A 226,839-nucleotide genomic window follows, 5' to 3' on the forward strand; every position below is an offset into this window, starting at 1 on the left:
GTGGTCACCGGAGTCCGCGATTTCGCCGAGGCGCTCGCCGACGGATCCATCGATGCGTCGGGCAGCAGAGCAGCCGAAGTGGGTCGCTGGCTGCCACTGTTGTCCATCAGGTGATCGGCTCGGAATCGGACACTCGTTCACCGACCGGGAATCTCCCGTACACACGATGCGTTGACTCCGGCCGTGTGCCCGTAGACTCGGGCACGGCCCCCCGCCCCGTACCCCCAAGGGAGCAATGCCCGTGACCAACGCCGATTTGTCGGTCGACAGTCCGAATCTTCTGGCAGGCAAACCGCTCGACGAACCGGAGAACGAACCGCGCGAGGAGTGCGGAGTGTTCGGAGTGTGGGCACCGGGCGAGGATGTGGCCAAGCTCTCCTATTACGGCCTCTACGCGCTGCAACACCGTGGTCAGGAGGCCGCCGGCATCGCAGTGTCCGACGGCTCCCAGGTGCTGGTGTTCAAGGATCTCGGTCTCGTCAGCCAGGTGTTCGACGAGCAGACACTCGGCGCGATGCCCGGGCACGTCGCCATCGGACACTGCCGCTACTCCACCAGTGGATCGGTCACGTGGGAGAACGCGCAGCCGATCTTCCGCACCACCACCGCCGGCACCGGGATTGCGCTCGGCCACAACGGAAATCTGGTGAACTTCGCCGAGCTCGCCACCAAGGCGCGCGATGCAGGGTTGATCAGCGACCGGCTGCAGGGCAACGGCACCTCGGATTCCGACGTCGTGACCGCGCTGCTGGCGCACAAGGCCGCCGACTGCACCATCGAGCAGGCGGCAATGGAATTGCTGCCACTGCTCAAGGGTGCCTTCTGCCTGACATTCATGGACGAGCACACCCTCTACGCCGCGCGCGACCCGCACGGCGTGCGCCCGCTGTGCCTCGGCCGCCTCGATCGCGGCTGGGTGGTGGCCAGCGAGACGGCGGCACTCGACATCGTCGGTGCCGCGTTCGTCCGCGACATCGAGCCCGGTGAACTGCTCGCGATCGATGCCGACGGTGTCAGGTCCTCGCGATTCGCGGCCCCCGAGCCCAAGGGCTGTGTGTTCGAGTACGTCTACCTCGCCCGGCCCGACAGCGTCATCGGTGGCCGGTCGGTGCACTCGACGCGAGTCGAGATCGGACGACGACTCGCGAAGGAGCATCCGGCCGAGGGTGACCTGGTGATTCCCGTGCCCGAGAGCGGAACTCCCGCCGCGGTCGGTTTCGCGCAGGGCTCCGGCATCCCCTACGGCCAGGGCCTGATGAAGAACGCCTACGTGGGCCGCACGTTCATTCAGCCGTCGCAGACCATCCGCCAACTCGGCATCCGGCTCAAACTCAACCCTCTCAAAGAGGTCATACGGGGCAAAAGGCTGGTGGTGGTGGACGATTCGATCGTTCGCGGCAACACTCAGCGCGCCCTGATCAGGATGCTGCGCGAGGCCGGTGCGCTGGAAATTCACGTGCGTATCGCGTCGCCGCCGGTACGTTGGCCCTGCTTCTACGGCATCGACTTCGCTTCTCCCGCAGAGCTGATCGCCAACGGTGTCGACTCCGAGGACGGCATTCTCGAGGGCGTTCGACAGGCGATCGGCGCCGATTCGCTGGGGTACATCTCCATCGACGGCATGATCGCTGCCTCCGAGCAGCCTGAATCGCGCTTGTGTGCAGCATGTTTCACCGGCAAGTACCCGATCGATCTGCCTGCCGACAATGCGCTCGGCAAGCACGTTCTCGAGGGCCTGCTTGCCTCGGCCGCCGGGCAGCCGGTGGACAACGATGCGAATGTGAGCGCTCTGAGTCGTCCGTGAGCTGGGCGTTCCTGCGAGGGAACAGCGGGGTTTTCTCAATGCCACATATTGGAAACAGTCCGTCGGTACTGTCCTTTCAGTTACATAGGACACACCGATTTGGATAGAGGCATCAGATGACCCTGTCGCCCGACGACGGACGCATGCAGCGCTACAGCGCGGCATCGAAGACCGCCGTGCGCAAGCACAGCAAGAAGACCGCTGCAGTGGCAGCACTGTCGGTACTCGCATTGACTGCGGCGGCCTGCGGCTCGGGCCGCACCGACGACGCCGGCGGATCCGGCGACAGCGGCGGCGGCGAGACGATCACCGTCGGAACCACCGACCAGGTGACGTCACTCGACCCCGCCGGCTCGTACGACAACGGCTCGTTCATGGTGATGAACCAGACGTATCCCTTCCTGATGAACTTCGCCCCCGGTAGCTCCGAGCTCGAGCCCGACGCCGCCGAGAGTTGCGACTTCGCCGAGCCGACCGTCTACACGTGCACGCTCAAGGACGACCTGACGTTCGCGAACGGCAACCCACTGACGAGTGAGAGCGTGAAGTATTCGTTCGATCGAATCGTCGCGATCAACGATCCCAACGGGCCTGCGTCGCTGTTGACCAACCTCGACAGCATCGCCACGCCGGACGAGAAGACCGTCGAGTTCACCCTGAAGGCTGCGAACGACCAGACGTTCCCGCAGATTCTGGCGACCCCGGCAGGCCCGATCGTCGATCAGACCGTCTTCCCGGCAGACTCCGTACTCGACGACGATGCCATCGTGGCGGGTACGCCGTTCGCCGGTCCGTACTCGATCTCGAGCTACGCCAAGAACTCCCTCGTCAGCTTTGCCGCGAACGGCGACTACAACGGCATTCTCGGAACGCCGAAGACGTCGTCGATCAACGTGAAGTACTACACCAGCTCCGACAACCTCAAGCTCGACGTGCAGAACAAGGCCATCGACGTGGCATGGCGCTCGCTGACTCCGACCGACGTCGAATCGCTCGGAGCCGTCGACGGTCTGACGGTGCACGAGGGTCCCGGTGGCGAATCTCGCTACATGGTGTTCAACATGAACACGATGCCCGGCGACACTCCTGAGCAGAAGTTGGCCGTGCGCAAGGCAATTGCGGCCTCCGTCGATCGCCAGGCGCTTTCCGACAGCGTCTACAAGGGCACGTACACCCCGCTGTACTCGGTGGTCCCGACCGGTCTCGAGGGCTCCAACACGGCCTTCTCCGACGTCTACGGCGAGGCACCCGACCGGGACGAGGCTGCCGGATTCCTCTCCGCCGCAGGCGTTGCCACCCCGATCCAGCTCAACCTGCAGTACAACCCGGACCACTACGGTTCGTCCTCGAGCGAGGAGTACGCCGCGATCAAGAGTCAGCTCGACGCGACGGGCCTGTTCAACGTGAACCTGCAGTCGACCGAGTGGAGCACGTACACCAAGGAACGCGTCGCCGACGCGTACCCGGTGTACCAGCTGGGTTGGTTCCCGGACTACCCCGACGCAGACAACTACCTGACGCCGTTCTTCGCACCGGACAACTTCCTGCAGTCGCACTTCGAGAGCCCGGAGATCACCTCGCTGCTCGATCTCGAGCGCACGACGGCCGACGAAAATGCGCGGATGCAGATCATCGGTCAGATTCAGACCGAGCTGGCGACGAACTACCTGCCGACGCTTCCGTTGTTGGAGGGCAAGCAGATCGCCGTCGCCACCGACGAGATCAGCGGTGTCGACGAGACTCTCGACGCCTCGTTCAAGTTCCGTTTCGTCACTCTCGCCAAGAGCTGACCGGTGCCCACTACCGCGGACGCGCCGGTAGGGGAGAAGCAAGCGAAGCAGGCGAGCGCGCCGTCACGATACGGCGCGCTCGCCCGCTATCTCGGGATCAGATTTCTGCTGATCATTCCGACTGCCTGGATTCTCGTCACCGTCGTCTTCTTTCTCATGCGGGTCATCGGTGATCCGATCACCGCCGCCCTCGGCGGCCGCCTACCCGCCGAACAGATCGCCCAACGCAAGGCCGAGGCCGGCTACGACCGGCCGATCCTGACGCAGTACTGGGAGTACCTGACCGGTTTGCTGCGCGGCGACTTCGGCCGCTCGGCCACCGACAATCGCGCGATCAGTGACGTCCTACTCGTCAACGGTGCTGCCACACTGGAATTGGCCTTCTGGGCTCTGCTGGTGGCCTTCGCGGTCGGTATTCCGCTCGGGTTCTTCGCCGCCACCCATCGAGACCGATTCGGCGACGCCTCGCTGCGAATCTTCGCGATCCTGGCGTACGCGGCCCCGGTGTTCTTCGTCGGCATGCTGCTCAAGCTGCTGTTCGCCGTCAAGCTCGGCTGGCTGCCGGTGGCGGGACGAGCCAGCACCAATGTGGAACTGGCACTGCAGAACGTCTCACCCAAGACCAACATTCTGATAGTCGATTCGTTCCTGTACGGCGACACGGGCTACACCATCGACGTGCTCGAGCACGCGGTGCTGCCCGCTCTCGCCCTGGGTCTGTTGACGGCCGGAGTGTTTCTGAGGTTGGTGCGCGTCAACCTGATTCAAACGCTGCAGGCACCCTTCGTCGATGCCGCCCGCGCTCGCGGATTGAGCGAGGGCACGGTGACGCGACGCCATGCGTTCCGCAACGCCATGATTCCGATCGTCACCGTCATCGGCCTGCAGATCGCCGTGCTGCTCGGCGGCGCGGTATTGACCGAGACCACGTTCGAGTGGCAGGGCCTCGGCTACGAACTCGCCCGCTACCTGCAGGCCCGCGATTTTGTTGCCGTGCAGGGCATTGTGACGTTCCTGGCCGTGGTGGTCGCCGTCGTCAGCTTCTTCACCGACGCGATCGTCGCACTCATCGACCCGAGAGTGAGGTTCTGATGAGCACGGAAGTCGTGCTGTCCGACGTCCCGCCCACCCGCCCGCACCGTCGAGGAGTTCCCGGCGTCGCGTTCGTGAAGTCGACATCGGGCTTGCAACGCGTCACCTTGATCGTCGGGTTGGTCCTGATGGTGGGGTTCGTGATCGCCGCAGTGTTCGCTCCGCTTCTCGCGCCGTACGGGTTCTCGCAGACCAGTGACGCCGGGCAGGACTTCGCCCGCCAGGCAGCACCGTCCGCGCAGCATTGGTTCGGTACCTCGGTCCGCGGTGAGGACGTGTTCTCTCGGGTGATCTACGGTGCGAGAACAGCTTTGATGGTGATTGCGTCGTCGTTGATTCTCTCGCTGATCATCGGCGTTCCGCTCGGTCTGGCCTCGGGGTACATCGGCCGGTGGTTCGACCGAGTGCTCGTGCTGTTCATGGACGCGATGTACGCATTCCCGTCGCTGCTGCTCGCGGTGGTCATCTCGATCGTCGTCGCGGGTGGTCAGTCGTCCAGTTTCGGCGGTATCGCATCCGCAGCCATAGCCATCACGGCGATCTTCGTGCCGCAGTACTTCCGCGTGGTACGCAACGCCACCGTGGCGGTCAAGACCGAACCGTACGTGGACGCCGCCCGGGTCACCGGGGCCGGCACTCCGCGAATACTGTTCCGCCACATCCTTGCCAACGTGGTGCAGACGCTGCCGGTCATCATCACCCTGAACGGGGCCGAGGCCATTCTGACCCTGGCCGGACTCGGATTCCTCGGGTTCGGCATCGAGCCCACCTCCGCCTCGGAGTGGGGCTACGACATCAACAAGGCGCTGCCCGACATCTCCAACGGCATCTGGTGGACGTCGGTGTTCCCCGGCCTGGGCATCGTGCTCGTTGTGCTCGGCCTGACCATGGTGGGCGAAAGCGCAAGCGAGACACTCAATCCGCTGCTGCGCACCCGCAAGAAGTTCAAGAAGGCGGTGAAGGTATGACATCGAGCGTTGTGACTCCACGCGAGTCCGCACTGTCGGTGAAGTCGTTGTCCGTCACGTTTCTGACCGATGCCGGCGAAGTCGATGCCGTCACCGAGGTCTCGTTCGAGGTGTATCCCGGTGAAGTCCTGGCCGTGGTGGGCGAGTCCGGCTCGGGCAAGTCCGTCAGCGTCAGATCCGCCATCGGACTGCTACCCGACACCGCGCGCGTGGAGGGCCACGTGGTGCTCGGGGGCCAGGACGTCACGACGCTGAGCAACAAGGCGTGGGCGCAGTTGCGCGGCAACAAGATTTCGATGGTGTTCCAGGAACCGGGCAGCGCTCTGGATCCGCTGTTCACCATCGGGTATCAGATCGTCGAGGCACTGCGGGCGCATACGCGCGACGACGGAAAGCGAATGTCGGCCAAGGACGCCAAGACGCGGGCCGTCGAACTGTTGACGATGGTCGGCCTGCCCAGCCCCGAACAACGCTTCTCGTACTATCCGCACGAGCTCTCGGGTGGGCAGAAGCAACGCGTCATGATCGCGATCGCCATCTCGTGCGAGGCGAAAGTCATCATCGCCGACGAGCCGACCACCGCGCTCGACGTCACGGTGCAGGCCGAGATCCTCGAACTACTGCGCGATCTCAAGGATCGGCTGGGTTGTGCCATCGTGCTCATCACCCACAGCATGGGCGTCGTCTCCGATCTGGCGGACCGCGTCGTCGTCATGCAGAACGGTCGCGTCGTCGAGGAAGCGCCGGTGGCGCAGCTCTTCGATGCGCCCGCAGACGACTACACCAAGAAGCTGCTGGCCGCGGTGCCGACGCTGGCCGCGGTGGAGTCGGACAAGACCGTCGACACGTCGGGCGAACCGGTACTCGACGTCTCTCGGTTGGTGGTGCAGTTCTCCGGTGGTGTCGGCTCGCCTGCCTTCCGGGCGGTCGACGACGTCTCGCTCACCATCCACCGCGGCGAAACCCTCGGCCTGGTGGGTGAATCCGGCTCGGGTAAGTCCACGATCGGCAGATGTGTTGCGGCACTGCAGAAGCCGACCAGCGGAAGCGTGACGGTGATGGGGCAGAACATCGCAGGGGTGAGCGAACGCAAGCTCAAGCCCCTGCGGAAGCGCTTCGGGTTCGTCTTCCAGGACCCGTCGGCGTCACTGAACCCCCGACTGACCGTCGGACAGTGCATCGCCGAGTCGATGATCGTGCACAAGTACGGCTCCAAGGATGCGATCGCGGCCAGGACGACCGAGTTGCTCGACGCCGTGCAACTGCCGTCCGGCACCGACAAGCGTTACCCGCACGAGCTCTCCGGTGGGCAGCGGCAACGCGTCAGCCTGGCGCGGGCACTGGTACTGGGACCGGATCTGGTGGTCGCGGACGAGCCGACCAGTGCACTGGACGTCTCGGTGCAGGCGGCCGTGCTCGACCTGTTCGAGGCACTGCAGCGGGAGTTCGGATTCGCGTGCCTGTTCATCAGCCACGACCTCGCGGTGGTCGATCGCGTCGCGCACCGCGTGGTGGTGCTGCGGGGCGGGGGAATCGTCGAACAGGGAACACCGTGGAAAATTCTGCGATCACCGGAGGCGGACTACACCAAGAAGCTGTTGGCAGCGATTCCCGGTAAGCGGCTGCACACGTGAGTTCTTCTCCTGACCGGGCACTCCGGTACCGTTAGGGCGCTATCTGTGCCGTCACGGGCGCTGACATGATCGAGTACACAGGCTGGAGCCGAATGACCGAGGAATCCCAACCCACGAGCGCAACTCACTCGGGCGGTGCCTCCTACGCGGCGGCCGGGGTCGACATCGCCGCAGGAGATCGAGCAGTGCAGCTGTTCGCGCCGCTCGCCAAGAAGGCCAGCAGGCCCGAGGTCATGGGCGGTCTCGGTGGTTTCGCCGGCCTCTTCGCGCTCAAGGGCGACTACCGCGAGCCCGTCCTGGCCGCCTCGACCGACGGCGTCGGCACCAAGGTGGCCGTGGCGCAGGCGCTCGGCAAGCACGACACCCTCGGCCTCGACCTGGTCGCAATGGTCGTCGACGACCTCGTCGTCTGCGGTGCCGAGCCACTGTTCCTGCAGGACTACATCGCCGTGGGCCGCGTGGTTCCCGAGCAGGTCGCGGAATTGGTCAAGGGCATCGCAGAAGGCTGCGTCATCGCCGGCTGCGCGCTGCTCGGCGGCGAGACGGCCGAGCACCCGGGACTGATGGCCGACGGCGATTACGACCTCTCGGCCACCGGCATCGGCGTCGTCGAGGCGGATTCGATCCTCGGACCCGAGCGGGTGCGACCCGGTGACGTCGTCATCGGCATGGGATCGTCGGGCCTGCACTCCAACGGCTACTCCCTCGCTCGCAAGGTGCTGCTGGAGATCAACCACATGGATCTCGGCGGACACGTCGAGGAGTTCGGTCGCACGCTCGGTGAGGAACTGCTCGAACCCACCAAGATCTACGCCAAGGATTGCCTCGCACTCGCTGCGGAAACCGACGTCCGCACGTTCTGCCACGTGACCGGCGGCGGATTGGCGAACAACCTCTCACGGGTCATGCCCGAGGGCCTGGTCGCCGAACTCGACCGCACCACGTGGAGCCCGGCTCCGATCTTCTCGCTGATCGCGCAGCGTGGACGCGTCGAGCGGGCCGAGATGGAGCAGACGTTCAACATGGGTGTCGGCATGGTGGCCATCGTGGCACCCGAGGACGTCGACCGCGCCCTCGCAGTGCTGACCGCCCGTCACATCGACTGCTGGACGCTGGGCACGGTGAAGAAGGCGACCGGTAAGGACGTCGCCGACGAGCGTGCGCTGTTGCTGGGTAACCACCCGCGGTTCTGATCGCGGCGTTATCGCACGAACAAATGAGGGGGAGCCGCACTGCGGCTCCCCCTCAGTCGTTCAGTGCACAAAACTAGCGTCGCCAGTCCTCGTACTCGTCTTCCTCGACTCGGGAATGCACATCCGAGTCAGAGTGGATGCCACGATGGGAGTTGGACGAACCACCGGAGAGTTCCTTCTGCAGACTCTCCAAGTCCGTTGTCGGCGAGCTGTACTTGAGCTCACGAGCGACTTTTGTCTGCTTTGCCTTAGCCCTGCCTCGGCCCATGGCGGTGCCCCCTCGCGGACTTGCGGGGCGGCCTGGGGAAATTTGGCGGCCCCGTTAGAGTTGGTATTTCTTCCTGGCACACACTCTAGCGCGCGAATCGCCGCGATGCGCATACGGCACCTCGTGTCGGTGGCATGCGACCGGGCGCGACACGCCCGGGGCAGGGGTCGGCGCTGCCTGTACCTGCACATATCCGTGCACAGGCAAACTATCTGCGTTTCGCGACACGAAAACTACGTGCTGCGCGTCATGGCCTTCTCGCGGATTTCAGTGCTCCCGCCGCGTCGCGGTACACCTTCGGCGCCAATCCCGGCTCGTCGAGCAGCGTCGCCATCGCCGCCGCATCCTTCCCCTCGAAGAGCATGCGCACCGTCACCCCGTGTTCCGGAACGGACTGCACTGCAACCGCGTCACCGCCGGCGAACACCCCCGGTTCGACGACTCGGAGATACGCCCCCACATCGCCTCGATCCGTGAAACGACGGATCCACCTCGGCTCGTCCATCCATCGAGCGAACGTCCCACAGGGCTTGCGGGCGATCGTCACCTCCAAGGTCACCGTTCCGACGCGCCACCGCGACCCGATCACCGCGTCGGTCACCGGTACACCCTCGGTGCGGAGATTCTCGCCGAAGCGACCCGGTGGAACCGGCACCCCGAGCTCGGAGGCCCAGTACCGGGCCTCCGCCTCGTCGTAGGCGTAGACGGCCTGATCGAGCCCGCCGTGGAACTTCGTGTCCCGGCAGTGATCGCCGCCGATGCCGAGCTCGTGGACGTCCACCGGTCCGTCGACAGGTCTCTTGTCGATGCCGCTGTCGACCACCGCGCGGCGTCCGAACGGCACGTCGGCATGCACCACGCAGACCGCCAGAACGGTTCCGGTCACCGGCCGCGCAGGCGGTCGACGGCAGCGCGACCGGCCTGGACGTCGTCGTAGGACGGGATGGAATCAGGATCGATCGATGCCGCGCACGGACCCGCCTCGAGGGCGGTGTCGACCGGAATCGTCCGCTTGAGCAGAGCCAACGCGATCGGGCCGAGCTCGAAGTGGTCGATGACGGTACCCAGACGCCCCACCGTGCGGCCGCCTGCGGTGACCGCATCGCCGGTGCTGGGCCTGCCGTCCGCCGAACCGTCGAGATGAAGCAACACCAGGTGACGCGGCGGGCGACCGAGATTGTGAACGCGCGAGACCGTCTCCTGGCCGCGATAGCAGCCCTTCTCCAGATGCACCGCGCCGAACTCGGCGGCGCTACCGATCCACCGAACCTCGTGCGGGATGGTCTTCTCGTCGGTGTCCACGCCCACGCGTGGACGCAGTGATTCCACGCGCAAGGCGTCGAACGCCCAGGTTCCGGCGTGAGCGGCTCCGGCGTCGCGAAGTCGGAGGAACCAGTCGACCAGGTTCGCGCGGGGGATCACCACGTCGTACGAGTTCTCGCCCGGCCACGGCATCCGCCGAACGAAACCGCCTCCGTCGACCGCCGACGCACCGTAGGTCTCGCTCGGGGCGGGCAGGCCGGCTTTGTCGAGAATCGACGCCGCGTCGGATCCGAGGACCGTGAGAACGGCGAGTTCGTCGGCCTCACGGGGTTCGGCCTTGGCCCAGAACACCATCTTCTTCAGGAACGAGAGCAGGTCGGGGCCGGCCACGCGTTCGGTGTCGATGTACGTGACGCCGCCCGAGTCGGTCTGCACGAAGTGATGCTCGATGCGGCCGTTGACGTCCAGGCTCAGATTCTCGGCCGAGCTGCCGTCGGCCAGGTTCGAGACGAGTTGGCTCGAGATCGTGTTCAGCCAGCTCAACCGTTCGTCGCCGCTGATGGCGAGGACGAAGCGATGGGATCGATCGATGACGGCGGCCCCGCTCACGGCGTGGCGTTGCTCGCCGAACGGATTGCCGTAGTGCCAGGCCACTCCGGCGTCGACGCTGTCGTCGGGGGAAGGAACCGCACCGGGGAGGGTGAGAAGAGGACTCGGGGTGATCGTCACGGAATCGGACACCACTCCATAGTAGGAGCAGCCCGGCCTGTCCTCGACGGCCGACGGGGCACGAACCGGTCTGCGGAGGGTCGCGGACGTTTTACATACGTGCAACCCGTCCGATATCTGTCTGCGTTTCGGCCCGCCTACGTTGAGCGCGTGAAATATCTGAAGCACCCGGCAGCGCAGATCGGCCTGGCCGCGGTCGGCGGAATCGTGTTCGGTCTGATCGTCGGCGATTGGGCGTCGAACCTGAAGTTCGTCGGCGACCTGTTCATCCGCTTGATCCAGATGTCGATCGTTCCACTGGTGATGGCGTCGGTGATCGTTGCGACCGGGTCGATGTCCGGAACCGGCACGGGAAAGATCGCGGCTCGCACGTTCAAGTGGATGATCGGGTTCTCCTTCGTGGCCGCGGTCCTGGCCTGGGTGCTCAGCAGCCTCATCCAGCCGGGTGCAGGCATGGTGTTCACCCAGGAACTCGATCCCGGTCTCGAAGAAGCGGCAGGCGAGGCGCTGGGCTGGCAGGACACGTTGCTCAACTTCGTCTCGACGAACGTCTTCAGCGCCATGTCGACGGCCACGATGGTGCCCATCATCGTCTTCTCGTTGCTCTTCGGAATCGCGCTGCGCAGTCACATCTCCAAGACCGGTGACACCGGGGTTCTCACGCTCATGGATCAGTTCCAGCAGATCGTGCTGACCATGATTCGCCTGGTGATGGTGATTGCACCGATCGGCGTCTTCTGTCTGCTCGCCGCGCTCGCAGGTGATGTCGGATTCTCCGTCGTCTCCACCGCACTGAGCTACCTGGGCACGACACTGCTCGGCGTGCTGATCCTGTTCGTGCTGTTCGTCGTGGTGGTCACCGTACGAACCCGATTGGACCCGAGGTTGCTGCCCGCCAAGCTCACCGAGCAGACGGTCATCGCCGTCACCACCACCAGTTCCGCCGTCACGTTCCCGACGGTGCTGAAGAACACCGTGGAGAAGGTCGGCGTCAGTCAGAAGGTCGCCAACTTCACGCTGTCGATCGGGCTGACCATGGGGTCGTACGGCGCGGTTCTCAACTACATGATCGTCGTGATGTTCCTCGCGCAGGCAGGCAACATCGAGCTGAGCCTCGGCCAGATCGCTCTCGGAATGGGACTGGCGATTCTGCTGAACATGGGCACCATCACGGTGCCGGGCGGATTTCCCGTGGTCGCGATGTTCCTCGCGACGTCGTTGGATCTGCCGTTCGAGGCCGTCGGCCTGCTGATCGCCGTGGACTGGTTCGCCGGAATCTTCCGCACTTTCCTCAACGTCAACGGAGACACCTTCGTCGCGATGCTGGTGGCCAACGCCGACGACGAGATCGACCGTGAGGTCTACGACGGCACCAAGGTCGTGGTCGCCGAGGAGATCGACCTCGACGAGTACCGCGATGTCATGGCCCAAGCGGATCGGGCGGACTGACCCCGCTGCTCTACAGTGACGGCCATGTCGGAGTCGGTAGTGGTGACGTTGGACGGCCGGGTGCACGACGCGAATCGGCCGTTGCTGTTCGCCGACGATCTGGCGGCCGTGCGTGGTGACGGCGTGTTCGAGACGCTGCTCGTGCGGGACGGGGTGGCGTGCGCGGTGGAGTTGCATCTGGCGCGACTGGTGGGGTCGGCCGAGGCATTGGATCTACCCGTTCCCGACTTGGATGCGTGGCGAGCAGTCGTGCAGCAGGCCACCGAACGGTGGGTGGAGGCGTCGACGGAGGAGGGCGTGCTCCGGCTCGTGCTCAGCCGCGGACGCGAGGGCGGGGGAGGCCCGACTGCCTACGTGACGGTGGGGCCGCTTCCCGGACGAGTGCGGAGCGCGCGTACGGACGGAGTGTCGGTGATCACGCTCGATCGCGGCTACTCGGTGGATTTCTCGGCGGGTGCACCGTGGCAGCTCGCGGGGGCCAAGACGTTGTCCTACGCGACGAACATGGCCGCATTGCGGCACGCCGCGACGCTCGGGGCCGACGATGTGATCTACCTCAGCAGTGAGGGGCGGGTGCTCGAGGGTCCGCGCTCGACGGTGGTGCTCGCCCGCGGTAAGACTCTCGTCACACCCTCTGTGGAACAGGGCATCCTCGCCGGAACCACGGTCGCCGGGTTGTTCGGGGTGGCCGAGGCTGCCGGGTGGGCGTGTTCGCACGGCCACCTGTATCCCGCGGATCTCATTGCCGCAGATGGCGTTTGGCTGGTGTCCTCGGTGACTCTCGCGGCTCGGGTCGCGTCGATGAACGGTGTCGTCCTCGGGCGTTCCGGCCCGCGCGACGAGGTTCGGGAGATGGTCGATCTGGCCGTCCGGACCCCCGAGAAGGCGTAAGGGTCCAACGACCCTGTCGTAAGACTCTTCCCTACTACTACTCGTAGTAGTACTGTCGAATTCGTCGCGGGCCAACGCCCTGACCTGCGGTGTTGCCCGTCACAGCTCGGGTACGAGAGTTCGGAGTACTGATGGACGCCTTGGATGTCTCGAGGTGGCAGTTCGGTATCACCACCGTCTACCACTTCATACTGGTTCCCCTCACGATCGGGCTGGCTCCGATGGTGGCCGCCATGCAGACCATGTGGGTGATCACCGGCAAGGACTCCTGGTATCGGCTGACCAAGTTCTTCGGCAAGCTGTTCCTCATCAACTTCGCCCTCGGCGTCGCCACCGGAATCGTGCAGGAGTTCCAGTTCGGCATGAACTGGAGCGAGTACTCCCGTTTCGTCGGTGACGTCTTCGGCGCACCACTCGCCCTCGAGGGACTGGTGGCCTTCTTCCTCGAATCCACTTTCCTCGGGCTGTGGATCTTCGGCTGGAGCCGCCTTCCGAAACTCGTGCACCTGGCGACCATTTGGCTCGTCGCCATCGGCGTCAACGCCTCGGCCTACTTCATCATCGCGGCCAATTCCTGGATGCAGCATCCCGTCGGCGCGATCTACAACGAGGAGACCGGCCGCGCGGAGCTGACCGACATCTGGGCCCTGCTCACCAACAACACCGCGCTGGCGGCATTTCCGCACGCCGTGGCAGGAGCGTTCCTCACCGCGGCCACCTTCGTCGCCGGAATCTCCGGCTGGTGGATGGTCCGTGAGGCCCGCAAGAACAAGGGTGGCGTCGGACCGCAGGATCCGCTTCAGGAATCCAACTCGCGGAGCATGTTTCGTCCGGCCGCCCGCATGTCCTTCGTCATCATGATCGTCGCAGGTGGCGCGCTGGCCATCACCGGCGACATCCAGGGCAAGCTGATGTTCGAGCAGCAGCCGATGAAGATGGCCTCGGCGGAATCGCTGTGCGACACCGAGACCGGAGCCAGCTTCTCGCTGCTGACCGTCGGAACCCACAACAACTGTGAATCCGTGGTGCACCTCATCGCGATACCCGGGCTCACCTCGTTCCTGGCGGAGAACGACTTCGGGGCCACCGTGCAGGGCGTCAACCAGTTGCAGGAGCAGTACGAGCAGCAATTCGGACCGGGCAACTACAAGCCGAACCTGTTCGTCACCTACTGGGCCTTCCGAATGATGATCGGACTGGCCGCCGGATCGGCCTTGCTCGCCATCGCGGGACTGTGGGTCACCCGAGGGGGTCGAGTGCCCGACCAGAAATGGTTCTCATGGCTGAGCCTCGCGGCGATCCCGACGCCGTTCCTGGCCAACAGCGCCGGCTGGATCTTCACCGAAATGGGCCGGCAGCCATGGGTTGTCGCACCCAACCTGTCGGGTGTCGATCAGATCCGGCTCACCGTCGACCAAGGTGTCTCGGACCATCCCGTCGGCTTGGTCGTCGCCTCGCTGGTCACCTTCACCCTGCTCTACGCGGCACTGGGCGGCGTGTGGTTCTACCTGCTTCGCCGGTACGTCATCGAAGGACCTCTCGACCACGACGCGCATCCGCACGTCGACCCGCCGGACTCGGAAGACGAAGAGCCCAAACAGCTCTCGTTCGCGTACTAGGGGATAGCAATGTCACTGCCCGAATTCTGGTTCTTCGTCATCGCGTTCTTCTTCGTCGGCTACTTCGTGCTCGAAGGCTTCGACTTCGGCGTCGGCATGCTCATGCCCATTCTGGGACGGCACCCCGACGCCGCGACCGGGGAGAAGCGTCGCCGTACCGTGCTCAACACAATCGGACCCGTCTGGGACGGCAACGAGGTGTGGCTCATCACTGCGGGCGGAGCGCTGTTCGCCGCCTTCCCCGAGTGGTACGCCACACTGTTCTCCGGCTTCTATCTCCCGCTGCTGCTCATCCTGGTGGCCCTGATCCTGCGGATCTGCGCCATCGAGTGGCGCGGCAAGATCGACGACCCGGTGTGGCGTCGACGCTGCGATATCGGCATCGGCATCGGCTCCTGGGTTCCGGCGGTGCTGTGGGGTGTCGCCTTCGCGAACATCGTGCGCGGGGTCGCGATCGACGAGAACAAGAAGGTCACCGCCGGCTTCTTCGACCTGCTCAATCCCTACGCCCTACTCGGCGGAGCCACCATGGCACTGGTGTTCGCCCTGCACGGTGCAGTGTTCATCGCACTCAAGACCTCCGGCGACGTGCACGAGGATTCGGTGAAAATCGCAGCACGCCTGTCGGTTCCGGCCGTTCTCGTCGGCGGGACATTCGCTCTGTGGACCCAACTCGCGCACGGGAAGACCTGGACGTGGATACTCGTCGGCGTGGCCGCGGTCGCCCTGCTTCTCGTCGTCGCACTGACCGCGAAAGTACGGGAAGGCTGGGCCTTCGTCTTCACCAGCATCGCCATCGTGGCCGTCGTCGTGCTGCTGTTCGCATCCCTGTTCCCCAACGTCATGCCGTCGAGTACCGATGCCGCCTTCGATCTCACGATCGCGAACGCGTCGTCCAGTCCGTACACGCTGAAGGTGATGACCTGGGCCGCGGCATTCGCAGCACCGGTTGTCCTCGGGTACCAGGCGTGGACGTACTGGGTCTTCCGCCAACGCATTTCGAGTGATCGGATCCCGGACTCGATCGGATTGACGGTGAAGTCGTGACCACTCCCGCTCGCTCGCGGGGGCCGATCGATCCCAGACTCTGGAAGTACTCTCGGCCCGCGCGTGGCTACATGATGGTCACGGTCGCGCTGTCCACCGTCGTCACGCTCTGCATCGTCGTGAGTGCGTTGACCCTCGGCCGCGTACTGGCCGGTGTCATCACCGACCCGACAGCCAGATCGCTGTCGGTCTGGACGACGGAACTGGCGGTGCTGGCGGGCGCAACAGCTGTTCGAGTGCTCGCGACCGGAGCCCAGTCCCGGTACGCGCACCGGTCGGCGTCGCGGGTGGTGGCCGAACTCGAAGTCGACGTGCTCACCGCAGCAACGCGATTCGATCCTCGCGAGCTCGACGCCGAACGGGAAGAACTGGCCGTCGTGGTGACCCGAGCCATCGGGGGACTGCGGGCGTATCTGACCGGATACCTGCCGGCATTGGTGCTGGCCGCCGTCGTCACACCACTGGTGCTGGTCGTCATCGTCACCCAGGACGTGACTTCGGCGGTGGTCATCGCGGTGACCTTGCCGCTCATCCCCATCTTCATGATCCTGATCGGCTTGTTGACCAAGGGCCGGGCCGCGGCGACGCTCGCCACGATGACCCGGTTGTCTGCGCAGATGCTCGATCTCCTGGCCGGTCTACCGACCTTGCGCGCACTGCGCCGTGAACATGGACCGGCCGCCCGCATCCGAGCACTCGGCGACGCCCATAGACGAACGACGATGCGCGCGTTGAAGGTTGCCTTCCTGTCGTCGATGGTGCTCGAGTTGCTCGCGACCCTGTGTGTCGCGCTGGTGGCCGTCGGTATCGGATTGCGCTTGGTGTTCGGTGAGATGACCCTCGAGGCAGGAATCATCGCGTTGATCCTCGCGCCCGAGGTGTACTTCCCGCTGCGGGCGGTCGGTACCCAGTTCCACGCAGCGGAGGACGGCGCCGAGGCCGCCGACCGCGCATTCCGAGTACTGGATCGGCGAACGATGCAGCCGACCGGTGGGCGCACCGTCGACGCTACGGCCGCGGACATCGAACTCGTCGGGCTCACCGTCGAGAGTCGGGACGGCTACGCTCCGGCAGGGCTGAGTGCGCTGTGTCGGGCGGGCACCATCACGGTACTCACCGGCCCGAACGGCTCGGGTAAATCGACTGCACTGCATGCCGTTCTGGGGCTGACGACTCCGACGAGCGGCGCGGTTCTCGTCGGCGGCGTGCCCGTGGTCGATCTCGACCTCGACCGGTGGTGGGCGCAGGTCGCGTGGCTTCCGCAGCGGCCGGTGCTGCTTCCCGGCACGCTCTACGAGAATGTCGTCCTGCACGGGGTGCCCGACGCCGATGCGTTGGACGCAGCCTGCCGCGCTTCGGGTTTCGATGCCGTACTGCGAGATCACCCGAACGGCTGGAACACTCGCGTCGGACAGGGCGGAGTGGGACTCTCCCTCGGTGAGCTGCAACGCCTGGCCCTGACGCGAACCTTCGTGGCCGACGCTCCGGTGATGGTGTTGGACGAGCCGACGGCACACTTGGACACGGAGAGTGAACGGACTGTGCTGCAGGCTGTTCGAGACGCAGCGGACCGAGGCGTCACCGTGGTTATGGTCGGCCACCGGCGGTCGGTGCTGCAGGCAGCAGATCGCGTCGTCGAGGCGCGAAGCAGCACGCCGACGGTACGGGAGTTCGATCATGTCTGACCTACGACGAGCTCTGGCCCTGTTCGAGCTGTCACCGCGGCGGGTGGCGCTGGCGTCGGCGGCCGGGGTGGCAACGCTCGGCAGCGCACTGGCTCTCGCTGCGCTGTCTGCATGGTTGATCACCCGAGCGTGGCAGATGCCTCCGGTGATGGACCTGACCGTGGCAGTGGTAGCGGTTCGAGCACTGGGTATTTCGCGCGGGGTGTTCCGCTACCTCGAACGGTTGACCACCCACGACGCGGCACTGCGCGGTACGACGGCAGCGCGCACGAGGATCTACGAGAAATTGGCGAACGGAGACGGCACACTCGCTCTGCGGCGCGGTGACGTCCTGGCTCGCACCGGGGCGGACGTCGACGTGCTCGGCGACGTGGTCGTACGGGCGATCGTCCCCATCTGCGTCAGCGTCGTGATGATGCTCGCGGCCGTGGGACTGCTCGCAGGTATCGCGCCGGCTGCCGCGTCGATCCTGGCGGTGGCGTTGCTGGTCGCGGGCGTGGGCGCACCGATCCTGGCCGCGCGGTCCGCACGGATCGCCGAAGAGGCCGGGGCCGACGCCGACGCCCGTTTCGCCGAGACCGCCGTCCGAGCACTCGACCATGCCGCAGAACTGCGAGTGGCCGGACGGCTCGACGCGACGCTCGCCGAAGCCGCAGGGGCAGCACAGGATTCGGTGATCGCCCGCGACCGTGCGGCGCGGCCGTCGGCGCTGGCCGATGCGGCCGGGCCGTTGTCCATCGGGGCGTCGGTGATCGGGTCCTTGCTCGTCGGCATCGGGCTGTACGGACCGACCGGAGGCACTCCAGGCGGCATGACCCCGATGGCCTTGGCGATCATCGTGTTGGTCCCGCTGGCGGCCTTCGAGGCGACCGCGGCACTGCCGGGCGCGGCGATCGCCCTGATGCGTGGACGAATCGCGGCAACTCGAATCATGGCGATGCTCGATGCGGCTCCGCCGCATGTGAGTGGAACTTCGACCCCTGCTACGAATTTCCGCGCACATGCGCGCAGCGCTCTCATCGGGCCCAGCGGATCGGGGAAGACCACGATGCTGCGCGCTCTGGCCGAGGAATACGGTTCGGAGGCAGCACTGTTCGCCGAGGACGCGCATCTGTTCGACACCTCGATTCTGGAGAACCTGAGGGTGGTGCGCGGCGACGTCGACGAAGAACAGGCAACGGACGCACTGCGGCGCGTCGGCCTCGGCCCGTGGCTCGACGCTCTGCCGCTGGGAGTGCACACCACGCTGGTCGGCGGCGCGCAGGCGGTCTCCGGGGGCGAGCGACGCAGACTGCTGTTGGCGCGCGCTCTGCTCAGTACGGCGCCGATCGTGCTGCTGGACGAGCCGACGGAACATCTCGATGGAGCCTCCGGCGAACGCATACTGCGGGAGTTGCTCACCACCGACGGTGGCCTGTTCGGTGCCGACCGAACCGTGGTGGTCGTCACCCATCAATTGCCGGAGAACACCGACGCGGACCAGGTGATCGATCTCGGCGCAGACCCGGAGAAAAAACCCTTTGCCGACTCGGAATCTCCGGCGTACGTTGGGAGTACACGAGAGAGGAGGTGGTCTGAAGTTGATGAACTCTAGGACGCGTGAGGTGGCTGTCAGCTAGCCGCAATCGCTGACGGATTCACTCGGAAGACCGCGCGAGCGGCAGGCGAATCCCAGGCAGCTACCCGGCCCCCGAGCCCCCGACCTGTCCGGTCGGGACCTGAAAGCAGGTATGGCTCGGGGGCCGTTCGCGTGCAGTGGGTAGGTGAGAGTCAGCCGATGTAGCGCGACAGGCGAGCGGACAACCGCGGCGCCAGTGGGCCGTCGGCGACGACGCGTTCCTCGACGTACGCGAGGTCTCCGCCCTCGACGATGCCGTAGAGCCGTCGGGCCCCGCCCACCAATGCGCCCGATGTGCTGCGGATGACGACGTCGGTGGCGAGCTCCCAGGACGACTGGGTGAGTGCGTGGCCGTAATACAGCTCGACGACGCCGGTGCTGTGAGTCAGCAGCAGTTCGACGACCTCTTCGTTCTCGGAGCCCTTTTCGCCGTGGCCCCCACTCATGCGCCAGAATCCGGTCTCGCGGAGGTCCGGATGTGCGAAGTTGCCGTCGGAATCGAGACGCCACGACCGCGATTCCCAGCTCAGGTAGCTACCGCCGTCGTGGGTGACGATGATCTGCTGACCGAAGGGGTAGTCGGTGCCGGACTCCGGGTCGTGCCCCTCACCCTCGCCGCGCCACACACCGACGAGCGGCAGCAGGGCGAGCATGGAGGGATGCAGATCGGGGCCGAGGCGGACATTGGCGGTGTCGTCGGGATGCGGGATGTCCGGCAGGACCGGAACATTGCGCGTCGACGCCTCGGCGAACTTCTGTTCGGCTGCCGCTATCGCTTCGTCACCGCTGGTGATGGGGGTGTCGAGGCCCTCGTCACCATTGCTTGGTTGCCCCGCGACCGGTTCTGTCACGACTCGTCGTTGACCAGTCGGTAGACGACATAGAGCGAGAACGCGATGATGGCTACTGCCGCAAGCGCCAGCAATACCTCGAAGAAGATGACCACGAGTGCGAGTTTAACCCGCGGCGATCATCGTGGAGAACAGCGGCCCGAATCCGGCATGTGTCCTTGGTGACATATAACCGGATTCGAGGATACGAGTGGGCTGGATCACCCGTAGTGGTGGAGAATTCCCGGCGAGCAGGTACCTTCTTCGAGGGGCGTCGGGTGGTACAGGATCAATTCCCGATGTTGTTCACTTGTGTTTCGCCACGAAGGCTGGGGAGGTCTCCGCACCAATGCTGCGTCGTAAACGGGCTCTGACATCCGTGTTTCTCAGGTCGGCGGCGGTGACCGTGGCGTTGGCGCTTGCCGCTCCCGCCGTTGCGCTCGCCGCTCCGGACTCGGGATCGGCAGACTCCGGATCGTCCGACTTCGGGTCCTCGCAGGGCCCGAACATCGACCCGAACAACTACGCGCAGGACTGCCCGGACGTGTTGATGCTGGCCGTGTCCGGGGCCACCGACTCGGACGCGGATCGCAATCCCCTCAACGAGGAGTCGCAGACCGTCGCGTCCAACTGGGTCGGGAACGTCACGGTTCCCACCGGTGAGGTCAACGCAGGCAGCCCCGGCACGGTCGGGTGGCTCTACGTCCCCTACGCATCGACGTACGGCGTCGGTTTCCTGGACGACGTGTTGACCTACCAGCAGACGATCGACGACGGTATTGCCTCGACCAATCGTCTGCTGGACGAGTACAAGACGAAGTGCGGTGACAGGACGAAGTTCGTTCTCGTCGGCTACAGCGTCGGCGGAGAGGTACTCGATCGGTTGGCCGTCGAGATCGGCCGACGCGACCCCGGTGCCTTGGTCACCGGCGACGACATCGCAGGCGTGATGATGATCGGCTCGCCCTACCGTCCGGCCGGCGTGCCGAACTTCGAGGACGAGCCCGGGCAATCACGTGGCGGGTTCATGGACCAGTCGCCCCGGGACTACGGAACGCTGACCGACAAGGTCACGTGGTCGTGCCGGCCCTACGATCTGGCGTGCGACGCACCGGCCGACATCGAGTTCCTGCAGCTGGCGCTGGAGATCATCTCGCAGATGCGGATGACGCTGCTCGACCCGGTGCAGACCGTGTCCGACTTCGCGCGTGCAGTGACGACCATCGCCACCCGCGCGATCGTCGACATCGCAACGAACAAGACCTGGCTCGAATCCGACGAGACCCTTCTGCAGGTTCTGGTGAAGGTGGCGGATGTGGACTACACGGTCGCCGATCAGCAGGCGGCGGACGCACTCACCCCGGACCAGCTCCTGGCGGATCTCAACTGGGCACTGGGGCCGGGAGCCGAGACCGTGGAAGCGAAGCTGCGTGCCGAGGGCGAAGGGCTGGTGGACAACAACAAGGGCATCGTCGACGTCGTGCTCGGGCCGTACCTGCTCATCGGATTCCTGCAGCATCTGTCGTACTGGTACAACGATCCGAACGACGGCTACGAGTGGGAGAGCGAGAAGGTCGTGGCCTGGGTCACCGATCTCGCCCGCACCGAACGGGAGAAGGAGAACGCGCCCGAGGTCGTCACCCCGGAAGCCCCCGAGGCCGCACCCGAAGCCCGACTGCTCCCGGTACCCGGAACCCAGACGAGGGTCAGCGATCTCGGTGCATTCCTCGAGTCCCAGGGCATCCCGGTACCGGAAGGGATGTTCCCGCCCCAGTACTCGACGGTGCCCGATCCGGCAGCCTCGGCGTCCGTTCCCAACTAGAACCTCCGCTGGACCGAAAGAACCCCGCACCTGCGAGCAGGTGCGGGGTTCTTTTCTCGTTCGATGCGAGCGGGCCGAATCAGACTCCGACGGTGACGTTCGCGGAGTGCACGCCTGCGCTCTCGGGGGCGATGACGGTGTCTCCGTTGCCCGATGCCGACAGTGCACGCAGCGTCCACTGTCCGGGTGCGGCGAAGAATCGGAAATCTCCGGTGCCCGACGCGACGACCTCTGCGGTGAACTCACCGCTGCCGTCGAGCAGACGCACGAATGCGCCTGCTACGGGCTCGCCGTCGCCTGCGAGGACGCGGCCGGTGATGACCGTTTCCTTCTCGACGTCGACGCCTGCGGGGATGGTCTGGCCCTGTACGGGTGCTCCACACATATCAGTGAACCTCCAACTCGATGGGTGCTCCGACGAGGGAGCCGTACTCGACCCAGCTGCCGTCGTAGTTCTTGACGTCTTCCTTGCCCAGGAGCTCCTTGAGCACGAACCAGGTGTGGCTCGAACGCTCACCGATGCGGCAGTAGGCGATGGTGGCCTTGCTGTCGTCGTAGCCCTTGGTCTTGTACAGCTCTTCGAGCGCTTCGTCGGACTTGAAGGTGCCGTCTTCGTTGGCGGTGGTGCTCCACGGGATGTTGATCGCGGACGGCACGTGGCCACGCTGCTGCGCCTGTTCCTGCGGCAGGTGCGCCGGGGCGAGGATCTTGCCCGAGAACTCGTCGGGCGAACGCACGTCGATCAGGTTCTTGTTTCCGATGGCGTCGATGACCTCGTCGCGGAACGCGCGGATCGACAGGTCGGGGGCCTCGGCGCGGTACTGGGTGGTCTCGCGGCTGACGACGTCCTTCGACAGCGCGCGGCCGTCGAGTTCCCACTTCTTGCGTCCGCCGTCGATGAGCTTGACGTCCTGGTGGCCGTACAGCTTGAAGTACCAGTACGCGTAGGCGGCGAACCAGTTGTTGTTTCCGCCGTACAGGACGATGGTGTCGTCGTTGCTGATGCCCTTGGCCGACAACAGGTCCGAGAACTGTTCCTGGTTGAGGAAGTCGCGGCGAACCGGGTCCTGCAGGTCCTTGCGCCAGTCGAGCTTGACCGCACCGTCGATGTGTCCGCCGTCGTAGGCGCTTGCGTCTTCGTCGACCTCGACGAAGACGGTCTTCGGTGCGTTCAGGTTCTGCTCGGCCCAGTCGGCCGAGACCAGGACGTCGGAGCGAGCCATGGTGTTCCTTTCGGTCTTTCTCTGTGGATCGGTGAGGGTCAAGCAGTGGTGCGCAGCCGCGCAGCGAGGGGGTAGATCATGCAACCGAGGCAGACCGCGAATGCGGCGTTGAGGAAGGCCGCGAACAGTGCGAAGCCTGCCGCCACGGTGCCGACGACGGGAGCGCCGAGCGCGAAGCCGAGAACTCCCACGGCGGCGAACACGAAGCCCACCAATTGAGCGAACTTCAACGGTGCCACCGGTTCGCGTTCACTGGTGGGGGAGAGGCGCGGTGCGACGAATGTCGCAAAGATCGTGCCGTACGGACTGTGCTTGGGTCCGCGGACGGCTCCGATTCCGAACACGATCGCCTGTAGCCCGAGCAGGATTGCCGCCGCGGGGACCGAGAACGTGGTCAGGAGCAGAACGACGACCAGAACGGCGGTGGTGATCCACGCTGCGAAGCGAGGACCGCGAACATCGACCTGATCGATCGTGGTGGGGGTGGTGGTTCTGGTGTCGGGTGTCGACATCGAGTGGTACTCCTGTGCGAGGCCGGGCACGCCGCATCGGCAGTGCTCGGACATGGATTTCGATCATCGGGCCGGACAACACGCACGGGCGTGGCGGCAGAAGGAAATCAGCAGCAGCGACAGCAACAACCGCCCAGTCGGCACAGATCAACTGTGCGTCGACTGGTGAGCATCAGCTCGCGGCGGGAGAACACGAAGAGCATCCTACCTTCTACCAGCAGCGCGTCCTACCGCCGGTCCCGGCAGGTCCGGTCACAGCGCGTCGAGCGCCGACCGCAGGTCCGCCGCAGACGGCACGCCCGCAATTCTGGAGCGCCGACGCAACTCGATGTCGAGGACGAACGTCGTGGGTAGCGACAGCACTCCCAGTTCGCGGGCGAGAATCGGATGGGCGTCGATGTCGAGTTCGACTTCGCGTGCTTCGGTGCGGTCGGCGAGAACCTGATGCACCACACGACGCACGGCAGCGCACGGACCACACCAGTCCGCCGAGAAGTGCAAAATCGTCGGAGTTCCCGAGGTGACGCCCGCATCGACGAGCAGCGGGAGAAGGTCGTCGGAATCGGTGGACGCGATGGTGCGTACGGCACCGGAACGACGACGCAGAATCAAGCCGGTAGCAACGGCAAGGATCGCCACGACGACAAGAACTGTGATCCCTGTCACGGCTTTTCGATTTCGTTGAGGTCGATCGTCACGTTGTCGCCCGACCCTTCGACGACGATCTGCGAGCCCTCTGCGTAGACGTCGGTCGGCTGGAGTCCGAAGGGCAGACTCTGTCGTTCGATGGTCTTGGTGAACATTCCGAGGACCGCGGGCTCGGCGAAATCGGGGATCGAAAAATCCGCCTGACCCTCCGGGCCGAAGTACAAGTCCGACGCCACGATGGCGACGCTGTCACCCTCGAGTACGAGGTCGGCCTTGACGCTCACCGTCGTCTCGAGCGGACCGATCGGAACCGTTCCGGTCAGCACGACGCCACCGGTGGTGGTCATGCCCGACCCGCCGGAACCGCCGGTGCCGTCGGACTTGTCGGCCGGTGGCGCGGAAACCTGCAGGTCGACGATGCCGAGGAACCGGCCGAGGTCCGTCGCCTCGATGCGGACGCGGCCGTCGAGCTCGTCCACCGGGATCGCCCGCACGTTGTTGTCGATCAAGTCGGACAGCTCGATGTGTACGCCGCGAAGATTGGCTTCGATGGTCGTCGAGCCGACGTACTCGGTGGGCACGTCCTGCGCTCGGATCTCGATGTTCTGGTAGCGGCCGTCCGCCGCCTGGGTGAGGAACGGAAAGCCGTGCACGATCACCTGAGGATCGGAGGTGAGCTCACCGCCGGCGCGGATCGCGCGAGAGACTCGGTACTCCGAGTAGGCCGCAGCGCCGAAATCCACCACGAGCGCGAGGGCCAGCAGGCTGGCGAGTCCGATGAGAAGTGTGCGCACCGGACCATTGTGACCGACGAATCGCGCACTGCCCCCTTCGGCCGGTTGTACGGACAAGCTAGTCTGTGTCCTTGACGATCACTCGAGTCCAGTCTGGGCTGGACCGGCAAGCAGCAAGAACGGAGACGCAGTGGAGCTCCTACTACTGACCTCCGATCCCGATCCGGAGGGCGTTCTGCCGTCCCTCGCTCTCCTGGCGCATCACGTACGTCCGGTACCCACCGAGGTGTCCTCGCTTCTCGAAGCCGGTTCGGCAGACATCGCGCTCGTCGACGCCCGTACCGATCTGGCTGCGGCCCGTGGCCTGTGTCGGCTGCTCGGAAGTACCGGATCGGCCATCCCCGTCGTCGCGGTCCTCACCGAAGGCGGCCTCGTCGCGGTCAACTCCGACTGGGGCCTGGACGACATCCTGCTGCCCGGCACCGGTCCGGCGGAACTGGACGCTCGACTGCGGTTGCTCGTCGGCCGTAGCGGCGGAGTTGCCAGCCCCGAGACCTCCGGCAAGATCACGCTCGGTGAACTGGTCATCGACGAGGGCACCTACACCGCGCGACTGCGAGGTCGTCCACTCGACCTGACGTACAAGGAATTCGAGCTGCTCAAGTATCTGGCTCAGCACGCGGGGCGGGTGTTCACCCGCGCCCAGCTCCTGCAGGAAGTGTGGGGCTACGACTTCTTCGGCGGCACGCGTACCGTCGACGTCCATGTTCGACGCCTCCGCGCCAAGCTCGGTACCGAGTACGAGTCCCTCATCGGTACGGTGCGCAACGTGGGATACAAGGCTGTCCGACCGGCGCGCAACTCCAAGGGTGGACCGGCGGCCTCGGATCCTGCGGGCAGGGATTCCGACGATGCGGAATTCGAGTTCGAGCAAGAGAGTACTCTCTCGTAGATGAGTTCGGATTTTGCGTACGGCGTCCATTCGATCGACGGCGGCGCACCGTCTTCGCACGTATCCCACGAGATTCATCGAATCCTTTCCCGCGCAACCGAAGTCGATGGCACTGCGCCCTTGTCAGAGCAGGCGGTGAAGGCGGTCGACGACGGTGACGAGGTCGTTCGTCTCGTCGCCACCGAGGGCGATCGTGTCGTCGGCTACGTCGGAATCGCCGACGGAATGGCCGAGGCCGTCGTCGATCCTCCTTCTCGCGGTCGTGGAGTCGGGAGCGAATTGGTCTCTCGTGCACTCGATGTCGCGTCCGGAACTCGGGTGTGGGCGCACGGCAACCTGCCCGCGGCGCAGTCCGTCGCGGCGCGGCTCGGGTTGACGGTGGTTCGTGAGCTGCTGCAGATGCGTCGGGCAGCCGCACACCCCGATCTGCCGGATGTCGTTGTGCCGGACGGTATTACGCTGCGGACCTATCGGGGCCATCAGGACGATGCCGAGCTGCTGCGGGTGAACAACGCGGCATTTTCGTGGCACCCCGAGCAGGGTGGCTGGACCGATCGCGACATCGCCTCGCGCCGCGACGAATCGTGGTTCGATCCGGCGGGCCTCTTCCTGGCCTTCGAAGAGGGCAGTGACCGGCTGCTCGGGTTCCACTGGACGAAGGTGCATTCTGCCCAAGATCGGGTCGTTCCGCAGGCTCCACTCCTGCCGGCCGAGGGCGTGGAACCGGCCATCGGTGAGGTCTACGTGGTCGGCATCGACCCGCAGTCGCAGGGCCGTGGTCTCGGTCGAGTTCTCACGCTGGCCGGCCTGCATTACCTGCGCAACCGCGAACTGGGCCAGATCATGCTCTACGTCGAGGCCGACAACACCGCTGCCGTCCACACGTACACCAAGCTGGGCTTCGAGAAGTACCACGTGGACGCCGCGTACGCGCGCAACGTCTGAATCGGACATAACCGCTGGGGTGTTCATCTTCCGTTCACCCGCGCGGGGGTAAACGTCTACCACCTGCCCCTACCTTTCTCCATGGGCGGCAACTACGTCGCCTGGTGCGAGGTTCTCTTGTCGAGCCGGCACCCACACAGCCACAGCGCGGCCGATCAGGTCCGAGCCGTGGACACGGCCCAAGATTCCTCGGAGGAAACAGGTGAACCTCAAGCGCAACGGTGCTCTCATGAGCGCAGTGGCCATCAGTGCCATGTTGCTGACCGCATGCGGTAGCGACGCGAACGTCGAGACCGTCGGCGCGGACGATTCTTCCGCCTCGTGCGAGGGCAAGTCTCCGCTCACGGGTGAAGGATCTTCTGCTCAGCAGAACGCGATGTCCAACTTCACCTCGGTCTACTCGAGCGTCTGCTCCGGCAAGTCCGTCGAGTACACCACCAGCGGCTCGGGCAACGGTCGTACGCAGTTCGTCGCCGGTCTGGTCGACTTCGCCGGCTCCGACTCCGCGATCAAGGACGAGCAGGCAGCCGACGCGGCCACCCGCTGCGACAGCAACCCGGCATGGAACCTGCCGCTGGTCTTCGGGCCGGTCGCAGTGGCCTACAACCTCGACGGTGTCGACAGCCTGGTGCTCACGCCCGATGTCACCGCACGGATGTTCACCGGCCAGATCACGACCTGGAACGATCCCGCGATCGCCGCCCTCAACGAAGGCGTCGACCTGCCGGCCACCCCGGTCACCCCGGTCTACCGCTCCGATTCCTCGGGCACCAGCGACAACTTCCAGCGCTTCCTGTCCGACGCTGCTCCCGAGGCGTGGACCCTCGATCACAGCTCCGACTGGGCCGGCGGCGTCGGCGAAGGTGCCAACGGCTCCTCGGGCGTCGCTCAGGCAGTGTCCGGGACTCCCGGCTCGATCACGTACGTCGAGTTCGGCTTCGTCGAGCAGGAAGGCCTCAGCGCCGCGAACATCGACTTCGGCAACGGACCGGTCGAGCTGAGCACCGAGACCGCCGCCGCCGCCATCGACGCCGTGACCTTCTCCGGTGAAGGCAACGACCTGGTACTCGACCTCGACACGTTGTACGCCAGCAACGAGGCCGACACCTACCCGTTGGTGCTCGCCACCTACGAGATCGTCTGCTCGGCGGGCTACGACGCCGACACCTCGGCAGCAGTCAAGTCGTTCCTGCTCAGCGCCGCGAACGAGGGCCAGCAGGGCCTCGAAGAAGCCGGCTACGTGCCGCTGCCGGACCGCTTCAAGGAGCGCCTGATCACCGCCATCGAAGCAATCGCCTGATTCAATGAGACGTAATCTTGCTTCGGCTCGCGAAAAGGCGAGCCGAAGCAAGACCGTCCTCGACCTCCACACGAGACAGTGAGCGGTATGAGCGACACCCACTCGATGACCGGCGTTCCCTCCGCGGCCACCACTCCCGCCGCGGGTGCCGCGCACAAACCGGAAGAACCACAATTGTCAACGAAGAAAAAATCGGGGACCGTCACCCGCCCCGGTGACAGGATCTTCTCCGGCCTCGCCACGGGCTCGGGTATCTTCATCATCGCCCTGATCGCCGCCGTGGGTATCTTCCTGGTCTGGCGCGCGATCCCCTCACTGTCGAACAACACGGTCAACTTCCTGACCTACAACGGTGCCTGGGACACGTCCAACACCTCGGCCATGGTGTTCGGTGTTCTCGATCTGTTCCTGGTCACCATCACGGTGTCGCTGTTCGCGCTGATCCTCGCGATGCCCGTCGCACTCGGCATCGCCATCTACCTGACGAACTACGCGCCCAAGCGAATCGCCGGCCCGCTCGGCTACGTCATCGACCTGCTCGCCGCCGTCCCGTCGATCGTCTTCGGACTCTGGGGCCTGTACGTTCTCGCCCCGGTGATCAGCCCGTTTGCCGAGTGGCTGAACACCAACCTGGGTTGGTTCCCGCTCTTCGGTACCGGGTCGGTCTCCATCGCCGGCGGCGGCACCATCTTCACCGGTGGCATCGTGCTCGCCGTCATGATTCTGCCGATCATCGCCGCCGTCACTCGCGAAGTGTTCATGCAGACCCCGAAGGGGCAGATCGAAGCCGCTCTCGCACTCGGAGCCACCCGCTGGGAGGTCGTGCGGACCACGGTCATTCCGTTCGGCAAGTCCGGTTACGTCAGTGGCTCCATGCTCGGTCTCGGTCGTGCACTCGGTGAGACCATCGCGCTCTACATCATCATTCGCAGCACTCAGTCGACGTTCGGCGGAACGTTGTTCGACGGCGGTTCCACCTTCGCCACGAAGATCGCGCTGGCCGCAGGTGAGTTCAACAACCCGCTGCAAGCCGGTGCGTACATCGCCGCAGGTCTGGTGCTCTTCATCCTGACGTTCGTCGTCAACGCCGGTGCTCGCGCCGCCATCGCCGGAAAGAAGGACTGACCCATGACCGCAACCATGGACAAGCCCGTCAAGGAACCCACGTTCCAGGGCGTCAGCGCTCGCCGCAAGGCATCCAACCTCTCGGCGACGATCCTCGTCAGCCTCTCGGTGCTGGTGGCCCTCGTCCCGCTGATCTGGGTGCTCTACACGGTGATCTCTCGTGGACTGTCCGCGGTGGTCTCACCCACGTGGTGGCAGAACTCGCAGGCCGGAATCACCCAGTTCATCGCAGGTGGCGGTGCCTACCACGCCATCGTCGGAACGCTCCTGCAAGGACTGTTCTGCGCCGTCATCTCCATCCCGATCGGCGTCTTCGTCGCCATCTACCTCGTCGAGTACGGCGTAGGTACCAAATTGGCCAAGGTCACCACGTTCATGGTCGACATCCTCACCGGTGTGCCGTCCATCGTCGCGGCCCTGTTCATCTACGCGCTGTGGATCGCCACCTTCGGATTCCAGCGATCCGGCCTGGCCGTCGCATTCGCCCTCGTGCTCCTGATGATCCCCGTGATCGTGCGCTCGGCCGAGGAAATGCTGCGCATCGTCCCTCAGGATCTGCGCGAGGCGTCCTACGCGCTCGGTGTGCCGAAGTGGAAGACGATCGCCAAGATCGTCATCCCCACCGCCCTGTCCGGCATCGTCACCGGCATCATGCTCGCCCTGGCCCGCGTGATGGGCGAGACGGCACCGGTGCTGATCCTGGTGGGATCCGCCACCGCTATCAACTTCAACATCTTCGAGGGGCCGCAGACGTCTCTGCCGCTCATGATGGTCGACCTGCAGAAAGCAGGAACCGGCGTGCTCACCGCTGAGCGCATGTGGGGAGCAGCCCTGACGCTGATCCTGATCGTCGCAATACTCAACATCGGCGCGAAGTTGGTCTCGAAGTTCTTCTCGCCCAAGAGCTTCTGACCCACCCGACTCCAGCGAATTCTAAGGAACGAAGAACATGGCAAAGCGTCTCGATCTCAAGGACGTCAACATCTACTACGGCAAGTTCCATGCCGTCTCCGACGTCACTCTGGCCGTACCGCCGCGCAGCGTCACCGCGTTCATCGGACCGTCCGGCTGCGGTAAGTCGACCGTGCTGCGTTCGCTCAACCGCATGCACGAGGTCACCCCCGGTGCCCGCGTCGAAGGTTCGGTGCTGCTCGACGGCGAGGACATCTACGGCGGTGGCGTCGACCCGGTGGGTGTGCGTCGCACCATCGGCATGGTCTTCCAGCGTCCCAACCCGTTCCCGACGATGTCGATCAGGGACAACGTCGTCGCAGGCCTGAAGCTGCAGGGCGGCCGTGGCAAGAAGGAACTCGACGAGATCGCCGAGCGCTCGCTCAAGGGTGCCAATCTCTGGACCGAGGTCAAGGATCGCCTCGACAAGCCCGGTGGCGGCCTCTCCGGTGGACAGCAGCAGCGTCTGTGCATCGCTCGCGCGATCGCCGTCTCGCCCGACGTCCTGCTGATGGACGAGCCGTGCTCGGCCCTCGACCCCATCTCGACCCTCGCGATCGAGGACCTGATCCAGGAACTCAAGCAGGACTTCACGATCGTGATCGTCACGCACAACATGCAGCAGGCCGCCCGGGTCAGCGATCAGACCGGCTTCTTCAACCTCGAGGCGACCGGCAAGCCCGGCAAGCTCATCGAGATCGACGACACCGAGAAGATCTTCTCCAACCCGACGCAGAAGGCCACCGAGGACTACATCTCCGGCCGCTTCGGATAACCCGCACACCGACGAGAGAACCCCCGCAGAGCGAAAGCTCGGCGGGGGTTCTCTCGTTCGTGTCTGCGCTCGTTGCTCCGATACGAAAGCCGAGTAGCGCTGCAGCAGCGCTACTCGGCCTCGATGAGGGTGGTCCTACGAGGTGGGGATGTTGTTGTGGCTCAGGTCGACGGGCAGTTCACCCGTCACCAGGAATATCACTCGACGCCCGACCTCGACGGCATGATCGGCGAACCGTTCGTAGAAGCGTCCCAGCAGGGTCACGTCCACTGCCGCAGCGACGCCGTGGCTCCACTCGCGATCCATCAGCACCGTGAAGAGGTGACGGTGCAGATCGTCCATCGCCTCGTCCTCCTCCTGCAGCTTCGCGGCGCGCTCGGGATCGCGGGTCTCGAGGACCTCGCGGGCCGAAGCACCGATCTGAACGGCGAGGCGACCCATCTCGGCGAAGTACCCGTTGACGACCTCGGGGAGGGCGTGGTTGGGGTGCCTGCGGCGGGTGATCTTGGCGACGTGCAGTGCGAGTGCGCCCATACGGTCGATGTCGGCAACGATCTGAATGCCGGCCACCACCGAACGGAGATCGCCTGCGACCGGAGCCTGCAGGGCGAGAAGCGTGAAGGCCTTCTCCTCGCACACCGCGCTGAGCTCGGTGATCCTGTCGTGTTCGGAAATGACCTGCTCGGCGAGCACCAGGTCTGCTTGAAGGAGGGACTGAGTGGCCTTTTCCATGGCCGCACCAGCCAGGCTCGCCATTTCTCCGAGGAGATCGGCAAGCTCGTTCATCTGTTCGTTGTAGGCGACGCGCATGAGCGAAGTTTAGTAGGTCACACCGACCAGTTCTCTGTCCCGAGGGTTAACGGAGCATGAATGAAGTCAGGCGCACGTGTCGTCGGCGGCGTTGGTGTACGAGAGATCCTCCGGGAGGGGCGCACTCTGGGTGGTGCCTTCCACCTGAGTGGGATCGATTTCGGTACCGAACTCCGTCGGGTACTGGGTGTATCCGGGATAGTTCGAGCCGAGCACGACCTCGACGACATTGTTCAAACTCGGTGCCAGCTCGATGGCAGCGCCGGGGATGGCCGATGCGACCGTCGCCGCAGCGGCTTCCTGATCGGGGGAATAGCGCACCACGGTCTGCGCGGCGGTGCCCGAGAAGTTGCCGACTGCCAGGATCTGGAACCCGTAGACCGCGAGTTCGTCGGATGCCGTCTGAGCCATGCCGGCGATGTCGGAAGCATTGGACACCTGCAGTGAGACGGTTCCCGGATCGACGGCCAACAGCGGGGCGTCGGGAGCGGCGGCAGGTGCGGGCTCTTCGGGAGTGACCGGTTCCGCGCGCTCCTCGCCGGGCAACGGAGCGTCGTCGATGATGGCCCGGAAGATCGCACCGATCGCGTCGTCGTTGGGGATCTCGTTGCCGTAATCGTTGGTTCCGGTGGTGGGGATGGTCAGGAACGTGACCGCCCCCGCGTCCACGTTCTGCAGCGAGCGACCGAGCGTCACCAGATCCTGAGTCTTGACGTTCTCCACGAAGGTGTCCGAGGTGAACGCATTGACGAACCCGTTGAGCTTGCCCGGATCGAGCAACACGTTGTTCGACAGAGCCGACCTGAGCAGTGACGACAGGAAACGTTGCTGTCTCTTGATCCGGCCGTAGTCGCCGTTGCCCTCGGATTCGACGTTGCGCGCCCGAACGTAGTTCAGTGCGGTCCGGCCGTCGACCCGCTGCGTTCCGACGTTGGGGAGGATATTTCCGAGTTCGTAGTCGAACAGGGGTTGCGCGGTGCAGACCTCGACACCACCGACCTCGTCGACCATGGACTCGAACCCGGCGAAGTCCATCCCGACGAAATGCCCGATCCGCAGGCCCGAGATCTTCTGGATGGTCTTGACCAGGCACTTCGGGCCACCGAGGGCATAGGTGGCATTGAGCTTGTCGCCATATGCCTCCGGGAACATCTCCCCGGTGTAGGTATTGGTGTCGTTGTCGAACTGCTCGCACTCGGGGCGGGTCACATCGAGATCTCGCGGGAACGACACGGCGACGACGCGACTGCGATCGGCCGGAATGTTGACGAGCATGATCGTGTCCGAGCGGGCCCCTTCGGCGTCGGCGACGGTGCCCGCACCCACCTCGCCGCTGGCCCCGGTGCGGGTATCGGTACCCACGATCAGGTAGGTCTCGTCTCCGTACTGGCCTGCGGCGTCGACGACGTCGGCCGAATCGGGATCGAGCGCAGCGACCTGGAGAAAGCCCTGGTCGGTGTTGCGGAGATATCCCCACACCACTCCGGTCAGGGCCACCGCCAGGATCGCGACGAGGGAGACAATGCTGCGGCCGATCACCCGCACCCGACGGCGTCGACGTACCCGGCTCATCGCCAATCGCGTCAATGCGGGGCGATCGGCTGTATGCGCGCCCACCGGTTCCGGTGCCGCATGTGGCGGCGGCGGCGTTGGCGGCGTCCGGGTAGGCGAGGGCGTGGAATCGGTGACCGGGGCGATGACCTCGGTCGGCTCTTCGACATCGGGACGGTCGGCCGACACCTCTCGCGTCGATCCCGAGCGTGACATCTTGTCCACCAACTCCGCAACGGAGACGGTATCTGCGTTACGCGGCGATCGTTTGCCGAGCCTGCCGCTGTCACCGGGCTGCGGGGGTGACTCCGAGTCGGGAGTGGCAGGTCGCTCGGAGCGGGGTGGGCGCTGACCGGACCGTCCGATTGCGCCGTTTCGTCCGATTGAGGACAGTGGGCGCTCCCATGGGGCGCGACCCTCGGGCACTGACGGGCCCGACTCTCGATCGTCTCCCACGAATTCGAACCTGGCCTTCCATCACACGCACGCGCCGTCTACTCGGCAATCCAAGCCATAGTACTGACTCGAGCGGCATGGTCCACTCGTGCGAGGTGGGCTGCTGGTCAGCTGCGAATCAGCCGCCGGAATGCATCAGTTCGGCACCGGCGGGGACGCAGACGTCCTCCGGATCGTCGAGCCACCCGTCGGGCAGCGACACAGCGCCCGGTGAACCCTGCCGACCACGGGGGCCCTCGGCGTCCTTGGGAAACGGAACGGTCGGATCGAGTTGTGCCAGAAGATCGTCCAGTTCGGCGAGCGTGGACACCAACGCCATCGAGACGCGGAGGTCCGAGCCCGCAGGAAAACCGCGCAGGTACCAGGACACGTGCTTGCGCAGCTCACGTAGACCCTTGCTCTCACCGTGATGCTCAGCGAGCAGCTCGGCATGTCGAGCGATGATGGTGGCCACCTCGCCGAGGGTGGGTGGAGTGGGCTCGGGCCTGCCGTTCAGGCGGGCACTGAGTTCTGCGAACAGCCAGGGCCGACCGAGGCAACCACGCCCGACGACGACGCCGTCGCACCCGGTCTCCGCCATCATGCGGACCGCGTCGGACGCCGAGAAGATGTCACCGTTGCCCAGTACCGGGATGCCGGAGACATGTTCCTTGAGTCGAGCGATCTCGTTCCAGTCGGCTGTGCCGGAGTAACGCTGCGAGGCGGTTCTGGCGTGCAGCGCCACTGCGGCTGCGCCTTCGTCGGCGGCGATTCGACCTGCATCGAGATGAGTGTGGTGGTTCTCGTCGATACCGACGCGGAACTTGACGGTGACGGGGATGTCGGTGCCCTCGGTCGCCTTGACTGCGGCAGCAACGATGCGACCGAACAGGTTTCGTTTGTAGGGCAGCGCTGCGCCGCCGCCTTTGCGGGTGACCTTCGGAACCGGGCAGCCGAAGTTCATGTCGATGTGATCGGCCAGGTTGTCGTCGACGATCATCTTCGCTGCGGCGTAGGTGGTGTCCGGATCGACGGTGTAGAGCTGCAGCGACCGCGGAGTCTCGGTGGGGCCGAAGGTCGTCATGTGCATCGTGGCCGGCTGCCGTTCGACGAGCGCGCGAGCGGTGACCATCTCGCAGACGTACAGACCCGACGTGCTGCCTGCCCGCTCCAGCTCCTGCTCCCGGCACAGAGTGCGGAAGGCCACGTTGGTGACGCCGGCCATCGGTGCGAGGACGACGGGGCTGCGCAACTCGAGTGAGCCGATCTGCAATGTCATGGAAAACAAGCCTTTGGAACGGAGGGAGAACTGTCAGGAGAAAGAAGCGTGCCCGGCACCGAAGTCGGTACCGGGCACACCAGTCGATCGAAGACTACGACGCGCGTGCTTCGGCCTTCGCGCGTTCGCGGGCGAGGGAGCGATCTCGCATTTCCTCGAACTTGGTGGCCTGACGCTCGAGGTCTTCGAGGAACGCGGCGAGTTCTTCACGCTTGTTCTCACCGCGGGCGGTGAAGTCGTTGCGCTCGAACACGCTCCACTTGCGCAGCACCGGCCAGACGACGTCCTCTAGATGCTGACGCAGGTCGTAGATGCCGTGCTTGGCCATCAGCACACCGTTGCGGCGGAAGTTCGGCATCCCGGCACCTGGCATGACGAAGTTCGTCACGATGTCCGAGACCGCGTCGAGGGTCTGGTCGGGAGCGATGTCCATCGCCGCGCCGGTGATGTTGCGGTAGAAGATCATGTGCAGGTTCTCGTCGGCGGCGATGCGCTGGAGCATGCGGTCGGCGATCGGATCGTCGCAGACCTTGCCGGTGTTGCGGTGCGAGACGCGGGTGGCGAGTTCCTGGAAGGTCACGTACGCGACCGAGTGCAGCAGACCCGTCTGCGAGCCTGCCGGTGAGGCGAACCCGTTGGTCATGTGGATCATGCGGGCTTCTTCGAGGGCGACGGGATCGACGCCGCGGGTGACGACGAGGTAGTCGCGCATGACGATGCCGTGACGGTTCTCCTCGGCGGTCCAGCGGCCGACCCAGGTTCCCCAGGCACCGTCCTGGGAGAAGTTCTCGGCGATCTCACGGTGGTAGGACGGCAGGTTGTCCTCGGTGAGCAGGTTGGTGATCATCGCGGCCTGCGCGACGTCGGAGAGCTTGGACTGCTCCGGGTCGTAGTCCTTGCCGCCGAGTGCGGCGAAGTTCCGACCTTCGTCCCACGGAACGTAATCGTGAGGGTGCCACTCCCGCGCCATCGAAATGTGCCGGTTCACATTGTCCTCGGCAGTGGGCACCAGCTCTTGCAGAAGCTCGAGCTGTGTCAGATCCCTCGCCATTAGATCGCCTCCATAGATTGCGTACGACCGGTCCAGCTTACGGCACCGTAGGTTCGGTGTGAACCTCGTCGCGCCTGTTCACTTGCTGTTCCGGCGGTCGTGGTGTTCGGTGTCGATCGACGCGAAGTGCCCCCGGAGCGTCGATCTTCCGGCCGGCCCTCGCGAATCGACGACCGCTGCAGTTCTTCTTTCACGTCGCTCGATCTCGTCCGATCGTTACGTCCGAGTGTACGTTCCGAACAGGTGTGACCACTGTTACCCGGACGGTGTGTGGTGCCCCCAGTAGGACTCGAACCTACGACCTGCGGATTAAAAGTCCGTAGCTCTACCAACTGAGCTATAGGGGCGCGGCTCGAAAGTGTAACGGGCCGCGCAGCGCCGACGGCATGTACCCCCGACAGTGCTACCGATGGGTCAGCGTCCGAAGCTGCTGCAGCCGTTCGGTGCCGGAATGCCGGCCAGACGGTCGTCGATCCAGGCGTACGCACCGGGTATTCCGGTCACCGCGACAACGAAATGCTCGCCGACGTATTCCTCCAATCGGACGCTCGCGCCGTTGGCGCACCACTCGTCGTACAGGTTCTCGGCCCCTTCCGCGGGTATCCAGAACTCTTGCTGTCCGTGATAGATGAAAACCGGGACGGTCGGTGTCTTGTCTCCACCCATGCGTGTCGACGCGATGATCTGCTCGGCGATCGGCGTCCGATCGACGTCCGGAATATCCGAAAGGGCCTGTGCTGGAATGGGAGCCACCAGGCCTCCAGGGGCGGTGAGATAGATGCACATGTCCTTGGCGATGGTGGCCAGGCGCAGGCCGTTGGCGTTCATCAACGAGAACATCTCGGGATACTCTCGGGCGACGCCGAGTGTGGCCGACAGGAACAGTGTGGAGCCGACCGTCCCGTTGAGCGAATGCAGCAGAATGCGGTAATCGGTGGGTGCACCGCCGAACGCCACGCCGACGAGATTCACGTCCGGGGCGTAGCTGGGAGCCAGCTGCGCGGCCCATCCGGTAGCGATGGCACCTCCGGAGTATCCCGTCGCGGCGATCGGAGACCCTGCAGGCAAGCCCAGTTCGGGCAGTTTCACCATCGCGCGGAGGGAGTCCAGGATGGCGTGGCCCGCCATCGGTCCGGACGCATATCCCTGGCGCGGCCCCTGATGATCGGTGACGACGACGGCGTAGTTCTTCGCCAGGAACGATTGCACCGGAACGATCTCCGGTGCGATTCCGCGCGGGAGGGTCCACGACGGAGCGCAGGTGTTTCCGAGTGAATCGATGGCCATGTTGTACGCCACTACCGGCCGGCTCCCGGGGCCCGTCCATGGAGCCGTGGGCACGATGATCGTGGTGACACCCGCAACCGGCCGATCCTTGGAATCGTTGGTGCGGAACAGGATTTGCGTCGACCTGACGGGGGTGAACAGCGGCCCGACGGTGACGTGTCGAGTTGCCAGGACGGACCCGGGTGGTTGCTGTTCGTAGCCGGCGGGCGGATCGAACCAGGGCTCGCCGAGCGGGGTGGGCAAGTAGAGGGCAGGATCGGGAACAGGGTTCACGAAGTTGCCGATGGGGTCTGCGATCGCCGTGCCGGTTGCCGGGAGCATCAGAAGCGAGACCGCGAAAAGTGTTGTCATGGAACGAAATATTCGGACCGATCCCCTCATGGCATGCACTCGTTTCCGATAAGCAGAGGCGTAAGTGTGATTCGTTTCACACTAAGCTGATGTGATCGCGAGGGATGCGTGAAGCGGCGAAAGTATCGAAAACGTTATCTATTTATCGTTTCGACATCGTTTATGCAACATGCTATTTGGATGTGCTCCTCAAACGTGCGACTGTAAGGCATTGTTGTGCAATAGATTTGACTTGCTAACGAGCTTGCCGAATCAATCTGTCTCGAGACTTGTTACCGGAAAATGTAATTCGGCTTTCAACTGAAAGCGAGGCACGTGCCCGAGACCGTGGGGCGACGCGTCGACGGTTCCGTTCTCGAGGTGCCGATCGGGCGATGCGTGCGCTCTCGGCTTCGGATCCGGTGCCGACACTGGTTGTCGTAGTGGAGGCCCGATAGGAGCAGGTGGTTGTCGGTGGGCGGTGCCACGGCGGTGAAGCGGCTCGAGTGCGCACCCCCTGCAGCGCACTCGAGCCGCGCAGATCGTACCATCCGGCTTGTTTCTGTTCGCTAACCGATTTTTCTGTCGGCTGCGGTGGCCGAAGCGAACCGCAGGTGAGTCGACTCGAGTGTCGTTCGGGTGAAGTACTCTCTATCTGTACTACCTGTGGATACGCAGGGCGCTTGGGCTCGGAGGCACGGAGTAAATGGCACAACAAGAGCGCGCACGGCGGACCCGGGCGGCCATCGTAGAGGCGGCGGCGGCGGAGTTCGCAAAGCGTGGATACGCAGCGGCATCCGTCAACACCATCTTGGAGGGCTCCAATGCCACCAAGGGTGCGATGTATTTCCATTTCCAGTCGAAGGAAGATCTGGCCAGAGCGGTGCTCGGGGCCGGGCTGGATCGGTACGTCGCCATCACGGAGAAGTGGGCCGACACCACGGCGCATCCCTTCTACGTCATTCGCGGCATCGTGGACGACATAGCGCAGAACTTCCAGAACGACGTGATCGTGCGCGCCGAATTCCGGCTCATAGTCGAGCCGGAGTTCTATGCGGAGGTTCATTCGGGCGGCGGTCGCGTCTGGGGCGCTCAGGGGCACAAGCAGGCAGAGCGCGCTCTGGCGATGGGCGATCTCAAGCCGGAGTTCGACGCAGCCAAGTTCGTCCGAGTGTTGGCTGCGTCGATGGCCGGTCAGCGTTACATGTCGGATCTGGTCGCAGACAACGCCGATCTGCGTGAGCGGTTCGAGGAGTCCGTCGAGGTCGTTCTCCTCGCGATGGCGTCGGAGCGTTGGCTCTCCGAATTCAAACTGCACGGGTGGGAGCATTTCGGCGAAAACTGCGCGAAAACCAGCTCTGACCTGCCGGTTTGAGATTTACAGCGAAAGTGTCCTAAGCTATCCCAGCTCCCAACGGAACGCCGTTGAGGGTAACGTCGAAGCAGTTCGGCGGGCCCCCTTCGTCTAGCGGCCTAGGACGCCGCCCTTTCAAGGCGGTAGCGCGGGTTCGAATCCCGTAGGGGGTACGTAGGAAAGATCGGATTGACAATCCGATCTGCAGTAAGCATTCTCCATCTCGCTCCTGGCGAGGCGTTGATTTGCAGTTCGGAGAGTTGTTGCGCTAGAAATAGCGCGGCAACAACAGCAAGGCCCTGTGGCGCAGTTGGTTAGCGCGCCGCCCTGTCACGGCGGAGGTCGCGGGTTCGAGTCCCGTCAGGGTCGCAACATCGGTGCGAAAGTACCGACATTGCGATGGCATTGTTTCACCGGTGCCGCCCGGCCAGGTAGCTCAGTTGGTACGAGCGTCCGCCTGAAAAGCGGAAGGTCGCCGGTTCGATCCCGGCCCTGGCCACTCTCGGTGTTGGATCGACAGGCACCTGGGATCGACAAGAACGACGACAGCCCCTTCTGGATCTCCGGAAGGGGCTTTTTCGTGTTCACGCGTTATTGTCGACGCGTGGACGTGATCGAGCGAGCGCAAGAGGATCTGGCGCGAGGAGACAACATCGCGGCCCGGGATCGCCTGGTCTCCGCCCTGGCTCGAAACCCGGCGTCGCCCGGCATTCTCGAACTGCTCGCGTACACGCACCTGGTGCTCGGCGATCGTGCCGCAGCCGGAGCGGCCTGGTTCCTCACCGACATCTCCGACGACGACCCGACGGCGTCTGCCGCCTTCGCGGCGTTGGAGAGGCAGTACCGGTCGCCGTTGGCACTGGCGCAGGCTCTGCCCATCCACGCACCCTCCGACTGGTACCCCACCCATGCTCGGCTTCGGCTCGAACGGCTCGGAGCCTCGATCGAAGCCAACGGTCAGCGATGGGTGCCACCGCGAGACGTCGTCTACTTCGACGAGGACGGGCTGGACTCGGACGACTTCTACGGCTCGGACGGCGATCAGGACGACTCCGAGTACGACCGCACGGGGTCGAGTTACCGAACGGTGCGTCAGCGTGCGATCGCGGCGACCATCGTCATTGCCATAGCGGCCACCTCGGCATCGGTGGTGCTGGCTCTCGTGTTCGGGTGACACCCGGTTCCGAGAAGAACCGCTCGACGCCGAGCGTAGAGTCGCGAAAGAATTTCTGGCCGACGATCGAGGGTGACGGGTATTCATGGGCACAGCGAACGGCGCAGCGTCACCCGCTCCGCGAGACGACAACTACGCCGTCAATCTCGAACAGGCGAGGGTGTTCGCACGGGGACTGGCCGAACACATCGAGACGTGTTCGGCATCCATCGAGCGGGCGCAATCCAGGGCATTTCGAGCTCGCGCGGAACGCGCCGAAGCTCGTGCCCGAGCGTTCGAGTCCGAGGCGTCGACGCTCAGAACCGAACTGTACGAAATGTACCGACACATCGATGCAATGACGGCCCGCTTCCCGGAGCTGCGGACCGATCCGTCCGTGCGAGGGTAGGTACCTCGGGGATCAGAGGGCTGCGGAGTCGGTGACCAAGCCGAAGGTCGCCTCTGCGCCACGACGGCCGAGTGCCGAGCCCCACACCTCGTACACCGCGTCGGTGGCCGAGGTTCGCTCGATATCGCGGCCCTCTGCGACGGTGATGAGCGTGCGCGAGAGCTCGAACAGGCTGACCCGGTGATTTCTCGCGGTCGTGAACAGCTCTTCGATGGCGTCGGCGACGGATCCACCGTGGATGCCGATCAGCACTCCGGTTGCGATGTCGACGTCGGTGCGAGATGCAGGCGAATCGGGCAGTCTGTCGGTCATCTTTTTCCTCGAGATGGTGTGGTCGGTGCGGATGACCGAAGCGGATCCTGGCGTCGAGCGGCTTCACTGTCTCACACGGACATGACATTTCATACCGTCGGTTTTGCCCGCACGTGCATTCGCTCACCCTGCGGTCCGAACAAGCTCAGAAGCTCCACAGGCCGGTTGCCGACGGCACCGAACCAGTGCGGCACACGAGTGTCGAATTCGGCTGCCTCACCGGCCTTCATCGTCAGATCGTGCTCGCCGAGAATCAGGCGCAGGGTGCCGTCGAGGACGTAGAACCATTCGTAGCCTTCGTGCGTGCGCGGACGCGGCTCCGAGTCCTCGGGGCGGACCACGAGCTTGTACGCCTGCAGGCCGCCGGGACGCAGCGTCAACGGAAGGATGGTGACGTTCTCACGAACCGTGGCGGTGGTGCGCACCCTCGGGTCGGCGACGGGTGGCGCAGTCACCAGATCGTCGAGGGCCATCTGGTGGGCTCGCGCGATCGGCCACAGAAGTTCGAGGCTGGGCTTGCGGTCACCGGATTCGAGCCTCGAGAGCGTGCTGATCGAAATTCCCGTGGTCTCGGACAGCGACGCCAAGGTGGTGTTCTTCTCCATCCTGATGCGCTTGAGGCGGGGACCGAGGCCCGCAATGACTTCGTCCAGGCTGGTGACCGATTCCTTCATACCCCTATTGCAGTTTCAGCAATCGGATTTGTCAAGTGTGGAAATAGTGACTCGGCCGAAAACGGCCCGTGCAGGACGGCAGGCGGCACATACTCGATCGATGACCGGTCGTTCGGGGACCACATTTCGCAGCGTCGTGATCCGTGATGCCTACGGCAGTCCTGCATCCGAGGCATTCATGGTCGTCGCCATCGCGACCATCCTGATCACCAGGGCCTATCTGGAGTTGACCAACTATCCCCAGGTGGGTGGTAAGTCGCTGCACATCGCTCACGCCCTGTACGGCGGAGCGGCGATGATGTTCGCACTTCTCGTCGGATGGATGTTCGTCGGTTTCGGCGTTCGGGTGTTCACCGTGCTGCTCGGCGGTATCGGATTCGGACTGTTCCTCGACGAAGTCGGCAAATTCGTCACCAAGGACAACGACTATTTCTACGGCCCCTCGTCGGAGATCATGTACGTCCTGGTGGTCCTGCTGTTGGTGTTCAGCAGGATCGTCCGCGAGTTCCGCCGGCCCTCGGTCGAAGAATCGCTGGCCAACGCGGCTGCCATCGCCGCCGACGGCGTCGCGCACGGCCTACCCGAGCATCGACGCGATTGGGCGCTACGGATGGTGGCACGAGCAGAGGCCGAGGGAGCCGATGCGAACACCGTGGCCGGGATCAGGCTGCTGCTCGGCAATTGTCGCCGGTCGAGGTCTCGCACCCACGCGCTCCGCAACGCCGTTCCCCGGCTCGTCCCGGCCTTCATCACCAGCGCCCGGTGGGTTCCCGTCGTCGGTTGGGGATTGGTTCTGGTCTCCGGGGCCGGCGTGGGGTTCGGAATCGTCGAACTCGTCATCGGCGAACTGCACATCGACCGACGGGACCTGGCGATCGACGTCGACGGAATGGGAATCGCCAGTGGAATCCTGTTCGTCAGTGCCTGCCTCACCTTCGCCACGGCGCTGCCGGCGATGCTGAGGTTGCGTGCGGACGGGGCGCTCTGGCCGCTGCGCATCCTCCGTGTCTCCGCGTTGATCTTCACTCTGCTCAACGCTCTCGTGGACTTCGCTCAGGAGGGATTCGCCGCGCTGGTGAACGTGGCGATCGGACTGTTCGCGCTCGCGGTCATCTCCCATCGAATCACCGTCCGCACGGTCGAGATCAACTCGGAATCTGGAGTGCTGCAGGAGGGTCGAGTCTCCGATCACTCTCGAATCGGCGAACCAGGCCACTGAGCGGATCGACGAATTCGATCGAGCGTGCCAGCAGGCGGAGCGGGTCGGAGTAGTCGTCGTCGGCGACCTCACGGAACGTGGGGTAGAAGTTGTCGCCGACGATCGGAATACCCAACGAGCACAGATGAAGCCGAAGTTGATGAGTCTTCCCGGTTCGCGGATGCAATCGATACAGGCCGTGGGATCCGACGGTGTCGACCAGATCCACGAGTGTCTCGGCGTTGGGCTCGCCCGGTACCTCTCGGGCCTGAAGAACGCCGCGCTCCTTGATGATTCGGCTGCGCACCGTCAACGGGAGATCGAGATCCCGGGCGAGTGGGGCGATCGCGTCGTACTGCTTGGTGATGGTGCGTTGAGCGAACAGCTCTTGGTACGGCCGGCGGGCCTGCTGCCTGACGGTGAACACCAGAACCCCGGCGGTGAGTCGATCCAGCCGATGCGCCGGGCTCAGCTCCGGCAGGTCGAACCGGCGTCGAAGCAGGACCAGGGCCGATCGCGCGATATACGCGCCGCGCGGGGTGGTGGCCAGGAAATGAGGCTTGTCGACCACCAGTAGATTCTCGTCGCGATGGAGGATGTCGAGGGAGAACGGCACCGTCGGCTCCACCGGTGGGTCGCGGTAGAGGTAGATGTCCGCGCGTGGTCTCGCCACCGTTGCCGAATCGACGGGTACGCCTGCCGCGTCGACGATCTCGCCGCAGGCGACCTTCTCGGTCAGCCTGGCCGCGTCCTGCGGGAACCGGGCGCACAGGTACTCGAGCACCGTCGCTCCGGTCGCGACGTCGGGCATCCGCACCCGAGTGGGATCGAGACCGTCGCGCAAGGGAAGGGGAGCGGCGGGCATATGTCGACTCTAATCGTCGGGGCATGGAAACACCCCGGTCGGAATTCCCGACCGGGGTGTGGACTGCGGTAGAACTCTTCGGGTCCGAGCTAGATGGTGACGACCATCTTGCCGGTGTTCTCGCCCTTCATCAGTCCGATGAACGCCGAGGGAGCGTTGTCGAGACCGTCGACGACCGTCTCGTCGAATTCGATTGCGCCACTGCCGAGCCACTCGGTCATCTTCGCGCGGAACTCATCGGTGAGGTGCGAGTAGGAACCGACGATGAACCCCTTGAGTGTCAGCTCCTTGCCGATGGCCAGCGCGAGGTTGCGCGGTGCCGGTGTCGGTTCGGTCGAGTTGTACTGAGCGATGGCTCCGCACATGGCAATTCGGCCGAACTTGTTCATCGAACCGATGGCGGCTTCGAGGTGCTCGCCGCCGACGTTGTCGAAGTACACGTCGATGCCGTCCGGTGCCGCCTTGCGGAGCTGCTCGGCAACCGGACCGTCGTGGTAATCGAACGCTGCGTCGAAACCGAGCTCGAGCAGGCGGGCGACCTTGGCGGGCGATCCGGCACTGCCGATGACGCGAGAAGCACCGAGCGCCTTGGCGATCTGGCCGACGAGCGACCCGACTGCCCCGGCAGCGCCGGAGACGAACACAACGTCACCCTCCTTGAACGAGGCGACGTCGGTCAGTCCGGCGTACGCCGTCGTGCCGGTCATTCCCAGTGCGCTCAGGTAGGCGGACGCCTTCGCGGCCGAGAGATCGACCTTGCTTGCGGCGTTCGCCGGGACGATGGCGAGGTCGCGCCAGCCCTTGCCGTGCACAACCGCGTCGCCGACCGCGAATTCGTCGGCCTTGGACTCGACGACCTCACCGACCGCGCCGCCGTCGAGTGGGGCGTCGAGCTGGAACGGCGGTACATAGGACTTGACGTCGTTCATCCGACCACGCATGTACGGATCGACGGACATCACGATGTTGCGGACGAGGATCTGCCCATCCGCGAGTTCGGGGAGTTCGATGACCTCCGCGCGAAAGTTGTCTTCGGTCGGCCAGCCTTCTGGGCGGGACGCGAGGTGAATTTCGTGTGCCTTCATGGTGTTTCCTCTTACTCGTCTTCGGTGACGGTGACGGTGACGTCGATGTTGCCGCGGGTGGCGTTGGAGTACGGGCAGACCTGGTGGGCCTTGTCGGCCAGGGCCTGGGCGTTCTCGCGGCTCAGGTTCGGCAGAGTCACCTCGAGGGTGACGGCGAGCTGGAAGCCGCCGTTGTCGTTGGGGCCGATGTCGACGCGAGCGCCGACGGCCGAATCGGTGACGTCGGCCTTGTCCTGGCGCGCCACCATCTGCAGTGCGGAGTGGAAGCACGCGGCATAGCCGGCAGCGAAGAGCTGCTCGGGGTTGGTGCCGTTGCCGCTGCCGCCCATGGCCTCCGGGATGGCGAGGTCGAGATCGAGGCGTCCGTCGGAGGTGCGGGCGTGGCCGTTGCGGCCCTCTCCGGTCGCGAGAGCTTCGGCGGTGTAGATGGTCTTCATGATTCTCCTTCTGTCGTGCTCGAATCGGTGTGATGCAGAGCGCTCGTCAATGCGTCGAGCGACTCTTTGAGCTTGACGAGATCGTCGACGTTCATGCCGGTTTTCTCGGCGAGCTTGCGTGGAATGTCGAGTGCGCGTGCGCGCATGGCGCTTCCGGTCTCGGTGAGGTGGATCTCGACGCGGCGTTCGTCGGTGCTCAGTCGTCGACGCTCGATGAAGCCGAGACCTTCGAGTCGCTTGAGCATCGGCGACAGTGTGCCGGTGTCCAGGTCGAGTTCGGCGCAGATGTCCTTGACGCCGCGCCCGTCCTTCTCCCACAGCACCAGCAGTACGAGGTACTGCGGGTACGTGACGCCGAGCTCGTCGAGCATCGGGCGATACACCGCGGTGGTAGCCCGCGAAGCGGAGTACAGCGCGAAGCACACCTGGCGATCGAGTGCGAGTTCGTTGGTCACGTCCAGAACAGTAGTGCACGGTTAAGTTGTGCGCAACCTACCTGTTCCATGTGAGCGGAACTTCGTAGTGGACTACGAAGTTCCATGCACGTGGGGGTCAGCCCTGCAGGGCGTTCTTCAAGCCGTCGAGCACGATGGTTGCCGCGGTCGGACCGGCGTTGAGGTACCACGGGTCGTCGTCGACGCGCACGATGTGGTTCTCGGTGGCCGCGCTCATTCCGGTCCACAGCGGGTTCGTGGTGTACGACGCGGCGCTCGAATCGGCTTCGGCGTCCTGGCTGGAGACGAACACCCAGTCCGCGTTCGCCAGTTGAATCTCTTCCTCGCTGAAGTCCTGGGAAGTCTTGTCGAACTGCTGGCTTTCCGGCCGCGCCAGTCCGGCGTCCCAGGCGATGTAACCGGCGAACGACGGAACGCCGAACACTCGCGCGCGATCAGCGGTGAAGCGAACGAAGGAGACCGTGGGCGTGCCGCCATCGGCAACCGAATTACCCAGTGCCGCAGCGTCGGAGGTAAAGGTGTCGAGGAAGCTCTGGGCTTGCTCGGTGCGGCCGAGCGCGTCGCCGAGAAGCAGGAAGTCCTGCTTCCAGTTCACTCCGGTGCCCTCGGTGAGCACGGTCGGAGCGATGGTCGAGAGAGTCGAATAGATGTCCTCCGAGCCTGCCTTGTTCGCCAGGATGAGGTCCGGTTCGACGGCGGCGATCGCCTCGATGTCGACTTCTTGCCGGTTGCCGACGTCGACGAACTGCGACATGCGATCCGCGTACTGCGGGAACGAGAAGCTGATGTAGTCCGGAACCAGTGCGGCACCGTCCCCGTAGGCGACTCCGGTGGGTACGACGCCCAGAGTGAGGGCCGCGTCGAGCTGGCCGGTGGCGATCACGACGATCTTCGTCGGTTCGGCGGGGATTTCGGTGGACCCACCGAAGTGCCCGACGGTGCGGGGAAACACTCCGTCCGCGGCTCCCGAACCCATCCCGTCGGGAATGCCGGTCGGGCCTGGTGCGTCCGTGACGGCGTCGCCGGTAGTGGATTCATTGCTGGTGGACGGAGTGGCCGTCTGCTCGTCGGTGTCGCCGCAGGCAACGGTGGTCAGTGCGGTGACCGCGGCGATCGTGGTGGCCAGGAGTAGACGTTTCACTTCGTTCTCTTTCACGGGTCCGACAGAGGCAGGTAACGCTAGCCTAAACCTCGACGGGCCGAGATCGGTGCTGCGCGTCTGCTACGGTGCTCTCATGCAGCGCACGTATTTCTGGTTTAGCAGGCCGGCCCCGGGTGGGTCAGCCAGCGACGCCATGCGCTGAACTTCCACCCCACGAGCCGGATACAGACCGGCTCGAAGTGCGTGTGGAGCATGATGAGCCGGCCTGGGAACAGGAACGCCCTCTCATGACACTCTCTCTCGACACCCCACCTCTCGACGATCAGCGGACCATCAGTATCAGTCCACTGATTGCCCCGTCGGTGCTGCGCCGCGAACACGCTGTGGACGACGCGATCTCGGCGACCGTCCGAACCGGACGTGCGGGAGTGGTCGACGTGCTGGACGGCACCGACGATCGGCTGATCGTCGTGGTCGGCCCGTGCTCGGTGCACGACACCGACGCGGCTCTCGACTACGCCCGCCGACTTGCCGCCACGGCAGCCGAATTGGGCGACCGACTGCACATCGTCATGCGGGTCTACTTCGAGAAGCCCCGGACGACGCTCGGCTGGAAGGGGCTGATCAACGACCCGCACCTCGACGGCAGCTTCGACATCAACGCCGGACTACGGGTGGGACGCCAACTGCTGCTCGATATTTCGGCGCTCGGTCTGCCGGTCGGATGCGAATTCCTCGACCCGATCACTCCGCAGTACATCGCAGACCTGGTGAGCTACGGCGCGATCGGTGCACGGACCGCTGCGAGCCAGGTGCACCGCCAGCTGTGCAGTGCGCTGTCGATGCCGGTGGGGATCAAGAACTCCACCGAGGGTGACATCCAGGTAGCGGTCGACGGAACTCGCGCCGCCGCGGCGAGTCATGTCTTCCCCGGCACCGATCTGGACGGCCAAGCAGCGCTCATTCGTACCGTCGGAAACCCGGACTGCCACGTCATTCTCCGCGGGGGCGTCGACGGACCGAACTACGACGCCGAATCGGTCGCCGATACCGTTGCGCGACTGCGTAAGTCGGGCCTGCCGGAGCGCGTTGTCATCGACGCAAGTCACGGCAACAGCCGCAAGGACCACAACAAGCAGGTGGACGTCGTCACCGACGTGGCCGCCCGGGTAGCGGCAGGCGAACACGGCATCGTCGGTCTGATGCTCGAGAGTTTCCTGGTCGAGGGGCGTCAGGATCTCGAACTCGGTCGCCGCGACGATCTGGTCTACGGGCAGTCGATCACCGATGCCTGCCTCGACTGGGACACCACGGCAACACAGTTGAACGTGCTGGCTGCGGCGGTCGAGGAGCGTCGGAACTCCCGAACCGCTCGCTAACGAACCCCGCGCGGTCGGAATTGCACGCTGATGCGTGGGCCGGTCGCGCGGGTGGACTTGGGTACGGCATGTTCCCAGGTCCGTTGACACGAGCCACCCATCACCACCAGGTCTCCGTGACCGAGCGTGAATTTCAGCGACGTTCCGCCGCCACGCGGTCTGAGCATGAGTTGCCTTGTGGCACCGAGCGATACGATCGCGACCATGGTGTCCTCGGTGGCGCTGCGGCCGATGTTGTCGCCGTGCCAGGCCACGCTGTCGGAGCCGTCGCGGTAGTAGCACAGTCCGGCGGTGGCGAAGGACTCGCCGAGTTCGTCGCGGTAGTGCTCGTCGAGGGCGTCGCGCGCGTCGTACAGCGTTGCGTCGGGCCAACGCTCGCGCTCGCCGTAGAACCGAAGCAGCCGTGGCACATCGACCACGCGGTCGTACATCTGTCTGCGTTCGGCGCGCCAATCGACGTCGGTCACCAGCGAGTCGAAGAGATCGGTATCGGACAACCAACCCGGGCGAACGTCCACCCACGCCCCGAGTGTGAGTTCGCGACGGGTGACGGACTCGAGCGACCCGACGCCGCCCTCCGCGTCACCGAACAACGAGCCTTGCATCGCGAGCGACATGGTTCGACTGTATCGAACAGGTGTTCCCATTTCCAGTGACCGGCGGTATTGTCCCACCATGGGATACGTATTTCAGGTCGTCGTGGACAGCGTCAACCCCCATGCGCTGGCGAAGTGGTGGGCGCAGACTCTGGGTTGGCAGTCCGAACCCAGCAACGAGGACTTCATCCGTGAGATGGTCGCCGCTGGACACGCTCGCGACGAGGACACGACCACCTTCGAGGGCGTTCTCGTGTGGCGGGCCGGCGCGGGCATCGTCGACGCCGAGTCGCCCGGCACCCCGCGAGTGCTCTTTCAATCGGTGCCCGAGGCCAAAACGGTGAAGAATCGGTTGCACCTCGACATCCGCGTCGGCGACGAGCGCGAATCGGTGGTGACGGAACTCGAAGCGCGGGGCGCGACGGTACTGCATCGAGGACAGCAGGGCCCCAGCGTCTGGATCACCATGACCGACCCGGAGGGCAACGAGTTCTGCGTCAGCTGAGACGGTATGCGCCGGGGGTCTGGCCGGTCCACCGCTTGAAGGCTCGGCGAAAGGCACTCGGCTCGGAGAAGCCCAATCGGGTCGAGATGTCGTCGACGCTGTCGCCGCGGCTGAGCCCGGAGATCGCCGCATCGCGCAGAACCTCTTCTCGCAGTTGGTTGATCGAGGTGCCCTCCTGCCGAAGGATGCGTCGCAGATGCGGTGGGCTGATGTTGAGCATTGCCGCGATTTCCTCGGTCCCCGGTGCGCCGCCCTTGAATCCGGTTTCCAGAGCGCGGCGGACCTGGCTCGAGGCCGTGCTGTCGTAATCTCGCGACGAGAACAGCAGATTGGGCGATTCCGCGAGATACTCCGCCAGAGTGGCCTCGGTCTGCACGATCGGTGCTCGCATCACAGCAGTGTCGAATTCGAGTGTGGCGAGATCGGTTCCGAACTCGACGTGGGTGCCGAAGATGGCGTCGTACATCTTCCCGGCCTCCGGTCCCGGTAACGCGTAGGGCAGCTGGACCGACAGCAGTTTGACCCGGCTGCCGATGAGCCAGGCCGCGAATCGGTGCAGCAGAATCAACAGAAAATCGGTCAGCAAGCGTTCGGCGAGTTCGTTGGCTTCCGGGCTCAGGTGCGTGGTGGGGGTGACGTGCACCGTCAACACCGTGGACTCCTCGGTCCGATCCAACGTCATGGGGCGTACCGGAATCAACACCCGCATGGTCTCGGACATCCGAATCAGTGCCGCCCACAGGTTCTCGGTGTGGATGAGCGTCTGACACACCACGCGAAAGCTCCCGCGCCGCACCGGTACTGCGGCGAGGCCGAACAGTTCGTCGCCGGTCATCGTCCAGACCGCCTGGGTGAACGCGGTGACCTGCCGGGTGGTCAGACGCTCGGCCGGGTTGTCGAGAATGGTGGATCCGATGCCCGCCATCGACAACGGGTAGGTCAGGTCGACACCACTGTTCGTCGCGAGGTCGACGGCTTGTCTGACGAAATACGCCGGGATCGTCGGCTGCGGAGTCACAATGTCCGCAGCCTCTCGGCCGCGTCGGCGAGTACCTCGTCCTGCTTGCAGAAAGCGAAGCGCACCAACGACTTCCACGGAGCGGGCTCGTCGACGAAGGCCGTGACCGGAACGGCCGCGACACCCACCAGATCCGGGAGGGAACGGCAGAACTCGTAGGCGTCGCCCCGCCCGATCGGTGCGATGTCGGCACAGACGAAATACGTTCCCGCGCTGTATTTCACATCCGCTCCAGCGGCGGCGAGAGCAATCGAGAGGGTGTCCCGCTTGCGTTGCAGCCCGTCGCGCATGGCGGTTATCCAGGCCTGTTCGTGCTCGAGCGCGTAGGCCACGGCCGGCTGAAAAGGCGTGCCGCCGACGAAGCTCATGAACTGTTTGGCGGCGCGGACGGCGTCGATCAGCTCTTTCGGTCCGAGCGCCCAGCCGGTCTTCCATCCGGTGGCGTTGAAGGTCTTCGCCGCACTCGACACGGTGACGGTGCGCTCGAACATCCCGGGCAGTGTCGCGATCGGGGTGTGCACGCCACCGTCGAAGACGAGGTGTTCGTACACCTCGTCGGTGAGGACCAGCAGATCGTGGGCCACCGCGATGTCGGCTATGCGGATCATGGTGTCGCGGTCGAAGACCGTGCCGGTGGGGTTGTGCGGGGAATTGACGATCAGCATGCGCGTGCGAGGCCCGATCGCGCGTGCGAGGGCGTCGGTGTCGACGGTCCACCCGTTGCCGTCCGAGACCAGGGGCACGGCGGTCCTGGTGGCACCGGCGAGGGCGATGGCGGCCGCGTAGGAGTCGTAGAACGGCTCGATCAGCAGGACGTCGTCGCCTGGCTCGATCAGACCGAGTAGTGACGCCGAGATCGCCTCGGTGGCACCGACGGTGACGAGTATCTGTGAATCGGGGTCGTAGCTCAGTCCGAATCGGGCCGCACGGTCGTCGGCGATGGCAGCGCGCAACACCGGCATGCCGGGGCCGGGGGAGTACTGATTGAGTCCGTTCGCGATGGCCTCGCGAGCTGCCTCGAGCATGGCGGGTGGGCCGTCGGTGTCGGGGAAGCCCTGCCCGAGGTTGACGGCATTCTTCTGGACGGCGAGTGCGGTCATCTCGGCGAAGATCGTCGAAGAGAACGGGCGCAACCGTGCCACTGTGCGCGAGGGCAACAACTCGGACATTCCTGCAGCGTAGTTCACCGAGCAGAACGGCTGGATCAGGTCGGTATCGACCCGCTCGGCTCTGGAACTCGCTGCGTGATCACGCGCTCGCCGCCGAAGCCTGCCCTCGGGAGTCTCGGTGGGCTCACGACCACGTTCACACCGTTCCGATCGCGACGGACGAGGCGACGCACGAAGCGTGGTCGCTGAAGTACTGCGCTGGAGGAGCATGCAATGACGTACTACTGACCTCACCGACCACAATTCGAATGATCACACGGCATTCCGTCGAAGGCTTCGAATAGTGCGACCTGAGGTCAGTTGTCGACAAGTATCGAGTCGAGCCACAATTCTCGAATCGCATCCCCGCGATGGCTGTTTCGAGGCTGAGCGTACGAGAGGTGCCCCGATCAGCGCAGGTCGTCGGGAAGATCCGCCGGGTCGATGAGCAGCTGCTGATTCTTGGCCGTGCGAACCTTCTCGGACAGACCGATGTTGGCGTGCAGCAGCGCCCATTCGCCCTCGGTGATCTCGTCGACGGCGCGTGCGATGACCGCCTTGTCGGTGGTTCCCCAGGCTATGGGCATCGCCGAGGCCAGCTGCCACGTCCGCCCACCGGTGTTCCGGCCCCGGTCCGCGAGAACCGACACCGCAGGCACCTGCGCGCCCCGCTCGACGGCGTGGCCGGGAAGCGCCCGCACGACGCGGGTGATCAACACGTAGTGCGGCTCGTTCACCCCTGGCTTTGCGATGTCGACCAGGGCCAGCAGTATTGCTCCACTCGGTAGCTTCTCGGCCACCACCGCCGGCACGAGATCGCCTGCGGCATATTGTGATTCGATGGACCCCATCTTTCGCGGTGCCCACAGCATCACCCAGAGCGAGGTGGCCGCGCCGATCAGGAACACCGCGCCGAGGATGTACGACCACGGGGCCGCGATCCAGATGAACCAGGCCCCCAGCGCGATCAGGAAGACGGCGGTGAGCGCCGCAGAGGCCCGTAACCGACGAAGCTCGGTGAACGTCTCGTTGACCGACTTCGCGTGGGCTACGTCTACGGGGAACTCGAACTTGCGCACACAGGTATTCCTAGCACGGTGCCGAGCCGACCCGAAGTCTCAGATCGCCGGACCGAGCAGATCGTCCGCGTCGGTGATGCGGTAGGCGTAGCCCTGTTCGGCGAGGAAACGCTGGCGGTGGGCCGCGTACTCGGCGTCGAGGGTGTCGCGGGAGACCACCGAGTAGAAGTGCGCCTGACCGCCGTCGTGCTTCGGTCGGAGCAGTCGGCCGAGGCGCTGGGCCTCTTCCTGCCTGGAGCCGAACGTTCCCGAAACCTGCACTGCAACGGACGCTTCCGGAAGGTCGATCGAGAAGTTAGCCACCTTGCTCACCACCAGCGTCTGGATCTCGCCCTTGCGGAACGCGTCGAACAGCACTTCACGTTCCTTGTTCTTGGTCGAGCCCTGAATGACCGGAGCGTTCAGCGCTTCGCCGAGCTCGTTCAACTGGTCGAGGTACGCGCCGATGACCAACGTCGGAGCGTCCTGGTGTTTGGCGAGGATCGATTTCACGACGGCGATCTTCGTGTGCGCCGTCGAGCACAGCTTGTAGCGCTCCTCGGGCTCGGCGACCGCGTACGACATGCGCTCGGCATCGGTCAGGGTGACGCGAACCTCGATGCATTCGGCGGGCGCGATCCAGCCCTGTGCCTCGATGTCCTTCCACGGGGCGTCGTAGCGCTTGGGTCCGATCAGCGAGAAGACGTCGCCCTCGCGGCCGTCCTCGCGGACGAGCGTCGCGGTCAGGCCGAGGCGTCGACGCGACTGCAGATCGGCCGTCATGCGGAACACCGGCGCGGGCAGCAGGTGCACCTCGTCGTAGATCACCAATCCCCAGTCCCGGGAATCGAAGAGTTCGAGGTGCTTGTACTCACCCTTGGTGCGACGCGTGATCACCTGGTACGTGGCGATTGTCACAGGGCGAATCTCTTTGCGCTCGCCCGAATACTCGCCGATCTCCTCCTCGGTGAGCGAGGTGCGTGCGATGAGTTCGCGCTTCCACTGCCGACCGGCGACGGTGTTGGTGACCAGAATCAGCGTGGTCGCCTTGGCTCTGGCCATCGCGGCGGCACCGACCATCGTCTTGCCGGCGCCACACGGCAGTACGACGACGCCCGAGCCGCCGGCCCAGAACGAATCGGCCGCCATCTCCTGGTAGTCGCGCAGCGTCCAGTTGCCGCCCTCGGTGTCGAGCTCGATGGGGTGCGCTTCGCCGTCGACGTAGCCGGCGAGGTCCTCGGCAGGCCAGCCGATCTTGAGCAACATCTGCTTCACGTGGCCGCGTTCGCTGGGATGCACGATCACCGTGTCCTCGTCGACCATCGCACCGAGCATGGGCGCAATCTTCTTGTGCCGCATCACCTCTGTGAGCACCGCGCGGTCCAGGCTGATCAGTACCAGGCCGTGGACCGGGCTCTTGACCAACTGCAGTCGGCCGTACCGAGCCATGGTGTCGACGATGTCGACCAGGAGCGGCTGCGGCACCGCGTAGCGGGAGAAGTTCACGAGCGCGTCGACGACCTGCTCGGCGTCGTGGCCTGCGGCACGTGCGTTCCACAGTGCCAGTGGGGTGATGCGGTAGGTGTGCACGTGCTCGGGGGCACGTTCGAGCTCCGCGAACGGTGCGATGGCCGCCCGCGCTGCGCCCGCGAGATCGTGATCGACCTCGAGCAACAACGTTTTGTCGGACTGGACGATCAGCGGGCCGTCGGTCACGGTTCCTCCTAGAGACATCTGCTGCGCTCGAAAGAGCGCAACTTCTCCATTGTCCACAGGTAGGGGCGTGCGTGCACGTGAGCCCGGTCTACTCGACCAGCGCGACCGAGGTGATCCGATGCAGGGTGAAGCGTCGAACCCCACCGGTGGCGGGGTCGAACGCGTCGAGTTGACCGCCGCCGATGCTGATCGGATCGACGATGCGATGCGTGGCAACCCCCTGGGCATCGACGTAGCCGATGCTCACACTCCGCTTGACCTTCGCTGCGGTCTGCAACAGCGTCATCGTCGCGGTGCTGCTGGCCCGGGATCCGTCGGCGCGTACCACTGCGCCGCCGTTGCCTGCCGCTCGGTCGGCAGCGCGCATTCCGCGCACCAACGACCCCAGCTGTTCCTCGGTGGGGACGGCCGGAGTGCGGAACGCCTGGCGCGGCCGCCGTGCCGAGACCCGCGACCCGCGGGCACGCAGATCGACGATGGTGCCGGACGAGTCCTCGCCTGCCGGCGCGAAACCCGCTCCGGCCAACACCGTGAGCACCTCGGCGAGCGGAGCCTGTGAGATCGCGACGGTCGGGGCCAGTGCCCTCAGCGCCAGCGATTCGGCCGCCGGGGACGCCATCACCTCGGCGAGCAACGCCGGATCCTCGCACCGAACGAACGACGCGGCGACGCCTGCTCGGAGGCGGCCGTGTCGACGAGCCACGTCGTCGATCAGATAGGTCAGGGCCTGCGGCACCGGCGTCCGCGAGTGGGTTGCGAACAACGCGTGCAACTCGGACGCGCTCAGTCCCACATCGAGTGCGCGGCGCAGGCTCGTGTCGCTGATCCGGTACATCGTGGCTGCGCCCGCTGATTCCACGTCGGCCACGAGTTCGATCCGATCCTGCAGGTCCGGCTCGAGCGGGCCGGGTGCCACCAGCGTGAGGTCGGCTTGCACCAGGACGTAGTCGATGGGTTCGGGTAGAGCCGCACGCATATCGGCTTCGGCATTGCCGTCGTGCAGCAACGAGCGACCCGGGGTCGACATCGCTCCACGGCCGACGATGCCGAGCGCCGTCGCTTCGGCGAGAACATGGCCGACGGGGGTGACGCCGAAGCGTCCGGACCACCGAGGTCGACGCCACGCGAGGGTGCGAGCGAGGTCGGCGGGCTGCGCTGCGTGCCCACTGCCGAGTTCGGCGAGCAGTTCCAGGATCATGCGTCGATCCCGCGGTGCGGCCGGAGAGCGGACTTCCTCGGACAGGGCGGCGATGGGCTTGTCGTTGGGGTCACGCATCCCGATGACCCAGGGTGCCCGTGGCACTTCGAGCCAGGCGGCGGCGAGCGTGTGCCAGCGGGCCGCCGGTGCGGCGGCGAGCCACGCGTCGACGGCAGGCGTCGGTGCCCAGTAGTCGTCGCCGTTGTCCGACGCGGGAACCGGGTCCGGTGTTCCGCTGGAGATCAGATGGGCGGCGGCGAGAAGCTCGACGAGGATGCTCACGCGGTCGTCGTCGAGTCCGGTGGCCTTGGTGATCTTGCGGAGCTCGCGCACTCCCAGGCCCCCGGCTTTGAGGGCGGGTGCCGGTGCGGTCGAGAGTGCCTCGATGATCGCTACGCAGTGCCTGCCCAGCTCGAGTGCCTCGCCTGCCGCGGCGGCGTCCACGTCGGCGAGTGAATGCGTAGTGGTGTCGAGCGTGGGTTCGGCGAGAGAGCGTGGGTCGGACATCGGCTCGCCGCGCAGAATCTGCCCCACCTGGACGGGAAGCTCGACGGTTTGCTCGTCCAACCAGATCAGCAGGCCCTTGGCGAGCAGCTTCTGGACGGGCCGATCCGGGGGTGTACCGGGTGAAGCGTCCCTGGTACGCCCGGTCGGCGACGATCTGGCGAGGGTGTCGAGGAGGTTGCGTTCACCGTCGCCGAGTTCGGCCAGTGCAGCGGTGATGGATGCCTCGGTGAGATTGTCGACCGGGTCGAGTACGCGCCCGATGCGCCACGGCACGGCATCCGCCGCTGCGGGGCTGATCCGGAACCCGGCTGCGTCTCCCCACACCAGCAGCCGTTCGCGCAGTTGGGCCAGCGCCCGGTCGACGCTCTTGGCCAGTGCGCGCTTGGCCACCACCGCAAGCAACGTTGCGCGGGTGACGGGCCGCTCGTAGGCCTCTTCGACGGCGAGGATTTCGAGGACCGTGAGTGCGAGGGTGTCGAGGGTGTCTGCGGTGTGCAGGATCGACCGGCGCTGCTCGGCCCGTCCGGCCAGCACGGCCAGGGATGCGGGCGGCGGCGCGGTCAGATCCGGACGCAGCGACATGGCCTTGATCAGCTCGGCGTCGGTTCGAGCTGCGATCCACTGAGGCAGATCTGGGGGCGTGTCGGTGTGTCGGTGCGCAGTCGTGTCGGTCATCGTCTATCAGATTAGAGACCTGGGCTGGTGCTCGCCGCAGGGCAGGTGTCAAAATGGGCGCATGGTGAACAAGTCGAAGAAGCCCTATGTCGATCCAGGCTGGCCGGAAACCGCTCGCGGTGACCACGCGGTGACCGAACTCTCGTCCGCGCGATCGGGTGGCTTGTCACCCTTCGGTGAGGACACCGAGTTCCCGCTGCCCGTCGAAGACCTGCCCTACGCCCATCCGGTGACCGTGGTCAATCGCTGACCGCGGCCCTCGAACACGAAAAAGCCCCCGACATCGTCGGGGGCTTTTTTCGTACGAGCTGGAGCAGCCAGGCAGCTTACTGGGGCAGGAATGCCTTGTTGGCCTGGTAAAAGTTCACGACCTGCGGATCGAGCTGGATGCCCTGGGCCGCGTTCTGCACGAACGCGGCGATCTGCGGATCGTTGGTGATGTTCTGAACGGCGGTGACGATGCCTTCGACGACCTCGGCGGAGCTGTCCACGGCCGGGATGGACGACAGGTCGGGGAGCGCGGGAACTTCCGGTGCCTTGGGGGTGACCGGAACGCTGCGCTCGGTGGGCGCGCTGTTCAGTCCGAGGCTGGAGGAGCAGGACGGCCATGCGCCCCAACCCTGCGAGTCGAGGACCTTCTCTGCGACTGCGATCTGCTCTTCGCGGCTGGCCTGGTTGGCCGTGGCCGCGTACTGCTGTCCACCGTGTGCGTTCCAGGTGCTGGGGGAGAACTGCAACCCGCCCTGGTAACCGTTGCCGGTGTTGATGCCCCAGTTGCCGCCGGCTTCACACTGAGCCAAGCGATCCCAGTCGGAATCCGGTGCCGCGTTGGCAGTGCCGGTGAAGGCGATGCTCGCGGTGCCCATGATGGCTCCGGTGACTGCGACCTTTGCGACGGTCTTGCCCGTGGTGCTCGGCTTGCGATGACGTCCGCTCATACGAGTTGAAATCCTCTCCACACGCGCCTGCGAGGTCAGCTGTCGGGTTCGGGCTGAGAGGTAGCCCGGCCGTTTCGCTCACTCCTGAAAGTGGGCAATTGGGCTTCACCCCAAGGGAAGTCGGTGCGGCTTCGTGAGTCGCTACAACTTCCCGGTTGTCCATGGAGGACGTGGGTCCCCCGTCCTCGTCCCCTGGGTGATCGTCGAGGGTGTTCCGGTTCCCGCGGGACGAGGTTTGGCGCTGCGGGCCGGAATTCGGCCGAACTTTCCGGCCGCTGCTGACCGTACTGAAACTCCCGCCTTACGTCACTATTTGGTAACTGTCGGTTTCGGTGCGTCGCCCCGAGCGCGTTTTGTACCTCTTTCGGGTCTCTCGCGTCCGCCCAGCTAGTGGACGTGCCGGGCATTGAACCCCTGTCCGTTGCCTGTCCGTTACCGGAGCGTGATGTGATGGAAGTCACATCAACGGCAACCGATCCGAGAGGTCACCGAATGGCAACGATGTCCTTGCCGAGGGGCATCAGCGATACGGGAATCATCTTCAGGTTCGCGATCGCCAACGGAATACCGATGATGGTGATCGCCATGGCGACGGCCGTGACCACGTGAGTCAGGGCCAGCCACCAACCGGCGAGGATCAGCCACAGCACGTTCCCGACGAGTGCGCCGGATCCGGACCCCGGCTTGTCGACGATCGTCGAGCCGAACGGCCACAGTGCGTAGACGCCGATGCGGAACGACGCGATGCCGAACGGAATGGTCACGATCAGGATGCACAGCAGAAGTCCGGCGAGGAAGTAGCCCAGTGCCAGCCACAGGCCGCCGAAGACCAGCCAGATGACGTTCAGGATCAACCTCATGATCAGCGCGCCCGTCGTCCGGATGCCAACGCGTAGACCAGGGCCAGCACGAAGCCGGTCGGCGCGGAGAACATGGCCGTCAGATACAGCCCGAGTGGGGGCTTGGCGGCGGAGAAGATCGGAAACACGAGGATCGCGACGATGGCGACGAGGCCGATCGCGAACAGGGCCAGCGCGATGCGCAGCAGTACGGTGCTGCTCTTACGAGTCGATGTGTCCACATGCACCACGGTAGTGCGAAGCGTGATGCGGTGAGGGCGCGGTGAGGCGAACAACTCGAATGCTCTATCCGGGCTCACCGCGCTAGACTGGCGTATTCGCGTCCTACGTTCTCGTGGGGCGCGAAACTTGTGCGGACCGAACATCGGTTCCACGAACAACGCAACCATCGACAGCAACAGATGAACGGGTGAGCTCAGTGCCGACCGGCAAGGTGAAGTGGTACGACGTCGACAAGGGATTCGGATTCCTCTCGCAGGAGGAAGGCGAGGACGTCTACGTGCGTTCCTCGGCGCTGCCCGAGGGCGTCGAGGGCCTCAAAGCCGGTCAGCGCGTCGAATTCGGTATGGCCGCAGGCCGTCGCGGGCCGCAGGCGCTGAGCCTGAAGGTGCTCGAGCCGGCACCGTCGGTGCGTCAGAACACCGGAAGCACCCGCCGCGAACCCGTCGAGCGCAAGCACACTCCCGACGAACTGCACGGGATGGTCGAGGACATGATCACGTTGCTCGAAGCCACCGTGCAGCCCGAACTGCGCAAGGGCAAGTACCCGGACCGGAAGATCGCGCAGCGCATCTCCGAGGTGGTCCGGGCCGTCGCGCGCGAGCTCGACAGCTGACCCCGCAGAACGACTAGGGCAGCATCCCGATCGACCAGATGGCGTGGCTGACGAAGCCCTCCTGATTGGTGTCGGTGTCGATGATGCCGGTGGGCAGGCGAACCTCGACTCCGAGCAGGGTTCGGTCGCTGTCGTCCATCGTCGGCACCGTGACGCTCAACCTGGTTCCCGGCTCGTTGAACCGGCTGTCCTCGACGATGTTTCCGCTGTCGTCGCCGTAGACCAGGGCGAGTACCCACGGTGCCGAGTAGACGGCCTCGGGGAGTGAGAGTTGCACCGTCGGTGCCGTGCCGACCCGAATCTCGGTGGTCTCTCCCACGTTGGTGCACAGCGGGTCGCTGACGGCGCAGTACAGGTACGGCTCGACCTCGACGGTCCGGCCGTTGGAGTACGCGGAGATGACGGGTTCCTTCTCCGGTGCGTTTCCGATCAGCAGGGCGAGCACCGCGACGAACGCGGCGGCGACGACGAGCAGACCCGCGGAGAGCAGGGCCGCGATCTTCTTGGTGCGGGGAGCGAGATTCACTTGGTCACGTTTTCGCCGAAGGTACCGTCGGACAGTTCTTGTTCGACGTGGTCGGGGCGGTTGCCGCCGAAGCCGGGCAGAAGCGATCTGCCGCGGTAGGTGAGGAATGTCTGCACGAGCCCGATCGTAAGCAACACCGAGACCACGCTGAAACCGAGCCAATACTCGGTGGGTAGCAGGACGCCGAGCGTGCCGCCGAGCACCCAGCACAGCTGCATGACGGTCTCCGATCGGCCGAATCCCGACGCGATCGACTCCGGCGGCAGATCGGCCTGCAAGGACGCGTCGAGCGAGACCTTGGCCAGTGCGCTGGCGCTCGAGGCCACGAGCGCGGCCACCGCCGCGGTGAGCAGGCTGTCGGTCACTGCGGCGACGACGGCAACCACAGTGACGGCGAGGGTGCAGCGAAGGACCACAAGGGATGGCCGGCCGAGTTTGATCCTGGCACCGAGCGCGTTGCCCGAGAAGTTGCCGAGGCCTGCTGCGGCTCCGACGAGTCCGAGCATGGCGGCCTGCTGCAGCGGTTCGTGTTCGGTGCGGGATTTGGCCACGAAGGCGATATAGAGAGTCAGGAAGCCGGTGAGAATCCGGATGGTGCCGTTGCCCCACAGGCCGACGATCACCGCCCGGCCCAACGGTTGTCTGCGATTCTTGGCGGGTCCGTCGGCCGGTGGCGTGCGTCTGATGGTCTCCGTCGGAGCCCCATTGCCGGGGTAGTCGTTGCCGCGGTCTCGATCGGTGTGGTGCTGATCCGCGTGGTAGCTCAGGGTCGCGGGCACCTCGCCCTCGGTGATCTCCACCCAGGACGGGATGCGCATGCTCAGGTAGGCACCGAGAACGGTGATCGCGGCGACGAACCACAGAGCCCCTGGGGAGTCCGCAACGAACGCGATGCCGCCGGCGACAGCGCCGGCGGCGATGGTGCCGCCGAGCAGACCGAACACGGTGAGTCGAGAGTTGACGCGCACGAGGTCGATGTCCGGTGGCAGTACTCGCGGCGTCACGGCACTCTTGAGTACCGCAAAGGACTTGCTGAGGACGAGCATGCCGAGCGCGGCCGGATACAACACCCAGCTGTCGAAGTTGAACACCAGCACCACCGCCAGCACGGTGCGCAGCCCGAACGAGGTGGCGAGCGCGATGCGTCGGCCGTGTTGCAACCGGTCGAGCAACGGTCCGATGAGCGGCGCGATCAGCGCGAACGGCGCGATCGTGATGACGAGATACAGAGCGACCTTGGTCTTGTCCTCCCCGGTGGCAGCCGAGAAGAACAGAGTGTTGGCCAAGGCGATCGCGAGCGCGGCGTCCGAAGCGAAGTTCGCCATGGTCGCGTAGGTGAGGGCCGTCAGTCCGGACTTGTCGGCACCGTCGGCTTTCGCGGCTCGCTGGAACGACGCGATTCCCTTGCCGGTCAGTTCGCGTCCGCGCATGGCGGCGACGCGGGTGACGGTCAGCTTCTTGGGCATCGGCGGCGGCTTGCGGGCACCGGACTTGCCGCGCGCCGCCGTGATCTGCTCGGTTCGCGGCGGGTGCAACGGCGGCAAGGGCTGACGCCTGCTCGGGACATGGGTGGGCGTGACAGGAGTCGCGGGTGGGTAGTTCGCCAGACCCGGATGCGCGAGTGGGTCAGGAGAAGTGCCTGCGGAGTGATCCTGGTGTGGGTCGTGAGCGGAGCCTGCGGAGTGATCCTGGTGTGGGTCGTGAGCGGAGCCTGCGGAGTGATCCTGGTGTGGGTCGTGAGCGGAGCCCGCGGAGTGATCCTGGTGTTGGTCGTCCGCACCCGGTGGGGTGTGGGGGAGACGTGGATCGGTCACGGTGTCAATTCTGTCCTACGGGCGCGGTTTCGGTGAATCGCACCTCGAAGATCCTGGGCCAGTATTTGCCGGTCACGAGGAACCGGTCGGTGCCGGGAATCTGCGCGATGCCGTTGAACACGTCGGCGCCGTCTCGTTCGGAGGCCGACATCGAATTCCACAGTGGGGTGCCGTCGATGACGGCTGTCACCGCGCCGGTCTCGGGGTCGATGCGCATGATGTCGAAGGTCTGCCACACGTTGGCGTACACCGATCCGTCGTCGGCGCACTCGAGTTCGTTGAGCCGCTCCACCGGATTGCCGTCGAGCGTGACGTCCACGGCGGACTCGGCCTCGAACGAGGTGGGGTCGCGGAAGGTGAGGGTGGACGAGCCGTCGCTCATGACGAGGCGCTCGTCCTGCGAGCACAGTCCCCATCCTTCGCCGTCGTAGTCCACTCGGCGTCGCTCGGCGAGGCTGTCCGGGTCCCGTTCGATCGCGACCCCGTCCTGCCAGGTGATCTGCCAGAGGGTGTCGCCGTCGACGGTGATGCCCTCGCCGAACAGGTCGGACGGCAGATCCTCCCGCCCCAGTTCGGTCATGTTCTCGAGCGAGGTACGGCGGACGAACGACGAGCCTTCCAGTCCGGTGCCTTCGTAGAGGACGTCGCCGTCGATCTCGAATCCCTGGGTGAAAGCGTCGTCGCCGCGGTCGTATTCGCGGACGACCTCGGTGGTCAGTGCCGGAACCGAGTCGGACGTCACCGGAGCCGGTTGCGTCGTCGACGAGCATGCGGACACGGCCAGCAGTGAGGTCACGAGGGCAGCGAAGGTGCGAGCACGGACGGTCATTGCACCCATGATGGCAGCCCGAACTGGGCGTCAACGAGTCGATGCGGCAAACTGAATGTGTGAGTTTCACATCTTCTCCAGAGCTCGATTCCATCCGCCCCGTCTTGGCCGATGCCGTGGACCTTGCGCGGCAGGCACTGCTCGACCTGGGCGAGGGCGGTATCGGCGAGTACCTCGGGGTCACCGCCGAAGACTTCAGTGCGGCCACTCACCGGTTCGCCAGCGATCTCGAGGGGTACCGCGGTTGGCAGTGGGCCGTTGTGGTCGCCGCCCCGGAGGACGCGGATCACGCCACCGTCAGTGAGCTCGTTCTTCTGCCCGGCCCCGACGCCCTCGTGGCACCGTCCTGGGTGCCGTGGGACGAGCGCATCCGTCCCGGCGATCTGGGGCCCGGTGACCTGCTGTCTCCGCGCCAGGACGATCCGCGGCTCGTGCCGGGGTACGTCGCGTCCGGTGACCCTGCCATCGACGAGGTGGCAGGCGAGATCGGTCTCGGCCGAACCAAGGTCACCAGCCTCGAAGGACGTCTCGACGCCGCCCAGCGCTGGCACGACGGAGACTTCGGTCCCGACACCGAGATGGCCAAGGCTGCGCCGTCGACCTGTGGGCTCTGCGGCTTCTACCTTCCCCTCGCCGGTTCGCTGTCCGCCGCATTCGGAGTGTGCGGCAACGAATTCGCCGCCGACGGACACGTGGTGCACGCCGAGTACGGCTGCGGAGCGCACTCCGACACCGAACTCCCCAGCGGAGCCGGATCGCCGCAATTCGAGCCCTACGACGACGCTGCACTCGACGTGGTGGCCTCGCCGGTTGCCCCGGTCGAATCAGCCGAATCAGCCGCGCCGGACGCCGTTGTCGAGACGGACGCTGTCGAGTCGGACGCTGTCGAGTCGGACGCTGTCGAGACGGCTGCTGCGGCCGAGGCGACCGATGTCGTCGATACGACCGTCCCGGATCAGGCCTCGGATGACGTCCCGGCCCCGGACGCGATCGCGTCGGCAGAGTCGTCGGCCACCGAAGCTGTCTCGGCCGACGTCTCGCCTGTCACCGATGATGCGTCGAGCGCCACCGATCGTGCTGCGCAGGAAGAAGATTCGGCATCTCCGAGCTGATCGATCCGTTCGATACCGAATCGCTGCGGGAGTCGATTCTCGCGGCGTGGGCATCGTCGCCCACCCGGCTTCGGGAGGACTCTGCGTCCGAGTCCGATCTGGTGCGCGGTGGCTACCGCGATCGTCTGCTGACCGAGCTGGCACAGAACGCAGCCGATGCCGCGCAGCGGGCAGGCGTCCCGGGCCGGCTGGCTGTGTGGACCGATGAGAACGGCGCCCTGCATGTCGCCAATACCGGTGCTGCGCTGGATGTCTCCGGTGTGCACGCGTTGACCGCGTTGAGGGCGTCGGGCAAGACTGCCGCAGATTCGGGCGTCGGGCAATTCGGTGTCGGGTTCACTGCGGTGCGATCGGTGTCCGACGAGATCGAGGTGCGATCGCGTGGCGGCGGCGTGGCGTTCAGCGCGCACCGCACGCGCGAGGCGCTGGGTGAACGAGACATGCGCCCGCCTGATACCGGCGTTCCGGTGCTGCGGCTCGCATGGCCGGTCGCCGCCTCGCCCGCCGATGGGTTCGATACCGAGATCGTGCTGACACTGCGAGGTGATGTGGCGGCGGATTCCTTCGCCGCAGGGTCCGCGGACGAGGCGGTCGACCTGCTGCTCGAACTGGAGGCGTTGCACTCCATCGAGATCGACGGCGTCGTGATCGACTGCTCGAGAACGCAACTCGAAGGAAACAGTGCCGAGATCGTGATCGGATCGCGAACCTGGCGACAGTTCACGACACCGGCCGCACGATGGCTCGCTCCGGTCGTCGACGGTCTTCCCGTTCCCGCGTCGCCCGATGTGTTGCGCGCTCCGACCCGCTCGGACGAGCTGTTGTCGTTGCCCGCGTTGGTAATTGCCGATGTGCCGATGCAGCCCGATCGGCGACGCGTGTTGCCGGGTGTCTCGCTCGACGCGGTCGCGCTCGGCTACGTGGACTTCGTGGCCTCGCTGCCTGCCGCATCCAGGGTCTCGTTCGTACCCGAGGTCGGATTCGCCCGCAGTGCGGTCGACGGTGCACTGCGGGAACTCGTCTTTCACCGATTGTCCTGTGCACCATGGCTTCCTGGCGCTGACGGACATGACCTCGTGCCCGAGCGGGCGAACGTCGTTGCGGACGCCACCGAGGAACTCACGTCGGTGCTGGCGGGCGTCGTGCCCGATCTGGTCGCGGCATCGCTGTCGGGTGCGCGGCAGGCGTCGGCGCTCGCGGCGGTGGGGGTGCACCGGATCGGTTTGGCGAGGCTGGCGGAGATGGTCGGTGGGCTCGATCGCGAGCCGAGTTGGTGGCAGCGGCTGTTCGACGCGTTGGCTCCACTCGTGGTCGACGGTGTGGCTGCGGAAGAGCTTGCCGCGCTGCCTGTTCCGCTGGCGGACGGTCGTACGGTGACCGGTCCGCGGACGACGGTGATCGGCTCCGACGCTGCTGCTGCTGTCACCTGGGTCCGGCTGGTGCATCCGGATGCGGTGAGCCCGCTGTTGACGCGGCTGGGTGCTCGCGAGGCGACTGCGACCGAACTGCTCACCGACCCGGCGCTCGAGGCGGCCCTGGACGATCTCGACTGGGACGAGAGCGAGGATGTCGACGGGCTGGTCTCCGCCGTGCTGGCGCTGGCGCGGGCGGTGCAGGCGGGTGAACTGCCGAGTTGGCTCGGCGGTTTGCCCCTCGAAGACGACGAGGGCGAATTGCGCAGCGCCGACGAATTGTTGCTTCCCGGAGCGCCGTTGGCGGATCTGCTGATCGAGGATTCGCCGTTCGGCGTCCTCTCGACTGCGGTGGTGGACAGGTTCGGTGAGCGGGCGCTGCGAGCAGTGGGGGTCGGGTGGGGGTTCTCTGTGCTGCGCGACGAGCTGCCGACCGGGCCGGATCACGATCTCGACGACGAGTCGGCATGGTGGTCGAGTCTGTCCGAGGAGCCGGAAACGCTTCTCGCAGTGCGGGATCTCGACCTCGTCCGATCGGACGTCTGGTCCGAGGCGCTGACCGTCCTGCTGGACGATCCGAGTACCTGTGCGGCACTGACCGACCGTGACGGTTACACCGCGTGGTGGATCGGGCGGCACGCGCGAGTCCATGGTTCGCGTCCGATCGCGTTTCGAGCACCGTCGGACGAGACGTTCGCAGGGTTGCTCGATCCGCTGGATCATCCGCGTGCCGACGAACTGCAGGCGGTGCTCAGCGCGTCGGTCTGCGACAGCGCCGAAACGGCTCGCGTGCTGCTGGCAGCGCTGTCGGACCCGAAGCGGCGTCCGACGCCTGCGGTGATAACCAGAACCCACACGTCGATCGCCACCGCTGTTGCGGAGCGCCGCATCGAGGTCTCGGACATCGATCCACCGGATCGTGTCCGCACCCTTGTCGGCGACGTCGTGGATGCGTCGGATGCGCTCGTGATCGACTCCCCATGGCTGGCGAGCGTGGTGCCGCAGGAGATCGCCGTGCTCTCGGACATGGCCTCCGGGGCCGCGCTGGCCGACGTTCTCGACATCCGGACGGCGTCGGAGGCGATCGGTGGCGAGGTACTCGGAACCGGACGGGTCAGCTCCTGGGATCGCGAACCCGGGGCTCTGTTGGCCTGCGCGGTCATGGGATTGCCGCTGCCGTCCGGTGGGGTGGTGGTGCATCGCGAACTCGTGGTGCGGTTGTCGGGTGCGGTCAGCGGCGAGCGCAGAGTCCCGTGGTGGGTGACCGCCGACGGAACGGTCCACTGCACGGAAAGTTGGGAGCGACCACGTGGGGCCTGACGGGGTGATCCTGGACTGGATGGTCGAGCATCGAGTCGAGTGGGTCACGACGATGTTCTGGATCATCACCACGCTGGGCAACACGGTGTCGATGTTTCTGCTGTCCGCGGTGGTCGTCGTTGCGTTGCTTCGCGTCGGACGCAGATCTGATGCCGTCGTGGTGGCGGGCTCGATGCTGACCGGGTGGGGTCTGATGAATGCGCTCAAATTCGCGTTCGCGCGGGAGCGTCCGCCGATTCCGGAGCGGCTGGTGGATATTGCGAGCCATTCGTTTCCATCGGGCCACGCGACGATGTCGATGCTGCTTGCCACGGTGGCGATCGCGGTGATGCTGCGATCGCCGGATCCGCGGCTGCATCGGCCGGTACTGCTTGCGCTACCTGTGGTCGCGTCCTTGCTGATCGGATTCTCTCGGATCTATCTGGGTGCGCACTGGACCACGGATGTGTTGGCCGGCTGGGTGTTCGGTGCCCTGTGGGGGCTGGGATGGATCTATGCCGTCAGGCTGATCAGCGCGAGAAATCCGAGCGCTGGGCGATGACGAGCAACTCGTCGCGCATGGCCGGGCTGGAGACAGCGTTGGCGCGTGCATAGAGGGCGCGGAGCGAGCGGACGTGGTTGCGGCGATTGCGGTACTGAGCGACGAACTTCATGGCCTGGCTTTCGTGGATCGAGAGGTTATCTGAACTGACATAACCCATGGTCCACGTTAACTTTGTGTTACTCAACCGGCTGACGGGTTAGTTTGCCCACGTCAGAGGCCACAAGGTGATGGCGCTTACGTGATGCTGGTCTCAATCGAGCCCGCGTTGGGCGGTTCTGCTCCCGCGACGTGACGCCGCTCTCTGCAGCAGGAAGATCCCGAACCCTACTGCACCCACCGCGATGCCGGACCAGCACGTTGCGAGGACGTCGCCGTCCCGGTCTCCGGTGGCCGTGAACACCACCAGTGCCACGATCCACCCGAGGATGCCGATCGCCAACACCGGCACGGGATCGGTGAGGCTGCGCGGGATCTGGGGGAGGTCGGCCACAAAATCACGCTACGCCACCATATTTCCCCAAGTCTCGCGGTGTGCTTTATCGTTCGCTCATGCAATTGTCGTCGCGGCTACTCGACAACTACTTCAAGATCACCGAGCGTGGCTCGACCGTCGGATCCGAGGTACGGGGAGGCGTGGTCACGTTCGTGGCCATGGCCTACATCGTCGTCCTCAATCCGCTGATTCTGGGCAGCTTCTCGGCCGACGATGCAGCGGCCAAGACCGACGTGCTCGGCAACATCCTGCCGGTTGCCCAGGTCGCCGCCGTCACGGCGCTGGTGGCCGGGTTCATGAGCATCGCCTTCGGCATCATCGCGAACTACCCTTTCGGCATCGCCGCGGGCCTGGGCATCAACACCCTGCTCGCCGTCACCATCGCTCCTCAGGTGACGTGGCCCGAGGCCATGGGGCTCGTCGTCATCGACGGCATCATCATCGTGCTCCTGGCCGTCACCGGGTTCCGCACGGCGGTGTTCAACGCAATCCCGGCCGAACTCAAAGCGGCGATCGCGGCCGGCATCGGCGCGTTCATCGCCTTCATCGGGCTGGTCGACTCCGGGTTCGTCCGCCGCATCCCCGATGCCGCAGGCACGACGGTTCCCGTCGGCCTCGGGATCGACGGGTCCATCGCGTCGTGGCCCACGGTGATCTTCGTGTTCGGGCTGTTGCTGATGGGTGTGCTGGTGGTGCGCAAGGTGCGCGGCGGTCTGCTGATCGGCATCGTGGTCACGACGGTGCTGGCGGCGATCGTCGAAGCCGTCACCGATGTGGGTCCGTCCAACGGCGTCGACCCGAAGGGCTGGAATCTGTCGGTACCGCAGTTGCCGGGTCAGTTGGTGCAGTCGCCCGATCTGTCGCTGGTCGGCAACGTCGATCTCCTCGGAGCATTCACGCGCATCGGCGTGCTGGCCGCGAGCTTGCTGGTGTTCACCCTCGTGCTCGCGAACTTCTTCGACGCGATGGGCACGATGACCGGTTTGGGTAAGGAAGCCAAGCTGGACAAGGACGGGACACTGCCGAACATCGGCAAGGCGCTGGTGGTCGAGGGAGCGGGAGCGATCGCCGGAGGTGGGGCCTCGGCGTCGTCGAACACCGTGTTCGTGGAATCGGCGTCCGGCATCGCCGAGGGTGCCCGCACCGGACTGGCCAACGTCGTCACCGGATTGCTCTTTCTGCTGGCCATGTTCTTCACTCCGCTCACCGCCGTCGTTCCGATCGAAGCAGCGGCTCCGGCCCTGGTCGTGGTGGGTGCGCTGATGATCGGGCAGGTACTCGACATCGACTTCCGACGCTTCGACTACGCGCTGCCTGCCTTTCTGACCATCGTGGTCATGCCGTTCACGTACTCCATCGCCAACGGGATCGGCGTCGGTTTCATCACCTGGGTGATACTCGCCGTCGGGTCCGGCCGGGCGAAGTCGGTACATCCCCTGCTGTGGATCGTCGCATTGCTGTTCGTCGCATATTTCGCCGTCGGACCCATCACGGAGGCGGTTACATGATGCGTGGTCGGTACCAAGGCGTATCCTCTGCGCTGTGACGTCGGGAAACATTGTGAAAGACAATCGGGAATTGGCAAGCGATCTGTCGCTTGCGGTGGTGAGGCTGACTCGCCACCTTCGGGGTAGGCGAGTGGACTCGCAAGTATCACTGACTCAGCTGTCGGCTCTGGCCACGCTGAGCCGGGAGGGCGATATGACTCCCGGTGCGTTGGCTGCGCGGGAGAGGGTGCAGCCTCCGTCGATGACGCGGGTGATCGCATCGTTGGCCGAGCTCGGTCTGGTGGTGCGCACGCCGCATCCGACCGACGGACGTCAGGTGATCGTGTCGCTCTCGCCGGCCGGCCGAGAGCTGATCGCCGACGAGGCCAGTGCCCGCGAGGCGTGGATGACCGCGCAGCTGGCAGGGCTCGGACCCGAGCAGCTCGACACGCTTCGAGACGCGGTGAAAATCATCAGCGCATTGGTCAGCGACTCCGAGTAGTTACCTAGGTTTATTATTTGAACGGTGGCCCCTGCTTCCCGTACTTCCGGCTCGACGATGTTCGCCGCCCTGAAGACTCGCAACTACCGATTGTGGGCTTCGGGGCAGATCGTCTCGCTGGTCGGCACCTGGATGCAGCGGGTCGCCCAGGACTGGCTCGTTCTGACGCTGTCCGGCGGCAACGGCTTTGCCGTCGGCATCGTCATGGCCCTGCAATTCGGGCCGACGCTGTTCCTGTCGGTCTGGGGAGGGGTACTGGCGGACCGGTACGACAAGCGCAAGCTCCTCATGATCACCCAGATCTTCGCCGCGGTCTGTGGCCTTGTCCTGGGTGTGCTCGATGTCGGGGGGATGGTCGAGCTGTGGCACGTCTACCTCATCGCCTTCATCCTCGGCTGCTCGTCGGCGATCGATGCGCCGGTGCGGCAATCGTTCACCATCGAGATGGTCGGCAAAGAGACACTCGCCAACGCAATTGCGTTGAACTCCATGACCTTCAACATGGCCCGCATCGTCGGGCCTGCCGTCTCCGGAGTGCTCATCACCCTCGTCGGCACCGGCTGGGTGTTTCTCATCAATGCCGTGTCGTTCGCGGCCGTGTTCGGTGCCCTCGTGGCGATGAACGTCGGTCAGCTCTTCCGCGTCGAACCCGCCCCACGCGCCAAAGGGCAGGTGCGGGAGGGCTTTCGGTATGTCTGGGGGCGCGGCGACCTGAGGGTCCTGCTGGCAACGGTCTTCATGGTCTCGACATTCGGGCTGAACTTTCCGCTGAGTCTGTCGGTGTTGGCGCGCAACACGTTCGGCAGCGGAGCAGACGCCTACGGTCTGCTGTCGACCACCCTCGCCGTCGGTACCTTGGCCGGAGCGACCCTGGCGGCCCGGCGCGCCACGGCACCGCGATTACGGCTCTTCATCGGTGCAGTCATCGCGTTCGGGATTTTCGAGCTGCTCGTGGGGTTGATGCCCAATTACGTTCTGGTGGCGATCCTGTTGGTGCCTACCGGCGCGTTGACGTTGACCTTCACGACGTCCGCGATGAATATTCTGCAGATGTCGGTGCCGTCCGATATGCGCGGACGCGTGATGGGTATCTACATGCTGTGCTTCCTGGGCGGAACCCCGCTGGGCAGCCCGGTCCTCGGCTGGCTCGCCGATGTGCTCGATCCGCGTGCCCCGCTCGTGTTCGGCGGCATCATCTCCCTGGCAACGGGACTCTTCGCGGCCGTATATCTACTGCGGCACAACAACTTGCGGATCACCGTGGTACCGCCCGCCGGCGGACACCGGCTGCCGACGCTCGATACGGTGGCCGCCACCGCCAAGGTGTGACGCGTTCAGATCCACCCGTGGCGTCGGGCCAGTGCGCAGGCCTCGTGCCGATTCGCCGCGCCGAGCTTCGCGGCGGCGGCGGACAGGTAGTTGCGGGTGGTGCCGGGCGACAGATGCGCGCGCTGTGCGATCTCCGCTATCGATGCACCGTCGGCGGCGAACTCGAGCACGTCCGCCTCACGCGGGGTGAGCGGAGAATCCCCAGCTCCGATGGCTTCTGCAGCGAGCGTCGGATCGACGTAGCGTCCGCCGCCGTGCACGGTGCGCACCACCTCGGCGAGGGTGGCGGCCGAGGTGGTCTTCGGCAGGAACCCGCGCACTCCGGCCTCCAACGCCTTCTTCAGATAGCCGGGTCGACCGTGGCTGGTCACGATGATCGACGCACACGTCGGTAGGGCCTCTCCAATCTTCTGGGCCGTCTCGATGCCGTCGATCCCGCCCATCTGCAGGTCCAGCACTGCCACATCGGGGGCAAGAGAGGCTGCGATGGTCAACGCTTTCTCGCCGGAGTCGGCCTGCCCGACGATCTCGATGTCGTCCTCGAGATCGAGCATGGTCGCCAGAGCAGTTCGGATCAGATTCTCGTCGTCGGCCAGTAGAACTCGAATCATGGTGTGGTCCTCGGCTTCTGGGTCGATGTCGGTAACGCCGCAGTGAGGATGAATTCCTCGCTCGTCTTCTCTGTGTTCAGCGCACCTCCGACCGCGACCAATCTCTCGCGCAGACCGCTCAGGCCGGTGCCGTCGTCGCGGCCGGCCGACGCGTGCGGATTGTCGTTGACGAGTCGAATGCTGTTGTCGGTCAGTTCGATCAGACAGTAGGTGGCCGCGGAGTGGCGCAGAATGTTCGTCACACCCTCACGGACGATCCAGGCAGCCGCCTCGGCCGCCGGCTCGGACAGAGTGGAGGTCTCGCCGACCAGTTCGGTGGAGATACCTGCGGCGGACAGCAGCGATCGGGCTCCGTCGAGTTCCGATGCCACATCGACCGATCGATAGCCGCGAACGAGCTTTCTGGCGTCGGCCATGGATTCCTGGGCCAGCAGGCGGACCTCGTCCATCTGGCCCGCAGCTCGGTCGTCACCCCGACGAGCAAGCGTCGCGGCGAGTTCGCTCTTGACGGCGATGGCGGACAGTGCGCGTCCGACGACGTCGTGCAGATCTCGCGAGAACCTCAGACGCTCCTCGGCGACCGAGAGCGCGGCCGCGGCGTCGCGGGTGGCGTCGAGTTCGGTGACGATGCGCAGCAGCCATGCCGACAGTTGCAGGGTGAAGGCCATGAAGGCGATGAAGAGACCGAGCACCAGCGTTTCGATCGCGGGGCGCCCCAGAGCCGCCGCAAGCGCAGCAGAGGCCACGGCGGCCGCCAGGCACCAGCGCAACGGGATCAGAGCTGCCACGGCAGTCGTGGCGAGGGCGGCGGCCCACAGCATGTTGTTCGAGTCTCCGCTGAACGCCACCACGACAGCGGAGACGGCCATGATCACCAGGGGCACGCGCGGACTTGCCTTCGAGATGCCACCGATAGCGGGAGTGCGCTGCACAATTACGAAAGTAGCTGCGGCGCAGACCGCTTCCGCCGCCATCGACAGATAGTCGTCGTACTGCAGAGATGTGAGCATCGCTGCGATTCCCACAGCGACGGCGAGCGTCAGGAACGATTGACGGGTGTAGACGCGCACCTTGTCCACTGCACTGCTGTCGTTCCAGCCGTGCAGTGGATTGAGGTACTCGTACAGCTTCATGGTCTCCAGCCTTGCAGACGGTCGACGAAGGGTGCGATCTAGGATCGCGGTTCCCAGCGGAAATGCGTGCGGGCGATCAGCAGACTGCCGACGATCCAGGCGAGCATCACCGCCAGTGGCATTCCGGCTTCGCCGAAGGTGGCGGCGAACCCGACCGACGCGTCGCCGGGGGTGGTGGTGCCGAACCAGCCCAAATTCAACAGGTCCGACACTGCGGCCATCGGAGTCAGCTCGATGACGTTGCTCAATGAATCCGGGACGACGCCACGCAGCGCAGACGACCCGACCATGGCGAGCAGGATGACCGGCAGGCTGGTGATCTGTGCGGCTTCCGCGTTGCGGGTGAAGGCGGACGTGATCAACGCCAGTGCCGCGAAGAGTGCCGCGCCGCCGAGGAGTGCGACGGCGACGAGCAGGGGATTGGTGGGAACCGGCCCACCGAAGGCCACCACCACGGCTCCGACGATCAGGCCGAGCGCGACGGTGAGTACCAGCGAGGGTATCGCCGGGCCCAGCAGTATTTGAACGTCCGAGCTTTCTCCGGTACGAAGTCGCTTCAGTACCAACTCGTCTCGACGTGTGGCATAGACCGAGAGCATGTTGTAGTAGACCAAGAGCACCAGCAGGAACAGTGCGAAGATCTCCAACGCACTCGCGACGCCTGCGTCCCTCAGCCCGCCGTCACCCCGGCTGCCGATGATCAGCAGCACGATGGGGACGATCAACGGCATGACGATCGCGTTGAACAGCAGTACTCGGTTGCGTCCGAGAAGCGTGAACTCTGCTCGCGACAGGGCGGTCATCGTGCTCATGCGCTCATCACCTTCTGGTCTGTAACGTCCGTATTGTCGAATTCGTCTGCGATGGAGAGGAACACGGTTTCCAGCGACGCCGCTCGGGCGTCCAGGCCGTGCAGTGTCACCCCGTTGTGTCGAGCCCACAGCAACAGATCGGTCAAGGTGTCCTGCACCGACGACGTCTGAATCGAGATGGTCTCTCCCGAGACGTCGACGGACGTACCGGGCAATGTCGGCAGCGCCGTACCGGGGGCTGTCAGTTCGATCTTCGCGGGGTGGTCGGCAACCACCTCGTCCACCGTTCCGCTGCGAACGACTGTGCCGCGGTGCATGATCGCCAACCGGTCACAGAGAGACTCGGCCTCGTCCAGGTAGTGCGTCGTGAGCATGATCGTCACCCCCGAGTTCTTCAGCTCCTGAATCAAACGCCATGTGTTGCGGCGACTTTCGGGGTCGAGTCCGGTAGTCGGTTCGTCCAGGAACAGCACTCGTGGACGGCTGATGATGGCGCAGGCCAGATCCAGTCTGCGCTGCTCGCCACCGGAGAGAAACTTCACCCGGGTATCGGCGCGGTCTGCCAGGTCGACGCGTTCGAGCACGTCCGCCACCGGCAGTGGATTGCTGCAGGTACCTGCCCACATCCGCAGGCTCTCGGCGGTCGTCAGATCCTGTGGCAGGCCGCCCTTCTGCAGCATGATGCCCAGAGAGGGGCGGACCTTGCGGCGATCGGACACGGGGTCCATTCCCATGATCCTGACCGAGCCCTTGCTGGGCCGCGAAAGACCCTGAATCACTTCGAGAGTGGATGTCTTGCCCGCACCGTTGGTGCCCAGCAACCCGAACAGCTCGCCCTCGGCGATGTGCAGATCGAGAGCTTTGACGGCGTCGTATGCGTTCTTACCCGAACCGTAGCGTCGAGTCATTCCGTCGACATCGATGATGGTCATGATTGCTTCCCCCAGTGGCGCATTCCGATGACGAACCGGACACCCATGAAGGCGACGATGACGCCGAGTACGACGAACGCCGGAAGCGACGTACCGACGATCGCGAACAGCACGGCGACGATGGCGATGGTGATGACGATGACGACGATCTCACGCGCCATCGTCGGAGCCGGTCCGAGCTCCATCAGATCGGTGAACAGGTTTCCTTCGTCTGGTTGCTTCATGACTACGAGTCTGCTGCGCCCGAACCACCGAAAACAGTGCAGCGCATCATGACCTGAAGTGACACCGTCACAGTCCAGTCATGACAAACGTCATGTGCTTTCCGACTGCGCCCTCGTTGCCGGGAGTTCGGGTACCTTCAGCACGTGAATCGCACCGAGCCGGCGAGCCCCGACCGTCGTACGCAGGTACGCGCTATTCTGGCGGGCTCCGTGCCGAACCTGGTGCAGTGGTTCAATCTGTACCTCTACGCAACATTCGCGCCGTACTTTCGGACCGAGTTCTTCGATCCGGCCTCGACCGATTCTCTCGTGTACGTCTATGGACTCTTCGCACTGACCTTCGTCGTTCGCCCGCTCGGGTCGTGGTTGTTCGGCAGGCTCGCGGACGCGCGTGGCCGACAGTTCGCGCTCGTCGCGGCGGTGACTCTGATGTCGGCCGGATCGGTCGCTCTTGCGCTGACTCCCACCGTCCACGCGATCGGGGCCTGGGCGGCGGTGATTCTCGCGGTCGTGAGCATCGTCCAAGGCATCGCGACCGGTGGCGAGTATGCGGCGGCGACGGTGTTGCTCTCCGAATCGGGAACGCGAGGCCATCGCGGATTCTTCGCCTCGTTCCAGGCCGCGACCATCGTCGGCGGCCTCGTGCTGGCGCAGGCCTGCCTACTCGTACTCCTCGCGAGCAGCGACCGTGCAGAGATTTCGGAGTGGGGATGGCGCCTGGCGTTCGTCGCCGGAGGGGCAGCCGGCCTGGCCTCGTTGTGGTGGGCCCGCGGACTCGATCGCACGCAACCTGCGCCGAGAACGCCACGAGCAGAGCGAGAGTCCACGCTGGGGGCGCTGTTTCGCGATCACTGGCGTCCGCTCGTCTGGGTGTTCCTGCTGACCGCAGGAGGAAGTGCAGCGTTCTACACCTATACCGTCACCGTTCCCTCGATCGTGCGCGAGACGTTCTTCGCCGCGGACGGTGACAGGGGAGAGCTCACGGCGACCGCTGTCGTACTTGCCGCCTTCGTGGTGCTGATGGTGCTGCAACCCATCGGCGGCGCACTGAGCGACCGAATCGGGAGAAAGCCGCTACTCATCGCCTTCGGGGCACTCGGGATCTCGGGTACCGGGGCGCTGCTGGTGGCGACCACCCGGGTGACGTCCCCACCGGTGGTCCTCGTCATCCTGATGTCGGCGTTCGTCGTTCTGACGTGCTACCTGTCGGTGAACGGCATCGCCAAAGCCGAAGTGTTTCCCGCACACATCCGTGCGCTGGGCGTCGGCTTCGGCTACGCGGTGGCGAACTCGCTCTTCGGCGGAACAGCACCGTTGATCTATCACGCCACGAGCAGTCGGCACAGCATCGAATTCATCGCGTACATGACCGCGCTGATCGCGGTGACGCTGTGCGCCGCTCTCTGGATGCGAGGTGGCTCGGCGTCAGCGCTCGATGCGCCGAACGGCTCTAGAAACCCCAACCCATGACGGCCGGGCGTGCAGTTCCGAACGTCAGGTCGAGTGCATGCAGTGATTCTTCGTTGCGGGCGGTGAGGCGGTTGGCTGCGGCGAACAGTCGGGCCCGATGGGTGCCGAAGTAGATGCTGGCCAGCACGTCGATGTCGAGTTCGATGTCCGGCTCGGATTCCACCCGGGTACAGGTGGCTCGGCCGTCGGTCACGGTCAGCGAGTAGGTGCCGCCCGCATCGAGGAAGGGATCTCGTACAGCGATGATCAGCGAGGTGTCGAGTGCGTAGGTGCGAGCCTCCAACGCTGCCTCGACGTGCATGATGCGGCCCCACAGCGCGTCGTGATGCGCGGTGACCTTCGGTAGCCGATTGTTGGTCAGCAGGAACGGAAGTGCTTCGTCCCGTGCCTGCCGTACCTCGATGGTGTCGACCAGGTCGACCCCGACCAAGATCTGCCACAGCGCGGCGTACGCGTCGTCGGTCACCGCGATGAATTCCTCCACCACCACTCGGCTCGGGTTGCGTCCGCGTCGATAGGCGACGTAGCCGTCGGAATGGGCGATGAAGAACAGCGCCGTCAGCCCGCCGCGTCGGTTCTCACGATCGGCGAAGAATCGCTCCCAGCGGATCGGCGGCTTGGGCTGCGCGCCTGCGGTCTGCTGCTGCCAGCGATGGTAGATGTCGGGGAGCAGTTCGGTGGCCTCGGCCGATTCGATCAGTCGTACACCGGTTGCCGGGGGCGCGTCCTTGCGGAACTGCGCGAATCGACGGTCGATCGAGACGCTGATCTCCTCGGTCACCGGTCCGTAGCCGAAGCGTCCGTAGATCGTCGCCTCGCTGGCCGTGAGCAGCGAGAGGGGTGCGCCCGCGTCGTTCAGCGCGCGGTGCTGCTGAGTGAACATCGATCGCAGGATGCCGCGTCGACGATGCGTCGGCGCGACCGACACCCAGGAGACTCCGGACGCCTCGACCTGCGCACCACCGGGAACGGTGACCGACATCGGGAAGTGCATGGCCACACCCACCGGGGTCTCGCCGTCCCACGCTAGGTACACGTGCTCGGACTGGGTCAGGATCTGCGTCTCGGCCAGGTCCTCGGCGTTCTGGTGCTCGCCGAATGCATGGGCGTCGAGCAGCGCGACGGCATCCCAGTCGTCGTCGGTGGCGGTGCGGATGGTGATCGATTCGTCGGTAGTCATCGCTCATAACTTTTCCACACAGGGGTTGTGGTTCGCCGAGGGACTGCCAGAAATGCCGGGTGACAAGATGAGCGGGTGGTGCATGTAATCGATATCGACGACCCATCGGACCCGCGACTGGACGACTTTCGCGATCTCAACTCGTCGGACAGGCGGCCCGACCTGCCCGAGGGCAAGGGCTTGGTGATCGCCGAGGGCGTGTTGGTTGCACAGCGTCTGTTGACCTCGCGTTTCCCGATGATCAGTCTGCTCGGTGTGGATCGACGGCTCGACGCCTTGCGTGACGATCTGGCAGATTCCGACGTCCCGTTCTACCGGACGTCGGCGGAGGTGATGGCCGAGGTCGTCGGGTTCCATCTCAATCGCGGGGTGTTGGCGGCGGCGAACAGACCGCCTGCGCTGGAACTGGACGAGGTGCTGGCCGACGCGAAGACGGTGGCGATTCTCGAGGGCGTCAACGATCACGAGAATCTCGGGTCGATGTTCCGCAACGCGGCAGGGCTCGGGGTGGACGCAGTGCTGTTCGGAGCCGCGTGCGCGGATCCGCTGTACCGACGGTCGGTACGGGTGTCGATGGGGCATGTGCTCCGTGTGCCGTTCGCGAAGGTGCCCGAGTGGCCGCGCGGCCTCGATCGCGTACGCGCGCACGGCTTTCAGCTGATCTCGCTGACGCCCAACCCGGAGGCGGTGTCGCTGGCCGCGGCGATGACGGGGGAGAAGGTTGCCCTGCTGCTCGGTGCGGAGGGGCCGGGCCTGACCGAACATGCCATGCGCGCCACGGATATTCGTGCTCGGATTCCGATGGCCCCTGGCACCGATTCGCTCAACGTGGCGACGGCCGCGGCGATGGGATTCTACGAACGCGTGCGGTTGACGTGATCGATCACGACGCGAGCGTGCGTTGGACCGGAATCCCGATCGCTGTGATCTCGGCGGCGCTCGTGGGAGTGGCCCTGACAGCATTCGGTCTGGAGCTGGCCAGAATTCATCCGTTGCTCGCGATCGGCCTGAACATCATCGTTGTCGCGGGTGCCGCGCCGACGGTCATGCGATGGCTCGTGACCCCGGTGTGGCGCTGGGCTGTGTACGGAGCCGGTATCGGTTCCATCCTGAGCTTCGTGGCACTGGCCGCGCTGGCGTTCTGACGTTCGCCGGGCACCCGGAGCGGGCACGGTTGCGCACTACCGGCGACGATCGGCGGGAACCCGTCGACAGGCGGTCGTTGCGTGCAACTGTGCCCACCCGAGCCACTATTTGCGCGAGAACCAACGCTTCTTCGGCCGCGGTGCCTGCTCATCGGGGGCACCGGGCATCGGTTCCTGTGCGCCCCGGCCGTTGGAGTTCTGCTGGTTCGGTGGCGGCGGTTCCTGCCCAGGAACGTACATCGTGAATCCGCAGACCGGCAGGGTGTTCGGATCGAATTCGTCCGCGTGCGGCGCGCCGGTGTAGCGGAATCCGAGCCACTCGGCGTTGGCGGCCTCGGCGAATTCCTGCGGGTGGAACGGGAGCGATTGCGGATCCGGCATCACACCGGGGGGATAGATCAGTGGATGCTCACCGGCCCAGAAGGATCTTTCCCACACCAGGGGCAGGCCCGAGTCCTCGTAGATGTACACCGGTGTGGCGCTGAAGGAGCGGCGGAATTCACCGCGCTCCCAGTAGGCGAACGCTCCCCAGGCGTGTTGGGGATCCGAGGCGACGAGGTAGGTGTGCTCGGATGCCAGAGGGCGAGTGAAGGATTCGGGAAGACTCGACGGCGTGGGCACCGCGAGATTGGATCCACACACCACGGTGACGCCTGGGTAGCAGCCGATGAAGACGTGATCGTCGTCCACGCCTGCCGAGGTCGATATCGGGCCCTGTCCGAGGGGCACTGCCGTCAAGTGGGGGTACAGACGTCCGACGAGTGCGGTCGCAGCATTCCAGTCCGAGGTAGTTGCCTCTCGGAGAACAGAAATGGGATCCGGCGCGTCCACGTACCAGATCGTTGATGCTTTGGCCCCCACTACCGGCACCTCTCTCTCCGTTACCTCCTGGGAAGCCTACGGTGCGAGCGTCGGTGATTCTTCACCGCGCGGCACATCTGTCACGTTCAGTTGTGACCGCTGCTGCGAACGCCGAGCAGAACGTCCTCCCACGACGGCATGGCCGGCTTGCCGCGCTTGTCCTTGCCGCCGGTGTGACCCGCAGCCGGCTTGGGTGCGGGCTTGGGTTCCCTGGCCGCCGGTTCGCGAGGCTGCTCGGGCTCGGTGGTTTGCACAGCGTCCACCTCGACGTCGATGGTCTCGACATCCATTTCGCTGTCGGCGGTGGTGCCGTAGTACTCGTCGAAGCTCTGCTGTGAGGCCTCGTCGTCGCCCGAGTCCTCGGCGGACGCGAGTGCGCGCACCGGGGCCAGACCGCGAAGCTGGCGTCCGAAGTCGGGATCGATGAGTTCGTGTGCGGTGTCGTCGAGGGGCGCGATGGTGCCGCCGTGCCCGTCGGGGAGGAACTGCCAGTGCGCCTTGTTGGTGGTGCGGCCGGCCTGCCACTTCAACTGCGCGACCCATTTGTTGTCCTCGTCGCGCCAGGCGTCCCACGCCGCGTCGTCGAGGTTGTGCCCGCGAGCACGGAAGGCGAGTGTGACGATCTCGAGCAGGGTCTGCACGGCGGGGCCGTCGTGGCGCAGCGGATGACCGGCCTGAGCCATCGAAGCGGCCTGCGAGCGCTCGAGCAGCACGGGGTGCGCGAACACCTCGACGCGGCTGATGGCCATTCCGGAGTCGGCGGCAACCTGTTCGATGGTCGCTCCGCTGCGGATGCGCGCCTGAATTTCTTTCGGCCGAAGCAAGCTGTCCATTTCGATCTCAATCTGTCCTAGTCGAGCGATGTCGCCGCGGGAGGCCGCGCGGAGCTTGTCGTCGGCTGGAAGCCGGAATCTGTCGCCGGTCTTGGGATCTGCACACACGACGAACTTTCCGTCGGCCTCGAGACCCACCACACGTAAGTCTCGCACCTTGACCTCCTCATCGCGCCGGCTCGCGATACCGTCGAATTCGAGCCTAGTTCACTCGCCGTACTCGGCGGGTGTTCGACACGCATCGCGTGTGCCGACGATCGTTTCCTTATCAGAGGGTAGACAGCTGCGGGCCCGGCTGCACCCATTCGGTCGATGTTCCATCAATTGCTTTGTGCGGCAACGTCGATACGTCTCTGCGAAGGTAGACGGCGCCCAGGCCGAAGCCGATGGTCAGGGCGATCGCGTGGCCGACGGCGGTGAAGGACGGGTCCGACACTCCACTGATGGTGACGACGCCGATCCACAGTGCGGCCCAGCCCGCACGCCACGGCATCGGCAGGTACCTGATCATCGACCCTGCGACCGCGGCTGCTGCGTAGCTGACACCGACGTCGACGGCCACCGCCAGCGAGTCGGCGAGCCAGTCGTTGTGAATGCCGATGAGCAGGCCCGCGGCCACCGATACCGTCGCACCGAGGTGTCCCGCACTGAAGGTCAGCAGAAAGCGGTGCCAGCCGGAGATCCATTCGGCGACGGCGAACAACAGGGCGACCGCGGCCAACCACGACCAATTCACCCGTCCTTCGGTGAGAAAGACGCTCGTGACGAGGGTGGCGAGGTGGCCGTCGGTCAGATTGTGCAGATTGGTGCTCGCCGCGTGCAGTACGTGCCAGCGATCGTGCGGGCCGATCTGGCCCAGCGCGACGATTCCCGCTGCCGCGAGAGCGCAGTACACCAGAGTCACACGAATCCGTAGCGCGAATGCCAGGAGCCTGTACATATGAGCGCTCCCCTCCGCGGTCGTTACGCTTGCTTACTTGATAGCGAGTGTATGCCGCGAAGGGAGCGCTGTAGCTGTGAGCTTGCTGCGAATGGTCGTTCCGCAGGCTCCACTCCTGCCCTGGTAATCAGCTCAGCGTGGACACGACCCAGTCGATGCTCTTGGTCAGTGCGGTGATGTCGTCCGGCTCGATGGCCGGGAACATACCGACACGCAACTGGTTGCGGCCGAGCTTGCGGTACGGCTCGGTGTCGACGACACCGTTGGCGCGCAGGATCTTGGCGACCTGGGCTGCGTCGACCTTCTCGTCGAAGTCGATGGTGCCGACGACCTGGCTGCGGTGATCCGGGTTGGTCACGAACGGCGTCGCGAATTCGCTCTTCTCGGCCCAGTCGTACAGACGTGAGGACGAATCGGCGGTGCGGCCGGTGGCCCAATCGAGGCCACCCTGCGCGTTCAGCCACTCGATCTGGTCCGCGAACATCAGCAAGGTCGCCACGGCCGGGGTGTTGTACGTCTGGTTCTTGCTGCTGTTGTCGACGGCGATCGGCAGCGACAGGAAGTCCGGGACCCATCGATCCGTGGCAGCGATCTCGCTGACGCGCTCGAGTGCGGCCGGGCTCATCAGCGCCACCCACAGGCCACCGTCGGCGGCGAAGCACTTCTGCGGTGCGAAGTAGTAGACGTCCGAGTCGGCGACGTTCACCGGCAGACCGCCGGCACCGGAGGTGGCGTCGATCGCGATGAGGGCGTTCTCGGAGCCGGCCGGACGGCTGACCGGAATGGCCACGCCCGTCGAGGTCTCGTTGTGCGCCCAACCGATGAGGTCCACGGACGGGTCGGAGGTGGGCTCGGGCGCGCTGCCCGGCTCGGCCTTGACGACGATCGGGTCACCGATGAAGGGGTTGTTCTTGGCCACCGAGGCGAACTTCGAGCTGAACTCGCCGTTGGTCAGGTGCAGCGACTTCTCGCGGATGAGGCCGAACGCAGCGGCGTCCCAGAACGCGGTGGTGCCACCGTTGCCGAGCACGACCTCGTAGCCCTCGGGAAGCGAGAAGAGATCCTTCAGACCACTGCGTACACGTCCGACGACGTCCTTGACGGGCTTCTGACGGTGGCTGGTGCCGAACACGGAAGCGCCGACGTCGACCAGGGATTGCAGCTGCTCGGGGCGAACCTTGGACGGGCCGCAACCGAAGCGTCCGTCGGCGGGCAGAAGATCGGCGGGAATGATCGGCAATTCGGCCATGGAGTAGCGCGTCCTAGCGTCGATGGAATATGGCATCCACAGGCTAGTCGGGTGTCATGACACCGTCGACTACCGGATCAGCTCCCAGCCGTCGACGGACTCGGGGGTGCGGGGTTCGGGGCCGGTGTAGAGGGCGGCCGGGCGAACCAGCTTGCCGAGCCGCTTCTGCTCCAGGATGTGGGCACACCAGCCCGCTGTGCGACCGCAGGTGAACATGGCGGGCATCATGTGCGCCGGTACCTCGGCGAAGTCCAGAATCACCGCAGCCCAGAACTCGACGTTGGTCTCGATGGCGCGGTCGGGGCGGCGCTCACGCAGTTCGGTCAGCGCGGCCTGTTCGAGCGCGGCAGCAACCTCGTAGCGTGGTGCGTTCAGCCGCTTCGCAGTTGCCCGCAGCACGCGGGCGCGGGGGTCCTCGGCGCGGTAGACGCGATGTCCGAAGCCCATGAGCTTCTCTTTGCGGTCCAGGATCCCGGTGATGAGAGCGCGTGCGTCACCGGTCCTCTCGACCTCTTCGATCATCGGCAGGACGCGGGCGGGCGCGCCGCCGTGCAGGGGCCCGGACATCGCACCGATGGCACCCGAGAGGCAGGCGGCGACGTCGGCTCCGGTGGAGGCGATGACCCGCGCGGTGAACGTCGACGCGTTCATCCCGTGCTCGGCAGCCGAGACCCAGTACGCGTCGATGGCGGCGACGTGAGCGGGATCCGGTTCACCCTTCCAGCGGACCATAAATCGCTCGGTGACCGTCGCGGCCTGATCGATGCGGGTCTGCGGTACGGCGGGCTGATAGATACCGCGAGCGGACTGGGCGACGTAGGACAGGGCCATCACCGACGCGCGAGCGAGGTTGTCGCGAGCGGTGGAGTCGTCGATGTCGAGTATCGGCTGGTAGCCCCAGATGGGTGCCAGCATCGCCAGACCCGCCTGTACGTCGACACGGACGTCACCGGTGTGAATCGGCAGCGGGAAGGGTTCCGCCGGGGGGAGTCCTCGGCCGAATTCTCCGTCGACGAGCAGTGCCCAGACATCGCCGAAGGTGACGTTCTGTGCGACGAGTTCTTCGATGTCGACACCGCGGTACCGCAGTGCGCCACCGTCCTTGTCGGGCTCGGCGATGTCGGAGGTGAACGCGACGACACCTTCGAGACCGGAGACGAAATCCTCGGGAACTCGTTGAACAGCCATGGCCTGTGGACTCCCTCGTCGCAACTGCACCCGGCTCTGCGCCGCATCCGGGCGTACTTCGTCAGAACCATAGCCGGGATCTACGCGGGAGTAGCGTCTGGGCTTGTGTCTGCAGAAGAACAGCGCCTGGCGAACATGCGGGTGGACTACGGAGAGCCCGAGGACCTCGATGTCGATGCTCTGGCGGGCGGGTGGTGTTCGCTGGCGCAGCAGTGGTTGTCCGACGCGATAGCCGCGAATCTGCCCGAGCCCAACGCCATCGTGTTGGGGACGGTCGACGAGGCGGGTAGACCCGCCACCCGCACCGTCTTGTGCAAGGACTTCGATGCAGACGGGGTGGTGTTCTACACCAACTACGACTCGGACAAGGGCCGTGCGCTCACTGCGACGCCGTACGCCTCGATCACGTTCCCTTGGATCGGAATTGCTCGCCAGCTCACGGTGCGCGGCCCGGTGGTCAAGGTCGACGCCGAGACCACCGCAACGTACTGGCGCACGCGGCCCCGCGGCTCGCAGCTGGGGGCATGGGCGTCCGAGCAGTCGCGTCCCATCGGCTCGCGCGAAGACCTGGCTGCGCGTCTGGCCGAGGTCACCGCGACGTTCGACGGTATCGAGGTACCGGTGCCGCCCAACTGGGGCGGCTTTCGCGTCGAACCGGAGACGGTCGAGTTCTGGCAGGGCCGAACGAGCCGTATGCACAATCGAATTCGCCTGACGGTGGCAAGCGGTGTGATCGAGCGTCTGCAACCGTGAGCGGGTTGCGCGGCATCCTCGCCGACACGACTCCGCTGAAGACTCCGGCGTACCAGCGGTTGTGGTTGGCGAACATCGTCACCGTCATCGGGGCGCAGCTGTCCATCGTCGCTGTGCCGCAACAGGTTTTCCAGATCACGCTGAGCTCGGCCTACGTGGGTCTGACCGGTGTCTTCGCGCTGGTGCCGCTCATCGTGTTCGGTCTGTGGGGCGGGGCGCTGGCCGACGTGATGGACCGTCGCACCCTGCTGATGATCACCACGTGCGGCCTGATCGGAACGTCGGCTCTGTTCTGGTTACAGGCGTTCCTGGACCTGAACAATGTGTGGATCATCTTGGTGCTGTTGGCCGTTCAGCAGGCGTTCTTCGCAGTGAATCAGCCGACGCGCAGCGCGATTCTCCCGCGTATCCTGCCGGCCGAGCAGCTGCCGGCCGCGAACTCGCTGAACATGACGGTGTTCAACTTCGGTGCTATCGCCGGACCGCTCAGCGCCGGCATCCTCATCTACTACATCGGGCTCGAGACCCTCTATCTGATCGACACCATCGCACTCTTCGCCACCCTGTGGGCAGTGATCCGGTTGCCGGGGATTCCGCCGGCGAAGTCGGGTCAGCGCGCTGGATTGCGTTCGGTGTTCGACGGTTTCGCCTACCTCGCCACCCAGAAGGTGTTGCTGGCCTCGTTCGTCGTCGACATCATCGCGATGGTGTTCGGTATGCCCCGGGCGCTCTTCCCGCAGATCGCGCACGAGAGCTTCGGCGATCCGGCGTCGGGCGGTCCGGTTCTGGGCATGCTGTTCGCAGCGATGTCCGCTGGCGCTGTGGTGGGTGGGGTGTTTTCCGACTGGCTGCCGCGAGTGCGCAGGCAAGGCCTCGCGGTGCTGATCTGCATCGTCGTGTGGGGCGTGGCGATGATCGGCTTCGGTCTGGCCGTCGGCGCGGCCACCGACGGGGCCACCACCGTCGCCCTCTGGTTCGCATTGGCGTTCCTGGCCCTCGGCGGTGGAGCCGACATGATCTCCGCGGCGTTCCGTAGCACGATGCTGCAGACCGTTGCGACCGACGAGATGCGTGGCCGACTGCAAGGTGTCTTCATCGTCGTCGTCGCGGGAGGGCCTCGAATCGGCGATGTCCTGCACGGTGCCGCAGCCGCGTCGGTGGGGACGGCAGCTGCCGCTGCGGGCGGCGGAGTGCTGGTCGTCATCGGGGTCTCGATCGCTGCCCTGGCACTTCCGGCGTTCATTCGCTACCGAGTGGGTGCGGTGGTAAAGAATGGCTCTCATGGCTGACGCGCAGACCTATTCGTTGACGAGCGGCAAGTATCGGGCAGACATCGCTGCCGTCGGAGCGGGCCTTCGGGTGCTCGAGTACGACGGCTCGCCGCTCACCGAGACCTGGGAGGCGGGCTCGAAGCCGCCGCTGTCGGCGGGACTGGTGTTGGCCCCGTGGCCGAATCGAACGGCCGACGGCACGTTCGCCTTCGAAGGCGTCGAGCATCGGTTGGAGATTTCCGAGCCCTCGCGGAACAACGCCAGCCACGGATTCGTCCGACGGGTGGCGTGGACTCTCGTAGAGCACACGGACAGTCGCGTCGAGCAGAGCGTGGACATCGGGGTGCATCCGGGTTGGCCGTTCTCGGTGACGGTCACCGTGGTGCACGAGTTGTCGGCGGACGGTCTCACCGTCACCGCGTCGGCGAAAAATGCCGGTGATTCCGCGGCACCGTTCGGGATGGGGTTTCACACCTTCGTCCGGGTGGGGGATGTGCCGCTCGACGAGTGCACGGTCGAGCTCTCGGCCGGGACGCGGCTACCGCTCGATCCGGTGCGCAATCTCCCGGTGGGCAACTCGGTCCCGACGGCCGATACCGAGTACGACTTCCGGCAGCCGCGAAGCCTGGAGGGCGTGCAGCTCGACACTCCGTTCAGTGCGTCGCTACCCGAAGCCGACGGTCGTGCGAACCATGTGCTGCGTGGTCCCGACGGCACTGCGACCGTGCTGTGGACCGACAGCAGCTTCGGTTGGGTCCAGGTGTTCACCGCCGATCCCGCCAACGATCAGGCCTATCCCGATCGGGGACGAGCGCTGGCGATCGAGCCGATGACCTGCCCACCCGATGCGTTGAATTCCGAGATCGATCTGATCGTGCTCGAACCAGGGCAAACCTGGTCCGGCACCTGGGGAATGAGGTACGAGAAGTGACGATTCTGGTGTGCGGTGAAGCATTGGTCGATCTGGTCCCGGTGCACGAGGGTCCGCTGCTCTCGCCCAAACTCGGCGGCGGACCGTTCAACGTCGCCGTTGCGATCGGTCGACTCGGTTCGCCCGTCGCATACCTCTCGCGAATCTCCCGCGACCCGTTCGGCGAGCAGATTCTGGCGAGTCTGCGCGACGCAGGCGTCGACGTGTCGTGGGTGCAGCGCGGCGACGAGCCTACGACGTTGGCGATGACCACCCTCGCCGAGGACGGCAGCGCCGAGTACTCGTTCTACGCCGACGGCACTGCCGACCGTCTGGTGGCCGATCCCGGCGACCTGCCGGACGAGATCAGCGTTCTCTCGTTCGGCACACTGTCTCTGCTCTACGAGCCCGGCGCGTCGATGTACGCGGGCCTGCTGCACCGCGCTCGGGCTGCGGGCAAGCTCACGATGCTCGACCCGAACATTCGGCCTGCTGCCATCGACAGCACCAGTGGCGACATCACCGCCGACGGTTTTCGCGATCGCTTCCGTTCGTGGTTGCCCAGCATCGACATCCTCAAGGTCTCCGAGGACGACTCGCATTGGCTGGGTCTCGGAACGCAGGGCACCACGGTCGACGACTGGCTCGCGGCAGGGGTCACCGCGGTGGTGATGACCCGCGGCGGCGACGGCATCTCGGTCTTCACCGCCCCCGAGCAGAACTCGACCTCGGGAATCGTGGCAGCCGAGGAAACATCTGTTCCGGGTGTGGCCGTCGACGTCGTCGACACGATCGGCGCTGGTGACACCGTGCACGGGGCTCTGCTGAGCTTTTTGCAGAAGGAGAGCATTATCACATCGAACGCGGTGAAACAGATGAGCAAGCAAGATTGGCAATCAGCGCTCGAGTTCGCTGCGAAGGCAGCGGCAATCACGGTTTCGCGCCCCGGTGCCGACCCTCCCTGGGCGTCCGAGGCGTCGAGAGACTAGTTTCACTATCGACGTTAGAACTGTCCGCTTCAAGTACGTGTCCGTTACACGAGTTCGAGAGGGACCATTCGTGCCCGCTGAGAATGATGCCAAAGCCACCCTCACCTATCCCGGTGGCGAATACTCCATGTCGATTGCCGAGGCCTCCGAGGGCAACAACGGCATCGAACTGGGGAAGTTGCTGGCCACCACCGGCTACACGACGTTGGACGGCGGGTTCGTCAACACCGCGTCGACCAAGTCGGCCATCACCTACATCGACGGCGACGCAGGCATCCTGCGCTACCGCGGATACCCGATCGAACAGCTCGCGGGCAAGTCGTCGTTCATCGAGGTCAGCTACCTGCTGATCTACGGAGAGCTGCCGTCGGAGGTCGAGCTCGAGAAGTTCACCGACAAGATCCGTCGGCACACTCTGCTGCACGAGGACCTCAAGCGGTTCTTCGACGGCTTCCCGCGTAACGCGCATCCGATGCCGGTGCTGTCGAGCGCCGTCAACGCGCTGTCGGCGTACTACCAGGATTCGCTCGACCCCAACGATCCGGAGCAGGTCGAACTCTCGACCATCCGCTTGCTGGCCAAGCTGCCGACCATCGCGGCGTACGCCTACAAGAAGTCCGTCGGGCAGCCGTTCCTGTACCCGGACAACTCGAAGAGTCTGGTCGAGAACTTCCTGCGCCTCACCTTCGGCTTCCCGGCCGAGCCGTACGAGGTCGACCCCGAGATCGTCAAGGCACTCGACATGCTGCTCATCCTGCATGCCGATCACGAGCAGAACTGCTCGACGTCGACGGTCCGGCTCGTCGGATCCTCGCAGGCCAACCTGTTCACCTCGATCTCCGGCGGCATCAACGCACTGTGGGGCCCGCTGCACGGCGGAGCCAACCAGGCCGTGCTCGAGATGCTCGACAAGATCAAGGCCGAGGGCGGCGACGCCACCGACTTCCTGCGTCGAGTGAAGAACAAGGAAGACGGCGTCAAGCTCATGGGCTTCGGACACCGGGTGTACAAGAACTTCGATCCGCGCGCGACGCTGGTCAAGGAAACTGCACATACGATCCTCGGCAAGCTGGGCAACGGCGACGAGCTGCTCGAGATCGCCCTCAAGCTCGAAGAGACCGCGTTGACCGACGACTACTTCGTCGAGCGCAAGCTGTACCCCAACGTGGACTTCTACACCGGCCTGATCTACCGCGCGATGGGCTTCCCGCCGCGCATGTTCACGGTGTTGTTCGCGATGGGCCGTCTCCCGGGCTGGATCGCGCACTGGCGCGAGCAGAACGAGGACACGACCGGCAAGATCGGCCGTCCGCGCCAGATCTACACCGGCTACACCGAGCGCGACTACCAGGACGTCAGCTCCCGCTAGCTTCGCTGCACAACAACGCCGCCGGCTCCCATTGGGGTTCGGCGGCGTTGTTGTTGTGTGAGGCTGCGCCGAGTTCGAGGTTGTGGACGTAATTTGGCCGGGATCTATCCCTAACTTCGAGTGCGCGCGTCGAGTTCGCACTTACGCAGGCGATATGGCCACTTTCGGCTGCACAACCGCGATCTCGCTGCGTGACGGCCGAGTGCGCGCGTCGAGTTCGAGGTTATGGACGTATTTCGGCCGGAATCCATCCATAACTTCGAGTTCGCGGGCCCGTCAGGCGTCGAAGTGCTTGCGGTTCTTCAACACCGGCAGCGTCTTCCGCACGGCGTCGACCAGTTCGGTGTGGATGTCGATGGTCAGCATTCCGGGCGTCGCGTCCAGTTGACCGAGGATCTCTCCGGTGGGGGAGCAGACGATGCTGTGTCCCACGCCCAACGGTGCATTCCCTTCGGCGGCAGCGGGTTCGGCTTGGTCGCAGGCCGCGATGAAGGTCGTCGAGTCCAGGGCACGTGCCCGCGCGAGCAGGGTCCACTGCTCCACTTTGCCGTCGCCCGATCCCCACGATGCCGGAACGACGACGAGTTCCGCACCGAGGTCGCCGAGCTTCTGAAACAGGGCCGGGAATCGAATGTCGTAGCAGGTTGCGAAGCCCACTCGAACTCCGGCGATGTCGACGACGAGGGGCTCCGAACCCGGTGCGACGGTATCGGATTCGGCGAATCCGAAGGCGTCGAACAGGTGAATCTTGTCGTAGCTCGCATCGATTCCGGGGCCGGTCACGAGCAGGGTGTTGGTCACCCTGTCCGCTGCAGCGGGCGTGAACATTCCGGCGACGACGGTGATGCCGGTGGCGGACGCGATGTCACGTACAGCGTTGGCCCATTCGCCGTCGAGGGGTTGTGCGAACTTGCGTATCGGCCCGCCGAAGCACCGCATCGTCGCCTCCGGGAACACCACGAGGTCCGAGCCGGCGTGCGCGGCTGCCCGGGCATGAGTGTCGATGAGTTCGAGGTTCTCGGCGGGGTGTTCGCCACTGGTGATCTGGGCGAGACTGACGCGGATCGTGTCGCTCATGCACTACATCGTATGCCCCGGGCCGCCGGCGTCTCCGACCAGCGAATTCGTGTCTTTTTCGGGTGCCAGCGCCCGTCGCGACCCGTCTACGACGTAGAGTCGAACTGCTCGACGTTCAGACAACAGCCATTCAGAGCACCACAGCCGGCGTCGGCGGGCCGGCGCAACCGCAGGAGACTTCAGTGACGAAGCCAGTGATCGAATTTCAGGCCGGACCCGCACCATTGGACCTGGTGACGGTCGACCTCGTCGAGGGTGACGGCGCAGAGGCAGTGGCAGGTGGCACCGTCGAGGTGCACTACGTCGGAGTCGAGTTCGACTCCGGTGAAGAGTTCGACTCGTCCTGGAACCGTGGCGAATCCATCCAGTTCCCGCTGCGTGGACTCATCCAGGGCTGGCAGGACGGCATTCCCGGAATGAAGATCGGCGGACGCCGTCAGCTCACCATTCCGCCGGAGCTCGCCTACGGCCCCGCAGGCGCAGGACACCGACTGTCCGGCAAGACGCTCGTGTTCGTCATCGACCTGCTCGACGTCAAATAACTGCAGGTCCGGTAACAGCGCGGGTTGCCGCGGCGGCGGCCGTTCCCCCTCGGCGACCTGCGTAAGACTGCAGTAGTCAGCGGTCCTGCAATTCCAGCACCAATCGCGCGCCGCCGAGCGGGCTGTCCCTCACATAGGCTCGGCCACCGTGCAATTCGGCCTGTTGCGCTACCAGCGCCAGGCCGAGCCCCGAGCCGCCCGTCGCGGCCCCGGTGCCACGCTCGAATCGCCCGAACACCGTGTCGCGTTCGCCTGGGGGAATACCCGATCCGTTGTCGTCGATCGACACGCGCACGGTCGTACCCACCCGTTCGGCGGTGATGACGATCGAGGTGGCGTTGCCGTGCCGTACGGCGTTGCCGATCACGTTGTCGACGGCAAGTCTCAGACCGGTCGGCAGCGCGCGCATCGTGATCTCGCAATCGGCGGCGGACTCCACTCGTATGTCGAGTTCGGGGTGCTGTCGTTGCGCATCCTGGGCGGCGACGTCGCAGATGTCGATGATGTCGGTCTCGACTCTGTCCGCCTCGCTGGACAATTCGCCCGATGCCAGTCGCTCCAGCGCAGTCAGAGTGGTCTCCACCCGCCCCTGTGTTCGTTCGAGGTCACCCAGAATCTCCCGCTGCTGCGCGGGTTCGAGATCGAGTGTTCTGAGCACCTCGATGTCGGTGCGCATCGCGGTCAGAGGGGTTCGCAGCTCGTGCGCAGAGACGGCCGCGAAGTCGCGCGCGGTGTCGAGAGCGGCATTGGTGCGGTCCTGTGCCTCGTTGAGTCTGGTGAGCATGCCCCCGATGGCGACAGCGAGTTCGTCGGCTTCGGTGACGCCAGTCCGGGTTTCCGGAGCGGTCGGCGGTTGCGCACTGACCTGCCTGGTCAACGTTACGAGCGGTCTGACGGCTCGGCCACCGAAGAGCCATCCCAAACCGGTGGATACGGCGACTGCGGCCAGCCCCAGCAGGAGTACCTGCTTCTGTTGCTCGTCGGTCACCTGTTGCGCCTCGATGGCCGGCACGCCGATGGAAATGTTGATCGACGAGACCACGGTCGAGACCGCGGTATAGACCCGGAAGCGTCGACCGTCCACGTCTACGGTCTGCGATCCGGTCTCCAGCGCGGGCAGCCGTGTCGGGGTGGACGCGACGACGATGTCGCCACTGCGAATGGTGACGGCGAACGCGCCCGAGAGCTGGTCTATGAAGGCCTCCAACGTCGACGAGTTCGGGACCAGAACCTGCGACGCCGTCGTCAGGCGCTCGTCGAGTTGATTGACGTTGTTGCGCGAGATGGCGACCGACGTGACCACCGCGAGGGCGGCGACCACGAGGGTGGCGCCGAGGGCAGTGGCCGCGGCCACTCTGGCGCGCAGGGAGAAGCTCATGCGGCATCCCGGACGACGAAGCCGACGCCGCGGACCGTGTGCAGGATGCGCGGCGATCCGTCGGCCTCGAGCTTGCGTCTGAGGTATCCGACGAACACGTCGACCACGTTCGTGTCGGCGACGAAGTCGTAACCCCAGACCAGTTCGAGCAGTCGCTCGCGCGTCAGGACGACGCCCTTGTTACGAGCCAGGATGGCCAACAACTCGAATTCTCGCTTGGTCAGGTCGATATCGGCACCGCCCCGGTGGACGCGATAGCCGGGGATGTCGACCACCAGTGTTCCGATGGCCACGGCGGAGTTGGGTGTGCCCGAATCCGTCACCGGTGCAACCGGACTGGTGCCGCGTCGTCGCAACATGGCGCGAATTCGAGCTACGAGCTCGGCCAACACGAACGGTTTGGTGAGATAGTCGTCGGCACCGGATTCGAGTCCGGCGATGCGATCGTCCACCGAACTGCGGGCACTGAGCACACAGATCGGAATGTCGTTGCCCATGGCGCGCAACGCGGTGACCACGCTGGCACCGTCGAGTACCGGCATGTTGATGTCGAGCACGATGGCGTCGGGCATGGATCTGGACACGACGCCGAGAGCCTCTGCGCCGTCGGATGCGGTGATGACGGTGAACCCGGACAAGCGCAGTCCGCGTTGCAACGACGACAGCACGTCGGCGTCGTCATCGACGACCAGGACGGTGGCGGGGGCACTCGGCGATTCGGTCACCGGTCCAATGCTAGGCAACCCAACTGTCGACGGTGCTGCGGCGTTCCTCGGGTGTCTTGGCGAAGAAGTCCTCGAGGGCACTGCGACGCCCGGTGTCGGCATCGAGTGACCAGGCGAGCGCGGGGGCCTTGGCGTAGAGCTGCTCGTAGTACTTCTCGAAGGTGCAGGTGCTGTCGATCAGGGAGAGGGCACCGGGGAAGGGGCGTGCGTTCGTCATGATGTTCTCCTTGTCTGTTCGGTATATCCCAAGGTAGAGGCCGTAGTTGCGGCCTTGGTGAGTCGTTGTTGGCGGTTCTCTGAGAATCGAACGATCGAGCCGGGGATTGCTCGCGGCGGGGGTGGGTAAGACTGATCTCATGTCGATCGTCTGGTTTCGCCGTGATCTCCGTCTGGGTGATCTGCCCACCCTCACCGCCGCTGCCGAGTCCGGAGATCCGGTGCTTGGGCTCTTCGTACTCGACGACCGTCTGCTGAAGCCGTCCGGCGGACCGCGTAAGGACTTTCTGTATCGGTCCCTCGAGGCACTGAACGAGCAGCTCGACGGCAGGTTGATGGTGGTGCACGGTGACCCCGAGACGGTGGTCCCGAAAGTGGCGAAGGCCGTCGGGACCGAGGACGTGCACATCAGTGCCGATTACGGCCCCTACGGGCGCGAGCGCGACGCCCGGGTCGGGGAGAAGGTGACGTTGGTCGAGACCGGCTCCCCGTACGCGGTCGCGCCGGGTCGGATCGTCAAGAACGACGGGGAGCCGTACAAGGTGTTCACGCCGTACTCACGCCAGTGGATGGACCACGGCTGGCGTGGGCCTGCCGATACATCCGCGAAGACTGCCGACTGGATCGACCCGGACGAGGTGAAAGGTGTTCGGCGCGTCAAGATTCCCTCCGAGAAGGAGGCGTCCGACGCGGCTGCCGGTGAAGCCGCCGCATCGAAGCAGTGGAAGGAATTTCTCGACGAGGTTTCTGCGTACGACGACGAGCGCAATCGTCCCGACCTCGATTCGACGAGTCGGATGTCGGTGCATCTGAAGTACGGAACCATTCATCCGCGGACGATGCTCGCGGACCTGGGCAAGCTCCGCAACGAGGGCGCAGCGTCGTATCGTCGCCAGATCTGCTGGCGAGACTTCTACGGCGACATCCTGTTTCAGCGTCCCGACAGCGCGCGTGAGAACTACGTCAAGAAGTTCGATGCTATCGAACTGGACTCGGGCAAGCACGCCGACGAGTTGTTCGAGGCCTGGTGCAAGGGCGAGACCGGCTTCCCGATCGTCGATGCCGGTATGCGGCAGTTGAACTCGGAGAAGTGGATGCACAACCGAGTTCGCATGATCGTGGCGTCGTTTCTCGTCAAGGATCTGCACCTGCCCTGGTGGCGGGGTGCGCGCTACTTCATGCAGCATCTCGTCGACGGCGATCTGGCCAGCAACCAGCACGGCTGGCAGTGGACCGCCGGAACCGGTACCGACGCGTCGCCGTATTTCCGGGTGTTCAATCCGATCACCCAGGGCGAGAAGTTCGACCCCACCGGCGAGTACGTGCGCCGCTGGGTGCCCGAGCTACGCGGTGAAGAAGGGAAAGCCGTGCACACGTTGAAGTTCGGCCGGCCCAAGGAATACCCGGAGCCGATCGTCGATCACAAGCACGAGCGAGAAGTGGCGATCGCGCGGTTCAAGGCCCTCTAGCGACCGTTATCGCTTGCGGGACAACCCGACTCCCACCAGGCAGATGACCCCGCCGACCACGGCGAGGACGTGGGGAACCTCGCCCAGCAGCAGCCAGGCCAGAACGATCGTGATCGGTGGGACCGCATACGTGGTGATGCCGAGCTTGCCTGCGTTCATTCGCGTCAACGCGTAGGCCCAGGTGCTGAACGCCAATGCCGTCGGGACCAGGCCGAGGTAGATCAGTCCGCCGGTAGCACCGGTCGAGGCGGTCGACAGGTCGTCGAGCAGAGCCGGAGCGAAAGGCAGCGTGCACACCGCGCCGATGGTGCAGGCCATCCACGTGACCTGGAGTCCTGGAATGGTGCGCAGTACAGGCTTCTGGCTGAGCACTCCGATGGCGTAGGTCACCGCGGACACCAGACACAGTGCGATGCCGAGGACGTCGGCGTCTGTTTTGGTGGTCGAGGTGGTGGTGACGGCGGTGACGACGCCGACCATTACCGCACCGGCGAACGCGATGCCTGCACCGATCACCAACCACCTCGGAAAGCCCTCGCCCAGAAGCAGACCCGCGAACAGGGCAACCAGAATCGGTCCGATCTGAATGATCATCGACGTCGTGCCGGCGTCGACGCGCTGTTCGGCAGCATTGAGGGCGACGTTGTAGATGCCGAACCAGAACACCCCGATGCTGATGATCTGCAGCCACTGAGTGCGGTTCGGCTTCACCCACTGTCTTCTGACCAAGACGATCGCGCCGAGCGCGAACGATCCGATGAGTAACCGGCCCAAAGCGAGTGGACCGGCACCGAAGGATTCGCCGACGCCGCGAATCGCCACGAAGGCCGAGGCCCACGAGATCACCGTGATGGTGACCGCACCGAGGGCGAGCCAATCGACGGCGGGACGGGTGTCGAGGTCTGTCATGCCGACGACGCTATCGCGCGGGAGTGCCCGCTGGCGCGCGGGTTTCGGCCATGGTTGCTCGTATTACCGCCGCTATCTGCCGAGCAGCTTCTCCAGCGCGTCGAGGACGGCCGGATCCTCGATGGTCGACGGCACGCCGTACTCCTCGCCGGCGACGATCTGGCGCATCGTCTTGCGCAGGATCTTGCCCGAGCGGGTCTTGGGCAGCGCTCCGACGATCGTCACGTCGCGGAACGTGGCGAGCGCGCCGATCTGATCGCGGACCATGGCCACCAGTTCGCTACGCAGCTGCTCCTCGGTGATGGTCTCACCGGCCTTGAGCACCACGTACCCGCTGGGACGCTGGCCCTTGAGGTCGTCGTGGATACCGATGACGGCGCATTCGGCGACGGCGGGGTGGCCGGCCAGCACTGCCTCCATCGACCCGGTCGACAGGCGGTGTCCGGCGACGTTGATGACGTCGTCGCTACGGCCCAGCACGTAGACGTAGCCGTCGGCGTCGATGTATCCGGAATCGCCGGTGAGGTAGTAGCCGGGGAACGTATCGAGATACGAACGCTGGAAACGTGATTCGTCGTTCCACAGACCCACCAGCGCGCCCGGCGGCAACGGCAGCTGCACGACGATGTTGCCCTCGGTGCCGGCCTCCACCGGATTACCCGACGCATCCAGAATTCCGACCTGGAACCCCGGCACCGGAACAGTGGGTGAGCCCGGTTTGATCGGAAGTGGTTCCAGCCCGCGGAGATTGGCGCAGATCGCCCACCCGGTTTCCGTCTGCCACCAGTGATCGACGACCGGGCGATCCAGCGTGCGCGAAATCCATTCGTACGTATCGGGATCGAGGCGCTCACCGGCGACGAACAGGGTCTCGAGCGACGAGGTGTCGTACTTCTCCAGCTCGGCGGCGTGCGGGTCCACCTTGCGGATGGCACGCAATGCCGTCGGCGCAGTGAACAACGCGCGGACGCCGTGATCCTGGATCACCCGCCAGAATGCGCCTGCATCGGGAGTCCCGACGGGCTTGCCCTCGTACAGAACCGTTGTGGCACCGGCAAACAGAGGTGCGTAGACGATGTACGAGTGCCCGACCACCCAGCCGACGTCGGACGCCGTCCACATCACCTGCCCGGGCCCCACATCGTAGATGTTGCGCATCGACCACGTGAGAGCCACGGCATGACCGCCGTTGTCGCGCACCACACCCTTGGGCTTGCCGGTCGTGCCCGAGGTGTAGAGGATGTACAGCGGATCGGTGGCCGACACCGAAACCGGTGGGGCGGCGGTGGCGTCGGCGATGAGGGTGTCCCAGTCGAACCAGTCGTGATCGCTGGGAATTCCCTCTCGTGATTTCACGATCACCGCAGGCGTTTTCGCGGTGGTGAGAGTCAGCGCGCGTGCCACCAGAGGCAAATACTCGATGACGCGACCCGGCTCGAATCCACCGCTGGCGGTGATCAACAGTGCGGGTTCGGCGTCGTCGATACGTGCGGCGAGTTCCTTGGCTGCGAAGCCGCCGAATACCACCGAATGGACTGCGCCGAGCCTTGCGCACGCGAGCATGGCGACGACGGCCTCGGGAATCATCGGTAGGTAGATCACCACGCGGTCGCCCGGCCCCACGCCCTGCCCGCGCAGTACCCCGGCGAAGCGAGCGACCTGGTCGAGCAGTTCGGCGTAGGTGTAGCTGCGGGTGAGACCGACCATCGCCGAGTCGTAGATCAACGCGGTCCGGTCGCCGTGCCCGGCGTCGACGTGCCGGTCCAGGGCATTGACGCAGGTGTTCAGACGGGCCCCGGGAAACCAGTGCGCGCCGTCGAACGCAGTGGTGGGCGGGGTGTCCCAGTCGACTCCGGCCGCGGCGTCGAGCCAGAATTGCTCACGGTTGTCGATACTGTCCTCGAAGGCCTGCCGATACTCGCCACTCATGTTGTGGAGCGTAGTTCGGGGCTGCGTGGTGCGGGCCGGGTTGCGCACTACCGGCGACGACCGGCGGGATCCCGTCGACCGGCGGTCGTTGCGTGCAACCGTGCCCGGTGCACGTCAAGATTGCGTCAACGCCTCTGCCTGAGGATTTCGCGGCCGCCGTAGAACGCTGCGCTGGCCGCGAACATCCCCGCTACCAACAGCAGCCATCGCATTGCGTACGGCTCCTGTGTCTGACCCGTTGCGGCCTCGTACGTCTCACTTCCGTGGGCGAAGATCCCCGGTGCGAAGAGCAGCAGGCTCAAACCCGCCCCGAGCGCGGGGATGCGGACCGCGTTGACGAACCTGCCCAGACGAGCGACCAGCGTCCGGTCCAGCACGGCGTACAGCGGAAACAGGACGGCGTCGTGCACTACCGCCGCCCCGACGAACCACAGACCGATGGACTGCCACCACACCTCGGTGTTCCACAGAGCAGGGAAGCCGATCGTCAGAACCACGGCACCGGCCAGGGCGAGGCAGCAGACCGTCACCGCGAGATGCAACGGGCCGGCACCGTACCGCGCCCGAAATGTACTCATGCGTTCTCCTCGAAGAATTCGACGGATTCGATCCACTTGGTGGCATGCACACCGGGTATCGCCGGCATCATGATGCGAGCGGGATAGCCGTGATCGAGAGACAGGTCGGCCCCGTTCACCCGAAGGGCGAGTAGCGAATCCGGGTGCATCATCTGGTGTCCTCCGAACGTGACGCGATTGAACGACCCGACGGGTTCGAGCGATCGCACCTCACCGGTCTCGACGGCGTCGATACCCACGAGTGCCGCGAGATCGCGCAGCGGCACACCGGTCCACGTCTGAACCGTCGACCAGCCTTCGACGCAGGAGATCGGCAGTTCGACGGTATGCAGATCCATCTGTTCGAGTTGGGCTCTGGTGAGTACTACCTCGGTGGCACCGGCCCGTACCGTGAGTCTCCACGAGTCGCCCGTCCGCGCCTCGTCGATGTCTGCCGCCAGGGCTGTGCGGTTGATCTGAAAATCGTTGGGCCCGTTGCCGTAGGACCGCCCGCGGGGGAGCAGGATCGCCGCATCGCGAAGAAAGCCGCCCGTCGTCTGTCCGGCGCTGAGGACCGCCACGAACAGTGCGCTGCCGCCGACGAGAGTGAGCGCTCCGCGTCGGCTGATCGTCGCTGGTGTGGGATCGGTTGTGGCCAAACCTGATTCGTCGTCGGCGTCAGGAACCGTGTCGGCCACGCGAATGCGCATCAGTTCCATGAACGGTCTGGTTCTCAGTGCCGTGACCATGGTCGGAAACTTCAGCACCACGTGGGCGATGAAGCCGGCGATGAACACCCATGCACCCCAGTAGTGCGCGGTGTAGAAACTGAACCCGAAGAGGTAGTCGTACTGAATGTTCAGCACGCCGGTGATGATCTCGAAGAGGATGCCGCCGACCAAGGCCAGCAACGATATCCGTTCGAGTAGGTGGGCGATGCTTCGAACCGGTGGCATCTCGATCAGTTTCGGGATCACCGACCACAGCTTGGCCAGCACGATCGGCACCATGATCAGTCCGAGGCCCACGTGTAGGCCCTGGGTGAGTCGGTAGAACCAGACGGGTTCGGTCGGCCAGTCGAACGACGGTATGCGTAGCCACCCGGCGTCGCCCGGCATGGCCTGACCGAACTGGGGACCGTAGGCGGCCCACGAGATGAACCCGGTGATCGTCACGATCGGTAGGACGACCAGCAGAACCGATGCGAGGACCGACGTGAACCAGACGCCGCGGATGGGGCTGCGAAACGTGGGAATTCGTTGCATTCTGGTTCCCGTCTCCAATTTTGTACCCGCTAGTACAAACTGTGAGGTCGAGGTTAGCGCACTTCGTGACCGACCGCCAGAGTTGATCCTGGTGTCGGTCCTCAGGTCGCACGGCTACGCAGCGCGGCAACTGCTGCCTGCAGCGTGTCGCGCAGTGGTTGTACGTCCCCCGCGATGCGCGCGATCAGCATGCCGCCCTGTAGAGATGCGATCAGGGCGGCGGCAGCCGCGGCGGGATCGGTCGCGACGTCGAGTTCGCCGCGGTCGAGCATGCGACGAAGCCCCTGCTCTAGCGGTTGCTCCCAGCGCCGGAACGCTGCGTGCAGAGCGGGAACGAACGCCGCGTCGTTCTTCAGTTCTGCGGCGAGCGAGCCGAGCGGGCACGAGAACGGGCCGCCTGGCTGCTCGTGGTTTCGTACGACCTCGGCGGCCCACGCGTCGATGTCCTCGATGCTGTCTATGTGGGCCAGCCGCGGCTGAGCGGCGAGAACGCGCTCGAGCTGGCGAGCGATGACAGCCTCGACCAGGTCCGACTTGTCGGAAAAGTAGTGATAGAGCTGCGACTTGCCGGTCTCGGACGCGGCGAGCACGTCGTCGAGAGTTGTTCCAGCGACACCGTGGTCGTACATCATCGATGCTGCGGCGTCGACGATCGCCGCTCTGGTTCGTCTGCCCTTGGCCGTTCTCGGTAGCTCCTTGCTCACGGGTCTCCGGCTCCTCGGTCGATGCTGCGAACGGCGAGTTCCACGAACACTCGGCCGTTCAGTTCGATGGTTCGACGGGCCTGAAGGCCCGCGGTCACCGCCGATGCGTACAGCGCACTCGCGCCGACGCTGGCCCAAGTGAACCATTCGCCCACCGAATCGCCGGTCTCCCATCGAACCATTCGGTTCCGATCGTCGACATCGGACGCGGACTCGACTTCGACGACTGCGGTCCCGTTCTCGTGCAACAGTGCTCGAACCGTCGCCAGCAGCGCGGCGGGATCGCCGCCGATGCCGATGTTGCCGTCTGCGAGCAGTACGTGGGACCACTGGCCCGCCCCGGGGAGTGCCGAGAATATGTCTTGTTCCACAGCGAATCCACCGCGGTGATTCGTCATCTCCACAGCGACCGAGGACGTGTCGACCCCCAGGGCGGGCACTCCGGCACGGGTGAGCGCTTCGGTCAGACGTCCAGGCCCACAACCGAGGTCGAGGGTGGGGCCGGTGCAGAAGGCAATCGACGCCTCGTCCGCCCGGATGTCTTCGGCGGTGGAATGGCTTCCGCCCATCCAGCGCGCGATCGGAAGTGGAGTGCGGCGGCCGTCGCGGTCGGCCATCCACGCGGGCAGGCCTGCTCGACCGCGGCGATAGACGTCGTCTGCAATCACCCGGTCGAATGTACCAGCTAGTACAGGGTGCGGCTCGGCATCAATTTTCGATGCACTGCCGTCAAGATTGCGTCAACACCCCTGTTCGACGCCACCGCCCGGCGCAAGACTTCTTCTCATGACACTCCTCGACATGCTTCCGTCCCTCGGTGCCGCCTACGTTTCGCGGTGCGATCCTGCGCTCTGGCCGGCCGATACGCATTGCGTCTGCGGCCGCATCACGGTCGACGGCGTTGCGCTGGAGGATCTGGCCGATGCGCAGGGCACTCCGGTGCAGTGGGGCCGCATTCTGGTGACTCGGGTGCGGTCGGTGATCGCCGGCGAGGTGGGCGTCGACGCCGAGTTCGGGGATCTGCTGCAGGCCGTGGTGGTCAACCGACATTCGGTGGGTCCGGTGGTCAAGGTCGATGTTCACGGCCCGGGTCGCCGTTGTGTGAGTCCGGTCGAGCTCCCGGCCGACCTGCGTGCGGGGGATGTAGTAGCGCTCGTGACCTCGCAGGTGCACGGCGGAGCCTGCGGTCGTTCCGCAGGCACCTCGCTCACATGCGGCGAAGCCGCTCATCCCAGCGAGCGGTAGCGGCCGAGTCTGTTACGAGTCCGGGTAGCGGTGTCGACGGTCGACAAGCCGCGCAGTTCCCCGACGATGGCATCGGCGACTCGTGCGGAGAACGCAGCCGGTTCGTCGGCCGCGTCGGGAAGTTCGGGAACGATGGCGTCGACGATGCCATCGCGCAGTAGATCGACCGAGCGGATGCCCTGCGCCTCGGCCATGTCCGGGGCGTGCGCGGTGTCGCGGTGCACGATGGCACTGGCACCTTCGGGCGGAAGTGGTGCGAGCCAGGCATTCTGGGCGCACAGCACGCGATCGGCAGGCAGTAGCGCGAGCGCTCCGCCGCCGGTGCCCTGGCCGAGCAGCACCGACACCGTGGGAGTGTCGACGGTGACCAGATCCGAGATCGATCGCGCGATCTCCGGTGCCAGGCCGCCTTCCTCTGCCTCCTTGGACAGTGCTGCGCCGAATGTGTCGATGACGAGTACCAGAGGTAGCCGAAGTTCCTCGGCCAGACGCATTCCCCGTCGAGCCTCGCGTAATGCCGCCGGACCCATGGTGGCGGTGGCGGTGCTGCTACTTCGGTCGTTGCCGAACAGCACGCAAGAGACACCACGGATACGGCACAGGGACAACAGAATCGAGGTGTCGGCCTCGCCCTGACCGGTGCCGCTGAGTGGAACGTGCTCGCTCGCAGCGTGTTCGATGAGTTGCCGAATGCCGGGGCGATCCGCGCGACGCGACGACTGCACCGAATGCCAGGCCGACTGCTCCGGTATCTCGGCCGGCTCATCGTCGGTGAGATCGGGCCACACCGTGGCGTCGACGATCACTCGGAGCGCACGGATCAACAGGTGGCGCAGTTGATCGACCGGCACCACCCCGTCGATCACGCCGTGCTGGTAGAGATTTTCGGCGGTCTGGACGCCGTCGGGAAATGGCTTGTCGTACAACGCCTGATAGACGCGTGGTCCGAGGAACCCGATGAGTGCACCGGGTTCGGCAACGGTGACGTGAGCCAACGACCCCCAGGACGCGAACACTCCACCGGTCGTCGGATTGCGGAGATACACCAGGTACGGCAGGTGCGCCGCCTTGTGCGCGGTGACGGCGGAGGCGATCTTGACCATCTGCACGAAGGCCAACGTGCCCTCCTGCATGCGCGTGCCGCCGGAGGTGGGGGAGGCGATCAGCGGCAGTCCCTCGGCCGTGGCACGTTCGATCGCGGAGGTGATGCGCTCGGCCGCCGCGACACCGATCGATCCGGCGAGAAAGGCGAACTCGCACGCGATGATCACCACGCGTCGACCGTCGATGGTGCCCTCGCCGGTGACCACCGACTCGTCGACGCCGCTCTTCTCACGAGCCTTGGCCAGGTCCCTCAGATAGGACTCCCCAGGATGGACGTTCACAGGCGTGGAGTCCCACGACACGAACGATCCGCCGTCGAGAACGGAGTCGAGAATCTCGGCGGCGGATGTCCGTGGGCTCATGGGAAAACCCTAGCGAGAAAACGCTTCCTTCCACGAGACGGTCTTGCCGATACGAAGAATGGAACGTTGGTAGATCTTCGCTGCACCCATCGCCAAGATCGCGGTCGTGATCACCATCAGGACCGCCGAGCCGACGATCTGTACCGGCGAGGTCACGCCTGCGGCGATGCGCAACGGCATCATGATCGCGGAGAACGGTGGGATCCAGCTCAAGGTGTTGGCGAGGGTGCTCTCCGGATCACTGACGGAGTAGAACGCCGCGAAGAACATCGCCATGATCAGGATCAACAGAGGCATGGTCGTCGAGTTGACGTCCTCCTGTCGCGAGACCATCGACCCGCCGGCCGCGTAGAGCACCGCGAAGAAGGCGAAGCCCAAGATGAACCAGGCCAGCGTTGCCGCGAAGACGCTCACTGCGGCACCGGTGACGGTGAGAACACCAGTACCCAATCCTGCTCCCACACCGGCTATTCCGTACAGCGCAAGCTGTAGGATGCCGACCGCACCGATGCCGAGGATCTTGCCCCAGAGCAATTGCAGGGGGCGGACGGTGGACAGCAGTAGTTCGACGACGCGTGACGACTTCTCCTCGACGACGCCCATTGCGACATACATGCCGAATCCGATGATCTGGGCATAGAGCAGGAACACCGCTGACAGAGCGAGAGCTGTCCGCTGACCGGCCTCGGGGTCGGGCGGATCGATTGCGTCGACGGTGACCGTTGCGACACTTGTCGCTGCCCCGAGCTCGTTCTGATCGACACCCTGTTGCGCCAGCGCAGTATTCGTTGCCTGCGTTGCGACACTGCCTTCGACGACGGCGCGCAACGTGCCGGTCAGGTCGGACTCGGTGACGGCGGTGTATGCGCCTGCGGTTCCGTCCGGAACCAGGGCCACATCGAGATCTCCGGATTCGACGCCGCTGCGTGCGGCCGCCGCGTCGGCGACCTCGCGAACCTCGACCGGAGACCCGACGGCATCGCCGGTCGCTTCCACCACGGCCGCGATGGACTGGTCGCCGGCGATGCCGACGACGTCGCGCTCTTCGTCACCGCTGCCGGAGAAGATCGAGAACGCGATGATGCCGCCGACGATGACGGCCAGGATGATCACGTTGCTGATGACGAAGCTCTTCTTCATCACCTGAACGGTGAACTCGCGCTTGGCTATCAACGACACTGCGCTGAAGGAGTTCAGTTGGGAGCTCATGCCACTACCGCCTCTCGGAACAGGTCGCTCAGTGAAGGTTTCTGGATGGAGAAGTCGTGTACCGGACCGGTCGCCAGTGCGGCCCGGAGGATCTCCTGATCGTCGGCCCCGGGTGCCAGGCCGAGGACGGTGACGCCGTCACTGTGGCCGAGCGTGCTCACCCCGGCGATGCCCGACGCCCATCCGGGTGCGGCGTTCGGTGCATGGACGCGCAGTTGTGAATCTCCCGAGCCGCGTAGTTCGTCCACGGTCCCGACGGCCTTCATCGAGCCGGCGGCGATGATGCCGACGCGGTCGCACAGGCGCTGCACCAGATCGAGTTGGTGGCTCGAGAACACCACCGGCACTCCGGCAGCAGCCTTTTCGCGCAGTACCTCGCTCATGACGTCGACGGCGATCGGGTCGAGTCCGGAGAACGGCTCGTCCAACACGAGAACTGCGGGATCGTGCACCAGCGCGGCCGCCAGCTGCACACGCTGTTGGTTGCCCAGGCTCAATGCGTCGACGGTGTCGTTGACGCGCTGATCGATGCCGAGGCGTTCGGTCCAACGGATCACCGCAGCCTTGGCGTCCTTGGACGACAGTCCGTGCAGTTCGGCCATGTACGCCAATTGCGGGCCGACCTTCATCTTCGGATACAGGCCGCGCTCTTCGGGCATGTATCCGATGGTGCGACGGACATCGAGGTCGACGGGCTTGCCGCCCAACAGAACCTGGCCGGAATCTGCCGACAGAACTCCCAGTGCGATGCGCATCGTGGTGGTCTTGCCTGCACCGTTGCTGCCGACGAAGCCGAACAGTTCGCCCGGCCGGACGTCGAAACTCAGGTTGTCGAGGGCGATCTTGTCGCCGTATCTCTTCGAGACGGAGTCGATCGTGAGGGTGCTCATGGTGCCCTTTCGGTCGGTGATCAGAGGTCGTCTGGTTCGGGGTCAGGGGTGATCCACGCGAGAATCATTGCGGGGGAGCACCCGCCGGCCAGCAGAGCAGCGAGCGTCCACAAACCTCCGGCGTAAGCCAGGTTCTCGTTGTCGTACGCTCCCGACAGCACGATCAGGGCCAGAACCGCTACCATCACCAGGGCCTGAGTGACCGTGAGGCCGATCGAGCGTGCTTCGTTGCGCTGCTGCACTTCCCATTCGTCGAGCGCGCCTACCGGTGCATCGCTGTGGCGACGGGACACTGTTTGCAACATCGTCCACGTGACGAGAAACATCACGGTGGCCGGGATCCATGCGATCGGTGCCCACCGGGAAAACAGTGAACACACGGCAATCACCAACAGGATGAGCAAGGACGCCATCACGAAGACGGCGAGTATGCGTCGACGTTTCTGCGTGCGCCACTTCGGCAGCCAATGTCGGGTATTGGCATCGTTTTCCAGGAACCGCCGCGTGCGATAGGTCTGATAGCGGGTGAGGATGTCGGAGCCGGGCTTGTTCATCGATCCTTCTCCCTTCGGAAGAGTTCGGCCGAGAGTGGTCCGAGTTCGGTGCGCGAGAACACTGCTTCGATCGGCAGATCGAAGACGTCGCAGATGCGCATCGCGAGGTCGAGGCTCGGGTAGTGGTCCCCTCGTTCGAGGGCGCCCACCGTCTGGGGATTCACTTCGACGAGTTCGGCCAGTTGCGCGCGGCTCATCTTTCGTTCTGCCCGCAGAACACCCACCCTGTTGAAGATCGGGAGCGCGGTACCGCGCTTGACTGGGCTCATGACAATGAAGTGTTGTATAAACCCAACGATCTGTCAACGGGTAATAACGGATTGCTTGATTCGGCTACGTTTCCTGCTGCTCCCGGGCGTCGGCGACGATGGTGCGCATGGTCGTCAGAAACTCGTCGATCGTCGCCCGCTGCTCGGGTGTGAAACGCGCCAGCTCGTCGACTGCGCGGCCGATCACGGGGCCGAAGAACGTGGTGCCGAGTTCCGAAGCGTGTGCGGTCACGCGCAGCAGTACTCGCCGACGATCGGCTGGGTCGGGTTCACGTGATACCAACTGGCGCTTCGCCATTCGATCGACGAGGGCGGTGACGGATGCCGATTCCAGGCCCAGCTGTGCGCCGAGCCAGCCGGGCGTGGCACGCGTTCCGGCTCGGTCCGCATCCAGCAGGCAGATCAGCGCCCGGATATCCGTCGGGTGGAGCGCATGTTTTTGCGCGAACTCCGCGCCCAGAAGATCGAGGTCGACCGTCAGTGCGCGTAGCTGATGGACGGCAGAGGCGGGCTCGGTCATGTGCTGATCCCTCGGTTGAAGCTGGACGGAAAGTCTCTCCATTGTCTACTATCTCGATCATCGAGAGAATGGAGGGTTGCCGTGACTTTGGAGAAGTTCTATGCCGCCTACGATCGCGTGCTGCGGAAGTGGCCGGCAGATACCCAGGCCATCGACGTGAACACGGTGCACGGCACCACGCGAATCAACGCCTGCGGACCCGTCGATGGCCCGGCTCTGGTGCTGCTGCCGGGGGCCGGTGCGACCTCCACCGTGTGGTTCGCCAACGTCGGGGCACTCTCGCAGCGATATCGGGTGTACGCGGTCGACCTGATGGGCGACGTGGGACGCAGCGTTCCCGGTAACCAGTCCATCGACTCCGTGGACGAGCTGTTGGACTGGGTGACGGCGGTGCTGAATGAGCTGAATCTGCCCACCGCGGCGTTCTGTGGACATTCGTACGGCGCGATGATCGCTCTGGCTTACGCGCTGCGTCACGACAACCGCGTCGACGCACTGACCCTCCTCGATCCCAATGCCTGCTTCGGCTCCATGAGTCCGCGCTACCTGCTGCATGCGCTACCGATACTGCTGTTCCCCAACGAGAAACGGCAGCGCGCTTTCGTCCGGTGGGAAACCGATGGCGCGCAGTCGGATTCCGACTGGCTCGACGTACTTGCTCTGGGAGCCACGCATGCCCCGACCACAAAAACCATTGTTCCCAAGCGGCCGAAGCCCGCTGCGTTCGAGGGCTTCGATGGGCGCACCACTGTGGTTCTGGCGGGTAAGGGCAAGGTGCACAACGCTGCTCGCATCGAAGCGGCTGTGCATGCCGTTCTGCCGAGTGCGAGGACGGTGATAGTCGAGAACGCTACGCACCACGGGCTCCCGATGCACCCCGCAGCAGAGGTGAACGAGATCCTGCTGAGCTGACGTGAATCGGGTGCAGCTGACCGCGCTCACCGCGGTCAGCTGCACCCGATTCAGCGATAACTACTTCTCGCTCAGCTGCCCGTCGGCCATCGTCCAGTGACGAGTGCTGCGAACGGTGTCGAGCATTCTGCGGTCGTGGGTCACCAGCAGCAGCGTGCCCTCGAAGTTCTCCATCGCACGTTCGAGTTGTTCGATGGCAGGCAGGTCGAGGTGGTTGGTGGGCTCGTCGAGCACCAGCAGATTCACGCCCCGGGCCTGCAGCAACGCGAGTGCCGCACGGGTTCGCTCACCGGGCGAGAGCGACGACGCCGGCCGGAGTGCGTCGTCGCCGCGCAGTCCGAACTTGGCCAGCAGCGTGCGTACCTCGGCATCGGGCCACTCGGGAACCGCGGCGCTCAAGGCGTCGGACACCGTGCCGTCGCCTACGAAATATGCTCGTGCTTGGTCGATCTCACCGATCGCCACACCCGAACCCAGCGAGGCTGTCCCCTCGTCCGGCTCCAACCGGCCCAGTAGTACCGACAGCAACGTCGTCTTGCCGGAACCGTTGGGCCCGGTGATGAGGATGCGATCGCCCCAGTCGATCTGCGTCGTCACCGGACCGAACGTGAACCCGGATCGCCGCACCAGAGCACCGCCCAACACCGACACGACAGTTCCGCTACGGGGAGCCGCGGCGATCTCCATTCGCAGCTCCCATTCCTTGCGAGGCTCCTCGACCACCTCGAGTCGCTCGATGCGCCGCTGGGTCTGACGGGCTTTCGCGGCTTGTTTCTCGGTCGACTCGGCGCGGGTCTTGCGGGCGATCTTGTCGTTGTCGGTGGCCTTCCGGCGTGCATTGCGCACCCCCGACTCCATCCAGTTGCGCTGCATCTGCGCCCGAGACTCCAACGCGGACTTGGTGTCTGCGAACTCGTCGTACTTCTCCCTCGCATGCTGGCGCGCAATCTCCCGTTCCGCGAGATAGGACTGGTAGCTGCCGTCGTACACATCGATGCGACGCTGCGCTCGATCGAGCTCGACGACACCCGTCACCGTCCGTGCCAGGAATTCGCGATCGTGACTGACGACAACGATCGCCGCCCGCGTCGCGACCACGAACTGCTCGAGCTGCTCGAGGCCCGCCAAATCGAGATCGTTGGTGGGCTCGTCGAGCAGCAGAATGTCGTAACGCGCGAGGAGAATCGCGGCGAGCCCGGCTCGGGCCGCCTGCCCACCGGACAAGGCAGTCATGAGCGCAGATCCATCGACATCCAGACCGAGATCCGCCAGCACCTTCGCCGTGCGCTCCGCCAGATCAGCGCCGCCGAGCGCAAGCCATCGTTCCAGCGCCGGGGTGTAGAGGTCCTCATCGCTGCTGCCCAGGGCCTCGGCGGCTGCGTTCATGGAGGCTTCGGCATCGGTGACCCCGGTGCGCCGACCGAGGAAGTCCAGCACCGTTTCCCCGGCGATGCGCTCGGGCTCCTGCGCCAGATAGCCGACGGTCGCGTCGGGCGGGCTGGTGTATATCTCACCCTCGTGATCGGCCGTCCCGACCCCCGCGAGCAGCGTCAACAGCGTCGATTTACCTGCGCCGTTCGCCCCGACGAGCCCGATCACATCACCCTCGGCCACCGTCAGATCCAGTCCGGAGAACAGGGTTCGATCGCCGTGAAATGCGGCGAGATCGTCGATACGAAGCGTTGCGGTCACACCGAAACACTAGGCCGTGCATTCTGGTCGTTCCGCAGGCTCCACTCCTGCATCCCCCGGGTCGTTCCGCAGGCTCCACTCCTGCCCGGGAACAACACCACCCCACCCACCGTTGCCATTCGTATGACGTATTCAGCCGAGACCAGTACTGTCCCGACCATCGTGCTCAACGACGGCACGTCCATTCCCCAGCTGGGGTTCGGTGTGTGGCAGGTGCCCGACGACGGTGCACAGGCCGCAGTGACCGAGGCATTGAAGGTCGGCTACCGCAGCATCGACACCGCCAAGGTGTACGAGAACGAGGCCGGCACCGGCAAGGCGATCGCGGAATCCGGCATCGCCCGTGACGAGCTGTTCGTCACCACCAAGCTCTGGAACGACGATCAGGGCTACGACTCCACCCTGAAGGCGTTCGACGCCAGCATGGAACGACTCGGACTCGAGTACCTCGACCTGTACCTCATTCACTGGCAGCAGCTCGATCGCGACAAGTACATCGATACCTTCAAGGCATTCCAGAAGCTCAAGGCCGACGGCCGCATCGGTTCGATCGGCGTCTCCAACTTCACCATTCCCACCCTCGAGAAGCTGATGGACGCCGTCGGTGAGGTGCCCTCGGTCAACCAGATCGAGCTGCATCCGCGCTTCATCCAGGAAGAGCTGCGCGCGTTCCACACCTCGAAGGGCATCGCCACCGAGGCCTGGAGCCCGCTCGGATCGGGCACCATTCTCGACGAGCCGGTGTTCGCGAAGATCGGCGACGCACACGGCGTCACCCCGGCTCAGGTCATCCTGCGTTGGCACATCCAGCTCGGCAACGTGGTGATCCCCAAGTCGGTGACCCCGAAGCGCATCGCCGCCAACTTCGACGTGTTCGGCTTCGAGCTGAGCAACGACGAGATTCAGCAGATCAACGCACTGGATTCCGCAGATGGCCGCACCGGCCCGGATCCGGACCAGTTCAGCAGCTGATGTGAGCGGAACTTCGTAGCCCACTACGAAGTTCCGCTCACATGGGGGGCCTAGTCTGTACCCATGTCCGATTCGCTCGACGGCAAGACCGTTGCCCTCACCGCCGAGCGGCGTGCAGACGAATTGGCCACCATGCTCGAACGCCGCGGCGCGAACATCGTTCACGCCGCGGCGATTCACGTTCTGCCCCTGATCGACGATTCCGAGCTGAAGTCCGCCACCGAGGGCATCGTCGAACACCCGCCGCAGATCGTCGTGATCAGTACCGGTGTCGGTTTCCGGGGCTGGCTCGACGCGGCCGCCGACTGGGGGATGCGCGAAGACCTCCTGACAGCGCTGGGGCACACGCGAATCATCGCCCGAGGTCCCAAGGCGCGCGGGGCAATTCGTGGTGCCGGGCTCAGGGACGAATGGTCACCCGCTACCGAGGCCTCGCAGGAAGTCTCCGATCATCTCGAGGCCGAGGGTGTTGCCGGCGTGGACATCGCGGTGCAGCTGCACGGGGTGATCACCGAGTGGGAGCCGACGATTCACCTGAGCGATGCGTTGAACGAACTCGGCGCGCATGTCCGACCGATCCCGGTGTACCGCTGGATCCGACCAGTTGATCAGGCTCCACTCATCGACTTGTTGGCGCAGATCATCGAGCATCGCGTCGACGCGGTGACGTTCACGAGCGCCCCCGCGGTCGCGTCCCTGCTCTCCACGGCCAAAGACAACGGCCTGCTCGACGCCTTCCTGGACGCACTTCGAGGCCCTGTCGCCGCGATCTGCGTCGGGCCGGTGACGTCGGCACCGTTGGATGCGTTGGGTGTTCCGACCTCCATGCCGAGCCGGGCGAGGCTCGGCGCGCTGGCCAAGTTCGTGGCCGAGCAGCTCGGTTAACCCAGAGTCTCGAGCAGCTCCGTCACCGCCGCGCGACCGGCCCGGTTCGCGCCGATCGTGCTGGCGGACGGTCCGTAGCCGAGCAGATGGACGCGATGGTTCGCAGCCACGCGGGTGGTGAGCCTGCCGTCCATCACGATTCCGCCGCCGTGTCCGCGCAGGCGCAGCGGAGCGAGGTGGTCGAGGGCGCTGCGAAAACCGGTGGCCCACAGGATCACATCGGCGTGCTGACTCGACCCGTCCTCCCACACCACCGAATCCTCGGTGATGGACGAGAACATCGGCTTTCGGTCGAGCGCGCCGCGCTTCTGGGCGGCAGCCAACGACGGCGTCAGCAGCAGTCCGGTGACCGAGACGACCGACCCGGGAGGCAGGCCGGCCCGCACGCGTTCTTCGACCATCGCGACGGCCTCACGACCGGCATCGTGATCGAACTCGCTGTCCCGGAACACCGGTGGTCGACGCGTCACCCAGGTCGTCGTCGTGACCTGCGAGATCTCGTCGAGCAGTTGGACGGCCGAGATGCCGCCGCCCACCACGACGACGTGCTGGCCGGCGAACTCGTCGGCCGTCCGATAATCCTTGGTGTGCAGTTGCTTGCCACCGAACGTCTCGGCACCGTCGTAGTGCGGAACGAACGGCTTCTCCCACGTCCCGGTCGCATTGATCAGCCCCTCGGCCATGACGACTGTCTCGCCCGCTTCGACCCGGAATCGGGGCTCGCGGTCGCACACGACGGTCACCGTGACGGGGCGTCGAACATGCAGTTCGAAGCGTTGCTCGTACTCGCGGTAGTAGCGGGGAACGGCGTCGGCGGCCGCGATGGTCTCGGCAGGCTCGTCGCCGAGGGTCTCGGCGAACGCCATGCCGGGCAGGTCGTGCACGCCGTTGACGGTGCTCAGGGTCAGCGACGGCCAGCGGAACTGCCACGCGCCACCCGGGCCGGGGGAGCGATCCAACATCACGAACCCCTCGCCTGCGGTCAGGCCGGCGCGATGCAGGTGATAGCCGGCCGAGAGTCCTGCTTGGCCGGCACCGATGACGGCGACCCGAGTGTCGATCATGGAGACCAGTAGATCAGGCCCCACACTGTCGATTCCTGTACTGGTGGGTAACCTCTGCACTCGTGATTGGACACACACGTGACGGCGATGTCGTCACCCTCGAACTGCAGCGCCCGGATCGACGGAACGCATTGAACTCCGAGTTGTGCCTCGCGGTGCAGCGCGGAGTCGAACAAGCCGAGCGTGACGGCGCGCGGGTCGTGGTCATCACCGGCCAGGGGACCAGCTTCTGCGCGGGAGCCGATCTGACCGGTGATGCGTTTCCCGAGCATTTCGGGCAGATCCTCGAGGAGATGCTGACGGCGATCGAACGTGTCTCGATCCCGGTGGTCGCGGCGATCAACGGCCCGGCGGTGGGTGCCGGGACACAGTTGGCGATTGCCTGCGATCTGAGGGTTGTTGCGCCGGGTGGATTCTTCGAGATTCCGTCGACGCGGCTCGGTATCGCGGTGAGCAACTGGACCATCCGGCGGTTGGCCGCGCTCGCCGGGGGCGGCGTTGCACGCACGATTCTGATCGGCGGGGAACGGGTGCACGCCGATCAGGCGTACACGTGCGGGCTGGCCAACAAGCTCGGCGACGTCGATGCGGCGATGGAGTGGGCACTGTCGATCACCGCACTCGCGCCCTTGGCGCTGAAGCATCTCAAGCTCGTTTTCAACGATGATGGAGCACATGATGTTCCGACGTCGGAACAGGCCGCTGCGTTCGAGGCCACGTGGAGCAGCGAGGACATGAAGGAAGCGCGCCGAGCACGTACCGAGAAGCGCACGCCGAAGTTCGCAGGAAGGTGATCAACGGCGCGCCCGATGCGGGCGATACTGCATGGTTGCTGGCCAGTACCGCGCTGGTGTTGCTGATGACGCCCGGTCTGGCCTTCTTCTACGGCGGGATGGTGCGCTCGAAGAGCGTGCTGAACATGATGATGATGAGTTTGTCGGCGATCGCGGTGGTGTGGCTGCTGTGGTTGGCGTTCGGATTCTCGATGGTGTTCGGCGACAACGTGTTCGGCGGATGGATCGGGAATCCACTGCAGTACGCAGGTTTCGAGGGTCTGCTGGGTGGGGTGTACACCTCCGCCGGGGGAGCGGTGTCGATTCCGTTGGTGGGCACCGTTCCCGCACTGGTCTTCGCGGCCTTCCAGGCGGGCTTCGCGATGGTGACCGTGGCGTTGATCTCGGGAGCGGTCGCAGATCGGATGCGTTTCGTTCCCTGGGTCGTGTTCGCGGCCTTGTGGTCCACCCTGGTGTATTTCCCGGTGGCGCACTGGGTGTTCTCGCTCGACGGCCTCACGAGTGAGTTCGGTGGATGGATCGCCAACCGGCTGGGCGCGATCGATTTCGCAGGCGGCACTGCGGTGGAGATCAACGCCGGAGTTGCCGGTCTCGTGCTTGCCCTGGTGGTCGGCAAACGTCGAGGTTGGCCGCGAGATCCCATGCGCCCGCACAACCTTCCGGCCGTGATGCTCGGAGCCGGTTTGCTGTGGTTCGGGTGGTTCGGCTTCAATGCTGGATCGTCCCTCGCCGCGGACGGGGTTGCCGCAGTGGCCCTGGTGAACACGATGGGTGCCGGAGCGGTATCCATGGCCGCGTGGCTCGTCGTCGAGAAGCTGCGGGACGGCCGCGCGACGTCGTTCGGTGCTGCATCGGGAGTCGTCGCCGGACTGGTGGCCATCACGCCCTCGTGTGCGGCGGTCACCCCGATAGGTGCCGCAGCGATCGGGGTCGCGTCGGGCGCGCTGTGTGCGCTGGCCATCGGGCTCAAATATCGCTTCGGATACGACGATTCGCTCGACGTCGTGGGCGTGCATCTGGTGGGCGGCATCGTCGGCACGCTGATGATCGGACTCGTGGCCAGCGCGCAGATGCCGGCGGGAGTGGACGGTCTGTTCTACGGCGGCGGGCTGCATCAGCTGTGGGTCCAGGCGATCGCGGTGGCCGCGGTGTTCGCCTACTGCGCAATCGTCACCACCGGAATCGCGTTCGCCATCAAGGCCGTCATGGGCGTGCGCGCCGACGCGCAACACGAAGCCGACGGCTTGGACGAGCACGAGCATGCCGAGTCCGCATACGACTTCGGAGTGGGCCACGGAGGCAGCAACAAGCCGGGTCTTTTCGGTAAGTAGAGACAACCCGCGCGAGTCGTTTACGAACCGATTGGACTTCGAAAGTCGTTCTGTCCCTTATGACTCGATGCGCCGGATCGTTGTTCGGTTCGACCCCGTTCGTTCATCCTCGGTTCGCCTGACCCGCGTGTTCCACCCATAGTTTTTCGCTGCTCGCATCGAGTGATGGACACGACGAAAGACTGAGGAACATGAAGCTGACTCGATTCGCGGCAACGTCCGCATTGGTCATTGCAGCGATGACGACCGCCATGGGCACCGCCTATGCGGATCCGGCCCCGGCTCCCGCCGCTGCCGTCGGGTGGAACGTCACCCAGGCCGGCAACCAGGTCCTCGTCGACACGACGGCCGGCACCCTGAGCAACGAGGACAACCACCTCGTCGTCCGTGACGCCAACGGCGCACTCGTCGACTCCGTTCCGCTCGCCATCGCCGCCGACGGATTCTCGCACCCCGTCGCCGCCGTGATCGACGGAAACCACGCCACCCTGACCGCCGATGTCTCGCCCGCCGCGGCAACCCCGGTCTCCGCCTCGCTCCCCGGCCTGCAGCAGGTCGACCTGCCTGCCGCTGTCGCGGGTGTCAAGGACAACCTCAGCCTCACCGCCTCTGTCGGCGGATTCCTCGGTGCTGCAACCGGAATCGTCGGTGGATGCCTCCTCGGAATCATCACCGGAGTCGTCGTGACCGCACCGGTTGCCACTCTTCTCGGGGCCGGCCCCATCGGCGGCTGCGTCATCGGCGCGATCGCCCTCGGTGCCATCGGATCGCTCGCCGGCACCTCCGCCGGTGGCCTCGGCGCGGTCATCGGTAACGCCGGACAGTTCATCCAGCTCCTCAACGCTCCTCCCGCAGTCAAGAAGTAGATCGTTCACTGCAGTGCTGTGGCCCGCATCGGATTCCGGTGCGGGCCACAGTCGTCGGCAGGTCTACCGTGCCAGGGCAAGATCTCCCACGTGTGCCCGTCGAGCGGCCGTCACGAGTTCGACGATGGCGTCCGCCACCTCGTGTGCCCGTTCGAGAATCACCATGTGTCCGGCCTGCGCCACCCGGACCAGGCGAGCATCGGGCAGATGTGCGGCAAGGGTTTCCGAGTGTCGCATCGGTGTCATCAGGTCGTCGGTGCCGCAGAGTACGAGGGTGGGAATCGAGGCCAGCGCGGCCAGGCCGGCCACCTCGTCCAGACCTCGGAATGCTCCGAGAAAGCCGGACATCGTGACGATGGACGTCTCACCCAGCATCGCCGTCGCCAGCGTCACCACCCGCGGGCTGACTTTGTGGGAGCCGCATCCCGCCGTCCTGACGATGGGGGCGCACACCCCGCGACTGAGCTTCTTGGCACCCGACATCAGTCGAGGGGCGCGTCGAACAGCGGCTTGGAACGCCGACACGGCGGGATGCGCGAGGCAACTGCCGAGCCCGTCGTCGGTGATCCCACCGGCCGACGTCGCGATCAGACCGACCCCGACCAGACGTGAGCCGACGGCCTCCGGGTACTGACGGGCGTAGGAGAGCGCCGTCATGCCGCCCATCGAGTGTCCGATCAGAACGAACGGCCCCACCGGGACCACAGCGCGGATCACGTCGGCCAAGTCCTCGCCGAGCTGATCGATGGTGCAGCTGTCCGGCGTTGCTGCACCGGATTCGCCGTGGCCGCGGTGATCGTAGAGAACGATTCGCGTGTCCTCGCCCCAGACTGCCTCGACGTGTGTGCGCAGCTCGGTCCACGACTGCATCCGTAGGCAGTGTCCGTGCACGAACACCACGGTCAGGGCCGCATCGGGGTGTCCGAACTCGCGCACTGCAAGCGTGGTGCCGTCCGCAGCGGCGACGGTGCTCCGGCGACCGACCAGATGGTTCTGCTCACTGGTGTTCATGTGCGCTCCGCGGTGTCTGGGTCACGTGACGCGACGTGGATGTTGTCCGGTACGTCGCTTCCACGACACGCCGTGTTACCTGAATCACATTTTCTTTCGATGTGGTAGCCGATCCAACCAAGCCGAACGGTCAGCAGCGTCGAAGTACCGATGAGCGTTCAGGTGAGGGCGCGCGTTGCCAAGAAGGAGATCGGCCATGAGCACTTCCATGGACACGCTCGAAGACGTCGTACCGCGGGCCGTCGCGGGCGACCGTGCCGCACTCGAACGCGTACTGGTGCTGATCCAGCCACCGGTCCACCGCTACTGTTCCGCCCGGGTCCGGAATCTCGACGTGGCTGCGGACGACGTGGTGCAGGACGTATGCCTCGCACTGGTGACCGCCATTCCCAAATATCGCGACATGGGCAAGCCCTTCATGGCGTTCGTCTACGGGATCGCTGCACACAAGCTGGCCGATGCAGGTCGTAGATCTGCTCTTCGTCAATCGTTCTCGGTCGACGAGATGCCCGAGGAGCAGTCAACCGACGCCGGGCCCGAGCAGGTCGCGCTCGGCGACGAACTGCGCAGCCACGCTCAGGCCTTGATGGACACCCTGCCGCCGAAATACAGGAAGATCATCCTCATGCGAGTGGTGTGGGGTCTCACGGCACCGCAAACAGGCGAAGCGCTCGGAATGACGGCCGGGGCCGTGCGAGTGGCCCAGCATCGGGCGATGAACCTGCTCCGTGCCGAGCTGTCGAACTTCTCGCTGTTGGCGGCACGCGCAGTCGCCTGACGATCCCTCCGTGACGAGCATCTGCGCCGGATGTCCGAATCGTCGGAGTGAGTAACACCAGCTACATCGTCACAAGACACTCCGGCAACGTGGCGGTTCTACGTTGTTGATCCATGACCGCCGTACAGCCAGCACCGACAGACACCGCGCTGAAAGAGACGCTGGAGGACTACACGCTCCGCTTCGCGCCGCGTAGCTACCGTAAATGGGGAACCGGCGTCGTCGCGACGTCCGCGCTCGGCGGCATCGCGTATCTCGCGGACTTCGCCATCGGTGCCAACATCGGCATCTCCTACGGAACCGGCAACGCCCTGTGGGGCATCCTGGTGTTCGCCGTCGTGATCTTCCTGACCGGGCTCCCGCTCGCCTACTACGCTGCTCGCTACAACATCGACCTCGATTTGATCACCCGTGGAAGCGGATTCGGCTACTACGGGTCGGTGGTCACCAACGTCATCTTCGCGACATTCACGTTCATCTTCTTCGCGCTCGAAGGCTCGATCATGGCGCAGGGACTCGAACTCGGCCTCAACATTCCCTTGCCCATCGGGTACGCGGTATCCACGATCATGGTGATCCCGCTGGTCATCTACGGCATGAAAGCCCTTGCCAAGCTTCAGGTCTGGACCACCCCGCTGTGGCTCGTCCTGATGGTGCTGCCGTTCGTGTATCTCGTGATCAGCAACCCCGACTCGGTCGGTGAGTTCTTCGCCTACGGCGGTCAGGACGGGGCCGACGGCAAGGGCGTCAACGTCGGGTCGGTCATGCTCGCCGCAGGCGTGTGTCTGTCGCTCATTGCGCAGATCGCCGAGCAGATCGACTACCTGCGCTTCATGCCGCCCAAGACTCCCGAAAATTCTCGGCGTTGGTGGACGGCAGTGCTTCTGGCCGGCCCGGGCTGGGTCATCTTCGGTGCGCTGAAGCAGGTCGTCGGTCTCTTCCTCGCCGTGTACCTGATCGCCAACGTCGTCGACGGATCCAGCATCGCCAACGAGCCGGTGCACCAGTTCCTGGAGATCTACGAGAACTTCATGCCGGGCTGGCTCGCCATGACCCTCGCGGTGATCCTGGTGGTCATCAGTCAGATCAAGATCAACGTGACCAACGCGTATTCCGGGTCGCTGGCGTGGACCAACTCCTACACCCGCCTCACCAAGACGTATCCCGGCCGCATGGTGTTCGTGCTGTTCAACCTTGCCATCGCACTGATCCTGATGGAAGCCAACATGTTCGACTTCCTCAACAGCATCCTCGGCTTCTACGCCAACTGCGGTATCGCGTGGATCGCGGTGGTGGCGTCGGACATCGTCTTCAACAAGTACATACTGAAGCTCTCGCCCAAGGTCCCCGAGTTTCGACGCGGCATGCTCTACAACATCAATCCGGTCGGCTTCGGGTCGATGGCGGCGTCGGCGATTCTGTCGATTCTCGTCTTCTTCGGCGCATTCGGATCGGCGATCAAACCGTACTCGCCGATCGTGGCTCTCGTTCTCGCACTGGTGCTTCCGCCCATTCTGGCGGTGGCAACCAAGGGCAAGTACTACCTGCGGCGTACCGACGACGGTATCGATCTGCCGATGTTCGACGAGTACGGCAACCCGTCCGACGAACTCGTGATGTGTCACGTCAGCGGAATGGAATTCGAGCGACCCGACATGATCGCGTCCAACGTGCCGGGGCCCAACGGAGAGAAGCAATACATCAGTTCACTGTCGCTGAGTACCGACAAGACGGGGGAGCACATCCTGCCCGAGCAGTAGGCGACTTCGTCGCAGGTGAGTGGAAACTCGTAGTGGGGGCCGAGTTTCCACTCACCTGGCGAGTCAGCGTCCTCGGAACTCGGGATCGCGACGCTCGAGCATCGCGTTGACAGCCTCGGAATGATCCTCGGTGTGGTGTGCGATGGCCTGATAGGCAGCGGAGAGCTCGAGCAACGATTCCAGACTCTGCTGCTGGCCCTCGCGCAACAACTTCTTCGTCATACGCAGTACCTGCGGTGGGTTGGCCGCCACACGCCGAGCCAGTGTGTGGGCAGCGTCGAGCAGATCTTCGGGCTCGACGACCCGAGAGACCAAGCCCCATTCCAATGCCGTAGCGGCGTCGATGGCCTCGCCGGTGAACGCCATTTCGCTGGCCCGTGCCATGCCGATGGCCCGGGGGAGCAGCCAGGCCCCACCGTCTCCGGGAATGATGCCCACCTTGGCGAAACTCTCGGAGAATGTCGCAGTGGTCGAGGCGATTCGAAGATCGCACATCAATGCCAGATCGCAGCCGGCTCCGATGGCTGGGCCATTGACCGCAGCGATCGTGGGAATCTCGCAGTGATACAACGCCTTCGGGATTCGTTGAATGCCGTGGCGGTAGCCCTGCCGCAACTCGGCCGGGCTACCACCGAACATTCCCTGCTTGTCCCGCATGTGCTTGACGTTCCCGCCCGACGAGAATGCCGAACCGGCACCGGTCAGGATGGCAACCCGCACGCTCTCGTCCCGATTGACCGCGGCCACTGCGTCTTCCAGAGCCTCGATCGTCTCGTTTTCGGAAATCGAGTTGCGCGCGTCCGGGTTGTTCAGCGTCCAGACGACCACGTTGCCTTGTCGTTCGGTAAGTACGGGTTCTCTCACGGGCGGGCCTTCCACTGTCGACGTCGGACTTCTGCGGCTGCGCCGCAGTGGTGCGGATAAGTGCCGCCCAGGGCACATAACCACACCACTGCCGCAGGCACTCAGATGGTGCGCGTCAACCGATCGGCGAGGAGCTTGGAGAATTTCGCCGGATCCTTCAGTTCCGTACCTTCGGCGAGAAGTGCCGTCGCATAGAGCAACTCGGCGGTCTCGGCGAGGTGCGGATCATCGCTGCGATCCTCGCGGGCCTTCTTCAATCCCGTCACCAGATCGTGGGTGGGGTTGAGTTCGAGGATGCGCTTGGAGGTCGGCACGAACTGTCCCGACGCCTTGTACATCTTCTCGAGTTGCGGGGAGAAGCTGAACTCGTCGCCGACGACGCAGGCCGGTGACGTCGTCAGGCGCGTCGACAGACGTACCTCCTTGACGTCCTCGCCGAGGGTTTCGGTCAGCCAGGTGAGCAGGTCCGCGAACTCCTTGTCCTGCTCCTCGCGCTTGGCCTCGGAGTCCTTCTTCTCCTCTTCGGTGTCGAGGTCCACCTCGCCCTTGGCGATGGACTGGAACGACTTTCCGTCGAAGTCGGTGACGTTGCCGACCCACACCTCGTCGACCGAATCGGTGAGCAGCAGCACCTCGAGGCCGCGAGCCTTGAACGCCTCCATGTGTGGCGAGCTCTCGATCTGCTGACGGGATTCGCCCGTCATGTAGTAGATCTGCTGCTGGCCGTGCTTCATCCGGTCCACGTACTCGGCGAGGGTGGTCACGCCCTCCTCGGAGTTCGTGGATGCGAACGACGAAATGCCCAACAGGGTTTCGCGATTGTCGGAGTCCGAGATCAGGCCCTCCTTGAGGACCGTGCCGAACTGCGACCACAGCGTCGTGTACTTCTCGGGCTGCTCGCTCTGCAGTTCCTTGACCGTGGAGAGCACCTTCTTGGTGAGGCGTCGACGGATCGCGCGGATCTGCCGGTCCTGCTGCAGGATCTCGCGAGAGACGTTGAGCGAGAGGTCCGCTGCGTCCACGACACCCTTGACGAAGCGCAGGTACTCGGGCAGCAGTTCCTGCGAGTCGTCCATGATGAACACGCGCTTGACGTACAGGTGCACGCCGGCCTTGCTCTCGCGCATGAACAGGTCGAACGGCGCCTGCGACGGAATGAACAGCAGCGCTTGGTATTCGAACGTGCCCTCGGCCTTGAACGGGATGACCTCGAGCGGCTCGTCCCAGGCATGGCTGACGTGCTTGTAGAACTCCTTGTACTCCTCCTCGGACACCTCGTCCTTGGAGCGGGTCCACAGCGCCTTCTGCGAGTTGATCGTCTCCGTCTCGATCGTGACGGTGTCCTCGCCGTTTTCCTCTTCGCTCTTGATGCGCTTCTCGACGTCGATGCGAATGGGCCAGGCGATGAAATCGGAGTACTTCTTGACCAGTTCCTTGACCTTGCGCTCGGACGCGTAGTCGTGGAGATGGTCTTCCTCGTCGGCGGGCTTGAGCGCCAGCGTCACCGAGGAGCCCTGCGGGGCGTCGTCGACGTCGGTGATCTCGTAGGTGCCCTCACCGGTCGACTCCCACTTGGTGGCGGTGCTTTCACCCGCCTTGCGGGTGAGCAGTGTGACCTTCTCGGCCACCATGAACGTGGAGTAGAAGCCGATGCCGAACTGGCCGATCAGCTCCTCGGATGCGGCTGCGTCCTTGGCTTCCTTGAGCTTCTTGCGGACCTCTGCGGTGCCGGACTTGGCCAGCGTGCCGATGAGGTCGATGACCTCCGAGCGGGACATGCCGATGCCGTTGTCCCGGATGGTGAGGCTGCGGGCTGCGGCGTCGATGTCGATCTCGATGTGCAGATCCGAGACGTCGACGTCCAGGTCCTTGTTGCGGTACGACTCCAGGCGCAGCTTGTCCAGCGCGTCCGAGGAGTTGGAGATCAGTTCACGGAGAAAGCTGTCCTTGTTGGAGTAGATGGAGTGCACCATCAGGTCCAGGAGCTGACGCGTCTCCGCCTGGAATTCGAGCTGTTCGGTACTCAATGTCTCCCCTTCTAGCAGCAAAACCGACGCGAATATTCTACGGCAAGGCTACGGGTGAGCTGCGAAGACGTCGGCGCCGCCTACTGTGGTGGCCGTGACGAAGACGAAGTTCGTACTGGGAGCCACAGCAGCACTGAGCAGTGCATGGTTGGCGCGTGCCCTGTGGGGTCTGCCCTCGGCCATCGGTGCCAGGCGCGTGCACATCACCCCGTACGCAGCAGGATCGCCGCGTTACCGCGATCGCCGATTCCACAACTCCGACCCCAGCTCCAGTTACGTACCGGGGCGCGGCGAGAAGGGGCAGCAGAACATGTTCGTCTCGCTGCTCACCGAACGCGGCAAGGGGAGGCCACAACGCCCGATTCCGCTGGCACCGCCGATCGCGCCGGTGGATGCCGGGGAGCTGGCGGTCACCTGGTACGGACATTCGAGCGTGCTCGTCGAGGTCGACGGCTACCGCGTCCTCGCCGATCCTGTGTGGAGCAATCGTGTCTCGCCGTCCTCGGTGGTGGGGCCCGCGCGGCTGCATCCGACGCCGGTCGAGTTGATCGACCTGCCGCGTGTCGACGCCATCGTCATTTCCCACGATCATTACGACCATCTGGACAAGGTGACGGTGCAGAAGCTGGCGAGTACGCAGTCGGCCCCGTTCGTGGTGCCGCTGGGAATCGGTGCTCACCTGCGGAAGTGGCGGGTGCCCGACGCGCGGATCATCGAACTGGACTGGGACGAGCAGACGAACCTCGGTGGCCTCACCGTCACGTGCACCGAGGCGCGTCACTTCTCCGGCCGTGGCTTGACCCGGGACTCGACGCAGTGGGCGTCCTGGGCCTTCGCCGGTCCGGTTCGACGCGTCTTCTTCGGCGGCGATACCGGCTACACACCGAAATTCGCCGAGATCGGCAGCAATTACGGACCCTTCGATCTGACGCTTCTTCCCGTCGGTGCCTACGACGTGCGGTGGCCGGACATCCACATGAATCCGGAGGAAGCGGTCACCGCGCACGTCGATCTGACGGCGTCGGGCATCTTCGTCCCGATCCATTGGGCCACGTTCAACCTGGCCTTCCATCCCTGGTCCGAGCCGATCGTGCGGCTGCACGCCGCCGCCGAGGACGTCGGAGTGCAGGTGGCCGTGCCGATGCCGGGCCAGCGCATGGACGCAACTCGAACGTTGCACGACGATCGTTGGTGGGCTCGGCTGGGCTGAGCGAACCGCATTAGGCTGCACGCATGTCTATCGACGCCGATGCGCAGCGGGATGCCGGGCTGACCGAGGCGGAGGTCGCCCAGCTCCGGGCCGAGGGGAAATCCAACGACGTTCCGGCCCGAGCGTCTCGGTCGGTTCGCGACATCGTTCGCGGCAACGTGTTCACCCGTATCAACGCCATTCTCGGGGTGTTGCTGATCATCGTGCTCTCGACGGGCTCGGTGATCGACGGCATGTTCGGGCTGTTGATCGTCGCGAACAGCGGCATCGGCATCGTCCAGGAGATTCGTGCGAAGCGCACGCTCGACCGCCTGGCCATCGTCGGTCAGAACAAGCCTCAGGTTCGACGCGAGGGCGTCTCGAAGCAGATCCCGCCCGATGAGGTCGTGCTCGGCGACATCGTCGAACTCGGGCCGGGCGATCAGATCGTCGTCGACGGTGAGGTGATCGAGACCGCAAGCCTCGAGATCGACGAGTCACTGCTCACCGGTGAGGCCGACACGGTGCACAAACTCGAAGCAGCGCAGGTGCTTTCGGGAAGCTTCGTGGTCGCGGGCAGTGGGGCCTACCGCGCGACGAAGGTGGGCCGCGATGCCTACGCGGCCAAGCTCGCCGAGGAAGCCAGCAAGTTCACCCTGGTCAAGTCCGAACTGCGCAGCGGTATCGACAAGATCCTGAAATTCATCACGTACCTGATGATTCCGGCCGGTGCGCTGATCATCTACAACCAATTGTTCTCCAGCGGTCAGGCTTTGCGGCCTGCCCTCAACGGCATGGTGGCTGCGCTCGTCCCGATGGTGCCCGAGGGCCTGGTGCTGATGACGTCGATCGCCTTCGCGGTGGGCGTGATCCGGCTCGGTCAACGGCAGTGCCTGGTGCAGGAGCTGCCGGCGATCGAGGGCCTGGCCCGCGTCGATGTGGTGTGCGCCGACAAGACCGGCACGCTCACCGAGAACGGCATGCGTCTGTCCGAACTGGTGCTGATCGACCAGGCCGATTCCGGCTCCGCCACAGCGGCTCTCGCGTCCCTGGCACGCGACGATCCGCGTCCGAACGCCAGTGTGCAGGCCGTCGGCGAGGCATACCCTGACGCTCCCGGGTGGACGCAGACGGCCGTGGCCCCGTTCTCCTCGGCCAAGAAGTGGAGCGGGCTGTCGTACGGCGAGCACGGGAACTGGCTGCTCGGTGCTCCGGACGTGTTGCTCGACGCCTCCTCCGACATCGCCCGTCGGGCCGAGGATGCCGGTTCCCATGGACTGAGGGTGTTGTTGCTCGCCAGCTCCGACCGCTCGGTCGACCACCCGGAGGCGCCCGGCGTCGTGACACCGCGAGCGCTGGTGATTCTCGAGCAGAAGGTCCGTGAGGACGCCCGAGAGACGCTGGACTACTTCGCAAGTCAGCACGTCGAGGTCAAGGTCATCTCCGGCGACAATGCTGTTTCCGTCGGCGCGGTCGCGGGTTCGCTCGGACTGCCCGGTGGCAACGCTCCGATCGATGCGCGTGACCTCCCAGAGGATTCCGATCGGCTGGCCGACGCCGTGGCAGGTTCGACCACGTTCGGTCGGGTGCGGCCCGATCAGAAGCGGGCGATGGTGGGCGCGTTGCAGTCTCGCGGCCACACGGTCGCGATGACCGGCGACGGCGTCAACGACGTGCTCGCGCTCAAGGACGCCGACATCGGCGTCTCGATGGGCTCGGGGAGTGCGGCCACGCGAGCCGTCGCGCAGATCGTGTTGCTGGACAACAAGTTCGCCACGTTGCCCTACGTCGTGGGTGAGGGGCGACGCGTCATCGGCAACATCGAACGTGTCTCGAACCTGTTCCTCACCAAAACGGTGTACTCGGTGCTGCTGGCGTTCCTCATCGGTCTCTCGGGCGTGCTCTCGCAGATCTTTCATTTCGAGCCGATTCCGTATCCGTTCCTGCCACGGCACGTGACGATCGCGGCGTGGTTCACCATCGGAATTCCCGCTTTTGTGCTCTCGCTCGCGCCCAACAACGAGCGGGCACGCAGTGGCTTCGTGTCGCGGGTGATGCGCCTGGCCGTCCCGTCCGGGTTGATCGTCGGCTCCTGCACGTTCATCTCCTACCTGCTGGTCTATGCCGGCCCGAACGCCAGCGAGACCCAGGTGACGCAGGCCAGTACCACCGCGCTGATCACCTTGATCATGATCGCGCTGTGGGTGTTGGCCGTCGTCGCGCGGCCCTACAACTGGTGGAAGATCCTGCTGCTCGCCGGATCGGTCGGTGGCTACCTGCTGCTGTTCGCAATCCCGTTCTGCCGCACGTTCTTCAAGCTCGATCCGTCGAACGTCGGAGCAACCACCAGTGCTCTGGTCATCGGCGGCATCGGTATCGCGCTCGTCGAGGTCGCCCACCGATTCGGATCGGCACTACGCAACAGGCAGTACAAAACGTAAGCTCCCAGGTGTTCGATCACTCTAGCGACAGGAGAGAGTCATGGGCTTCGCAGACAATCTGAAGGGCATCGTCGACAAGGGCAAGGACCTTGCGGCCGAGAACTCGGACAAGATCGACGACGTGGTGGAGAAGGCCGGGGACTTCATCGACAACAAGACCGGCGGCAAGTATGCCGACAAGATCGACAAGGTGCAGGAAGCCGCCAAGAAGGCAATCCCGGACAAGTAGGACCTATCGGGCGTCCGACGTGAGTGTCGGTGCCGTCGGCCGCGCCACGGGGTGCGGCTGGCGGCACAATCGTCGGTGTGGACGGACCGATTCTTCTTCTCGTAGTCATCTTCGCGATCGCGGTCGCCGGTTTCGCCAAGCGCCTGGACCTTCAGGTTCCGCTCGTGTTGGTCACCGTCGGATCCATCGCCTCGTTCGTTCCCGGAGTGCCGCACGTCAGCCTCTCGCCCGAGCTGATCCTCGGCGTCGTACTCCCGCCGCTGCTGTACTCCGCCGCGCTCGACCACTCGTTCGTCACCTTCCGGCGCAACCTCGGCCAGATTCTGCGACTGGGTCTGGTCATGGTGATCGTGACGACGCTGGTCGTCGGCTGGTTCGCCAATCTGCTGATCCCGGAACTCACTCTCGGCGCGGCCCTGGTCCTCGGCGCGGTCGTCGCCCCGCCCGACGCGGTGTCCGCGACCGCGGTCGGCCGCAAGCTCGGCTTGCCCGCGCGGATGATGGCCATCCTCACCGGCGAGAGCCTGGTGAACGACGCGGCCGCGCTGACCCTGTTCACCTTGGCCGTTGCGTCGGTGACGGGCAGTCGGATCGAACTGGGCTCGCCGGTGCTGTTCTTCCTGTACGAGATCGTGGGTGGCGTGCTGGTGGGGTTGATCCTCGCTCGCATCGTGCGGTTCGTCCGCAATCGCATCGCGGACTCGGCGCTGGAAACCGTGCTCGGTCTGGTGCTGCCGTTCACGGCGTATCTGGCAGCCGAGGAGATACACGCGTCCGGCGTACTCGCCGTCGTCACCGCTGGTTTCGTGCTGGGCCGTGTCACTGCCGACGTGTCGGTCTCCACTCGGGTCCAGGAACGACAGGTGTGGCCGACGCTCGATCTGCTGCTCGAAGCATTCGTGTTCGCCTACATGGGTTTACAACTGAAGTTCGTCATCGAGGAGGTTCAGCGGGAGGGGCTTCCGGTCCACCATGTGTTCGCCTATGCGGTGCTGGTCCTCGTCGCGGTCGTTGTTGTCCGGCCGGCGTGGATCTTCGTCAATTCCGGTCGAGACGTGGTGCTTCGCAAGCTGTTTCGTCGATCATCGCCGGCTGAGGCGGGTCTGACGTGGCAGCAGAACCTGGTGCTCTCGTGGGCCGGGATGCGCGGGGTGGTGACGCTCGCTGCGGCGGCCGGTGTGCCGCTGACCACGGTGGTCGGAGACGAATTCCCCGGGCGGGCAGTGATTCAGGCCGTGGCGTTCGTCGTCGCGGTCGGTACGTTGCTGCTGCAGGGGCTGACGCTTCCGCTGTTGATCCGCCGGCTCGACGTCGCAGATCCACTCGAGCAGCAGCGCAACGACAATCAGCGTCTGCTCTCACAGGCCATTGCCCGGACGGCGGCGGAGGACTACCTCCAGCGCGCGGCGAAGGAGGGAATCGCCGGAGTGGACGGCGAGCGCATCGACGAGGTGATCGAGCGCGTCCGACGCTCGGTGCGCGCTCGGTTGGATGCCGACGAGACCGAGGACCGCGAGAAGCGGATCGCGGCGGCCGGAGCGCTGTTCGACACCCTGCGACACAACGTCCTGGTCGCGCAGCGGGCGGCCCTCATCGCAGCCCGCGACTCGGGGGAGCTGGAGGACGAAGCTCTGCGGGCAGTGTTGAATGGCTTGGACGTGGAAGAAATTGCGGCCGAGGCTCGCATCGCACGACGCACACCGTAGACGACGCACTATGTAGGAGCGCAGAGACAGTGAGGTCGACCGGGCTGGTCGCCGCCGCGGCGCTGGTGTTCGCCCTTGCCGCGTGCAGCACTCCTGCTGCCGATCCTGTCGAACCCGGCTCCACGACCACCGAGACCGCGGCACCCGAAGGGCTCGAACGCGGGGAGATCGTCTCGTCGACGTTGCTCGGTCAGGTCGACATCGGTGTGGCCTACCTCGGCGGAACGGCCACGAAGATCGTCTACCGCACCACCGACGGGGTGAGCGGCGGCGGTACCGAGACGTCGGGAACGGTGTTCGTGCCAAGGGGTTCTGCGCCCCCGGGTGGTTGGCCGATCGTCTCGGTGGGACACGGCACCACCGGTGTCACCGACGAATGCGCGCCCTCGCTCTACCCGAACCTGTTGGGCACCATCGGATTGGTGACCCCGTTCCTCGAACGCGGCACAGTGGTCGTGGTGACCGACTATCAGGGTCTCGGCACACCGGGGGATCCGGCCTACCTCGACCGCGACGCCGCGGCCTACGACATCATCGACGCCGTGCGTGCGGCCCGCAACGTGGTTCCCGAGGTCGGCACCAGGTGGGGCGCAGTGGGTACCTCTCAAGGCGGACAAGCAGTCTGGGCTGCTGCCGAGCGCAACGCGGACTACGGGGACGGTCTGCAACTGGTCGGTGCTGCTGCGCTCTCGCCCACGGCCGATCTGAGTCGATTCTTCGCTCCCGAGACCGAACAGACCCTGTCGCGTCAGCTGCTGGTGCCGTACCTGTACGAGGGCCTGCGCATCGCGAATCCGAGTGCCGAACGTTCGGACTACATTCGCGGCAGTTTCGCGGACAACGTGACCGCGTTGACCGCCTGCAGTGATCTGCTCGGCTTCTCCAAGGCCGACGCCGGCGCCGTCCTCGATCCGGCGGACGCCGTCCCGGCCCCCGAGGAAGCCGCGGACCGGATGACGGACTGGCTCGAATCGGTGGCCCTGCCCACCTCCGGCACCGAGGTGCCGATGTTCGTGTTGGTCGGCGAGCGCGACGACCTGGTCGATCCGCGGTGGACCCGCGACGCGGTGGACGCGGCCTGCGGACTCGGCGACGACATCGAGTTTCGCTCCGAACCGCAGCAGGGCCATGCCGAGTTGGCCGCCAACGCGATCGGCGTCGACTGGCTCGTCGAACGCTTCCTGAACACGCCGACGTCCAGCACGTGCACTCGATGACCGCGGCGCTGGCGTGGATGGCGGTGATCGTGGCGCTCATCGTCACGGTGATCGCTCTGATCAGCCTGCGTGGTCGACGTGATCTGACCACGCCCGCCGAACGGGCCGTGCACTCAACACTGCACACCGCCTCGCTGGCGGCCAAGCCACTGCGCGACGGACTCGACGCCCGGTCGGCAGCCGTTGCTGCGCCGCACCTGCGCGTGCTGACGGGTGCCGACGCGCTGGGCATCTGCGATCCCGACGGTTCGCTGCTGGCCTGGGACGGGCCGTGGGACGAGCTGACACCGGCCTTCGTCGAGGCGGCGAAGCGGGCGGTGGACGGGCAGCGGCGCGTCCTGGTGCGTCTGCCGCTCGGTTCGATTCACGAGGTCAAGGCGCTGGTGGTGCAGCCCATGGTCGTCGACGAGTCCCCGGTGGTCGGGGTGCTGGGTGCCGCTGTCGTCGCCGAGCCGGGTCCGGGCATGCTCGGGGCCATCGCCGAGGTCGCGCGCTACGCCTGTGGTCAGATCGAGCTCGCCGAACTCGACGCCTCGCGCGCACGCTTGGACCGCGCCGAGGTGCGGGCGCTGCGCGCGCAGATCAGCCCGCACTTCATCTACAACGCACTCGGCACGATCGCGTCGTTCGTCCGCACCGACCCGGATCGGGCGCGGGAGCTGGTGCTCGAGTTCGCCGACTTCACCCGCTACTCGTTCCGCAACGCAGGCGAGTTCACGGTCCTCGCGGACGAGCTGCGCAACATCGACCGGTACCTGACACTCGAACGTGCCCGCTTCGGCGACTCTCTGCAGGTCACGCTGCAGGTCGCTCCCGAGGTCTTGGGCGTCGCACTGCCGTTCCTCGCGCTGCAGCCGCTCGTCGAGAACGCCGTCCGGCACGGCCTGTCCGGTAAGGCCGACGGCGGCCGCGTGACGATCATCGCGGCCGACGAGGGCACGGACGCAGTGATCAGTATCGAGGACGACGGTGTGGGGATGGATCCCGACGTGTTGCGCTCGGGAAGTCTGCATACCGAGGACGCGGCCCATGTCGGATTGGCGAACGTGGACGATCGGCTGCGGGCGGCCTTCGGAAACGACTACGGTCTCGTCGTGGACACCGCACCGGGCGCAGGCACCAAAGTGAGCATGCGGGTGCCCAAATTCAGGCCGGGTGTGCGGGCATGACGCAGGCAGCGAACGCCACTTCCGGCCGAGGACTGACCGTTCTCGCCGTCGACGACGAGCGCCCGGCACTGGACGAACTCGCCTTTCTGCTGCGCCAGCAGGAAGCCGTCGCCGAGGTGTTCACAGCGCAGGACGCCACGACTGCCCTGCGGCAGCTCCAACAGACCTCGGCGCAGGCAGTGGTGGACGCGGTATTCCTCGACATCAACATGCCAGGACTCGACGGCCTCGAACTGGCCGGCATCCTGTCGGCCTTCGCGCGGCCACCTGCGGTCGTGTTCGTCACCGCCCACGACGACCGAGCGCTCGCTGCTTTCGACCTCGGTGCCGTCGACTATCTGCTCAAGCCGTTGCGAGAGGATCGTCTCGCCGAGGCACTGCGCCGGGTGTTGCTCGCGCGCCGTCGACCGGCCGAGTCCGCGGACACCTCGGCCGACGAGGTCATTCCCGTCGAACTCGGCGGTACCACGACGTTGGTGCATCGGTCGTCGGTCGCCTGGGTGGAGGCCGACGGTGACTACGCGAGACTGCACACCTCCAACGGCTCGCATCTGGTGCGCATACCGATCTCTGCTCTCGAAAGTCGCTGGGCCGAGGCCGGATTCCTGCGCGTGCACCGCTCCTACCTGGTCTCGCTACGGTTGGTCACGGGGATCCGAAGCGTCGGTTCGGGTCTGGTGGTGTGCCTGCGGGCCAGCGGAAACCTGGCAGCCTGTGAACTGCCGGTGAGCCGTAGGCACGCCAGAGAACTCAAGGACCGGCTGGTCCGCGGTCCGTTGCAATCGTGGTCGTCCAGGTGACGAGGAGTACGCAGTGAGCCAGCCACACCGGCAGCGGGTGGTGCTCTCGCAACGTCGCGGCGCACGGATGGTGCGCACCCGCGTCGAGGTGCAGGAGCAAACCGAGGTCGGCGACGCCCTGGTCCGTAGCCTGGTTCGTGCACAACTGCTGCTGTCGGTGCGCCTGGCGGTGATGACGCTGTCGATCCTGTTCGCAATTCCCCTTCTGGGGCTGGGTCTGGCACGTGTGACCGACGTTCAGCTGCTCGGCATCGGGCTGCAGTGGATCGTGCTGGGGGTAGCGATCTATCCGATGCTGTTCGGCGTCGGCTGGATGTACACACGTCGAGCCGAACGCAACGAGCACGACTTCATCGTCCTGATGGACGATTGACGCGATCGACGATCAGATAGCGTTCACAGTCATGTACAGGCCGAGGGCCAGCAGTACCGCGATCAGGACCATGTCGCTGTACTCGACGAACCGGTCGACGACGGTGCTCATGGGTCGTCGGGCACGGTCGCGGAAGACGAGCAGCGCGACGGCAGGTGCAGCGACGCCCAGGCTCGATACGACCACGAACACCACCGTGGCGGCGATCTGGGCGGCCACTACCGAGGACGCGTCGACGATCACCGCCACGGCCGAGAGCGCGATGACGGCACTTTTCGGATTCACCGACCCGAGCAAGAACGCAGTGACGAAAGCCTTGGCCCCGCTGAGGTTGCGGGCCGTTCCGACCCACCTCGGTTCTTCCTGCGTCGGGCCGTTCCGCACCCGCGCGACCAGCTTGCGGATGCCGAGAAGGAGCAGCACGAGACCGAGAGCGACTCTCAGCCAGCGCACCCAGCCGGACGAGTCCGACGCCAGGACCGCAGTGTCCATGACCACCAACCCTGCGGCGGTGACGGCCGCGACGCCTGTCAGCCATCCGGCAGTGAATCGAGCGAGCACGGAACCGGTGTTCAGAGAGCCGAGGCCGGCCGCCACCGCAGCGGTGGGCAGATGCGCGAACACAGCGCCTGCCGCGAACGGCAGACATGCGGCGACGGCCGTCGATACCGTCATCGGGTCACGCTCGGCACGTGCATCGACTCAGTGTCCCACCCCGACTCCGATCACCACATGAGTTTCGGTGCTCGGAGCCACGATCAGGAGATCGGCGTCCAGTGAACCAATCCATCCCGATCGCGACGGTGATCGCGCTGCTCGCCGCAGCTGTGGCTACCGTCGGCATCGGTGTCTACGGAGTTCGGTTGGCCCGCACCACCTCCGACTTTCTGGTGGCCTCCCGCTCCGTCGGACCACGCTGGAATGCCGCGGCCATCAGCGGTGAATATCTTTCTGCTGCATCGTTTCTCGGGGTCGCGGGGCTCATCGCGAAGTATGGAGCCGATGCGCTGTGGTACCCGGTCGGCTTCACGGCCGGGTACCTGGGTCTGCTGCTGTTCGTCGCGGCACCGCTGCGGCGGAGCGGTGCGTACACGGTGCCCGACTTCGTCGAATTTCGGCTCGGCGCACCGTGGTTGCGGACCGTGGCGATGCTGGTGGTGGTGGTCATCTGCGCGCTGTACCTGGTGCCGCAGTTCCAGGGCGCGGGCCTGACTCTGAACATTCTGCTCGGCGTTCCCGGTTGGGTAGGGGCCCTGGCCGTGGGGTTGATCGTCATCGCGAACGTCGTCGGCGGCGGAATGCGCTCCATCACCTTCGTCCAGGCGTTCCAGTACTGGCTCAAGCTCACTGCGATCGCCATTCCGGCTCTGGTGCTGGCCGTGCACTTCTTCGCCGACGACCGAAGCGTCGGCAGCCCGGCCCCACCCACGGTGACCGAACAGACCGTCGTCGACATCACGACCGATGTTCTCGTGCAGGTCGACTCGCCGATCGTGGTGTCCGTGACAGGAACCTTGGACGAGCAGAGCGTTGACGGACGTGTGAATCTCGACGCCGGCGAACACCGGCTCGGGTCCGGGACGCTGCTCACCCTGGACGCAGGTTCCCCGGTGCCGGTGGTCGCCGGCGCGCCGACCACCGACCGCGCCTGGGCGATGCCGGGCGGGGGACTGGGCGGGGCACACCCGCTCTACCAGGTGTACTCGCTGATCCTGGCCACGTTCCTCGGCACCCTCGGGCTGCCGCACGTGCTGGTGCGGTTCTACACCAACCCGGACGGCCGAGCGGCGCGACTGACCTCGCTCACCGTGCTGGCGCTGCTCGGCATGTTCTACCTGTTCCCGACGGTCCTCGGCGTCTTCGCCCGGCTGTACGTACCGCAACTGCTGATCACCGGAGCATCGGACGCCGCCGTCCTGCTGTTGCCCGGCTCGGTACTGTCCGGCATTCCGGGCCAGCTGCTCGCCGCACTGGTGGCCGCAGGTGCCATCGCAGCTTTCCTGTCGACCTCCTCGGGTCTGCTGGTCAGCATCGCAGGCGTGCTCAGCACCGACGTCCTCTCGGGCAAGGTCCGAGACTTTCGGGTCGCTGCGATACTCGCCGGCGCGGTACCGCTGGCACTGTCCATCGGCGTTGTCTCACTCGACCTTTCGCGCACCGTCGGGCTCGTCTTCGCCGTCGCGGCATCCACCCTGTGTCCACTACTGGTGCTGGGCATCTGGTGGCGGGGGCTCACCGCAGCGGGAGCGGCAACCGGACTGCTGCTCGGTGGCGGCATCTCACTCGTCGCCGCATCGATCTCCGTCGTCACCCCCATCTCCGACGGCGTCCTCGGCGGCTGGGCGGCAGCGATCCTCGGTTACCCCGCCGCAGTCAGCGTGCCGATCGCCTTCGCCTCGATGATCGCCGTCAGCCTGGCCACCCGAAAAACGATCCCGTCGGACATCTCCCGCATCTTCGCGCGACTGCACCTCCCCGAAGGCCTCGACATGGGCAAAGATCGCGAGCGCGAACTCTGAAACACCTGGGTCATTCCGCAGGCTCCACTCCTGACCGACTGGGTCATTCCGCAGGCTCCACTCCTGACCGACTGGGTCATTCCGCAGGCTCCACTCCCGCAGGGCCGCTCAACTGCCATTCTCGACCGCTCGTCGCACACTCCCGCAGCCCATCGTGTGATCGACACCACCTCCTGATTTTGTGACCTGACTCTCACTACTGTTCCGAGTCAGCTACAGCTCACATCTACTTCAGGAGTCCAAGGTGACCGCACCGGAAACCAATTCGCCACCGGACGCGCAAGCGTTCGTCGACATGCAGGCCAGTCCCGAGTTCCAGGAACTCAGGCGTCGCCTGCGTAGCTTCGTGTTCCCGATGGCCGGGTTCTTCCTGGTCTGGTACGTCATCTACGTGCTGCTGAGCACCTACGCCGTGGACTTCATGTCCACCAAGGTGTGGGGCAACATCAACGTCGGTCTGCTGCTCGGCCTCGGCCAGTTCGTCACGACATTCGCCATCACCGGCATCTACGTGAAGTTCGCCAACCGTGAACTCGATCCTCGCGCCGCAGCCCTGCGCGCCGAGATGGAAGCCTCCCAGGGAGCGAAGTCGTGAACATTCTTGCCCAGGCCGCCGACACCACCGTCGGTGAACCACTCGTCAACATCGCGATCTTCGGCGCGTTCGTCATCATCACGATGGCCGTCGTCATTCGCGCCTCGAAGAAGAACGCGACCTCCGCGGAGTTCTTCACTGCAGGCGGCGGGTTCTCCGGACCGCAGAACGGCGTCGCCATCGCCGGTGACTACCTCTCGGCGGCAAGCTTCCTCGGTATCGCCGGTGCCATCGCCGTCTACGGCTACGACGGCTTCCTGTACTCCATCGGCTTCCTCGTCGCCTGGTTGGTTGCGCTGTTGCTCGTCGCCGAATTGCTCAGGAACACCGGTAAATTCACGATGGCGGACGTGCTGAGCTTCCGGCTCAAGCAGGGTCCGGTTCGTACCGCGGCCGCTCTGTCCACCTTGACGGTCTCGCTGTTCTATCTGCTCGCGCAGATGGCCGGAGCCGGCGGACTCGTCGCACTGCTGCTCGACATCTCCGACCGCACCGGGCAGTCCATCGTCATCGCCATCGTCGGCGTGCTGATGATCGCGTACGTGCTCATCGGCGGCATGAAGGGCACCACCTGGGTCCAGATCATCAAGGCCGTTCTGCTCATCGCCGGTGCCGCGTTCATGACCGTGCTCGTGCTCGCCAAGTTCGGCCTGAACTTCTCCGAGCTGCTCGGCAGCGCGCAGGCCATGGTCGCCGGATCGGCAAGCGAGGCGGTCGCTGCCCGTGACGTCATCGAGCCCGGTGCTCAGTACGGCGGCAGTGCCACCTCGAAGATCAACTTCCTCTCGCTCGGTATCGCACTCGTCCTCGGTACCGCGGGTCTGCCGCACGTGCTGATGCGCTTCTACACCGTTCCCACCGCGAAGGAAGCTCGTCGCAGCGTCGTGTGGGCCATCGCGCTCATCGGTGCGTTCTACCTGTTCACCCTCGTGCTCGGCTACGGAGCCGCAGCGATCGTCGGACCCGACCGCATCCTTGCCTCGGCCGGCGGTCAGAACTCCGCTGCTCCGCTGTTGGCCTTCGAGCTCGGCGGCGTGATTCTGCTCGGTGTCATCTCGGCGGTCGCCTTCGCGACCATCCTGGCCGTCGTCGCCGGATTGACGATCACCGCCTCGGCGTCGTTCGCTCACGACATCTATGCGAGCGTCATCAAGAAGGGCAAGGTGGACGACAAGAAGCAGGTCAAGGTCTCGCGCATCACGGCCGTCGTCATCGGTCTGCTGGCCATCGGCCTCGGCATTCTCGCCAACGGGCAGAACATCGCCTTCCTGGTGGCACTCGCCTTCGCTGTCGCCGCAGCTGCGAACCTGCCGACCATCCTGTACTCGCTGTTCTGGCGTCGCTTCACCACCACGGGCGCGCTGTTCAGCATGTACGGCGGCCTGATCTCGACCATCGTGCTGATCATCTTCTCCCCGGCCGTCTCCGGATCGCCGACGTCGATGATTCCCGGCTCGGACTTCGCCTGGTTCCCGCTCTCCAACCCCGGCATCGTCTCGATTCCGTTGGCATTCATCCTCGGCATCGTCGGAACACTGATCTCGAAGGACACCGAGAACACCGACAAGCAGGCCGAAATGGAGGTTCGCTCTCTCACCGGTATCGGTGCGGAGAAGGCCAGCGCTCACTAGTCGACCGCAGCTCCACCGAAAATGTCCGTGTGAGGAAGCCCTCACACGGACATTTTTCGTACAGCGGTTACCATCCCTGCTGTGGCCAAGCTGAAGGTTTCCCTCGACGTCCCGCTGACCCCCGAGCAGACGTGGGCGCACGCGTCCGATCTGTCCGGCTACGAGCAGTGGCTCTCCATCCACGAAGCGTGGCGCGGTGAGCTGCCCGAGCAGCTGGCCGTCGGCACCACCCTGGACTCCATCGCCAGCGTGAAGGGCATGCGCAACCGGGTGTCCTGGAAGATCGAGTCCTACGATCCGCCCAAGAAGCTCGAGCTCAAGGGAAACGGTAAGGGCGGAGTCAAGATCGGCCTCGATCTCACCGTGAAATCCAAGGGCGACGGTTCCGAGATCACCATCGACGTCAACCTCGGCGGTGCGCCACTGTTCGGCCCGATCGGCTCCGGCGTCGCACGCGCACTCAAGGGCGACATCGAGAACTCGCTGAAGACGTTCGTCAAGATCTACGCCTGACGGTGTAGGAGTGGAGATGCATGCCCGGTAGGCACAGTGCGCCGTCGTCCGCGACGAGCAGCAGAGGGTTCGCCAAGTACGTCGTCGTCGCCGTAGTTCTGCTGCTCGTGGTCGGCGGCGGAGCGTTTGTCGCGCTGAAGGCCTTCGGGTCCGCCTGCGGCGACACGCAGTCCTACTCGCTGGCCGCTGATCCGGCGATCGCACCCGTGCTGGAGCAGATCGTCGACAACACCTCCGCCGAGGACCTGGGTTGTGCCGGTATCGAGGTCACCGCCACCGAGTCGGGTCAGGTCTCGGCCGCGGTGGCCAAGGGCGACGATGTTCCCTCGCTCTGGGTTCCTGATTCGTCGCTGTGGATCGGCAAGACCGTGCGGTCCACCGCGTCGTTGATCGACCTGGCGAGTCAGTCAATTGCCGGTACACCGGCCGTGCTCGCTGCCCGCAAGGACGAGGTGCCGTTCTTCGACACCTGGCTCACCGCATTGAAGCTCGAAGGCCTGCGTATCGGTAACCCATTGGCCAACACCACGTCCGACGCGGCCATCCTCGGAGCGGTGGCCGAGGCAGGATCGGACGAGGAGCTGCTCGACGCGGTCGGGTCGGCGCTCGTTCCCATCGCGCAGGCTCAGGCCGCCACCCGCGGCGAAGCCGATCCGACGGTACGGCTCGACGATCTGGTCGCCGACGGAGGCGTCGCGGTGGTCTCCGAGCAGGCCTTCCTGGCTTATCAGCAGGACACGGGCGTCGAACTGGGCGCGACGGTGCCGCCGACGGGCACCATTTCCCTGAACTTTCCGCTGGCGGTGACCGAACCCGCAGGCGATCGACACGAGACCGCGAAGTCCGTCGGGACGGCACTGGCCGCGGCCATCGAATCCGATCGAGGACAGCAGGCGTTGTCCGACGGCGGGTTCCGGTCCGCGGACATGGCCCCGCTGGACGCCGATCGTGGGATCGGGGACGTCACACCCCTGACGATCGCCGATCAGCAGGCCGCCGAGTCGACGTTGCGTCAGTACCAGGTGTTGGCGCTTCCGTCACGGACGCTGGTGATGGAGGACGTCTCGGGATCGATGAACTACAGCGCCGGGGCCGATTCACGTATCGCATTGACGGTGCAGGCCAGCGAAACCGGAAATCGGCTCTTCCCCGACAACGCGTCGATGGGGTTGTGGGCTTTCTCGATCGGACTCGGCGGCGAATCGCAGGACTACCGTGAGCTCGCACCGATCCGGCGAATGGACGAAAAGGTCGGCAACACCACGCAGCGTGAAGTGTTGCTGCAGCAGACTCGAACGCTTCCGACCCTGGTCGGAGGTGGTACCGGTCTCTACGACACCACGTTGGCAGCGTTCCGCTCCGTGCAGGAGGGCTACGACCCCGATGCCGTGAACAGCGTCATCATCCTCACCGACGGCACCAACGAGGACCCCGCCAGCATCTCGCTCGACGAGCTGCTGTCCACTCTCCGAGCCGAGCAGGACCCGTCCAAGCCGGTCGTCATCGTGACCATCGGCATCACCGACGACGCAGATGCCGGTGTGCTGCAACAGATCTCGGCCGCAACCGGTGGGACGAGCTTCGTCGCTCGAAATCCCGCCGAGATCCCCAACGTCTTCGTCAATGCGCTGAGAAGCCGTTCTGGTCGCTAACGACGGCATCGACCCGAAAGGTTCGCGACGACAACGAAATTCGCGGCAATCATGGGCTGTGTGCAGGTTTTCCGAACTGAAATATTCGAATAGTCGATTTCGGGCAACTATTTGCCGGCGTTGGGTCTAGCGTTCGAGATAGTTCGCAGCGGTCTTCAGACCACGGCAGGTTATTGACACTCCCGGTCGTCCTCTCCTCACCAGCGAACTTCGCTACTTTCTGACCGGAGGACACCCCGTGATACCCGATACTCTCACCACCGCCCAACACGACACCATCTACAACATCTTCTCGTTGGTCATTGCGTCGCAGCTCTTTGCTGCGTTGTTCATGATCGCCTGTCTCCCTAGGATTTTGCCCCGGTACAGGCAGGCCATGTGTGTTGCAGCCGTCGTCTGTGGCATCGCCGCGTACCACTACTTCCGAATCTTCAATTCGTTCAACGACTCGTTTCAGACCGACGCGGTCGGTGGACGCGGCACCTACAGCCAAGTTGTAGGAGAGGGGTTCAACGAGGGTTACCGATACGTCGACTGGCTGCTCACTGTGCCGTTGCTTCTCCTCGAGTTGGTCGCCGTACTGGCGCTCGCGCGCAAGCTTCAGACCAGTCTGCTGCTGCGGCTCATCCCCGCTGCGGCGTTGATGATTGCACTCGGATATCCTGGAGAACTGAGTGGGGACAACGGAATTCGAAACCTCTTCGGAACGCTGTCGTCCATTCCCTTCGTCTACATTCTCTACGTCCTGTTCGTAGAGGTCACGAAGTCCCTCGACAATCAACCGGAACAGGTGCGCAAGTCGATCGGTCAGCTCAGGCTTCTGCTGCTGATCACGTGGGGTGTGTACCCGATTGCATACCTGTTGCCGCAGTTGGGCATCGACGGTGCCGCGGCCTGGACCGGTAAGCAGATCGGTTACTCGATAGCCGACATTCTTGCGAAGGTTCTGTACGGTCTGATCATCTACCGAATTGCGCGGATCAAGTCCTTCGCTGACGATCCGACCTTCGCCGCGAGTGAACTGTCCACGAGTGAAGCCATGGAACTGGACCCGAGGCACGAGGAGGATCGACCGATTCCGAGAGGCGCCGCCTGAGTCATCTCAGCCAGTAGCGAGCCGGAGCCCGAGGTTGAGCTCCTGTACCGGTGACCCGCTATGGTATGCACCACACGCAGCGAGGCACTTCGATGCGCGGAGGATCCGGGGCCCCATCACGTCGGTGATGATGGGGATCGAAGCAGGGGGAGCCAGCGATGTCGGGACGTCACAGCGGTAGTAGTTCCGGGTTCGGCCGCGTGTGGACCTGGACGGTTCTCGCGCTCACTTCGGTGGTCTTCGTGGTCGGTGGCTGGTTCGGAGTGCAGGCAGTGCGCGCATCCGGCGCGAATTCCTGCGATTCGCTCGATACCGTGTCGCTGGCGGTGGACACCTCCATCGCCGAGCCGGTCGAGCAGATCCTTTCGCAGGCCGACGAGGTCGCCCGCGGTTGCGTGAACTTCGAGGTCCGGCCCGAGCGGCCCACGGACACCGCCACCGAAATCGCGGGAACCGATGACGATCGTCCGGACCTGTGGATACCAGATTCGACGCTGTGGCTGCTCAAGACGCTTCGCTCGACCGGTGCCCTGCCCGAGCTGGCGAAGACATCCGTCGCCAACACACTGCCGATCCTGGTGTCGAGTTCCGATGCGGTGCCGGTGACCGATACCTGGCTCAGTGTGCTTCAGCTTCCCGGTCAACGCATCGGTGACCCTCTGACCAGCAGTGCCTCCAATGCCGCGATTCTCGGTGCGCTGGCCGAATCCGAGGTGGCGATCTCGGACGCGAAGGCCGTATCGGCGGCACTGGTTCCGATGGCGCAGGATTTCGGGCGCATCGCGGACACTCCGCACGACACGCCGGATCTGGTGGCCCAGGTAGCCGCCGAGGGCGGTACCAGTGTGGCCACCGAACAGGCACTGCTGGCGTACGAAGCCGGAAATCCGGGATCGACTCTGACCGCATCGGTTCCGCCGACCGGAAGCTACTTCCTCAACTACCCGCTGGCGGTGACCGCTCCTGCCGGGCCCGAGTACGACCGCGTCAAGCAGGCAGGAACGGCACTGGGCTCCGTTCTCGCCACCGCCTCGGCCGCTGAGACCATGGTGGCAGCAGGCTTCCGAACGTCCAGTGGCACACCACTTCCCGAGGGCCGAGGCGTCGGGCCCGTCGCGTCGCTCGAGATCAAGAACCCGTTGTCGATCGAGACGACGCTGCGGGATTGGGCCGTGCTCGCGCTACCGCTCCGCACCCTCGTCGTCGAGGACGTGTCGGGTTCGATGGCCGCGAGATCGGGCGACTCGACGCGCATCGCGTTGACCGTCGATGCATCGGTCGGTGCCAACGATCTGTTCAGCGACCAGACCCAGATGGGTCTGTGGGCATTCTCCATCGGACTCGGTGGTGGAAAACAGGACTATCGAGAACTGGTACCGCTCGGCCCGGTGAGCAATACGTTCGACGGCAAGCCGCAGCGTCAGGCGATCCTCGACGCCATCCGGGGCCTGCCCAGCCTCGTCGGGGGCGGAACAGGGCTCTACGACACCACGTTGGCGGCGTTCCGGCGGGTGAAGGAGGGGTACGACCCCGACTACGTCAACAGCGTCATCATCCTGACCGACGGGGCCAACGAGGACGAGGGCAGCATCAGCCTCGACCAGCTGCTGGCGTCACTGCAGAAGGAACAGGATCCGGTGCGTCCCATCGTGATCATCACGGTCGGCGTCACCGGCGATGCAGATCCGGTTGCACTGCAGCAGATCTCGGCTGTCACCGGCGGTACGAGCTACGTGGCCGAGGATCCACGGGATATCCCGGAGGTGTTCGTGAAGGCGCTGAACTCGCGCACCGAACGCCTCGCGGGGGAGTAGATCAGCTCCACAGGAAGCTGATCGCGATGGCTGCGGCGCACGCGAGCGTCACCACGATCAGCGTCACCGCGTCGGAGGCCTTGAAGCGCGCCTCGGTGGCGGTGATCATTCCGGTGCCGCCGCGGGCGGTGATGGCCCCACCCATCTCGTCGGCCCGTCGGATGGCCACCGACATCACCGTCGTGACGATGTCGACCAGGGAGTTGTCCGAGGCGCTGTTGACGACCGGTTTGGGGCGAAGGCGTCGGGCAGCGTTGAGGGTGCGCATCTCTTCGATCAGCAGCGGAAGCGACCGCAGGCTCAGGGCCACGGCGATCGCCCACTCGTCGACCGGCAGTTTCAGCTTCTTCAGCGGTGTGCCCAGTTTGGAGACCGCAGGGGCGATGTCGCTCATCGACGTAGTCCAGCCGATCATCATCGATGCCCCGAGCAGGACGAAGATGAACAGCGTCGCGCGCAGATACACGAGCACTGCCGCGCCGCCGATCGGCAGATTGATCAGAGCTCCGACGCCGAACAGGGCCCAGATCCACCACGGTGGACGTGGCACTGCCGTGATCGGGACGTGCGCGATGATCGCGGCGATGACCAACAGCGCGAAGACGATGCCGAGCGCGGGCCAGGTCGGTGCCACCACGAGAGTGATGGACAGCAGCACCACGACGACGAGCTTGGTGCCGGCCCACAGCCGATGGATCGGCGAGAACCGCGGAACTTGACGCAGTACGACGGTGGTCACGAATGCACGCTCCCCAGGATCGAATCGGAGACGATGTGGCCGTCGGCCATGGTGATGGTGCGGCTGCAGACGGTGTCCATACCGTCCACGTCGTGCGAGATGACGACGATGGCGACGCCGCGATCGCGCAGTCCGGCGAGAACGCCGATGATGTCGTCGCGTCCGGGTGGATCGAGCCCGGCCAGGGGTTCGTCGAGAACCAACATTCGAGGCCGTCGCGCGATGAGCCCGGCCAGTACGACGCGGCGCATCTGGCCACCGCTGAGCGAGTCGATGTCGCGAGCGGCCAACGATCTGTCCAGGCCCACGGCGTCCATTGCGGCCGATACTGTGGCAGAACCGGTTTCGGGTCCGGCGGCGGCCGCGATGTCCTCGGAGACGGTGCGCCGCTGCAACTGGAGGCGGGAGTGCTGAAACGCGAGGCCGACGTCGCCGACTCGTGCGGTCATCGCCTTGCCGTCGAGCTGTGCGGTGCCTGCCGTCGGGCCGGTGAGGCCGGCCATGATCCACGCGAGAGTGGACTTGCCCGAACCGTTTCCGCCGAGAACGAGCACACCCTCACCGCGCTTGACGGTGATGTCGATACCGTCCAGTGCGGCCTGCGCCCACGGGGTGCGTCGGTTGTAGGTGTGCTGGACGCTGTTCAGCTCGAGGAGCCGACCACTCGAATTATCATGCAGTGCAACGGGATTCTCTGTTCGAGCGTGCATCCACATCGAGTCGTGCTGCACCTGATGTCCCTCGTGCAGATGTACGACGCGATCTGCGGCGACGGTGTCCGAGACATGGTGGGTGACGAGGACGACCGACATCGTGTGCCTGCGGGGCAGTTCGGCGAGGAGCGAGACCAGGTGTTCGCGCCCCGAGGCGTCGATCATCGCGGTTGCCTCGTCGGCGATGAGCAGTGCGGGACGGCGAGCCAGTGCTGCGGCAACGGCGAGTCGCTGCATTTCGCCGCCGGACAGGGAGGCGGTGTCGCGGGCTCCCATGCCGCCGAGTCCGACCTCGTCGAGCAGCGCCTCCACGTCGGGACGCGAATCGCCGGGCGGCAGTCCCCACACCACGTCGTCGGCGACGCGGGTGCCGAGGATCTGGCTTTCGGGGCGCTGCAGCACCACCGCGGTGCCGCCGTACCGTCCGAGACCGGTCGAGCCGGGCCGACTCACGGTGCCCTCCGACGGTTCGAGGCCGGCGAGGATCCGCGTCAGCGTCGATTTCCCGGAACCGTTGTGGCCGACGATCGCCACGAACTCACCGGTTTCGATGCGAAGGGCGACGCCCGTCAACGCGGCTGTCGTACTTCCCGGGTAGCGGAATCCGACCGCATTCAGCGTGACCGGCAGCGGCCCGATCTCGTCGTCGGCGCTCGAGCCCAGAGGCTCGGGGGTGGGAATGGTGGAGAGACGGTCGAGGATGGCGGTGAGGATGAGCCACGCGAACAGCGTTCCGGTGACGATGCCGAAGGCGATCGACCCGCCGGCCCACCACCACCAGTTGTCGAGCACGGCCGTGGAGCCGGTGCGGATCACATCGGCAACGCCTTGCAGCGCCGATGTCCGCTCGAGCAGCCGAGAGATGCCCTCGAAGGTATTACGGAGAGTCTCGAGAAACAGCTCGCGCAGCGGAACGAGAACGAGCAGGATCAGCACTGTCAGGGCTCCGAGCACCGGCCCGACGACCATCGAGGTGACCAGAACACCGAACAGTCCCTGCTTCTTGCGCTTCGCCCGCCCCACCAGGCCGCCCAGTAGGGCGGCGCTGGCGACGGTGATGGCCGTCTGAGTTCCGGCTGCGACGAATCCAACGAGGGTGCCGGCCACCGCAGCCGTGACCAGTGCCCGAGTCCGATACCGGAGCGCAACCACCGACATGGGAATCGCGGCGACGACCTGAAGGATCGCCGCCATCGGTACGAGCACGCCGATCACCGTCAGGGCAACGGTGAAGCTGCTCATGACGGCAGCGGTCGCGAGTTCCTGCGGACCGAGGGGCCCTGACTTGGGCGTGGACGAAGAGCTGACGGTCACTGCTCCAGTGTGCCAGCCTGAGATCAGCGGCTGCGCTGGCTCGTGGCAGGCCCTGCTGCGCGACGGCTGTGGCCGCCACCACCGCTCCGCGGCTGACCACCACTGCGGGGCTGTCCGCCACTGCGCGGCTGACCACCGGAGCGGGCCGGGCCGCCGCGGCGCGCGTTGTTGCTGTTGCGCGGGGTTCCGGCGCGGGCCGGTGCCGGCTCGGCCTTCGGTGCGGGCTGGACGTAGCGAGCCTGCTCGCCGACGAGATTCGCCACTGCGGGCGAGTCGGCGGTGACGCGGATGGGCGTGACCTTGATATCGGCCTTGCGCAGGAGAACTGCGGTGTCCTTGCGCTGCTCGGGCAGGACGACGGTCACGACGTCGCCGGCGCTTCCCGCGCGCGCCGTGCGACCGGAACGGTGCAGGTACGCCTTGTGCTCGGCCGGGGGATCGACGTGAACGACGAGCTGGACGTCGTCGACGTGGACGCCGCGGGCCGCAACGTCGGTGGCGACGAGAACGCGGGCCTGACCGGAGGAGAAGGCTGCGAGGTTGCGGTCACGGGCGGCCTGCGAAAGGTTGCCGTGCAGGTCGACGGACGGGATTCCGGCGTCGGTGAGCTGCTTGGCGAGCTTGCGGGCCTGGTGCTTGGTGCGCATGAACAGGATGCGGCGTCCGGTGCCCGAGGCGAGCTGGTGGACGAGCTTCTTCTTGGCGTCGACGCCGTCGACCTCGAACACGCTGTGCGTCATGGCCTCGACGTGTGACGTGGCCTCGTCGACGGAGTGCGTGATCTGGTTGTGCAGGAAGCGCTTGACGAGCTTGTCGACACCGTTGTCCAGGGTCGCGGAGAACAGCATGCGCTGGCCCTTGTCCGGGGTGGCGGCGAGGATGCGGGTGACGACGGGCAGGAACCCGAGGTCGGCCATGTGGTCTGCCTCGTCGAGGACGGTGATCTGAACGCCGTCGAGCGTGAGGTGGCGCTGCTTCATCAGGTCCTCGAGGCGTCCGGGGCAGGCGACGACGATGTCGACTCCGCCCTTGAGTGCGGAGACCTGGCGAACCTGCGAGACGCCACCGAAGATCGTGGTGACCTTCAGCGAGTATGCGGCGGCGAGGGGCTCGATCGCGACGGCGATCTGGGTGGCGAGCTCACGCGTCGGCGCGAGAATCAGGCCACGCGGGCGGCCGGGCTTGCGGTTGCCGGGAAGCTGCCCGGCGAGGCGAGCGACCATCGGGATGGCGAAAGCGAGTGTCTTTCCGCTGCCGGTCTTTCCGCGTCCGAGCACGTCGCGTCCCTGCAGTGTGTCGGGGAGCGTATCGGCCTGGATGGGGAATGCCTCGGTCTTGCCCTGGCTCGCGAGTACGTCCGCGATGGCCTGGGGTACGCCGAGCGCAGCAAAAGTCTGTGGGGTCGTCATAGTGATGAAAAGTGCCTTTCGGGCAGGGTGTTGCACCTGCGGGCCTTGGGCCGAGATGCAAAGGTGGCGAGACTGCCGGTGGGCAGTTTCGATCGCCGTAAGAGAAGCCTGTGCAGGGTGCACATGGTGATTCGGGAGCAATTCCACGACGTCTGGCGTGCACTTGTGCGCGCCGTTGTCGAGTGTAACCGAGTTGTGGCTCGGTCTCTTCCCGCGGCAACCTGTCATGCGGCGTCGTCATCGAAGAGGCCGGTGAGTATCACGTTCTCGATTCGCGAGTTGTACAGCTCCACCACCGGCATCGGCGGCGCACTCGAATCATAGGTGTGCCCGGTCGGTGGGATGAGTGTATATCGGTGTCGTGCGTTGTGTTTGTCTCGTCTTGCTTCGGCCGTCCAGCCGTCGCCTTCTTTCGCGTAATTGCATGCGGCACAAAGGCCTGCGCCGTTCTCGGCACTGGTAGTGCCGTTCGCGGAGTGGGGTCTGATGTGGTCGTGGTGACGGATCGGCGCGTCGCACCACGGGGTGCGGCAGGTGCGATCGCGGAGATCGATGAGGCGTCCGAGCGCGGTGGGAAACGCGCGCGATCCGGACTCGACGGCCGTCAATGCGCCGGACTTCGGGTGGGCGTAGAGGCGGCGCAATGCGACGTGCGTCTCACTGTCGAGTGTGTCTCGAATGAGTTGCCGTGCGACGTCGGACGGAATGTCGCCGTAGCCGTGCATGTATGCGGACGTGTCACCGCCGGCAAGGAGGGTGGAATCCGAGATGACGACGTCGACGGTCACCGGAGGGCCCTGTGCTGCGGATGCGCCGGTGACGCGCTCGAATACGAGGTCGGCCATGATCTGGTCGCGGGTGCGTGTGTCGCCGCCGGAGTTGATGATGGTGTCGGCGTCTCGTCGCAGCGTCGCCCACATGCAGACCATCTTCTCCATCGAGGTGAGGACCGTGAAGAAGCCCATCGATTCAGGTGCTGGCCGGGTGCTGGTGCGCCGGGCGGCATAGGCCTTGGCGCGTCGTTTCACCTGGGAGGCGGCGTCGAGTTCGTTAGCGAGTGCGCGGGCGCGGCCTTCGATGGTGCGGTCGCCGGCACCGGCGAGTGTGGCGGGATCTGCGCAGAGTCGCTCGTCGATGGTGCGGCGATCGTCGACGGTGAGGCATGCGGTTTCGCGAGCGAGGATCATGGCGCGCCACTCGTTGAGTTCCCCGGCTCGTAGGCGAGCCAGGGTGTGCGGCATTTCGTGTACGAGCGCACGAGCAAGGCCGAGGTGGGTGCCGCCGCGGTTCGGTGATTCGCGTCGGGCCAAGCCGATCTGTGACGCAATACCGATGCGCCACTGGGCTTTCGGTCTGCCGCGCTCTCTGCGTTCGTTGCTGATGGACGTCGCCACGGCGTCGGTCACCACGGCTTGCGCTGCCACGCTGGCGCTTTTCATCGTTTCGAGGGCCGAGATCAGATCGATGCCGGCTGCTGCGTCGGCGTCGAACTCCGACGACTGAAGGCGCGCAACGAAACGCAGCACTTCATCGGACGTCAACGGTGAATCTTGTACGGCTGTGACCACGAGTTCCTCCCCAGTACTCGAATGCATGTTCGATGATACGGGTGATTTTTCGGCAGCGCAATAGCCGCAGGCAAGTGGGGAGGGTGGAGCGCGGAGTCGACTCGGATGGTGCCCTCGGCAGGATTCGAACCTGCGACCTACCCTTTAGGAGAGGGTTGCTCTATCCCCTGAGCTACGAAGGCTGGTGATCGTTCTGCTGATCCGAAGCCATTGTCCAGCAACGACTTTCGATCCATCGAACAATCGGTTGCGGATGGGTTCGCTGTCGAGATGCACAGCTGGCCCACATCGCGCTCGCTAGTCTAGCGGCCCACCGTGGCGATCGTGAAGCAGGTTGCCGCTGCTCGTCACCGTCCCGGTCAGTGACGTGATCAGGTTCAGGGCAGTGCGGTGCTGGTGAGCGGTGTAGTCGGCGATCGATTCGATGCCGACGAAGCACTGGACATCGCGGGCGAAAGCGTCGAATGTCGTCGCGAGAATTCCCGCCGATGCGAACACTCCCACGATGATGAGCTGGTCACGGACGCGTCGGCGCAGTTCTACTTCCAGATCGGTGGCGTAGAAGGCGCTGTAGCTGCGCTTTGCGATCGGAACGAAGTCCGGCTCGGTAACCGCAACCTCCTCGGCGGACGGACCCAAGCCACACATCGGTCCCAGCAGTCCACGCTGCTCGATGACACTCGCTGCCCGCGGGCCACTCGCCAGGATGGGTACCCCCACGGCCCGGGCGCGCGTGACCACCGTCGACACCTCCGCAGCAACCCGCGAACGCACCGAGTGGTGCAGCACATTCAGGTAATACGGCTGCATGTCGTGGACCAGAACGGCGACCCGCTCGGGCTGCACCTCCCACTCGGGGCCACCCGCACAGTCGCGCAGGCTTTTGGCGTCGTACTCCTCGACTTCGACGCTGAATGTGGCCACGTCGATCACCCTTCCCTCCCGCAAACGCGAGCGCATTTGCCAGACGCGCGCAGGCTCGTCACACTATTCCGCTCGCACCTGACGAACGCGCGCGCGTTTGCGGATCCCAGAGGCCCAGCAACGCAGAACCAGACGATCCCCACCACCTAATCTGCCGCAATAGCTTCCACGATGTTCAGTCGAGACGCATGCACGGCAGGGGGAGCCGAACCCAACAGTGACAGGCCCAGGGCAACGAGTCCGTACAGCAGCACCGACCAGCTCGCGGTGTAGGCGACCGGAATTCCGATGCTGGCTCCGAGGATCAGGGTGCTCAGATATTGCAGACCCGCACCGATGATGAGGCCGAGGACACCGCCGACGATGCCGACCGACAGCGCCTCGGCGAGCACCATTCGCGCCAGGGTTCCCCGGCCGCCGCCCATGGCCCGCAGCACCCCGAGTTCGCGGCGACGCTCCAGTACCGACAGCGTCAACGTGTTGAGCAACGCGACCGCAGCGACGAGCGCGACGATCCACTGCAGCGCGATGGCCAGTGCACCGGACTGTCGGATGGCCGCACTGGTTCCCTCTAGTGCGGCTGCGCCGGTGTAGACGAACGCCTCGGGCGGCAGCGTCGAACGCAGTGAATCCTGCACGGCGGCAACGTCTCCGTCGACGCTGATCTCCAGGTAGGTGGCCCCGGGTCGGTCGTACCACCGCTGCATCGAATCCAGCGAGATCGCCATCGTGCCGCCGGCGGCGTTGATGTAGTCGACCAGATCCAGCACCCGCACGTTCTGTACGCCGGTCGGCGTCGGGAGGTCGATGTAGTCGCCCACCGAAACGCCCAGCGTTCTGCCGAACCCCTGGGACAGCACCACCCCGTCACCGGCGAGCACCTGGGACCGCACGTCGTCGGTGAGCGATGCGAGCGTCACTGCATTGCTTCCGTCGGCGACGCCCTGGATGGATACCGTCTCGCCGTCGATCGTCGCGTATGCCCACTGCCCCTCGACGACGCGAGAGACACCGGGAGTCGATGCCACGGCGTCGGCCACCTCGGTGGGGACGATCGGGCCCGACGGAATGGCGTCGGGCGAGGTCATCGAGACGTACAGGTCGGTGTTCGCCAACGACGACAAGGACTCGGCTGCGGAGTCGGTCATGTTGGTCAGCGAACCCGACACTCCCACACTGACTCCCACCGCGATCACGATCGTCATCACGGTTGCCCAGATACGCCGCGGGGCGCGTTCGATGGTGGCTGTCGCGAGGCGTCCGGCACCACCCCAGCGGCGGGGGACTGCTGCAGTGACCGACACGATCGGACCGGTCGCGCCGACGCACAGCGCGACGACGCCGAACATGAACAGGGCACCGGCTCCGAGGGTCAGTTGTCCGTCGACGTTGACGGCGAACACGAACGCCCCGGCGATGGCGAGCACCCCGAACACGGTCGCGGCCAGGGTGAATCGCAGACCGGGGCCACCCGAGGTCTCTCCGCCGCCGACTGCGAGCGCCTCGATCGGCGAGATGCGATACACCTGCACGGCCGCGACCGCCGAGGCTCCGACACAGGCCAGCACACACGCCACGATCGCCACCGGAATCGCGAAGCCGGGCAGCACGTATTCGATCCGCGCATCGAACGCCTGCGACAGGAACGGCGGCAGACTCTCGATCGCGATGCGGCCCATGGCGATTCCCAGCGGGACTCCGACGGCTCCGCCGACCAGACCCACCAGCACGGACTCGAACAGCAGATCTCGCACGATATCGGCGCGCCTGCCACCGACGGCTCGGAGCAGAGAGATGGTGGGTCGACGCTTCGCGATGGCCATGTTCATGACGTTGAAGACGAGGAAGGCCGCGACGACGAACGCGATGAGCGAGACCATCAGCGTGGCATTGCGAGTCAGGCTCATCGCCTGGTTCGCGCGATCGGCCCGGAAGTCCGGATTCATCACCGACACTCGTCCGGCCAACGCCGCGTCGAGGTCCGACCGCAGCGTCTCACCGCCGCCGAGGACGAAGATCGAATCGAGCTGATCGGGGCGGTCGGTGAGCGCCTGAGCCGTCGGGAGAAGCGCGACGGCGAACATACCTCCGCCGATACGCTGCGTCCCCGGGCCGTCGACCACGCCGACCACCGCCGTCGGGACGTCGTCGATGGTGACGGTATCGCCCTGCGTCAGACCCGTTGCGGCTCCGACCAAGACACCGGACGGGTCGGTCAGCAACCCCGCCGCGTCGCCGACGGCACCCTCGAAGTCCGACTGCAGAGCCGTGATCGACGAGTCGACACCGAGAACGGTGAGATCTCCGGCGTCGGACCGAACGGTGCTGCGCAACAGTGGAACCGCTGTTTCGACGCCGGGAACAGCACGGACGGCGTCGAGTTCGCTCCGATCGAAGCCCGAGTCGGTGACACCGACGACCTCGTAGTTCGCGTTACCGGCGATCGACACCGCAAGACGCTCGACGGATCCGGTCAGGGATCCGTAGGTGCCGAGGACGGCGATGAGCAACCCGGCTGCGACGGCGACGACGCCGGCCGAGACCAACGAACGCACCCAGTGCATGCGAAGGTCGCGAAGGCTGATGACTCGAAATCTGCTGAGCGCGGTACCGATCACCGATCGAGACCGGCCGTCAAGGTGTCGGTCTCGACGCGTCCGTCGATCATGCTGACGATGCGATCGGTGGACCGTGCCGCCTCGAGGTCATGGGTCGCCATCACCACTGCTCGACGCCCCTCGCTGGCGTGCGCCACGTCGGCGAGGATCTCGAGGACGTTGTGGGAGGTCTTCGAATCGAGATTGCCGGTCGGTTCGTCGGCGATCAGCAGTGCCGGATCCATCATCAACGCTCGCGCGATCGCGATGCGCTGGATCTGACCGCCGGACAACTGGGCCGGACGGTGTTCGGATCGGTTCGAGAGTCCGACCATCTCGAGCAGACGCATCGCGTCTGATCTGGCCTTCTTGATGGGGGTCCCGTCGAGCAGCTTGGGGACGGCGACGTTCTCCCACGCCGACATCGTCGGCAGCAGGTTGAAGAACTGGAAGACGAAGCCCACCTGGTGGCGTCGGAAATCGGATTGGGCGTTGTCGTCGAGGGTGGTGACCTCGACGTCGCCGAATCGAATGGAACCCGACGTCGGGGTGTCGAGTGCGCCGAGCATGTGCAGCAGTGTCGACTTACCTGCACCGGACGGTGCGACGAGCGAGACGAACTGGCCGCCCTCGATCGTGAGATCGATACCGTCCAAGGCGCGGACGGGTTGCTCGCCGGTGGGGTACTCCTTGACCACACCGGCCAGCTCGAGCTTCAACTTCGTCATGCCACGATCCCCTGCTCCTCGAATACCCCCGACGCTACCTGCCGTCGGGTCGAGAAACCGGCCGGAGTTCTCAGATCACGCTGCGCCGCGCGAGGATTCGAGTCGGCGGGCCACCAGGGCGGCCTGCAGGTGTCGGATTCCCGAGGGACGGGTGGGGTCGAACCCGGTGAGCTGAGCGATCCGCTTGAGGCGATAATCGACGGTGTTGGTGTGCAGATGGAGCTGGCGCGCGGACCGTTGACGGTTCAGATCGTGCGAGATGTGGATCTCGAGGGTCTCGAGCAGCTCGGGTGAGGAGTCCAGTGGTTCGAGGATCTGCGTCAGATGGCGTCGACCAGGTCCCGGGCGCGTGAGCTGGTATTCCAGCACCAGGTCGTCCATGCGGTACAGGCCGGACGGGCGGTGCAGCTGATGCGCCAGCGACAGCAGTTCGTGTACCTGATCGGCTGCGGTGGGGATGTCGGCGGTTGCGGCCTGCTCGGCGGTGACGGTGACAGGAACCTCCGCGGCGGTACCGATGCGGTGCACCAGGGCCTCGACCCATTCGTCGTCGTGAACACCGGGGATCAGCACGGTGCCGCCCTCGGTGCTGAGCAGGGACAGCGGAGTGCGACCGCAGATCGTGGCCAGCTCGGCCTGAACACGCCGCAGTTTTCGGCGGGCGGCGACGGTCTTCTGGATGTTGGGGTCGTTCTCGTCCGGGTGGGGCGGCACCGAGATGGCGAGCACGAGGTAGCTGTCGGCGAGTTCGATGCCGGACTGACGAGCCATCGAGACGGCGTTGTGGCCGCTGAGCAGCGAGGTCACCAGGGTGTGGGCTGCCGTGTGGTGCTCGCTGGCCACGGCCTGAAGCTCTTCGACATAGCTCTTGCTGGCGGCGATGGACACCTTCTCCGACAGCAGCACGAACATGCGTGCGGCTTCGATCAGCTGTGCTGCGTCGCCCTCGCCTGCTCGCTTCGATACGAGATTCCAGCCGATCTGGATGCCCTCGTGATACACGCTGAGAACCGATTCGAGCGGAACGCCTTCGCGGGCCCACTGGCTGGCCTTGGCGCGCAGTTCGGCCAGGTCGGACTCGGCAGGAGCGCGTCGTTCGTCGAGCATCTGCACGGCGATACTGATGCATTTGACGGTGAATTCGGTGACGTCGCCGTGGAGCTGTTCGCCCGGCAACGACCCACAGGGAGTGTTGGCGGCGAAGTGGCCGACGAGGAGCCGCGCCACCGCGCGGAAGTCGCGAAGAGGAGCCGACGCAGGCTGACCCGCGACCATGATTCCGAGGCTAGTCGAGTTGTGAACGGTCACAGATCAACCCTTCGTGTTGAGTTCTTCAGGTCATCGGAGAACAAACTTACTAGCGCGTATCGATGCGCTCGTTCGCCTCAATCTATGCAATTCCAGGCAAAATCGGAGCGTTTTCGTACTTCAAGTTTGTTTCCTGGCCTCTAACAGGATCGATCATAGGTTGTTATCAACGCGTTATCCACGGTTTCGCCAGAACTCGTTGTGACTTTTCCTGAGCGGGTGCCCCGGGCGCTTGCGACTTGCCCTAAACAATCGTGAAGGTGTCCTCGACCAGGGGGCTGCGCATCTACGTTGATCTCGGTCGGAGTGGTAGGCAGACGGCGAAGGGGCGGGTATGCGCAGTGATATCGGGCAGTTCGCGGTTCTGCGGCAACTGTTGCCGACCATCGAGGAGAATCTCGCTCGCCATCGCGCCGCAGCCGTCCACTGGGAACCGGCCGACTTCGTCCGGGCCGAGATGTACTGGGGTTCGCGTACCTCGACGCTGACCGAAGCCGCCAAAGCGGCGTTGGTGACCAATCTGCTCGTGGAGCAGAACATTCCGCTGTACCGGCGGGACGCCGCGGCCGCCGAGGCCGGTGCGTGGCCGTCGTGGCTGACCGAGTGGAGCGCGGGACGAACCCGACACGCGGTGGCCGTCACCGACTACCTGGTTGCCACCCGCAGCGTCGATCCGATCGCTCTCGGCCGCGCTCGGACGCAGTGCATGACCGTGGGTTTCGACGCCCCCATCAATGGTGCGCACCTTCTTCGGTCGCTCGTCCAAGTGTCGCTGGAAGAGTCGGTCTCGAGCATCTGTCATCGCAACACCGCGGCTCAGTGCCACGATCCGGTGGCCGATCGCCTGCTCGGACGTATCGTCGCCGATCAGGAACTTCATGTTCGCTTCTTCTCGGACCTGGTCTCGGCGGCGCTCGAGGTGGCACCGTCGCTGACGGTCACCGCGATCACCGAGGTCGTCATGAACTTCCAGCTGCCGGGTAGCAATCTGCCGGGATTCGCGCGCAGTGCGATGCTCATCTCGCGTGACGGTATCTACGATCTTCGCCGCCATCTCGACGACGTGCTGCGGCCCATGCTGGCCCAGTGGCGCATCTTCGAGCGCGCCGATCTCGGTGCCGGCGGTCGCAGCCGCGATCTGCTGGCCGCTCACCTGGACCATCTCGACGCGCAGGACGCCGCTACCGAGATCGGCCGCACGCGAAATCAGCAGTACGCAAACGCATTGCGCGCCAGCTGACACCACATACCCCGGGGGGTCGTGGACCGGCGCCTCTTCGATTCTATTCGAATCGAAGAGGCGCTTCGGTGGAGTCCATCGACTAGCCTGAACTCCTATTCGTCATACGCCCGAGGCCCGAGTACTCGCGCACCGACCGGAGGCCCGAAACGTGACAGGCTCTCGACCGATCATCGTCGGCATCGACGGATCCGCCGCAGCGGACAAGGCGGTGATCTGGGCGGCGCTCTGCGCGCACCGACGCGATCGCCGATTGCACATCGTCACGGCCGTCGACATGCCAGGAGTTGTCGATCTGAGCGAATTCGCCGGAGAGGCAACCGAATTCGTTGCCACGGCCAAATCCAGACTGGTGGCGGCAGAAACTCTGGCAGCACTGGTCGTCGACGATCCCGCCCTCGAAGTGACCTCGAGCGCCGTCGAGGGCGGCGTCATGGACGTACTCATCGGTGTATCGGCGCAGGCCGAGATCCTGGTGATCGGGGCGAGCGAAACCGGGGCTGTCACACTCTCGTTGGCCGCGCACAGCGTCTCACCGGTCGCGGTGGTGCGGGGCCGAGACATCGACGGCCGTCCCGTCGCCGAGGGGCCGGTGGTCGTCGGCATAGACGGCTCGGACGTCAACCAGGCGGCGGTCGAGTGGGCGTTCGTCGAAGCATCGGCACGGGGCGCAGTGTTGATTGCGGTGCACGTGTGGTCCGACGTCGACCTGACCCGGTCGTTCGGTCGCGCTCCCACGGACTGGCAGGCCATCGCGGACGGTGAGGAGGCATTGCTGGCCGAGAGCCTTGCCGGCTGGCAGGAGAGGTTCCCCGACGTCGAGATTCAGCGGGTCGTCGCGCAGGACCGACCGGTTCGGGTTCTGAGCGGATTGTCCGAAACCGGGGCGTTGATCGTGGTGGGCCACCGGGGGCGTGGTGGATTCGGTGGGATGCTGCTGGGGTCCACGAGTTTCGCGCTCGTCAACACTGCGGACTGCCCGGTACTCGTCGTACGACAGGCGCTCACATAGCGACGGTCAGCAGAAAGCTCACGTCTTCGAGTGCCTCGACACTGTGGCGGGCGTCGGGGATGACGAGAAGGTCGCCGGTCGAGCCCTTCCAGGATCGCTCGCCGCTGATCAGTTCGAGTTTGCCGCTGAGCACCAATACCGTCGACTCGCCGGAGAGGTCGTGTTCGGCCAGCTTGTTGCCGGCGGCGAGCGCCACGACCGTCTGCCGCAGGTGGCGCTGGTGACCGCCGTACACAGTCTGCGAACTGCGGCCACTCGACGCGCCGACGGCAAGCTTGAGCTGTTGGCGGGCAAGGGCAGTGAGTGACTTCTTGTCCATGATCGTCAGTATGACGCACCGTTCGCAGTCGCGACGGGGGAATCCTGAACGCGCTCAAGAAGGTTGGGTAGGCTTTCCGTACTCGACCCAGCGGAACCGGGTGCCGTCGACCCGGCTGCTGCGCCACTCGCCTGCCGTCGCGGTCCAACCGAGCGGAATCTCGGGAGCCCTCGTATCGCCGTCGACGTCGAGATCGACCTCGGTGACTTCCAGGTGGGTCGCGATATCCATTGCGCTGCGATAGATTTCGCCGCCTCCGATGATCCAGACCGGGCTCTCGCCGACCAGGGCCACTGCGTCGGCGACACTCGGTGCGCTGTCGGCACCGTCGGCGGTCCACGAGGGGTTGCGGGTTACCACGATGTTGCGACGGCCCGGCAGCGGACGAAACTTCGCGGGCAGTGAGTCCCAGGTCTTTCGGCCCATGATCACCGGATGCTCGGCCGTCTTCGATTTGAAGTGCGCCATGTCCTCGGGGACGTGCCAGGGGATCGATCCCGCGTCCCCGATGACGCCCGCGGTGCTCTGAGCCCAGATCAGACCCACGAAGTGCGGGGCACTCACACCGCTACCGGGGCCTTGATCGCCGGGTGGTGCTGGTAGTCGACGATATCGATGTCCTCGTAGACGTAGTCGAAGATCGAATCCCGTTGCGCGAGTTTCAGAGTGGGATACGGGTACGGCTCACGTGAGAGCTGCTCGGTGACCTGCTCGCGGTGGTTGTCGTAGATGTGGCAATCGCCACCGGTCCAGACGAACTCGCCGACCTCGAGGCCGGTCTGCGCCGCCACCATGTGCGTGAGCAGTGCGTAACTGGCGATGTTGAACGGCACACCGAGGAACATGTCTGCGCTGCGCTGGTAGAGCTGGCACGAGAGCTTGCCCTCGGCCACGTAGAACTGAAAGAACGCGTGGCAGGGCGGCAGTGCCATCCGGGGAATCTCGCCGACGTTCCAGGCCGAGACGATCATTCGACGCGAATCCGGATCGGATTTCAGCGTCTCGATGACCTGCGAAATCTGATCGATGTGCTCGCCCGACGGGGTCGGCCACGACCGCCACTGCACGCCGTACACGGGTCCGAGTTCGCCGTCCGGAGCTGCCCACTCGTCCCAGATGCTGACGCCGTGCTCCTGCAGCCACGTGGCGTTGGAGTCCCCGCGCAGAAACCACAGCAACTCGTAGACGATCGACTTGAGGTGGACCTTCTTGGTGGTGATCAACGGGAAGCCCGCTGCCAGGTCGAAGCGCATCTGATGCCCGAACACGCTGGTGGTGCCGGTTCCCGTGCGATCGGATTTGGCCGCCCCGGTATCGAGGATGCGGCGCAGCAGATCTTCGTACGGAGTCGGAACCATCACGACGGTCATCGTAGCTGCATACTGGACGCATGCCGGAATTACCCGAGGTGGAAGCCCTTGCCGGCTTTCTGCGCGAGCATGCCGTCGGTGCCGTGATCGGCCGAATCGACATCGCTGCTCTGAGCGTTCTCAAGACGTTCGATCCGCCGATCACCGAGCTGCAGGGCACGGACGTCACCGATGCCGCGCGCTTCGGAAAGCACCTGGCGCTCCGAGCCGGAGACCTGTGGCTGATCACGCATCTCTCGCGCGGAGGATGGCTGCGGTGGGTGGACAATCCCAGCGCCGCACCGCCGAAGCCTGGCAAAGGGCCTCTGGCGCTGCGAATCCACTTCTTCACTCCCGAAGGAGCGACTCCCGCCATCGATCTGACCGAGGCCGGGACCAAGAAGAGGTTGGCGGTGTGGGTGGTCCGCGACCCGCAGCAGGTCGCGAGCATCGCGCGGCTCGGACCCGACGCGCTGACGGTCACCGAGCTCGAATTCGCCGAAATCCTCGGAAGCACCAGCGCACGGTTGAAGACCTCGTTGGTGGACCAGTCGCTGCTGGCAGGCATCGGCAATGCCTACTCGGACGAGATACTGCACGTCGCGAAGCTCTCCCCGTTCGCCTCGTCGAGCAAGCTCGATCCCGGATCCGTCGGGGTGCTCTACGAGGCGATGCGTTCCGTCCTGTCCGACGCGGTGGCCCGCTCGGCCGGGCAGGATGCGGCGCGTCTGAAGGGGGAGAAGAGATCGGGAATGCGCGTGCATGCCAGAACCGGGCTGCCGTGCCCGGTGTGCGGCGACCCGGTCCGCGAAGTCGCCTACGTGGATCGCTCTTTTCAGTATTGCGCGACCTGCCAGACGGCCGGCAAGATTCTCGCCGACCGTCGTATGTCGCGACTGCTCAAGTGACGGGTTCGAGCTTCTGGCTGTCGTAGCCTCGGTAGCCCTCCCAGGCCTTGCGGCGGTCGCTCCGCGGATCCTTCTGCACTCGGGTGCGAGTATCGAAAATCATCGTCTTACGGCCTGACTCGTCGTACGCCGGCCAGGATTCCAGAGGCTGTCCGTGGGTGGCAAAGGCAATCCACTGCGATTGCACCTGCTCGGTGACCTCGGCGAAAGCCTTCCGTCCGCCGGCCAGCGTGAGTGCCTTGCCGAACATCGTCGCGTTGATGCCGAACACGGCGAACAACTCGAAGCCGTGGGTGGCGTCGAGACCGAGCACCTTGAGTGATCGCGGAGCGAAGTCGAAGCGATAGAAGTACGTGGGTGCATGGCGCGAATGTCCCTCGGCCACTTCGAGAGACGGCTTCCAGAAGGTGAAGTCGCCACCGAAGTCGATGGCTGCCCGCTCGCTGGGGTAGCCCCGGTAGCCCGAAGTGACCACCGCTTCGGCGTCGGGATCGGTGAGAGAGAACAGCTTGGTGATGCGCTCGGGGTTGGTGGGCAGTGCGTCGAGGAACTTCGGAAACAGCGTTCCCTCACGGGCATTGGTGCCGATGATCAGTGGGACGCGGTGCGCGGTTCCGTTCGCGTAGGCCTCGACCGGGCTGACCGGGAGGAAGTCACCGTCGATCACCGGGCCGAACGGGAGCAGGCCGGGAGTGCGATGCAATGTGGTGAGCCCCAGCTTGGTGCCGGCCCGCCCGAGCCGCAGCACCTCGGCGTTCTCGAGGGTCTCGACAGCGTTCTCGGTGGTGCCGCCGAGGTAGCCGACGTACTCGCGCGCCCACTGATCGGCACGCTCCTTGGTGGCCGTCATGCCCGGGGCGGAGCTTTCGGAGATGGCCTGGGCGAACAGGCCTTTCGCGGAGGGAACTGTCATCAGCGTGGTGACGGCATTGCCGCCGGCGGATTCACCGAAGATGGTGACGTTGTTCGGATCACCGCCGAAGTTCGCGATGTTGCGCTGTACCCATTCCAGGGCCGCAACCTGGTCTCGCAAGCCCAGGTTGGAGTCGAACGGCCGCTCGGGAGTGGAGAACTGGGACATGTCGAGGTAGCCCAGTGCACCGAGTCGGTAGTTGACCGATACGTAGATGATGCCGTCGCCGTCCTGCAGCGAGCGGCGCACCAGGGAACCGCCGCCGTACAGGGGAGTGGCCGACGTGCCGAGGGTGTAGGCACCACCGTGAATGAACACCATGACCGGACGCGGACTCGCGCTCGGTGTGCTCGGGGCCAACACGTTGAGCGTCAGGCAGTCCTCGCTCGACGGTTGGTACTTGCCGATCGCGAGCATCGTGCCCCGCTTGTGCTGAACGGAGGCGTTACCCCACTCGGTCGCGTCGCGCACGCCCTGCCACGGCTCCGTGGGCTGGGGCGCTCTGAACCTCAATGGACCCACGGGTGGGGCGGCGTAGGGAATGCCCCGCCAGGTGGTGAGATTCCCGACCGGCTTTCCCTCGATCATGCCGTCCGTAGTGGTCACACGTGTTTTCACAGCCATTTCGCGATACTACCGGGCGGTTCTTACCCGGTGGTAAGAACCGGCAGAGTTCGGTACCGGGCAGACTCGAGAGCATGCCTTTCGAGTATCGAGCCGAGATAGTGGAGCTGCTGCGAGCGCCCTCGCACGCGTACTTCGGGAGATCCAAGGACGGCCCGGCCGATGTGCCGACCGAACTGCCGGACAGTGTCGAGATCGTCGCCCACAAGGGCATTCGCGGCGATCGATTCTTCGGGGTGAAGGCGCACACCGAGGCGGCGGTGAGCTTTCTGTCCGTCGAGGCCTGGGACGCCGTGGGCGAGGTACTCGGTGTCGACGTTCCCGATCCGTCCGTGGCCAGGCGGAACGTGGTGGTCCGCGGGCTCGAACTCGACCCTTTGCGCGGTCTGGAGTTCGAGCTCGATTCCGGTGACGGCTGGATTCGTTTTCGGGGCGGCAGACCGGCCCATCCCTGTGCGTGGATGGACCGCATGGTGGTCGACGGTGCACGTAAGGCGTTGATCGGCCGCGGCGGGCTTTGCGTCGAACCGTTGTCCGACGGCATTCTGCGGGTCGGGGAGCTACTGGTCCGCTCACCCGTGGAACTCGATCCGTCTCGCGCAGCGCTGTCCGTGAGGCGTGCGCAGCCGATCTGACGGTGCCCTCGGTGCTCCCTCACGGCTCGATGCCGCCCACACTCTTGCTCACGAAGTAAATCTGTGCCCATAATGTGGGTATCAGTGTGGTGGATCACACCGAGCCGTGTGCCAAGGCAGCGGTCACTCTCACCGAGCGGGAAGAATTGCCGATGTCCGATATGTGGATCGTGATCAACACCGTCGTCGCCGTTCTGGCGGTGGTGGTCTTCATCGTTCGCTTTCATTTCAACCCGGTCGTCTCGCTCGTCCTCGGCGCGGCGTATCTGGGCCTGGCGACGAAGCTGGGAGTCTCGACCACCGTCGACACCATCACCGGTGGCTTCGGCGAGATCATGGCCGAGGTGGGCCTGCTCATCGCCTTCGGTGTGCTGATGGGCTCGGTGCTGCAGGAGATGAACGCCATTCAACGCCTGGTCGGCACGTTGCTCAGAACCTTCGGGCCCAAACGGCTGCCGTATGCGCTCTCGCTGACCATCGCGACGCTGCTGCAGTCCATCTTTCTCGACGTGCTGTTGGTGATCTCCGCTCCGCTGGCCCGCAACCTCGCCCCCAAGATCGGCAAGTACGGCACGGCGAGGATGGCCACGGCGCTGGCCATCGCCCTGGAATGCGGAATCGTGTTCATGGTCCCCGGTGTCGCGACGCTCGCTCTGGCCGGACTGCTCGGGGTGCCGCTGGGCAAGATGATGATCTATGGACTGATTCTGATCGTTCCGGTCGTGGTGCTGTCGGTGGCCATCATGTCGTTCGTGTTCCGACATGGATGGTGGAACGAGGAGAAGGACGAGCAGCAGATCACCGTAGTCCCAGAGCCTGTGGTCCCGGATCCTGCCGATTCCGACGACGAGCCGGTCGAAACCGGAGGTGGAGTTGCCCAGAAGGTCCGCACGGAGAAGCAGACGTCGCTGTTGGTGTTGCTCTCACCGCTGCTGCTCGCGCTCGTCCTCATTGCGATCGGAGCCGTTCTCGAAGTCGCCGAAATATCGGTTCCTGTAGTCGAATTCATTGCCAGCCCGATCATCGCGCTGCTCATCGGACTGGTGGGGACGTGCCTCATCGGTCGTTACCACGTCGGTCAGGGCCGGGTGGAGAAGGCGCTGGCTCGTGGCTTCGCCGAGAGCGGTCAGATCCTCATCCTCACCGGTGTCGGCGGTTCGCTCGCGGCCGTCATCAACGAAGCGGGACTCGGCGACATCCTCGGCCAGTACTTCACGGCCAGCACCGCGGCTCCGCTGTTGATGGTGTGGGTCATCGCTGCCGCGCTGCACATCGCCGTCGGATCGGTGACGATCTCGGCCATCACCTCCGCCGGCATTCTGGCCCCGGTCGCACCGCTGATCGGTCTCGACCCGGTGTTCATCGCACTCGCGGCCGGTGCCGGATCACTGTTCGCCGTGCACGTCACCAGCAACACCTTCTGGCTGTTGCAGTCCTTGATGGGACAGTCGACGCGAGGCACACTCAAGACGTGCTCGGTCGGTGTGTCGGTCGCGTCGGTCATTGCGATCGCGCTGATCGTGCCGATGAGCTGGATCCTGTGAGCGCCTCTCCTGTGAATACCGAAAGGAACACGATGGCCCTGCCGCTCAGCGGAGTTCGAGTTCTCGAACTCGGCAACTACATCGCCGCACCCACTGCAGCCCGCATGCTCGCGGACTTCGGTGCCGAGGTCATCAAGGTCGAACGACCGGGAACCGGAGACGAACTGCGCAACTGGCGGTTGTACTCGGGCACCACGTCGATGCTCTATCGCACGATCAACCGCAACAAGAAGTCGATCGTGCTGGACCTGCGCACCGAACAGGGACGCAAGGACGTCGTCGACCTCGCAGCGACATGCGACATCGTGCTCGAGAACTTCCGACCCGGCACGCTGGAGAAATGGGGTATCTCGCCGGAGGTGCTCTCTGCCGCCAATCCCGAGCTGATCATCACCCGAATCTCGGCCTTCGGCCAGACCGGCCCCATGTCGCAGCGACCCGGATTCGCCGCTGTCGCAGAGGCATACGGCGGCTTCCGCAATCTCGTGGGCGATCCGGATCGGCCACCTGTTCGGGTCGGAGTCTCGATCGGGGACTCCATCGCCGGGTTGTATGCGGCGTTCGGATGTGTCATGGCGTTGTTCCAGCGACAGACCCAACGGGCGGCCCAGGCACCGGACTTGTCGCTGGCGCAGCGATCCATCGATGTGGCGCTCAACGAATCCATACTGTCGATGATGGAATCGCTCATCCCGGACTACCTCGCCTACGGAGTCGAGCGAGAACGGACCGGCGGGCGGATGGAAGGCATCGCCCCGTCGAACGCGTACCCGTGCAACGACGGTCATTCGATCATCATCGCCGGCAACGGCGACGCCATCTTTCAGCGCTACATGGAGACCATCGACCGACCCGACCTCGGGGCCGATCCCGATCTGGCGTCCAACGCGGGCCGATGGCGTCGACGCGACGAGCTGGACGCCGCTATCTCGGCGTGGACCGGATTGCATTCGCGTGAGCAGGCTTTGAAGATTCTCGATGCGGCCGGGGTGCCGTCGGGCCCGATCTACACCGCTGCAGACATCGTCGCCGACGAACAGTACGCCGCCCGCAACATGATTCAGCACTTCCAGGTCGACACCGGCGGTGACGAGCCCGCCGACGTCGGATTCGTCGGTGTCGTCCCGGTGATCGGCGACGCGTCCCTGCCGATTCGCTCGGTCGGACCGGATCTGGGCGAACACACCAGGGAAGTTCTCTCGACCCTGCTCGGCCGTACCGACGAAGAGATGGGCCAGTAGATGTTTCGATTCGCTCCCGCCGCCGAACTTCGCGACGTCACCATGCGTGACGGTCTGCAGCTCACCGGCAAGATGCTCTCCACCGAACGCAAACTCGAGATCATCAGGGCTCTCCTCGAACTCGGCGTCCCAGCGCTCGAGATCGGGTCGATGGCCCGAGGTGACAAGGTGCCGCCCATGGCCAACACCCTGGAGGTGATCGGCGAGCTCACCGCCGACGAACTCGAGAGCTGCTGGGTCTGGGTGGCAACACCACGTCACGTCGAGAAAGCGGCCGCCGCAGGGGCCCGTCACTTCCAGTACTGCTTCTCCGCCTCGGATTCGCACAACCAGGCCAACATCGGCCGGACCACCGAGGTCTCCCTTGCCGCCATGCCCGACGCCGTCGACATCGCCAGGTCGGTGGGCGGCGAGATCGAGCTGTGCATCGCGACGTCGTTCACCTGTCCCTTCGAGGGCCAGGTGCCACCGGACCGGGTCATCGAGATCGCCAACGACGAACGGGCAACCGGTGCAACGGATATCGTCATCTGCGACACCCTGGGACAGGCCGTACCGGTACAGGTGTCGTCCTTGATCGAGCGCGTGCGGGGCGAAACCCCCGACCGTCGAGTGGTGTTCCACGGTCACGACACCTGGGGTCTCGGCGTCGCGAATACGCTCGCGGCCATCTCGGCCGGTGCCACGATGGTCGACGGTTCGCTCGGCGGACTCGGCGGTTGCCCCTTCGCCCCGGGCGCCAGCGGCAACACCTCCTCCGAGGACATTCTCTTCGCGACGAGGCCGGATTGGTTCGAGCCGACTACGTTGGAGCGCATGGTGTCCGTGTCGGAAAGTCTGTTGGCCGAGCTGGAGGAGCCCATGCGATCGAAGACGGTCCAGGGCGTGCGATCGAATGCGCGCGCCTTCGAGTGGGTCGCATGAGCCGCATCCTCGTCACCACCGAGATCCCTGCTCCCGGTATGGAGATTCTCCGAGCCGCCGGGGAGGTGGACCTGAGAGCGCTCGATCACGAGCAACTCGTCGACGCCTGCGCCTCCGGGGAATACTCGGTCGTCGTATCCCAGTTGCGTGACCGGTTCGATGGCGATCTGCTGGCGTCGGCGTCGATCGTCGGAATCTCCAACTACGCCGTCGGATTCGACAACATCGACGTCGCCGCCGCGACGCAGCACGGGATCACGGTCGCCAATACTCCCGAGGTCCTGACGAATTCGACCGCCGACATCGCGATGCTGTTGATCCTGTCCACCGCTCGCCGCGCCGTCGAGGCCGATGCGTTCGTCCGCTCCGGCTCGTTCACCGGCTGGGAGCCCGAACTGCTTCTCGGCAGCGATGTCTCGGGCCGGGTGCTGGGTCTGGCCGGGTTCGGACGCATCGCGCGCGCCACCGCTCGGCGGGCGCTCGGTTTCGGAATGACGATCAAGTTCTGTCCCCGCCCACCCGGTGATCGCGACGTCTCCGACGACGAGCTCGGCGAGTTCGTCGATCGCGTCGAGCATGCGTCGTGGGACGAGATCGTCGCCACCAGTGACTTTCTCTCGCTGCATGTTCCGCTGTCGGACGCCACCCATCATCTGGTCGACGCAGCCGCGCTGGAGGCGATGAAACCGTCGGCGATCCTGATCAACACCGCACGCGGGCCGGTGGTCGACGAGGCCGCTCTGGTGACCGCGCTGCGCGAGGGAACCATCGCCGCAGCAGGATTGGACGTCTACGAGCGGGAACCGACGCTCGAACCGGGACTCGCAGAACTGTCGAACACCGTGTTGCTCCCGCACGTGGGGAGCGCGACGGTATCGGTACGCTCGGAGATGGCCAGACTCTGCGCAACCAATGCGGCCGCGATGGTCGGTGGCTCACCGCCTCCGCATCCGGTGAATCCAGAGGCCTGGGCTCACGACGGGTAGCGGCCGCCCAGTGTTCTCGTGATCTGCTCGGCATGGGAGATGAGCAGATCGACCCATTCCTCGCACTGCGACTGCGGCATCCGCAGCGTCGGACCGCTGATGGTGACGGCACCGACGATGTCCGCGGCCGAATCGAACACCGGTGCGGACAGTCCCGACGCGCCGGTCTCGCGTTCACCGGTGGTGATCGCGTAGCCGTCGGACTTGGTCTGCGCCAACAGGGCCCGCAGCGTCTCCGCCTCGGTCACCGTCTGCTCGGTCATCGATTCGAGTTCGCGCGAGAGCACCCGCTCGGCCAGGTCGGCGTCCCAGGCCAGCAGGACGCGGCTGGCAGATCCTGCGCTGAGCGGAATGACCTTGCCGACGTACATGTCTCGGCGTAACGCGTGGCGCGTCTCGGCGATCGCAACACACACCCGGTAGTTCTGCTCGGCTCGGAAGAAGCATGCCGTCTCGGTCGTCAGATCGCGCATGTCCTTGAGGACCGGGTTGACCACCGACAGCACGTCGAGGTCTTTGGTCGCCGTCGCGGCCCAATAGGCCATTCGCACGCCGATTCGGATACGGTCGCCGCTTCGATCCAGAAAGCCCTGCTGCACCAGGTTGGTGACGAGGCGCTGGACGGTCGAGGTGGGCAGGCCGGTGCTGTGCTGGATCTCGCCGAGAGTCATCGACGGACGATCGAAAGAGAAGGCGTCGAGAATCTCGGTGATCTTGCCCAGCACGAGAAGCGGCTGCTGCTTCGACGCGCTCTCGGTGCTCACCCGATCAATCTACTCGGACGCACGGCCGAGGAGGCGGTCGATCGGCGCTCAGCGGCGGGATTCGAGGAGCCGAAGCCAGATCTCGCTGACCGTCGGGTACGACGGCACCGCATGCCACAGGTCGTCGAGCGATACCTTGCCGACCAGAGCCACAGTGGCCGCATGTACCAACTCGGCGACTCCAGGACCGACGAAGGTGGCACCCACGATCGTGTCGGTGCCGCGGTCGATCACCAGTTGCGCGCGGCCGGAGTAATCGTCCTGCTGGAGAGACGAACCCGCGACGGCGATGTCCTGTGCCACGATCTCGACGTCGATGCCATCTTCTCGGGCCTTGGCCTCGGTGAGCCCGACGGAGGCCACCTCGAGCGGAGTGAACACCACCTGAGGAACCTGGCCGTGATCCGCGGTCGCACGGAAACGCTTGCTGTCCAGCGACTTTCCCTCGGCCCTGGCGGCAATGACGTCGCCGGCCACCCGGCCCTGGTACTTGCCCATGTGGGTCAGCGGCGCGCGTCCGTTGACGTCGCCCACCGCATAGAGCCACTCGTGGCCCGAAACGTTGAGGTGATCGTCGACGTCGATGTAGTGCCCCTCCTCCAGGCCGAGGGTCGACAACCCGAGGTCCGCACTCGCCGGGGTGCGGCCTGCGGCGACCAGGATTTCGTCGGCGACGATCTCGGTGCCGTCGACGACGAGACCGACCGGGCCACCGTGGATTCGGCCGATGCCGGTGTCGGCCGGGTTCTCGCGGGACACGGATTCGAGGGAGGCGTCGAGCATGATCGTGGCACCCCGCTCCTTCAGCGCGCTCGCGACGAGTTCGCCTGCGAACGGCTCGGAACCGGCCAGCAGCGACGATCCGCGCACGATCATCGTCACCTTCGCCCCGAGCGAGAGCAGCCAGGTGGCCGCCTCCGTCGCGACGACGCCACCGCCGATCACGGCGATGTGCCCCGGGGTCTCGTGAATGTTGGTGGCGTCGCGCGAGATCCACGGCCTGGCGCCCCGCAGGCCCGGTGTGTTCGGGACGGATGCCGTGGTTCCGGTGGCGAGAACGACCGCGTGCCGGGCGGTCAGCGTGCGGCCGTCGACCTCGACGGTCTTCTCTCCGGTGAGGCGTCCGTGGCCACGAACGACCGAGATGCCTGCGGACTCGGCCCACGACACCTGTGACGAGTCGTCGAGACCGTGGGTGAAGGATTCACGCCTGGCCAGTACGGCGTCGGCGTCGAGGGGTTGATCGCCGACCAGTTCTTTGACTCCCGGCATGTTCCGGGCGGTGTCGAGCACCTCGCTCGGCCGCAGCAGCGCCTTGCTGGGCATGCACGCCCAGTACGAACATTCACCGCCGACGAGTTCGTGTTCGACGATGGCGGCGGTACGGTTACTGCCCTGTATCGCGTACTGGGCGGCATTCTCACCGACGGGGCCACCGCCGATGACGATGACATCGAATTCCGAGCTCTCTGGGGCCATTGCTCCACAGTGGCATAGGCTCGCCGTTCATGGCGACCACTCGGAACAAGATTCTTATCACCGGAGCGAGCTCGGGGCTCGGTGAGGAAATGGCCAGACGGTTCGCAGGCATGGGTCGCGATCTGGCGCTGTGCGCCCGACGAGTCGAGCGACTTGACGAACTCCGCGCCGAGTTGATGCACCACAACCCGAACATCACCGTTGCGGTCCGAGCACTCGACGTCACCGACCACGACGCCGTCGGTGAGGTGTTCGGAAAGTTGCGAGACGAATTGGGCGGCCTCGATCGAGTGATCGTCAATGCGGGCCTCGGCAAGGGCGCAAAGATCGGCACCGGGCGAGCCGACGCCAACCTGCAGACCGCACGCACCAACTTCGTCGGAGCGCTGTCGCAGGCCGAGGCCGCACTGTCGATCTTCCGGGAGCAGAAGCGCGGGCACCTGGTGTTCGTCTCGTCCATCAGCGCCGATCGAGGTCTGCCCGGTGCCAAGGCGGCCTACTCGGCCAGCAAGGCGGCGGTGGCCTCGCTGGGAGAATCGCTGGCCACCGAGTTGTCTCGAACCGACATCGTCGTCACGACGCTGTTGCCCGGCTTCATCGCCACCGACATGTCGGCGGGCGCAGGCGACAGTGCTGCTCTCACAGCCACTCTGGACCAGGGAGTATCGGCGATGGTCGACGCGATCGAGAGCGAGACCCGCCGCGCCGCGCTCCCCGGCCTCAAGTGGCGGGGGATCGACGCGGCGTTGCGGTTCCTGCCGAACGCGCTGACGGATCGGATGGTGTAGCTACTGCAGGTAGCCCTCGACTCGTCCGACGCTGTTGGCGGTTGCGGTGTCGGGGTCCTTGCCCGCATCGATGCGCGCGCGACGCTGTCGGAGCAGGTCCCAGCACTGATCGAGAGCATGCTCGAGAGATGCCAGTTGGGCCTTCTCGGTGTCCGCGTCGATGTCGCCGGACTGGGCCTCGGTGCGGAGCTTGTGCTCGGTGGCGATGAGCTGCTGGATCTTGGTGTGGATATCGTGCTCGTTCATGGCGACAACGGTAGACCTACCAGGGTTTGGCGGCCAGGTTCCGCGTTGCCAGAGCTCGTTGCACAGCCGCGGTGAGCTCGGCCGTCGATCCGGCCAGCGCGTCGTCGGTGCACACGAGTGAGAGCGTGTAGTTGCCGTCGAGCCGAGAGAGGTAGGTCGACATCCTGATCGTCGACAGCGCGCCCGACGGGTTCGGATGGATCGCGCGCGTCGCGAGCCCGCAGGACCGGTGGGAGCCGAGTGTGGTGACGCCGTCCGGAATGTCACCGATGTTGGAGCACAACACTTCTCCGCGGCCCGGGGTCGAGGTGAGTTTCGCGGCGACGCGGTGGGGGAGCAGTTGGACGATCTCCGCGGGATAGCCTGCGGGCGCTCCGACAGGCGTGCCGAAGGCCGCCTTGCACGCTGCCCGGACGGCTGCGGGCGAGTCGTCGCCGCGGACGGCGACGGTGGCCATGCCGATGGCATTGGCGTCGCCGGATCCGGTGCGGAAAGGAATATCGACGGTCACTGCGGGTGATCCGAGTTCGCTCATCGTGGCGGCGACAACGGAGACGAACAGCGAATTGGCCGATCCGCCGACGCGTCGAGCAGCCGAATCCCACTCCGCAGCATCGATGTCCACGATCACCGACTGCATTCTGCGCGCGTGGTGCGGGGCAATTCCCCCACTATCGGCGGTGGTGAACGCGCGCAGTTCGGCGCGGGCCTTCTTGCTGACCCACAGCCTCGCCGTCGCTGCGATGGAGCGCAGGAGGACGGTCAGGATCATCGAGATCGCGTCCCTCACATCCGAGCCGGGGTGCAGCACCGGTGTGGGTGCGGATCCGGAGAATGCCTGGGCGGCAGCGTCGATGAGCTCGCGAGCATCGGCGAGTGCGTGCGAACACACCAGCGACACCACGGTGCCGCCGTGTGCGATGGGTGCGGCCGTCAATCGCCAGCCGGGCCCGTACTGCGGGTCGAGCCGAACGTCTGCCTGCGCATCGGCCCAGCCGATGATGTCGTCGACCTCATCGGTGCCGTAGTCGACCGGAAGCGACTCGGACGAGATGTCCCAGCGCAGTCGTGCCCCGGGTATGCGCGGCGTGCCGACCCGACGGCCGAGGTGCCCGGCGGCGAGTCGGTCGTGCACCCTGTCGAGTTCTTCGGTGCTCACCGTTTCGGTGGTGCGCCAGATGCCTTGGAGCGCAATGGGAATTCCGTAGCCGCGGTGGGTCCGGAGAAATATCTCGTCGATCACCGACAGGCGCGTGGATTTCACGGGCTCGCGGTGCCGTGTCGTCCCGCACCCGATGCGAATCTGCTCGCGCCGCTCAGCGCGTCGGCGTTGATCGAGATCGCTCCGTGCCGAAACTCGTTCTTCAGGGCGGACTCCTCGTCGAGGCCGTCCTGTTCGAGGAGGGACAGTCGGTCCTCACGCATACACGTCTGCGGGAGCAACGCGAGTTCGGCGGCCAGGGCCTCCGCTTCCGACCGAGCCCGGCCCACCGGAACCACTCGGGTGACGAGTCCGATGTTCAGCGCTTCCTCGGCATCGACGGCACGACCGGTGAGGATCATGTCCATCGCTCGGCCGGTGCCGACGATGCGTGGCAATCGCACCGTGCCGCCGTCGATCAGTGGAACTCCCCAGCGCCGGCAGAACACACCGAACGTCGCGTCGTCCTCGGCGATCCGTAGGTCGCACCACAGGGCGAGTTCGAGTCCGCCCGCGACGGCGTACCCCGACACAGCTGCGATGACCGGCTTGGACAATCGCATTCGCGTCGGGCCCATCGGACCGTCGCCGTGTTCGGTGGCGTGGTTCGAGCGCGGTGTGCCCAGGGCCTTGAGGTCTGCTCCCGAGCAGAATGTGCCGCCCTCGCCCCACAGCACTGCGACCGAGGCGGATTCGTCGGCGTCGAACTCCTCGAACGCCTGAATCAACTCCTGGGCAGTGGGGCCGTCGACGGCATTGCGTGCCTCCGGGCGCGACAGGACGATGGTGGTGACGGGGCCTGATCGTTCGATCCGTACCGGCATGGTTCCGAACTTACTCGAGTCCCCTTGCGTGAAGCGCTGAATCAGTGCTTCAATCCTTCAATGCCCTACCGGCGAACGCCCGCAGTGCAGGCCAGGCTCGATGCCGGCCGCACGAAACTCCTCGCTGCCGCCGTCGAGGTTCTGTCCACGAAGGGATACGCGGGCTTGTCGGTGGCCTCGGTCGCCGCGGCTGCCGGTGTGTCGGCGGGCAGCGTCTACACGCACTTCGACCGCAAATCCGATCTGGTCGTCGAGATCTTTCGCCAGGTCTGCACCCGAGAAGTGGCTGCGGTGGTCGCCGTCGCCGCACACGGCAGCACGTCCGAGCGAGTCGCCGCGGTGGTCCAGACCTTCGCCGGGCGGGCCCTGAAGAACCGCACGATGGCGTACGCGCTGCTTGCCGAACCGGTCGATCCTGCTGTGGACGCCGAGCGGTTGGTGTTCCGCCGCAAATTCACCGCTGCCTTCGCCGACGCGATCGTGGCAGGAATCGCGGCCGGAGAAATTCCCGATCAGGACGCGGCGATCTCGGCCGCAGGCCTTGTCGGTGCCGTCGGCGAAGTGCTGGTCGGTCCGTTGTCCTCGCACGAGTCGGTGGACGTGGTTCCCGGGCTCGTTGCTTATTCGTTGCGTGCGTTAGGAGTTCGAATTGAGCACACATGAGGTATTCAATCAGGCAGTCGCTCTGACGCCCTACGACGTGTCCGACGACGCGTCGCTGCTGGAGGGCCTCGACCGGGCCGGGGGAGGTTGGGCGGTCGACGAGGTGCGACTCCTGGGTGCTCGCGCAGGCGGAGTCGAGGCCCAGGAGTGGGGCAGGCTCGCCAACGAGAACCCGCCGTTGCTGAAAACTCACGATCGATACGGCCATCGCATCGACGAGGTCGAATTCCATCCGCACTGGCACGATCTGATGGCCGTCGCGGTCCAGCACGGACTGCACGCCAGCCCGTGGACCGCCGATCGAGTGGGTGTACACGTGGCCCGCGCCGCGAAGTTCTACGTGTGGGGACAAGCCGAGGCCGGCCATATGTGCCCCATTTCGATGACCTACGCCGTCGTTCCGGCGTTGCGGCACAACCCTTCTCTGGCCGCACAGTACGAGCCATTGTTGGCGTCCCGGGAGTACGACTTCGGACTGCGCGTGCCTTCGAGCAAACGCGGCCTGATCGCCGGTATGTCGATGACGGAGAAGCAAGGCGGTTCGGACGTTCGGGCGAACACAACCACGGCCACGCCGTCGTCGGACGGAACATACTCGATCGTCGGCCACAAGTGGTTCACGTCGGCACCGATGTCGGACATGTTCCTGACGTTGGCCCAGGCACCCGGCGGACTGTCGTGTTTCCTGTTGCCGCGGGTGCTGCCCGACGGTACCCGCAACCGAATGATGCTGCAGCGCTTGAAGGACAAGCTCGGCAACAAGTCGAATGCATCCGGCGAGCTCGAGTATCACGGGGCCACCGGCTGGCTCGTCGGCGAAGAAGGTCGTGGCGTGCGCACCATCATCGAGATGGTCAACATGACCCGGCTGGACTGCGTCATCGGGTCCGCGGCCGGAATTCGCAACGCCACCGTGCGCGCAGTCCATCATGCGCGACACCGAGCCGCATTCGGAGCCGCGCTCGTCGATCAGCCGCTGATGCGAAACGTATTGGCAGACTTGACTATCGAATCGGAGGCAGCGACGGCCGCCATGATTCGCCTGGCGCAGGCCACCGACGGCTCGGCCCGCGGCGACGAACAGGAGAGTGCGCTGCGCCGAATCGCGTTGGCCGTCACCAAGTACTGGGTGTGCAAACGAGCGCCGGCCCACGCCGCCGAAGCACTCGAATGTCTCGGTGGCAACGGCTATGTCGAGGAATCCGGTATGCCTCGGTTGTTCCGCGAATCGACGCTGATGTCGATCTGGGAAGGCTCCGGCAACGTCGCCGCACTCGACTCCCTCCGCGCACTGGCCCGTCAACCCGACAGCGTCGAGGCGTTCTTCGGTGAGATCGGCAAGGCGTCGGGTGTGGATTCTCGCCTCGACGACGCCATCTCCCGCGTCGGCAAGGAACTCTCCGACACCTCCGACATGGAATACCGGGCTCGAAGAGTCGTCGAGCTCATGGCGCTGACCTTCCAGGGCGCGCAGTTGGTGATGCACGGGAATTCCGCTGTCGCCGAAGCCTTCTGCGCCAGTCGACTCGACCGAGACTGGGGCATCGCCTTCGGCACCCTGCCGACGGGAGTGGATACCGGGGCGGTGTTGGCGCGGGTGTGATGCGGCGGGTCGGCTCTGGGGGGATCGGCTCCCCACATTCGGAAATGTGACGCTGATCGGAGTCGGTTATCCGAAACTGGGGAGCTGATTGGGCACCAGCCGCTGGTCTCCGAACCACCCGGCCGGCGTAGGAAGGCCTGCCGCGCGGGCGAAGGCCTGCTCGAAGCGGTGAAGTAGTGTTCGAGGATCGTTCAGGTCCCGCCAATTCCACCGCACGATCACCCACCCCAACTCGCGGAGCCGGTCCTCTCGATACTTTTCGTCGAGCAGTACCCGCTTGGAGTCGTACTTCGATTCGCCGTCGAACTCACCGATCACTTTGAACTCCCAGAACAGAAAGTCGACCCGTCCGACGAAGCGGCCCGCACCGTCGTACACCCATTGATTGAGCAGCGGAGTCGGTAGGGGAAGCGTCTCGAAGAGCACCCGACTTCGAGATTCGCCGACGCTCTCGCTGCGCCCGCTCATCAGTGACACCGCTCGTCGGGCGGCGGAGATGCCGGTGCGGAACCGTGCCGACTCCACCGCCGTCGACAGTGCGTCGGAATCGGTGTGGCCGGACCTCAGTGCGCTGTCGCCTACACACACGGACCGTTCGACGGTCGTGGTGCGCGCGATGTCGACGATGGTGCGGGCTGCCGTGGTGACCGGAAAGCCGTTGATCGTCGTACGCTCGGTGGGATCCAGCGTGGTGCCGTGGAGGATTCGGAGCGGGCGGCGTTTGCTGGCGTAGTCGAGTCCGTGCGTCATGTGCACCTTGTCCAGCGGTAGCTGCCAGATGTCGAAGTCCCAGGCGATGGCCGCCGAGACGTGGCTGAGCACGTGGTCCGCAGGCGCGGATGTCAGATAAGACCGCGCCAGCAAGGAGTGTCTTTCGGTCGGACTCGCTGATTGCAGAACCGCATGCGGCACGTAGAACCCCGGCCTCAGAACCGACAGTTCACCGGTGCGGCGAAGTCTCCGCAGGTCGTCGTCGGTCAAGCCGAACGCGAGCGCATCGGCTCGGGTGAACAGATCCGTCTGGGGTAAGTCCATGACTGCTTGGACGCGCCGGGTGGTCGATCGGATCCATCAGCAACGGAAAAGCTCCCCACATTTGGATATTCGACGCCGATCGGAGGCGGATATCCAAAAGTGGGGAGCTGATTCGCGACGGATCGAGCTAAACCGAACGACCCCGCTGCGCCCGGTACCAGCGCACCAGTGCATCGGTCGATGAATCCGACTGTGCAGCAGGAGCTTCGGAGTCCGTCAGTACCGGAGTCAGCTCCAGGGCCTGGGTCTTGCCGAGTTCGACGCCCCACTGATCGTAGGAGTCGACTCCCCAGATGACGCCTTCGACGAAGACCTGATGCTCGTACAGGGCGATCAACTGGCCGACGACCGACGGGGTGAGCTTGGGGGCGAGGATCGAGGTGGACGGTCGATTGCCCGGCATCACCTTGTGCGGCACCACATCTGCCGGGGTGTCCTCGGCGGCGATCTCCTCGGCGGTCTTGCCGAAGGCGAGCACCTTGGTCTGTGCGAAGAAGTTGCTCATCAGCAGGTCGTGCATCGAGCCGGTGCCGTCGCGGGTGGGCAGATCGTCGGTGGGCTCGGCGAAACCGATGAAGTCCGCAGGCACCAAACGTGTTCCCTGGTGCAGCAATTGGTAGAAGGCATGCTGACCGTTGGTGCCCGGCTCGCCCCAGAAGATCTCGCCGGTCGGCGTGGTGACGGGGGAGCCGTCGGCCTTGACGGACTTGCCGTTCGACTCCATCGTCAGCTGCTGCAGGTAGGCCGCAAAGCGCGAGAGGTCATTCGAATACGGCAGCACCGCACGGGTTTCCGCACCGAAGAACGAGCTGTACCACAGGCCGATGAGGCCGAGCAGCACCGGTGCGTTCTCGGCCAACGGCGTCAACCGGAAGTGCTCGTCGATGCGATGAAAGCCGTCGAGGAACTCGCCGAACGCTTCCTTGCCCACAACGGCCATGACCGACAATCCGATGGCCGAATCGACGGAGTAGCGTCCGCCCACCCAATCCCAGAAACCGAACATGTTGGCGGTGTCGATACCGAAGTCCGCGACGCGCTCGGCGTTGGTGGACACGGCGACGAAATGCTTGGCCACGGCGTCTTCCCCGAGCGCGTCGACGAGCCAGCGCCGGGCGGCGGTGGCGTTCGTCAGCGTTTCGAGAGTGGAGAACGTCTTCGACGCGATGATGAACAGCGTCGATGCGGGGTCGAGTCCGTCGAGTGCGCCGACGAGATCAGCGGGGTCGACGTTGGAGACGAACTTCGCGGAGATCCCGGCGTCGGCGTAGTGGCGGAGCGCGTTGTAGACCATGACCGGTCCGAGATCGGATCCGCCGATGCCGATGTTGACGACGGTGGAGATCTTCTCGCCTGTTGCACCGACCCACTCGCCCGAACGTACTCGATCGGTGAATTCGCCCATGGCCGTGAGGACTTCGTGTACATCCGCAACCACGTTCTGGCCGTCGACGGTCAACGACGCGTCGGCGGGAAGGCGCAGTGCAGTGTGCAGAACCGCGCGGTCCTCGGAGGTGTTGATGTGTTCTCCCGCGAACATCGCGTCGCGCTTGCCTTCGACATCGGCGGTGTGGGCGAGTTCGATGAGCAACTCGACGGTCTCACGAGTGATGCGGTGCTTGCTGTAGTCGATGTGCAGATCGGCAGCATCGAGAGTGAAGTTGCGCGTTCGGTCGGCGTCCTCGGCGAACAACGTCCGCAGGTGAGTATCGGCAATCGCGGAGTGGTGATCGGTCAGCTTCTGCCAGGCATCCGTGCCGGTGATATCGACGCTCATACCAACCAACAGTAATCCCGTGCACAGTCACGCGCGCGTCGTTCTCGTTTGTATCCGGCACTGCGGAGGCATCATGGAGGTATGGACCAACGTGCATTGATCGAATCGATTCCGGCAAAACTGTGGATCGGCGGCAAGGCCGTCGACGCCGAGGGAGGCAAGACGTTCGCGGTGAACGATCCCGCGACCGGGAAGCCGCTGACCGAGGTGGCCGACGCCTCCCCGGCCGACGCGATGAAGGCGCTCGACGCGGCCGCTGCAGCGCAGAAGAGTTGGGCGGCAACACCGCCCCGCGAGCGCAGTGAGATTCTGCGGGCGGCGTTCGAGAAGGTCACCGAACGCGCCGACGACATCGCCCTGCTGATGACCCTGGAGATGGGCAAGGCACTGGCGGAGTCCAAGGCCGAGGTGAAGTACGGTGCCGAGTTCTTCCGGTGGTTCGCGGAGGAAGCCGTACGCATCGGTGGCCGCTTCACCCCGGCGCCGGCAGGCAACGGACGAATTCTCGTCACCAAGGCTCCGGTGGGTCCGGTCCTGGCCATCACCCCGTGGAACTTTCCGTTGGCGATGGGCACCAGGAAGATCGGGCCCGCTCTGGCCGCCGGCTGCACCATCGTGGTCAAGCCCGCGCGGGAGACCCCGTTGACGATGCTGCTGCTCGCGCAGATCTTCGACGAGGTCGGTCTGCCCGAGGGTGTGCTGTCGGTGCTCACCACATCGAAGTCCGGTGACGTCACCGGGCCACTCCTGGAAAATTCACGCTTGCGAAAGCTGACGTTCACCGGCTCGACCGGCGTCGGCAAGTCGCTCGTCGAGAAGTCGGCCACCCGCTTGCTGCGCACCTCGATGGAACTCGGTGGCAACGCACCGTTCGTGGTGTTCGACGACGCGAACATCGACGACGCCGTGGACGGCGCGATGCTCGCCAAGATGCGCAACGGCGGCGAAGCCTGCACCGCGGCGAACCGGCTGCACGTGCACAACAGCGTCCGCGAGGAGTTCACCACCAAGCTCGTCGCCAAGATGTCCGAGATGAAGCTCGGACCGGGCGTGGATCCCGATACGAAGCTCGGACCACTGATCAACGCGGATCAGCTCGAGACCGTGCAGGAACTCGTCGACGACGCGGTGGCCCACGGCGCGTCCGTCGCTCTCGGCGGAGAGGCACCGGGCGGCGACGGTTACTTCTACCCGGCGACCGTACTCACCGACGTGCCGTCGTCGGCACGGATTCTGAAGGAAGAGGTGTTCGGGCCGGTCGCACCGATCGTCGGTTTCGACACCGAGCAGGAGGGGATCGACGCCGCGAACGACACCGAATACGGCTTGGCGTCGTACATCTACACCGAGAACCTGGACCGCGCGCTACGGGTGGCCGACGCCATCGACAGCGGAATGGTCGGTGTCAACCGCGGAGTGATCTCGGACGCGGCCGCGCCGTTCGGGGGAGTGAAGGAATCTGGATTCGGCCGTGAGGGCGGATCCGAGGGAATCGAGGAATACCTCGAGACGAAGTACATCGCATTGAAGTAGAGCTGACGGTTGGGCGTGCACGCAGCGCGCCCAACCGGAGGTCGATCAGTGGCCGAGGCGACCGCGGCCGAGGCGGAGCAGGAGCATGGCCAGCGTGTGGCCTTCCTGTCCGAGGCTGCTGAAACGCTCGAGAACCTTCATCTCACGGCTGTGGACCAGACGCGGTCCGCCGGAGGCCATGCGGGTGCGTCCGATGATCTGCGAGACCTCGGAGCGACGTCGCACTGCGGCGAGGATCTCGGCGTCGAGGCGATCGATTTCCTGGCGCAGGTCGTTGATCTCGGCTTCGCTGGTGGGCACTGCGGTCTCTGATTCGATCTTCGTCGTCATGGCCATCGTCTCTCCTCGGGTCACATCTTGGATCGCTGCGTCGTCCGTCACCGTTACGCCTTTCGTATTCGGAGCTGCATCGCCTGTTGGTTCGGTGCCCGTCTGGAACCAGGGGCGGTGCGTCTATCGACAGGCTCCTGCGCGCACGACCGAACAACGGCGAACCCGATGCAGGCGATGACGTACGGTTTTTTCGATCACCGATCCAGTGTGCCATGGGTCAACCGTCCTGAAAAGTCGTCGGTTCGGCCGACGACCACGCGATGTGGGTTTGTCGGTACGCGCCGGTAACCTGACCGGACGATGAACACATTCCTCCAAGGCCTCGAGTCTCGAAAGAACACCTCGTCCGACGCACTGCTGGAAGGCCTCAATCCTCAGCAGCGCGAGGCCGTCGTGCATACCGGATCTCCGCTGCTCATCGTGGCCGGAGCCGGGTCGGGCAAGACGGCGGTGCTGACGCGACGCATCGCGTATCTGCTGGCCGAGCGAGGAGTGTCACCCGGCCAGGTTCTGGCCATCACGTTCACCAACAAGGCCGCTGCCGAAATGCGCGAGCGAGTCGCCGGACTCGTCGGACCGCGCGCGAACGCGATGTGGGTCTCGACCTTCCACTCGAGTTGCGTGCGCATTCTGCGCGCTCAGTCGGCCCTGCTCCCAGGTCTGAACTCGAATTTCTCCATCTACGACGCGGACGATTCTCGGCGACTGCTGACGATGATCTCCAAGGACCTGCAGATCGACACCAAGAAGTTCTCGGCGCGGCTGCTCTCGACCGCGATCTCGAACCTGAAGAACGAGTTGATCGGCCCCGACAAGGCCGTGGAGGACGCCGACGGCGACCCCGCCGAGCTGCCGCGACTCGTGGCCAAGGTCTACGGCATCTACCAGCAGAGGTTGCGCGCGGCCAATGCCATGGACTTCGACGACCTGATCGGCGAGACGGTCGGCATCCTGCAGGCGTTCCCACAGGTGGCGCAGTACTACCGACGTCGGTTCCGGCACGTTCTGGTCGACGAGTATCAGGACACCAACCACGCCCAGTACATGCTGGTCCGCGAACTGGTCGGCACCCCCGACGCGGACGGCGCATTGGAGGGCACCGTCGCGCCGGGCGAGCTGTGTGTGGTGGGCGACGCCGACCAGTCGATCTATGCATTCCGTGGCGCAACGATCCGCAACATCGAGGAGTTCGAGCGCGACTATCCCGATGCGCGCACCATCCTGCTCGAGCAGAACTATCGGTCGACCCAGAACATCCTGTCGGCCGCCAATTCCGTGATCTCGCGCAACACCGGCCGGCGTGAGAAGAAGCTGTGGACCGACACCGGCGAGGGCGAGTTGATCGTCGGCTATGTCGCGGACAACGAGCACGACGAGGCGTCGTTCGTGGCCTCGGAGATCGACCGACTCGTCGACGGTGGAGACGTGCGTTTCGACGAGGTGGCCGTCTTCTACCGAACCAACAATTCCTCGCGTGCACTCGAAGAGATCTTCATCCGGCTCGGTCTGCCGTACAAGGTCGTCGGCGGCGTCCGCTTCTACGAGCGCAAGGAAGTACGAGACCTCGTCGCGTACCTACGCGTGCTGTCCAACGAGGACGACACCGTCAGCATGCGACGTATTCTCAACACTCCACGCCGCGGCATCGGTGACCGTGCCGAGGCCTGCGTCGCGGTGCACGCCGAACAGCGCGGCATCAGCTTCTCGCAAGCCTTGCACGACGCCTCCGCGGGCAAGGTGGCGTTGTTGAACTCGCGCCAGCAGAAGTTGATCGCCCAGTTCATGGAGTTGCTCGACGAACTCCGTGCCGTGCTCACCGCGACCGACGGGGACGGCAACGACATCGCAGACATCGGCGATGTCGTCGAAGCCGTACTCGACCGCACCGGCTACCGAGCCGAGCTCGAGGCCAGCAGCGACCCGCAGGACGGCGCGCGCCTCGACAACCTCAACGAACTCGTCAGCGTTGCACGGGAATTCACGTCCGAAGCACGCAACCAAGCCGCAGTGGCGGAAGAGGCGCTCGAGACCGGTGACGACGAGGACGACGGCGGCGTCGACGGGTTGGCCGAGCCGGGTTCGCTCGCGGCGTTCCTCGAACGAGTGTCTCTGGTGGCCGACACGGATCAGATTCCCGATTCGGGTACCGGCGTCGTCACGCTGATGACGCTGCACACCGCCAAGGGGCTCGAATTTCCGGTCGTCTTCGTGACGGGTTGGGAGGACGGCCAGTTCCCACACATGCGGGCACTCGGCGATCCCAACGAACTGTCCGAGGAACGACGTCTGGCGTACGTGGGCATCACCCGTGCGCGGCAGCGGCTGTATCTCACGCGCGCGATCATGCGCTCGGCCTGGGGTCAGCCGATTGCGAACCCGGAATCGCGCTTCCTGCAGGAAGTTCCGCAGCACTTGATCGACTGGCGGCGTGAGGATCCCGGCACCGGTGGCGGCCGAGCGATCGGTGGTGGCAGATCCGGCAGCTACGGCTCCAACAGTTACGGCTCGGGCGGCGGTTACGGCTCGAACAGTTACGGCGGATCCTCGAATCGAGGTCAGAGCTCGTCGCCGAGTTTCGGGGCCGCCAAGGGGCGCAACTCCAACCTCGTTCTGGCCGTGGGCGATCGAGTCAGTCACGACAAGTACGGCCTGGGTACGGTGCTGGAATCGACCGGAGCAGGCGTCAAGGCCATGGTGTTGATCGACTTCGGTTCGGCGGGCCGCGTCAAGATGATGCTCATCGGCGGCGTCCCGATGACAAAGCTGTAAGGACTCCGAGAACGCGAAAGCCGGGCCCTGCGAAAGCGGGGTCCGGCTTGTTGTGCGGTGGAGGAGAACTCAGTCCATCTCGGGTCCGAGGGAGATCCCTCGGGAGGCGAGCCAGGGGAGCGGGTCGATCTTGAGCTCGCCCGGAAGGTGAACCTCGAAGTGCAGGTGCGGGCCCGTGGAGAAGCCGCGGTTGCCCATGGTTGCGATCTGATCGCCCGCCATGACGTTCTGACCGACAGTGACGGTCGAGGTGTCGATGTGGCCGTAGACGGTGATCGTGCCGTCGGCATGCTGCACGCGAACCCACATGCCGAAGCCCGCGGCCGGACCGGAGTCGATCACCTTGCCGTCGGCGACGGCGTAGATCGGAGTTCCGATTGCATTGGCAACGTCGACGCCTGCGTGGAGTACGCCCCAACGGGTGCCGAAGTTGGAGGTGTAGGTGCCCTGCGCCGGAAGCGCGAACAGTGGCCGGCGAGCGGCGGCTTCACGGGCAGCCCGCTCTTCGCTGAAGCGTTGGCCCTTGGCGAGCAGGTCGTTGAACTGGCTCAGGTCCACCGGTGCGGCGATGCTGAGGATCTGCGGTGCCTCCGACGGCGCTGCGCTGGACGAGTCGGCTGCCGGTTCGGTGGTCTGCGGAGTCGTCGTGGGCGGGACCACCGCTGCGGCGGGTGCCTCGCCTGCCGCGAGTGCGTACTCGGAGGTGGCAACCGCGGTGGGCGAGTCGTCGTTGACGACGGCCTGGCCGGCAGCGACGACTGCACCTGCGGCTACCGCGAGAACTGCTGCTCGGCCCTTGAGCGCGGTGGGGGGAAGAGGAATGCGGTGTGCGCCGCCGCGACGGGCCACGGGGGTGGCGTCAGCAAAAGTGGCGAACGTGGTGACGACGGTCGGTGACTCGTCGGCTGCGACCTGCGAGGTCCGGGCGAAATCGGCCTCGGTGTACTGGTACGGCGAGTAGGCGTACGCGTCGTAGGCATCGGTCTCGAACGCGGGCTCTGCGGCAGCGTCGGCGATGGGCTCGTAGCTGTAGACCGTGGTCGCGTCTTCGGCCGAAGGTCGAGAGAACCGGCTTGAGGTGAAGGACGCACGGTGTTGCTGCAAGACCTACTACCTCCGTTGTCCGTGACCTGGCTGTTACTGAAAGACTCGGCAGACGGTAACGAAATGATTGCGGGGCGCGCAAGTTAACAGCCCAAACCGGCGGCATATGTGAGATGGCTCACAAGGCGACCAGCGGTTATCTCGTGACGAGCCACATCCGTGATCGGACACGGGAACCCGTCGACGGCACACGGCGACAGTAACGGTTCTTGCACCGATCGAGCCGATACCGTGATCCGAGTGCCGACTCCCACCTTCGACGATTCGTCCGCCCGAGGCTCCGAGCGAGCGGAGCCACAACGCATCCGGGCCCAGGACGGAGAGTTCGGTCGGCGCGACGACCCGTCGCCGACCTCGCGCGTGGCAACAGCAGTCGTACTGGCTCTGATCGCTGCGGTTGCCGTGGTGGTGGCACAGCTGATCGGTGTCGTCCGCAGCGCCGACGGTTCGCCGGTGGGTGACGGGGCCACGATCGCCGCGATCCTGGCCGGGGCCGTTCCCGTTGTCGTCGTCATCGGCGCTACGGTGGGCGTGGCCGGCAAACGTGTCGAGTTCGCTGCAGCGCTGCTGGCCGGGTACGGCGCGGTGGCACTCGGACTCGCATTCCTCGATGTGGCCCTGCTGGCGGATCCCATCGATGCGAATCGGCTCGAGCTCTTCCGCCCGCTGAGCGCTGCGATGCTCGACGCCACCCCCGGTACCTACGTTCTCCTCTTCGGTCACGCTGTGTCGGTTCTGGCGGGTGTTGCGGGGTGGTCTGCGGTGCATCGCGCCGGTCTCGGTGACGGGTACGGCCACTCGGTGTATTCCGAGCACGTGGGGCGCGCTGCTGCGGGGCGTGTCGGTCCGTTGCTCGCGGCATCGATCGGCGCGTCCGGTGTGCTGGCGGCGGTGGCGGCATTCGCGTCCCTGTACCGCTCGGACGATCCGGTGGTGATCGTGACGGCGGTGGTGGAAATGCCGGTGTTCGTCGCGGTGGGATCAGCAGTGGTCGGGATCGCGGCGCTGGTGGTGGCCGCATCTGCGTTGGCCTCGCTGTCGCCGATCGTGGCCTCGGGTGCGTCCGTCGGTGCCGGGCTCGGGGTGCTCGCGTTCGCCGGGGTCGGTCTGCTGGCGGGACTCGGTACCGGAGCCCGAGTGGATGCCGGCGTCGGTGCATACCTGGGAACGGTCGCTGGGCTCGGGCTGCTGATCTGTGGCGCGGTGCTGGCACCCGTCGCCGCGGCGCGTGACCGTCGAGCACTGGAGAGGGCGCAGCAGCGCGAGACGGGTGTGCGAGATGCCCGCGGTGTCGCCGGTCCAGGAACGACGCGATGGCACGCAGCAGCCGGGAGTGCAGGCGTCGCGTCGGGCGTGCTGTTCGTTCTCGGATCGCTGTTGCCGATTCTGGGGACCGACTCGGGCATTGCCGTGCCGCAGATCCTGGCCACCCGCGTGGTGTTGGTCGCGGGGTTCGTGATGATTCTGGGTTCGGTGCCGCTGCTGTTCTCCGAGTTCGCCTCGACGGCGAGGCCGTTCGTGTCGATGTTCTGGCTCGGCGCGGTCTCGGCTGCGGCCGGAGTGTTGCAGTCGGTGGTGCTCGCCGAGGACGTGGACGGGGTGAGTACCGGTATCGGAGCCCTGGCGATCATCGCGGGCGTCGTCGCTGCCGTGGCCACCGGAGTGTTGGCGCTGTTCGCCGGATCGGCCGAACGCGACGACGTCGACACCTCGGCCGACGCCGGGTTCGACGTTCCGGTTCTGGGCGCGGCTCTGTTCGGCGGGGTTCTGCTCGCCATCGGACTCGCCCTGCCCTTGTACCGAGGCAGCGATCTGACCGCCGCGACCGTCACCGAATTTCCGTGGGGTTGGGACACCTGGGGTCAGATGCTGCTCGCCGTCGGAGTCGTGGTCGCCGCCGTCGTCGCGGCGCGTGCTCGGCCCGTTCGCGGCAGCGTTCTGCTCGGCGGGTCGGTCGTCGCGGGGATCGTCTACGTGGCGTCGTGGCCGCTGACGTCTGCGCGTGCCACCGATCCGGAAATGGGCCCCGGCGTCGTGCCCTCGGTGGTCGGAATCGTCGTTCTCGCTGTCGCGGCGGCACTTTCGGCCCGCCGCGCCGATCGGTGACCGCCGTTTCATCGAGCCGGTAGCGGTGAGATAGGCCACATAGCATCCATGCGCCCGATGCGCTGTCGGGGCACCTGGATAAAGTCCATGCTCAGACCCGCTCACACCCCTGGAGCGGGCGTCAACGTAGACGAGACGGTGAGCTGATGGATCTCTTCGAATACCAGGCGAAGGAATTGTTCGCCAAGCATGGCGTACCCACCTCCGCCGGTCGTGTCACCGACACGGTCGCCGGAGCAACACAGATTGCCGAAGAAATCGGCAAGCCAGTAATGGTCAAGGCACAGGTCAAGGTCGGCGGCCGCGGCAAGGCCGGTGGCGTCAAGTACTCCAAGGACGTCGCAGCAGCCACCGAGAACGCAGAAGCGATTCTCGGACTCGACATCAAGGGCCATGTCGTCAAGAAGCTTCTCGTTGCAGAAGCCTCCGACATCGCCGAGGAGTACTACATCTCCTTCCTGCTCGACCGCACCAACCGCACCTACCTCGCCATGTGTTCGGTCGAGGGTGGCGTCGAAATCGAGGTGACTGCGGAGGAGAACCCCGACGCACTCGCACGTATCCCGGTCGACGCCGTCAAGGGCGTCGATCTTGCTTTCGCTCGTGAAATCGCCGAAAAGGGCAAGCTTCCCGCCGAGGTGCTCGACGCCGCTGCGGTGACCATCCAGAAGCTGTGGGAGGTCTTCATCAACGAAGACGCTCTCCTGGTCGAGGTCAACCCGCTGGTTCGCACCCCGGACGATCAGATCCTCGCCCTCGACGGCAAGGTCACGCTCGACGCCAACGCAGACTTCCGCCAGGCCGGCCACGCCGAGTTCGAGGACAAGGACGCAGCCGATCCCCTCGAGGCCAAGGCGAAGGAGAACGACCTCAACTACGTCAAGCTCGACGGACAGGTCGGCATCATCGGAAACGGTGCCGGACTGGTCATGTCGACCCTCGACGTCGTCGCATACGCAGGCGAGGCACACGGCGGCGTCAAGCCGGCCAACTTCCTCGACATCGGCGGCGGCGCGTCGGCCGAGGTCATGGCCGCAGGCCTCGACGTCATCCTCGGTGACGAGCAGGTCAAGAGCGTGTTCGTCAACGTCTTCGGCGGTATCACCGCGTGTGACGCAGTCGCCAACGGCATCGTCGGCGCGCTGAAGAAGCTGGGCGACGACGCCAACAAGCCGCTGGTCGTCCGTCTCGACGGCAACAAGGTCGAAGAGGGCCGCAAGATTCTCGCCGACGCCGCGCACCCGCTGGTGACGCTCGCCGGAACCATGGACGAGGGCGCCGACAAGGCCGCCGAGCTGGCAGCGAAGTAGAGGAAACCATGTCAATCTTTCTGAACAAGGACAACAAGGTCATCGTCCAGGGCATCACCGGCGGCGAAGGCACCAAGCACACCGCCCTGATGCTCAAGGCCGGCACCCAGGTCGTCGGTGGCGTCAACGCACGCAAGGCCGGCACCACGGTCAAGCACGTCGACGCACAGGGCAACGACATCGAACTCCCGGTCTTCGCTTCGGTTTCCGAGGCCATGGAGAAGACCGGAGCCGACGTGTCCATCGCGTTCGTGCCGCCGGCATTCTCCAAGGACGCCATCGTCGAAGCGATCGACGCGGAGATCCCGCTGCTCGTCGTCATCACCGAGGGCATCCCCGTGCAGGACTCCGCATACGCGTGGGCCTACAACGTGGAGAAGGGCAAGAAGACCCGCATCATCGGACCGAACTGCCCCGGAATCATCACTCCCGGTGAAGCATTGGTCGGCATCACGCCCGCCAACATCTCGGGAACCGGCCCCATCGGCCTGGTCTCCAAGAGCGGCACGCTGACCTACCAGATGATGTTCGAGCTCCGCGACTTCGGGTTCTCGACGGCCATCGGCATCGGCGGCGACCCCGTCATCGGAACCACCCACATCGACGCCATCGAGGCATTCGAAGCGGACCCCGAGACCAAGGTCATCGTCATGATCGGTGAGATCGGTGGCGACGCCGAAGAGCGTGCAGCCGACTACATCAAGGCCAACGTGACCAAGCCGGTCGTCGGCTACGTCGCAGGCTTCACCGCTCCCGAGGGCAAGACCATGGGCCACGCAGGCGCCATCGTCTCCGGCTCGCTGGGAACGGCGCAGGCGAAGAAGGACGCACTAGAGGCCGCAGGCGTCAAGGTCGGCAAGACGCCGTCCGAGACCGCTGCCCTCGCGCGCGAAATCCTGGAATCGTTGTCCGTCAAGTAGGACTCGCTTCTGTGAAAGCCCGCCACCGATTTCGGTGGCGGGCCTTTTCGTGCGCCCCGGTCCGCGTCAATGGACCACTGCATGCGTCTGGGCGGTGCAATGTCACATTCACGCGAAGGGGTCTAGATTGATCCGCGTGCACAAGATCTTCACCACCGCCTTCAGCTCGGTCTATCCGCACTATGTGAACAAGGCCGAACGCAAAGGTCGGACCAAAGCCGAGGTCGACGAGATCATTCGATGGCTCACCGGTTTCGACCAATCGGACCTCGACCGCCATCTCCAGGCCGAAGCGACGTTCGACGACTTCTTCGCGGCAGCGAACCTCAACTCGAACGCGGAGCTGATCACCGGAGTCGTCTGCGGCATACGCGTCGAGAACGTCGAAGACCCCTTGATGCAGAAGATCCGCTACCTGGACAAGCTGATCGACGAACTCGCCAAGGGCAAGAAGATGGAGAAGATCTTGCGTGGCTGACCCCGACACGGGGTATTGAAATCATGCTGAATCGAAGTGTGGTCATCGAATCGTTGTCGGACTTCACTTGGCGTCATGACAACCACCGAGAATCGTGCACTCACCAAAACCTGGTCCGACGCCCCCACCACTGCTGCCGGATGGATTTCCCGCGCGGGTGAGGTAGCTCAACTCCTCGCTGTCGATGCCGTCGCCCGCGACAAGGGCAATGCCGCGCCGCATGACGAGGTTCAGCTCCTCAAGGACGCCGGGCTCGTCACCCTGCTCGGTCCCATCGAACACGGCGGCGCGGGCCAGGATTGGCCCACCGCGTACCAGGTCATTCGAGCCGTCTCGAAGGCCGACGGCTCGATCGGCCAGCTGCTCGGGTACCACCTACTGTGGTTCTGGGCCGCACGCCTGGTGGGCACCCCCGAGCAGATCGAGGCCGTCGAGGCCGACGCCACGAAGAACAAGTGGTTCTTCGGCGGAGCCGTCAACCCCCGAGACAACGACGTCACCGTCACCGACGAGGGCGACACCATCGTGTTCGACGGTTCCAAGACCTTCTCCACCGGCAGCCGAGTCTCCGACGTCACCGTGCTCGAGGGAGCCCTCGAAGGCAGCACCGATCACGTCTTCGCGATCGTGCCGTCGAACATCGAAGGACTGTCGTTCCACGACGACTGGGACAACATCGGCCAGCGGCAGACCGAGAGTGGCAGCGTCACCATCGACAAGGTTCGCGTCGACTGGGCCAGTGCAGCGGGGTTCGTGAACAAAGCTTTTCAGCCGCGCGTCTACAACACCCTCAACGTACCGACCATTCAGCTGGTGTTCGTCAACTTCTACCTCGGAATCGCGAGGGGTGCACTCGAGGAAGCGGCGTCGTACACCAAGAACAAGACCCGTGCGTGGCTACACAGCACGGTGGACAAGGCCGTCGACGAGCCGTACATCATCGACATCTACGGCGACCTGACGTCCAAGCTGTGGGCCGTGGAAGCTCTCGCCGACGCAGTGGCGTTGGAAGGAAAGAAGATTCACGACAACGCCTGGAACGTCACCGCCGAGGAGCGCGGCGATCACGAGGTGCGAGTGGCTGCAGTCAAGGCACGCGCCACGGAGGTGTCGCTCGAGATCACCGGGGCGGTGTTCGAGGCGCTCGGCGCACGAGCGACAGCCAGTAAGTACGGCTTCGACCGCTTCTGGCGCAACGTACGTACGCACACCCTGCACGATCCGGTCGCGTACAAGCGACGTGAGGTCGGGCGCTGGGTTCTCACGGGCGAACTGCCCGAGCCGACCTGGTATTCATAGAACGCACTGGTAGGAGAACACGAATGAGCACCGAAAGAATCGCCGACGCAATCAAATTCGCGTACTGGGTACCCAATGTCTCGGGAGGCCTGGTCACCAGCACCATCGAACAACGCACCGGCTGGGATTACGAATACAACAAGAAGCTGGCGCAGACGGCCGAGAACAACGGATTCGAGTACGCCCTGAGTCAGGTGCGCTACGAAGCGAGTTACGGGGCAGAGTTCCAGCACGAATCCACCAGCTTCTCGCTCGCGCTGCTGCTGGCCACCGAAAGGCTCAAAGTTATTGCGGCAGTGCATCCCGGGCTGTGGCAGCCGGCGGTCCTCGCCAAGCTCGGTGCCACGGCCGACCACCTCTCGAACGGTCGCTTCGCCGTCAATGTCGTCAGCGGATGGTTCAAGGACGAGTTCACTCACCTCGGTGAGCCGTGGCTCGAGCACGACGAAAGGTACCGTCGCAGTGCAGAATTCCTGCAGGTACTACGCAAGATCTGGACCGAGGACGACGTCGACTTCCGGGGCGACTTCTACCGGATCCACGACTTCACGCTCAAGCCCAAGCCCCTCAACACACCTGATCGACCCAATCCCGAACTGTTCCAAGGTGGCAATTCGTCTGCCGCACAGGAGAATGCCGGACGATACTCGGACTGGTACTTCAGCAACGGCAAGGATTTCGCCGGCGTCACCGAGCAACTCGACAATCTCCGTCGCGTCGCGCGCGATCACCAGCGCGAGGTCAAGTTCGGGCTCAACGGGTTCATCATCGCGCGCGATACCGAGAAGGAAGCCCGAGACACGCTGCGCGAAATCATCGAGAAGGCGAACAAGCCTGCCGTCGAAGGCTTCAAGGGGGCGGTGCAACAGGCGGGCAATTCGACGGGCGACAAGAAGGGAATGTGGGCCGACTCCACGTTCGAGGACCTCGTGCAGTACAACGACGGCTTCAAGACCCAGTTGATCGGCACCCCGGAGCAGGTGGCCGAACGCATCGTCGCCTATCGGCGCCGCGGCGTCGACCTGATTCTCGGTGGGTTCCTTCACTTCCAGGAGGACATCGAATATTTCGGAGCCAGGGTGCTGCCGCTGGTTCGAGAGCTCGAAGCTGCCGAATCGAACGACCAGCAGCTGGTCGCGTCCCACTGACCTGGAGTTCCTCGAGCGGTCGGGTCCGTGCAGTAGCGTGAGTTCTCGGACCCGACCGACCTGGGTACGTCACTATCAGGATGAGGAGACGCGATGACCTACTCGCCCGGCAGCCCTGAAAACGGGGGCTCCAACTCTGGTGGCTACGGCGGAGGTGGACCGTCCTACGGCCCGTCGTCCTCGCCCAATCAGCCGTCACCCAATCCCCAAGGTCATCCGGGTCAGAACCAGACGTTTCATCAGCCGTCGGTGTCCAATCCCTTCGGCCCGCCGGTCCCCGGAACGTCGGCACCGGTGAATCCTGCGCCACAGCCGAAGTCGAGCGGGTCGGGGCTGTCGAATCTGCCGAAGATCCTCACCTTCGTCATTCTCGGGCTCGGCATAGTGAACTTCCTGCTCGGATTGCTGGACCTCGTCACCGCCGAGGTCACCTCGTCCCAGGAGCTGCCGAGCAGCATTCAGACCTCGTTCAGCACCACGTTCTTCGCCTCCGGTGGAAGCGCGGTGTCGGTTGCACTGTTGCTGGCGGCGGGCTTGATCGCAGGAGCGTCGTTGCTGCAGAAGGACACGAAGAATCAGGGCGTGGTGGCCGCGCTGGCGATCACCGGCTTCCTGGTGTTGGCATTCCAGTCGTTGAGTCTGCCGAGCGCCGAGGGCAACGAGTTCGCCAGCACCTCCAGTTCGCTCGGCATCGGCGCGATCCTGGTGCTCGTTCTCGGCTTCGTCCAGGCAGCTGCCGCGGTCGCAGCTCTGCTGCTCGGTGCGGGCATCGTCAAGGCCCCGGTCCCCAAGCCTGCAGGCTTCGGCGGCCAGAACCAGAACCAGCAGCCCGGATTCGGCCAGCCGAACCCGTACAACGCGCCGACGACGTCGTTCGGTGGACCGTCGCAGTCGCAGGCATACGGCAATCCGCCGTCGTACGGACAGCCTCAGGGAACGTCGTCGAACTTCGGTCAAGCACCGAGCGGACAGTCGTCGGGGCAGCATTCCTACAACCCGGGTGGCCAGCCGTCGTACGGACAGTCCGCCCCCAACCCGTCTCCGCAGGGCGGCTACGCGCCGCCGCCGTACACCGGTCCGAGCGGACCTACCGCCGGGCAGGCGTACCCACCGAACCAGTACCAGTACGGGCAGCCGTCCGGATACGGTCAGCCCCCGGCGAAGTCGGACGAGCCGGAATCGGGCGATCAGTCGACGCCGTACGGCGCGCCCACGCAGTCGTTCGGTGCCACTCCCGCCGAGGACGAGAAGAAGCGCGACTGATTTCACGTCCCTCCAGGACCCCTTCGCGGCGCGCCTGACCGGTGCGCCGCGAAGATGATGCGAGTCTCGTTGCGATGAGCGATCTATTGAACCGAGAGACGCGACGCGCGGCCGCGCGGACTCCCAGTACCGGGCCGACGCCCGATCAGTCGCGTGTGCTCGCCGGGGTGGCGTTCAAGACTTCCGGACTGGTCGTGGTGATCGCAACGACGCTTGCTCTGGTCACCCTCGTCTCGGTCAACAGTGATCTGACCGGGACCCTCGGGGCGATCGCCGGGTCGTGGTTCGCGGTGCACCTCGTACCTCTGAGCATCGGCGGTACATCCCTCGGTGTCGCACCGCTCCTGCCGGCGCTGATCGTCGGCTGGTCCGTGGCGCGCACCGTTCACCGCGCAGTCGACATCGACACCGACGGCCGGATGGTGCGGTGGGTGTTCGCCGCCTCGTTGGCCGGTCCAGTCGCCGTGACCGCCATCGCCCTGGCCGTTGCACAGGATGCGTCCACCGTGATCGGACTGTCCAGCCCCAACGCACTCGTCGCCTTCTCGTGGGTCGCAGGCGTGCACGCGGCCGCGTCGGGAACGGGTCTGCTGCTCGCGCGCTGGGACTCCGTGGTGATCCGCCGCGGGCTTCCGGAGTGGGTTCGCGCACTCGTCGCACCGTTCGTTCGCGCGATCTCGATGTTCGCCGCCGGCGGCGCGGCCGTCGTACTGATCGCCCTGCTCGTCTCGTGGGAGACCGCAGGAGCGCTGGTCGAGAGCGGACGCGATGTCGTCGGCATGCTCGGCCTAACAGTGCTGTCGGTGCTCTATCTCCCCAACGTCCTCATCGGTGCTCTCGCCGTGGCCACCGGTTCCACCGCCGGATTCGGCGACGTTTCGGTCAGCCTCTTCTCGACGACGGGAGGGCCGCTTCCGCCACTGCCGATCCTGGCCGTCCTCCCCGAAGGATCCGCGCAGACCATCTGGATCGTCATGCTGGTCGTCCCGATCGGTGTCGGGCTGTTGCTCGGCCGCGACTGCGCGATTCGCAGCGCCGACATCCAGGTCGCCGTGTCCTCGGTGTGGGTCGTGGCCGCCGCCACCGGAGTGCTCGCCGCGCTGTTCGGCTATGCCGCAGGCGGCAACCTGGGCACGTTCGGAACCGTCGAGGTGACCGAGTGGAGCTTCGGGTTGCTGACGTTCGCGTGGCTCGGTGTTGTCGGCTCGGCCTCGGCCGCCGTCACCGTGTGGCGTCGAGCAGAACCCGAGCCGATCCAGGACGAGCCGATCGAGAGCGAGCCCGTTGCCGCTTCGATACCAACGGCCGAGTTGGCGATCGAGGCCGCTCCCGACGAGCCTGCGGACGTCGAGCCGGTCGAGGAAGTGGCCGAGGAGGTCGTCGAGGCGGAGGTCGTGAACGACGTCCCGGCCGAGATGCCCCCGGCCGAAGAACCGGAGGCGACCGTCCAGACCGTTGCCGACGAACCGTTGGACGCCGAGGTCGTCGCTCCTCCCACGGACCAGGACGGACCTGCCCGGTAGGTGTGCGGGGCGCAGAGACTAGGCTTTCCGCTGGCTCGAACGATCCGCCTCGATATTTCAGGAGTAGTGCGCTGACTGCCTTGCGTGAGACACCCGCGCGGGTCGTCGTCCTCGCATCGGGGACCGGCTCGCTCCTGCAGTCGCTCATCGCCGCGACTGCCACCGAGAACTATCCCGCGAGCATCGTCGCCGTCGGAGTCGACCGCGATTGCGACGCTGCCCGCCGTGCGGACGAGGCCGGGTTACCGAACTTCCGAATCGGGCTGAAGGACTACGCCGATCGGGCCCGGTGGGACATCGCACTCACCGATGCCGTCCTGGGTCACGAACCCGATCTGATCGTCACCGCCGGTTTCATGAAGATTCTCGGGTCCCGGTTTCTCGATGCTTTCGCCGGACGCATCATCAACACTCATCCTGCTCTGCTGCCGTCGTTCCCCGGTGCCCATGCCGTGCGGGATGCACTCGACCACGGCGTCAAACTGACCGGTTCGACGGTGCACTTGGTCGATTCCGGCGTCGACACCGGCCCGATCCTGGCGCAGGAAGCCGTACCGGTTCTGGACGGCGACGACGAAGCCGCGTTGCACGAACGCATCAAGATCGTGGAGCGACGGTTGCTGGTCGACGTGATCGCAGCCGTGGTCGCCACAGGTGTCACCTCCGATGGACGAAAGGCTCAGATAATCCGATGAGTGAACGTAAAGCAGTGCGCCGCGCGCTGGTCAGCGTCTACGACAAGACCGGACTGATCGAACTGGCGACAGGCTTGCACAGCGCAGGCGTCGCTCTGGTGTCCACCGGTTCGACGGCGAGCAAGATCGCCGACGCCGGAATTCCGGTCACCAAGGTCGAAGACCTCACCGGATTCCCCGAGACGCTGGAGGGACGCGTCAAGACGCTGCATCCTCGCGTCCATGCCGGCGTGCTCGCCGATACCCGCAAGCCCGAACATCTTGCCCAGCTCGAGGAGTTGGGCATCGAGGCGTTCGAGCTCGTCGTGGTGAACCTGTATCCGTTCACCGAGACCGTGGCCAGTGGGGCGACGCCCGACGAATGCGTCGAACAGATAGACATCGGTGGCCCGTCGATGGTGCGCGCCGCAGCCAAGAACCACCCGTCGGTGGCGGTCGTCGTCGACCCGGCCCGCTACGAGGACGTACTCACGGCCGTCGCCGGTGGCGGATTCACCCTCGCGGAGCGCACATCACTTGCGGCACAGGCTTTTCAACACACGGCCGCCTACGACGTCGCGGTGGCGTCGTGGATGAGCAGTGTGCTGACCCCCGACACCGAGACGGTGTTCCCGGAATGGATCGGCGGCACCTGGGACCGGTCGGCCGTGCTCCGTTACGGTGAGAACCCGCACCAGAAGGCTGCCCTGTACGTCGACTCCTCCGCTGCGGCAGGCATCGCGCAGGCCGAGCAGTTGCACGGTAAAGAGATGTCGTACAACAACTTCACTGATTCCGACGCGGCCTGGCGTGCGGCGTTCGATCACGCCGAGCCCACCGTTGCCATCATCAAGCACGCCAATCCTTGTGGCATCGCAATCGGCAAGGACATCGCCGAGGCGCACCGCAAGGCCCACGCCTGCGATCCGGTGAGTGCGTACGGTGGTGTGATCGCCGCCAACCGTGAGGTCACCGTCGAGATGGCCGAGCAGGTAGCCGAGATCTTCACCGAGGTCATCATCGCGCCGTCCTATGCAGACGGCGCACTCGGAGTGTTGAAGCGCAAGAAGAACATTCGCGTCCTGCTTGCGGTCGCACCGCCCACCTCGGGCGTCGAACTCAAGCCCGTCTCCGGCGGGGCACTGCTGCAGCAACGGGACGTGCTGGACGCGGACGGCGACAACCCGGCCAACTGGACCCTCGCAGCGGGAGAGCCGGTTGACGAGGCGACCCTGAAAGATCTCGAATTCGCTTGGCGTGCAGGCAGGGCCGTGAAGTCCAACGCGATCCTGCTCGCCCACGACGGTGCGTCGGTCGGCGTCGGAATGGGCCAGGTCAATCGCGTCGACGCTGCCCACCTCGCCGTGCAGCGAGCCGGGGATCGCGTCGTCGGTTCGGTCGCGTCCTCGGATGCGTTCTTCCCCTTCCCCGACGGTCTGCAGGTGCTGATGAGCGCAGGCGTCAAAGCTGTTGTGCAACCAGGTGGTTCGGTTCGCGACAACGAGGTGATCGCCGCAGCACAGGATGCGGGAGTGTCGCTGTATCTGACGGGTTCGCGGCACTTCGCTCACTAGCCTGTGACGCCGAACTCGAAGTTATGGATGGATTTCCGGCGAAATCCGTCCATAACTTCGAGTTCGGCTAGACCTTCGCCCCGGCGGCACGCAGTGCGTCGCGAACTCGGGCCGAAACGCCCCACGGATCGGTGCGCAATTGCATAGCGCTCACCCGGATCACCGTCCAGCCGAGTGATTCGAGAAGGTGTTGGCGCTCGATGTCCCAGGCCCGTTGCCTCTCGTCCGACCAGTGCTGCTCGCCGTCGTACTCCACCGCCACCTTCCAGCGTGCCCAGCCGATGTCGATGCGGGCGAACACCCTCCCGTCCGGACCCACCACCTCGATCTGCGTTTGCGGGCGAGGTAGTCCTGCGTTCAGGAGGGCCAGTCTTGTGCGGGTCTCCTGCGGAGATTCCGCACCTGCGTCGACCACGGCGAGTACGGCTCTCAGCTGAACTATGCCGCGAGCACCTCGATGGTTCTCTGCGAGCCGGGCGATGTCGTGAACGCCGACTCCGGTGGCGCGGACGAGTGCATCGAGTCGTGCGACGGCGGTTCCGAACGGCCTACGTCGACCGAGGTCGTATGCAGTGCGTGCCGCTGTGGTGACTGCCAAGCCGTCGGCAGTCTCGACTTCTTCGGGTAGCAGCTCGTCGAAACCGATGCGCAGGCCGTCGAACTTCCTACGATGCTCCGCCCACAGGAGTTCGGCGTCGTCATCGCCGGAGATCCACTTCGATCCGTGGAGTGCGGCAGCACTCAGGCCGGACACGACGGCGTTCCCATGTGAGTACAGCCAGGCTGCCCGCGCTCGGGTCGGTGCGTCCAGCTCGCTGTCCGGATCGATGTAGACGTCGCGATAGATCCTTCGGAAGTGGCCTCTGAGCTGCTGTCGGGTCACCAGACCGTTCACCAGTGCTTCGGATCCGACGAACGGTGCGCTGTCCATCCACGCACTGTGGCATCGAACTCGCTCGGAAAGCGGTTCGAGCGCTGGCTGTGGATGAAGAAAATAGTTGTCCACAGTTACGTGGATGTGATCGAACTTCCGCCGAAGTGTGCATCGGCTGCCGAACTCGAAGTTATGGACGGAATTTGCCCGAATTTCGTCCATAACTTCGAACTCGGCGGAACTACAACGGAGCACTCGATGGCAGCAATTGCCAAACGCTCGTAGCGTGGAGAAGTGACCTCTACCAAACCTGGCATCTCCACTCTCGGCGAACTCAAGGCATCCGGACATCGGCAGCGGTCGATCAAGGAAGAGTTGCGGGAAAATCTTCTGAAGGCATTGCGCGACGGCACGGATCCGTGGCCGGGGATCGTCGGTTTCGGCGGCACCGTGTTGCCACAGTTCGAGCGCGCGATTCTGGCCGGTCACGACGTGGTGCTGCTCGGCGAGCGTGGTCAGGGCAAGACGCGTCTGTTGCGCACCCTGAATCTGCTGCTCGACGAGTGGGTGCCGGTGATCGCCGGAGCCGAACTCGGTGAGCATCCCTACGAGCCCATCACCCCCGCGAGCATCAGGAAAGCCAAAGAACTCGGCGACGATCTGCCGGTCGAGTGGCGGCACCGCAGCGAGCGGTACGCCGAGAAGCTCGCGACCCCGGATACGTCGGTGGCGGACCTTGTGGGCGACGTCGACCCGGTGAAGGTGGCCGAGGGCCGCAGCCTCGGTGACCCGGAGACCATTCACTTCGGTCTGGTTCCCCGCAGTCACCGCGGCATCGTGGCGATCAACGAGCTGCCCGACCTCGCCGAGCGCATCCAGGTGTCGCTGCTCAACGTCATGGAGGAGCGCGATATCCAGGTTCGCGGCTACACCCTGCGGCTGCCGCTCGACGTGATGCTCGTGGCGAGCGCGAACCCCGAGGACTACACCAATCGCGGACGCATCATCACTCCGCTCAAGGACCGTTTCGGCGCGGAGATCAGGACGCACTACCCCCTCGAACTCGACGCCGAGGTGGCAGTCATCGACCAGGAAGCGGAGCTGCAGGCGACGGTTCCCACTTATCTGCTCGAGGTGCTGGCGCGATTCACCCGATTGCTGCGCGAGTCGCCGTCGGTCGATCAGCGCTCCGGCGTCTCCGCTCGGTTCGCGATCGCTGCGGCCGAAACCATCGCTGCCGCAGCCGTTCACCGGGCCGCGATTCTCGGAGAGGCAGAGCCCGTGGCCCGGCCTGTCGACCTCGGGACCATCATCGAGGTGTTGCGCGGCAAGGTCGAATTCGAGTCGGGTGAGGAAGGCCGCGAAATCGAGGTCCTCGAGCACATGCTGCGCCGCGCGACCGCCGATACCGTGCGTGCTCACCTCGGCGGCATCAACCTCGCCGCTCTGGTGACGGCCATCGAGACGGGCGAACCGATCGTCACCGGCGACCGCATCACCGCCAAGGCGCTGCTCGACGAGCTGCCCGACGTCGAGGTGATCGGCGACATCCACGAGCGTCTGAACGCTACGTCGGACGGCGAGAAGGCAGCTGCCGTCGAACTCGCTCTCGAAGGTCTGTATCTGGCGCGTCGCATTTCCAAGGATCCCGACGACGACGGTCAGACGGTGTACAGCTGATGCGTCGCTCCAGATACGGGCGGTATCACGACGGGCCGGATCCTCTTGCGCCACCGGTGGATCTGCGCGAGGCGCTCGACGCCATAGGCGAGGACGTGCTCGAGGGCGCGTCCCCGCGTCGGGCACTGCAGGAGATGCTGCGGCGCGGAACGAAGAACATGCGTGGGCTCGACGACCTCGCTGCTCAGGCCGCCAAACGTCGGCGAGATCTGTTGAAGAAGAACAACCTCGACGGCACGTTGCAGGAAGTGCGGGAGCTGCTGGACAAGGCGGTGCTCGAAGAGCGCAAGGCACTTGCGCGTGCCCTCGACGACGATGCGCGTTTCCAGGAGATGCAGATCGGTGATCTGTCATCGTCCACTGCCCAAGCGGTGCAAGAGCTTTCGGACTACGACTGGCGATCGCCGCAGGGACGCGAGAATTACGAGAAGATCAAGGATCTGCTCGGACGCGAAATGCTCGACCAGCGTTTCGCCGGGATGAAGCAGGCGCTCGAAGGTGCCACCGACGAGGACCGTCAGGCCATCAGCGAGATGCTGAAAGACCTCAACGAATTGCTCGACGCCCACAACAAGGGCGAGGACACCGACGAGCAGTTCGAAGAGTTCATGAACAAGCACGGTCAGCACTTCCCGGAGAACCCGAAGAATGTCGACGAGCTACTCGATTCATTGGCGGAAAGAGCTGCTGCCGCACAGCGACTACGTAACTCTCTGTCTCCCGAGCAGCGTGCCGAGTTGGATGCGTTGGCGCAGCAGGCCTTCGGCGACTCGAATCTGTTGAGCCAGCTCGATCAGCTCGATCAGAATCTGCAGCAGGCCCGGCCCGGTGAGGACTGGGACGGCTCGCAGAACTTCCGTGGCGAGAACGGCATGGGCCTCGGCGACGGTACCGGTGCGCTTCAGGACATCGCGGATCTCGAGAACCTGGGCAATCAGCTCTCGCAGCAGTACAACGGCGCTGCCTTGGACGACATCGACGCCGACGCGTTGCTGAAGCAACTCGGGCCCGAGGCTGCGGCCGATGCGAGGATGCTCGCCGAGCTCGAAAAGGCGCTGCAGCAGCAGGGTTTCATGGACAAGGGTGCCGACGGCCAATGGCGTCTCTCACCCAAGGCGATGCGGCAGCTGGGGCAGTCCGCACTCAAGGATGTCGCAGGAAAGCTGTCCCGACGCGGCGGCGAGCGAGACACCCGCAAGGCGGGCGCGATGGGCGAGCCCACCGGTGCGTCGCGTGCGTGGGAGTTCGGCGACACCGAGCCATGGGATGTCACGCGCACGGTGAACAATGCGGTACTGCGCTCGGCTGCAACGGGATCGGGCTTTCCGGTGCAGCTGCAGGTGACCGATGTGGAGATCAGCGAGACCGAGACCAGAACGCAGGCCGCGGTTGCATTGCTGGTCGATACCTCGTTCTCGATGGTGATGGACGGGCGGTGGGTGCCGATGAAGCGCACAGCGCTGGCTCTCAACCATCTGGTCAGCACTCGCTTCCGCGGAGACGATCTGCAACTCATCGGATTCGGGAGGCATGCACAGACATTGACGGCGTCGGAGCTGGCCGGGTTGGACGGTGCCTACGATCAGGGCACCAATCTGCACCACGCTCTGATGCTCGCGGTACGTCATCTGCGGCGTCATCCCAATGCGCAGCCGGTCGTGCTGATCGTCACCGACGGTGAGCCGACGGCGCATCTCGAGCCGGACGGCCATGCGTACTTCGACTACCCGCCGTCGTCGAAGACGCTGGGGCTGACCGTCCGGGAGCTCGATACCGTCGCGAAACTCGGTGCCCAGGTGACGATCTTCCGGCTCGGAGACGATCCGGGCCTGGCACGAGTGGTCGACAAGATGGCCGAGCGCGTGGGCGGACGCGTCATCGCCCCGGATCTGGACGGACTCGGTGCCGCGGTGGTGACCGACTACCTCAAGCGTCGGCGATCCTGATTACTTCTCTGCTGCCTTGATGTCCACCGAAACGCCGCCCCAGAAGGCGAAACCGGTGACGATGACGCGCGGTGCGCCGGGGTGCGTCGCGCTGACGTGCTCGAATCCGCCCATGATGCCCATGCCGCGGACTTCGACGCTCACTCCGGGCGGCACGGTGACCTCGACGCCGCCCATGATGGCGACACAGTTGATGGTGGTTTCCTCGGCGGTGAACGATGCGCGGCGTAGGTCGAGTTCTATGCCGCCCCAGAATGCGATTGCGTCGATGCGTGCGGCGGGGGTCCACTCGCCCTTGCGCACGGCACCGCTCATGATCGCGATCACGCGGTCGTTCGAGGAACCACCGGACGGTACGGCCGCTGGGGGAGGGGACAGCACCAGGTCGCCGGTCAGCACATCGAGCTCGCCGTAGGTCTTCGCCTGGTACACCGCAGCGGTGCGCTCGTCGTATTCGCTGACGGTGAGTTGGCCGTTCGCGAACGCGTCGCTCAGCAACTGGGCGACGAGGTTCCGGTCCGCATCGGCCGCGCGAACCTGGCTTCGATCTCGGTCGGGGAGATGATCGCTCACTGCCCGGACACTACCGGTGCCGGGGTCAGGCCGCATTCAGGATCGTGCGGCTCCCGAGCGGTGACGCAAGAGTCATCTGCATGGTGGCGTAGACGGCAACCATGATGCAGGACTTGTCGGCGGCATCGGGCCTGGTTCCGGTTCGCAGCTCGATGGTCACGGTCGTGTCGGTCTCGGTGACCGACGCGTCGGCTCCGTAGCACTCGGGTGTGCCGGTCACGAAGTGCACCGCAATGGTGTTGGGGGATACCTGGCTCCACGACTCGAACGGAGTGGTGGTGGCGCGGATCAGGCCGGGGGTGGCCTCGAACATCGTGCCCACGTCGCCGACGGGAACTTCGTGCGGAACCGGAGGGGCGCTGGGTTGCTGGACGAGTCCCATGGGTGTTGTGGAGTCGATGCTGGGCGTTGTGTCCTCGTCGCTACCGGCGGCGGTGCTGCAGCCGGCCAGCAGCAGGCACAGCATGACACCCGCGGCGAGAAACCTCATGAGTCCAAAGTAGCGCTGGGAGCTGAGGAGAACCTTTGTGTTCGGCTCACGCGAGGAAGACCGTCACGAGCGCGATGACGGGGATGGAGACGAGCGTGGTCACGAACGCGGTGTCGCGGGCGAGCACCACCCCGCGCTGGTAGCGGCTGGCGAAGACGAACACGTTCTGCGCGGTGGGCAGTGCGGAGACGACGACGATGGCGAACAGATCGTGCCCGTCCAGACCGAAGACGAACCTGGCCATGAGGTAGCCGAGCACCGGCTGCAGCGCCATCTTGAACACGGTTGCCAGGGCCACGTCCCGCCGCGGACTGATGCCTTTCTGCAGGACCCTGGCACCGTAGAGGGACAGACCGAAGGCGAGCAGCGCCCCGGGCACGGACAGGTTGCCAACGAGTTGGAACGGCTGCATGAGCGCCTCGGGGAGCTCGTATCCGGTGATCGACAGCACGAGGCCTGCGGCTCCGGCCACCACGATCGGATTGCGAAACGGCGTGGTGACGGTCTTGAACAGCGAGACCTTGTCGATCTTGGTGGAAATGTCGAGGATGGTGACGGCGATCGGCGTGTAGAACATGATCTGGAACAGCAGCAGGGGAGCGACGAAGTTCGCGTCGCCCAGAACGAACACGGCGATCGGGATGCCCAGGTTGGCGGCATTGACGTACGAACTCGCGAGTGCGCCGATGGTCGCGTCGGGCACGGACCGTTTCAGCGCGAGCTTCGCGATGACGAAGTAGATGGCCCCGACGAGCAGTGCCGTGGAACCGGCGACGGCCAATACCGGCGAGAGAATCACCGACAGATCGGAATTGGCCAACGTGACGAACAGCAATGCCGGTGTCGCGACGAAGAACACGAGACGACCGAGGACGAATTGGCCGTGCTCACCCAGCACATTCAGGTGAGCAAGAAGGTATCCCAGGGCGATGACGACGAAGATGACGGTGAAGCCCTCGAGAACGCCGGACATCGTCGAAGTGCTCATTTCTTGCTGGGAACGACAGAAAGGCCACGTAGCCGAGGGCTACGTGGCCTTTCTCGAAAGCTGATTCAGCGGCTGGTGAACGGCAGCAATGCCATTTCACGAGCGTTCTTCACTGCGACAGCGACCTGGCGCTGCTGCTGCGGGGTGAGCCCGGTGACCCGACGGCTGCGGATCTTGCCGCGGTCGGAAATGAACTGACGAAGAAGGTTGATGTCCTTGTAGTCCACCGTGGTGACCTTGGCGGCGTTCAACGGGTTCTTCTTCGGTCGACGACCCGCCTCTGCGCGGACCTTCTTCGACGGTGCTCTCTTGACTGCCATCTCTACCTTTTCCCTTACCAGCTCGACTTGTGGACGCCTGGCAGTTCCCCGCGGTGAGCCATCTCGCGCATTTTCACGCGGGACAGCCCGAATTTCCGTAGGTAACCGCGCGGACGTCCATCCGCAGCGTCACGATTGCGCAATCGTACCGGACTCGAATCGCGTGGCAGACGCTGCAGTGCCGCCTGGGCCTGCGCGCGCTCGGAGTCGCTGCTCGAGGGCTTGCGGATGATCTCCTTGAGCTCGCCGCGACGCGTTGCCCAGCGGGCGACAACGAGCTTGCGTTGCTCGTTCTTCGCAATCTTCGATTTCTTGGCCATGGCTATCGCTCTTCCCTGAAGTCGACGTGCTTGCGCACGACCGGGTCGTATTTCTTCATGACCAGTCGGTCGGGGTCGTTGCGGCGGTTCTTGCGGGTGACGTAGGTGTAGCCGGTGCCGGCGGTCGACTTCAGCTTGACGATCGGACGGACGTCCGTGCTCTTGCCCATCAGATCCTCTCCCCGCGTGCGCGGATCTTGGCGACCACGGCGTCGATGCCGTCGCGGTCGATGGTCTTGATGCCCTTGGCCGAGAGCGTGAGGGTGACGCGGCGTCCGAGGCTGGGCGCGTAGTAGGTCTTGCGCTGGATGTTGGGATCCCAGCGGCGGCTGGTGCGCACGTGGGAGTGCGAGACCGACTTTCCGAAGCTGGGGGTGCGGCCGGTGACCTGGCAGTGCGCTGACATGAGCGTTCCTTTCTTGCCGTTATGACAATCGTTTTCGACAAAGCGTTCATCCGAATGTAGCGTGCATCCTCAGATAATGACAATCGTTGTCGAGAAGAAAGGTGCCCGTGAACTACTCACCGGACGATCGAACCCCGATGGTCCTCGTCTCCGGCTGGACCGGAGCCATGGACGCGGTCGTGACATCGCTGCTCGCGCCGGGAACTGTCGCTGTTCGCCACGATCTGAGCCGCGTCACCGAGGGCGTCGTGCGTCGCACGCTGTACGTCCTGGGTGAGAATCCGCGCGAGACGATCCTGGAGCTGGCGCACGGCTGCGTCTCGTGCACGCTCCGTGAGGATCTGCTGCCACTGCTGCGTGCACTGTCCACGCGCAGCAGTGTCGATCGCATCGTGCTCGTCATGGACCCGGCGCTCGAACCCGAAGCGTTGTGCTGGGCGGTGGACAACGTCATCGTCGCGGACGTGGTGGGGCAGATCGACGGACCCGCCTCGCGAGATGTGCGTATCGAGGCCGTGATCGGCTGTCTCGACGCCGCAACCTGGTTGGCCGACGCCACCGGCGACGACACCCTGGCCGACCGTGGCGTCGTCGCCAGTGGTGACGACGATCGAACCGTCGCGCAGCTGGTAGTAGGGCAGGTCGACTACGCCGACGCGCTCGTCGTCACCGCAGGTCCCGATGTCGACGCCTGGGAGCGGGCCAGGCTCGCGGCTGTCCTCGCGCGGTTGGCACCGAACGCACCTGTCGTCTGGGTTCCGCAGGACTCGATGGTCGACGGACCGGCTGTTCTCGCGTCTGTTCCCCTCGATGCCCGGCGCGGTGAGATCACCGACGCCCACTCGCCGCTGTTGCGCGGCCAGCCGCCCCTGTCCGTCGACTGCGGAGTCGCGCTCGTGGAGTTCGCTGCAACGAGGCCCTTCCACCCCGAACGATTGCACGAGGCCATCGACGTGTTGCTCGACGGCGTCGTCACCGCGCGCGGACGGGCGTGGGTGGCCACGCAACCCGACGAGGCGCTGTGGATCGAATCGGCCGGCGGCGGACTACGGGTTGCGAGCGCCGGAAAGTGGCTTGCTGCAATGACTCCGGTGGAACAGGACCGCGTCGACACCACCAGGCGGGCGATGGCTGCGCTGCGGTGGGACGAGCAGTTCGGCGATCGAGACACCTCCCTGGTGATCCTCGTTCATCAGGCCGACCCCACCGAGATCGACCGAACTCTGCAGTGGGCGTTGGTCTCCGACGACGAGATGACCGATCCCGCCCAGTGGGCCACGTGGACCGACCCGTTCGGCCAATGGCACGAAGACCCCTGCGAGAGCAGTGAATCCCCGTACGTAGAACAAGCACGAGAGGCAACAGAATGAAACCAGGCATCCATCCCGACTACCACCCGGTCGTGTTCCAGGACTCGAGCACCGGGAACAAGTTCCTCACCAGATCGACCGTCACGTCCGCCCGCGAGACCGAGTGGGAAGACGGCAACACCTACCCGCTGATCGTCGTCGACGTCTCGTCGGAATCACATCCCTTCTGGACCGGGGCTGCGCGCGTGATGGACACCCAGGGACGCGTCGAGAAGTTCGAGAAGCGGTACGGCCGCCGAAGCCGAAAGGACGCCTGAGTCATGGCTGTTCCAAAGAGGAAGATGTCGCGTTCGAATACCCGAAGCAGGCGGGCGCAATGGAAGGCCGTTGCTCCGGATCTGGTGACGGTGCGTTTCCAAGGTCGAGAGTTCAGAGTGCCGCGAAGATTGGTCAAAGCCGTCCAGGCCGGGGTGTACGACCCGAGCTGACCTCCGACGGGTCTATCTTCACATTCATGAACGATGGACCCAGTTCGCGAGATGTGAAGCGATGGCGGCAATACCTCGCAGACGAGCGGGCCGAGGCCGCCGTCTATCGCGATCTGGCGGGTAGACGCAGCGGCGAGGAGCGCGAGATCCTCCTCGCGCTCGCCGATGCGGAAGGCCGACACGAGCAGCATTGGCGAAATTTGCTCGGCGATCGCGTCGGGATGCCGCTCAAGGGTGATATCCGCACGCGCATCCTCGGGGTGTTGGCTCGCCGCTTCGGTTCGGTGTTCGTACTCGCGCTGGCACAACGAGCCGAAACCCGTTCGCCGTACGCCACCGACGCCGACGCCACGGAGGCCATGACGGCCGACGAGCAGATCCATGCCGAGGTCATCAGGGCGCTGGCAGCCCGCGGTCGCAATCGACTGTCCGGCACCTTCCGGGCTGCGGTGTTCGGGGCCAACGACGGTCTGGTGAGCAACCTGGCTCTGGTCCTCGGCATCAGCGGATCCGGGGTGTCCAACCAGATCGTCCTGATCACCGGCCTCGCAGGACTGCTCGCCGGCGCGCTGTCGATGGGTGCGGGCGAATACGTCTCGGTCCGTTCACAACGTGAATTGCTCGAGGCGTCGTCCCCGGACAGCGGGGCGCGAGATGCCGTCAGACACCTCGACGTCGACGCCAACGAACTGGCACTGGTGTACCGAGCCCGAGGAATGACGCACGAGGAGGCCGACGCCAAAGCGGCGGAAGTACTGCGGCTACTACCTGCGGACGAGATGGCCCCCGACGTCGACCAGCACGAGTCGATCGGAACCGGACTCGGTGCCGCCGGAGCCAGCTTCTGCTTCTTCGCTTCCGGAGCCGTCATCCCGGTCCTGCCGTACCTGTTCGGCCTCGAAGGCTATGTGGCCCTTGCCCTTGCGGCTGTCCTTGTTGGGCTGGCACTGATCTGCACGGGCCTGGTGGTGGGACTGCTCAGCGGTGGGCCACCGGTCAAACGTGCTCTGCGACAGCTGGCTATCGGCTACGGCGCGGCCGGGGCGACATATCTGTTGGGCTTGGCATTCGGTGGGGGAGTGTAGAGATCTGTGTGCTGCGTGTACGCGCCGCACAGACAGTGCGAAATAGGAACTCGACGCCGTAGTGGCTTTTCTTGTCGGTAGGTGGACCGACAATGTTGCCGTGGCCATCATCGACCTGACTCGTGAAGATCATTCCTACTTCTTTGGCTTGTTTCAGACCGATGGTCACCTTCAGGGTGGTACCAGGCAGAGAGGCAAAGCAACAATTGAACTGGCAGTAAAGGACATTGACCTGCTACTGCAGCTTCCGCACCTGTTCGACGGCGTGAAGTCGACAGTTTCGACGAGAACCCGGACGACGAACTTCGCTGCCACGTATACGAGTGCGACGTGGCGAATGTGCAACCTCGCGTTCCGGCGCGAATTAGAGTTGAGCGGCGTGCCTGTCGGACGCAAGTCCAAAGAAGTGAGTCCGCCCAGCCGTCAATTTCATCAACGAGGCTATTTCCGTGGTCTCTTGGATGGCGACGGCAGCGTTGGTTTCACTCGCGCAGGTTTGCCCTTCATCGGATTTGTCACGGCGTCATCCAGTTTGGCGGACTACTTCTGCTCGACAGTCAAGAACATCACCGGTGCTGAGCGCACTGCAAAGCGCAATGCTCGCGACGACATCTTCTCGCTGATGGTGGCCAGCGAACCCGCGTCACGTTTGGCCGAGTGGGCCTACCCCCAGGGATGCTTGGCCTTGAACCGAAAGAGTACGGCGGCAGCAGCTGTCGCTGCCTGGGTAAGACCTCAAGGCATGCGTGCACGTCCGGTTTTCGGCAGACAGCCATGGACACTGGAGGAGGACACGGTCGTGGCGTCCACGAAAGTCAAGGAGGCGGCCATGCTGCTCGGTCGAACTGAAAGCGCCGTGAACGTCCGCCGTTGGCGGTTGCGAAATGCGGCCACGAGCGCGCCCGCGACGGATGGAATGGAACAACTTTTCTAGAGACGGATTGTGCGTGGGGAGGTAGTGACGCAGAATGAATCGGGACTGGATTGTCCGCGTTCGTCCCGTTGTGCGTCGTTGTTCTCGTGCTGTTCACTCAACTGCTTCGCTTGGTTAACGGATAGAGCGTTCGTCGTCATCACCATCGAGTCATGACGCTCAACCCCGCAGGCGAGACAGTCGCGACCGGAATCCCTGGCACTCTGGCCGAGAACATGACCATGGCCGAGCAGCACGATTGGCATCGGTCGTTCCTGCGGCGGCACCCGGTCAGTCGACGAAATTTCCTGGTCGGAGCAGCCGCGACGGCCGCCGCGGTAGGCGTCGGGAATTCGGTGTTCGCACGTACCGCCTACGCGCAGGATGCTCCGCTGGCCGTGGCCGGCAGGCACATGGGATTCGGAAACGACCCGGCGACGCAGCTGCGATTCTCCGCTCAGCTCTCACGCAATCCTGGAATCACCGGAGTCTTTCTCGATCACGGCCCCACACCGGCACTCGGCGCGACGACGTCCGCTGAGGTGCGCAACCTGATCAGTCAGGTGCCGCAGACCGACGGAGGCATACTCTCGGCCGAGCAGTATTACGTGCACGTACCCGTGGACAATCTGACCCCGAAGCTGCCGCATTACTATCGCTGGCGCACCGCCGACGGCTTCGTCAGCGACATCCGCAGCGCATCCCCTGCCCTGCCGACCGGTCGTATCGCTCCGTTCCGGTTCACGATGATGGGCGATCAGGGCAACGATGAAACCCCCTCGCAACCGGAGGGTTTGGTGGCCGGCGACTACGACGATCTGTACTACAAGGCAGACAACGAACCGTCGGTCAAGCACGCGCGCAACATCAATCGTCAGATCGCGGCCTCGCACCCGGATTTCCACATTCTGGCCGGAGATATCGCGTACGCGGACCCGTCGGGTGCAGGTCTCCCTCCCCAGTTCGCCAAGCACGGACAGACGCCACCGAAGGGATTCGACAAGTTCAACCCGTTCGTCTGGGACGGCTATTTCCAGGCGATCGAAGCCAGTGCGTCGACCGCGCCGTGGTTGTTCGCCACCGGCAACCACGACATGGAGGCGCTGTACAGCCCCAACGGATACGGCGGCCACGCAGCGCGTTTGGATCAGCCGACCAACGGGCCGAAGGGTTGCCCGTCGGCCTACTCGTTCGTCTACGGCAACACCGCGGTGCTCTCGCTCGACGCGAACGACGTCAGCTACGAGATCAAGGCCAACACTGGGTATAGCGGAGGAGCCCAGAACACCTGGGTGGAGCAGACTTTGGCGAAATACCGTGCCGACTCGAACATCGACTTCATCGTTTGCTTCTTCCACCACTGCGCATATTCGACCACCTCGACGCATGCAAGCGACGGCGGAGTTCGCGACGCATGGGTTGCCCTGTTCGACAAGTACGAGGTGGATGTGGTGCTCCAAGCTCACAATCACGTCTTCGAGCGCACCGATCCCATTCGTGGCAATCGCGCTACTCGGGTCGCCGGTGACAACTCCACTGTCAACGGAAAGACGGACGGCACCGTGTATTACACCGTCGGCGGTGGTGGTCGTCCGCGCTACACGTTCCAGGACGGCGAGGGCGTGAGCTACCGCGGCAACGAGTTGCCCGACACCGCAGTTCCGAACAGCTACGTGTGGGCACCCGACGGCACCAAGTCGGCCGAGTCCATCACCTGGTCGAGGGTTCGATTCCTGAACTACTCGTTCGTCAGAGTCGATGTGGTGCCGGGTCTTCCGGGCATCAAGGCCAGCACGATGACCATCGGTGCCATTGACGAATACGGCAACGAGTTCGACAGGTTGACGTTCACTCGCGACATCCCGGTGGGCCCGATTTTCGGCTCTTCCTAGGCTCTCCCATGTGCGCGGAAATTCGACCCCTGCTACGAACTTCCGTGCACGTGCGGCGAAGCCGCTCTACAGCCACTTCTGGCGTTTGAACACCACGTACAGTGCTGTCGAGCAGAGCACCATGGCGACCAGGGCGAGCGGATATCCCAAGTGCCACTTCAATTCGGGCATGTCCTCGAAGTTCATGCCGTAAATGGCGGCGACCAGGGAGGGCGCGAAAAGGATTGCACCCCAGGACGAGATGCGCTTGACCTGTTCGTTCTGTTCCAGGCTCACCTGCGTCATGTTGCGCATTTCCTCGTTCTGCTGCTGCGCAACCATGGTCGAGTGCACGGTCATCGCGTTCTGCAGAATGGACCGGAAAGCCTCGATGCGGTCGGAGATGCGGATCGCATGGTCCAGGACGTCGCGAAGATTGCGCTGCAGTTCGACGTCGACGTGATACTTGTCCGATCCGCGCTTGAGCGATTCGATCATCTCGACCAGAGGCTTTGCGGCACGGTCGAATTCGGACACCTCACGCAGAAGTGAATAGATGCGACGCGAGACGCTCGGATCGCCGGTGAACAGTTGATCCTCGATCTCGTCGATGTCGGTCTGCAATCCCTTGATGACGGGAACGTACTCGTCGACCACTTGGTCGAGGATGCCGTACAGAATCGCCTCGGGCCCGAGTCCGAGCAACTCGGGGGATTCCTCGAGCCGGTGCCGCACCTTCCCGAGCTCGGGCGACTCGGCGTGACGAATGGTGACCACAAAATCCACGCCGAGAAAAATGTGCAATTCGCCGAATTCGACCTTTTCGGTCTCGTCGATATATCTGGCGGGGCGCAGTACGACGAAGAGCTGCTCGGCATAGCGTTCGAGCTTCGGTCGCTGATGGGCTGCGATCGCGTCCTCGACGGCCAATCGATGCAGTCCGAATTCGTCTGCTACTGCGTTGATTTCACGGAGCTCGGGACGATAGAGGCCGATCCATGCCATTCCGTGGCGATCCCGCATGCACTCGAAAGTGATATCGAGGCTTTCGGGATTCGCAGTTCGCTTCCCCTCGACATAGACGGCGTTGTCGACGATCGGCACTTCGGGTCACCTCGGTTCGAGAAAGAAGTGTGCCGGACGGCACCCGATCGAGACTATCGCCTGAACGTAGGGCGATGCAGCAACGAGTGCAGCCACCGCCGGATCGGCGGATCGTGGCCTGATCCGACCCGGCGCGGGCTGGGCCACAGCACTCCACGAGCGAGAGAGCGCCGGCTTCGGTGACCGAGGCGATGTTCTGCCGGCCGCATGTTGCTGTGAATCCGCTGTCGGTGCCGTGACATGCTGATCCGATGCTTCTCGACCTCCTCGGCTACCTCGGTATCGCAGTCTTCGCGGCGTCGGGTGCCTTGATCGGAGTGCATCGCCGGTTGGATCTGTTCGGAGTCTGCGTCGTCGGAATCACGACGGGTATCGGCGGTGGAGTCATTCGTGATCTTCTCCTCGGCATCCATCCGCCGACGTCGCTGGACACGTGGCCGAACGTCACCGTCGGCTTCTGTGCGTCGCTGGCCGTCTTCGTGGCGCACCGACAGATGGGCAAGGTGCGACGCGGTGTTCTGGTGCTCGACGCATTCGGCATGGGACTGTTCGCTGCGACCGGCGCGACGATCGCGTTGGCTGCCGGCGGGAGCTCCCTGTCGGGAGCCCTCATCGGCACCACAACCGCGGTTGCCGGCGGCGTGATCCGAGACGTGCTGGTCAACGAGGTACCCCTGCTGCTGCATCGGGATCTGTACGCCCTGCCCGCCCTGCTCGGGGCGACGACCGTCGTGTTGGCCGATGTTCTGACCCTTCCGGAGAACGTGGGACTCGTCGCGGGAACAGTGCTCGCGACGGGGTTGCGACTGCTCGCGCTGTGGCGAAAATGGAACCTCCCGCTGGCCCGCAACCTTCCGAGCCTGTAGGCGGTCGTCGGTGGAGTAGGTACCCCTCTCAGCCGTATCTCAGTCGACCAGGACAAACTGTACGAATGCGGATTTTGGTGGTCGACGACGATCGAGCAGTGCGTGAGTCGCTGCGTAGGTCGCTGACGTTCAACGGGTACACCGTGGACCTGGCGGTCGACGGGCTGGATGCGCTCGAGCAGGTGGCTGCGGCGCGACCCGACGCCTTGGTGCTCGACGTGATGATGCCTCGGCTGGACGGCCTGGAGGTGTGTCGTCGACTGCGCAGTGTCGGTGACGATCTGCCGATCCTCGTCCTGACGGCACGGGACTCGGTCTCCGAGCGTGTCGCAGGCCTCGATGCCGGTGCCGACGACTACCTGCCCAAGCCGTTCGCGCTCGAGGAACTGCTGGCCCGGCTGCGAGCGCTGCTTCGCCGCACCGCGATGGAGGCGGGTATCGACTCGGAGACCATGACGTTCGCGGACTTGTCCTTGGACCCGGTCACCCGTGAGGTCTCGCGCGCCGAACGCTCGATCAGCCTCACCCGAACCGAATTCTCGTTACTCGAGATGCTGATGACCAATCCGCGCCGAGTGCTGACCAGGAGTCGCATCCTCGAGGAAGTCTGGGGCTACGACTTCCCGACGTCGGGCAATGCGCTCGAGGTGTACGTCGGCTATCTGCGGCGCAAAACCGAGGCGGAGGGGGAGTCGCGGTTGATCCACACCGTTCGCGGTGTCGGATACGTCCTGCGCGAAACGCCTCCGTGATGGTTGCTCCGTTCGGGCGCAAGACGCCCGAGAGCGTCGGCTCGTCGCCGGCGGCGATGCGACCTCCCATGCCGCTGACGCGGTCGGTGTCTCTGCGGTGGCGGGTGACGTTGCTCGCGGCGTCCGTGGTCGCGATTGCGGTGGCGGTCATGGCGATCGCGGCGTACACCGTGGTCTCACGAGCGTTGTACGGCGATGTGGATACTCAATTGCGTTCGCGTGCATCGGCTTTGGCGGAATCGAGTCTGGTCTCCTACGACCCGCGGTTCGTTGCCGGAGCTACGTTGTACAGCACCGACGTGAGTGTGGCGCTGATCTATCCGGACATGACCAGCTACAACCCACCCGGGCCGAAGGTCCCGATCGGGGACGCCGAAGTCGCCGTGGTGCGCGGGGATCAGGAATTCTCGCTGCGCACGCTCGACGATCAGCGGGTGCTCGCGCAACGAACCCAGGACGGCAGCACCCTCATCGTTGCGCAGAGGCTGCTGCCCACCGGCAAGGTGCTCGATCGCCTGGCCTGGGTGCTGCTCGTCGTCGGAGCCTTCGGAGTGGTGTTGGCTGCCGGAGCCGGAATGGCTGTGGGACGCACCGGCTTGCGGCCGATCGCTCGTTTGACGGCCGCGGCCGAGCGCGTGGCGCGAACGGATGATCTGACGCCGATCCCGGTGACCGGCGACGACGAATTGGCACGTCTGACCGAGAGTTTCAACACGATGCTTCGGGCGCTCGCCGAATCTCGCGGCAGACAGAGCAGATTGGTTGCCGACGCCGGTCACGAGCTTCGGACTCCGTTGACCTCGTTGCGGACCAACATGGAACTGCTCATCGCAGCGGGGCGCCCCGGTGCACCGTCCATTCCCGACGATGACATGGCGGAGTTGCGGACCGACGTGGTTGCGCAGATTCAGGAACTGTCCACGCTGGTGGGAGATTTGGTCGATCTGGCGCGCGAGGACGCGCCGGAGACGGTGTTCGAGCGCGTCGATCTGGCCGACGCCGTCGAACGCAGTCTCGAGCGAGCGCGCCGTCGCCGCAACGAGATCGACTTCGATGCAACGCTGATGCCGTGGTTCGTCTACGGCGATCAGGCGGGACTGTCGCGGGCCGTGCTGAACGTGCTCGACAACGCAGCAAAATGGAGCCCGAGCGGCGGCGAGGTACGAATCTCGATGCAGCAGATCGGGGATGGCCTGCTCGAATTGACGGTGGACGACGCCGGGCCGGGTATCCCCGAGGAAGATCGTGAGCTGGTGTTCGAGCGCTTCTACCGCTCGACGGCATCGCGCTCGATGCCGGGATCCGGTCTGGGACTTGCCATCGTGCGACAGGTCGTCGTCAAACATGGCGGCACCATCGGGGTCGAGGTGTCCGAGCGGGGTGGTGCGTTGATCCGAATCGTGTTGCCCGGTGAGGGTGCGTCGGAACCCGGGACACTCTCGGCAAACTGATAGCCGGATCTCAGCGCCCTCTCAGTACCGCCCTGCACAGTGAGTAGCAAGAAGGCGGGCGGACCTCTGGGTCCCTACTGAAGGAAGCAGCAACGATGAACGACGACCGTAACGAATCCGAACAGACCGGACAGGGTGCCGGTGGCGAGCAGCATCCGGCGGACCGGGCTTCGCGCGGCGACGAGCAGAACCACTCGACCCAGCAGCATCCGACCCAGCAGCATCCGACCCAGCAGCTCCCCCCTCAGCAGGGTTATCCGCAGCAGTACGCCGGTTACGGCCAAGGTGCATACCAGCCCGGCTACGGCCCGTACGGCCAGCAGGGTGACCCGCGGAGTACCCAGCACACGCAGGCGCATCACGCCCAGCCTCAGAATGTTTCACCGCAGACGAATTCGGCACCGGGCACGGTGAAGGCGCGCCCGGGTCGGTCCGCGTTGGTCGCCGGAGCGATCGCGCTGGTTCTGGTCGGGGGCGGCATCGGCGGCGCAGTCGGTGCGATTGCCACCAACAATGCCAACGGGAGCGGTGGGGGAGCCACCAACTCGCTGAATTCCTCGGTCACCGCTGCGCAGCCAGCCGCCAACTTCCCCGACGGCTCCGTCCAGGCGGTGGCCAACAAGGTCCTGCCGAGCGTCGTACAGATCCAGGTGAAGGGCTCACAAGAAGAGGGCGAGGGCTCGGGCGTCATTCTCAGCAGTGACGGCTTGATCCTCACCAACAACCACGTCGCAACGGGCGCGGGTGCCAACGGCCAGCTCACTGTCGCGTTCTCCGACGGCTCGGTGGCCGACGCCACGATCGTCGGTGCCGATTCGGTCTCGGACATGGCCGTCATCAAGGCCGAGGGCAAGTCGAATCTGACGCCCATCGAGCTCGGTTCCTCCTCGAATCTGGAAGTGGGACAGCAGGTTGTCGCGATCGGTTCCCCACTGGGTCTGGCCGGCACCGTCACCACGGGCATCGTCTCCTCGCTGAACCGGCCGGTGTCGACATCCGGCGAGTCCGGCAACCAGAACTCGGTGATCGACGCCATCCAGACCGATGCCGCGATCAATCCGGGCAACTCCGGTGGTGCGCTCGTCAACACCGACGGTCAGTTGATCGGCATCAACACCGCGATCGCCACGATCGGTGGTAGCGGGGGATCGGGGGCGCAGAGTGGCTCGATCGGGCTCGGGTTCGCGATCCCGGTGGATCAGGCCAAGCGCATCGCCGACGAACTGACCACCACGGGCAAGGCGACTCAGGCCATGATCGGGGTGCAGGTGCCGTCGCAGGACGATGCCAATGGTGCAACCGTCGTCGAGGTCACCGAGGGCGGACCGGCAGCGGCTGCGGGCATACCGCAGGGCGCGGTGATCACCAAGGTCGACGATCGCGTCGTCTCCAGCGGTGACGCGTTGATCGCAGCTGTGCGATCGCACGCTCCGGGGGATTCGGTCACCATCACCTACACCGACGGCGGTAGCGAGAAGACGGCGAACGTGACGCTCGGCACTGCCGAGCCCGTAGCTGCGCAGCCGCAGACCCAGCGCCAGGAACAGCAATTGCCGTTCCAGGTCCCGTCGTTCCCGGGCGGTCGCTGATGTTGCGGGAAGCAGGCAGGCACGGCACGGTTGCAACGATTTACGCACAGCGTGAGCCGGGTAGGGGCCTAACTACTACGGTGAGCGGTATGGAACTCGACGCACCACTGGCAGGGCGCGCGTTGGTCGTCATCGTTGACGACCGAACAGCGCACAGCACCGAGAAGGATTCGACGGGCCCGCTCGTCACGGAACTGCTGACCGAAGCAGGCTTCCTGGTCGACGGTGTCGTCGCTGTGACGGCGGACGAAGTGGATGTGAGGAACGCCCTCAACACCGCAGTGATCGGTGGTGTCGATCTGGTGGTCTCGATCGGAGGCACCGGCGTCTCGCCCCGTGATGTGACCCCGGATGTCACCGCGGAGGTGCTCGATCGCGAGATCCCGGGTATCAGTGAGGCGCTGAGATCGTCGGGACTGGCGGCCGGTTCGCTGGATGCGGGTCTCTCACGTGGGCTGGTCGGTGTTTCCGGCAGCACGCTGGTGGTGAATCTCGCCTCCTCGCGGGCTGCTATCCGCGACGGGATGGCGACGCTGACGCCATTGGCAAGTCAGGTCATCGCCGAGCTGTCCGGGTTGGACGCATAGCGATACCGATGAGCAACGAGCCGAGAGACGATCGATCGGCCGAAGACGACGCGAGCCGGGCCCGAGCAGAACGGGCCCGGCTCGCTCGTATCTTCGGCGAGGTACTACCGGAGACGACCGGGGACGAGCGAAACGACGCTCCGGATGCGGAGTCGAGCGGTTCGAAGTCGGACGAATGGTTGAAACAGCAGCGACCACCTCATTACTTTTGATGTGATCCACGACACATTTTCTTGGCTGGAATGACAGGTCTGTTAGTTACTCGTTTACCTGGCGTTAGCGAGCTACCCGGTAGTAGCTACGGTCGCTAACGGTCGAAACGGGCTCTGCGGACGTATTCCAGACCGGACTATCGGGCCGATCCGGACATGGAAGTGCCGAGATATTCCCACATCAGGGTCGGTTTACTCGTATGAGGCGGATGTAACAGTTCTGCCCCTTGGAGAGATGCTGTGACGCGGGTTATCGCTAACACGGCTGTGAAAGTTGTTCACGCCGCGGAAACACATCACAGGACGGCAACGTTCGGGGGCCGATCGTAGGGATTGTCACGGTCTGGCAACTCCTCTAATGTTCCCCTCAGCTTCCGACAACGAGGGCGTGGGACCGACCGGTGCCGCGCCCTTCACCACGGGACTGCAGGATCGAGGATGTGGCCTTCACGGCTCCATCCGGCTCGGGCTCGTACGCATCGTTGCGTCCGATCTAGTTCGAGGGTGAAAGCCACAAGCTTCCCCGTGCGACACCGCGCTGGGACTGAACATGATGAGGAATAAATGACGGAGATCCAGAAGTCGCGGCGCAGCCGGGGACTCAAGTCCATGAGCGTCGCAGTTGCTGCCAGCGCTTCGGTAGTCGGCCTGGTGCTCGGTACCGGAACCGCTTCTGCCGCTGTCGACAGCTCCAACTCGGTTGTCGACGCCGACGGCAACACCATCACGGTGACGCTGTCCGACACCTTCATCAACGGTGTTGCTCCGCTCGACGGCAACCCGCTCACCCGTGAGTGGTTCGCCAACGGCCGGGCTTCCTACGACGTCCAGGGCCCCTCGGCCGACGACTTCGAGGGCACCCTCAAGATCGGTTACCAGATCGGTTACCCGATGAGCCTCAACGGTGGAGTCACCGTCGAGTGGGCTTCGCCGTCCGCGAACCTGGGCATCTCGAGCGGCAACAGCAGCACCATCGGCGTGGAAGGCAGCCTCGGCGACATCTTCGACCTCGCGACAGGCGACCTCCTCGACCTTCCGATCGAGACCGAAGCAACTTCCGGCAGTGGCCTCGACATCGGTGTTCAGCTGATCCCGCAGGCTACCGGCACCCTTGAGCTCGAGAACGGTCCCGGCGTCGTTCAATCCGAGAGCGCATACGCTGTGCTCAACGACGAGGCCGACATCACCTCTTCCGAGGGTGACGCGGCGGGCACCAGCGGATCCGTCCAGGTCGCGAACCTGCACGGTACCGCCACTGGCATCCTGGGCAACGTCTCCATCCGTCCGTACGTTTCGCTGACCAGCGCAACCGGCGACACGGCCATCACCTACGGCGTCCCGGTTCGCCTCAACTGATTTCCGAATCGGTTGTAGCTCGGTGAGATAGCTTCACCTGCTGAAATTCAAGACCAGTTCAGGCCCGTACGGATCACTCCGTACGGGCCTGAACTATGTTCTGAACAGAAGTAATTCGACTTCTCGAGAGAGGCACTGGAACAACGATGCACTCGAAAGCCCGTTTCACAATGGCTGCCGCAGGGGCAATCCTTGCTCTCGGCCTCGCCGCCGGTTGTAGCAGTGACGAGTCCGCAGCGTCCGTCGAGAACACCGACGTCTGCAACACGTTCGCCGCAGACCACAATGCATTCGTGGGACTTGTTGCAGCGGGGCCCGGATCAGCCGAGAACATCGATAAGTGGACCGCTGACAAGCGGGCCGCCGTCGACAAGCTGAAGGGGCTGCCCGGCACCGCATCGGGTGATGTCGCGACCTCGCTGACGACGTTCGTCGACGCACTTCCCGCCGACACCCTCGAACTGTCGACCACGGACAGTGAGTCCGGTAAGGCCTTCGTAGACAACGGCGCAGCCGTCGCCTCGGCGTGTGAGGCCGATGGCACCACGATCACCCTCGACGCACTTCCGCTGTCGACGTTCACCAACTGAGTACCGGCACCGCCAAACGCACCCCCCGAAAGAATGAATGCGCCATTCACGCTGTCAGACAGCGTGAATGGCGCATTCATTCGGACAGGGTGACCATCACAGCCGCATCGGCCATGTCCGGACGGCCAGGAGTCAGTCCTTGGAGTGTTTACCCAGATCCGGCGTGGAATCGATGGCGTCGCCGCTGCCACCGGTGGTGTCGGCTCCGGTCGACAGTTTCTGTCCCGCTGCGGTTCCCCCGGCGAGGATGTCGCGAATCTGCACCAGCACGTCGACGTCGCTCAGTTCCTTCTCCGGCTGACTGACGAAGCGCTTCTTGGCGGTGTTCACCGGCAGAATGAGTACGAAGTAGACCACTGCGGCGATGATGACGAAGTTGATGATCGCCGTGATCACCGCACCGATGTTGACGAACGATTCCGGGGACGACGTGATGTTGAAGCCGAAGCCGTATTCGTTGCTGCCACCGAGGGCCGCGACGAGCGGGTTGATGATGTTCGTGGTGAATGCGGTGACGATGGCGGTGAATGCCGCACCGACGACCACCGCGACTGCGAGGTCCACGACATTGCCGCGCAGTAGAAAGTCCTTGAAGCCCTTGATCATGAGCCCTTCTCCCAACGTTCGGATTGTTCTGTCCGGAGAAACGTTAGTGCAGGGTGACGGTCAGCGCGCTGACCAACGATGCAGCGGCCACCGTCGTCGCGTCGTTCGTCGGTAGGGCAAGCAGCACCACCCGATCTCGCTGCCGACTGTCACCGGCGTCGGCGGAGACGAGAACGACCATCGCTCCCGACGCCAGCACCCGAGCCGCGGGCACTGCATTCAGGTCTTCCTGGGACTCGACGGTCAACACGTCGACCCGATCGCCTTCGCGCAGTAGGTCGGTCACTGCGGCATCGGCGAGATGCACCGGTACGACGCGTGCCTCGGTCCCCAGTGCCGTCGTAGCGGTCCGAGATCCCAGTAGGCGCACGTCGGTGAGCAGTTCGCCCGCTCGGACCGGCCCGGTGAGCGTCTGACCCTCCACAGCTCCCGTGTCGACGAGCGCGCCTTCAGGAACACCGGCCGAGTCCCAGTCGGCAACCACCACATCGGCCGAGGTCAGCACCGTCCCGGGCGTCAGATCGCGTCCGGCCGTGATCACCTGGACGCGATCGTCGCCTGAGGCGTCGTCGACGAACAGCACCAGTGCGACCGCGACCAGCACGCCTGCCGCGATCCGTCTGACTTTCGGGGATCCGACCCACGCCGGACGCAGCGTGATGCGATCGAGCAGCGTCGAGTCGAGTCGGTTCGTGCGAGCGGTCATGCTGGAACGCTATCGCCGACAACGGCGGCTCGGACGCCGAAAAGGCCGGGCTGTGGATAACAGCCCGGCCTGTGGATGAAGCGGAAGTTACTGGCTCGCAGCAGCTTTCGTGGTGGACGAGGAAGAAGATTTGCTCGACGACGAATCGGAAGATTTCTTCTCGGCGGGCTTGGAGTCGGACTTGGACTCGGACTTCGAGTCCGACTTCGCGGCCGCCGCGTCGGACTTCTTCTCGCCTGCGCCCTCGCTCGAGGTGCCCGAGCCGCCGCGGCTGTCGGTGCGGTAGAAGCCACTGCCCTTGAAGACGATGCCGACCGAATTGAACAGCTTACGAAGCTTGCCCGAGCACGCCGGGCACACCGTCAACGTGTCGTCGGTGAAGGACTGAACGATGTCGAATCGGTTGTCGCACTCGGTACATGCGTATGAGTAAGTGGGCATCGTGTTTCCTCCGCGCTGGTCACCGAGGAGATTCGGCGCTCTACTGGCCGAGGTCGAACACCGCCGGTGTCTTGTCTGTTCGTCGAAACTGGGGAGAGCATTAGCACTCTACAGTCAGGAGTGCCAACGAATCGAATCGTACCGTTATTCCGTACTCAAGCGTACGAGTCCGTTGCTCGGGGTCACCACGTGCGTCACCCGTCTGTCGTGTGGTTCTGCCGGTAGGCGATCGACCAGTTCGCTGTCGCGTACCACCGCGACCAGCACGGCGTCGGGTGCGCACAGGTCGAGGGTGCGGTCGTAGAAGCCGGCACCCCGGCCCAACCTGGTCCCGCTCCGGTCCACGGCCAGCGCTGGAATCAGCACCAACGAGCACGCCGATACGGCGCCGGGATCGAGGAGAGGTCCCGACGGTTCCAGCAAACCGAACGGGGCCGTCACCAACGACTCGCGTCCGGCGTACCGAGCCCAGCGCAGCGGGCCCGGTTCGTGCGCACTCGGGAGCAGAACGGTGGACCCGGCCGCGGCCATCGCGTCGAGCATCTCGATGGATCCCGGCTCACGACCGACAGGGACGTATGCGGCGACGGACGGGTGTTCGGCCGCCAATTCGGCGAGGACGTGACAGAGTGCAGAAGACTCCATCGCGCGTTGCGCACCGTCGAGCAGTCGGCGTTCGGCGAGAACATGCTTCCGCCATCGATCCTTGGACGTGTTTTCCGTGAATTCGGGAACGGTCACAACGATTCGTCCTCCCTTCCTGTGCAGTCGTTCAACGATATGCACTCGGGGGTAGAACGCAGCACACGCCGAGCAGATCACCAGAAACCATGGATAGGGTGAGCACCATGACAGAAGCCGTTACAGCGACGACCGCCGCCACGCCCGTGCATTTCCGCACGGCCATCGTTCCCGCAGCGGGCATGGGTACCCGGTTCTTGCCGGCGACGAAAACCGTTCCGAAAGAACTGCTTCCAGTGGTCGACACTCCCGGCATCGAGCTCGTCGCAGGCGAGGCCGCTGATTCCGGCGCGCAGCGACTCGTGATCGTCACGTCACCCGGTAAGGACGGCGTCGTCGCTCACTTCGTCGAGGACCTCGTACTCGAGAACAAGCTCGAGGCCAGTGGCAAGCTCGAGATGCTCGAGAAGGTGCGGGTTGCACCCGGGCTGCTCGACGTCCAATCGGTCATTCAGCACGAGCCACTTGGACTCGGGCATGCCGTCGCCTGCGCCGAGGAAGTTCTCGACGACGACGAGGATTCCGTCGCCGTTCTGTTGCCTGACGATCTGGTGATGCCCCGCGGTGTGCTCGACGTCATGGCCCGCGTGCGCGCCAAGCGCGGTGGCTCGGTGCTGTGCGCCATCGAGGTCCCCGACGACAAGGTCTCGTCCTACGGCGTCTTCTCCGTCGAGATCGTGCCCGACGCGGTCAACCCGAACGTCCTCAAGGTCACCGGTATGGTCGAAAAGCCCAAGCAGGAGGACGCCCCGTCCAACTTGGCAGCGGCCGGACGTTACCTGCTCGACCGCGCGATCTTCGACGCACTGCGTCGGATAAAGCCCGGTGCCGGCGGCGAATTGCAGCTCACCGACGCCATTGCGCTGCTGATCGAAGAGGGCCATCCCGTGCACGTGGTGGTGCACCGCGGATCGAGACACGACCTCGGAAATCCCGGGGGATACCTGCGCGCTGCGGTTGACTTTGCTCTACAGCGTGACGACTACGGCCCGGCGCTGCGCGAATGGCTGAACGAACGCCTGAGCGACAGCTGGGCACCGGAACTGACCACGTACGAATAGCATCGCGGGTCGATGCCATAGAGAAGGGGCCAGATGCGCTCGGTCGAGGATCAGCAGACCAGAGTGACCGCCGCGGCGGTGGCTCCACGGCCTGTTCGGGTCGCCATCTCGGAGGCACAGGGCCTGCTGTGTGCGGAAGAAGTGGTCACCGAGCGTCCCCTTCCCGGTTTCGACCAGGCGGCGATCGACGGGTACGCGGTACGAAGCGTCGATGTCGCGGCCGCGGGAACGGACCTGCGCAACGAGGACGACGAACGCATCGATCTGACGCTTCCCGTCGTCGGCGAGGTGTCCGCGGGGTCGCGTCAACCCATCCGGTTGCAACCGCGTCAGGCAGTGCGAGTCGATACCGGTGCGCCGCTGCCCACGCTGGCCGATGCGGTGTTGCCGCTGGATCGAACCGACAGCGGCCGTGCCCGAGTCAAGGTGTTCCGTCCGGTTCGCTCGGGGGATTACGTCCGCAAGATCGGCGACGACGTGCAGCCCGGTGACGTGGCGGTCCGTGCGGGAACGATCATCGGCGCAGCTCAGGTGGGACTGCTCGCAGCCGTCGGTCGTGACAAGGTGCTGGTGCACCCCAGGCCGCGTCTGTCGGTCATCTCTGTGGGCGGCGAGTTGGTCGATACCGATCGGACCCCCGGGCCCGGCCAGGTGTACGACGTCAATTCCTATGCACTCGCCGCAGCAGCGCGCGACGCCGGAGCCGACGTCAACCGCGTCGGGATCGTCAGCACCGACCCCAAGCGCCTGCGTGAGGTGGTCGAGGGTCAGCTGATTCGATCCGAGATCGTGGTCATCGCCGGAGCGGTGGGTGGCGGCGCGTCGGACGGTGTGCGTGAGGCGCTCGGCGAACTCGGTGACATGGAAGTCGAGCGAGTTGCCATGCACCCCGGATCCGTTCAGGGCTTCGGTCAACTCGGACGCGACGAAGTACCCACCTTTCTGTTGCCGGCCAACCCCGTCAGTGCGTTGGTGGTGTTCGAGGTCATGGTGCGTCCGCTGATTCGCATCGCTCTCGGCCGACGGCAGCCGCTGCGCCGGACCGTCACTGCTCGCACCGTCGCGCCGATCACCTCGATCGAGGGCCGCAAGGGATTCCTCCGCGGCCAACTGATGCGCGACGAGGAGACCGGCGAATATCTGGTCCAGGCCCTCGGCGGCGCACCCGGATCGTCCTCGCATCTGCTCGCCACGCTCGCCGAGGCGAATTGCCTGGTCGTCATCGATCCCGAGGTCACCGAAATCCGAACCGGCGAAGAAGTGAAGGTCTCGTTCCTCGCGCAGAGAGGCTGACGCCATGTGAGCGGTAGTTCGTAGTGGGGTACGAATTTCCATGCACATGCGCGCAGCGCATACGATCGACGGATGCCGCGAACGTGGTCGAGCCACCCAGGTTGGCCGGCGAAATTGGGTCCAGTGAGAGTGGCCGGCGGAACTGTCACGTTGCGGCCGGTACGGGTGCGCGACGCGGCCGCCTGGAGTCGGATTCGCACTGCGGATCGCGCTCACCTCGAACCCTGGGAGCCCAGTGGCGAGGGCAGCTGGAATTCGCGGCACCACATCTCCTCGTGGCCGACCCTGTGCTCGGGCCTCAAGTCCGAGGCGCGCAAGGGACACATGCTGCCGATGGTCATCGAAGTCGACGGTGAATTCTGCGGGCAGATCACCACCGGAAACATCGTGCGGGGAGCACTGCGTTCGGCCTGGATCGGGTACTGGGTCTCCAAGGACGTCAACGGCAAGGGCGTAGCTACCGCGGCTCTGGCGCTCGGTCTCGATCACTGCTTCGGTCCCGTCGGACTGCATCGCGTCGAAGCGACGGTGCGGCCGGAGAACCTTGCCAGCCAAGCAGTTCTACGTAACGTCGGCTTTCGCGAAGAGGGACTGCTCTACAAGTATCTCGACGTCGACGGCGAATGGCGCGATCACAAGCTCGTCGCGATCACCTCGGGTGAGGTGCAGGGAACCGTCGTCGATCGGTTGGTGCGCGCCGGCCGGGCCGCGTGGGCCTGACACCCGACCGCGTCTCGAGTCTCATGTTGTCAAAGTGACAGGAGTGTAATTCCGGTCGGCGCGTCTGCGTCGTTCTCACCCGTCCTCCACATAGCCTGATGACGTCTCGACTGTCGCCGTCATCCAAGGGAGGAGAACTTCGCCGATGCCGAACTCGATCATCTGGATCGGTCTCGTAGCCGTCTGGCTCTTCGTTCTTCTGCCCATGCTGATGACCAAGCGCCCCCAGATCATGCAGACGACGGATGCCGCGCTCGCCACGCGTGTGCTGCATCGGGGTGGCACCAAGCGAAAGCAGCGCGGGCCCGCAACCGGGCACCGCAGCGATCCGCACTGGCGACCGGAGGACGACCTTCGGGTTTCCGCGCCGGCCAGCGAGATCTTCGGCCCGAAAGTCGCGGCCGTTCGTCCAGACTCACCCGATCTACCCGGTACCGCGGAGGACCCGATGGACACTCACGCAGCAGAGAACGACCTCGACAGCGATGCACCGGTCGAGGGACCTTCGCGCGGGAGGGCACCGTCGCACGAACCGGGCGTGGTCGACGACGATTTCGTCCCTCGCCGACGCGGCCGCGGTGGTTTCGATCCCGAGGCCGACGCGCTCGCCCGAGCTGCCCGGTACGCCTTCCGTCAACGCGCAGTTCTGGGGCTGGTCTTCGCGGCCATCACCACAGCGGCATTGGCATTCATCATCTCCCCGACGGTCTGGTGGCTGTGCGGGTTGTCCGTCGCCGTCCTCGCCGGTTATCTGTACTACCTGCGACGGCAGGTGCAGATCGAAGAAGAGGTGCGGCAGCGTCGGCTCACCCGAATGGGTCGGTCCCGGCTGGGCGTGGAATCGGAGACCGACGACGAGCTCGCGCTCGTCCCACAGCGTCTGCGTCGCCCCGGTGCGGTGGTGCTCGAGATCGACGACGAGGATCCGGAGTTCGAGCATCTCGACCACTACGAGGAGCCGTTCCAGGCGAACCGTGACGAGGATGGAGACTTCCGCAGAGCGCAGGGCGCGTAGGTACCGCCCGAAGCGGCTTTGCTAGAGTTACGCAGCCGGTCGGCACGACGGCAACGGGGCTGTGGCGCAGTTGGTAGCGCGTCTCGTTCGCATCGAGAAGGTCAGGGGTTCGATTCCCCTCAGCTCCACCGAAAAACAAAAACCGCCACTCGTCGAGTGGCGGTTTTTTCTGTCTTGCAAGAAGTTACCGAGCCGGGGTGCCCGGCCTGCCACCCGAGCGGAACGCCGGCGTAAGCCTTTGTGCAACACTTCGCAAGGTGAGCAGCCAGATGACCGTGCGTGTCGAGGATTCCGCAGCCCACCGCATCACGGCGCGGATAGTGACACCTCTCGGCGACGAGGCAACGGTGACAACCGAGTCGAACTACGAGTTGGACCACTCCGCCACCTCATGGCTTCCGCCGCTTCTGGTGGCAGGGATGCGAAAGAAGTGGAATGTCGAATTCGACAGTCCGGTCGATTCGACAGCACTTCGAGGGGCTCCCGAGGCGCAAAAGGTCTTCCTCGACTGGTACCCCAAGCGGTTCCATGCAATCTCGGTCTCCGCCGACGCGTCCGACGGCGTTCTCAGTGCGAGAGGTGTGGGCTGTTTCTTCAGCGGAGGCGTCGACAGCTTCTATTCGGCGATTACACAATCCCAACGCATCACCCACCTGATCTTCGTTCACGGTTTCGACATCGCGATCGACGACGAAGACTTGGCGGATCGAGCGCTGGCGGGTGCTCGGGACGCAGCGGCGGAGCTAGGCAAGCCGCTGATCGAGGTCAGAACCACCCTGAGGTCGGCGTTCGGAAATAGATTGCCGCTCGATTGGGGATACGACTTCCACGGTGCGGCACTGGCACACGTCGGACTCGCCCTGTCGCAGCACCTGAGCACCGTCTTGATTCCTTCCTCCAACAGTCGCTGGGAGCTGCTGCCGTGGGGTTCGCATCCCGACCTGGACCCGCTGTGGTCGAGTAGCAGTGTCACCTTCGATCACCACGAGTTGGACGTGAATCGGCTCGGCAAGATTCGGCGGATAGGCCGTAACGAGACTGCGATGAAGCACTTACGGGTGTGCTGGGAGAATCGCGACGGGCGATTCAATTGCGGCGTCTGCTTCAAATGCATCAGGACCAAGATCGGGTTGGCGGTCGCCGGCGCGGAGAGTGCGGCGTTGCCGGGCGACATCGACATGCTGGCCGTGAGCTCTCTAATTCTGACGAACCGTCACAGTTTCCACCTGCGCAACGGCCTCGCCGCGATGGAAGAAGCGGGCGTGACCGACGAGGACCTGGTCAAAGCGGTGGACAAGGCGATTCGCCGGAGACACTGGCGGCAGGGTGTCGCGTACCTGCGAGGCGCGCGATTCGTCGTGATGGCTCGCGTGCGAGGCCGCCGACCTGGCCGGTGATATCGGGTTCGAAAACATTCAGTTGAACAATCGATCATCCACGTACCGATCAGCCCGGTAGATTGACGAGCGATATTGTGAACGGATCGGTTCCGAGCACTGCATCTGCCCCTGCAACTTCTCTATGGAGTGTGAATGACGTTCGAGATCGTCGACCTCGCTGAAACGTGGGTCGCCGGTCTTCCCGTTCGCAGCCCCAAACGGGCGCTCGGTCGCCTCAACGACCCGGCCCTCGATCAGGCGTGGTCGGCAGTTCTCAACCAAGAGACTTCGGGTCCGCTCGCTTCTATTTATACCGACTTCGCCCCTGGTATCGGCTCGTACAATACGCAGATAGTCGGTTATCTGTGTTCTTCACTCGGTCAAGTTGCACGCGGACATCTGGTTGCCAAAGTGCCGGCGGCGAAATACGCGCGATTTTCTGCGGTGGGGTATTTCCCCGAGGTTCTCACGCGACTGTGGACTCAGATCGATCATGCCGAGGAGCAGGGCGAAATAGTGCGATCGTTCACCGGCGACTACGAGTGCTATCCGCACGCGTACAAGATCGACCTCTATCTGGCGATCACTGCGCCCGGAGGTTCGTGATGAGCTTTCGTGTCACGGCACGCAGCGCCGAGTTGTTCAGTGGGTTGGTGGCACCGCGAGTGCAACCCGGCGCGGAATCGAGCGGTAGCGAGTGGATGCGATTCCTGCGAGATCGTGTGCGCGAGAAGAACATCGACGCGGTCCAGGTCAGCACCGTGTACGTCCCGGATTCGCACGGCACGGTCAATGCCGTCGTCGCCGTTCCGGTGGACTCGCCCGGTGACGTCGCCGTGGGAGATGTGTTCGTCTCGATACCGACCGGTGTGTTTGCCGTTTTCACGCCGAGCGGCGCGTTGGCGGATCCGATCGAGGATGTGTGGGCTCAGGTGGACGAGTGCGTTTTGTCCGGATCTGTATTTCGCGCATACAAAGAGGAAGTCGAAGTCGTTACAAACTCGGGAGAGGTGGAACTTTTCATTTCAATCGTCTTGTGAACGAGGTGCTCTTCATGCAATTGTCACTTTCGAATCACAAAGTCGCCGTCGAACCGGTTACCATTGGCGGGCGCTGGCAGTCCGCAATGGCGATGTGAATTCGATGTTCACCTCGTTCGGTCGATGTGTAGGCAGCGCGAACAGAGCGTCGATGTCATGGCAAGGTCGACAGAGCAGGGGTGTTCCAGCATGGTGAGACAACTCAGGGCAGAAGCAACACGCGCGGCCGCATTGCGCGCGGCGGCAGATCTCTTTCTCGAAGTGGGGCACGCGAATGCCACGCTGAGTCAGGTGTCTGCACAATCCGGTGTGACCAAGGGCGCGCTCTACTTCCACTTCGCGTCTAAGGAGGAGCTGGCCCGCGCCATCGTCGACGAAGGTCATGAGCGCGTGTCGACCGCGTGCGCAGGGATGGTCGACAGCCGTAGCCCGGCACTCGAATCCGTCATCGGAATTTCGTACTCGGTACTCGAGCTGGCGGCCTCGGACCCGCTGGTTCGTGTCATGTACCGATTGCAGATGGAGATCGACGGATCCGACACCGCCCGAGGCAGTGTTTTCGGCACGTGGGGAAACATTTTCGAGCATCTCTTCGAGCGCGCCATCGTGCACGGCGATGTCGCAGACCACCTGGACTCGGGCAACGCGGCCTTGCTGGTGTGCGAGATGCTCGCTGGCGTTCTGATGGTGTCCGAGGCGCAGTCGCGTCTGGAGGACGCCCCGTCGCGCATGGAGAAGGTCTGGAACACGGTCCTTCCCTCGCTGGTGCCGACCGACAAACTTCCCTACTTCCGCGAGTTCGCGGCACGCAGTCTGTCCAGTTTCGTGCGTGAGAACGTCTCGTCGGGATCGGTCACCGTCTGAGGGAATTCCGTGATCTCGGGGTGCTTGCCGCGCATCGGGTAGCAGGGCACACTGTGTGATATGGAACACACTGCACAAGATCGAAGAATGTCGGACAACGAGCTCCGTAAAGCGATCGGGACCCTGCAGAAACGCGCGGATGTTGCCCGTAAGCAGGGTGCCGACGATGACGCTGCGCGCATCGAGCGCACCATCGCCGATTACCGAGACGAGATGTCGCAAAGATTGTGACGACTCTCTCGGTCGTCACCGCGTAGGGTCGAAATCGAACTGACACGTGGCGACCGGTGGGGGATGCAGGCTTCGATGGCTACATACGATCTGCGCGGCAAGAAGACGTTGATCACAGGAGCGGGTAGCGGAATCGGCCGGGCAACGGCCATCGCTGCCGCTGGAGTGGGAGCCGAGCTGTTCCTCACCGACATCAACAGCGCCGGGTTGGCTGAGACGGTGGACATGGTCAGTGGCGCGGGCGGCACTGTCAGCCACTCGCTGCCGTTCGATGTGTCCGACTTCGAGGCGGTCAGTGCGTTCGCGGACGACATCCACGCCGAATTCGGCAGCCTGGACGTCGTGATGAATGTCGCCGGGATCTCCGCATGGGGAACTGTCGAAAATCTCGAACACCGGCACTGGAAGTCGATGATCGACGTCAATCTCATGGGGCCGATACACGTCATCGAGAAATTCTTGCCCCCGATGATCGAGGCCGGGCGTGGCGGCCATCTGGTCAACGTGTCGTCCGCTGCGGGGTTGATTCCCCTGCCGTGGCACGCTGCCTACAGCGCCAGCAAGTACGGCCTGCGGGGAGTGTCCGAGGTGCTCAAGTACGACCTCAAGCGCCACGGAATCGGCGTCAGTCTGGTGGTGCCCGGTGGTGTCAAAACCGGTCTGGTGCAGACACTTCAGATCGCCGGCATCGACCGCGACGATCCGCGCGTACAGAAGTTGCAGCATCGATTCGAGAAGCGCGCCGTGGAACCGTCGGTGGTCGCCGACGCAATTCTCGCCGGAATCGCCAAACGCAAATACCTCGTGTACTCCTCCAACGACATTCGCTTCGGATACTGGGTCGCTCGAAAGTTCGCTCCACCCTACGAGTTCGTGCTGCAGAAGGCGAACGATCAGTTCTCCAAGTTGCTCGAGCCGCGTAGGGACGAGGGATCGTCGAAATCGACGTCCAGCGTGCGCGCGCCCGGGCCCGAATAGGACAGCTCGTCGTGCGGATTGGCCAGTGCACAACCGGCCAGCGACAGGCAACCGCACCCGATGCACCCGGTCAAGTTGTCTCTGAGCCGAATCAATTGCTCTATCCGAGAGTCCAATTCGCGATGCCACCGTGTCGAGAGCCCGGCCCAATCCTCGCGCGTCGGCGTCCGCTCGTCCGGTAGTTCACTCAACGCCTGCCGAATGGTCGCCAATGGAATCCCGACCTTCTGTGAAATGCGGATGAAGGCCACGCGGCGCAACGTCTCACGGGGAAATCTGCGTTGATTGCCCGATGTTCGACGGCTGCTGATCAGACCTTGCTTCTCGTAGAAGTGCAAGGCCGATACCGCAACCCCGCTGCGCTCGGATAACTGGCCGGGAGTCAGTTCTCGAACGTTCCACTCGGGCATCGGCACGACCTCGACAATACTTCAGGTCCTGCTCCCGTCGGGTGCCGACTCGCGTCGTGTTCGGTGTCCCGCGAGACGTTGCAGCGCTCTACAGGACGGTCCGCACCCTGTCGGCCGGCCGGGCCAGCACGGTGCCCTTGTCGGTCACCACGATCGGGCGTTCGATGAGAATCGGGTGCTGGATCATGGCCGCGATCAACGTGTCGGCGTCCGCGCCGGTGAGTCCCAGTTCCTTGTAGACACTCTCGCGCGTACGGATGGCCTGACGGGGTTCGAGGCCGGCGTCGGCGAGGAGCGTGCGGAGTTCGTCCTCGGTGGGCGGCGACTCGAGGTAACGGATCACTCGCGGAGTGACGCCCGCTTCTTCGATCAATTTCAACGCGGTGCGAGAGGTGTTGCACCGGGGATTGTGATAGATGGTCGCGGACGAAGTCATGTTTGCGATCCTGCCACGCGGGTAGCCAAGCCGACAGATTCACGCCAGGAACGGGAGTAGCTTTCATGACCGATAAGCGCATTGTCATTGCAGGTGGCCACGGACAGATCGCTCAACATCTGACTCAGGTGCTCACGGCGAACGGAGATCGTGCGGTGTCGCTGATTCGCAACAGCGACCACATCGATGCCGTCACCGCTTTGGGCGCACTGCCGCAGGTGATCGACCTCGAATCGGCATCTGTCGACGACGTGGCCGCAGTACTCGAAGGTGCCGACGCAGTCGTGTTCGCGGCAGGTGCGGGCCCCGACAGCGGTCCCGAGGGCAAGGACACTGTCGACCGCGCGGGCGCTGTGTTGCTGGCCGACGCGGCAGAGAAGGCCGGTGTCAGTCGCTATGTCCTGATCAGCTCGTTCGGTGCAGGTGAGCCGGTCGCGGAGGATCTCGACGCTGGTTGGAAGGCATACATCGAGGCCAAAACGGCTGCGGAAGATAATGTTTCGGCCAGGAGCGGCTTGCACTGGACGATTCTGCGACCAGGCAAGCTGACGGACGAGGATCCGACCGGCTCGGTATCCCTGACCGAGCCGCCGTTGGACCCCGGTGAAGTGACGCGCGCCGACGTAGCAGCGGTGATCGCGCAGTTGCTCGACACCGGATCGGCTGTGCACAAGACGCTGATGCTGACGTCCGGCTCGACATCGATCGTTTCCGCAGTCGACGCGCTGGGATAAGGCTGCGACCGTGCGCGTACATATCGATTCGTCGAACACGACCCCCGTGTTCGAGCAGCTGCGAATGCAGATTCTCGGGCTGGTGCGATCCGGCGATCTCATCGCGGGCACCAAGATTCCGACGGTTCGCGGCCTGGCCGAGGAGCTGAAGATCGCGCCGAACACGGTCGCGAAGACCTACCGCGAGCTCGAGCAGCAGGGGGTCATCGAAACTCGAGGCCGATCCGGCTCGTTCGTCGCGTCGGGTGGCGATCCCTCGCGAGACATCGCAGCCCGGGCGGCGACGGAGTTCGTCCGAGCCGTCCGGTCCATCGGTCTCGACGACGACCAGGCCCGTTCCTTCTTGGAATCCGCTCTGAAAGGTGCAAGCGGCAGCTAAGTTGACGCTTCAAGTTACTTCTGTCAGGGTAGTGCTGCCCATGCAGCCCTGCCAGAAGGATGTGTCATGAATTCCACCGTCGTCCGTGACGTCGTCGCCCTCGTAGCCCGAATCGGATTGGGAGTCGTCTTCATCGCCCACGGTTGGCAGAAGCTGAACACTTTCGGTCTCGACGGTGCCGCAGCGAGCTTCGAGATGATGAACGTTCCGCTGCCCACCGCATCCGCGTACTTCGCCACGTTCGTCGAACTGGTCGGCGGTGGCGCGCTCGTACTGGGAATCTTCACTCCCATCGCAGGTCTGCTGCTGTTCCTGAACATGCTCGGTGCCGCCATCTTCGTCCACTTCGAGAACGGTGTGTTCGCAACGGAGAACGGCTACGAGCTCGTTGTCGGCCTCGGTGTCGGCGCGCTGCTGCTGGCCGCATTCGGTGCCGGACGCATCAGCATCGACGGACTCACCAAAGGCAAGACCGCACTGGGTGCATAACCCGGGCTAACGCCAGCTCGGTAACCACAGCTGTTGCTGCCACATTTCGGGCGTAATCGGCATCGCGGTGAGAATCGGCCACAGCCAGACGAAGTTCGCGATCACCACGGCGAGGTACAGGGCCACCAGCAGTAGTCCGGTACCTCGCCGCTCGGCCGATGCTCTGGCTTTCCCGATGATGTCGCCCAGCACCAACGCGAAACCCATCACCATGAACGGCGCGAGTGCGACCGCGTAGAAGTAGTACATCTGTCGATCGAGGGTGGCGAACCACGGCAGCAGTGCTGCGGAGTACCCGACCAGCACTGTGGCGTAACGCCAGTCGCGTCGGACGAACACCGACCAGATCGCCCATGCCAGCATCGGCAGCGCCAGCCACCACATCGCCGGCGTGCCGATGAGCATGATCGCTTTCACGCACGAGGACGCCGAGCAGCCGGACACGTTCTCGCCGTCGGCGAAGTAATACAGCATCGGTCGCAGGCCCATCGGCCACGTCCACGGCTTCGATTCCCACGGGTGCCGGTTGCCGGCCGAATTGGTCAGTCCCTCATGGAATTGCAGCACACTGCTGCTGTAGAACCACAGTGAACGCAGCGCGTCGGGAACGAACGAGAACGGGCCTCCGACGCCGACACCGTCGCCGACTTCGTGTCGGTAGACGCTGGTCTCCGAGGTGAACCATGCCCACCACGTCATCAGATACACCGCGATCGGCACTACCACCAGTGCGTACAGCGCAGGCCCGATGTCGCGCACTGCCGTTCCCCGCCACGGGCGTCGGACGCCGTACGAGCGCCGCGCAGCCACATCGAATGCCACACTCAACAATCCGAAGAATGCGATGAAGTACAGACCCGACCACTTGGTGCCGCAGGCGAGCCCCAACATGACACCGGCCCCGAATCGCCACCACCGCACTCCCATTCGCGGCCCGAGCACGCTGGCGTCCATTCGACCTTCGGCGCGCACTCTCGACAGTCGTTG

General features: G+C 65.0%; 224 protein-coding genes, 6 tRNA genes and 1 riboswitch (2 of these 231 only partly in view). Of the genes, 123 read left to right on the forward strand and 107 right to left on the reverse strand.

Going from position 1 to position 226,839, the window contains the following annotated elements:
- From MTX34_RS06285 to purM, 7 genes are all read left to right on the forward strand, one after another.
- On the forward strand, positions 1-114 hold the 3' portion of the coding sequence (locus MTX34_RS06285) for a sterol carrier family protein (RefSeq protein ID WP_243593846.1). It extends 273 nt beyond the left edge of the window; 114 of the gene's 387 nt are visible here — the last part of the coding sequence; its start codon lies beyond the left edge, outside the window; its stop codon occupies positions 112-114.
- 127 nt (positions 115-241) lie between these two features.
- Positions 242-1,804, forward strand: a complete 1,563-nt coding sequence (gene purF, locus MTX34_RS06290; protein ID WP_243593845.1) for an amidophosphoribosyltransferase — start codon at positions 242-244, stop codon at positions 1,802-1,804.
- Between the two features lie 143 nt (positions 1,805-1,947).
- Positions 1,948-3,594: an ABC transporter substrate-binding protein gene (locus MTX34_RS06295; RefSeq protein ID WP_374230240.1), complete on the forward strand. Its 1,647-nt coding sequence runs from the start codon at positions 1,948-1,950 to the stop codon at positions 3,592-3,594.
- Positions 3,595-3,690: 96 nt separating this feature from the next.
- On the forward strand, positions 3,691-4,686 hold the full coding sequence (locus tag MTX34_RS06300) for an ABC transporter permease (RefSeq protein WP_243593971.1): 996 nt from the start codon (positions 3,691-3,693) through the stop codon (positions 4,684-4,686).
- The gene (locus MTX34_RS06305; RefSeq protein ID WP_243593843.1) at positions 4,686-5,654 is read left to right on the forward strand and encodes an ABC transporter permease; all 969 of its coding nucleotides are present in this window, start codon (positions 4,686-4,688) and stop codon (positions 5,652-5,654) included. Before MTX34_RS06300 ends, MTX34_RS06305 begins: the two co-directional genes overlap by 1 nt.
- Positions 5,651-7,288: an ABC transporter ATP-binding protein gene (locus tag MTX34_RS06310; RefSeq protein ID WP_243608807.1), complete on the forward strand. Its 1,638-nt coding sequence runs from the start codon at positions 5,651-5,653 to the stop codon at positions 7,286-7,288. The genes MTX34_RS06305 and MTX34_RS06310 overlap by 4 nt, the downstream gene beginning before the upstream one ends.
- A gap of 92 nt (positions 7,289-7,380) precedes the next feature.
- Complete coding sequence (gene purM / locus MTX34_RS06315) at positions 7,381-8,481, forward strand: phosphoribosylformylglycinamidine cyclo-ligase (RefSeq protein ID WP_243593841.1); 1,101 nt, start codon at positions 7,381-7,383, stop codon at positions 8,479-8,481.
- A gap of 73 nt (positions 8,482-8,554) precedes the next feature.
- Here the strand turns inward: purM and MTX34_RS06320 are convergent, their stop codons facing one another.
- The 3 genes from MTX34_RS06320 to MTX34_RS06330 all read right to left on the reverse strand — a co-directional run bounded on the left by MTX34_RS06320 (position 8,555) and on the right by MTX34_RS06330 (position 10,753).
- Positions 8,555-8,749: a DUF3073 domain-containing protein gene (locus MTX34_RS06320; protein ID WP_008719426.1), complete on the reverse strand. Its 195-nt coding sequence runs from the start codon at positions 8,747-8,749 to the stop codon at positions 8,555-8,557.
- A gap of 247 nt (positions 8,750-8,996) precedes the next feature.
- Positions 8,997-9,635 (reverse strand): MOSC domain-containing protein, encoded by a 639-nt coding sequence (locus MTX34_RS06325; protein ID WP_243608808.1) that lies wholly within the window; start codon positions 9,633-9,635, stop codon positions 8,997-8,999.
- Positions 9,632-10,753 (reverse strand): folate-binding protein YgfZ, encoded by a 1,122-nt coding sequence (locus MTX34_RS06330; RefSeq protein ID WP_243608809.1) that lies wholly within the window; start codon positions 10,751-10,753, stop codon positions 9,632-9,634. Before MTX34_RS06330 ends, MTX34_RS06325 begins: the two co-directional genes overlap by 4 nt.
- A 138-nt stretch (positions 10,754-10,891) precedes the next feature.
- Between MTX34_RS06330 and MTX34_RS06335 the strand changes: the two genes are divergently transcribed.
- From MTX34_RS06335 to MTX34_RS06360, 6 genes are all read left to right on the forward strand, one after another.
- Positions 10,892-12,190: a dicarboxylate/amino acid:cation symporter gene (locus tag MTX34_RS06335; RefSeq protein ID WP_243593838.1), complete on the forward strand. Its 1,299-nt coding sequence runs from the start codon at positions 10,892-10,894 to the stop codon at positions 12,188-12,190.
- Between the two features lie 24 nt (positions 12,191-12,214).
- The gene (locus MTX34_RS06340; RefSeq protein ID WP_243608810.1) at positions 12,215-13,081 is read left to right on the forward strand and encodes an aminodeoxychorismate lyase; all 867 of its coding nucleotides are present in this window, start codon (positions 12,215-12,217) and stop codon (positions 13,079-13,081) included.
- Between the two features lie 131 nt (positions 13,082-13,212).
- A complete protein-coding gene (locus MTX34_RS06345; protein WP_243608811.1) occupies positions 13,213-14,700 on the forward strand; it encodes a cytochrome ubiquinol oxidase subunit I in 1,488 nt (495 codons plus the stop codon).
- Positions 14,701-14,709: 9 nt separating this feature from the next.
- A complete protein-coding gene (cydB, locus tag MTX34_RS06350; RefSeq protein WP_243608812.1) occupies positions 14,710-15,747 on the forward strand; it encodes a cytochrome d ubiquinol oxidase subunit II in 1,038 nt (345 codons plus the stop codon).
- Positions 15,744-17,432 (forward strand): thiol reductant ABC exporter subunit CydD, encoded by a 1,689-nt coding sequence (gene cydD, locus MTX34_RS06355; protein ID WP_243608813.1) that lies wholly within the window; start codon positions 15,744-15,746, stop codon positions 17,430-17,432. The genes cydB and cydD overlap by 4 nt, the downstream gene beginning before the upstream one ends.
- Positions 17,425-19,026, forward strand: coding sequence for an ATP-binding cassette domain-containing protein (locus tag MTX34_RS06360; protein ID WP_243593833.1), 1,602 nt, complete (start codon positions 17,425-17,427; stop codon positions 19,024-19,026). The genes cydD and MTX34_RS06360 overlap by 8 nt, the downstream gene beginning before the upstream one ends.
- 176 nt (positions 19,027-19,202) lie before the next feature.
- Here the strand turns inward: MTX34_RS06360 and MTX34_RS06365 are convergent, their stop codons facing one another.
- A complete protein-coding gene (locus MTX34_RS06365; protein ID WP_243593970.1) occupies positions 19,203-19,844 on the reverse strand; it encodes an FABP family protein in 642 nt (213 codons plus the stop codon).
- Between the two features lie 385 nt (positions 19,845-20,229).
- Here MTX34_RS06365 and MTX34_RS06370 point away from each other — a divergent pair, with 385 nt between their 5' ends.
- Complete coding sequence (locus MTX34_RS06370) at positions 20,230-21,702, forward strand: cutinase family protein (protein ID WP_279392946.1); 1,473 nt, start codon at positions 20,230-20,232, stop codon at positions 21,700-21,702.
- Positions 21,703-21,781: 79 nt separating this feature from the next.
- Here the strand turns inward: MTX34_RS06370 and MTX34_RS06375 are convergent, their stop codons facing one another.
- The 5 genes from MTX34_RS06375 to MTX34_RS06395 form a co-directional block, all read right to left on the reverse strand.
- Positions 21,782-22,087 (reverse strand): DUF1416 domain-containing protein, encoded by a 306-nt coding sequence (locus MTX34_RS06375; protein WP_243593831.1) that lies wholly within the window; start codon positions 22,085-22,087, stop codon positions 21,782-21,784.
- Position 22,088: 1 nt separating this feature from the next.
- Entirely contained in the window at positions 22,089-22,925 is an 837-nt protein-coding gene (locus tag MTX34_RS06380) for a sulfurtransferase (RefSeq protein ID WP_243593830.1), read from the reverse strand.
- 38 nt (positions 22,926-22,963) lie between these two features.
- Positions 22,964-23,437, reverse strand: coding sequence for a DUF4395 domain-containing protein (locus tag MTX34_RS06385; RefSeq protein WP_243593829.1), 474 nt, complete (start codon positions 23,435-23,437; stop codon positions 22,964-22,966).
- Positions 23,438-23,689: 252 nt separating this feature from the next.
- Positions 23,690-24,103, reverse strand: coding sequence for a thioredoxin family protein (locus tag MTX34_RS06390; protein WP_243608815.1), 414 nt, complete (start codon positions 24,101-24,103; stop codon positions 23,690-23,692).
- Positions 24,100-24,879 (reverse strand): LmeA family phospholipid-binding protein, encoded by a 780-nt coding sequence (locus MTX34_RS06395; protein ID WP_243593827.1) that lies wholly within the window; start codon positions 24,877-24,879, stop codon positions 24,100-24,102. The genes MTX34_RS06390 and MTX34_RS06395 overlap by 4 nt, the downstream gene beginning before the upstream one ends.
- Positions 24,880-25,009: 130 nt before the next feature.
- On the opposite strand from MTX34_RS06395, the gene MTX34_RS06400 reads away from it, so the two are divergent.
- The 6 genes from MTX34_RS06400 to pstB all read left to right on the forward strand — a co-directional run bounded on the left by MTX34_RS06400 (position 25,010) and on the right by pstB (position 30,867).
- Complete coding sequence (locus tag MTX34_RS06400) at positions 25,010-25,771, forward strand: response regulator transcription factor (RefSeq protein WP_243593826.1); 762 nt, start codon at positions 25,010-25,012, stop codon at positions 25,769-25,771.
- Positions 25,772-26,716 (forward strand): mycothiol synthase, encoded by a 945-nt coding sequence (gene mshD, locus MTX34_RS06405; RefSeq protein ID WP_243608816.1) that lies wholly within the window; start codon positions 25,772-25,774, stop codon positions 26,714-26,716.
- A 202-nt stretch (positions 26,717-26,918) separates the two neighbouring features.
- Positions 26,919-28,016: a phosphate ABC transporter substrate-binding protein PstS gene (gene pstS / locus MTX34_RS06410; RefSeq protein WP_243608817.1), complete on the forward strand. Its 1,098-nt coding sequence runs from the start codon at positions 26,919-26,921 to the stop codon at positions 28,014-28,016.
- Between the two features lie 87 nt (positions 28,017-28,103).
- On the forward strand, positions 28,104-29,141 hold the full coding sequence (gene pstC, locus MTX34_RS06415) for a phosphate ABC transporter permease subunit PstC (RefSeq protein WP_243608818.1): 1,038 nt from the start codon (positions 28,104-28,106) through the stop codon (positions 29,139-29,141).
- 3 nt (positions 29,142-29,144) lie between these two features.
- Complete coding sequence (gene pstA, locus MTX34_RS06420) at positions 29,145-30,053, forward strand: phosphate ABC transporter permease PstA (RefSeq protein ID WP_243608819.1); 909 nt, start codon at positions 29,145-29,147, stop codon at positions 30,051-30,053.
- Between the two features lie 37 nt (positions 30,054-30,090).
- Positions 30,091-30,867: a phosphate ABC transporter ATP-binding protein PstB gene (gene pstB / locus MTX34_RS06425; protein WP_121870781.1), complete on the forward strand. Its 777-nt coding sequence runs from the start codon at positions 30,091-30,093 to the stop codon at positions 30,865-30,867.
- A gap of 135 nt (positions 30,868-31,002) precedes the next feature.
- On the opposite strand, the gene phoU is transcribed toward pstB, so the two are convergent.
- From phoU to MTX34_RS06455, 6 genes are all read right to left on the reverse strand, one after another.
- Complete coding sequence (gene phoU, locus MTX34_RS06430) at positions 31,003-31,677, reverse strand: phosphate signaling complex protein PhoU (RefSeq protein ID WP_094639310.1); 675 nt, start codon at positions 31,675-31,677, stop codon at positions 31,003-31,005.
- Positions 31,678-31,743: 66 nt separating this feature from the next.
- Complete coding sequence (locus MTX34_RS06435) at positions 31,744-33,684, reverse strand: LCP family protein (RefSeq protein WP_243608820.1); 1,941 nt, start codon at positions 33,682-33,684, stop codon at positions 31,744-31,746.
- Between the two features lie 118 nt (positions 33,685-33,802).
- Positions 33,803-34,942 (reverse strand): tRNA dihydrouridine synthase DusB, encoded by a 1,140-nt coding sequence (gene dusB, locus MTX34_RS06440; RefSeq protein ID WP_243593820.1) that lies wholly within the window; start codon positions 34,940-34,942, stop codon positions 33,803-33,805.
- 94 nt (positions 34,943-35,036) lie between these two features.
- Positions 35,037-35,993: an acyl-ACP desaturase gene (locus tag MTX34_RS06445; RefSeq protein WP_032381649.1), complete on the reverse strand. Its 957-nt coding sequence runs from the start codon at positions 35,991-35,993 to the stop codon at positions 35,037-35,039.
- A 271-nt stretch (positions 35,994-36,264) separates the two neighbouring features.
- Positions 36,265-36,340: transfer RNA gene (locus MTX34_RS06450), tRNA-Lys, on the reverse strand.
- A 67-nt stretch (positions 36,341-36,407) separates the two neighbouring features.
- On the reverse strand, positions 36,408-37,661 hold the full coding sequence (locus MTX34_RS06455) for a lipase family protein (protein WP_374230233.1): 1,254 nt from the start codon (positions 37,659-37,661) through the stop codon (positions 36,408-36,410).
- Positions 37,662-38,316: 655 nt separating this feature from the next.
- On the opposite strand from MTX34_RS06455, the gene MTX34_RS06460 reads away from it, so the two are divergent.
- The 6 genes from MTX34_RS06460 to MTX34_RS06485 all read left to right on the forward strand — a co-directional run bounded on the left by MTX34_RS06460 (position 38,317) and on the right by MTX34_RS06485 (position 40,526).
- Positions 38,317-38,985: a TetR/AcrR family transcriptional regulator gene (locus tag MTX34_RS06460; RefSeq protein ID WP_243608821.1), complete on the forward strand. Its 669-nt coding sequence runs from the start codon at positions 38,317-38,319 to the stop codon at positions 38,983-38,985.
- 79 nt (positions 38,986-39,064) lie between these two features.
- Positions 39,065-39,137: transfer RNA gene (locus MTX34_RS06465), tRNA-Glu, on the forward strand.
- A 122-nt stretch (positions 39,138-39,259) separates the two neighbouring features.
- A tRNA-Asp gene (locus MTX34_RS06470) sits at positions 39,260-39,333 on the forward strand.
- A 56-nt stretch (positions 39,334-39,389) separates the two neighbouring features.
- Positions 39,390-39,463: transfer RNA gene (locus MTX34_RS06475), tRNA-Phe, on the forward strand.
- Positions 39,464-39,568: 105 nt separating this feature from the next.
- Entirely contained in the window at positions 39,569-40,138 is a 570-nt protein-coding gene (locus MTX34_RS06480) for a DUF6584 family protein (RefSeq protein WP_243593817.1), read from the forward strand.
- Between the two features lie 85 nt (positions 40,139-40,223).
- On the forward strand, positions 40,224-40,526 hold the full coding sequence (locus MTX34_RS06485; RefSeq protein ID WP_243593816.1) for a hypothetical protein: 303 nt from the start codon (positions 40,224-40,226) through the stop codon (positions 40,524-40,526).
- Positions 40,527-40,538: 12 nt separating this feature from the next.
- Here MTX34_RS06485 and MTX34_RS06490 read toward each other — a convergent pair whose 3' ends face one another.
- Both MTX34_RS06490 and MTX34_RS06495 read right to left on the reverse strand, forming a co-directional pair.
- On the reverse strand, positions 40,539-40,838 hold the full coding sequence (locus MTX34_RS06490) for an ANTAR domain-containing protein (RefSeq protein WP_243593815.1): 300 nt from the start codon (positions 40,836-40,838) through the stop codon (positions 40,539-40,541).
- A gap of 89 nt (positions 40,839-40,927) precedes the next feature.
- Entirely contained in the window at positions 40,928-41,512 is a 585-nt protein-coding gene (locus tag MTX34_RS06495) for a helix-turn-helix domain-containing protein (protein WP_243593814.1), read from the reverse strand.
- Positions 41,513-41,612: 100 nt separating this feature from the next.
- Here MTX34_RS06495 and MTX34_RS06500 point away from each other — a divergent pair, with 100 nt between their 5' ends.
- Positions 41,613-42,731 carry a hypothetical protein gene (locus tag MTX34_RS06500; protein WP_243608822.1) on the forward strand — a complete coding sequence of 373 codons (1,119 nt, stop codon included), beginning with the start codon at positions 41,613-41,615 and terminating at the stop codon, positions 42,729-42,731.
- Here the strand turns inward: MTX34_RS06500 and MTX34_RS06505 are convergent.
- From MTX34_RS06505 to MTX34_RS06525, 5 genes are all read right to left on the reverse strand, one after another.
- Positions 42,658-43,575: a pseudouridine synthase gene (locus MTX34_RS06505; RefSeq protein ID WP_243608823.1), complete on the reverse strand. Its 918-nt coding sequence runs from the start codon at positions 43,573-43,575 to the stop codon at positions 42,658-42,660. The genes MTX34_RS06500 and MTX34_RS06505 overlap by 74 nt on opposite strands.
- 89 nt (positions 43,576-43,664) lie before the next feature.
- Entirely contained in the window at positions 43,665-44,660 is a 996-nt protein-coding gene (locus tag MTX34_RS06510) for an NADP-dependent oxidoreductase (protein ID WP_243608824.1), read from the reverse strand.
- 11 nt (positions 44,661-44,671) lie between these two features.
- Entirely contained in the window at positions 44,672-45,097 is a 426-nt protein-coding gene (locus MTX34_RS06515) for an organic hydroperoxide resistance protein (protein WP_243608825.1), read from the reverse strand.
- Positions 45,094-45,552, reverse strand: a complete 459-nt coding sequence (locus MTX34_RS06520) for a MarR family winged helix-turn-helix transcriptional regulator (RefSeq protein ID WP_243608826.1) — start codon at positions 45,550-45,552, stop codon at positions 45,094-45,096. Before MTX34_RS06520 ends, MTX34_RS06515 begins: the two co-directional genes overlap by 4 nt.
- Positions 45,553-45,649: 97 nt before the next feature.
- A complete protein-coding gene (locus MTX34_RS06525; RefSeq protein ID WP_243608827.1) occupies positions 45,650-46,693 on the reverse strand; it encodes an iron-siderophore ABC transporter substrate-binding protein in 1,044 nt (347 codons plus the stop codon).
- A gap of 248 nt (positions 46,694-46,941) precedes the next feature.
- Here MTX34_RS06525 and MTX34_RS06530 point away from each other — a divergent pair, with 248 nt between their 5' ends.
- Positions 46,942-48,033: a 3-deoxy-7-phosphoheptulonate synthase gene (locus MTX34_RS06530; RefSeq protein ID WP_243608828.1), complete on the forward strand. Its 1,092-nt coding sequence runs from the start codon at positions 46,942-46,944 to the stop codon at positions 48,031-48,033.
- Here MTX34_RS06530 and MTX34_RS06535 read toward each other — a convergent pair.
- Positions 48,030-48,650, reverse strand: a complete 621-nt coding sequence (locus MTX34_RS06535) for an alpha-ketoglutarate-dependent dioxygenase AlkB (RefSeq protein ID WP_243608829.1) — start codon at positions 48,648-48,650, stop codon at positions 48,030-48,032. The two genes, MTX34_RS06530 and MTX34_RS06535, sit on opposite strands and share 4 nt — an antisense overlap.
- Before the next feature lie 58 nt (positions 48,651-48,708).
- Between MTX34_RS06535 and MTX34_RS06540 the strand changes: the two genes are divergently transcribed.
- On the forward strand, positions 48,709-49,134 hold the full coding sequence (locus tag MTX34_RS06540; RefSeq protein WP_243593806.1) for a VOC family protein: 426 nt from the start codon (positions 48,709-48,711) through the stop codon (positions 49,132-49,134).
- Here the strand turns inward: MTX34_RS06540 and MTX34_RS06545 are convergent.
- The 5 genes from MTX34_RS06545 to MTX34_RS06570 all read right to left on the reverse strand — a co-directional run bounded on the left by MTX34_RS06545 (position 49,127) and on the right by MTX34_RS06570 (position 56,454).
- A complete protein-coding gene (locus tag MTX34_RS06545; protein WP_243593805.1) occupies positions 49,127-50,152 on the reverse strand; it encodes an AraC family transcriptional regulator in 1,026 nt (341 codons plus the stop codon). The genes MTX34_RS06540 and MTX34_RS06545 overlap by 8 nt on opposite strands.
- Positions 50,149-51,321, reverse strand: coding sequence for a pyridoxal phosphate-dependent aminotransferase (locus MTX34_RS06550; RefSeq protein WP_243608946.1), 1,173 nt, complete (start codon positions 51,319-51,321; stop codon positions 50,149-50,151). Before MTX34_RS06550 ends, MTX34_RS06545 begins: the two co-directional genes overlap by 4 nt.
- A 389-nt stretch (positions 51,322-51,710) precedes the next feature.
- The gene (locus tag MTX34_RS06560) at positions 51,711-52,379 is read right to left on the reverse strand and encodes a DUF3239 domain-containing protein (protein ID WP_243593804.1); all 669 of its coding nucleotides are present in this window, start codon (positions 52,377-52,379) and stop codon (positions 51,711-51,713) included.
- 39 nt (positions 52,380-52,418) lie between these two features.
- Positions 52,419-54,074 carry a DNA repair helicase XPB gene (locus MTX34_RS06565; protein WP_243593803.1) on the reverse strand — a complete coding sequence of 552 codons (1,656 nt, stop codon included), beginning with the start codon at positions 54,072-54,074 and terminating at the stop codon, positions 52,419-52,421.
- 88 nt (positions 54,075-54,162) lie between these two features.
- The gene (locus tag MTX34_RS06570; RefSeq protein WP_243608830.1) at positions 54,163-56,454 is read right to left on the reverse strand and encodes a helicase-associated domain-containing protein; all 2,292 of its coding nucleotides are present in this window, start codon (positions 56,452-56,454) and stop codon (positions 54,163-54,165) included.
- Between the two features lie 61 nt (positions 56,455-56,515).
- Here MTX34_RS06570 and MTX34_RS06575 point away from each other — a divergent pair, with 61 nt between their 5' ends.
- The gene (locus MTX34_RS06575; RefSeq protein WP_008719333.1) at positions 56,516-56,704 is read left to right on the forward strand and encodes a hypothetical protein; all 189 of its coding nucleotides are present in this window, start codon (positions 56,516-56,518) and stop codon (positions 56,702-56,704) included.
- 76 nt (positions 56,705-56,780) lie between these two features.
- On the opposite strand, the gene MTX34_RS06580 is transcribed toward MTX34_RS06575, so the two are convergent.
- The 3 genes from MTX34_RS06580 to MTX34_RS06590 form a co-directional block, all read right to left on the reverse strand.
- Positions 56,781-57,392: a resuscitation-promoting factor Rpf1 domain-containing protein gene (locus tag MTX34_RS06580; RefSeq protein ID WP_243593801.1), complete on the reverse strand. Its 612-nt coding sequence runs from the start codon at positions 57,390-57,392 to the stop codon at positions 56,781-56,783.
- 8 nt (positions 57,393-57,400) lie between these two features.
- A riboswitch (cyclic di-AMP (ydaO/yuaA leader) is annotated at positions 57,401-57,608 on the reverse strand.
- Between the two features lie 269 nt (positions 57,609-57,877).
- Entirely contained in the window at positions 57,878-58,252 is a 375-nt protein-coding gene (locus MTX34_RS06585) for a YccF domain-containing protein (protein WP_149405031.1), read from the reverse strand.
- Between the two features lie 2 nt (positions 58,253-58,254).
- On the reverse strand, positions 58,255-58,551 hold the full coding sequence (locus MTX34_RS06590; RefSeq protein WP_243608831.1) for a hypothetical protein: 297 nt from the start codon (positions 58,549-58,551) through the stop codon (positions 58,255-58,257).
- Between the two features lie 119 nt (positions 58,552-58,670).
- Here MTX34_RS06590 and MTX34_RS06595 point away from each other — a divergent pair, with 119 nt between their 5' ends.
- Entirely contained in the window at positions 58,671-59,087 is a 417-nt protein-coding gene (locus MTX34_RS06595; RefSeq protein WP_008719325.1) for a cold-shock protein, read from the forward strand.
- A gap of 13 nt (positions 59,088-59,100) precedes the next feature.
- On the opposite strand, the gene MTX34_RS06600 is transcribed toward MTX34_RS06595, so the two are convergent.
- The 3 genes from MTX34_RS06600 to MTX34_RS06610 all read right to left on the reverse strand — a co-directional run bounded on the left by MTX34_RS06600 (position 59,101) and on the right by MTX34_RS06610 (position 62,256).
- Positions 59,101-59,613 carry a DUF2771 domain-containing protein gene (locus MTX34_RS06600; RefSeq protein WP_243608832.1) on the reverse strand — a complete coding sequence of 171 codons (513 nt, stop codon included), beginning with the start codon at positions 59,611-59,613 and terminating at the stop codon, positions 59,101-59,103.
- Positions 59,610-61,220, reverse strand: a complete 1,611-nt coding sequence (locus MTX34_RS06605; RefSeq protein ID WP_374639056.1) for an MFS transporter — start codon at positions 61,218-61,220, stop codon at positions 59,610-59,612. Before MTX34_RS06605 ends, MTX34_RS06600 begins: the two co-directional genes overlap by 4 nt.
- A gap of 211 nt (positions 61,221-61,431) precedes the next feature.
- Positions 61,432-62,256, reverse strand: coding sequence for a glutaminyl-peptide cyclotransferase (locus MTX34_RS06610; protein WP_374638990.1), 825 nt, complete (start codon positions 62,254-62,256; stop codon positions 61,432-61,434).
- Positions 62,257-62,315: 59 nt separating this feature from the next.
- Here MTX34_RS06610 and MTX34_RS06615 point away from each other — a divergent pair, with 59 nt between their 5' ends.
- Genes MTX34_RS06615 through MTX34_RS06625 form a run of 3 tightly spaced genes read left to right on the forward strand, consistent with a single transcriptional unit; the run spans position 62,316 to position 66,641 of the window.
- On the forward strand, positions 62,316-63,368 hold the full coding sequence (locus tag MTX34_RS06615) for a DUF3027 domain-containing protein (RefSeq protein ID WP_374638992.1): 1,053 nt from the start codon (positions 62,316-62,318) through the stop codon (positions 63,366-63,368).
- A complete protein-coding gene (locus tag MTX34_RS06620; RefSeq protein WP_243608947.1) occupies positions 63,365-66,100 on the forward strand; it encodes a sacsin N-terminal ATP-binding-like domain-containing protein in 2,736 nt (911 codons plus the stop codon). The genes MTX34_RS06615 and MTX34_RS06620 overlap by 4 nt, the downstream gene beginning before the upstream one ends.
- The gene (locus MTX34_RS06625) at positions 66,090-66,641 is read left to right on the forward strand and encodes a phosphatase PAP2 family protein (RefSeq protein ID WP_243608836.1); all 552 of its coding nucleotides are present in this window, start codon (positions 66,090-66,092) and stop codon (positions 66,639-66,641) included. The genes MTX34_RS06620 and MTX34_RS06625 overlap by 11 nt, the downstream gene beginning before the upstream one ends.
- On the opposite strand, the gene MTX34_RS06630 is transcribed toward MTX34_RS06625, so the two are convergent.
- On the reverse strand, positions 66,610-66,753 hold the full coding sequence (locus tag MTX34_RS06630; RefSeq protein WP_167327272.1) for a hypothetical protein: 144 nt from the start codon (positions 66,751-66,753) through the stop codon (positions 66,610-66,612). The two genes, MTX34_RS06625 and MTX34_RS06630, sit on opposite strands and share 32 nt — an antisense overlap.
- Positions 66,754-66,894: 141 nt before the next feature.
- On the reverse strand, positions 66,895-67,134 hold the full coding sequence (locus MTX34_RS06635) for a DUF2530 domain-containing protein (protein WP_243593794.1): 240 nt from the start codon (positions 67,132-67,134) through the stop codon (positions 66,895-66,897).
- Between the two features lie 59 nt (positions 67,135-67,193).
- Between MTX34_RS06635 and MTX34_RS06640 the strand changes: the two genes are divergently transcribed.
- From MTX34_RS06640 to MTX34_RS06650, 3 genes are read left to right on the forward strand one after another with little or no spacing between them, the layout of a single operon-like run.
- Complete coding sequence (locus tag MTX34_RS06640) at positions 67,194-68,645, forward strand: NCS2 family permease (RefSeq protein ID WP_243593793.1); 1,452 nt, start codon at positions 67,194-67,196, stop codon at positions 68,643-68,645.
- A 52-nt stretch (positions 68,646-68,697) separates the two neighbouring features.
- On the forward strand, positions 68,698-69,126 hold the full coding sequence (locus MTX34_RS06645; RefSeq protein WP_243593967.1) for a MarR family winged helix-turn-helix transcriptional regulator: 429 nt from the start codon (positions 68,698-68,700) through the stop codon (positions 69,124-69,126).
- 57 nt (positions 69,127-69,183) lie between these two features.
- Positions 69,184-70,455 carry an MFS transporter gene (locus tag MTX34_RS06650; protein ID WP_243593966.1) on the forward strand — a complete coding sequence of 424 codons (1,272 nt, stop codon included), beginning with the start codon at positions 69,184-69,186 and terminating at the stop codon, positions 70,453-70,455.
- 5 nt (positions 70,456-70,460) lie between these two features.
- On the opposite strand, the gene MTX34_RS06655 is transcribed toward MTX34_RS06650, so the two are convergent.
- Genes MTX34_RS06655 through MTX34_RS06675 form a run of 5 tightly spaced genes read right to left on the reverse strand, consistent with a single transcriptional unit; the run spans position 70,461 to position 74,167 of the window.
- Positions 70,461-71,066: a response regulator transcription factor gene (locus tag MTX34_RS06655; protein ID WP_243593792.1), complete on the reverse strand. Its 606-nt coding sequence runs from the start codon at positions 71,064-71,066 to the stop codon at positions 70,461-70,463.
- Entirely contained in the window at positions 71,063-72,199 is a 1,137-nt protein-coding gene (locus tag MTX34_RS06660) for a sensor histidine kinase (RefSeq protein WP_243593791.1), read from the reverse strand. The genes MTX34_RS06655 and MTX34_RS06660 overlap by 4 nt, the downstream gene beginning before the upstream one ends.
- Positions 72,200-72,237: 38 nt before the next feature.
- Positions 72,238-73,011, reverse strand: a complete 774-nt coding sequence (locus tag MTX34_RS06665) for an ABC transporter permease (RefSeq protein ID WP_243608837.1) — start codon at positions 73,009-73,011, stop codon at positions 72,238-72,240.
- Positions 73,008-73,943 carry an ABC transporter ATP-binding protein gene (locus MTX34_RS06670; RefSeq protein ID WP_243608838.1) on the reverse strand — a complete coding sequence of 312 codons (936 nt, stop codon included), beginning with the start codon at positions 73,941-73,943 and terminating at the stop codon, positions 73,008-73,010. The genes MTX34_RS06665 and MTX34_RS06670 overlap by 4 nt, the downstream gene beginning before the upstream one ends.
- Positions 73,940-74,167, reverse strand: coding sequence for a hypothetical protein (locus tag MTX34_RS06675; protein WP_243608839.1), 228 nt, complete (start codon positions 74,165-74,167; stop codon positions 73,940-73,942). Before MTX34_RS06675 ends, MTX34_RS06670 begins: the two co-directional genes overlap by 4 nt.
- Positions 74,168-74,311: 144 nt before the next feature.
- Between MTX34_RS06675 and MTX34_RS06680 the strand changes: the two genes are divergently transcribed.
- Positions 74,312-75,637 carry an MFS transporter gene (locus MTX34_RS06680; RefSeq protein WP_243608840.1) on the forward strand — a complete coding sequence of 442 codons (1,326 nt, stop codon included), beginning with the start codon at positions 74,312-74,314 and terminating at the stop codon, positions 75,635-75,637.
- Here the strand turns inward: MTX34_RS06680 and MTX34_RS06685 are convergent.
- Positions 75,618-76,817, reverse strand: coding sequence for a GNAT family N-acetyltransferase (locus tag MTX34_RS06685; protein WP_243608841.1), 1,200 nt, complete (start codon positions 76,815-76,817; stop codon positions 75,618-75,620). The two genes, MTX34_RS06680 and MTX34_RS06685, sit on opposite strands and share 20 nt — an antisense overlap.
- Before the next feature lie 75 nt (positions 76,818-76,892).
- Here MTX34_RS06685 and MTX34_RS06690 point away from each other — a divergent pair, with 75 nt between their 5' ends.
- A complete protein-coding gene (locus tag MTX34_RS06690) occupies positions 76,893-77,696 on the forward strand; it encodes an RNA methyltransferase (RefSeq protein WP_243593785.1) in 804 nt (267 codons plus the stop codon).
- Positions 77,693-77,962 (forward strand): DUF2537 domain-containing protein, encoded by a 270-nt coding sequence (locus tag MTX34_RS06695; protein ID WP_243593784.1) that lies wholly within the window; start codon positions 77,693-77,695, stop codon positions 77,960-77,962. The genes MTX34_RS06690 and MTX34_RS06695 overlap by 4 nt, the downstream gene beginning before the upstream one ends.
- A 105-nt stretch (positions 77,963-78,067) precedes the next feature.
- Here the strand turns inward: MTX34_RS06695 and MTX34_RS06700 are convergent, their stop codons facing one another.
- The 5 genes from MTX34_RS06700 to MTX34_RS06720 all read right to left on the reverse strand — a co-directional run bounded on the left by MTX34_RS06700 (position 78,068) and on the right by MTX34_RS06720 (position 83,033).
- Positions 78,068-78,823: a hypothetical protein gene (locus MTX34_RS06700; RefSeq protein WP_243608948.1), complete on the reverse strand. Its 756-nt coding sequence runs from the start codon at positions 78,821-78,823 to the stop codon at positions 78,068-78,070.
- A gap of 86 nt (positions 78,824-78,909) precedes the next feature.
- Positions 78,910-79,812, reverse strand: a complete 903-nt coding sequence (gene sepH / locus MTX34_RS06705; protein ID WP_243608842.1) for a septation protein SepH — start codon at positions 79,810-79,812, stop codon at positions 78,910-78,912.
- Between the two features lie 112 nt (positions 79,813-79,924).
- Entirely contained in the window at positions 79,925-80,596 is a 672-nt protein-coding gene (locus MTX34_RS06710) for a rhomboid-like protein (protein ID WP_243608843.1), read from the reverse strand.
- 127 nt (positions 80,597-80,723) lie between these two features.
- Positions 80,724-81,845, reverse strand: coding sequence for a phosphoserine transaminase (gene serC, locus MTX34_RS06715; protein ID WP_243593781.1), 1,122 nt, complete (start codon positions 81,843-81,845; stop codon positions 80,724-80,726).
- Positions 81,846-81,914: 69 nt separating this feature from the next.
- Positions 81,915-83,033, reverse strand: a complete 1,119-nt coding sequence (locus tag MTX34_RS06720) for a citrate synthase 2 (protein WP_243608844.1) — start codon at positions 83,031-83,033, stop codon at positions 81,915-81,917.
- Between the two features lie 135 nt (positions 83,034-83,168).
- Here MTX34_RS06720 and pdxH point away from each other — a divergent pair, with 135 nt between their 5' ends.
- The 5 genes from pdxH to MTX34_RS06745 all read left to right on the forward strand — a co-directional run bounded on the left by pdxH (position 83,169) and on the right by MTX34_RS06745 (position 88,325).
- Positions 83,169-83,786 (forward strand): pyridoxamine 5'-phosphate oxidase, encoded by a 618-nt coding sequence (pdxH, locus tag MTX34_RS06725; RefSeq protein WP_243608949.1) that lies wholly within the window; start codon positions 83,169-83,171, stop codon positions 83,784-83,786.
- A gap of 5 nt (positions 83,787-83,791) precedes the next feature.
- Entirely contained in the window at positions 83,792-85,075 is a 1,284-nt protein-coding gene (locus MTX34_RS06730; protein ID WP_243608950.1) for an MFS transporter, read from the forward strand.
- Positions 85,059-85,988 (forward strand): aldose 1-epimerase family protein, encoded by a 930-nt coding sequence (locus tag MTX34_RS06735; RefSeq protein WP_243608845.1) that lies wholly within the window; start codon positions 85,059-85,061, stop codon positions 85,986-85,988. Before MTX34_RS06730 ends, MTX34_RS06735 begins: the two co-directional genes overlap by 17 nt.
- Positions 85,985-86,956 (forward strand): carbohydrate kinase, encoded by a 972-nt coding sequence (locus tag MTX34_RS06740; RefSeq protein WP_243608846.1) that lies wholly within the window; start codon positions 85,985-85,987, stop codon positions 86,954-86,956. Before MTX34_RS06735 ends, MTX34_RS06740 begins: the two co-directional genes overlap by 4 nt.
- A gap of 70 nt (positions 86,957-87,026) precedes the next feature.
- Positions 87,027-88,325: a citrate synthase gene (locus tag MTX34_RS06745; protein WP_243593777.1), complete on the forward strand. Its 1,299-nt coding sequence runs from the start codon at positions 87,027-87,029 to the stop codon at positions 88,323-88,325.
- Between the two features lie 276 nt (positions 88,326-88,601).
- On the opposite strand, the gene MTX34_RS06750 is transcribed toward MTX34_RS06745, so the two are convergent.
- The gene (locus tag MTX34_RS06750; protein WP_243608847.1) at positions 88,602-89,402 is read right to left on the reverse strand and encodes a carbon-nitrogen hydrolase family protein; all 801 of its coding nucleotides are present in this window, start codon (positions 89,400-89,402) and stop codon (positions 88,602-88,604) included.
- Between the two features lie 182 nt (positions 89,403-89,584).
- On the opposite strand from MTX34_RS06750, the gene MTX34_RS06755 reads away from it, so the two are divergent.
- Positions 89,585-89,944 carry an FKBP-type peptidyl-prolyl cis-trans isomerase gene (locus MTX34_RS06755; RefSeq protein ID WP_243593775.1) on the forward strand — a complete coding sequence of 120 codons (360 nt, stop codon included), beginning with the start codon at positions 89,585-89,587 and terminating at the stop codon, positions 89,942-89,944.
- 76 nt (positions 89,945-90,020) lie between these two features.
- Here the strand turns inward: MTX34_RS06755 and MTX34_RS06760 are convergent, their stop codons facing one another.
- The 3 genes from MTX34_RS06760 to MTX34_RS06770 are packed head-to-tail and all read right to left on the reverse strand — an operon-like array spanning position 90,021 to position 92,264.
- Entirely contained in the window at positions 90,021-91,322 is a 1,302-nt protein-coding gene (locus MTX34_RS06760) for a sensor histidine kinase KdpD (RefSeq protein ID WP_243608848.1), read from the reverse strand.
- Positions 91,319-92,047: a response regulator transcription factor gene (locus tag MTX34_RS06765; RefSeq protein ID WP_243608849.1), complete on the reverse strand. Its 729-nt coding sequence runs from the start codon at positions 92,045-92,047 to the stop codon at positions 91,319-91,321. The genes MTX34_RS06760 and MTX34_RS06765 overlap by 4 nt, the downstream gene beginning before the upstream one ends.
- A 10-nt stretch (positions 92,048-92,057) precedes the next feature.
- Positions 92,058-92,264, reverse strand: a complete 207-nt coding sequence (locus MTX34_RS06770) for a hypothetical protein (RefSeq protein ID WP_243593772.1) — start codon at positions 92,262-92,264, stop codon at positions 92,058-92,060.
- Positions 92,265-92,403: 139 nt separating this feature from the next.
- On the opposite strand from MTX34_RS06770, the gene MTX34_RS06775 reads away from it, so the two are divergent.
- The gene (locus MTX34_RS06775; RefSeq protein ID WP_243608850.1) at positions 92,404-93,732 is read left to right on the forward strand and encodes a deoxyribodipyrimidine photo-lyase; all 1,329 of its coding nucleotides are present in this window, start codon (positions 92,404-92,406) and stop codon (positions 93,730-93,732) included.
- A gap of 6 nt (positions 93,733-93,738) precedes the next feature.
- Here the strand turns inward: MTX34_RS06775 and MTX34_RS06780 are convergent, their stop codons facing one another.
- The 6 genes from MTX34_RS06780 to MTX34_RS06805 all read right to left on the reverse strand — a co-directional run bounded on the left by MTX34_RS06780 (position 93,739) and on the right by MTX34_RS06805 (position 99,764).
- A complete protein-coding gene (locus tag MTX34_RS06780; RefSeq protein ID WP_243608851.1) occupies positions 93,739-94,641 on the reverse strand; it encodes a DMT family transporter in 903 nt (300 codons plus the stop codon).
- 72 nt (positions 94,642-94,713) lie between these two features.
- Positions 94,714-96,570 carry a propionyl-CoA synthetase gene (locus tag MTX34_RS06785; RefSeq protein ID WP_243608852.1) on the reverse strand — a complete coding sequence of 619 codons (1,857 nt, stop codon included), beginning with the start codon at positions 96,568-96,570 and terminating at the stop codon, positions 94,714-94,716.
- Positions 96,571-96,695: 125 nt separating this feature from the next.
- On the reverse strand, positions 96,696-97,148 hold the full coding sequence (locus MTX34_RS06790; protein ID WP_243608853.1) for a hypothetical protein: 453 nt from the start codon (positions 97,146-97,148) through the stop codon (positions 96,696-96,698).
- Positions 97,145-98,392 carry a molybdopterin-dependent oxidoreductase gene (locus MTX34_RS06795; protein ID WP_243608854.1) on the reverse strand — a complete coding sequence of 416 codons (1,248 nt, stop codon included), beginning with the start codon at positions 98,390-98,392 and terminating at the stop codon, positions 97,145-97,147. Before MTX34_RS06795 ends, MTX34_RS06790 begins: the two co-directional genes overlap by 4 nt.
- Positions 98,393-98,493: 101 nt before the next feature.
- The gene (locus MTX34_RS06800) at positions 98,494-99,096 is read right to left on the reverse strand and encodes a TetR/AcrR family transcriptional regulator (protein ID WP_308198488.1); all 603 of its coding nucleotides are present in this window, start codon (positions 99,094-99,096) and stop codon (positions 98,494-98,496) included.
- Positions 99,093-99,764 carry a methyltransferase domain-containing protein gene (locus MTX34_RS06805; protein ID WP_243608855.1) on the reverse strand — a complete coding sequence of 224 codons (672 nt, stop codon included), beginning with the start codon at positions 99,762-99,764 and terminating at the stop codon, positions 99,093-99,095. Before MTX34_RS06805 ends, MTX34_RS06800 begins: the two co-directional genes overlap by 4 nt.
- 118 nt (positions 99,765-99,882) lie before the next feature.
- Here MTX34_RS06805 and MTX34_RS06810 point away from each other — a divergent pair, with 118 nt between their 5' ends.
- The gene (locus MTX34_RS06810; protein WP_243608856.1) at positions 99,883-100,341 is read left to right on the forward strand and encodes a hypothetical protein; all 459 of its coding nucleotides are present in this window, start codon (positions 99,883-99,885) and stop codon (positions 100,339-100,341) included.
- On the opposite strand, the gene MTX34_RS06815 is transcribed toward MTX34_RS06810, so the two are convergent.
- The 6 genes from MTX34_RS06815 to MTX34_RS06840 form a co-directional block, all read right to left on the reverse strand.
- Complete coding sequence (locus MTX34_RS06815; protein ID WP_243608857.1) at positions 100,323-101,807, reverse strand: acetyl-CoA carboxylase carboxyltransferase subunit alpha/beta; 1,485 nt, start codon at positions 101,805-101,807, stop codon at positions 100,323-100,325. The genes MTX34_RS06810 and MTX34_RS06815 overlap by 19 nt on opposite strands.
- Before the next feature lie 9 nt (positions 101,808-101,816).
- The gene (locus MTX34_RS06820; RefSeq protein WP_243608858.1) at positions 101,817-103,016 is read right to left on the reverse strand and encodes an ABC transporter permease; all 1,200 of its coding nucleotides are present in this window, start codon (positions 103,014-103,016) and stop codon (positions 101,817-101,819) included.
- Positions 103,013-103,906, reverse strand: a complete 894-nt coding sequence (locus MTX34_RS06825) for an ABC transporter ATP-binding protein (protein WP_243608859.1) — start codon at positions 103,904-103,906, stop codon at positions 103,013-103,015. The genes MTX34_RS06820 and MTX34_RS06825 overlap by 4 nt, the downstream gene beginning before the upstream one ends.
- A gap of 20 nt (positions 103,907-103,926) precedes the next feature.
- Positions 103,927-104,460 (reverse strand): hypothetical protein, encoded by a 534-nt coding sequence (locus MTX34_RS06830; protein ID WP_243608860.1) that lies wholly within the window; start codon positions 104,458-104,460, stop codon positions 103,927-103,929.
- On the reverse strand, positions 104,457-104,729 hold the full coding sequence (locus tag MTX34_RS06835) for a helix-turn-helix transcriptional regulator (RefSeq protein WP_032372936.1): 273 nt from the start codon (positions 104,727-104,729) through the stop codon (positions 104,457-104,459). Before MTX34_RS06835 ends, MTX34_RS06830 begins: the two co-directional genes overlap by 4 nt.
- A 64-nt stretch (positions 104,730-104,793) precedes the next feature.
- Complete coding sequence (locus MTX34_RS06840) at positions 104,794-105,249, reverse strand: MarR family winged helix-turn-helix transcriptional regulator (RefSeq protein WP_243608861.1); 456 nt, start codon at positions 105,247-105,249, stop codon at positions 104,794-104,796.
- A gap of 81 nt (positions 105,250-105,330) precedes the next feature.
- Here MTX34_RS06840 and MTX34_RS06845 point away from each other — a divergent pair, with 81 nt between their 5' ends.
- Positions 105,331-106,161 (forward strand): alpha/beta fold hydrolase, encoded by an 831-nt coding sequence (locus MTX34_RS06845; RefSeq protein ID WP_243608862.1) that lies wholly within the window; start codon positions 105,331-105,333, stop codon positions 106,159-106,161.
- A 60-nt stretch (positions 106,162-106,221) separates the two neighbouring features.
- On the opposite strand, the gene MTX34_RS06850 is transcribed toward MTX34_RS06845, so the two are convergent.
- Positions 106,222-107,853: an ABC-F family ATP-binding cassette domain-containing protein gene (locus MTX34_RS06850; protein WP_243608863.1), complete on the reverse strand. Its 1,632-nt coding sequence runs from the start codon at positions 107,851-107,853 to the stop codon at positions 106,222-106,224.
- A gap of 123 nt (positions 107,854-107,976) precedes the next feature.
- Between MTX34_RS06850 and MTX34_RS06855 the strand changes: the two genes are divergently transcribed.
- Entirely contained in the window at positions 107,977-108,825 is an 849-nt protein-coding gene (locus MTX34_RS06855; protein ID WP_243608864.1) for an aldo/keto reductase, read from the forward strand.
- Between the two features lie 63 nt (positions 108,826-108,888).
- The gene (locus tag MTX34_RS06860; RefSeq protein ID WP_243608865.1) at positions 108,889-109,710 is read left to right on the forward strand and encodes a uroporphyrinogen-III synthase; all 822 of its coding nucleotides are present in this window, start codon (positions 108,889-108,891) and stop codon (positions 109,708-109,710) included.
- Here MTX34_RS06860 and MTX34_RS06865 read toward each other — a convergent pair.
- Positions 109,707-110,774 (reverse strand): NAD(P)-binding domain-containing protein, encoded by a 1,068-nt coding sequence (locus MTX34_RS06865; RefSeq protein ID WP_243608866.1) that lies wholly within the window; start codon positions 110,772-110,774, stop codon positions 109,707-109,709. The genes MTX34_RS06860 and MTX34_RS06865 overlap by 4 nt on opposite strands.
- 62 nt (positions 110,775-110,836) lie before the next feature.
- Between MTX34_RS06865 and MTX34_RS06870 the strand changes: the two genes are divergently transcribed.
- From MTX34_RS06870 to MTX34_RS06880, 3 genes are all read left to right on the forward strand, one after another.
- Positions 110,837-111,568 (forward strand): enoyl-CoA hydratase, encoded by a 732-nt coding sequence (locus MTX34_RS06870; protein WP_243608867.1) that lies wholly within the window; start codon positions 110,837-110,839, stop codon positions 111,566-111,568.
- Positions 111,565-112,899, forward strand: a complete 1,335-nt coding sequence (locus tag MTX34_RS06875; RefSeq protein WP_243608868.1) for an ammonium transporter — start codon at positions 111,565-111,567, stop codon at positions 112,897-112,899. The genes MTX34_RS06870 and MTX34_RS06875 overlap by 4 nt, the downstream gene beginning before the upstream one ends.
- Before the next feature lie 191 nt (positions 112,900-113,090).
- Positions 113,091-113,765, forward strand: coding sequence for a hypothetical protein (locus MTX34_RS06880; protein ID WP_243608869.1), 675 nt, complete (start codon positions 113,091-113,093; stop codon positions 113,763-113,765).
- A gap of 63 nt (positions 113,766-113,828) precedes the next feature.
- Here the strand turns inward: MTX34_RS06880 and MTX34_RS06885 are convergent, their stop codons facing one another.
- Positions 113,829-114,776, reverse strand: a complete 948-nt coding sequence (locus MTX34_RS06885; protein WP_243608870.1) for an alpha/beta fold hydrolase — start codon at positions 114,774-114,776, stop codon at positions 113,829-113,831.
- A 196-nt stretch (positions 114,777-114,972) separates the two neighbouring features.
- Here MTX34_RS06885 and shbA point away from each other — a divergent pair, with 196 nt between their 5' ends.
- The gene (shbA, locus tag MTX34_RS06890; RefSeq protein WP_243593752.1) at positions 114,973-115,554 is read left to right on the forward strand and encodes an RNA polymerase sigma factor ShbA; all 582 of its coding nucleotides are present in this window, start codon (positions 114,973-114,975) and stop codon (positions 115,552-115,554) included.
- 113 nt (positions 115,555-115,667) lie between these two features.
- Positions 115,668-117,314 carry a cytosine permease gene (locus tag MTX34_RS06895; protein ID WP_243608871.1) on the forward strand — a complete coding sequence of 549 codons (1,647 nt, stop codon included), beginning with the start codon at positions 115,668-115,670 and terminating at the stop codon, positions 117,312-117,314.
- Positions 117,315-117,377: 63 nt separating this feature from the next.
- Here MTX34_RS06895 and MTX34_RS06900 read toward each other — a convergent pair whose 3' ends face one another.
- Positions 117,378-118,178: a crotonase/enoyl-CoA hydratase family protein gene (locus MTX34_RS06900; RefSeq protein ID WP_243608872.1), complete on the reverse strand. Its 801-nt coding sequence runs from the start codon at positions 118,176-118,178 to the stop codon at positions 117,378-117,380.
- 101 nt (positions 118,179-118,279) lie between these two features.
- Positions 118,280-120,205 carry a molecular chaperone HtpG gene (htpG, locus tag MTX34_RS06905; protein WP_243608873.1) on the reverse strand — a complete coding sequence of 642 codons (1,926 nt, stop codon included), beginning with the start codon at positions 120,203-120,205 and terminating at the stop codon, positions 118,280-118,282.
- Positions 120,206-120,299: 94 nt separating this feature from the next.
- On the opposite strand from htpG, the gene MTX34_RS06910 reads away from it, so the two are divergent.
- The 8 genes from MTX34_RS06910 to MTX34_RS06945 all read left to right on the forward strand — a co-directional run bounded on the left by MTX34_RS06910 (position 120,300) and on the right by MTX34_RS06945 (position 129,329).
- Positions 120,300-121,415 carry an MBL fold metallo-hydrolase gene (locus MTX34_RS06910; protein ID WP_243608874.1) on the forward strand — a complete coding sequence of 372 codons (1,116 nt, stop codon included), beginning with the start codon at positions 120,300-120,302 and terminating at the stop codon, positions 121,413-121,415.
- Positions 121,416-121,438: 23 nt separating this feature from the next.
- Positions 121,439-123,835: an HAD-IC family P-type ATPase gene (locus MTX34_RS06915; protein ID WP_243608875.1), complete on the forward strand. Its 2,397-nt coding sequence runs from the start codon at positions 121,439-121,441 to the stop codon at positions 123,833-123,835.
- Between the two features lie 40 nt (positions 123,836-123,875).
- Positions 123,876-124,064, forward strand: a complete 189-nt coding sequence (locus tag MTX34_RS06920; protein WP_243593748.1) for an antitoxin — start codon at positions 123,876-123,878, stop codon at positions 124,062-124,064.
- A gap of 77 nt (positions 124,065-124,141) precedes the next feature.
- Complete coding sequence (locus MTX34_RS06925; RefSeq protein ID WP_243608876.1) at positions 124,142-125,770, forward strand: Na+/H+ antiporter; 1,629 nt, start codon at positions 124,142-124,144, stop codon at positions 125,768-125,770.
- Positions 125,771-125,799: 29 nt separating this feature from the next.
- Positions 125,800-126,987, forward strand: coding sequence for a S9 family peptidase (locus MTX34_RS06930; RefSeq protein WP_243608877.1), 1,188 nt, complete (start codon positions 125,800-125,802; stop codon positions 126,985-126,987).
- Complete coding sequence (locus MTX34_RS06935; protein WP_243593745.1) at positions 126,984-128,156, forward strand: sensor histidine kinase; 1,173 nt, start codon at positions 126,984-126,986, stop codon at positions 128,154-128,156. Before MTX34_RS06930 ends, MTX34_RS06935 begins: the two co-directional genes overlap by 4 nt.
- The gene (locus MTX34_RS06940; RefSeq protein WP_243608878.1) at positions 128,153-128,956 is read left to right on the forward strand and encodes a LytTR family DNA-binding domain-containing protein; all 804 of its coding nucleotides are present in this window, start codon (positions 128,153-128,155) and stop codon (positions 128,954-128,956) included. Before MTX34_RS06935 ends, MTX34_RS06940 begins: the two co-directional genes overlap by 4 nt.
- Before the next feature lie 67 nt (positions 128,957-129,023).
- On the forward strand, positions 129,024-129,329 hold the full coding sequence (locus MTX34_RS06945; RefSeq protein ID WP_279393009.1) for a hypothetical protein: 306 nt from the start codon (positions 129,024-129,026) through the stop codon (positions 129,327-129,329).
- Positions 129,330-129,341: 12 nt separating this feature from the next.
- Here the strand turns inward: MTX34_RS06945 and MTX34_RS06950 are convergent, their stop codons facing one another.
- On the reverse strand, positions 129,342-130,004 hold the full coding sequence (locus tag MTX34_RS06950) for a GAP family protein (protein ID WP_243608879.1): 663 nt from the start codon (positions 130,002-130,004) through the stop codon (positions 129,342-129,344).
- A 101-nt stretch (positions 130,005-130,105) separates the two neighbouring features.
- Between MTX34_RS06950 and MTX34_RS06955 the strand changes: the two genes are divergently transcribed.
- From MTX34_RS06955 to MTX34_RS06985, 7 genes are all read left to right on the forward strand, one after another.
- Positions 130,106-131,848 carry a cation acetate symporter gene (locus tag MTX34_RS06955; protein ID WP_243593741.1) on the forward strand — a complete coding sequence of 581 codons (1,743 nt, stop codon included), beginning with the start codon at positions 130,106-130,108 and terminating at the stop codon, positions 131,846-131,848.
- A 295-nt stretch (positions 131,849-132,143) separates the two neighbouring features.
- Positions 132,144-132,443 carry a DUF485 domain-containing protein gene (locus tag MTX34_RS06960; RefSeq protein WP_032378306.1) on the forward strand — a complete coding sequence of 100 codons (300 nt, stop codon included), beginning with the start codon at positions 132,144-132,146 and terminating at the stop codon, positions 132,441-132,443.
- Complete coding sequence (locus MTX34_RS06965) at positions 132,440-134,074, forward strand: cation acetate symporter (RefSeq protein ID WP_243593740.1); 1,635 nt, start codon at positions 132,440-132,442, stop codon at positions 134,072-134,074. The genes MTX34_RS06960 and MTX34_RS06965 overlap by 4 nt, the downstream gene beginning before the upstream one ends.
- Positions 134,075-134,155: 81 nt before the next feature.
- Entirely contained in the window at positions 134,156-134,587 is a 432-nt protein-coding gene (locus MTX34_RS06970) for an SRPBCC family protein (protein ID WP_243593739.1), read from the forward strand.
- Between the two features lie 20 nt (positions 134,588-134,607).
- Positions 134,608-136,239, forward strand: coding sequence for a substrate-binding and VWA domain-containing protein (locus MTX34_RS06975; protein WP_243593738.1), 1,632 nt, complete (start codon positions 134,608-134,610; stop codon positions 136,237-136,239).
- Positions 136,240-136,477: 238 nt separating this feature from the next.
- On the forward strand, positions 136,478-137,335 hold the full coding sequence (locus MTX34_RS06980) for a bacteriorhodopsin-like (protein WP_243608880.1): 858 nt from the start codon (positions 136,478-136,480) through the stop codon (positions 137,333-137,335).
- A gap of 158 nt (positions 137,336-137,493) precedes the next feature.
- Positions 137,494-139,149: a VWA domain-containing protein gene (locus MTX34_RS06985; protein WP_243608881.1), complete on the forward strand. Its 1,656-nt coding sequence runs from the start codon at positions 137,494-137,496 to the stop codon at positions 139,147-139,149.
- A gap of 1 nt (position 139,150) precedes the next feature.
- On the opposite strand, the gene MTX34_RS06990 is transcribed toward MTX34_RS06985, so the two are convergent.
- The 9 genes from MTX34_RS06990 to MTX34_RS07030 form a co-directional block, all read right to left on the reverse strand.
- The gene (locus tag MTX34_RS06990; protein ID WP_243608882.1) at positions 139,151-139,888 is read right to left on the reverse strand and encodes an energy-coupling factor transporter transmembrane protein EcfT; all 738 of its coding nucleotides are present in this window, start codon (positions 139,886-139,888) and stop codon (positions 139,151-139,153) included.
- Positions 139,885-141,915 carry an ATP-binding cassette domain-containing protein gene (locus MTX34_RS06995; protein WP_243608883.1) on the reverse strand — a complete coding sequence of 677 codons (2,031 nt, stop codon included), beginning with the start codon at positions 141,913-141,915 and terminating at the stop codon, positions 139,885-139,887. The genes MTX34_RS06990 and MTX34_RS06995 overlap by 4 nt, the downstream gene beginning before the upstream one ends.
- 23 nt (positions 141,916-141,938) lie before the next feature.
- Positions 141,939-143,324, reverse strand: coding sequence for a DEAD/DEAH box helicase (locus tag MTX34_RS07000; RefSeq protein ID WP_243593734.1), 1,386 nt, complete (start codon positions 143,322-143,324; stop codon positions 141,939-141,941).
- 224 nt (positions 143,325-143,548) lie between these two features.
- On the reverse strand, positions 143,549-144,892 hold the full coding sequence (locus MTX34_RS07005; RefSeq protein WP_374639019.1) for an HNH endonuclease: 1,344 nt from the start codon (positions 144,890-144,892) through the stop codon (positions 143,549-143,551).
- Between the two features lie 106 nt (positions 144,893-144,998).
- Positions 144,999-145,074, reverse strand: a tRNA-Arg gene (locus tag MTX34_RS07010).
- Positions 145,075-145,189: 115 nt separating this feature from the next.
- The gene (locus MTX34_RS07015; protein ID WP_243608885.1) at positions 145,190-145,816 is read right to left on the reverse strand and encodes an isochorismatase family protein; all 627 of its coding nucleotides are present in this window, start codon (positions 145,814-145,816) and stop codon (positions 145,190-145,192) included.
- Positions 145,817-145,962: 146 nt separating this feature from the next.
- Positions 145,963-148,380, reverse strand: coding sequence for an FtsX-like permease family protein (locus MTX34_RS07020; protein ID WP_243608886.1), 2,418 nt, complete (start codon positions 148,378-148,380; stop codon positions 145,963-145,965).
- A gap of 50 nt (positions 148,381-148,430) precedes the next feature.
- Entirely contained in the window at positions 148,431-149,141 is a 711-nt protein-coding gene (locus tag MTX34_RS07025; protein ID WP_243608887.1) for an ABC transporter ATP-binding protein, read from the reverse strand.
- A 75-nt stretch (positions 149,142-149,216) separates the two neighbouring features.
- Positions 149,217-150,416, reverse strand: a complete 1,200-nt coding sequence (locus MTX34_RS07030) for a CdaR family transcriptional regulator (protein ID WP_230592574.1) — start codon at positions 150,414-150,416, stop codon at positions 149,217-149,219.
- Between the two features lie 367 nt (positions 150,417-150,783).
- Here MTX34_RS07030 and MTX34_RS07035 point away from each other — a divergent pair, with 367 nt between their 5' ends.
- Together MTX34_RS07035 and MTX34_RS07040 are read left to right on the forward strand one after the other, a co-directional pair.
- Complete coding sequence (locus MTX34_RS07035) at positions 150,784-151,689, forward strand: acyl-ACP desaturase (protein WP_243608888.1); 906 nt, start codon at positions 150,784-150,786, stop codon at positions 151,687-151,689.
- 151 nt (positions 151,690-151,840) lie between these two features.
- Positions 151,841-152,701 (forward strand): universal stress protein, encoded by an 861-nt coding sequence (locus MTX34_RS07040; RefSeq protein ID WP_243608889.1) that lies wholly within the window; start codon positions 151,841-151,843, stop codon positions 152,699-152,701.
- Here MTX34_RS07040 and MTX34_RS07045 read toward each other — a convergent pair.
- The 3 genes from MTX34_RS07045 to MTX34_RS07055 are packed head-to-tail and all read right to left on the reverse strand — an operon-like array spanning position 152,694 to position 154,381.
- Positions 152,694-153,020 (reverse strand): cupin domain-containing protein, encoded by a 327-nt coding sequence (locus tag MTX34_RS07045; RefSeq protein ID WP_068050089.1) that lies wholly within the window; start codon positions 153,018-153,020, stop codon positions 152,694-152,696. The genes MTX34_RS07040 and MTX34_RS07045 overlap by 8 nt on opposite strands.
- 54 nt (positions 153,021-153,074) lie before the next feature.
- On the reverse strand, positions 153,075-153,584 hold the full coding sequence (locus MTX34_RS07050; RefSeq protein ID WP_308198490.1) for a dihydrofolate reductase: 510 nt from the start codon (positions 153,582-153,584) through the stop codon (positions 153,075-153,077).
- Positions 153,581-154,381: a thymidylate synthase gene (locus tag MTX34_RS07055; protein ID WP_308198492.1), complete on the reverse strand. Its 801-nt coding sequence runs from the start codon at positions 154,379-154,381 to the stop codon at positions 153,581-153,583. Before MTX34_RS07055 ends, MTX34_RS07050 begins: the two co-directional genes overlap by 4 nt.
- A gap of 29 nt (positions 154,382-154,410) precedes the next feature.
- Between MTX34_RS07055 and MTX34_RS07060 the strand changes: the two genes are divergently transcribed.
- On the forward strand, positions 154,411-155,277 hold the full coding sequence (locus MTX34_RS07060; protein ID WP_243608891.1) for a DNA-formamidopyrimidine glycosylase family protein: 867 nt from the start codon (positions 154,411-154,413) through the stop codon (positions 155,275-155,277).
- Here MTX34_RS07060 and MTX34_RS07065 read toward each other — a convergent pair.
- Positions 155,270-156,814: a carboxylesterase/lipase family protein gene (locus tag MTX34_RS07065; RefSeq protein ID WP_243608892.1), complete on the reverse strand. Its 1,545-nt coding sequence runs from the start codon at positions 156,812-156,814 to the stop codon at positions 155,270-155,272. The genes MTX34_RS07060 and MTX34_RS07065 overlap by 8 nt on opposite strands.
- Before the next feature lie 74 nt (positions 156,815-156,888).
- Here MTX34_RS07065 and MTX34_RS07070 point away from each other — a divergent pair, with 74 nt between their 5' ends.
- The 5 genes from MTX34_RS07070 (at position 156,889) to MTX34_RS07090 (ending at position 162,144) form a co-directional block, all read left to right on the forward strand.
- Positions 156,889-157,449 (forward strand): MOSC domain-containing protein, encoded by a 561-nt coding sequence (locus tag MTX34_RS07070; protein WP_243608893.1) that lies wholly within the window; start codon positions 156,889-156,891, stop codon positions 157,447-157,449.
- A 152-nt stretch (positions 157,450-157,601) separates the two neighbouring features.
- Entirely contained in the window at positions 157,602-158,993 is a 1,392-nt protein-coding gene (locus MTX34_RS07075) for a GntP family permease (RefSeq protein ID WP_243608953.1), read from the forward strand.
- 32 nt (positions 158,994-159,025) lie between these two features.
- A complete protein-coding gene (locus MTX34_RS07080) occupies positions 159,026-160,234 on the forward strand; it encodes a CaiB/BaiF CoA-transferase family protein (RefSeq protein ID WP_243608894.1) in 1,209 nt (402 codons plus the stop codon).
- A complete protein-coding gene (locus MTX34_RS07085; protein WP_243593722.1) occupies positions 160,235-161,158 on the forward strand; it encodes a hydroxymethylglutaryl-CoA lyase in 924 nt (307 codons plus the stop codon).
- Positions 161,155-162,144 carry a D-glycerate dehydrogenase gene (locus MTX34_RS07090; RefSeq protein ID WP_243608895.1) on the forward strand — a complete coding sequence of 330 codons (990 nt, stop codon included), beginning with the start codon at positions 161,155-161,157 and terminating at the stop codon, positions 162,142-162,144. Before MTX34_RS07085 ends, MTX34_RS07090 begins: the two co-directional genes overlap by 4 nt.
- On the opposite strand, the gene MTX34_RS07095 is transcribed toward MTX34_RS07090, so the two are convergent.
- Together MTX34_RS07095 and MTX34_RS07100 are read right to left on the reverse strand one after the other, a co-directional pair.
- A complete protein-coding gene (locus MTX34_RS07095; RefSeq protein WP_243608896.1) occupies positions 162,132-162,908 on the reverse strand; it encodes an IclR family transcriptional regulator in 777 nt (258 codons plus the stop codon). The two genes, MTX34_RS07090 and MTX34_RS07095, sit on opposite strands and share 13 nt — an antisense overlap.
- Before the next feature lie 48 nt (positions 162,909-162,956).
- Positions 162,957-164,387 carry an NAD(P)/FAD-dependent oxidoreductase gene (locus MTX34_RS07100; RefSeq protein ID WP_243608897.1) on the reverse strand — a complete coding sequence of 477 codons (1,431 nt, stop codon included), beginning with the start codon at positions 164,385-164,387 and terminating at the stop codon, positions 162,957-162,959.
- 29 nt (positions 164,388-164,416) lie between these two features.
- On the opposite strand from MTX34_RS07100, the gene MTX34_RS07105 reads away from it, so the two are divergent.
- Positions 164,417-165,175, forward strand: a complete 759-nt coding sequence (locus MTX34_RS07105; RefSeq protein ID WP_243608898.1) for an SDR family oxidoreductase — start codon at positions 164,417-164,419, stop codon at positions 165,173-165,175.
- Here the strand turns inward: MTX34_RS07105 and MTX34_RS07110 are convergent, their stop codons facing one another.
- The 3 genes from MTX34_RS07110 to MTX34_RS07120 are packed head-to-tail and all read right to left on the reverse strand — an operon-like array spanning position 165,176 to position 167,446.
- On the reverse strand, positions 165,176-165,421 hold the full coding sequence (locus MTX34_RS07110; protein WP_243608899.1) for a DUF2630 family protein: 246 nt from the start codon (positions 165,419-165,421) through the stop codon (positions 165,176-165,178).
- A 16-nt stretch (positions 165,422-165,437) separates the two neighbouring features.
- Positions 165,438-166,685: a hypothetical protein gene (locus MTX34_RS07115; protein WP_243608900.1), complete on the reverse strand. Its 1,248-nt coding sequence runs from the start codon at positions 166,683-166,685 to the stop codon at positions 165,438-165,440.
- The gene (locus MTX34_RS07120; protein WP_243593715.1) at positions 166,682-167,446 is read right to left on the reverse strand and encodes a crotonase/enoyl-CoA hydratase family protein; all 765 of its coding nucleotides are present in this window, start codon (positions 167,444-167,446) and stop codon (positions 166,682-166,684) included. Before MTX34_RS07120 ends, MTX34_RS07115 begins: the two co-directional genes overlap by 4 nt.
- 60 nt (positions 167,447-167,506) lie before the next feature.
- Here MTX34_RS07120 and MTX34_RS07125 point away from each other — a divergent pair, with 60 nt between their 5' ends.
- Entirely contained in the window at positions 167,507-168,109 is a 603-nt protein-coding gene (locus MTX34_RS07125; protein ID WP_243608901.1) for a TetR/AcrR family transcriptional regulator, read from the forward strand.
- Positions 168,096-169,712, forward strand: coding sequence for an acyl-CoA dehydrogenase family protein (locus MTX34_RS07130; RefSeq protein ID WP_243608902.1), 1,617 nt, complete (start codon positions 168,096-168,098; stop codon positions 169,710-169,712). Before MTX34_RS07125 ends, MTX34_RS07130 begins: the two co-directional genes overlap by 14 nt.
- 66 nt (positions 169,713-169,778) lie before the next feature.
- Here MTX34_RS07130 and MTX34_RS07135 read toward each other — a convergent pair whose 3' ends face one another.
- The gene (locus tag MTX34_RS07135) at positions 169,779-170,747 is read right to left on the reverse strand and encodes a type IV toxin-antitoxin system AbiEi family antitoxin domain-containing protein (protein WP_243608903.1); all 969 of its coding nucleotides are present in this window, start codon (positions 170,745-170,747) and stop codon (positions 169,779-169,781) included.
- A 127-nt stretch (positions 170,748-170,874) separates the two neighbouring features.
- The gene (gene pgi, locus MTX34_RS07140) at positions 170,875-172,524 is read right to left on the reverse strand and encodes a glucose-6-phosphate isomerase (protein ID WP_243608904.1); all 1,650 of its coding nucleotides are present in this window, start codon (positions 172,522-172,524) and stop codon (positions 170,875-170,877) included.
- Positions 172,525-172,605: 81 nt separating this feature from the next.
- Between pgi and MTX34_RS07145 the strand changes: the two genes are divergently transcribed.
- Entirely contained in the window at positions 172,606-174,057 is a 1,452-nt protein-coding gene (locus MTX34_RS07145; RefSeq protein ID WP_243608905.1) for an NAD-dependent succinate-semialdehyde dehydrogenase, read from the forward strand.
- A gap of 45 nt (positions 174,058-174,102) precedes the next feature.
- Here MTX34_RS07145 and MTX34_RS07150 read toward each other — a convergent pair whose 3' ends face one another.
- Positions 174,103-174,393: a chorismate mutase gene (locus tag MTX34_RS07150; protein WP_243593958.1), complete on the reverse strand. Its 291-nt coding sequence runs from the start codon at positions 174,391-174,393 to the stop codon at positions 174,103-174,105.
- 297 nt (positions 174,394-174,690) lie between these two features.
- Here MTX34_RS07150 and pcrA point away from each other — a divergent pair, with 297 nt between their 5' ends.
- Positions 174,691-177,159 (forward strand): DNA helicase PcrA, encoded by a 2,469-nt coding sequence (pcrA, locus tag MTX34_RS07155; protein WP_243608906.1) that lies wholly within the window; start codon positions 174,691-174,693, stop codon positions 177,157-177,159.
- A 69-nt stretch (positions 177,160-177,228) separates the two neighbouring features.
- Here pcrA and MTX34_RS07160 read toward each other — a convergent pair whose 3' ends face one another.
- The gene (locus MTX34_RS07160) at positions 177,229-178,263 is read right to left on the reverse strand and encodes a M23 family metallopeptidase (protein WP_243608907.1); all 1,035 of its coding nucleotides are present in this window, start codon (positions 178,261-178,263) and stop codon (positions 177,229-177,231) included.
- A 240-nt stretch (positions 178,264-178,503) separates the two neighbouring features.
- Between MTX34_RS07160 and MTX34_RS07165 the strand changes: the two genes are divergently transcribed.
- The 10 genes from MTX34_RS07165 to purH all read left to right on the forward strand — a co-directional run bounded on the left by MTX34_RS07165 (position 178,504) and on the right by purH (position 190,558).
- Complete coding sequence (locus tag MTX34_RS07165) at positions 178,504-180,369, forward strand: hypothetical protein (RefSeq protein WP_243608908.1); 1,866 nt, start codon at positions 178,504-178,506, stop codon at positions 180,367-180,369.
- 146 nt (positions 180,370-180,515) lie between these two features.
- The gene (gene sucC / locus MTX34_RS07170) at positions 180,516-181,679 is read left to right on the forward strand and encodes an ADP-forming succinate--CoA ligase subunit beta (protein ID WP_032377331.1); all 1,164 of its coding nucleotides are present in this window, start codon (positions 180,516-180,518) and stop codon (positions 181,677-181,679) included.
- Positions 181,680-181,687: 8 nt separating this feature from the next.
- A complete protein-coding gene (gene sucD / locus MTX34_RS07175) occupies positions 181,688-182,599 on the forward strand; it encodes a succinate--CoA ligase subunit alpha (protein ID WP_222089956.1) in 912 nt (303 codons plus the stop codon).
- Positions 182,600-182,735: 136 nt separating this feature from the next.
- Positions 182,736-183,077, forward strand: coding sequence for a DUF2200 domain-containing protein (locus MTX34_RS07180; protein WP_243593706.1), 342 nt, complete (start codon positions 182,736-182,738; stop codon positions 183,075-183,077).
- 75 nt (positions 183,078-183,152) lie between these two features.
- Positions 183,153-184,376: an acyl-CoA dehydrogenase family protein gene (locus tag MTX34_RS07185; protein ID WP_243593705.1), complete on the forward strand. Its 1,224-nt coding sequence runs from the start codon at positions 183,153-183,155 to the stop codon at positions 184,374-184,376.
- Between the two features lie 23 nt (positions 184,377-184,399).
- Complete coding sequence (gene sfnG, locus MTX34_RS07190; RefSeq protein ID WP_243608909.1) at positions 184,400-185,524, forward strand: dimethylsulfone monooxygenase SfnG; 1,125 nt, start codon at positions 184,400-184,402, stop codon at positions 185,522-185,524.
- Between the two features lie 93 nt (positions 185,525-185,617).
- Positions 185,618-186,787 (forward strand): DUF5336 domain-containing protein, encoded by a 1,170-nt coding sequence (locus MTX34_RS07195; protein WP_243608910.1) that lies wholly within the window; start codon positions 185,618-185,620, stop codon positions 186,785-186,787.
- A gap of 74 nt (positions 186,788-186,861) precedes the next feature.
- A complete protein-coding gene (locus MTX34_RS07200) occupies positions 186,862-188,310 on the forward strand; it encodes a DUF6350 family protein (RefSeq protein WP_243608911.1) in 1,449 nt (482 codons plus the stop codon).
- 80 nt (positions 188,311-188,390) lie between these two features.
- Positions 188,391-189,005 carry a phosphoribosylglycinamide formyltransferase gene (gene purN, locus MTX34_RS07205; RefSeq protein ID WP_243593701.1) on the forward strand — a complete coding sequence of 205 codons (615 nt, stop codon included), beginning with the start codon at positions 188,391-188,393 and terminating at the stop codon, positions 189,003-189,005.
- A complete protein-coding gene (gene purH / locus MTX34_RS07210; protein WP_243608912.1) occupies positions 189,002-190,558 on the forward strand; it encodes a bifunctional phosphoribosylaminoimidazolecarboxamide formyltransferase/IMP cyclohydrolase in 1,557 nt (518 codons plus the stop codon). Before purN ends, purH begins: the two co-directional genes overlap by 4 nt.
- 67 nt (positions 190,559-190,625) lie before the next feature.
- Here purH and MTX34_RS07215 read toward each other — a convergent pair whose 3' ends face one another.
- Positions 190,626-191,489 (reverse strand): DUF559 domain-containing protein, encoded by an 864-nt coding sequence (locus MTX34_RS07215; protein WP_243608913.1) that lies wholly within the window; start codon positions 191,487-191,489, stop codon positions 190,626-190,628.
- Positions 191,490-191,726: 237 nt separating this feature from the next.
- Here MTX34_RS07215 and MTX34_RS07220 point away from each other — a divergent pair, with 237 nt between their 5' ends.
- Complete coding sequence (locus tag MTX34_RS07220; RefSeq protein ID WP_243593698.1) at positions 191,727-193,112, forward strand: ATP-binding protein; 1,386 nt, start codon at positions 191,727-191,729, stop codon at positions 193,110-193,112.
- Entirely contained in the window at positions 193,112-195,058 is a 1,947-nt protein-coding gene (locus MTX34_RS07225) for a VWA domain-containing protein (RefSeq protein ID WP_243608914.1), read from the forward strand. Before MTX34_RS07220 ends, MTX34_RS07225 begins: the two co-directional genes overlap by 1 nt.
- Here the strand turns inward: MTX34_RS07225 and MTX34_RS07230 are convergent, their stop codons facing one another.
- The 7 genes from MTX34_RS07230 to rpmB all read right to left on the reverse strand — a co-directional run bounded on the left by MTX34_RS07230 (position 195,059) and on the right by rpmB (position 198,155).
- Positions 195,059-195,631, reverse strand: coding sequence for a DUF1707 domain-containing protein (locus MTX34_RS07230; RefSeq protein WP_243593696.1), 573 nt, complete (start codon positions 195,629-195,631; stop codon positions 195,059-195,061).
- A gap of 25 nt (positions 195,632-195,656) precedes the next feature.
- On the reverse strand, positions 195,657-196,121 hold the full coding sequence (locus tag MTX34_RS07235) for a hypothetical protein (protein WP_243593695.1): 465 nt from the start codon (positions 196,119-196,121) through the stop codon (positions 195,657-195,659).
- A 46-nt stretch (positions 196,122-196,167) separates the two neighbouring features.
- Complete coding sequence (locus MTX34_RS07240) at positions 196,168-197,094, reverse strand: AEC family transporter (protein WP_243608954.1); 927 nt, start codon at positions 197,092-197,094, stop codon at positions 196,168-196,170.
- Positions 197,095-197,174: 80 nt separating this feature from the next.
- A complete protein-coding gene (gene rpsR / locus MTX34_RS07245) occupies positions 197,175-197,429 on the reverse strand; it encodes a 30S ribosomal protein S18 (protein WP_008719028.1) in 255 nt (84 codons plus the stop codon).
- Between the two features lie 14 nt (positions 197,430-197,443).
- Positions 197,444-197,749 carry a 30S ribosomal protein S14 gene (gene rpsN / locus MTX34_RS07250; protein WP_243608915.1) on the reverse strand — a complete coding sequence of 102 codons (306 nt, stop codon included), beginning with the start codon at positions 197,747-197,749 and terminating at the stop codon, positions 197,444-197,446.
- A 2-nt stretch (positions 197,750-197,751) separates the two neighbouring features.
- Complete coding sequence (gene rpmG, locus MTX34_RS07255; protein WP_170944568.1) at positions 197,752-197,922, reverse strand: 50S ribosomal protein L33; 171 nt, start codon at positions 197,920-197,922, stop codon at positions 197,752-197,754.
- Complete coding sequence (gene rpmB, locus MTX34_RS07260; protein ID WP_243608916.1) at positions 197,919-198,155, reverse strand: 50S ribosomal protein L28; 237 nt, start codon at positions 198,153-198,155, stop codon at positions 197,919-197,921. Before rpmB ends, rpmG begins: the two co-directional genes overlap by 4 nt.
- A 137-nt stretch (positions 198,156-198,292) precedes the next feature.
- Between rpmB and mrf the strand changes: the two genes are divergently transcribed.
- From mrf to MTX34_RS07290, 6 genes are all read left to right on the forward strand, one after another.
- Positions 198,293-199,525 carry a ribosome hibernation factor-recruiting GTPase MRF gene (gene mrf, locus MTX34_RS07265; protein ID WP_243608955.1) on the forward strand — a complete coding sequence of 411 codons (1,233 nt, stop codon included), beginning with the start codon at positions 198,293-198,295 and terminating at the stop codon, positions 199,523-199,525.
- Entirely contained in the window at positions 199,522-199,782 is a 261-nt protein-coding gene (locus tag MTX34_RS07270) for a type B 50S ribosomal protein L31 (protein ID WP_121870664.1), read from the forward strand. Before mrf ends, MTX34_RS07270 begins: the two co-directional genes overlap by 4 nt.
- Positions 199,783-199,785: 3 nt before the next feature.
- Complete coding sequence (gene rpmF, locus MTX34_RS07275) at positions 199,786-199,953, forward strand: 50S ribosomal protein L32 (RefSeq protein WP_027496033.1); 168 nt, start codon at positions 199,786-199,788, stop codon at positions 199,951-199,953.
- 26 nt (positions 199,954-199,979) lie between these two features.
- Positions 199,980-201,038: a VIT1/CCC1 family protein gene (locus MTX34_RS07280; protein WP_243608917.1), complete on the forward strand. Its 1,059-nt coding sequence runs from the start codon at positions 199,980-199,982 to the stop codon at positions 201,036-201,038.
- A gap of 100 nt (positions 201,039-201,138) precedes the next feature.
- Complete coding sequence (locus MTX34_RS07285; protein ID WP_243608918.1) at positions 201,139-201,972, forward strand: LAGLIDADG family homing endonuclease; 834 nt, start codon at positions 201,139-201,141, stop codon at positions 201,970-201,972.
- Positions 201,973-202,124: 152 nt separating this feature from the next.
- On the forward strand, positions 202,125-203,843 hold the full coding sequence (locus MTX34_RS07290; RefSeq protein ID WP_243608919.1) for a metallophosphoesterase: 1,719 nt from the start codon (positions 202,125-202,127) through the stop codon (positions 203,841-203,843).
- Positions 203,844-203,909: 66 nt separating this feature from the next.
- Here MTX34_RS07290 and MTX34_RS07295 read toward each other — a convergent pair whose 3' ends face one another.
- Positions 203,910-204,926 (reverse strand): magnesium and cobalt transport protein CorA, encoded by a 1,017-nt coding sequence (locus MTX34_RS07295; RefSeq protein ID WP_243593687.1) that lies wholly within the window; start codon positions 204,924-204,926, stop codon positions 203,910-203,912.
- A 251-nt stretch (positions 204,927-205,177) separates the two neighbouring features.
- On the opposite strand from MTX34_RS07295, the gene MTX34_RS07300 reads away from it, so the two are divergent.
- The 7 genes from MTX34_RS07300 (at position 205,178) to MTX34_RS07335 (ending at position 212,329) form a co-directional block, all read left to right on the forward strand.
- A complete protein-coding gene (locus tag MTX34_RS07300) occupies positions 205,178-205,792 on the forward strand; it encodes a trimeric intracellular cation channel family protein (RefSeq protein WP_243593686.1) in 615 nt (204 codons plus the stop codon).
- Positions 205,793-205,857: 65 nt separating this feature from the next.
- Entirely contained in the window at positions 205,858-206,544 is a 687-nt protein-coding gene (locus tag MTX34_RS07305) for a response regulator transcription factor (RefSeq protein WP_032395747.1), read from the forward strand.
- Positions 206,544-207,995, forward strand: a complete 1,452-nt coding sequence (locus tag MTX34_RS07310) for a HAMP domain-containing sensor histidine kinase (protein WP_243593685.1) — start codon at positions 206,544-206,546, stop codon at positions 207,993-207,995. Before MTX34_RS07305 ends, MTX34_RS07310 begins: the two co-directional genes overlap by 1 nt.
- Positions 207,996-208,090: 95 nt before the next feature.
- On the forward strand, positions 208,091-209,584 hold the full coding sequence (locus MTX34_RS07315; protein ID WP_243608920.1) for a trypsin-like peptidase domain-containing protein: 1,494 nt from the start codon (positions 208,091-208,093) through the stop codon (positions 209,582-209,584).
- An 89-nt stretch (positions 209,585-209,673) separates the two neighbouring features.
- The gene (locus MTX34_RS07320) at positions 209,674-210,171 is read left to right on the forward strand and encodes a molybdenum cofactor biosynthesis protein B (protein WP_032377304.1); all 498 of its coding nucleotides are present in this window, start codon (positions 209,674-209,676) and stop codon (positions 210,169-210,171) included.
- A gap of 776 nt (positions 210,172-210,947) precedes the next feature.
- The gene (locus tag MTX34_RS07330) at positions 210,948-211,739 is read left to right on the forward strand and encodes an MspA family porin (RefSeq protein ID WP_243608921.1); all 792 of its coding nucleotides are present in this window, start codon (positions 210,948-210,950) and stop codon (positions 211,737-211,739) included.
- A gap of 170 nt (positions 211,740-211,909) precedes the next feature.
- A complete protein-coding gene (locus MTX34_RS07335; protein WP_243608922.1) occupies positions 211,910-212,329 on the forward strand; it encodes a hypothetical protein in 420 nt (139 codons plus the stop codon).
- Positions 212,330-212,461: 132 nt separating this feature from the next.
- Here MTX34_RS07335 and mscL read toward each other — a convergent pair whose 3' ends face one another.
- The 4 genes from mscL to MTX34_RS07355 all read right to left on the reverse strand — a co-directional run bounded on the left by mscL (position 212,462) and on the right by MTX34_RS07355 (position 214,823).
- Entirely contained in the window at positions 212,462-212,935 is a 474-nt protein-coding gene (mscL, locus tag MTX34_RS07340; protein WP_243608956.1) for a large conductance mechanosensitive channel protein MscL, read from the reverse strand.
- A 43-nt stretch (positions 212,936-212,978) separates the two neighbouring features.
- Positions 212,979-213,641: an SAF domain-containing protein gene (locus tag MTX34_RS07345; protein WP_243608923.1), complete on the reverse strand. Its 663-nt coding sequence runs from the start codon at positions 213,639-213,641 to the stop codon at positions 212,979-212,981.
- Between the two features lie 87 nt (positions 213,642-213,728).
- Complete coding sequence (locus MTX34_RS07350) at positions 213,729-214,082, reverse strand: FmdB family zinc ribbon protein (RefSeq protein WP_243608924.1); 354 nt, start codon at positions 214,080-214,082, stop codon at positions 213,729-213,731.
- Between the two features lie 144 nt (positions 214,083-214,226).
- Positions 214,227-214,823 carry a 5-formyltetrahydrofolate cyclo-ligase gene (locus MTX34_RS07355; RefSeq protein ID WP_243593677.1) on the reverse strand — a complete coding sequence of 199 codons (597 nt, stop codon included), beginning with the start codon at positions 214,821-214,823 and terminating at the stop codon, positions 214,227-214,229.
- Positions 214,824-214,930: 107 nt separating this feature from the next.
- On the opposite strand from MTX34_RS07355, the gene MTX34_RS07360 reads away from it, so the two are divergent.
- From MTX34_RS07360 to MTX34_RS07410, 11 genes are all read left to right on the forward strand, one after another.
- Positions 214,931-215,884 carry a UTP--glucose-1-phosphate uridylyltransferase gene (locus MTX34_RS07360; RefSeq protein WP_037192236.1) on the forward strand — a complete coding sequence of 318 codons (954 nt, stop codon included), beginning with the start codon at positions 214,931-214,933 and terminating at the stop codon, positions 215,882-215,884.
- A 33-nt stretch (positions 215,885-215,917) separates the two neighbouring features.
- A complete protein-coding gene (glp, locus tag MTX34_RS07365) occupies positions 215,918-217,177 on the forward strand; it encodes a gephyrin-like molybdotransferase Glp (protein ID WP_243608925.1) in 1,260 nt (419 codons plus the stop codon).
- Positions 217,178-217,249: 72 nt separating this feature from the next.
- Positions 217,250-217,897: a GNAT family N-acetyltransferase gene (locus tag MTX34_RS07370; protein WP_243593675.1), complete on the forward strand. Its 648-nt coding sequence runs from the start codon at positions 217,250-217,252 to the stop codon at positions 217,895-217,897.
- A 145-nt stretch (positions 217,898-218,042) separates the two neighbouring features.
- Positions 218,043-218,912 (forward strand): gephyrin-like molybdotransferase receptor GlpR, encoded by an 870-nt coding sequence (gene glpR, locus MTX34_RS07375; RefSeq protein WP_243608926.1) that lies wholly within the window; start codon positions 218,043-218,045, stop codon positions 218,910-218,912.
- Between the two features lie 55 nt (positions 218,913-218,967).
- A tRNA-Ala gene (locus MTX34_RS07380) sits at positions 218,968-219,040 on the forward strand.
- 141 nt (positions 219,041-219,181) lie between these two features.
- Positions 219,182-220,309, forward strand: a complete 1,128-nt coding sequence (locus MTX34_RS07385) for a hypothetical protein (RefSeq protein WP_243608927.1) — start codon at positions 219,182-219,184, stop codon at positions 220,307-220,309.
- 135 nt (positions 220,310-220,444) lie between these two features.
- Positions 220,445-220,897, forward strand: a complete 453-nt coding sequence (locus tag MTX34_RS07390) for an effector binding domain-containing protein (RefSeq protein WP_243593672.1) — start codon at positions 220,445-220,447, stop codon at positions 220,895-220,897.
- Positions 220,897-221,331 carry an effector binding domain-containing protein gene (locus tag MTX34_RS07395; protein ID WP_243608928.1) on the forward strand — a complete coding sequence of 145 codons (435 nt, stop codon included), beginning with the start codon at positions 220,897-220,899 and terminating at the stop codon, positions 221,329-221,331. The genes MTX34_RS07390 and MTX34_RS07395 overlap by 1 nt, the downstream gene beginning before the upstream one ends.
- Before the next feature lie 189 nt (positions 221,332-221,520).
- Positions 221,521-222,195, forward strand: a complete 675-nt coding sequence (locus tag MTX34_RS07400) for a ScbR family autoregulator-binding transcription factor (protein ID WP_243593670.1) — start codon at positions 221,521-221,523, stop codon at positions 222,193-222,195.
- Positions 222,196-222,282: 87 nt separating this feature from the next.
- The gene (locus MTX34_RS07405) at positions 222,283-222,426 is read left to right on the forward strand and encodes a hypothetical protein (RefSeq protein WP_243608929.1); all 144 of its coding nucleotides are present in this window, start codon (positions 222,283-222,285) and stop codon (positions 222,424-222,426) included.
- Positions 222,427-222,501: 75 nt separating this feature from the next.
- The gene (locus MTX34_RS07410; protein WP_243608930.1) at positions 222,502-223,404 is read left to right on the forward strand and encodes an SDR family oxidoreductase; all 903 of its coding nucleotides are present in this window, start codon (positions 222,502-222,504) and stop codon (positions 223,402-223,404) included.
- Here MTX34_RS07410 and soxR read toward each other — a convergent pair.
- On the reverse strand, positions 223,320-223,820 hold the full coding sequence (gene soxR / locus MTX34_RS07415; protein ID WP_308198491.1) for a redox-sensitive transcriptional activator SoxR: 501 nt from the start codon (positions 223,818-223,820) through the stop codon (positions 223,320-223,322). The genes MTX34_RS07410 and soxR overlap by 85 nt on opposite strands.
- 82 nt (positions 223,821-223,902) lie before the next feature.
- Complete coding sequence (gene arsC / locus MTX34_RS07420) at positions 223,903-224,250, reverse strand: arsenate reductase (glutaredoxin) (protein WP_243608931.1); 348 nt, start codon at positions 224,248-224,250, stop codon at positions 223,903-223,905.
- Between the two features lie 65 nt (positions 224,251-224,315).
- Here arsC and MTX34_RS07425 point away from each other — a divergent pair, with 65 nt between their 5' ends.
- From MTX34_RS07425 to MTX34_RS07435, 3 genes are all read left to right on the forward strand, one after another.
- Positions 224,316-224,984 (forward strand): SDR family oxidoreductase, encoded by a 669-nt coding sequence (locus MTX34_RS07425; protein WP_243608932.1) that lies wholly within the window; start codon positions 224,316-224,318, stop codon positions 224,982-224,984.
- A 10-nt stretch (positions 224,985-224,994) separates the two neighbouring features.
- A complete protein-coding gene (locus tag MTX34_RS07430; RefSeq protein ID WP_243593665.1) occupies positions 224,995-225,363 on the forward strand; it encodes a GntR family transcriptional regulator in 369 nt (122 codons plus the stop codon).
- 66 nt (positions 225,364-225,429) lie between these two features.
- Entirely contained in the window at positions 225,430-225,852 is a 423-nt protein-coding gene (locus MTX34_RS07435) for a DoxX family protein (protein WP_243608933.1), read from the forward strand.
- A gap of 6 nt (positions 225,853-225,858) precedes the next feature.
- Here the strand turns inward: MTX34_RS07435 and MTX34_RS07440 are convergent, their stop codons facing one another.
- Positions 225,859-226,839, reverse strand: the 3' portion of a protein-coding gene (locus MTX34_RS07440) for a dolichyl-phosphate-mannose--protein mannosyltransferase (RefSeq protein WP_243608958.1). The gene runs 531 nt beyond the window's last position; 981 of the gene's 1,512 nt are visible here — the last part of the coding sequence; the start codon falls outside the window, past its right edge; its stop codon occupies positions 225,859-225,861.

The sequence above is a fragment of the Rhodococcus sp. ARC_M5 genome, from assembly GCF_022810405.1.
In the GTDB taxonomy this organism is placed as follows: Bacteria; Actinomycetota; Actinomycetes; order Mycobacteriales; family Mycobacteriaceae; genus Rhodococcoides; species Rhodococcoides navarretei.

Coding starts and splice junctions, on each gene's coding strand:
- rpsR (WP_008719028.1), bottom strand. CDS start 197,429: ATGGCAGTCAAGAGAGCACCGTCGAAGAAGGTCCGCGCAGAGGCGGGT.
- MTX34_RS07330 (WP_243608921.1), top strand. CDS start 210,948: ATGACGGAGATCCAGAAGTCGCGGCGCAGCCGGGGACTCAAGTCCATG.
- serC (WP_243593781.1), bottom strand. CDS start 81,845: ATGGCCGAATTGCCGATCATTCCCGCCGATCTTCTGCCCGCCGACGGA.
- MTX34_RS06310 (WP_243608807.1), top strand. CDS start 5,651: ATGACATCGAGCGTTGTGACTCCACGCGAGTCCGCACTGTCGGTGAAG.
- MTX34_RS07030 (WP_230592574.1), bottom strand. CDS start 150,416: ATGGTCGCGGGTCAGCCTGCGTCGGCTCCTCTTCGCGACTTCCGCGCG.
- purH (WP_243608912.1), top strand. CDS start 189,002: ATGAGTGAACGTAAAGCAGTGCGCCGCGCGCTGGTCAGCGTCTACGAC.
- MTX34_RS07085 (WP_243593722.1), top strand. CDS start 160,235: ATGTTTCGATTCGCTCCCGCCGCCGAACTTCGCGACGTCACCATGCGT.
- MTX34_RS07020 (WP_243608886.1), bottom strand. CDS start 148,380: ATGCACTGGGTGCGTTCGTTGGTCTCGGCCGGCGTCGTCGCCGTCGCA.
- pstC (WP_243608818.1), top strand. CDS start 28,104: ATGAGCGACACCCACTCGATGACCGGCGTTCCCTCCGCGGCCACCACT.
- MTX34_RS07385 (WP_243608927.1), top strand. CDS start 219,182: ATGACCGTGCGTGTCGAGGATTCCGCAGCCCACCGCATCACGGCGCGG.
- MTX34_RS06340 (WP_243608810.1), top strand. CDS start 12,215: ATGTCGGAGTCGGTAGTGGTGACGTTGGACGGCCGGGTGCACGACGCG.
- dusB (WP_243593820.1), bottom strand. CDS start 34,942: ATGACATTGCAGATCGGCTCACTCGAGTTGCGCAGCCCCGTCGTCCTC.
- MTX34_RS06485 (WP_243593816.1), top strand. CDS start 40,224: ATGGGCACAGCGAACGGCGCAGCGTCACCCGCTCCGCGAGACGACAAC.
- MTX34_RS06810 (WP_243608856.1), top strand. CDS start 99,883: ATGACACTCCTCGACATGCTTCCGTCCCTCGGTGCCGCCTACGTTTCG.
- MTX34_RS07100 (WP_243608897.1), bottom strand. CDS start 164,387: ATGGCCCCAGAGAGCTCGGAATTCGATGTCATCGTCATCGGCGGTGGC.
- MTX34_RS07335 (WP_243608922.1), top strand. CDS start 211,910: ATGGCTGCCGCAGGGGCAATCCTTGCTCTCGGCCTCGCCGCCGGTTGT.
- MTX34_RS07200 (WP_243608911.1), top strand. CDS start 186,862: ATGAGCGATCTATTGAACCGAGAGACGCGACGCGCGGCCGCGCGGACT.
- MTX34_RS06540 (WP_243593806.1), top strand. CDS start 48,709: ATGGGATACGTATTTCAGGTCGTCGTGGACAGCGTCAACCCCCATGCG.
- MTX34_RS07070 (WP_243608893.1), top strand. CDS start 156,889: ATGCCTTTCGAGTATCGAGCCGAGATAGTGGAGCTGCTGCGAGCGCCC.
- MTX34_RS07215 (WP_243608913.1), bottom strand. CDS start 191,489: ATGGACAGCGCACCGTTCGTCGGATCCGAAGCACTGGTGAACGGTCTG.
- MTX34_RS07000 (WP_243593734.1), bottom strand. CDS start 143,324: ATGACGACCCCACAGACTTTTGCTGCGCTCGGCGTACCCCAGGCCATC.
- MTX34_RS06710 (WP_243608843.1), bottom strand. CDS start 80,596: ATGTACAGGCTCCTGGCATTCGCGCTACGGATTCGTGTGACTCTGGTG.
- MTX34_RS07080 (WP_243608894.1), top strand. CDS start 159,026: ATGGCCCTGCCGCTCAGCGGAGTTCGAGTTCTCGAACTCGGCAACTAC.
- MTX34_RS06500 (WP_243608822.1), top strand. CDS start 41,613: ATGACCGGTCGTTCGGGGACCACATTTCGCAGCGTCGTGATCCGTGAT.
- MTX34_RS06675 (WP_243608839.1), bottom strand. CDS start 74,167: ATGAAGCAACCAGACGAAGGAAACCTGTTCACCGATCTGATGGAGCTC.
- MTX34_RS06860 (WP_243608865.1), top strand. CDS start 108,889: ATGTCCGATTCGCTCGACGGCAAGACCGTTGCCCTCACCGCCGAGCGG.
- MTX34_RS07045 (WP_068050089.1), bottom strand. CDS start 153,020: ATGGACAAGAAGTCACTCACTGCCCTTGCCCGCCAACAGCTCAAGCTT.
- MTX34_RS06830 (WP_243608860.1), bottom strand. CDS start 104,460: ATGAACAAGCCCGGCTCCGACATCCTCACCCGCTATCAGACCTATCGC.
- MTX34_RS06460 (WP_243608821.1), top strand. CDS start 38,317: ATGGCACAACAAGAGCGCGCACGGCGGACCCGGGCGGCCATCGTAGAG.
- MTX34_RS07280 (WP_243608917.1), top strand. CDS start 199,980: ATGAACGATGGACCCAGTTCGCGAGATGTGAAGCGATGGCGGCAATAC.
- MTX34_RS06585 (WP_149405031.1), bottom strand. CDS start 58,252: ATGAGGTTGATCCTGAACGTCATCTGGCTGGTCTTCGGCGGCCTGTGG.
- MTX34_RS06815 (WP_243608857.1), bottom strand. CDS start 101,807: ATGAGCCCACGGACATCCGCCGCCGAGATTCTCGACTCCGTTCTCGAC.
- MTX34_RS06735 (WP_243608845.1), top strand. CDS start 85,059: ATGGCTCTCATGGCTGACGCGCAGACCTATTCGTTGACGAGCGGCAAG.
- rpmB (WP_243608916.1), bottom strand. CDS start 198,155: ATGTCAGCGCACTGCCAGGTCACCGGCCGCACCCCCAGCTTCGGAAAG.
- MTX34_RS06880 (WP_243608869.1), top strand. CDS start 113,091: ATGAAGCTGACTCGATTCGCGGCAACGTCCGCATTGGTCATTGCAGCG.
- MTX34_RS07105 (WP_243608898.1), top strand. CDS start 164,417: ATGGCGACCACTCGGAACAAGATTCTTATCACCGGAGCGAGCTCGGGG.
- MTX34_RS06660 (WP_243593791.1), bottom strand. CDS start 72,199: ATGAAGCTGTACGAGTACCTCAATCCACTGCACGGCTGGAACGACAGC.
- pcrA (WP_243608906.1), top strand. CDS start 174,691: ATGAACACATTCCTCCAAGGCCTCGAGTCTCGAAAGAACACCTCGTCC.
- MTX34_RS07435 (WP_243608933.1), top strand. CDS start 225,430: ATGAATTCCACCGTCGTCCGTGACGTCGTCGCCCTCGTAGCCCGAATC.
- MTX34_RS06610 (WP_374638990.1), bottom strand. CDS start 62,256: ATGACCGTCCGTGCTCGCACCTTCGCTGCCCTCGTGACCTCACTGCTG.
- MTX34_RS06720 (WP_243608844.1), bottom strand. CDS start 83,033: ATGGCTGTTCAACGAGTTCCCGAGGATTTCGTCTCCGGTCTCGAAGGT.
- MTX34_RS06775 (WP_243608850.1), top strand. CDS start 92,404: ATGTCGATCGTCTGGTTTCGCCGTGATCTCCGTCTGGGTGATCTGCCC.
- mshD (WP_243608816.1), top strand. CDS start 25,772: ATGAGTTCGGATTTTGCGTACGGCGTCCATTCGATCGACGGCGGCGCA.
- glp (WP_243608925.1), top strand. CDS start 215,918: ATGCGCTCGGTCGAGGATCAGCAGACCAGAGTGACCGCCGCGGCGGTG.
- MTX34_RS06685 (WP_243608841.1), bottom strand. CDS start 76,817: ATGACTACCGACGAATCGATCACCATCCGCACCGCCACCGACGACGAC.
- MTX34_RS06505 (WP_243608823.1), bottom strand. CDS start 43,575: ATGCCCGCCGCTCCCCTTCCCTTGCGCGACGGTCTCGATCCCACTCGG.
- rpsN (WP_243608915.1), bottom strand. CDS start 197,749: ATGGCCAAGAAATCGAAGATTGCGAAGAACGAGCAACGCAAGCTCGTT.
- MTX34_RS07110 (WP_243608899.1), bottom strand. CDS start 165,421: ATGAACGAGCACGATATCCACACCAAGATCCAGCAGCTCATCGCCACC.
- MTX34_RS07310 (WP_243593685.1), top strand. CDS start 206,544: ATGGTTGCTCCGTTCGGGCGCAAGACGCCCGAGAGCGTCGGCTCGTCG.
- MTX34_RS06935 (WP_243593745.1), top strand. CDS start 126,984: ATGACCGCGGCGCTGGCGTGGATGGCGGTGATCGTGGCGCTCATCGTC.
- MTX34_RS06375 (WP_243593831.1), bottom strand. CDS start 22,087: ATGTGTGGAGCACCCGTACAGGGCCAGACCATCCCCGCAGGCGTCGAC.
- MTX34_RS06885 (WP_243608870.1), bottom strand. CDS start 114,776: ATGAACACCAGTGAGCAGAACCATCTGGTCGGTCGCCGGAGCACCGTC.
- MTX34_RS07390 (WP_243593672.1), top strand. CDS start 220,445: ATGACGTTCGAGATCGTCGACCTCGCTGAAACGTGGGTCGCCGGTCTT.
- MTX34_RS06580 (WP_243593801.1), bottom strand. CDS start 57,392: ATGAGCGGACGTCATCGCAAGCCGAGCACCACGGGCAAGACCGTCGCA.
- MTX34_RS07320 (WP_032377304.1), top strand. CDS start 209,674: ATGGAACTCGACGCACCACTGGCAGGGCGCGCGTTGGTCGTCATCGTT.
- MTX34_RS06295 (WP_374230240.1), top strand. CDS start 1,948: ATGCAGCGCTACAGCGCGGCATCGAAGACCGCCGTGCGCAAGCACAGC.
- MTX34_RS07395 (WP_243608928.1), top strand. CDS start 220,897: ATGAGCTTTCGTGTCACGGCACGCAGCGCCGAGTTGTTCAGTGGGTTG.
- MTX34_RS06760 (WP_243608848.1), bottom strand. CDS start 91,322: ATGAGCTTCTCCCTGCGCGCCAGAGTGGCCGCGGCCACTGCCCTCGGC.
- MTX34_RS06530 (WP_243608828.1), top strand. CDS start 46,942: ATGACACTCTCTCTCGACACCCCACCTCTCGACGATCAGCGGACCATC.
- MTX34_RS06950 (WP_243608879.1), bottom strand. CDS start 130,004: ATGACGGTATCGACGGCCGTCGCCGCATGTCTGCCGTTCGCGGCAGGC.
- MTX34_RS06380 (WP_243593830.1), bottom strand. CDS start 22,925: ATGGCTCGCTCCGACGTCCTGGTCTCGGCCGACTGGGCCGAGCAGAAC.
- MTX34_RS06670 (WP_243608838.1), bottom strand. CDS start 73,943: ATGACCATCATCGATGTCGACGGAATGACTCGACGCTACGGTTCGGGT.
- MTX34_RS07150 (WP_243593958.1), bottom strand. CDS start 174,393: ATGGCCATGACGACGAAGATCGAATCAGAGACCGCAGTGCCCACCAGC.
- MTX34_RS07350 (WP_243608924.1), bottom strand. CDS start 214,082: ATGCCCACTTACTCATACGCATGTACCGAGTGCGACAACCGATTCGAC.
- MTX34_RS07225 (WP_243608914.1), top strand. CDS start 193,112: ATGCGTCGCTCCAGATACGGGCGGTATCACGACGGGCCGGATCCTCTT.
- arsC (WP_243608931.1), bottom strand. CDS start 224,250: ATGACTTCGTCCGCGACCATCTATCACAATCCCCGGTGCAACACCTCT.
- MTX34_RS07360 (WP_037192236.1), top strand. CDS start 214,931: ATGACAGAAGCCGTTACAGCGACGACCGCCGCCACGCCCGTGCATTTC.
- MTX34_RS06490 (WP_243593815.1), bottom strand. CDS start 40,838: ATGACCGACAGACTGCCCGATTCGCCTGCATCTCGCACCGACGTCGAC.
- purM (WP_243593841.1), top strand. CDS start 7,381: ATGACCGAGGAATCCCAACCCACGAGCGCAACTCACTCGGGCGGTGCC.
- MTX34_RS06370 (WP_279392946.1), top strand. CDS start 20,230: ATGCTGCGTCGTAAACGGGCTCTGACATCCGTGTTTCTCAGGTCGGCG.
- MTX34_RS07025 (WP_243608887.1), bottom strand. CDS start 149,141: ATGACGAAGTTGAAGCTCGAGCTGGCCGGTGTGGTCAAGGAGTACCCC.
- MTX34_RS07305 (WP_032395747.1), top strand. CDS start 205,858: ATGCGGATTTTGGTGGTCGACGACGATCGAGCAGTGCGTGAGTCGCTG.
- MTX34_RS06305 (WP_243593843.1), top strand. CDS start 4,686: ATGAGCACGGAAGTCGTGCTGTCCGACGTCCCGCCCACCCGCCCGCAC.
- MTX34_RS07090 (WP_243608895.1), top strand. CDS start 161,155: ATGAGCCGCATCCTCGTCACCACCGAGATCCCTGCTCCCGGTATGGAG.
- MTX34_RS06515 (WP_243608825.1), bottom strand. CDS start 45,097: ATGAAGACCATCTACACCGCCGAAGCTCTCGCGACCGGAGAGGGCCGC.
- MTX34_RS06920 (WP_243593748.1), top strand. CDS start 123,876: ATGGGCTTCGCAGACAATCTGAAGGGCATCGTCGACAAGGGCAAGGAC.
- MTX34_RS07060 (WP_243608891.1), top strand. CDS start 154,411: ATGCCGGAATTACCCGAGGTGGAAGCCCTTGCCGGCTTTCTGCGCGAG.
- MTX34_RS06510 (WP_243608824.1), bottom strand. CDS start 44,660: ATGAAGGCACACGAAATTCACCTCGCGTCCCGCCCAGAAGGCTGGCCG.
- MTX34_RS07290 (WP_243608919.1), top strand. CDS start 202,125: ATGACGCTCAACCCCGCAGGCGAGACAGTCGCGACCGGAATCCCTGGC.
- sucD (WP_222089956.1), top strand. CDS start 181,688: ATGTCAATCTTTCTGAACAAGGACAACAAGGTCATCGTCCAGGGCATC.
- pgi (WP_243608904.1), bottom strand. CDS start 172,524: ATGAGCGTCGATATCACCGGCACGGATGCCTGGCAGAAGCTGACCGAT.
- sfnG (WP_243608909.1), top strand. CDS start 184,400: ATGAGCACCGAAAGAATCGCCGACGCAATCAAATTCGCGTACTGGGTA.
- MTX34_RS06360 (WP_243593833.1), top strand. CDS start 17,425: ATGTCTGACCTACGACGAGCTCTGGCCCTGTTCGAGCTGTCACCGCGG.
- MTX34_RS06865 (WP_243608866.1), bottom strand. CDS start 110,774: ATGATCGACACTCGGGTCGCCGTCATCGGTGCCGGCCAAGCAGGACTC.
- MTX34_RS06640 (WP_243593793.1), top strand. CDS start 67,194: ATGCAATTGTCGTCGCGGCTACTCGACAACTACTTCAAGATCACCGAG.
- MTX34_RS07240 (WP_243608954.1), bottom strand. CDS start 197,094: ATGTCCGGCGTTCTCGAGGGCTTCACCGTCATCTTCGTCGTCATCGCC.
- mscL (WP_243608956.1), bottom strand. CDS start 212,935: ATGATCAAGGGCTTCAAGGACTTTCTACTGCGCGGCAATGTCGTGGAC.
- MTX34_RS07075 (WP_243608953.1), top strand. CDS start 157,602: ATGTCCGATATGTGGATCGTGATCAACACCGTCGTCGCCGTTCTGGCG.
- MTX34_RS06820 (WP_243608858.1), bottom strand. CDS start 103,016: ATGAGCTCCCAACTGAACTCCTTCAGCGCAGTGTCGTTGATAGCCAAG.
- MTX34_RS06455 (WP_374230233.1), bottom strand. CDS start 37,661: ATGAGGGGATCGGTCCGAATATTTCGTTCCATGACAACACTTTTCGCG.
- rpmF (WP_027496033.1), top strand. CDS start 199,786: ATGGCTGTTCCAAAGAGGAAGATGTCGCGTTCGAATACCCGAAGCAGG.
- MTX34_RS07035 (WP_243608888.1), top strand. CDS start 150,784: ATGCGCAGTGATATCGGGCAGTTCGCGGTTCTGCGGCAACTGTTGCCG.
- MTX34_RS06535 (WP_243608829.1), bottom strand. CDS start 48,650: ATGTCGCTCGCGATGCAAGGCTCGTTGTTCGGTGACGCGGAGGGCGGC.
- MTX34_RS07065 (WP_243608892.1), bottom strand. CDS start 156,814: ATGGCTGTGAAAACACGTGTGACCACTACGGACGGCATGATCGAGGGA.
- MTX34_RS07270 (WP_121870664.1), top strand. CDS start 199,522: ATGAAACCAGGCATCCATCCCGACTACCACCCGGTCGTGTTCCAGGAC.
- MTX34_RS06780 (WP_243608851.1), bottom strand. CDS start 94,641: ATGACAGACCTCGACACCCGTCCCGCCGTCGATTGGCTCGCCCTCGGT.
- MTX34_RS07235 (WP_243593695.1), bottom strand. CDS start 196,121: ATGAGGTTTCTCGCCGCGGGTGTCATGCTGTGCCTGCTGCTGGCCGGC.
- MTX34_RS06960 (WP_032378306.1), top strand. CDS start 132,144: ATGCAGGCCAGTCCCGAGTTCCAGGAACTCAGGCGTCGCCTGCGTAGC.
- MTX34_RS06795 (WP_243608854.1), bottom strand. CDS start 98,392: ATGCAACGAATTCCCACGTTTCGCAGCCCCATCCGCGGCGTCTGGTTC.
- MTX34_RS06445 (WP_032381649.1), bottom strand. CDS start 35,993: ATGGCGAGGGATCTGACACAGCTCGAGCTTCTGCAAGAGCTGGTGCCC.
- glpR (WP_243608926.1), top strand. CDS start 218,043: ATGCCGAACTCGATCATCTGGATCGGTCTCGTAGCCGTCTGGCTCTTC.
- MTX34_RS07125 (WP_243608901.1), top strand. CDS start 167,507: ATGCCCTACCGGCGAACGCCCGCAGTGCAGGCCAGGCTCGATGCCGGC.
- MTX34_RS06385 (WP_243593829.1), bottom strand. CDS start 23,437: ATGTCGACACCCGACACCAGAACCACCACCCCCACCACGATCGATCAG.
- pdxH (WP_243608949.1), top strand. CDS start 83,169: ATGCGGGTGGACTACGGAGAGCCCGAGGACCTCGATGTCGATGCTCTG.
- MTX34_RS06855 (WP_243608864.1), top strand. CDS start 107,977: ATGACGTATTCAGCCGAGACCAGTACTGTCCCGACCATCGTGCTCAAC.
- MTX34_RS07135 (WP_243608903.1), bottom strand. CDS start 170,747: ATGGACTTACCCCAGACGGATCTGTTCACCCGAGCCGATGCGCTCGCG.
- MTX34_RS06985 (WP_243608881.1), top strand. CDS start 137,494: ATGTCGGGACGTCACAGCGGTAGTAGTTCCGGGTTCGGCCGCGTGTGG.
- MTX34_RS07400 (WP_243593670.1), top strand. CDS start 221,521: ATGGTGAGACAACTCAGGGCAGAAGCAACACGCGCGGCCGCATTGCGC.
- sucC (WP_032377331.1), top strand. CDS start 180,516: ATGGATCTCTTCGAATACCAGGCGAAGGAATTGTTCGCCAAGCATGGC.
- MTX34_RS06630 (WP_167327272.1), bottom strand. CDS start 66,753: ATGAAGTTCGTCGCTCAGTACCGCAATCGCCGCAACCACGTCCGCTCG.
- MTX34_RS07185 (WP_243593705.1), top strand. CDS start 183,153: ATGACAACCACCGAGAATCGTGCACTCACCAAAACCTGGTCCGACGCC.
- MTX34_RS06770 (WP_243593772.1), bottom strand. CDS start 92,264: ATGACGAACGCACGCCCCTTCCCCGGTGCCCTCTCCCTGATCGACAGC.
- MTX34_RS06975 (WP_243593738.1), top strand. CDS start 134,608: ATGCCCGGTAGGCACAGTGCGCCGTCGTCCGCGACGAGCAGCAGAGGG.
- MTX34_RS07120 (WP_243593715.1), bottom strand. CDS start 167,446: ATGCCGGTACGGATCGAACGATCAGGCCCCGTCACCACCATCGTCCTG.
- MTX34_RS06835 (WP_032372936.1), bottom strand. CDS start 104,729: ATGAGCCCAGTCAAGCGCGGTACCGCGCTCCCGATCTTCAACAGGGTG.
- MTX34_RS06550 (WP_243608946.1), bottom strand. CDS start 51,321: ATGTCCGAGTTGTTGCCCTCGCGCACAGTGGCACGGTTGCGCCCGTTC.
- pstB (WP_121870781.1), top strand. CDS start 30,091: ATGGCAAAGCGTCTCGATCTCAAGGACGTCAACATCTACTACGGCAAG.
- MTX34_RS06840 (WP_243608861.1), bottom strand. CDS start 105,249: ATGACCGAGCCCGCCTCTGCCGTCCATCAGCTACGCGCACTGACGGTC.
- MTX34_RS06940 (WP_243608878.1), top strand. CDS start 128,153: ATGACGCAGGCAGCGAACGCCACTTCCGGCCGAGGACTGACCGTTCTC.
- MTX34_RS06790 (WP_243608853.1), bottom strand. CDS start 97,148: ATGAGTACATTTCGGGCGCGGTACGGTGCCGGCCCGTTGCATCTCGCG.
- MTX34_RS06570 (WP_243608830.1), bottom strand. CDS start 56,454: ATGACCGACACGACTGCGCACCGACACACCGACACGCCCCCAGATCTG.
- MTX34_RS06345 (WP_243608811.1), top strand. CDS start 13,213: ATGGACGCCTTGGATGTCTCGAGGTGGCAGTTCGGTATCACCACCGTC.
- shbA (WP_243593752.1), top strand. CDS start 114,973: ATGAGCACTTCCATGGACACGCTCGAAGACGTCGTACCGCGGGCCGTC.
- MTX34_RS07370 (WP_243593675.1), top strand. CDS start 217,250: ATGCCGCGAACGTGGTCGAGCCACCCAGGTTGGCCGGCGAAATTGGGT.
- MTX34_RS07195 (WP_243608910.1), top strand. CDS start 185,618: ATGACCTACTCGCCCGGCAGCCCTGAAAACGGGGGCTCCAACTCTGGT.
- MTX34_RS07405 (WP_243608929.1), top strand. CDS start 222,283: ATGTCGGACAACGAGCTCCGTAAAGCGATCGGGACCCTGCAGAAACGC.
- MTX34_RS06665 (WP_243608837.1), bottom strand. CDS start 73,011: ATGAGCACGATGACCGCCCTGTCGCGAGCAGAGTTCACGCTTCTCGGA.
- pstA (WP_243608819.1), top strand. CDS start 29,145: ATGACCGCAACCATGGACAAGCCCGTCAAGGAACCCACGTTCCAGGGC.
- phoU (WP_094639310.1), bottom strand. CDS start 31,677: ATGCGCGTCGCCTACAACGAACAGATGAACGAGCTTGCCGATCTCCTC.
- mrf (WP_243608955.1), top strand. CDS start 198,293: ATGGTCCTCGTCTCCGGCTGGACCGGAGCCATGGACGCGGTCGTGACA.
- MTX34_RS06575 (WP_008719333.1), top strand. CDS start 56,516: ATGGTGAACAAGTCGAAGAAGCCCTATGTCGATCCAGGCTGGCCGGAA.
- MTX34_RS06320 (WP_008719426.1), bottom strand. CDS start 8,749: ATGGGCCGAGGCAGGGCTAAGGCAAAGCAGACAAAAGTCGCTCGTGAG.
- MTX34_RS07145 (WP_243608905.1), top strand. CDS start 172,606: ATGGACCAACGTGCATTGATCGAATCGATTCCGGCAAAACTGTGGATC.
- MTX34_RS06750 (WP_243608847.1), bottom strand. CDS start 89,402: ATGAGCGACACGATCCGCGTCAGTCTCGCCCAGATCACCAGTGGCGAA.
- MTX34_RS07425 (WP_243608932.1), top strand. CDS start 224,316: ATGACCGATAAGCGCATTGTCATTGCAGGTGGCCACGGACAGATCGCT.
- MTX34_RS06785 (WP_243608852.1), bottom strand. CDS start 96,570: ATGAGTGGCGAGTATCGGCAGGCCTTCGAGGACAGTATCGACAACCGT.
- MTX34_RS06495 (WP_243593814.1), bottom strand. CDS start 41,512: ATGAAGGAATCGGTCACCAGCCTGGACGAAGTCATTGCGGGCCTCGGT.
- MTX34_RS07410 (WP_243608930.1), top strand. CDS start 222,502: ATGGCTACATACGATCTGCGCGGCAAGAAGACGTTGATCACAGGAGCG.
- MTX34_RS06655 (WP_243593792.1), bottom strand. CDS start 71,066: ATGATTCGAGTTCTACTGGCCGACGACGAGAATCTGATCCGAACTGCT.
- MTX34_RS06945 (WP_279393009.1), top strand. CDS start 129,024: ATGGTGCGCACCCGCGTCGAGGTGCAGGAGCAAACCGAGGTCGGCGAC.
- MTX34_RS07300 (WP_243593686.1), top strand. CDS start 205,178: ATGCTTCTCGACCTCCTCGGCTACCTCGGTATCGCAGTCTTCGCGGCG.
- MTX34_RS06895 (WP_243608871.1), top strand. CDS start 115,668: ATGACCGCCGTACAGCCAGCACCGACAGACACCGCGCTGAAAGAGACG.
- cydB (WP_243608812.1), top strand. CDS start 14,710: ATGTCACTGCCCGAATTCTGGTTCTTCGTCATCGCGTTCTTCTTCGTC.
- MTX34_RS07345 (WP_243608923.1), bottom strand. CDS start 213,641: ATGACCGCTCGCACGAACCGACTCGACTCGACGCTGCTCGATCGCATC.
- MTX34_RS06825 (WP_243608859.1), bottom strand. CDS start 103,906: ATGAGCACCCTCACGATCGACTCCGTCTCGAAGAGATACGGCGACAAG.
- MTX34_RS07315 (WP_243608920.1), top strand. CDS start 208,091: ATGAACGACGACCGTAACGAATCCGAACAGACCGGACAGGGTGCCGGT.
- MTX34_RS06650 (WP_243593966.1), top strand. CDS start 69,184: ATGTTCGCCGCCCTGAAGACTCGCAACTACCGATTGTGGGCTTCGGGG.
- MTX34_RS06915 (WP_243608875.1), top strand. CDS start 121,439: ATGTCTATCGACGCCGATGCGCAGCGGGATGCCGGGCTGACCGAGGCG.